The following is a 227757-nucleotide window of genomic DNA, read 5'->3' as shown; positions in this document are numbered from 1 at the left end:
GCGCGGCGCGTCGCCGACCTGGTTCACGTGCAGGGCGGTCCGGTAGAGGCTGTCGTGGATCTGCGGGCTGAACACGTAGACGAGCCCGGTCAGGCACAGCACGGCGAGGAAGGGCCCGACGACGATGCCTGCCAGGAAGTGCAGCCGCCGGGAGACGAGCTGCAGGACGGTGCTCACGCGCGGCCGCGGCGACGGCCGGGCGGCCCGGTGCGAGGGGACGGCGGAGGTCGAGGACAAGGTGGCTCCCGCGGCTGGAAGGGGCGGTTCATCTCACGTCGATGGGCTGCTTGACCGTCTGCGTCCGGCCGTCGCCGGCCCGCACCGTCAGCTCGAGCTCCCACCGGCCGGGTCCGGGCGTGCTCACCCGGCCCGCCCAGCAGGCGGTCCCGGCGCGCTCCAGCGGCACCGGTGCCCGGCCGAGCGCGGCGGTCACGGTCGTGCCGTCACCCGCCGGGCTCAGCACCGACACGCGTACGTCGAGCCGGTCGGCCCCCGGGATGACGACGAGGTCCAGCGCGGCCGTGCCGGACACGAGCCGCGCCGGCGGAGCCTGCTGCCGGATCGCCGCCGGGGCCTGACCTGCCGGGCCCTGCGCGTGCGCGCTCTGCCCGGGAGCCAGCGCGAGCAGCGTCGCGGTGGCTACGGTGACCACCACCGCCGCCCCCGCCGGCGCGACGGCCCGCGGGCCGAGCCGCGCCTTCACCGGACGGCGTGGCAGGAGCCAGGCGAAGACGGCGAGCACCGCCGCGAGCGCGAGAGATCCGGCGGGCAGCCAGCCGAGGCGCTGCCCGGTCCAGGCCTGGGCGGTCCCGGCCAGCGCCAGCAGCGCGGCGAACACCGGCACCGCCCGCGCGAACCGGGAGATGGCGTGCCGGTCGCGGGCGACCGGGAACCGCAGTAGCAGCAGGCCACCGGCCGGTACGGCGAGTGCGACGAGCAGACCGGCGTCCGCCGCCAGCGCGAGCGGAGACGGCGCGCCGGGTGGCCGCGGGTCGGCGAAGGTCCAGGTGGCGAGGACCGCGGACGCACAGCCCAGCACCGCCGCGCCACGCTGCCACCGGCCGGCGGCCGTGGCCGCGGGCGGGCTCTTCACCAGCAGCGTGAGTCCCAGCGTGGCGGGCACGAGGATGGCCAGGCGGGCGAGCAGCGCGCCGCCGGCGTCGGACTCGGCCGCACCCGCCAGCAGCCGCGGGTCGAACGCGGCACGCCACGGCACCCACGCCGCATACGGCCCGAGCGACACGAAGGCGACGAGCGTGCCGCCGACGACCAGCCACCAGGTGGTCCTGATCCACCACCGGGTCGCCCTGGCCCGCACGGTGGCGGGCCCGATCGCCGCGACGAAGAACGCGAGCCCGGCGAGCACCACCATCGCCGCGACCGACAGCGTCCGCGCCGTCAGGTGGACGGCCGCCACGACCGGGTTGCGCGTCGTCTCGATGTCGGGCACGCCGTCGGGCTGGATCGGGTAGGACACGTCGAACGTGAAGGAGCCGCTGACCGGCTCCAGCCGGCTCGACGGCACCGTCCACGCCACGGCGTAGGTGCCTTCGTGACGCTCCGCGGGCATGGGGACGGAGATCCGGTCCTCCCGGCCGTCCACATGCGACGGTCGCGTGAAGACCACCTGGCTGCCGTCGGGGTCGAGGATCCGGATGGTGGCCAGCGCGGCAGGCACCGGCCGGTCGAAGGTCAGCACGACGGCGTCGGGTGACTTGACCACTTCGGTGTTGCCCGGCGACGTCGTCAGGAGCACCGGGTCGCCCGTCGCCGGTGCGGTTGTCAGGAGCAGGGTGCCCCAGCAGGCGGCGACCAGCAGCACGAGCGCGGCCAGCCGCCCGGCCCCGGCGCGCGGCCGCGGGGCCGCGACGCGGGGACGCTCTTTCACCGCCGTCATTCGACGCCGACTTCCGTGCGTTCGGGCTCGGGTTCCGCGGCGGGTGCACGCAGCCGTCGCCGGTGCGCCCGGTACCCGGCCACCGCGATCACGGCGAGCGCGAGGCCGAAGGCGGCCCACAGCAGGGCGAGGGGCGGGCCGCCGGTGCTCTGCGCCGCCTGGTCCGCGGGAGCCGTGGCATCGCCGGCGGCCGGAACCGGCTGCTGCCCGGCGGGTTCCGCCGCGGGGGCGACGAGCCCGGGCCCGAAGCTGATCACCGGCGCCGGCGAAGTCGTCTGGTTCCAGTGTGCGACCAGGCCGTTGGCGAAGGTCTGCGTTGCTTCGAACGGCAGCCGCCCGTCGGCGGGCAGCGGGCCCATGGTGACGAGGAACTGCTCGAACTGCCTCGGCGCGACCGCGCCGCCTTCGACGACGAGGGCGTCCGCGGCCTCGCGGACCACCTTGCCGCCCACCTCGATCGGCGGGTTCAGCGGCCGCGGGCGGACGGTGGCGGTCCAGCCCGGCGCCGGGTCGACCTTGACGTAGGCGACCGGCGGGGTACGGGGGAAGACCAGTTCGAGCCGGGTGGCCTTCGTGTCGGCCCGCTCGTTGGCGAACCGGAAGGCGAAGGTGCGCGTGCCGCCGCCGTCGACGCGATCGGGCACGATGGACACCTGGGCCGCCACGGGCGGGGTCAGCGCCGGCACGCCGAGCACGGCCGTGAGCAACGCGAACAGGATGCGGGGAAGGGCTTTCCGGCGGTGCGCCATGGGATTCTCCTCCGGCGGTGAGGTCCGGGGCCGGGTCGAGGCCCGGCCCCGGACCGTTACCGCGTGATGTGTCAGCAGGCGGACGGGGTGAGGGGGTTGAGCTGCCGGCAGGTCAGCTGCGCCCGCCAGCTCCCCTGGTTCTGCTGGACCCAGCCGTTGTAGACCAGCGGCACGGCCAGCACGCCCTGGCCGCCGTAGCCGGGCTTCCCGGAGATCGATCCGTCCATCTTGGTCGTCGGGGTCGGGTCGAGGGTCAGCTGGCCCGCCACCTTCGCGTCCTCGATGTTGCCGTCACCGTTCGGGTCGACGTCGATGACCTGGACGACGTTGGCGAACTTGTTCGACACGTAGCCGTAGTAGCCGCCGCCCTTCTTGGCGCCGTAGTTGATGCCGTGGCAGCCTGCCGCGCACGGCAGGTCCTTGACGATCTTGTCGGTCCTCGGGTCGATGACGGTGACCGTCTGGGACAGCACGTTCGCCGCCAGCATCGCCTTGCCGTCCGGGGTCACCGGCAGCTGGATCGTCAGCCCGCCGAACGGCGCGCCTGCCTTCGGGCCGTCCTGCGGGCTGTAGTTCGCCCACAGGTCGATCGTCTTGCTGTGCACCTTCTCCCCGTTGTCCACGCAGGCGGGCCCGGCGAGCGAAACGCAGGTGATCGATTCGCCGGTGAAGTCCGCCGTGTAGAACTTCGAGGAGTCCGGGGCCATGCTCGAGGCGATCGGGAACTGGCCCGTCTTCTCGGTCCGGACGGTGCCGGTCGGCAGGTCGATCACCGATGCGTTGTTGGTCAGCACGTTCGGGGTGACGACGGTCTTGCCGTCCGCGCTGGTCCAGTGCGCGTGCGGGTGCCGGACCTCCCCGGTCGGGCTGACCGAGATCTTCCGGAGCACGTTCGTGCCGCCCGGCGCCAGCTCGACGATCTCGTTGCCGGCGTTGATGCCGATGACGAGCTTGTCACTGCCCGGCTCGGTCATCACGTGCGCCGGGTTCTGGCCGACCTGCGTCTGCCGGACGAACACCCCGGTCTCCCGGTCGAACACGTCGACCTTGTTGGAGAACCACTCCGTTTGGTAGAGGTACTTGTAGTCCTTGTCGGTCCACATGTTGTGCGGGTTGTTCATGTTGATCGACGGGGCGCCGATCTTGCGGTCGATCGTCCAGTTGGCGACGTTGATCTTCGTGGCCGAGCCGACCGCCTTCTTGCCTGCCCACTCCTCGACCTCGGTGTCGACCCACACCTCGCCGACGCCGGGGGTCGACGGCAGCTGGTTGCCCTTCGACAACGTCCTCGGGTACGAGAACTTCTTGTCGAAGTAGGCGTCCAGGTTCGGGATCAGGACGGGGTTGCCCGCGGCGTCGTACTGCAGGATCGGCGCCGGCGGCTGGATCGGGTTGAAGGAGTTCTCCGAGTCCGGCTTGAACTGCTGCCAGTTGTTCGGGTTCGTGATGTTGAAGAACGCGTTCACCAGCCGGTTGACGATGTCGGAGTTGGTCGGGACGACCAGGTCGCGCGAGTTGATCATCGACGCCTTGCCGAAGTCGAGGCCGATGGTGAGCGGGTCGTCGACCACGACGGCGCCCAGCATGTACGGCGTCACCATGTCGGTGAAGGCGTACAGCCCGGGTTCGGTCAGCTGGATCGACCGCTGCCCGAAGAACGCCCCGCCGGGCATTTCGTAGGGGAAGCCCTCGGCCCCTTCGGGCGCGATCAGGCCCATCGGGTCGCGGGCGCCGGTCGACTCCTTCGGGTCGACCACGAAGTTCACCGTCACGGGCGGGCCCTTGACGGCGAACTTGGCCAGGTCGTTGAGCGCGCCCTGCAGGTCAAGGCCGACCGGCAGGGAGTTGAGGTTGAGCGGCTGGTCGGCACGCATCGTGGTCAGCTGCTGGGCGAACTGCCCGAGCAGGTTCTCCGCCTTCGCCGCGGCCGGCGCGGCCTGCCGGTTGCTCGCCCCGATCGACTTCACCGCGGACAGCGTGCTGTCGAGGTTCAGCGCCTTGCCCAGCTGACCGCCGAGCGAACCGAGCACGGGGAGCTGGCCGAGCAGGTTCTGCGTCAGGTTGCCGACCGCGCCGACGAGGTCGGAGTTGAGCAGGCTGGACAGTTCACCTCCGGTCGTGAGGCCGCCCAGCGTGCCGAGGCGGGGCAGCTCGGCCACGGCGAGCGACTGGTCTCCGAACAGGTTGAGCCCGGAGTCGAACCACTTGCCGTTGTCGTCCTTCATGTGGAACGTGATCGGCACGGGGCCGACCCCGATCGGCTGCTGCGCCGAGGCCGGGACCGCCGCCACCGCGGAGGCGCCGAGAGTGGCGACCGCGAGGACGATGGTGACCGCCGATTTGGCTCGGCGTGACCTCGTGCGGGCTCCTGGCGGAGCTTCTGGGGACATGAGCTTCCTTTCCGTATCTGTTCGGCTGAACGGAGGAAAGTGAATCACGGAATTCGCGTCCGGCTCCGGATTTTCCTGTTAACGCGACGTGAAATAAACGTCTTCCAATGGGGGAACCGCGGTGAGAAATAGCGACAATAAAAGCAGGGAAACAGTTTGCCTTGAATAGTTCCCTGGCTCAGCCGAGCAGGCCGAGCACAGTGCACAGCAATGGCCCGAGCAGCCCGCTCGAATCGCATTCCGCGACGGGCGGCGGCACGGGTTCGGTGGTCGGGGGCGGCAGTTCCGGTGGCGCCGGGGAAGTCGCCGGTGGCGGCACCGAAGACGGCGGCAGCGGCGGTTCCCCCGGCAATGGCGGATATTCCCCGGTCGGCACCGGCCATCCGGACGACCCCGGTGGTGCATTACCCGCGGAGACGCGGCTGGTCACCACGGGCTCGCCGGGGAGAACGGGATCCGGTCCGGGAACCGGCGGCGGTGCCGCAGTCGTCGTGGTCGACGTCGCCATCGTCGCCGCCGGAGGCGGGCCGGACGAGGTGGGGGCCGGGCCGGGCGGCGGGGACGTCGTCCGCGGAGCGGCGACCTGGGTCACCGGCGGCCGCCGCTCGTCGCCGAGGTGAGCGGCCACTGTCCACAGCGCCCAGCCGCAGGAGGCGGCGGCCAGCAGGGCCGCCGCCCAGGTGCCGATCTTCGTTGTCGTCACGGGCATCTCAGAGGTCCAGTACCAGCTTCCGGCCGCAGGAGCGGGACACGCAGATCATCATGGTCTCGTTGGCCGCCTTCTCCTCGCCGGTCAGCACCGAGTCGCGGTGGTCGCGCACCCCGCCGAGCACCGGGGTTTCGCAGGTGCCGCAGGTGCCCTCGCGGCACGACGACAGCACGGGCACCCCGGCGTCTTCGGCCACTTCGAGGATCGAGCGGTCGGCGGGCACCGTCAGCGTCAGCCCCGACCGGGCGAGTTCGACGTCGAAGCCGGCCGCGACTCCGGTGATCTCCTTGGGCGAGAACCGTTCCAGGTGCAGTTGCAGGTGCGGCAGGCCGGCGCAGGCCTCCTCGGCGACGGCCAGCAGCGGCTCGGGCCCGCAGCAGTAGACCGCGGTGCCGCCGTCCGCCGCGGCCAGCGTCCCGGCCACGTCGGGGTGTCCCGCTTCGTCGCGCGGCCACAGCAGCACCCGGTCGCCGTACGCCTGCCGCAGGTGTGCGGCGAAGGCCATCGACGAGCGCGACCGGCCGCCGTAGAGCAGCCGCCAGTCGGCGCCTGCCGCCTCGGCAGCCGCCACCATCGACAGGAACGGGGTGATCCCGATCCCGCCCGCGACGAACAGGTACCGTTCGGCACGCACGAACGGGAAGTTGTTGCGGGGACCGCGGATCCGCAGCCGGTCCCCCGGCAGCAGCGTGTCGTGCACGAACGCGGAACCCCCGCGCCCGGCCTGCTCGCGCAGGACCGCGACTTCCAGCACGGAACGGTCGCCGGGATCGCCGCACAGGGAGTACTGCCGGACGAGATCCGGCCGCAGCAGCAGGTCGACGTGGGCACCCGGCGCCCATGGCGGCAGCTGATCCCCCGTGGGATGGCGGAACACCAGCCGGACGACGCCCTCGGCGATCGTTTCCTTGTGCGCCAGCAGCACTTCGAGGTCGAGATCGGCCGAAGGAAGGATGTTGACGGTCATGACTCTCCCGGTTGTCCGCATCGGTTCGCAGCACAAGTCAAACCAGCACCGGAAACAGCGGCGTGGCCGGAAAATGAAGTCCGTGTATCGCCGTTTTCACAAAAGAGAAGGAGAGCGGTGAGCTTTTCCGTGACCCCAACTCGGCTCTGCTGTCAAATACTACCCGGTTGTGGCGTGACCGCAAGACGTCCATTTTCCTTTCGACGGCCTCAGCCGAGCGCGAAGCGTACCGACAGCCGGCCGGGGCGGGGCTCCGGCCAGGTCCGCAGCATTCCGTCGTGCTCGGCTGGCCACTCGCAGACCACGATGTTGAGCCCCCGGTTGAACTGGCCGGTCAGCCGCGTCAGGAATTCGTTCGCCTGCGGCATGTCGAAGGCACCCTGCCGGGCCTGGAAGAACACCATGCCCCGGTGCGAGAGGGCGAGCAGGAGGTTGACGTCGCCGTAGTAGTCGCGGAATCCGGTCAGCAGGTTCTGCCGGTCCCGGACCGGGCCGCGCCGCGGGGCGGACGGCGTGTGCGGCCGCGTCCAGGCCAGCCACAGGACCTCCGCGTCCGGGAGCCATTCGTTGCCGGGCCGGGGTTCGCGCGGGCGGCCCGACAGGACCCGCCCGCGCCGCATGTCCAGCAGCCGGTGCTCCTCCACCAGCCCCCAGCGGGTCAGGTACTGCGACACCGTCGGCGAGCTGATCACGATGCCGAACTCCCGGCGGACCAGCTCGGAGATCGCTTGCCGCGTCCAGAGCCGGTGCGGCAGCCCGCACTGCTCCGGCAGGCCCGACACGATCGTCCGCACGAGCCACGCCTGCTGCCCGGCGGTCAGCGCGAACTGCTCGCCGGGCCGCCGCCCTCTCCGCCGTGGCCGGAACGCCTCGTCGCCTTGCCGCTGGTAGGCCGCGACCCAGGCACCGACGGTCTTGCGGGAGACCCCGAACAGGCGCGCGACCTCCGCCCGCGTCACCCCCGCTTCGACAGCGGCTACGGCTCGGCGGCGGAGCGCTTCGAGAGCGTCCGCGGAGAGACTGCGCGCGTCACGATCGGTCACGGTCAAGTCCCGGATAGTGGCAGTTGCACTGTTCATGAGGAACGTCCTTTCGTGAACGGAGTGTCACCGCTCGTCCCTCCCGCGAGGGTTGCCGTAACCGGGGATTAACGGGGCACCGCGATCAGCGGGGACGGCGGTAGCCCCATCTGCGCAGCAGCTGGGCACTCACCCCGGCCAGCAGCAGGATTCCCGCCAGGACCGGCCAGGAGAGCGCGTCGCCCCGCGGCGCGGCCAGCGCCTCCGCCGATCCGGCCGCGCGCGGCGCGTCCAGCACCACCGGCACCTGGCCGTCCGCCTGCGGCGGCTCGGTGCCGACGGGAAAACCGTTCCCGGGCAGCTGCCCGGGGATCGGGGTGCCGAACACCGCGCTGCCGCCCGGCGTCGAGCCGGGCACGGCGGCGATCGTCCACTGCCGCCCGGCGGCCGAGGTGCCGGCCTCGGGCGAACCGCCGGACGCACCGGGCACCGACGGCGGAAGGCCGGGTGTCGCGGGCGAACCGGCCGGAGGCGCAGGAGCAGGCGCACCCGGGACCTCGCCGCGCACGACGATGCCGCAGAGCGCGGCCAGCGACGAGCGCACGGTGGACACCAGCGGGGCGAGCACCGGCGCGAGCACGGGCAGCTCGCCGAGGCGGGTGACCACCGCGTCCGCGATCACGGCCCCCGGGATCTCCGCCTGGCCGGCCGGGACGGTCCCGAGCGGGATCGGCGCCGTGCCGGCCCAGAGCGACCGGAAGGTGCCGGTGAGCACGCCCAGCGGGTCCAGGCCGGACAGCGCGGACACCACGGGTTCGGTCACCGCCGCCGGGGCCAGCAGCAGCTGCGCGCCCGGCGCGCCGGTGACCGTGGCGGAGCACGCCGTCGCCGTCACCGGAGCTTCGGCCGCGGCGGCGGGCGCCGGGCCCGGCAAAACGAGGGCCACCACAGCCGCGGTGAGAAATGGTGTCGTTCGCACGTGCCGCCTCCTCGGGCGCCGGACTTCTTGGCTCGGTCTCAGGTATTCCCGGGCCGGATGTGCCAGGCTGGGAAAACCCGGACCACGGCATGGTCTCAGCTTCACCGCTTTGTTGACCAGCCGGGTGAAAACGCGCGTTGCGGCAATGTTGCCACCGCTGGACACAACGCCCCTACCAGGGCTTATGGCCACTTTCACCGGTTCGGACCGGAAACGCCGCGCCGACCGCAGCGGGCAAATAACGGACACCCCGGCGACGGGAGAGTGAGGTAGCGATCGGGATGGGTGTAACCCTTTCAAAGCGAGCAAGGAACTCCTTTCCGACGAAATCGCCGGATACGATCCGGAATCCGGGTGAACTGTTTACGCCGGGGTAACACAGTCGTGGGCGCACAGGAAAACCGCCGATCCGGAAAGCCGGATCGGCGGTCGGGAACTGCCGGGTTCAGGCCGGGCGCACGACGTCCTGGTCGTCGTCGAGCAGCGCCGGATGGGCGGCGGGCCAGTCGTGCGGGACCAGCCGGACGTCCCGACCGCACTGCATCCGCAGCCGGCGCCGGAAGTCGGTGACGCCGGTGAACGGCGCCGCCGCGACGAGGAACTGCAGCGTGCCGCGGCCGCTCACCGCGACAAGGGCGTGCAGCGCGCGGGAACCCATCGGCGAGCGCGGGTGGGTCCAGGTCACCAGCAGCGTTCCCGGCGGGCAGCCGGGCCGCCGGGAGAACACGCCGTCGCGGGTGATCAGTTCCCACCGGAGCAGGTACTTGTCGATCGTCGTCCCCGCCAGCACGACCCCGCACTCCCGCGCGACCAGCTCGGCGACCGCCTTGCGTGTCCACACCAGGCACGGCAGCCCGGCCGCGTCGGGTGGCCCGGACGCCAGGACGTCGACCACGCGGCCCTGCTGGGCCGCGGACAGCACCAGCTGCTCCCCGGTCCGGCGGCCGCGCGGCCGGGGCCGCAGCGTCGACTCGCCACCGGATTCGTAGGCCCGCACCCAGGAGCCGACCGCTTTCCTGGACACGCCGAACATGTGCGCCACCCTGGTCTGCGAAAGCCCCGAACCGACCGCGGCCACGGCTTGCCGCCGCAGCTGTTCCAACGCGTCCGCCGGCAGGCTTCGCGCGCCCGGTCTCCCCTGAACCTCCACCATCGCCACCCCATCCGGTTCCGTCGGGCTACAGCTGGCTCGCCGCCGTTCTTCCGCTCCGCGGCAAAGGCGCGCGCACGGTTTCCCCCTGTGAGTTCCGAGCGGACCACGTGGTACGACCGGTTGGCGGAACGGAGATCTTGGCTCGGCCAATGGTGCGGGGCCACATGACCGATGCATGACACCGCTGTTGCGAACTCTTTACCGAAATTTCCCGACTACCGGGAGGGGCGGTGATTTGCCCTGCGTAACCCGCAAATGTGGCCGGGCTGCCGGAAATATGTGCCATGCGTCCGGCAATGCGCGAGGTTCCGCGCTGCCCATCCGCCCACTTCAGCCTAACAACGCCGACCCGCCGCTCACCCAATGGAGTGAGTCACGTATTTGCCTGGCGGGCGCCGCCTTGACTTCGGCACCTTCGGCAGTTCCTCGGCCGGCGGGTGTCACCGCACAGCGGCGATCGTCTCCCCCGCCACCGGCGGGCAGTCCAGCAGCCGTGACGCCGGCGCCACGCCGCGGTCCACCTGAGCGGCCAGCAGCCGCACCGCCGCGCGGCCCAGTGCGCGCCGCGGGACCTCGAAGCCGCTGATCTCCGGGCCCGTCGTCCCCGACGGCGGGCGGCCCAGGACGGCCAGCGAAAGCTCCGACGGCACCGAAACCCCCGCCTCGCACAACGCTCGCCGCGTCGCGTGGAACAGCGCGCCGGTCTCGGTTTCCTCGACCAGCAGTGCCGTCATGCCGTCGGTGCGCCAGCCGCGGATCGTGGCCGCGCCGAGGCCCGCGCCGTCCGTGCGTGTCACCGTCAGCGTCAGGCCTGCCTCGGCCGCCGCCGTGCGGACCCCGTGTTCGCGGTCGCGGGCCGGCGGGGTGTCGTCCGGCTCGCGCAGGTAGCGGACGCGGCGGTGCCCGGCGCGGGCCAGGCGGGTGACCACCTCGGCCGAGGCGGCCGCGTAGTCCGCGTCCACCGACGGGACGCGGCCGCCCAGGTCGCTGCGGCGTCCGATGTGGACGATCGGGAACCCGGCGGCGAGCAGCTCGCCGAGCGCGGCCGCGGGCACGTGCCTGCCGAGGAACAGGCAGCCGTCGGCGAGGCGGACCCGGCCGATCCGGTCGGGGTCGGCGGTGAACATGATCAGGTCCTTGCCGAGCGCGGCCGCCTCCGCCTCGATCCCGGCCAGGACCGGGTGGCCGGGCCCGCCGGTGAACGCCGAGGTGAAGGTGCACACGCCGAAGAGGTTGTTGCGCGAGGACGCCAGCAGTTTGGCCACGGGATCGGGGACGTACCCGAGCTGTTCGGCGGCGGCCAGCACCCGCAGCCGCGTCCGTTCCGACAGCCGGACCCCGGTGCGGTTGCCGCCCAGCACCACCGAGACCGTGGCCTGCGAAACCCCGGCCACGCGCGCGATGTCGGCCTGCCGCACCCTGCCCATCGGGTTCCTCGCTCGCCAGTCTCCGCGGTCGGTCGCGCCGAGCCTGCAAGCCACGCCGGGAGCGGGTCAACGGTTTTGCCCGAAACTCCGCCGAACCCGTCCCTCGCGCACCAGGGCCGGCCCGGGCTGCAAGGATGCGGCCATGCCCTCTCTGCCCCTCGAAGGCGTCACAGTGGTGTCTTGCGAACAGGCGGTCGCCGCGCCGCTGGCCACCCGGCACCTCGCCGACCTCGGGGCGCGGGTCCTCAAGATCGAGCGGCCCGGCAGCGGGGACTTCGCCCGCGCCTACGACGAGACCGTGCACGGCCTGTCCAGCCACTTCGTCTGGCTGAACCGGTCGAAGGAGAGCATCACGTTCGACCTCAAGAGCGCCGCCGCGGCCGAGGTCATGGCGGCGCTGCTGGACCGGGCCGACGTGTTCGTGCAGAACTTCGCGCCCGGTGTCGCCGAACGGCTCGGGCTCGGCGCGGCGGCGATCCGCGCGGCGCGGCCGCGGCTGATCACGTGCTCGGTGTCGGGCTACGGCACGAGCGGCCCGTATCGCGACGCGAAGGCCTACGACCTGCTCATCCAGTCCGAAACCGGACTGGTTTCGGTGACCGGGTCGGCGGATCAGCCTGCCAAGAGCGGCATCCCGGCCGCGGACATCGGCGCGGGCATGTACGCCTTCTCCGGCATCCTCTCCGCGCTCTACGACCGCGAACGCACCGGGCACGGCACCGAGCTGGAGGTGAGCCTGTTCGACTCGCTTGTCGAATGGATGGGCTTCCCGCTCTACTACGCCGCGTACGGCGGGACGCCGCCCCCGCGGACCGGCACCAGCCATCCCGCGATCGCGCCGTACGGCACGTTCGCCGCGGGCGACGGGACGGAGCTGGTGCTGGCCGTGCAGAACGACCGCGAATGGGCGGCGTTCTGCGAGCACGTCGTCGCCCGGCCGGCGTGGGTCACCGACGAGCGGTTCGCGACCGGCAGTGCCCGCGTCGCGAACCGGCCGGCCCTGGAGCGGGAGATCGAGGCGATCTTCGCCACGCTCACCGGGGCGCAGCTGGAGGACCGCCTGCGCGCGGGCCGCATCGCGCACGCCCGCCGCCGCGAGCTGCCGGACGTCCTCGCGCACCCGCAGCTCACCGCGCGCGACCGGTTCGCCGAGGTCGCCACGCCCGCCGGGCCGGTCCGCGCCACCCTGCCGCCGATCACGGTGCCCGGCCGGGCCCCGCGGATGGGTCCGGTCCCGGCGGTCGGCGAACACACCGACGCGGTGCTGGCCGAGTTCGGCTTCGACCCGGAAACCTTGCGCCGTCAGGGCGCCGTGTAACGCAGGGCGATCTTGTGCTCCCGCGGACGCCCGGTTTCGGCGAAGCCCAGCCGCTCGTAGAACGCCTTCGCGCGGGTGTTGACGTCGAGGACTTCGAGCACGACGTCCTGGCCGCGCGCGGCCGCCTCGGCCACCAGTGCCTTGACGACGTGCCCGCCGAAGCCGCGGCCCTGGTACACCGGGTCCAGCTCGATCAGCCCGAGGACGACCTCGGTGCCGTTGTCGAGGACGGTCAGCGCGCCGGCGTCGTGGCCGTCGACGGTGATGATCTGCGTGTGCGCCGCGTCGAAGTTCCGCTCGTGGTACTCGCGCTGCGCCCGCTCGTCCCAGCCCCAGACCGCGTCGACGTACTCGCCGAGCGCGCTGCGGTGCAGCTGGAAGCAGAATTCGTCGTCACCCGACCGGAGACGGCGCAGTTCGACCCGATGCCGCACGCCCGTCACCCGCCCAGGATCCGCCGGGCACGGGCGAGCACCGGCCGGTCCACCAGCTCCCCGTCCACAGTGGACACCGAAGCGCCCGCCGTGACGACGCGGCGGGCCCACGCGCGCTCGGCCTCGGTCGGCTCGAACCCGGCACGGACCGCCGCGACCTGGTCCGGGTGGACGCACAGCTTGCCGCCGAAGCCCATCCGGCGCGCGTACCGGACGTCGGCCGCGAGCCGTCCGCCGTCGCGAAGGTCCGTGGTGACACCATCCACCGGCGGCGCCAGCCCGGCGGCCGCGGAGGCGATCACCAGCCGCGACCGCGCATAGGTGAACGGTTCCGGATCTTCCGGCGCGACGCCGAGTTCCGCCGCCAGATCGACGCTGCCGAAGGCCAGCCGCGTCACGGACGGGACGGCGGCGAGTTCCCCGGCACGTTCGACACCACGGGCGGTCTCGACCAGGGCGACGACCTCACGGAACCCGGCAAGCACCCCGGGCGACTCGGCCTTCGGCACCATGACGGGCACCCCGCGCGCGGTCACGACGGCGACGTCGGCCGCGAACCACGGCGTGCCCGGGCCGTTGATCCGGACCATCGCCGCGTGCCCGGCATCCAGCCAGGCGGCGACTTCGTTGCGCGCGGCATCCTTGTTCTCGGGGGCAACGGCGTCTTCGAGGTCGAGGATGACAACATCGGCCCCCGCGGCGACGGCCTTGCCGAACCGGCCGGGCCGGTCACCGGGCACGAACAGGAAGGTCACCGGCGCCATCCGGCCACGATAACGGCCAGGCGCAGCCCCGGCCACGGCGGCGGTCAGCATGCCGGGGCACCGAGCCGAGCGACCGGGCAAACGGGCACGGCGTGCGCACCTTTCACCGAGCCGGGGCCCCAGCCGAGCGCAACCAGGCAAGGCAGCCGCACCCTTTACCCTGCCGAAGCCGGACCGCCAGACGATCGGCAACGCCCAACGGACCCTCCTCGCGGCCCCCAGCCCCCCGCGAGAGGAGGCGGTGACCCCGCCTCCGGATACGGGGAACCCGGGCATCGGAGTAAGGGGTTTCGCGACGCGGAGTGCGTGTTCACCCGATGCCGCGGGCCATCCCTCAGGACGATCGTGGCCGGTAGCGATCACCGGAGTGAGGAGTGACCATGCGAGGCGACTGGATCCACGACTGGGTGCGGGTGGAGATGGACTACCGGGCCGGCCTGCCCAGGACCGCGCCAGGACAGCACCGGGAGCCCGCGCGGGCGTGGAAAGCCTTGTGGGTGTCGGTGTTCCCGCCGCGGCGGGCCCATCCGTGACGACGGTCAGCGGGCGGCGGCGTGGACCCGCTCGACCGTTTCGGCCAGGCCGTCCAGCCCAGGCAGGACCGCGTCGGCGATCGCCGGGTCGTGCGGGGCCGCGTGCCGGTTGATCCACACCCGCGGGATGCCGAGGGCCTGGGCGGGCACCATGTCGTGGAAGTGGCTCTGCGCCACGTGCACCCAGTTCGCGGGGGTCGCCTCGACCGCGGCGGCGAACCGCCGGAAGTGGCCGTGGCCCGGCTTGTATTCGCCGGCGTCTTCGGCGGTGACGACCACGTCGAACGGCACCTGGAGCCGCCGCTGGGTCTGCCCGACCAGGTCGCGGTCGCAGTTGGTCAGCAGCGCCAGCCGCCAGCCCGCCTCGCGCAGGGCGGTGAGCGCGGCCCGGGTGTCCGGGAAGACCGGCCAGTACGGCAGCCCGGTGCCGAGCACCGACGCGTCGTCGTCGAGCAGCTCCAGCCCGGCTTCGGCCACGGTCCGGCGCAGCGTCTCGGCCAGCACTTCCCGGTACCGCCGCACCGGCGTCTCGGCCTGCACGTCCGCTTCGAGACGGTTGTAGATTTCGAGCAGCTCGGCGCCGCGGCCGGGGTACAGCAGCTCGAACCCGGTGGCGATGCCGTGGCGCCAGTCCACCAGCGTGCCGAAGCAGTCGAACGTCGCCCAGCGGATCATCGGGCGCTCTCCTCCCTGTCGTGGGACGGCGAAGATCATCACCGCGCCCCCGGATGACCCGGGAGCGGCGTCGCGAAACGTTGCCGGGTCAGTGCTCCGCGAGGTACTCCCGGAAGGTGATCACGCCGTCGCGGTGCCTGGGCGCCAGATGCCCGCCGGCGGCGTAGGCCCGGAACGTCTCCCCGGGCACGGCGACCGGCACGATCCGCCGTCGCCGCCCGCTCACGTCGCCGACGGCCTCGGCCAGCTCCGCCGCGGTCAGGATTTCCGGGCCGCCGAAGTCGGGGGCCCGGCCCGCCGGTTCGCCGAGCGCGAGGTCCGCCAGCCGCCGGGCGACGTCGCGGACGTCCACCGGCTGGAACGACATCCGCGGGACCGGCACCACCGGCAGCCGGAGCGCGGGGGCGAGCAGGGCGCGGACCAGGCCGTGGAACTGCGTGGCGCGCTGGATCGTGCAGGGCAGTCCCGAGGTGGCGAGCAGCTGCTCGGTCTCGTGCTTGGCCTGGTAGTAGCCGAGCGGGACCCGGTCGACGCCGACGATCGAAACGTAGACCAGGTGCGGAGCCCCGGCCCAGCGGGCGGCCTCGACGAGGGTCCGGGCGAGCGCGGTCTCGCGGCGGAAGTCGGTGGCGCAGTGGACGATGACGTCGGTTCCGGCGACGGCGGTGTCGACGCCACGGCCGGTCCGCAGATCCCCGCGGAAGACGGCGGGGCTGCCCGCAGCCCGGCGGCTCAGCACGCGGACGTCCTCCCCCGCTTCGAGCAGCCGCGCCACGAGTGCGCTGCCCAGCCGGCCGGTGCCGCCGGTGACCAGGATCCGCACGTCGACCACCTCCGGCGTCATCCTGGCACGGCCGAGGGGTTCAGTGGACGGCGCCGAGCCGGATCGGCCGGGTGCCGGGAGCGGCGGCAGGCTCGCCGCAGTGCGCGCAAACGGTGACCGGGTGCAGTTCCTCACCGCAGGCGTGGCGCCACAGGGTCGGCGGTTCGCCCTGGTGGACGTACCGGTCGCCCCACGCCATCAGGCCGAGCAGGATCGGCTGCAGAGCGCGGCCGGCTTCGGTCGGATGGTATTCGTGCCGCGGCGGGTGGGCCTCGTACTGGACCCGCTCGAGCACGCCCGCGTCGACGAGCTTGCGCAGCCGCGCGGTCAGGATGTCGCGGCTGGCCCCGGTGTTCTCGGCGATCCGGTTGAACCGCCGCTCCCCCAGCATGATCTCGCGCAGCGCCAGCAGGCTCCACCGCTCGCCGACGACCTCCAGCGCCTCGGCCACCGAGCATTCACGACCACGCCGGACCATGCCACCTCCCTCAGGTCGAAAATCCAACCTAGCACGTCAACACGCCTGTGACCGAGCAGACAAGTGAGTTGTGGAATCCAACTGACGCGGCGTATACCGAAGACGTTCCCGATCTGCGAGGAGGCAGACGTCATGACGGACGCGGTGATCGTCGACGCGGTACGGACCCCGATCGGCAAGGGCAAGCCGAACGGCACGCTGGCCGGGGTGCACCCGGTCGACCTGCACGCCCACGCCCTGCGCTCGCTGGTCGAGCGCACCGGCATCGACCCGGCCCGGATCGACGACGTGATCAGCGGCGCCGTCGGCCAGATCGGCGAGCAGAGCATGAACACCGCGCGCTGGGCGGCGCTGGCGGCGGGCCTGCCGGAGTCGGTGCCCGCGGTGACCGTCGACCGCCAGTGCGGCAGCAGCCAGCAGGCGGTCCACTTCGCCGCGCAGGGCGTCATCGCCGGCGCCTACGACGTGGTGATCGCGTCGGGCGTCGAGTCGATGAGCCGTGTCCCGATGGGCAGCCAGGCCGCCGGGCGCGACCCGTTCGGCCCGCAGGTCGCGGCCCGCTACCCGGACGGGCTGGTGCCGCAGGGCATCAGCGCCGAGCTGATCGCCGCCAAGTGGGGCTTCACCCGCGCGCAGCTGGACGAGTTCAGCGCCGAAAGCCACCGGCGCGCCGCGCAGGCGTGGGCCGGCGGCCGGTTCGCGGGCGAGGTCGCGCCGCTCAAGGCCCCGGGCCCCGACGGCACCCTGCGCGAGGTCACCACGGACGAGACCGTGCGGCCGGGCACCACGCCGGAGATCCTCGCCGGGCTGAAGCCCGCGTTCCGCGCCGACGTCTGGGAGCAGCGGTTCCCGGACCTCGGCTGGCACGTCACCGCGGGCAACTCCTCCCCGATCAACGACGGCGCCGCCGCGGTCCTCATCACCAGCAGCGAGACGGCGGCGGCACTGGGCCTGCGGCCGCGCGCCCGGATCCACAGCTTCGCCGTCGCGGGCGACGACCCGCTGCTCATGCTGACCGGCATCATCCCGGCGACCCGCAAGGTGCTGGCCCGCGCGGGGCTGAGCGTCTCGGACATCGACGCGTTCGAGGTCAACGAGGCGTTCGCCAGTGTGGTGCTGGCGTGGCAGGCCGAGATCGGCGCGGATCCGGCGAAGGTCAACGTCAACGGCGGCGCGATCGCGCTGGGCCACCCGCTCGGCGGCAGCGGCGCCCGGCTGCTGACGACGCTGCTGTCGGTGCTGGAGCAGACCGGCGGCCGCTACGGCCTCCAGACGATGTGCGAGGCGGGCGGCCTGGCGAACGCGACGATCGTCGAGCGCCTGGACTGAGCCGGTCAGTCGGGGTCGGGTGGCTCCTCGACGCCGTCGCGGTCGGCCCACTCCAGCAGCGGGTCGAGGGAGAACACGGCGTCGTCGATGCCGGCGTGCAGGTCGCCCAGCTCGGCGAAGCGGGCCGGGACGGTCGCGATCGTGCAGTCGCCCGGCTCGACGTCGTCGATCTCGTCCCACCGGATCGGCGTCGACACCGTGCCCTCGGGGTTGCCGCGCACGGAGTAGGCGCTGGCGATGGTGTGGTCGCGGGCGTTCTGGTTGTAGTCGACGAACAGCATCCGCGGATCGCGGTCCTTGCGCCACCAGGTCGTGGTGACGTCGTCGGGCGCGCGGCGTTCGACTTCCCTGGCGAAGGCGAGCGCCGCGCGCCGGACGTCGGCGAAGCCCCAGCGGGGTTCGATCCGGACGTAGACGTGCAGGCCGCGGCCACCGGAGGTCTTCGGCCAGCCGACCGCACCCAGCTCGTCGAGGATCTCGTGCGCGACGTGCGCAACCCGGCGGACGCGGTCGAACCCGCAGTCCGGCATCGGATCGAGGTCGATGCGCCACTCGTCGGGCTTCTCGGTGTCGGCCCGCCGGGAGTTCCACGGGTGGAACTCCACAGTGGACATCTGCACCGCCCAGGCAACGTGCGCCAGCTCGGTGACGCACAGCTCGTAGGCATGACGGCCGTAGCGCGGAAAGTCGACGCGAACGGTCTCCAGCCACGGCGGCGCGCCATGCGGGACACGCTTCTGGTGCACTTTTTCCCCGGCGACGCCGGAGGGGAAGCGGTGCAGCATGCACGGCCGCTCGCGCAGGGCGTTGACGATGCCGTCGCCCACCGAGAGGTAGTAGTTGACCAGGTCGAGCTTCGTCTCACCACGAGCCGGGAAGTACACCCGGTCCGGGTTGGAGATCCGGACGGTCCGGTGCCCGACCTCCAGCTCCACCGCCGGCGTCTTCTGTGCCATGCCCAGACCGTACAACGGTTAGGGTCATCCGGTGCGCCTGCCGACGGACGGTCACGTCCACACGGAATGGTCCTGGGACACGGTCACCGGATCGATGGCCGGCTCGTGTGAACGCGCGCTCGAGCTGGGACTGCCGTCGGTGGCGTTCACCGAGCACGCGGACCTCACGCCGTGGCTGCTGCCCGAGCCGATCCGCCCGCTGCTGCCGGACCACTTCCGCGTGCGGCTGCGCCCGGACGGCGTCCTGGAGCCGCCGGACCTGGACGTCGACGGCTATCTGGCGTGCGTGGCGGAGTGCCGGGACCGGTTCCCTTCGCTGCGGATCCTGTCCGGGGTGGAGCTGAGCGAGCCGCACTGGCACCGGGCCCGCACCGACGCGCTGCTGGCCGCCCACGAGTTCGACCGGGTACTCGGGTCGGTGCACTCCCTGCCGGACGGCGAGCACCACCGCGAGCTGACGGTGGTTTCGGACCGGCCACCGGGCGAGCGGCTGCGGGCGTACCTGACGGAGGTGCTGGGCCTGGTCGAGTCGACGGCGGACTTCGCGGTCCTCGCCCACATCGACTACGCACTGCGAGCATGGCCGGGCGAGGGTCCGCCGTTCGTGGCTTCGGATTTCGAGGAGGAGTTCCGGACGGTCCTGCGGGCGTTGCGGTCGAGCGGCCGGGCCCTGGAGGTCAACACGAAGGTGCCACTCCCGGGCGAGGTGATCCGGTGGTGGTTCGAGGAGGGCGGCGACGCGGTGGCCTTCGGCAGCGACGCCCACGAGCCGGGCCTGGTCGGCCACGGCTTCCGCGAAGCAGCGGCCTTGGCGGAGTCCTGCGGCTTCCGGCCGGGCCGCACCCCACACGACTACTGGCGCCGCTGACGGTCCCGACGGCGGCACCCCAGCGCCCCAATGTGGCCTTCGGTGCGTTCAACGCAACCAAGGCGGCCTTCGGTGCGTTCAACGCAACCAAGGCCACCTTGGGGCGCATGCCGGATCGCGACCACCACCCGTCACTTTCACGTGAAAGTGCCGGTCATGCCAGCGCGTGCCGCCCGTATGTCCGTGCCTCAGCGCTCTGGTCCATCAGCCGGGCCGCGACGCGGCCGATCGCCGCGTCCAGTTCGGCTCGGCTGTCCGTTCCCCAGTCACCCAGGCGCTCGGCCAGCCAGTCCTTCCACGCCTGGACCACCCGCCCGAACTCCGCGTGCCCCGGGGCCGTCAGCTCCCAGCCGTCGCGGGTGTAGCGGAGGTGGCCGGTCAGCTCCAGGCGGTTGAACGCCGGTTCCAGCACCGGTGCCGGTACCCCGAAGTGCGCGGCGATCTCACGCAGCGTCGCCGGTTCGCCGCGGCGTTCGCGCAGGTGGACCTGCAGCAGGCACCACACCCCGCCCTCGTCCAGTTCGCCGCCCGCGCGCTCGATGATCGACGGTGCCACCTTGCGGCGCTCGCGGAAGAACAGCGTCGCCACCGCGCGTTCCAGCTCGCGGTCGTCGGTGTTCGCCTCCGGCATCGCGAATCCGTCGCCGAGGTCCGGGGCCGCCGCGCGGGCCGTGTCGCGCAGCGGGACCTCCTTCAGGAAGAACGCCAGCGCGAACGCCAGCAGCCCGACCGGCGCCGCCGCCAGGAACACCACGTGCAGCGAGTCGCTGTAGGCCTTGACGACCGGCGCCGACACCGCCTCCGGCAACGCGTGCAACGCCGTCGGCACCTGCAGTGCCCGCGGGTCGACGCCCGGCGGGGCCGGGAGCGCGGCCAGCTTCGGCGTCAGCTGGTTCGCGTACACCGTGCCGAAGATCGCCGCGCCGAACGAGCCGCCGATCGAACGCAGGAACGTCACCCCCGAGGTCGCGACGCCCAGGTCCGCGTAGTCGACAGTATTCTGGACGGCGATCGTCAGCACCTGCATGCCCAGCCCGATGCCCAGGCCCAGCACGGCCATGTACGCCGATGCCTCCCAGAACCCCGTGTCCGTGTCCAGCCGCGACAGCAGGTACAGCCCGAGCGTCATGGCCGCCGCACCGGCCAGCGGGAAGATCTTGTAGCGCCCGGTGCGGCTGACCGCGTTGCCCGCCGCGATCGACGCGACCAGCAGCGCCAGCACCATCGGCAGCAGCCGCACGCCGGACGTCGTCGCCGAGGTGCCCTGCACGTACTGCATGTACGTGGGCAAATAGGACAATGCGCCCAGCATGGCGAAGCCGACGACGAAACTCATGATCCCGCCGACGGTGAACACCGGGTTGCGGAACAGCCGCATCGGCAGCATCGGTTCCTTCGCCCGCAGCTCCACGAAGACGAACGCGGCCAGCAGCACCACCGAGCCCGCCGCCATCCCCAGGATCACCGGCGAGCCCCACGCGTACTGCGTGCCGCCCCAGCTGGTGACCAGCGTCAGTCCGGTCGCGGCGAGGCCGATCAGCAGGATGCCGAGGTAGTCGATGACCGGCTTGACCGCCGCGCGCGCGTTCGGCATCGCCGAGGCCGCGACCACCAGCACGACCACGACCAGCGGGATGTTGACGTAGAACGCCCAGCGCCACGACAGGTGGTCGACGAAGAACCCGCCGAGCATCGGGCCCGCGACGGTCACCACGCCGAACACCGAGCCGAGCACGCCCTGGTACCGGCCGCGCTCGCGCAGCGGGACGACGTCGGCGATCAGCGCCGTCGAGGTCACCATCAGCCCGCCGCCGCCGAGACCCTGCACCGCGCGCCAGACGATCAGCCACACCATGCTGCCGGCGAACCCGGCGCAGAACGAGCCGACGCCGAACACGATCACCGACAGCTGGAACATCAGCTTGCGGCCGAAGAGGTCGCCCAGCTTGCCGACGACCACCGTCATGATCGTCTCGGCGAGCAGGTAGGACGTGACGACCCAGGACAGGTGACCCGCGCCGCCGAGGTCGCCGACGATGGTGGGCAGCGCGGTCCCGACAATGGTCTGGTCCAGCGCGGCCAGCAGCATGCCGAGCAGCACGGCGCCGAAGACGGCGTTGACCCGGCCGCGGCTCAGGGACGGCGGCGCCACCGCGCCGGGGGTGACCTCCGCGGTGGCCGTCATCGCACCCTCCTCGCTCGGCCTCCAAGCTAGTGTGGGTGGTCCACTGTGGATAGCCACCCGTTCCGGTGGTCCCGCGTGGTCAGAGGGTCCAGCGCTCCCGCGGCGGCGTTTCCAGCACGAGCTCGCCGTCGACGGCCGCGGCGATCTGCTCGACGGTCCAGGTCTCCCGGTACAGCACCGGCCGGATGATCGCGGGCTGGCGCACGGCGTGCAGGTGCCCGTCCGCCAGCCGCAGCACCTGCCCGGTGATCCCGGCCGAGAGGTCGCTGAGCAGGTAGGTCACCAGCGGCGCCACCCGGTCCGGCGGTGGCGCGTCCGGATTGCCGTGCGGGTCGGCGGCCATCAGGCGGGTCCAGGCGATCGGGCTGACGGCGTTGACGCGCACGCCGTGCGGGGCCAGATCGCCTGCCCACGAGTAGGTCATCGACGCGACCGCGCCCTTGGACGCGGAGTACGCCGCGGCGCCGCGCTGCCCGATCATCGACCCCGACGTCACGTTGACGATGACCCCGCTGCCCTGCGCGCACATGACCTTCGCCGCCGCCGTGCCACAGTGGAAGGGGCCGAGCACGTTGGTCTCGACCAGTGCGCGGGTCCGCTCGGCGTCGTCGTCCTCCCACGGCAGGGCGTGGTACCCGACGGCGGCGTTGTTGACCAGGCCGTCCAGCCGCCCGAAGTGCCTGCCACACAAGGCGATCAGCGACCGGGCGTAGCACGGGTCGGCCACCGAGCCGACACTCGCCACGGCGGTGCCGTCGTCCGCTTCGATCGCGGCCACGGTGTCCCGGGCCGGTTCGGCGTCGACGTCGTTCACGACGACCGCCGCGCCCGCCCCGGCGGCGTGCCGGGCAAAGGCCCGCCCGAGCCCGCGTCCGGCACCGGTGACCACGACTGCCCGCCCGTCCAGGAATCCCATGGGGTCCAGTGTCGCGCGGGAATGGCTCAGCTGCGCGCCAAGGTCACCAGAAACGGCCGGAACCCGTGCGCCTCGTAGAAGGCAAGTGCACTCGCATTCTGCGCGTACGCCTGCACTGTCATTTCGTTCGCGCCACGTTCACGTGCCCACGCCACGAAGGCCTCGAAGAGGGCTCGGCCGAGGCCTTGCCGACGCCGTTCCGGGGCGACGCGCATGCTTTCGAGCACCGCAGTCACGGCGTCCGGGCGCAGCGGGTCCGGCTTGCGCAGGCGGCCCACCAGGTGTCCGGCCCCGCCGTCGGCCAGCAGGCAGAGAGAGTCCGGATCGTCGACGAGCCCCGCGTAGTAGGCCGCGCCTTCGCGGGCGGGCCAGCCGGTGTCCATGAAGGCGTCGTGGCGGCCGCCGTCCTCGGCGAACAGGGCGCCGGCCGAGGCCGTGAGCGCGGGAACGTCCTCGGAACGGCATTCGGAAACAGTCATGCGGGAGACGGTATACCGGACAACGGGTTCAGGGTCCCAGATGCGCCAGGCTTTCCAGCGCGAGCTGCTCCAGATATCCCGCGGCAGCCGCACTTCCGCCCGCCGCCCGGAACGACGCACCCAGCGCCTGCGCCGCGCGGCGGTAGGCCGGTTCCGTGAGGACCTCCTCGACCGCGGCCGCGATGCGCGGGGCGTCCGCGCGGCCGAAGCGCAGGCGCAGGCCCGCGCCCGCCGCCACCACCTGGGCCGCCACGATCGGCTGGTCGTCGCGGATCGGGGCGACCACCAGGGGCAGGCCGTGCCAGAGGGATTCGCAGACCGTGTTGTGGCCCGCGTGGCAGACCACCGCGTCCACCCGCTCCAGCAGCGGCAGCTGCGGAACCTGCGGCCGTACCAGGACGTTCGGCGGGACCTCGCCGAGCACGCCGCCCGGGTCGGCGATCACCGCACGGACCGACCGGCCGGCGAACGCCTCCGCCGCCGCGGCCAGGAAGCCGGCCCCCGCCGCGGTGTTGGCCGTGCCGAGGGAGACCAGGACGGTCGGCCGCAGCGGGTCGAGCCACTCCCACGGGAAGTCCACTGTGGACGGACGCGTGCCGATCGACGGGCCGACCAGGCGGACCCGGGGCGGCAGGGTGGCCGTGCCGAGCAGCTCGCGGGTGGTGAACGCGAGCACGCCGTGCGGCGAAATCCGCGGGTCCGCCGCACCGCCGCCGATCCGGGCGCGCAGGCCGTCCAGCAGCGAGCCGACCCACGCCGCCACCTTTGGCATCCCGGCGAGCGGGTCGATCAGCTCGGCCGACGTCGTCGCGGAGGTGACCCACGGCAGGCCGCGTGCCTCGGCCAGCAGCCCGCCGGCCAGTGCCTGCTGGTCGGCGACCACGACGTGCGGGGCGAACGCGTCCAGTGCCGCGGCCACCCCCGGGGCCATCGCGTCGGCCAGCGGGATCAGGAAGTCCTCCCACAGGAACCGCAGCGCCGCCGGGCCCTTCAGCTCGGCGGGGCGCGCGGGCAGGTCCGGGGGCAGGGCGCAGGAGAACACCAGCGCATCCGGGCCGGCCAGCCGCCACAGCAGCTCCGCGTGCCCGGCCCAGGCGACCTCGTGACCGCGTGCGGTCAGCTCGGCCGCCACGCCCGCGGCCGGGTTGACGTGCCCGACCAGCGGCGGGACGACGAACAGGAACCGGGCCACTACCGCACCCGCGCCTGCGTGCGTGCGGTGTCGCGGACCCAGCCGAAGACCAGCTCGATGACCTCCGCGGTCCGCTCGACCAGGACCGAATGCCCCTGGTCGGGCAGCACGACACAGCGGCCCTCCAGGTGTGCTTCGAAGTGCGGCACCTGGGCGGCCAGGCCCGAGTCGCCGCCGAAGATCGCGAACACCGGGCAGCGCACCGCCGACAGGTCCGCCGCGATCGTGGCGCTGCGCGGGACGTCCTCGGCGATCGTGGTCGTCTGCAGGATCCGGTTCGCGGCCTTCGACAGCCGGGCGGTGTGCGCGCCGTGGTTGTCGGCGATCCAGCCGATGACCTCGTCGAGGGCCAGCCGGGTCTTCGCGTCGGCGAGGCCGTCGGCCATGTGCCGCGTCCACTCCTCGGTCGGCGGTTCGCCCTCGATGGCGACGACGCTGGCCACCCGGTCCGGGCGGGCGGCGGCCAGCCCGAGTGCCACCGACGCGCCGAACGAGTTGCCCACGAGGTGCACCGGCCGGGTGACCTCGCAGGCGTCGAGCACCGCGACGAGGTCGTCGACGAACTGCTCCAGCCGGTACCCCGAGGCCGGGCGCGTCGTGCGGCCGTGCCCGCGCAGGTCGTACATCAGCACGTCGAGCCCGCGCTCGGCGAACGCCGGGCCGAGGGTGAAGTAGTAGCTGGCCAGGCTGTCGGTGAGCAGGCCGTGGACGCACACCACGATCGGGGCCTCCCCGTCGAGCGGCACGTCCGGGGTCAGGCGCTGGACGTGCACGTCCAGCTCACCGGCGCGGATGCGGCTCACGCCGCGGCCCGCAGCGACGCGACGATGTGGCGGACCAGCTCGCCGACGGTCAGCGCGATGATCTCGTCGAGGTCGCGCACGGCGATGAAGGTCGCGAAGTTGACGCGGTCGCCGTAGTGCTCGCGCAGCTGCCCCGACAGCGCCACCAGGTCGACGCTCTCCAGCTCGAGGTCGTCGTGGAACGTCGTGTCCATGGTGATCTCGGCGTCGTCGAGGCCGTACTCCTCCAGCAGCTCCCGCAGCATCCCGCCCACCTGGGCGAGCACGGTCACCTCGTCCGCGGCCGTGGTCTCGATGCTCATGGGGTAGTCTCCTTCGTCTCTTCGGTCCAGGCGACGACGTAGCGCCGCGGCGGCAGCCCTGGCGGGTTCTCGGCGTCGGTGCAGCACACGCGGTAGTCGTGGCCTTCGACGCGGACGGTCAGCTCGTCCTCGGCCGCGGCCACCACCGCGAAGTCGCGGGGTTCGCCGCGCAGGCCGGTGCCGCGCAGCTTCGCGACGGCCTCCTTGGCGGTCCAGAACCGGGCGAACCAGCGCTCCGGGTCGCCGGGCAGGCCCGCGAACAGCGCCAGCTCGGCCGGGCCGAGCGCGGCCTCCACAGTGGACTGCGAACGCGGGGCGACCTCTTCGACGTCGATGCCGCACGGGCCCTGCCTCGCGATCGCCACCCCGGCTTCCCCGCGGTGCGCCAGCGAAATCGTCAGCGGCGGCAGCTCCCGGCCGTAGGCACCGGTCGCGTGTGGACGTCCACTGTGGTCGTTGCCGATACGCAGTTCCGCCGGGAACATCTCGGACTCCCCACGGGCCCAGAGGAACTGGCGGACGGCGTCCTTGGCCGCGATCCGGCCGAGCAGCCACTGGCGCCGCCCGCGCGGCGGGTGGCGGTCGTAGGCGTCGCGCTCGGGTCCGGCCAGGTAGTTGCGCATGATCAGCTCGCGGGTGGCCAGGTCCGGCCACTGCTCGTGGACCAGTGCCCAGCCACCGGGCTGTTCGTACGACAGCGTCGAGCGTTCGGGCGTGCGGTCGGCCTGGCGCATGTGCGCGGTGCTGTCGAAGCGGCGGTCGCGCCAGCCGGTGAACTCGGCCCACACCTGCCCGTTGCGGACCAGCTGCATGTCGGCGTCGAGGAACTCCTCGGTCAGGCCGGTGATCTTCACCAGGCACTCCAGGCGCTCCCCCGGTGCCGGATGCGGGCCGTGGAACCGGATTTCGCGCATGCCGACCGGGAAGACGGTGGTGCGCTCGGGCAGCCGGGACATGATCCAGTAGCCGAGCACCTGGCCGACGTTGTCGAGCAGGGCGCCGGGTGCCGCCGGAGTGGTCAGCACGGCCCGGACGTGCCGGTCGCCGACCGCGGTCAGCTCGGTGACGCCCTGGAAGCGCGGGCCGTGGAACATCCAGCGCTCGGCGTAGAGCTGGGCCGCGGTCGTCTCCGGCACCTGCTCGGCCGAGGCCGGGAACCGCCACGGCGCGGGCGCGTCCGCGGGGTAGGCCGGGGCGAGTTCGACGACGGCCTGGGAGTAGCCCTCCAGCGCCGCGTGCACCCGGTCGGGGCCCGCGGGCCGGACCCGCACCGGCACGGTGACCGCCGGGACGGCGGTGATCCACTGGCTGAGCCGGACGTCGTGCACGGCGACCGCGCGGCGGCCGGGCGCGGCCTGCTCGGCGAAGCCCATCAGGTGGTCGATCACCGTGGTGGCCGGGACGACCGGCCACCGGTCGCCCGGGTCCGCCTGCGGCGGCTGCTTGAAGAAGCAGTGGTCGAGCAGGTACGGCATCGCCTCGACTGAGACGTCGAGGGTGGTGTCCAGCGCCCGCGGCGGCGCCACTTTCCCGTGAAAGCTCCGTTCCGGGGCGCCGCTTTCACGTGAAAGTGGCGCCTGGGAGCGGCCGGTCAGGACCGTGGACGCCAGCTCGGCGGTGTCGGCCAGCAGCGCGGCGAACTCCGCGGCGAGCGGGCCCTTGGCGGCCAGGTCGTCCACAGTGGACCGGCGGACGGCCGGCAGCGCGATCCGGGCGCGGACCTGCTCGTCCAGCGAGATCAGCCGCCCGCCGAGGTCGAGCTTGACGGCCTTGGACGTGACCGCCCGGGCGCCCGGCAGGCGGTCGAAATCGACGTCCAGGCCGTCCACCCACAGCGCGGTCGCGACCCGGCGCAGCTGCGCGAGCCCGGGGCGGTGCGCCGAGTGCGCCGCCACGACGAGGTGCTCCTCGCCGTGCAGCGTGTCGCTGACCAGCGAGCCCAGCTGTCCCGCGCCGGCCTGGACGAACGCGCGGAACCCGGCGGCGTACAGCGCCTGGACCAGCGGGCGGAACCGGACCGGCTCCAGCAGGTGCCGGACGAACAGCTCGCGGACCTCGGCTTCGCCCGCCGGGTACTCCGCCACCGTGGTCGCCGACCAGAGCGGCAGCTTCGGCGGGTACAGCGTGAAGCGCTCGGCGGCTTCGCGGATCGGGCCCAGGTACGGCCGCAGCATCGGGGTGTGGAAGCCGGAGCGGAACGGCAGCACCTGCGCCACGATCCCGGCCTGCCGGAACCGGGTCACCAGGTCCTCGACCGCGGTTTCCGGCCCGCAGATCATGGCCTGGTTGGGCGAATTGTCGTGGGACAGCACGACATCACGCTGTCCGGCCAGCTCCTCGGCGACCTGGGGCGCGGGCGCGCCGATCGCGGCGAAGGCGAGCCCGGGGACGACGAGCGCGTCCGGGTCGAACCCGGCGAGGAAGGCGTCGACCTCGTCTTCGGCGTGCAGCCCGGCCACGGCCATGGCGGTCCACTCGCCGAGGCTGTGCCCGGCCACGGCGTCCGGCGTGACGCCGATCCGCCGGAGCGCGGCGTCCAGCAGCCTGCCCAGTTCGAAGACCGCGGTGCCCTGACGGCCGACGTCGCCGACCTCGACGTCGGCGTGCTGCCAGGGCAGGCCGAAGTGGCGGGCGACGTCCCCGCAGTTCAGGGTCAGCTCCGACTCCAGGCCGGGGAAGAGGAAGGCGATCTTGCCGCCGCCCGGCCCGAGCAGCGGGCGGTCGGCGAACCACACGTCGTTGCGGCCGCGCCAGGCCCGGCCGCGGGCCAGCGCCTTCCTGGCCAGTGCCAGCCGTTTCTCGGTCGGGTCGACGATGCCGAGCCGGACCGGCCCGTCGCCGGGCTCGCCCGGACCGGAACGGTCGAGCAGGTCGCGCAGGGCGTCGACCGACCGTGCGGCGAGCCGCAGCACGCGTTCGGGCTCGTGCACCACAACCGGTTTCGCGTGGTCCGGCGCCTGTTCCAGCACGACGTGGGCGTTGATCCCGCCGAAGCCGAACGCGTTGACCCCGGCCCGCCGCACCGGCGCGTCCCACGGCTTCGCGGTGTCCAAAGTGGAGAACCGGGTCTTCGCCAGTGCCGGGTGCGGGTCGTCGCAGTGCAGCGTGGGCAGCAGGACGCCGTGGTGCACGGCCAGTGCCGCCTTGACCAGCCCGGCGATCCCGGCCGCGGGCATCGTGTGGCCGATCATGGACTTGACCGAGCCGAGCACGGCGGAGCCCGCGCTGCCGAACACCTCCGCCAGGGTGGCCAGTTCGGCCGCGTCCCCGGCCGGGGTCGCGGTGCCGTGCGCCTCCAGCAGCCCCAGCGATTCGGGGTCGGCGGGGTCCAGGCCTGCCGCGGCCCACGCCTGGCGCACCGCCCGGACCTGGCCGCCGGAGTCCGGGCTGGCCAGGCTCGCGGTCCGCCCGTCGGAGGCGACGCCGGTGCCGGTGATCACGGCGTAGATCCGGTCGCCGTCGCGTTCGGCGTCGGCGAGGCGCTTGAGCACGACGATGCCGGTGCCCTCGCCGATCAGCACGCCGTCGGCGTCGCGGTGGAACGGCCGGATGCGCTCCGACGGCGACAGCGCGCCCAGCTGGTTGAACACGCTCCAGAAAGTGATGTCGTGGCAGTGGTGGACCCCGCCGGCGAGCACGACGTCGCAGCGGCCGGTGGCCAGTTCGCGCACGGCGTGGTCGACGGCGATCAGCGAGGACGCGCAGGCGGCGTCCACTGTGTACGCCGGGCCGCGCAGGTCGAGCCGGTTGGCCAGGCGGGACGCGGCGAGGTTGGGCACCAGCCCGATCGCCGACTCCGGCGCCTCCGGGCCGAGCTGGTCGGTGAAGGCCTGGCGGACGGCGTCGAGGCGGTCGGCGTCGAGGTCCGGCAGCAGCTCGCCGAGGGTCCGGACGAGCTGGCTGGCGGTGCGGACCCGCTGGTCGAGCCGGACCAGCCCGGGCGTCAGGTAGCCGCCGCGGCCGAGCACGACCCCGGCCTTCGCGCGGTCGGCGGGCAGCCGGTCCGGCCCGCCCGCGTCCGCGACGGCCTGTGCCGCGACGCGCAGCGCGATCAGCTGGTCGGGTTCGGTGGCGGGCACCGAGTTCGGCATGATCCCGAAGCCGGTGACGTCCACTTCGGCCAGTTCGTCGACGAACCCGCCGCGACGGCAGTAGACCTTGTCGGCGCGGCGCTCGCCGGGCGCGTAGTGCGTGCCGTCCCACTTCTCGGGCGGCACCTCGGTGATGGCGTCGACGCCGCCGACGAGGTTGCGCCAGTAGCTCGCCAGGTCGGGCGCGCCGGGCAGCAGCACCGACATCCCGACGATCGCCACGCGCATGCCGGTCACCAGCCCGACGCGGTGTGGACGACGGCCGCGGCGTCGGCACGGCCCCACGCCAGCTCGCGCAGCAGGCCGAGAGTGCCTTCCTCGGGGTCGATCAGCGCGATGCCGCGGCGGGCGTAGTCGCGCATCAGCTCGGGGGTCACCATGCCGTCGTGCTCGCCGGTCGGCGCCCACGGTCCCCAGTGGACGGTCACCGCGCGCCCGGCGGGCCACCGGCGGCCGAGCGTTTCGAGGGCGTCGTTGGCGGCGGCGTAGTCCGACTGGCCGCGGTTGCCGAGCGTGGCGGCGATGCTGCCGAACAGGACGACGAACTTCGGCTCGTCCGGCAGGTCCGCGGTCGCGTCCAGCAGCGTCCGGGCACCGTCGACCTTCGTGGCGTACACGCGGTTGAACGACTCCGGCGTCTTCTCGGCGACGAGCTTGTCCTCGATGACGCCGGCCGCGTAGACGATGCCGTCGAGGCGGCCGTGCTCGGCGTGGATCTCTTTGACGGCCCGGTGCACGGCTTCGGCGTCGAGCATGTCGACGGACTGGTAGCGCACCGTGCTGCCGAGTTCGCCGAGCCTGGCCAGGGTCTGCCGGACCTCGCGTTCGCCCTGGATCCGGCGCACGGCCCGTTCGATCTCGGCGGGGCTCTTCAGCCCGGCCGCGATGAGCGCGGCGCGCAGGTCCTTGGCATCCTTGGCCTGCGGGTATTCGTCGTCCGGCGGCGGCACCGGCGTCCGGCCGAGCAGTTCGATCCGGCAGCGGCTCGCGGCGGCGAGGGTCGCGGCGAACCGGGCGGTGATGCCCTTGGCACCGCCGACGAGCAGCACGACCGACTCGCGGTCCAGCCCGACGGCGGCCGCTTCGGCCGCACCGTCGCCCGCCGGTCCCGCACCGCTGCTGCCGAGCAGGCCGAGGCTCTCCTCGGTCATCCGGAAGCCCTTGCGCACCTTGCCTTCCCGGACGACGACGGGCTCACGATCCACAGTGGACAGCTCTTCGACGAGCGCGGCGGCCCGGTCTTCGGCGGTGTCGTCCGGTGCCGTCTCGACGACGCGGGTGAGAGTGTCCGGGTATTCGCGGGCGAGGCTGCGGTGGAAGCCGCGCAGGCCCTCCCCCGGCCCGGCGGTCAGCAGCCAGCCGGGCTGCCCGGCCAGGGCGGCCTGATACTGCGGGAAGGCGGCGGGCAGCACCGGGTCGCCGTCCGGCAGGAACAGGACCCCGTCGAACCCGGGCCGGACATCGTCGTCGATCTCGGCCGCCGCGCCCAGCCCGCTGAGCCGGGTTTTCACGGCTTCGGCGACCGGGCCACGGCCGACGAGCAGGAACTTCCGGCCACGCACATCCGGAGTCTCCGCGGGCTCAAGCTCGACTTCCGCCATGACCAGCCGCTTCGGCGCGACAACCACCGGCTGCGGCTCCCGTTCCGGTTCCGCTTCGCCCAAACGCCCCAATGTGGCCTTCGGTGCGCTCAACGAACCCAAGGCGGCCTTCGGTGCGTTGCTGAACACAGCGGCGCGAAGCGCCTCCGTTGAGGGCGGCGGTGGGGGCATGGGCGGAGCAACCAAGGCCACATTGGGGCGCTCGGGGCCGAGCAGGTCCGCGATCGCCGCCGCCGTGCGGGCCTTGGCCAGCTCCTCGACGTCACCGCCGGTGTCCAGGTTCAGGCGCGCGGCCAGTTCCCCGGCGATCTCGGCGCGCTTGATCGAGTCGATGCTCAGGTCGGCTTCCAGATCGAGATCCGGCTCGATCATCTCCACCGGATACCCCGTCTGCTCCCCGATCACCTCGACCACGGTCTCCAGCACCGACGTGACCGACGGCGTCTCGGCGGGCTCCTCCCCGATCAGCGCGGCGATCGCCGCGGCCGTGCGGGCCTTGGCGAACTCCTCGACGTCACCACCGGCCAGCCCCAGCCGGGACGCCAGCTCGCCCGCGATCTCCGCCCGCTTGATCGAGTCCACGCTCAGGTCGGCTTCCAGATCGAGGTCCGGCTCGATCATCTCCACCGGATACCCCGTCCGCTCCCCGATCACCTCCACCACGGTCTCCAGCACCGACCGCCCCAATGTGGCCTTCGGTGCGCTCAACGCACCGAAGGCCGCCTTGGGTGCGTCTGACGCAACCAAGGCCACATTGGGGCGTTCGGGCGGAAGCGAAACCGGAAGCGAAACCGGGGCCGGAAGCGTGACCGACGGTGGCACCTCGGTGCCGAGGAAGCCCAGCAGGACGTCGCGCTGGGCCGCGATCATCTCGCGGCTCGTGCGCAGGAAGTCCGCGACCATCGCCTCCGACGTCGGCGCCGCGGGCGCCGCCACGCCGAGAGAAATACGTTCGGCCGGGCGCAGCGCGCCGTCCGGGATCGTGCCGTCCGCGGTGCGGAGCAGGTGGCCGTCGACCGTCCATCCCGGACGCTTCGGGCGCGGGGCCGTCGCCGCGTCGACCGCGTCGCGGCCGCGGAACAGCCAGCCCGTCTCCACCGGCACGCCCGACACCGCCAGCTGCGCCAGCGCCGTGAGGAATCCGGGCAGGCCGCGGCGGCCCGGCTGCTCGAACCCGACCGTCCGATGGGGACGGTCGCCGAGGATCGCGGCGACCTGCTTGGCCAGCACCGAACCGGGCCCGGCCTCGACGAACACCCGTGCCCCTGCCGCGTACATCGCCTCGACCTGCTCGACGAACCGGACCGGCGCGCCCAGCTGCGCGGCCAGCTCGCCGCGGATCTCGTCCGGGTCCGCCGGGTACGGCGCCGCGGTCCGGTTGCCGTACACCGGGACGGCGGGCCGGACGACGCCGATCGCGTCGAGGGCCGCGCCGAACGTCTCCCCCGCCGGGGCCACCAGCGGGCTGTGGAACGCGCACGCGACGGGGATCCGCTTGGCGCCGAGGCCGGCGTCGCGCAGCCGGACGACGGCGGTGTCGATGTCGGCGGACGGTCCCGAGATCACCGTCTGCCTGGGCGAGTTGTGGTTGGCCAGGACGACCGCCGCGAGCCCGGCGTCGGCGAGCACCTTGCCGGTCTCGGCGGCGCCCGCCGCGACCGCGGCCATCGCGCCGGGATCGCCGTCGGGCACCGCGCCGAGAATGGCCGCGGCGCGGGCGTGGCTGGCGTGCAGCAGTGCCTCGGGCGTCAGCGAGCCCGCCGCGGCGAGCGCGGTCAGCTCGCCGTAGCTGTGGCCGCCTGCCATCGCGGGCCGCACGCCCGCGCGGGTCAGCAGGCGGAACGCGGCCAGCCCGGCAAGGCCGAGCGCGGGCTGGGCGATGCGGGTGTCGGTGACGCGTTCGGCCAGCGCCTGCCGCTCGCGCTCGCCGAACACCGCGGGCCCGAACACGACCTCGGCGGTCGCCGGGTCGAGCCGCAGATACCGCTGCAGCTCCGGGAAGGTGACGAACAGTTCCGCGAACATGCCCGGCCGCTGGCTGCCCTGGCCCGGGAACAGCACCGCGACCTCGCCGGGTTCGCCCCCATCGGCCCGGTACACGCCCGGCGCGTCCTGCCCGGCCAATGCCTGACGCAGCAACGTCGTCAGCTCGTCCACAGTGGACGCCACGACGGCGATCCGCACGGGCCCGCCCGCCGCTTCACAACGACGGGACGCGGCCAGCGCGAGGTCCCGCAGCCGCCACGGCTGACGGCCCGCAGGCACCTGCGAGGCCAGTTCCAGCAGTGCCTGTGCCGCGGACTCCGTCGTGAAGGTGAACAGTTCCGCGGGCCACTCGTCGGCGGTGTGCGCAGGCGGCACGCCGTCGTATGCGCCGAGCACGACGTGGAAGTTCGTGCCGCCGAAGCCGAACGCGCTGACCCCGGCGATCCGCTCGGCGGGCGGCGCGGCCCACGGCTGGGCCGCGGCCTGGAACACGAACGGGCTCGTTTCCGGGTCCCACGCCGGGTTCGGCGACGTCACGTGCAGGGTCGGCGGCTTGACGCCGGTGTGGAGCGCCAGCGCGGTCTTGACCAGCCCGGCCAGCCCGGCCGCGCACTTGGTGTGCCCGATCTGGGACTTCACCGAGCCGATCGTGCACGTGCCCGGCGCCGCACCGGCCTCGGTGAACACCTTGGTCAGCGTGCCCAGCTCGGTCCGGTCGCCGACGACCGTGCCGGTGCCGTGCGCTTCGAGCAGCCCGACGCGCGCGGGCGAGATCCCGGCGTTGCGGTAGGCGCGGGTCAGCGCGGTGTGCTGGCCTTCCGGCCGCGGCGCTGTCAGGCCCAGTGCCCGCCCGTCGGACGCCGCGCCGACGCCCTTGATGACGGCGTACACGCGGTCGCCGTCGCGTTCGGCGTCGGCCAGGCGCTTGAGCGCGACGCAGGCGACCCCCTCGCCGAGCGCGATGCCGTCGGCCGCGCTGTCGAACGTCGCCGAGCGCCCGGTCGGCGACAGGGCGTGCGCCGAGGCGAACAGCAGGTAGTCGTTGATGCCGTTGTGCAGGTCCGCGCCGCCGCAGAGGACGAGGTCGCTGGTGCCCGCGGTCAGTTCCTTGCAGGCGACGTCGACCGCGGTCAGCGAAGACGCACACGCGGCGTCGACGGTGTAGTTGGCGCCGCCCAGGTCTAGCCGGTTGGCGATCCGGCCGGCGATGACGTTGGCCAGCACGCCGGGGAAGGAGTCCTCGGTGATCCGCGGCAGCCGTTCGTCCAGATCGGACGGCAGTTCGCCCACATAGGACGGCAGCACGGTACGCAGGGTCATCGCGTTCGACAGGTCGCTGCCCGCCTCGGCGCCGAACACGACCGACGTCCGGGCCCGGTCGAACGGGCGGTCGGCGTAACCCGCGTCGGCCAGCGCGCGGTGGGCGGCCTCCAGTGCCAGCAGCTGCACGGGCTCGATGCTGGCCAGCGACGACGGCGGGATGCCGTACTTCAGGGGGTCGAAGCCGATCTCCGGCAGGAACCCGCCCCAGCGCGACGGCGTGCGCTCGCCCTGGCCGTCCGGGTCGTAGTAGAGCGAGGTGTCCCAGCGCTGGGGCGGGACCTCGGTGACCGCGTCGGCTCCGGAAAGGACGTTCGCCCAGAACGTCGCCAGGTCAGGGGCCTGCGGGAACATGCAGGCCATGCCGACGATCGCGATGTCGAGGGGCTCGGGGGCGGGCGGTTCCGGTTCCGCGGGACCGAATTCCGCGGCGCGGGCACGCAGGAAGGCGTGCGCGCCTTCGCCGACGGCGGCGTGCAGGTCGTCGATCGTCGTGACGGCCGAGCGCAGGACGGCGACCTCGCCCGCCATGAACATGCCTTCGGCGAGCTGCCGGTCTTCGCCGACCTCGCGCAGTTCGGAGCCGACGCGTTCGAGGCCCTTGCTGGCCAGGCGAAGCCGCCCGACGTTCAGCGTTTCCAGGTGTTCCCAGGCGTCTCGGCTGGGGACGCCGCGCTCGGCGAGATCGGCCTTGATCGCCGCGTACTCCTCGGTGAACGGGCTGCGCACGCAGCGGGTGGCGTGCCCCGGCGCGGTCTCGAGGAGGTCGGTCCGCTCGGCTTCCAGGAGCCGGCGCTGGAACAGCGGCAGCACGGCGCCCGCGTCGACGGCCTCGCGGGTGAACAGGTAGGCGGTGCCCATCAGCACGCCGACCGCCGCACCGCGCGCGGCCACCGGGGCGGCGAGGGCGGCGACCATGGCGGCCGAGCGCTCGTCGTGGACGCCGCCGGCGAACAGCAGCTGCAGCTCCGCGGCCGCGCCCGGGGTGGCGGCGAGGAAGTCGGCGAGCACGCCGAGCTGGGCCTCCCACAACGGGAAACTGGTGCGGGGACCGACGTGGCCGCCGCATTCGGAGCCTTCGAAGACGAACTTGCGGGCACCGGCTTCGAGGAACTGCTTGAGCAGCCCCGGCGATGGCACGTGCAGGAACGTCGAGATCCCGGCGTCCTCCAGGGCGGTGGCCTGTGCCGGGCGGCCGCCGGCGATGATCGCGTGGGTCGGCCGCAGCTCGCGGATGACGGCGAGCTGCGCGGCCTTGACGTCGTCGGCCGCGAACCCGAGGACACCGACGCCCCACGGCGCGTCGCCGACGGCTTCGCGGGTCCGCTGCAGGACGTCGCGGGTCTGCTCCGCACCGGACAGCGCCAGGGCGATGAACGGCAGTGCGCCGCCCGCGGCCACGGCGGCCGCGAACGCGGGCTGGTCGCTCACGCGGGTCATCGGTCCCTGGGCGACCGGCAGCGTCGTGCCGAGCGCGCGGCTGCCCGCGGTTCCCGGTCCGAGCACCGGCGTTTCGGCTCTCAGGGCGTCGGCGACGGCGTCGGCCAGGCCACGCACCGCGGCGGTCACCGCGCCCCAGCGGTCACGGAAGCGGGTGGCGAGGAAGACGTCCTGGCCCGCTTCGATCGGCTCGCTGCCGCGGCGGGCGAGGACGCGGACGCCGTCGGCGACGGTCGTTTCCGACCCGTCGAGGCCGGTGAGGGCGGCCGTGAGCGACGCGGGCAGCTCGGCTTCCGGGAGCAGCGCGAGCTGAGTGTCGACGACCACGCCCGCCGCGCCACCGGCGACCGCGGCCGCGGCGGTGTGCGGCCCGATGCCGCCCGCGGCCCACACCGGGACGTCCAGGGTGTCGTCGGCCAGCAGGGCCTGGAGCAGCACGAACGTGCTCAGTTCGCCGATGCGGCCGCCGCATTCGTGGCCGCGGGCGACCAGGCCGTGCGCGCCCGCGGCGACCGCCGCCGCGGCCGACGCGCGGGAGGTGACTTCGGCCAGCACCCGCCGGCCCGGGAAGTCGCGTGCGGTGCAGAGAGCGTCTTCGGTCAGCAGGACGGTGGTCACCGCGTCCGGGAGGTCGGCGGCCGCGGCGGCGAGCCGGACCCCGAACGCCGGGACACCCCATTCGGCGAGCAGCGCGAGCTCTTCCGCGGCGGCGGCACCGCCGCCGGTCAGGTCGAGCACGCCGAGGCCGCCGCCCCGGACGGCGGCGGCAACTCCGCGCGCCGACGGGCAGCGCAGCGGCGACACGGCGACGACCAGCTCGGCCGGCACGGAGTCGTCTTTCGAGAGACGCATGGGAACTCCCGCTACGCGCGAAAGGGATGTGGGTAACGGGGAGTACTTAAGCGGGTTCCTTCCGCGCAGTCAACAACCGGCCGCGATTTCATAGCCGGGCTTCAGAAAATTCGGGAGCACTCGTCCTGCCGCCGCAAGAATTTAACGTCGCCGTCACGTTCCGCGCGCCGGGATGCGGCAGCGCATTGCCGTACCGGCCCGCAGGGCCCGTCCACGAGGTCCGCACGGCCGGTCGGCGCAAGCCATCCCGCCTGGTGGACGCCGTGCCGTTCGCCACACCGGACCACTCCGGCCGTCGGGTCCGTTTTTCCGGCAGGCCACCACGACGTGTCGGGACGGTAAACCGGCGCCTTTTCCGCGGATTTCCTTTTGTCGAAATTCTCGACAAAAGCAGCCACCCTCTTCCCGCCGGACACAGGAATCGAAAGCCGAATTCCGGACCGCACCGGGTCCACAGTGGATTCCCCGGCCGCGGCGGTTCCCGGTGCTCACGCGAGCATGCCGGGACCGCCTGCGCCGTCCCGGCAGCCGGGCTGCGGCGACCACGGGTATTCGAGCGGCCACCATCGGTGCCCTGGCCGCCGTGACATCCCGCGGCCTTGACCGAAATTTTCCCTCACCCGGGGCCGGGCTTTTCCTGAGAAACAGCTGAAGACTTTTCGCATACCCGTCAGTAGTTCTGGACTGATCGTCTAGACTTGGACACGGTGTCCAACGACGGAGGTGGCTGTGGAGTACTGGTACGCCGACGAGCGCTCGGGGCGGCGATACCCGGGTGACCCGCTGCGGTGGCGCGGCGACGACGGCGCCCCGCTCTCCGTCGTCCCGCTGCCCGGCCTGCGCCCGGACGACGTCGACACCGGCGTCCGCTCGCTCTGGCGCTACCGGGCCGCGCTGCCCGGCGACCTGCGCCCGGTGTCGCTCGGCGAGGGCTGCACGCCGCTGGTCCCGCGGGACTGGGGCGGCACCGAGGTCCGGTTCAAGCTCGAATGGTTCAGCCCGACGGGCAGCTTCAAGGACCGCGGGTCCAGCGTCATGGTCTCGGCGCTGGCCGGCGCCGGCGTCGGCGAGCTGCTGGAGGACAGCTCCGGCAACGGTGGCTCGTCGGTGGCGGCTTACAGCGCCGCGGCCGGGATCGCGGCGACCGTCCTGGCCCCCGAGGGGACCTCGCCTGCCAAGGTCCTGCAGACGCGCGCGTACGGCGCGGCCGTCGAGCTGGTGCCCGGCACGCGCGACGACACCGCCGCCGAGGCCGTCCGCCGGTCGGACCGCACCACCTACGCCAGCCACAACTGGCACCCGTTCTTCCTGCAGGGCACCAAGACCCTCGCGTACGAACTGTGGGAGGACCTCGGCTTCCGCGCGCCGGACGCCGTCGTCACGGTCGCCGGCGCGGGCAGCATCGTGCTGGGCTGCGACCTCGGGTTCGGCGAGCTGCTGGCCGCGGGCTCGATCCCGCGCCGCCCGCGGCTGCTGGTCGCGCAGCCCCGCAACTGCTCCCCGGTCGACGCCGCGTTCCACGGCCACCGGCCACCGCCGTTCGCCCCGACCGTCGCGGAGGGGACGGCGATCCGGCAGCCGGTGCGCCTGCCGGAGGTCGTCGCGGCGATCCGCCGCTCGGGCGGCGACACCGCGGCCATCGACGAGGACGCGATCGCCACGGCCGCCCGGCGCCTGGCGTCGCTGGGCCTCTACGCGGAACCGACGAGCGCGACCGCGGCCGCGGCGATCGACGTCTTCCGCGCCCGCGGAGCGATCCGCCCCGGCGAGACGACGGTCGTCGTCCTCACCGGCTCCGGCCTCAAGGCGGCCGACCGGCTGCGGGAGCTGATCGGATGACCGAGGACGAGCTGCTGCTGCGCGAGGCGGAGAAGATCGCCCACGCGGTCGGCCGGATGTTCCCGGGCCTGTGCGAAGTGGTCCTGCACGACCTGCGCGACCCGGCCCACGCGGTCCGCGCGATCGAAGGCGGCCTGTCCGGCCGCGCGGTCGGCGACCCGGCGACCGAGCTGGGCCTGGCCCGCATCGCCGACCCGGAGTTCCCGGACGTCCTGCAGAACTACCCGAACCGCTTCCCGGACGGCCGCCCGGCGAAGAGCACGTCGATCGGCATCCGCAACTCCGGCGGCGAGTACGTGGCGGCACTGTGCCTCAACCTCGACGTGTCCCTCCTGGGATCGGCGGCCCACGCCCTGACCCGCCTGGCCCGCACCGACGAACCGGCCCCGCTGACGGAGTCCCTGCGCGCCCGCACGACCGAGGAGCTGCGCGCCCTGGTCGAGGACTACGCCACCGAGCGCGGCCACACGCCACGCAGCCTGCCACCGTCAGGCAAGAAGGAACTGGTCCGCTCGCTGAAGGCGCGGGGGTTCCTGGAGCTGAAGAACGCGGTGCCGGTGCTGACCGACCTGCTCGGCATCTCCCGCGCCAGCGTGTACAACTACCTGCGCTGACTCAGAAGACCGACCATCCGGTCAGCGTGGTGAACCGGTCGAGGGCCGCCACGCCTGCCACCGAGTTGCCGCGGGCGTCCAGGCCCGGGCTCCACACGCACACCGCGCAGCGGCCCGGGACGATGGCCACGATGCCGCCGCCGACGCCGCTCTTGCCCGGCAGGCCGACGCGGTAGGCGAACTCGCCCGCCGCGTCGTACGTGCCGCAGGTCAGCATCACCGCGTTGATCCGCTTCGCCGCGCTCAGCCCCAGCAGCCGGGACCCGTCGTTGCGGATTCCGTGGCGGGCCAGGAACAACGCCGAGCGCGCCACGTCCGCGCAGCTCATCGCGATCGAACACTGGCGGACGTACTGGTCGAGCACCGACGGCACCGGGTGGCGCATGTTGCCGTAGGAGGCCATGAAGTACGCCAGCGCCCGGTTTCGGTCGGCGTGCGCCGCCTCTGAGGCCGCGACCTCGGAGTCCACCGCGATCTCCGTGTTGCCGCTCTCCTGGCGCAGGAACGCGAGCAGCGCGTCGGCCGCGTCGCCGTGGCTGGCCAGCTCGTCGGTCACCACCAGCGCGCCCGCGTTGATGAACGGGTTGCGCGGGATGCCGTCCTCGTGTTCCAGCTGCACGAGCGAGTTGAACGGGTCGCCGGACGGCTCGCGGCCGACGCGCTTCCACACGCCGTCGCCGCGGGACAGGGCCAGCGCCAGGGTGAACACCTTCGACATGCTCTGCACGGAAAACGGGTGCTCCCAGTCGCCGACGCCGTGCACGGCACCGTCCACTTCGGCCACGGCCATCCCGAACCGCCACGGCTCGACCCGCGCCAGCGCGGGAATGTAGCCGGCGACGGCGCCGCGGCCGACCTCCGGCGCGACGTCGTCGGCAATCCGGTCCAGCAGCGCCGCGAGATCCACGGCCCGTAGCGTAGAAGGCACTCCGCCCGGCCCGGCGCGCACCCCGCCCACCCAGGCCCGGCAGAACAGCTGCGGGGGTGCGCCCGCGTGAGCTGAAAGGCGCTTTCGTCTCATCCGGTGCAGCGAAAGGGACTTTCGTCGCGTCAGCCGCCAGGAACGTCCCTTTCAGCACGTCCGAAGCCGGACTGGCGCGCACCCCGCGGAATCCGCCTATCGCGGAGAAATCTCCGCAGTGATGTCCGGCACACCTTAAGTCTTCCTTAGTGTGCCTGGTGATCTGCCGCACATCGCTCTAGCGTCCGTGAACCATGGATTCCTCGCTGCTCACCGAAAACGGTGAAAGCTACTCGAAAGCACTGGGCAACCGCCAGGTGCAGATGATCGCCATCGGCGGCGCGATCGGCGTCGGGCTGTTCCTCGGCGCCGGTGGCAAACTCCACCAGGTCGGCCCGTCGCTGGTCTTCTCCTACGCGATCTGCGGGGTGGCCGCCTACTTCGTGATGCGCGCGCTCGGCGAGCTCGTGCTGCACGAGCCCAGCTCGGGCAGCTTCGTCACCTACGCGCGGAAGTTCATCGGGCCGTGGGCCGGCTTCGTCTCCGGCTGGATGTACTGGGTGAACTGGGCGATGACCGGCATCGCGGAGATCACCGCGGTGGCGATCTACGTGCACAAATGGCTGCCGGACGTGCCACAGTGGATCACCGCGCTGGTCGCGCTCGGCGTGCTGCTGGCGGTGAACCTGCTTTCGGTGAAGCTGTTCGGCGAGCTGGAGTTCTGGTTCTCGGTGGTCAAGGTGCTGGCCATCGTCGTCTTCCTGGTCACCGCCGTGGGCCTGGTGCTGGCCAGCGCCGACATCGGCGGCACGACGGCGGGTGCGCACAACCTGACCGGCCACAGTGGATTCTTCCCGGCCGGCATCGGCGTCGCGCTGATGACGTTGCAGGCGGTCATCTTCGCCTACTCGGCGATCGAGGTCGTCGGCATCGCCGCGGGCGAGACCAAGGACGCCCGCAAGGTGCTCCCGAAGGCGATCAACGGCGTGGTGTGGCGGATCGGCGTCTTCTACGTCGGGTCCGTGCTGATGCTGGCGATGCTGCTGCCGTGGCCGTTCTACAACGGCGACGAGAGCCCGTTCGTGACCGTCTTCAGCAGGCTGGGCATCCCGGGCATCGGCGACGTCATGAACGCGGTCGTGCTCACCGCGGCGCTGTCCAGCGTCAACTCCGGCCTGTACTCCACGGGCCGGATCCTGCGCTCGCTGGCCGAGAAGGGCGAGGCGCCGTCGTTCGTCAGCCGGATGAGCAGCAGGCACGTGCCCTACGGCGGCATCCTGTTCACCTCGGTCGCCTACCTGTTCGGCGTGGTGCTGAACTACCTGGTGCCGAAGGAGGCGTTCGACATCGCCATCGCGATCGCCTCGCTCGGGGTGATCACGACGTGGGCGACGCTGGTCTTCTGCCAGCTGCGGCTGCGGCAGGCGGCGCTGCGCGGCGAGGTCGAACGGCCGTCCTACCGGATGCCGTGGGCGCCCTATTCGGGCTGGGCGACGCTCGGGTTCCTGGCGCTGGTGGTGGCGCTGATGGGCTTCTCCGACGGCGCGGAGAAGATCGCGTTCTACTCGATCCCGGTGCTCGCGGTGGTGCTGGCGGTGGGCTGGCGCTTCGTCGCGAAGCGCCGCGACCGCACCCCGGCCGGGTAGCGCGGCGGCCGCGGGCGGGCATACTCGACCTCCGACGAGGAGGTGGGCGGTGTCTTCCAGCACGGAACCCCGGCGGGTGACGATCCACGACGTCGCCCGCTCGGCCGGGGTCTCCCGGCAGACGGTGTCGCGGGCGCTGAACGACAAGGCCGAGATCGACGGCTCGACCAAGCAGCGCGTCCTCGACGCCGCCCGCGCGCTCGGCTACCGGCCGAGCCGGTTCGCCCGCGGCCTGGTCCGCCCGGACACCACCACGATCGGGCTGGTGGTGCCGGACCTGCTCAACCCCTTCTTCACCGAGGTCGCCTCCGGGGCGCTGGAGGCGGCCCGCGCCCGCGGCAGGCACGTGGTCGTCTACGACACCACCGACGACCCGGCGCAGGAACTGGCCACGCTGGAGGTCATCGGCAGCCAGGTCGACGCGGTGGTCGGCTACTTCACCCGGCCCGAGGACGACCTGGACCGCGGCACGGCGGGCATCCCGGTGGTGCTGATCGGCCGCGAACCCCGCACGCCGCGCTTCAGCGGCATCGCGATCGACGGCGAGGAGGGCGTCCGCGAGGCCGTCGCCCACCTCGTTTCGCGCGGGCACCGGCGGATCGGGATGCTCGACGGCCAGCCCGAAGCGACCGTGCGGCGGCAGTGGTTCCTGCGGGCCGCCGCCGAGTGCGGGGTCCGGGTGCACCCCGGCTGGGTCACCGCCGGCGCCCAGACCGTCGACGGCGGCGGCAGCGCGCTCGCCACGCTGCTCGCCGCCCATCCCGACGTCACCGCGGTGTTCGCCTTCAACGACGTGATGGCCATCGGCGCGCTGCGCGAGGCCCGCCGGTTCGGCCTGCGCGTGCCCGCGGACCTCGCGGTGATCGGCTTCGACGGGCTGGCATTGGGCACCCTGGTCGACCCGGAGCTGTCCAGCGTCGCCATCGACACCCGCGCCCTCGGCGCGCTGGCCGTCGAGCAGGTCGAGCGGCTCGTGACCGGGGCCACGCCGCTGCCGCCCGGCGAGCTGGTCGTCCGTGCCGCGCTCCACCTGCGTGAATCCGCCTGATCCCTTGACACTCCTCGGCGCCGCCACGCACACTTCCACGCGGTCCGTGAACGTTCACGGGAACGCTCACGGCCGACGTCGAAAGGACCTCATGTCGTACGTCGAAGACCCGGCTCCCGGCCACGGCTCGCTCCCGCCGCGCGCGGCGTTCGTCTCCGACGCGCCCGCGCTGTCGCTGAACGGCACCTGGCGCTTCCGGCTCTCGCCTGCCGTCGCGGCCGCCCCGGCCGGGGTCGAGCGCGACGACTTCGACGACTCGGCGTGGGACGAGCTGCCGGTGCCGTCGATGTGGCAGCTGCACGGGCACGGCCGTCCCGCCTACACGAACGTGCAGTACCCGTTCCCGGTCGACCCGCCCCACGTGCCGTCCGGCAACCCGACCGGCGACCACCGCCTGCGCTTCGACCTGCCCGCGGACTGGCCCGCCGGGCCCGCCGTGCTGCGCTTCGACGGGATCGACTCCTGCGGCCGGATCTGGCTCAACGGCACCGAGCTGGGTGTCACGAAGGGCAGCCGCCTGCCGTCGGAGTTCGAGGTGGGCCCGCTGCTGCGGCCGCACGGCAACGTCCTGGTGGTGCGCGTGCACCAGTGGTCGGCCGCCAGCTACCTGGAAGACCAGGACATGTGGTGGCTGTCGGGCATCTTCCGGTCCGTGACGCTGCTCGCGCGCCCGGACGGCGGCATCGGCGACTACTGGGTCCGTGCGGACTACGACCACACGACCGGCCAGGGCACCGTCCGCGTCGAGACCGGCCCGGACGTCGTGCTCGACCTGCCGGAGCTGGGCGTCACCGCGCATCCGGCCGGGGTGCCGCTGACGCTGCCGGTCGAGCCGTGGAGCGCGGAGTCGCCCCGGCTGTACGAGGGAACGCTGTCCACCGCGGCCGAGCGGGTGCCGGTGCGGATCGGGTTCCGTACGGTGTCCATCGAGGACGGTCAGCTCAAGGTCAACGGCAGGCCGCTGCTGCTGCGCGGGGTCAACCGCCACGAACACGACCCGCACACCGGGCGGGCGGTGTCGCGGGAAACCATGCTGGCCGACGTCCTGCTCATGAAGCGGCACAACGTCAACGCCGTGCGGACCAGTCACTATCCGCCGGATCCGGCGTTCCTGGAGCTGTGCGACGAGTACGGCCTGTGGGTGATCGACGAGTGCGACCTGGAGACCCACGGGTTCGGGCCGCTGGAGTGGGCGGGCAATCCGAGCAGCGAGCCGATGTGGCTGGAGGCCTACCTCGACCGCATCCGGCGGACGGTGGAGCGGGACAAGAACCGGCCGAGCGTGATCCTGTGGTCGCTGGGCAACGAAAGCCACACGGGCGAGAACCTGGCGCGGATGGCCGAGTGGGTGCGGCACCGCGACCCGACGCGGCCGGTGCACTACGAGGGCGACCACGAATGCTCCTATGTGGACATCCACAGCCGGATGTACGCCACGCACGAGGACGTCGAGCGGATCGGCCGCCGCGAGGACGACAACTCGCGGCGCCGTGACCTGCCGTTCATCCAGTGCGAGTACGGCCACGCGATGGGCAACGGGCCCGGCGGGCTGCTGGAGTACCGGGAGCTGTTCGAGCGGTACCCGAACTGCCAGGGCGGATTCATCTGGGAGTGGATCGACCACGGCCTGGCCGACGGCGGCCACTTCGCCTACGGCGGCGACTTCGGCGAAACGATCCACGACGGCAACTTCGTCATCGACGGGCTGGTCTTCCCCGACCGGACGCCGTCGCCTGGCCTGGTCGAGTACGCGAAAATCATCGAGCCGGTCCGGATCGCCGCGGACGCGTCCGGCATCCGCGTGTCGAACCACTACGACTTCGTCGACACCGCACACTTGAAGTTCGGCTGGGTGCTCGAAGAAGAAGGAATCGCTGTCGTACAAGGCGTCCTCGACGTTCCAGCTGTCCAATCCGGACAGAGCACAGTGGTCCCGCTGCCTTCGCTGCCGTCGACGGCGGGCGAATCGTGGCTGACGGTCTCGGCGTCGCTGGCGTCGGCGACGCCGTGGGCCCCGGCCGGGCACGTCGTCGGCTGGGGACAGCTCCCGGTGTCGGCGGCACCGGAGGCGGCCCCGCTCCCGCCGCGCGGCCCGGTGTTCCGCACCGGCGGCAAGCTGCTGCTGGGGGCGGGCGAGTTCGACCCGCTGACGGGCACGCTGACCACGCTCGGCGGCCACCCGGTCGAGGGCCCCCGCCTGGACGTCTGGCGCGCGACGACGGACAACGACCGCGGCGAGTTCGCCGGGCGGCCCGAGGCCGACCAGTGGCGCGAGGCGGGCCTGCACCGGCTGCAGCACCGGGTGATCACGGTGGACGCGGACGGCGAGGAGCTGGTGGTCCGCACGCGCGTGGCCCCGCCGGCGCAGCCGTTCGGCCTGTTCGCGGACTACACGTGGACGGCGTTCGCGGACCGCCTGCGCCTGCGCCTGGAGGTGACCCCGGACGGGTCGTGGCCGTGCACGCTCCCCCGCCTGGGCCTGACCATGGCGGTCCCGGGCACCCTGGGCTCGGCGGAGTGGTTCGGCGGAGGCCCGGGCGAGGCATACCCGGACAGCCGCCAGTCGGTCCGTATCGGCCGGTTTTCCAGCAGCGTCGACGCCCTGCAGACGCCGTACGTGTTCCCGCAGGAGAACGGAAACCGCACGGCAGTCCGCTGGGCCCGCCTGACGGCCCCGGACGGAACCGGCCTGCACATCGCGGGCGAGCCCCAGTTCGACTTCACGGCCCGCCGCTGGACAGCGGCCGACCTGGAAGCAGCGCGCCACACGGACGACCTGGTACCGGGCGAGCTGGTGCATTTGACCCTGGACGTCGCCCACCACGGCCTGGGATCGGCGTCCTGCGGGCCCGGGGTGCTGCCGCAGTACCGGCTGCTGCCCCAGAAGACGGCGTTCACGCTGTGGTTCCGCCCGCTGCCCGCCGACGCCGACTGAGCCTGGCAGTCAGCTGCGCAGCATCGGCGGGTACAGCAGTTCCGCCCGGCCCCGCCGGTAAAGCTGGGCCGGCCGGCCGCCGTCGCGGGTGGTCGTGCGGCCCGTCGGTTCCAGGAGGCCGTCCGCTCCCGTCACCTTGCGGTGGAAGTTGCGGGGGTCCAGGCGGGTGTCCCACACCAGCTCGTACACCCGCCGCAGCTCGGCGACCGTGAACTCCGGTGCGCAGAACGCCGTGGCCAGCGGGGTGTACTCCAGTTTCGCGCGGGCGCGCTCCAGGCCGTCGGCCAGGATGCGGTCGTGGTCGAAGGCCAGGCTTTCCCGCGCCAGCGTGCGGACCGGGGCCCAGCGCGCGTCCGCCGCGTCCGTGCCCGCGCTCGGAACCGGCAGATCCGGGGCCAGTGCCAGATACGCGATCGTGACCACACGCATCCGCGGGTCGCGGCCGGGTGCGCCGTAGCCGCCGAGCTGTTCGATGTGGACGGTGCCCGGTGCCAGTCCCGTCTCCTCCGCCAGTTCCCGGCGCGCCGCGTCCGCCAGGTCCTCCTCCGGCCGGACGAACCCGCCCGGCAGGGCCCACTCCCCCACGTACGGCTCGACGCCGCGGCGCACCACCAGCGCGCACAGCTCGTCCCCGGTCAGGGTGAGCACGACGAGGTCCACGGTGACGGCGAACGGCGGGTGACCCATGCCCCGAGCCTACCCGACTAATCGTCAGCTTGACGATTAAGCTCGCCGTCCCATATCGTCATGCTGACGATAAGAGGAGGGCCCATGGCCGACATCGACCGCCGGTTCGGGTTCCGGCACCTGCGCGGTGCCCCGACCGTGCACATCCGCCACTACCGCCGCGGCAAGCTCGCGCACGACGGCGTCGGGCTGTCGTTCTGGTACCGGCCGCTGACCGCGGTCGTGTCGGAGGTACCGGTCGACGACCGCGAGCTGCCGCTGCTGTTCCACGCCCGTACGGCCGACTTCCAGGACGTCACCGTCCAGCTCGCCCTCACCTTCCGGATCGAGGACCCGGCGCTGGCCGCCCGGCGCATCGACTTCTCCATCGACCCGGACACCGGACGCTGGCGCAGCGACCCGCTGGCCCAGATCAGCGGGCTGCTCACCGAGAACGTCCAGCAGTACGCCGTCGAGGTGCTGACCCGCACGCCGCTGGAAACCGCGCTCGCCGACGGCGTCCGGGCCGTCCGCGACCGGATCCGCGCCGGGCTCGCCGAGGAGGACACCCGGCTCGCGCAGACCGGCGCCGCGGTCGTCGACGTCCGCGTCGTCGCGATCCGCGCCGAGCCGGAGGTCGAGAAGGCGCTGCAGACCACCGCGCGGGAGAAGGTCCAGCAGGAAGCCGACCGGGCGACCTACGAGCGGCGCGCACTCGCCGTCGAACGCGAACGCGCGATCAGCGAAAACGAGCTGCAGAACCAGATCGAACTGGCCCGGCGCGAGGAGCAGCTGCTCGTCCAGCGCGGCGCGAACGCCCGGCGCCAGGCCGAGGAGGCCGCGGCGGCGAACCGGATCGAGACCGAAGCGCAGGCGTCGCGGCAGGAACGGCTGACCCAGGTCGAGGCCGCGGGCCGGCGGGCACTCGGCGAGGCGGACGCGGCGGGCGAGGCCGCCCGGCTGGCCGCCTACCGCGACCTCCCGGACGGCGTGCTGACCGGGCTCGCACTGAAGGAACTGGCCGGGAACCTCCCGCGGATCGACAGCCTGGTCCTCACCCCGGACCTGCTCGCCCCGCTGCTGGCCAAGCTCGGCGTCCGATCGTGAGCCTCGCCCCGCGCGTCGTGCTGGTGCACCGGCGCACCGAGCTGGCCGAGCTGGTGGCCCGGCACGGCACCCGCGGCCAGGCGGAGTTCTTCCTGCGCACGCGCGGCCGCGACCTCGCCGAGGTGACCGAGGCCGACGCCGCCATGCGCCGGGCACTGGCGACGGCGTCGGCGGCCATCCCGCTCGACTGGCGCCGCGGCGAGGTCGAACGCGCGGACCTCGACCGGTTCCTGTTCACGCCCGAGGACATCGTCGTCGTGGTCGGCCAGGACGGCCTGATCGCCAACGTCGCGAAGTACCTCGACGGCCAGCCGGTGATCGGCGTGACGCCCGGCGCGCCCGGAGTCCTCGTCCGGCATCCCGCGGAGGCGGTCGCCGACCTGGTGCGCGCGACCGGCGACGTCGAGCACCGCACGATGGCCGAGCTGACCGCGGACGACGGCCAGCGCCTGCTCGCGCTCAACGAGATCTACCTCGGGCACGCCGGGCACCAGACGGCCCGCTACCGGCTCGGCGCCGGGGACCGGCCGCCGGAACGGCAGGCGTCGTCGGGCATCCTCGTCGGAACCGGCACCGGCGCCACCGGCTGGTGCGGTTCGGTGTGGCGGGAACGCGGCAGCGCGCTGCGACTGCCCGCACCCGGCGAGGCCCGGCTGGTGTGGTTCGTGCGGGAAGCCTGGCCGTCGCCGTCGACCGGCACTTTGTATACCGAAGGCGATCTGACCGGCGCGGCGCTGACCGTAGAGATCGAATCCGACCGGCTGGTGGCCTTCGGCGACGGTCTCGAAGCCGACTCCGTCGCCCTCACCCGCGGCCAGACGGCGACGTTCGCCCCGGCGGGCCGGACCGTCCGCCTGGTGCAGTGACCGGCGGCCCGGCACACCGAGGGGGCGTGCCGGGCCGCCGGTTTCTCAGGTGCCGTACCGGTTCTTGACGATCGACGGCGTGTCGAGGTTGCGGCCGGCGTCCATGTTCTGCGCCAGCCGCAGGTACTGGCCTTCCGCCCACATCAGCGGGCCCGCGCTGCCGGTCGGCCTGCCGAGGCCGAAGCAGCCGACGTCGCCGCGGTCCCAGACCTGCTCCGGCACGAAGTAGCCGTCGTTGGCCGAGTCCGCCATGGACTTCAGGTACACCGCCGCCGAGCGGCCGTTGGCCAGTTCGTACTGGCCTCGCTCCCCTGACAACACCGGCCACAGCCGGCCGAACCGCCGGCTGCCGTTCGCGGGCCAGCCACTGCAGTTCGCGGTGCTCTCGCCGTAGTTGTCGTGCGGGTAGCGGTGGAAGTAGACGTCGCCGTTGGGCAGCGTCACCTGCATCGGCGCGTTGCCGTCGTAGGCCGCCGCGGTCGGGGCGACCGAGTTCGCGACCGTCGCGTCGCCCGCCGGGCGGATGCCGAGCCGGACCAGGTCGAGGAACCCGAAGTCGGTGACGTCGTGTTCGTAGAAACAGCCTTCGTCGAAGCAGATGGTCCCGGCGTCGTCGGGATTGCCGCTGCGGTCGAGGCGTTCGTAGTAGGTGTGGCCGCCCCAGTAACCGGACGTCGTCACGGTCCAGCCGGGCAGGGAATTACGCCAGGAGTCCGCTGTGGACTCCCACGTCGTCGCGCCGGCGGTGTCGCCGTTGGCCCGCGCGATGGCGCCGGCGGCGATCAGGCCGGCGATCTCGGCCGCCACCGACGACGGCGACTTGCCGTACTGCTCCTCCCACCGCTCGGTGGTGTCCGGGCCGGTGGCGACGATGTGATTCGCGGTCGTCTTGACCTTGGCGTAGGTCGCGGCGTCGGTGAGGCCGGTCTGCCAGGCCAGCAGGATCGCGTCCGCGTCCTGGTCGAGCTGTTCGCAGCAGCCCAGCTGCTGGGCGCTCGCGCCCGCGACCCCGGAAACCGGGCTGTAGCGCGGGAAAGACCCGGCAGGATAGGTGGTCCCGTCGCCCGTGGTCGGGCTGCCGATCCACTGGGAGTTCCAGAGGAACTGGGCCATCCGCTTGGCCTGGGCACTGTCGCCCGCGGCCAGGAGCCCGGTCGCCTGCTGGTAGAGGTCGCGGCCCCAGACGCGGTGGTAGCCGTCGTTGAGGTGGTCGCCGTTGGTGTAGTCGCCCCACGGCGTCGCCAGGCCCGCGACGCTGGCCCCCGGATGCTGCTTGTCCTCGGCGGTCTTCAGCGCCATCGCCGCGACGTAGTAGGCGCGACGTCGTTGCGTGTCCCCGGAAACGCTGGCCGGAGCGGGCTTCAGCCCGGCGACGTAGGAGTTCCAGCCGCTGCGGTATGAACTCGCAATGGCCGAGAACCCGCTGCTCAGCGACCCGCTCGCGGCCGAGACCGCGGCGGCCGCGGTGCCGCCGAAGCCCAGCGCGACGGTGAAGGTCGTGTCCGTGCCGACCGGGATCTGTCCACACTGGACGACGTTGCCGGTGCCGGAGACGGCGTCGAACTGGTTGTTCAGCACCTTGTCGGCACGCAGGTCGGTCAGGCAGTCGCTGGCCGCGCCGCTGTAGCCGTTGTCGTGGGCGGTGAAGCCGGTCGAGACGCGCAGCGCGGAGACGACGGTGGTCGCCGTGCCGCCGAAGAGCGTCTCGGTGCCACTGGCCAGCAGGCTGCCGTTGTCCCACCAGGCGTTGTCGTTGGCGCCGCCGCCGGCCATCGACGGGTTGGCCAGGAGGTAGAGCCGGTAGCTGCCGCCGTCGAGGGACTGGAACCGGGTGTTCGTCACCAGCGTGGCGCGGGCGGGATCGGTGACGTAGTCGGTGGTGATCCGGTACTTCCCGCTCTTGGCGGTGTTGGTGACGGTGTACTGCAGCGCCTTCTCGTCGGGCATCGACACGACGTGGGTGGTGTCGTCGCGTTCCAGGTCGACGAAGCTCGACCCGTCGGTGACGATGAACTGCATGTCCTGCATGTTGGGCACGTCGGCGCGGGGGTAGAAGACCTCAGACGTCACGCCGCCGGCGACGGTGAACCAGACCGGGCTGCCCGTGGTCGTCGAGGTGCCGAGGGCGGACTTGTTCCCGGTCGCCCACGACGCCCCGCCGCCGCAGCAGTCGGTCGCGGTCCCGCTCGCCAGTGCCGTGCCGGGCAGCACCCCGGCCAGCAGAACTCCCGCTCCGGCGCAGGCCAGCACCGCTTTCCACCTGATCATGTCCGAGCCTCCGACGGCGTTGTCGTCAATATGTTGCGAGCCGCAACATATTGCGCGCCGAAGTCATGACAGGCAATGTCCGGTCGTTCTGAACCGATGCAGCAGGCTTCTCAGGCGTCGGCGATGCGGTCCAGCCACTCCGCCAGCAGGACACGCTCGGCATCGGTGAGCACTGACGCCTCGCCGAGCCCGGCGCGCAGGGCGATCGCACGCTCCGGCAGCGACGAACCCGGCGGCTCGGCCGTCTCGGTGAGGATGCGGGCCAGCACCGTCTCCCGGGCCGTCGCCGACAGTTCCAGGTCGCGTTCCGCTTCCGGCGTCGCGATCAGCGCCAGGACCACGCCCATCCCGGTCGCGTGCACCAGCCGCGCGGCGCGGTCGACGCTCACCCGCAGGCGCCCCGCCTCCGCCACCCGCGAGACGATGCCGTGCAGCATCGCCTCGGCCTCGCGCGCAGCGGGCGACGTCCGGCCCGGCCGCGCGTCGCCGTACATGAGCACATAGAACTCCGGGCGCGCCAGCCCGAACTCGATGTGCAGGTCCCAGCCGCGCCGGAGGTCTTCGACGGCGTCACCCGTCGAACCCAGCGCGCGCTTGCTCGCCAGGTACTCGTCGAAGCCGTACGCCGCGACAGCGTCGAGCAGCCCGTCCTTGTCGCCGAAGAGGCGGTACAGCGCCGGGGGCTGCACGCCCGCCGCCGCGCTCACCGCGCGGGTCGAGAGGCCGTCGCGCCCCTCCGCCACCAGCAGCGCGGCCGCTGCTTCCAGGATCCGCCCGCGGGTGTCCGCCGCCGTCTTCGTCGCCATGGTTCCAATGATAACAAGCCGTTGGTAGCGTTGTTGCAGTATCAGTGATACTGTGAGTCGAGTACCAACGGAAACAGGAGAGAGTTCATGCAGACCCGCACCCTCGGCCGGACCGGTCCGGCCGTCTCCGCCCTCGGCCTCGGCCTGATGGGCATGTCCGACCTGTACGGCCCGGCCGACGAGGCCGAATCCGTCGCGACCGTTCACGCGGCCCTCGACGCCGGCGTCACGCTGCTCGACACCGGCGACTTCTACGGCATGGGCCACAACGAGCTGCTGCTGCGCGAAGCGCTGCGCGGCCGCAACCGCGACAAGGCGGTGATCAGCGTCAAGTTCGGCGCGCTGCGCGGCCCCGACGGCGCGTGGCTCGGCTACGACAGCCGCCCGGAGGCCATCCGCACGTTCCTCGCCTACAGCCTGCGCCGCCTCGGCACCGACCACATCGACGTCTACCGCCCGGCCCGGCTCGACCCGGCCGTGCCGATCGAGGAGCAGGTCGGCGCGCTGGCCGACCTCGTGCAGGCGGGATACATCCGGCACATCGGCCTCTCGGAGGTCGGCGCGGAGACCCTCCGCCGCGCCGCGGCCGTGCACCCGATCTCGGACCTGCAGATCGAGTATTCGCTGCTCTCCCGCGGGATCGAGGCGGAAATCCTGCCCGCCGCCCGCGAGCTGGGCATCGGCGTCACCGCGTACGGCGTCCTGTCCCGCGGTCTGCTCAGCGGCCACTGGACGCCGTCGCGCGAGCTGAGCGCGGGCGACTTCCGCGGCCACAGCCCGCGGTTCCAGGGCGAGAACCTCGACCGCAACCTGGCGCTGACCGACGCGCTGGGCAAGCTGGCCGCGGCGAAGGGCGTCACGACGGCGCAGCTGGCCATCGCCTGGGTGGCAGCGCAGGGCGAGGACATCGTCCCGCTGGTCGGCGCCCGCACCCGGGCCCGGCTGGCGGAGTCCCTGGGCGCGGGCGAGCTGGAGCTGACGGCCACCGACCTCGCCGACATCGACGCGGCCATCCCGCCGGGAGCCGCCGCGGGCGACCGCTACGCCGCCGCCCAGCTCGACCACCTGGACAGCGAGAAGTAAGTCCGTGAATGGCACATCGAGGGACTTCAAGTCCGTGAATGTGCCATTCACGGACCAACGTGGTCCGCGGCGACCCGGCGGGCGAGGCGGCGCAGGAGCGGTGCCGCCTCGGCCATGCAGCGGGCCGGGTCGGGTTCCAGGTCCGTCAGGGCGTACGCCGCCGCGAAACCCGCCGACGTCACCTCGGCCGCGGACAGCAGGCAGCGGCCCGAAACCGCGACGCACGGGATGCCCCGCGCGGCCGCGGCGCGGGCCACGCCCGCCGGGGCCTTGCCGGACAGCGTCTGACGGTCCAGCGATCCCTCGCCGGTGACCACCAGCGACACCCCGGCCAGCGCGTCGCCGAAGCCGAGCAGGTCCAGCAGCACCGTGATGCCCGGGCGCAGCCGCGCCCCCAGCACCGCCAGCGCGGCGAACCCCGCTCCCCCGGCGGCACCCGCGCCGGGCCGCCCGGCGAACTCCGGACTCGCGATCGACGCCCAGTGCCGCAACGCGGCGTCGAGCACCTCGACGTCCCGCTCCGACGCTCCCTTCTGCGGCCCGTACACGGCCGCGGCGCCGTCCGGGCCGCAGAGCGGGTTGGCGACGTCACTCGCCAGCTCGAAGTCCACTTCGGACAAGTCCACACCGGACAGATCGAGCGAAGCCAGCCGGGACAACGCCGCGCCACCAAAGGGAAGTTCCCGTCCGGCGTTGTCCAGCAGCCGGGCACCCAGCGCGGTCAGCATCCCGGCGCCGCCGTCGGTGCTCGCGCTGCCGCCGACGCCGAGCACGATCCGGCGGCAACCCGCCGCCACCGCGGCGGCGATGACGTCGCCGGTCCCCGCACTGGTCGCGGTGAGCGGCTGCGGCGGGCCCGGCAGGCGGTGCAGCCCGGACGCCTCCGCCAGCTCCACCACCGCCGTGTCCCCCCGCACCGCGTAGGACGCCGTCAGCGGCAAGCCGGTCGGCCCGCGGGCCGGGACGCGCACGCGGCGGAACCCGGCGGCGACGGCGGCGTCCACCGTGCCTTCGCCGCCGTCGGCCACCGGCAGGGTGCGCACCTCGAGGCCGGGACGGGCGACGGCGAGCCCCTTGGCGATCGCCGACGCCACCTCGGCCGCGGTCAGCGACCCCTTGAACTTGTCCGGCGCGACCAGGACCTTCACGCGCTCGCCTTGTACGCCCGCCAGTCGCCGATCTCGGTGATGTCGCGCAGGGCGACGTGCGAGGTGTAGGGCCGCCGCAGCAGCATCGCGAACGCCGAGGAGCCGTCGGCCAGCTCGACCACGCCCAGCTCCAGCTCGTGCGGCTCGGCCGGGAGCACCTTGTCCCGCAGGTCGTCGAGCGGGACGTCGTACACCTCGCCCGCCACCTCGGCACCGCCGTGGGATACTGGATACAACGCGGGGCACTGGTCGCCGACCGCGTAGAACCGGTACTTCGGGGCCGTCCGGGTCCGCGTCACGAACGGCGAGCCGTCGAGCAGGTGGTGCAGTGGTTCGCCACGCATGGCGCCGCCGTTGAAGAACATCAGGGCCACGGGAACTCCTTACCGGAACAGGGTTTCGACGCCGTCGACGGCGAAGTAGACCGCGAACACCAGTGCCAGCAGCGACAGCAGCCAGCCGGCCTCGCGCCACTTGCCGCGGCCGATCTTGATCAGCACGAACGCGATCAAGCCCGCGCCGACGCCGTTGGTGATCGAGTAGGTGAACGGGATCAGGGCCGCGGTCAGGAACACCGGGATGGTGTAGTCCGGGTCGTGCCACGGGATGGTCCGGCACTGCGCGACCATCATGCCGCCGATGACCACCAGCGCCGGCGCCGCGGCCTGCGCCGGGACCACCCCGGCCAGCGGCGTGAACAGCAGCGTCCCGGCGAACAGCAGCCCGGTGACGACGCTGGCCAGCCCGGTACGGGCGCCCTCGCCGACCCCGGCCGCCGATTCGAGGAACACCGTGTTCGGCGACGAGCCGGTGACCCCGCCCGCGATCGCGCCCGCGCCGTCGACCAGCAGGATCCGGCCCATCCGCGGCACTTTCCCGTGCTTCGACAGCCCGGCCTCGTCGGAAACGCTGGTGATCGTGCCCATGGCGTCGAAGAACCCGGACAGCACCAGGGTGAACAGGAACACCGTGGCCGCGAGCGCGCCCGCCGAGGCGAATCCGCCGAACAGGTCGATGTGGCCGAAGAGCCCGAAGTCGGGCGCGGCGACGACGTGGTCGGGCAGCGCCGGGTCGGTGCGGCCCCAGCCGCCGACGCCGAAGCCGTCGTGCAGCACGACCGCGAGCACCGTCGCGACGCCGATACTGATCAGCACCGCACCCGGAACCTTGCGCGCCACCAGCACGATCATCAGCAGCAGGCCGAGGCAGAACACCACGATCGGCCAGCCGGACAGGTGACCGTCGACGCCGAGCCGGACCGGCACCGGGGTGGCCGCCGCGTCCGGCACCCGGGTCACGAATCCGGCGCTGACCAGGCCGACGAGGGCGATGTAGAGCCCGATCCCGACGGTGATCGCGGTCTTCAGCGGCCGCGGGATGGCGTTCATGATCCGCTCGCGGACCCCGCTGACCGCCATCAGCACGATGCACACGCCTTCGAGCACGACCAGGCCGAACGCCTGGGCCCAGGTCATCGACGGCGCCATCTGGAACGCGACGATGCCGTTGATGCCCAGCCCGGCGGCCAGCGCGAGGGGCGCGTTGCCGACGAGTCCCATGAGGACGGTCATCACGGCGGCGGCGAGCGCGGTCGCCGTGGTCACCTGCGCGGCCGAGAGCCGGGCGCCGGTGATGTCGGCGGAGGCGCCGAGGATGAGCGGGTTGAGGAGCACGATGTAGGCCATCGCGACGAACGTCGTGACGCCGCCACGGACTTCACGGCCGATCGCGGTCTGCCGCGCGCGCAGCTCGAAGAGTTTCTCGAGCAACGAACGGCGTTGTGCGGGTACTTCGTCGACTACTGGGGTGGGGACTTCGGTCTGGGTCATGCGTCCTGCCCTTGCCGGTGGGTGTGCTCGGCCAGGCCAAGGCACCACGCCGTGCCTGGGCGAGCGGGACGTTCGGTTCGGTTGTGCTCCGGTCAGCTGCTGAATTCGTGGGTCAGTAGTCGGTGCGGTCGGCCTTGTCGAGCCAGGCCGCGAACGGCGCGAATCCGTCCGGAATGGACAGTCGCGTCACGGGCACCGTCCACGTCTCGCGGGGACGGTCGAAGAGTTCGTAGAAGGCACGGTCGTCGAACCCGGCCTTGGCGGCGTCGTCGCGGTCGGCCGTGTAGACAATCTTGTCCACCCGCGCCCACAGCGCCGACGACAGGCACATCGGGCACGGCTCGCAGCTGGACACCAGCACGCAGCCGTCCAGCTTGAACGTGCCCAGCGCCTGGCAGGCCGCCCGGATCGCGACGACCTCCGCGTGCGCCGTCGGGTCCAGGTTGGCCGTGACGCGGTTGACACCGGTCGAGACGGTCACGCCGTCCTTCACGACGAGCGCGCCGAAGGGGCCGCCGCCGTTCGCGACGTTGCGCGTGGCGAGCCGGACGGCTTCGTCCAGCCAGTCCTGCTCGGGGGTGATCGACGTGGTCAACTCAGGCTCCGGTGATGTACTCGGGACGGATGGGCACGCGCGGCAGTTCGAGGCCGGTGGCCGCGCGGATGGCGTTGGCGATCGCCGGGGTGGCGGAGATCGTCGGCGGCTCGCCGACCCCGCGGACGCCGTAGGGCGCGTGCGGGTCGGGCCGTTCGAGGACTTCCACGCGCATCGGCGGCATGTCGAGGATCGTCGGGATGAGGTAGTCGGTGAACGACGGGTTCCGCACCTTGCCGTCCTCGACCAGGATCTCCTCCATCACGGCCAGGCCGAGCCCCTGCGCCGAACCGCCCTGGATCTGGGCGACGACGGCGTCGGGGTTCATCGCCTTGCCGACGTCCTGGGCGCAGTCGAGCTGCACCACCTTGACCAGGCCGAGGTCGAGGTCCACGTCGACCACCGCGCGGTGGGCGGAGAACCCGTACTGCACGTGGGCGTCGCCCTGGCCGGTCTCCGGGTCGAGCGGATACGTCTTCCGGTGGTGGAACTCGCGGGTCTCCTCGATCGCCGAGTCGCCGAGCAGCTCGGCCAGGTCCGCGACGACTTCGCCGTCGGCCGCCACGACCTTGCCGCCGGCCAGCGTCATACCATCGGCGGGCACCCCGAGGCGTTTGTATACCGTCTCCGCGACCGCCCGGCAGGCGTTGCGGACCGCGCCACCGGTGACGTACGTCTGACGCGACGCCGAGCTGGATCCCGCGTCCCCGACGCTCGTGTCGGCCGGGTGCACGCTCACCCGCGTCACGCCCAGCTCGGTCCGCGCGATCTGCTGCTGCAGCGTCACCAGGCCCTGCCCGACCTCGGCCGCGGCGGTGTGCACCATCGCCACCGCCTCGCCGCCGATCACCTCCAGGCGGACCCGCGCGGTCGAGTAGTCGTCGAGCCCTTCGGCGTAGGAGATGTTCTTGATCGTCACGCCGTAGCCGACCCCGCGCACGACGCCTTCGCCGTGGGTGGTGTTGGACGCCCCGCCGGGCAGCTCGCGGATGTCGGCGTCACCGGTGCGCGAAGGCGGCAGCGGCAGGTCACGGACCCGCTGGACCAGTTCCGCCACCGGCGCCGGGAAGTCGACCACCTGCCCGGTGACCACAGTGGACCCTTCGCTGAGCGCGTTGCGGATCCGCAGTTCCGCGGGATCCATGCCCAGCGCGGCGGCGAGCTTGTCCATCTGGGACTCGTAGGCGTAGGTCGGCTGCACCGCACCGAGCCCGCGCATCGCGCCGCAGGTCGGGTTGTTGGTGTATACACCCCAGCCCTCGATGTGGGCGTTCGGTACATCGTATGGGCCGACGCTCAGCGTGGTGCCGTTCCCGACCACCACCGGGGTCTTCGACGCGTACGCCCCGCCGTCGAAGTACAGCTTCGCGCGGACGTAGACGAGCTTGCCGTCCCGGGTGGCGCCGTGCTCGTAGTACATCTTCGCCGGATGCCGGTGGACGTGCCCGAAGAACGACTCCAGCCGGTTGTAGACCATCTTCACCGGACGGCCGGTGCGCAGCGCGAGCAGGCAGGAATGGATCTGCATCGACAGGTCCTCGCGCCCGCCGAACGCCCCGCCGACCCCCGACAGCGTCAGCCGCACCTTCTCCAGCGGCAGGCCCAGCGCCTTCGCCGTCTGCCGCTGGTCGACGTGCAGCCACTGCGTGGCCAGGTAGAGGTCGACCCCGCCGTCCTCGGCAGGCACCGCGAGCCCCGACTCCGGGCCGAGGAACGCCTGGTCCTGCATGCCGATTTCGTAGACACCGGTGACGACGACGTCCGCCGTCGCGTCCGGGTCGCCCTTGACGATCCGCTGGTGGCGGACGAGGTTGCCGCCGGGATGCAGCTTCGGCAGGGTGTCGTCGTGCGCGGCCCGCTCGGGATCGGTGACCGGCTCGAGGACGTCGTATTCGACGACGATCTCCTTGAGCGCCTGCCGCGCGATCTCCGGGTGGTCGGCGGCGAGGATCGCCACCGGTTCGCCCTGGTAGCGCACGACGCCGTCGGCCAGCACCGGGGTGTCCTGGACCTTGAGGCCGTAGACGTTCTCGCCGGGGACGTCCTCGTGGGTGAGCACCGCGTGCACGCCCGGCTGGGCGAGCGCACGCGAGACGTCGAGACGGACGATCCGGGCGTGCGGGTGCGGGCTGCGCAGGGTGGCGCCCCACAGCATGTCCTCGTGCCACAGGTCCGAGGAGTAGGCGAACTCGCCGCGGACCTTGAGCGTCCCGTCCGGGCGCAGCGGGCTCTCGCCGATGCCGCCGGCGATCGTGTCGTGCAGCTCCTGCGGGGAGCGGGACGGCGCGCTCATCGGACCGCCTTCTTCGCGGCCGCGTCACGGACGGCGTCGAGGATCTTCTCGTAGCCGGTGCACCGGCAGAGGTTCCCCGCCAGTGCCTCGCGGATCTCGACGTCGCTGGGCTCGGGATTGCGCTCGATCAGGTCGTGCGCGGCGACCACCAGGCCGGGCGTGCAGAACCCGCACTGGACGGCGCCGCGCTCGACGAACGCCTCCTGCACCGGGTCGAGGACGTCGCCGGGAGCGAGCCCCTCGACGGTGACGACCTCGCGGCCCTCCGCCTGCCCCGCCGCGACCAGGCACGCACACGCCGGGACACCGTCGAGGTATACCGTGCACGAACCGCATTCGCCCTGCTCACAGGCGTTCTTCGAGCCCGGGAGGCCGAGCCGCTCACGCAGCACGTAGAGCAGGCTCTCGCCCTCCCAGACGTTGTCCGCCCGGCGGGGCTCGCCGTTGACGGTGACGTTCACGCGCACTTCGCGTTCCCTCCGCAGTATTCGGTCCAGGCCCAGGTCAGCGTCCTTCTCGCCATGACACCCAGCGCGTGCCGCCGGTAGGCCGCACTGCCCCGGACGTCGTCGATCGGCGCCGCCGCGGCCGCGACCAGGTCGCCGAAGCGGCGTTTCACCGAGTCGGCGAGCGCCTTCGGGGCGTCCCAGTCCAGCTCGGCGGCCAGGAATTCCTCGGCGTCGAACGCGCGCCGGGGTGTCGGCGCCGCCGAGCCGATCCCGGTGCCGACCCGGCGTTGCTCCGGGTGCAGCGCGAGCCCGAAGGCGGCGACGGCGATGACCATGGCGTTGCGGGTGCCGATCTTGCTGAACTGCTGTGGCCCGGTGGCCGGGGCCACCAGGACGGCGGTGATCAGCTCGTCCGGTTCGAGGACGTTGCGCTTGACACCGGTGTAGAAGTCCTTCGCCGCGACGACTCGCGTGCCGCGGACCGACGCGATCTCGACCTCGGCGTCCGCGGCCAGCAGCGCCGGGTGCGAGTCGCCCGCGGGCGAGGCCGCGCCGAGGTTGCCGCCGACCGAGCCGCGGTTGCGGATCTGCGGGGACCCGACGGTCCGCGCGGCCATCGCCAGGCCGGGCAGCCGCGTGCCCAGCTCGGTGATGATCCGGGCATACGGCACGGCCGCGCCGATCCGGATCCGGCCGCCGTCGGTGCCGTGCTCGTGCAGCTCGGCCACGCGGCCGAGGTCGAGCAGGGCGTCCGGGCGGCGGTGGTCGAAGTTGATCTCCACCATCACGTCCGTGCCGCCGGCGATCGGGACCGCACCGGGGCTCGCGGCCTTCGCGGCGAGCGCGTCGGCCAGCGTGGCGGGTCGGAGGAATTCCACTGTGGACGTCCTTTCGGGGCTGCTTCGGCAAGAAGTACACACGCTCCGGCGTGGCGGCGACCACGGCAAAACCCCTGAAAGAGAGGTGAATTTCGGGCTCGGGTTTGTACTTTCCGACAACCGGCCGACCGCGGGCACGGCAACGGCCGCCGTGCGAGATCGGGGTCTCGCACGGCGGCCGCGTGATGCTGAACGTCCTCCGCGAACAGCGGAACCTGCGGGTGTGCCACCGCACATGCGCCGCCGGCGCCGTCCGCGGCGTGGTTACCGTCGGATGTCAGGTCCCCTTCCGTGCTGTTTCAGGAGCAACGATGTTCAACCGGATCGAAAAGGCCGCCGCGGCCGCCGACGCCATCACCCCGCTGGAGGTCCAGGCACCCGGCCTGCCGGTCGCCTGCCTGTTCGCCACGATCGTCCGCGCGATCGCCGGCCAGGCCGAGCTGGCCCAGGCCGCGAAGTTCGCCGCCCAGCGCCAGAACTTCTACAAGGCCTTCGCCAACGACGTCGTGCGCGGCCCCGGCTTCATCGCCGCGCCCGGGGCCGGCACCCGCGTGAACCTGGCCGGTCTCTCCAGCGACGAGCTGCTCGCCGTCGTGGCCTGAGCCGGGATCAGCCCGCCGGCTCGAACTCGCGGACGGCGTCGAGGGCGGCGCCCATGGCGGCGTTGCCCTCGCGCTCGACCATGATCTCCACCAGCACCGGGCGGCTGGTACGCTCGGCCTCCTTGCGCGCCCACTCCAGGGACGTGCGGATCTCCCCCGGCTCGTGCACCCGCGTGCCGGAGCAGCCGTAGGCCTCCATGATCTTCACGTTGTCCGTGCCGATCGTGTCGTAGTGGATGTCGACCTCGAAGTTCATCTCGTAGCCGGTCTCGGCCTGGCGGATCAGCCCGAGATACTCGTTGTTGAGCATGACCAGCACGAACCCGACGTCGTACTGGGCGGCCACGGCCAGCTCCTCGACCAGGAACTGGAACGAGTAGTCGCCGACCACGCCGACGACCTCGGCCTCCGGCCGCGCCTTCTTCACCCCGATCGCCGCCGGGATCTCCCAGCCGAGCGGGCCCGCCTGGCCGCAGACCTGGTAGTGCCGCGGCTTGTGCGCCTTCTGGAACTGGCCCGACCAGATCTGGTAAAGCCCGATCGCGGTGACGAAGTAGGTGTCCTCGCCGAAGGTCTCGTTGATCTCCTTGAACACGCGCGGCGCCTTGATCGGCAGCGTGTCGAAGTCGTCACGCCGCGGCAGCGCCTCCTTCAGCTCGCCGATCCGGCCGACCCACTCCCGCCGCGGCTTCGGCTCGCGGTTCTCCAGCGCCGCCAGGAGCGCGTCGAGGAACTCGCGCGTGTCCGAGACGATCCCGAGGTCCGGCCCGAACACCTTGCCCAGCTGGGTGGGCTCGATGTCGACGTGGACGAACTTCCGGTCGCCGCGGTAGACCGACAGCTCCCCGGTGTGCCGGTCGCCGAACCGGGCGCCGAGCGCCAGCACCAGGTCGGACTCCAGGAAGGCGGCGTTGGCCCAGCGCTGCGAGGTCTGGATCCCGGCCATCCCGGCGAACAGCTCGTGGTCCTCCGGGAAGCTGCCCTTCCCCATCAGCGTCACCTGCACCGGGACGTCGAGCCGCTCGGCCACGGTCCGCAGCCGCTCGCTCGCCTCGCCGAGGACGACCCCGCCGCCGGCCAGGATCAGCGGGCGCTCGGCGGCCAGCAGCAGGTCCAGCGCGCGCTCGACCCGGGCTGGGGCCGGGGTGACCCGGGTGACGGGCAGCGGCGAGTCGATCGAGGAGTCCCACTCGATGTCCTGCTTCTGGACGTCGATCGGCAGGTCGATGAGCACCGGCCCGGGACGGCCGGAGCGGGCGATCCGGAAGGCCTCGCGGAAGATCCACGGCAGCTGCGCGGCCTCCTTGACCTGCACCGCCCACTTCGTCACCGGCTTGGCGATCTCGACGATGTCGACCGCCTGGAACGCCTCCTGGTGCAGCTTGGTGGTCGCGGCCTGGCCGGTGATGCAGAGGATCGGGATCGAGTCCGCGTGCGCGGTGTAGAGCCCGGTGATCATGTTGGTCCCGGCCGGGCCGGACGTGCCGATGGCGACACCGACGTTGCCGTTCGTCCTGGCCCAGCCGTCGGCCATGTGTGTCGCGCCTTCTTCGTGACGGACGATCAGGTGCTCGATCGCCCGGCCTTGTAGGGCGTTATACAGCGGGAGGATGGCGGCGCCGGGGCAGCCGAAGACGGTGTCGACGCCTTCGCTTTCCAGGACGTCGACGACCGCCTGCATCGCGGGGATTCTGGGCATGTCACACCTCCGCCGGGACGCGGCCCGACAACTGTTCGGCGACCTTCAGCAAGGCCGAGTGGTCCAGGGAGCCGTACCCCATGGCACGGCCGGCGGCGACGAGCTGGGCGACCAGCCCGGTGAGCGGCAGCGCGACATCGGCCTGCCGGGCGGCGGCCAGCGCGATGCCCATGTCCTTGTGGTGCAGGTCGATCCGGAACCCGGGCCCGAACTGCCGGTCCACCATGGACTTACGCTTGAGTTCGAGGATCCGGCTGCCAGCCAGTCCCCCGGCGAGCACGTCGAGCCCGGTGGCGGCGTCCACACCGGACGCTTCCAGCAGCACGATCGCCTCCGCGACCAGGCCGTAGATCCCGCCCACCACAAGCTGGTTCGCGGCCTTGACGACCTGCCCGGACCCGTGCGGCCCGACGTGCACGATGGTCTTGCCGAGCACTTCCAGCACCGGCTTGGCCGCCGCGAAGTCTGCCTCACTTCCACCGACCATAATGGACAGTGTGGCCTGTTCGGCCCCGGCCTGCCCGCCGGAGACGGGCGCGTCGAGCACCCGGATGTCCTTGTCCCGAGCGGCTTCCGCAACGGCGATCGAGGTCTCCGGCCGGATGGTGCTCATGTCGATCAGGAGCGTGCCGCGCCCGGCGACGTCGAGAACGCCACCGGCACCCAGCACGACCGCCTCGACCTGCGGGTGATCGGGCAGCATCGTGATCACGACGTCGGCCCCGGCAACGGCGTCCCCGGCATCCCCGGCGGCCCGCCCACCGGCGGCTTCGAGTTTCCCGCGGGCGGCGGCGTTGACGTCGAAGCCGCTGACGTCGTGCCCGGCGGCAACGAGGTGCGCGGCCATCGGGGCGCCCATCACGCCCAGCCCGATGAATCCCAGTTTCATGCTTGTCCCCTTCGGGTGATCGGCAGCCAGTCCAGCGACGAGAGGGTGTCGGGTTCGGGGACGTACTCGATCCCGACGAACCCGGAGTAGCCCGCGTTCTGCAGGCCGGCGAGGTGACGGTCGAGGTCGAGCGAGCCGGTCCCGGGCTGGTGCCGCCCGGGCGCGTCGGCGATCTGCACGTGCCCGATCCGCGAGATGTGCTGCGTGGCGAGCGCGCCGAGATCGTCCCCGTTGACTGCAAGGTGGTAGAGATCGGCCAGCAGCCGAACGTTGTGGCGCCCGAGATCCTCGAGCACGGCCACGGCATCAGCGGCGGTCTTGAGCGGATAGCGCTCGGCGCCGGAGAGAGGTTCGAGGACCAACTGAGCCCCGATCTGCGCGGCGGCATCAGCGGCCTTGCCGAGGTGCACGCGCGCGAGATCGTCCTGCTTGGCGGGGTCCTCGCCGTCGAGCCGGTTGCCGTAGAGGGCGTTGAAGCTGCGGCACCCGGTCCGTTCGGCGATCTTGAGGGCGACGTCGAGACTGTCGGCGAACTCGGCCTCCCGCCCGATCCACGAGACGAGGCCCCGCTCCCCCGCAGCCATGTCCCCGGCGTAGAAGTTCAGGCCCCGCAGCCGAACCCCGTCGAGACTGCGAACGAAGGCATCGACGTCGTCACGCGCGGGCACGGCGGAGTCGAACGGCCACCAGAACTCGACATCGGTGAACCCGGCCTCCCGCGCAGCGGCGGCACGTTCGAGGAGAGGGACCTCCTTGAAGAGGATCGACAGGTTGGCGACGTACGGCAGGGAGTGGCCGTCTGTTGGCATTGCTACCTCGAATTTCGCTATGCGGAATTTTTCTTTCGTATATCGAGAATAGCTGGTCAGCGGGAGCGGGGTCAACGGTCGAAGGGGGTATGCGGGCCGGCGAACCAACACCGTCGGTCGGGACGGCTGGGACAACCTCGCCCGCGCTGTGTTTGCGCGATTGCCCAGTCGAGGCTCCACTACGGGCACTCGATCATCAGCCGGGCAGCGCACAGCCGCGGGATGCGTGGAAGCCGACCGGCCCAGGTCCAAACCACTCAGCGGACGTGGGTGTAGGCCCGTAGCCGTGTGGCTGCGGGCCTGTCCCCGTCACGCTGCGAAGGGAAGCGGCTCGTGGAGGTTGTTGCGCCGCGGTTTCCGGCGCCTGTCCAGCCAGGTCGGTGGCAGGAACTCCGGTAACCCATCGGCCGCGATCCGCACTTCCCACCCGGACCGATGCAACAGCCGATGGTGATGGGCGCACATCAGCACCAGGTTCCCCAGCTCGGTGGGTCCTCCTTCGGACCAGTGCCGGATGTGGTGACCCTGGCAATGCCGTGGCGGCCGATGACAGCCCGGGAACGCGCACCCGCGGTCCCGTAGATACAACGCCCGGCGGATCCCGGGCGGAACCAGCCGCCGCAACCGCCCCACATCCAGTGGCTCACTACTGCTACCCAGCACCGCCGGGATCACCATGCAGTCACACGCATGCAGCCGCGCCTCGGCCGCAGAAATCGTCCCGGTATCACCCAGGAGCGCTGTGCCGATACCGGTCTTCAAGTCTTCCAGCGAGATCGCGACCATCACATGCGCCCGCTCCCCGGCCTGCATCGGCAGCTCCGGCGAGTTCGCCGCCAGATCCATCGCATCGGAGAACGCATCGCCATAACGTTCCAACGGCGACCGCAGATCCGGGCCTTCATCGGTGGCACGCCGCTGAGCGAGGGCATCCAGCACCGCGCTGGCCCGGGCCCCGGTCTCGTCATCGAACCGGCCGTGCAGCTCCCACACCCCGGATCTCTTACGTCGCAACGACAACTCCCGATCCGGCCGCCCAGGTTCGGTCTCCACCGGCTCCCGCCCGTCCGACACAAGGTGAGCCAGAATCCGCGCACCCAACGCGGCGACCTGCTTGTGCCCGGCATCGGCCGCGAAGCCCAGCAGGTCCTGTTCCACGCGGTCTTGGTGCTCGGCAGGAACGTCCCGCAGCACGGAAACGATGGTGTCGATCATCGGGTTGCTCAACCGCCCCTCCCGCGCCGCGACGGCGGTGGCGGGAGCGAGCGGAGGAATCGGTGTGCCATCAAGGTTCAGCCCGGGATGAAGCTGCCGAGCCCGCTTGACCAGAACCTCAGCGGCCTGCCGTGGCAGATCGGCGAGATGCTCCAGAAACCGCGCCACAGAACGATATCCGAACAACTCCATGACACCGCGCTGCTCGACACCAACGAGAAGAGACCCAAGCTCGGCCTCGCATGACCTCATGGTCGCGAGCAGCTCACCGACGCGGTCGGCGATTGCCACCGCATCGGCCTGCCAGACGAAGTTCCTGTCCACAAACCCAGATTGCCCGACCTTCGAACACCCGTCATCACTCGACGAGGTGAAACCAAGTCTTCACTTCTCGACATGCCGCCGCTGCTCGCGCACGCGTAGCAGTGGATGCACTTCGCCGCAGTCTCGGACGTACAGCTCATTGTCCACAAAGGCCGGTTGCACCACTGTCTCGACGTGAGGGCCGAAACGATCCGCGCGCACGAGAACATCCCGAATGCCTGAGGTCACTTGCCGTCGAGCGGGCGGCGGCCCGATCGAGAACCTCGGGCCAGTCAGCCGCGCAGCTCGTTCTTCCTGCGGTTCACGGAACGCTCCGGTCAGGGCGCCCCGGCGGGGACGCGGCTGGTGTGGTCGAGCAGGCCGATGGCCGCGTGGATGTGACGCAGGGCAGGCGCGGGCACGCCGGTCAGGCCTGCCAGCTCGACGACCGCGCCGATGATTGCGTCGGTCTCCAGTGGCTTGCCCGCTTCGAGGTCCTGCAGCATCGATGTCTTGTGGTGACCGACGCGCCAGGCGCCGTCGATGCGCTTCTCGACCGAGATTTGCGGGTTGCTGCCCGCCGCGCGGGCGATCTCCAGGGTCTCGGTCATCATCGTCGCGACGAGTGCGCGTGTCTCGTCGTGCTCGCAGATCTGTGCCATCGTCGCGCGGGTCAGCGCCGACAGCGGGTTGAAGGCGACGTTGCCCATCAGCTTGACCCAGATGTCGTTGCGCAGGTCGGGTTCGACGGGCGCCTTGAGGCCGCCGCCTGCCATCGCGGCGGCCAGCGTCCGGCAGCGTGCGGAGATCCGGCCGTCCGGCTCGCCGAGGGAGAACCGGGTGCCTTCCAGGTGCCGGATCACGCCCGGCTCCTCGATCACCGTCGAGCAGTAGACGACGCAGCCGATCGCGCGCCGCAGCCCGAGTACCGCGGTCACCGCGCCGCCCGGGTCGACGGTCTCGATCCGCCGTCCTTCGAGCGGATGTCCCGTCAGGCCGTGGAAGTACCACCACGGGATCCCGTTCTGGGCGGCCACGATCGCGGTGTCCGGGCCCAGCAGCGGCGCCAGCAGGGGCCCGCACGTCGCGTAGGAGTTGGCCTTCAGGCCGAGGAAGACGTAGTCCACTTCGCCGACTTCGGCGGGGTTGTCGGTGACGTGCGGGTGGGCGGTAAAGTCGCCACGCGGGCTGAGCACGCGGACGCCGTGCTCGCGCATCGCCGCCAGGTGGGCTCGTCGGGCGATCAGGTGGACCTCGGTTCCGCCGCGATGGAGTGCGGCTCCGACGTAGGCGCCGATCGCCCCGGCCCCGAGAACAGCCACCTTCATGCGTCGCCTCCCAGCTCAATCCATGATTGCATACAGTATTCTGCATCGTCTGACGCCGACCACGAACGGCGGAAATCGGCCGAGTTTGGGATTTTGCATACCAAAACCTGTATCCTGGGCATCGAGCACCACTTCCCTTCTTCCTTCCGAGGTGTCCCGTGAGCCAGCCCGCTTCCCCGCTCCCAGACCGCGGTCCCACCGGCCGCCGCTCGGCCAAGGGCGCGCTCGGCTCGGCCCCCGCCAAGCGGGTGGAACGGCCGGCCCCGCTGCGCCAGGTCGTCTACGAGGCCCTCGCCGAGCTGATCGTCAACCGCACGCTCGAACCCGGGCAGCACCTGGTCGAGGCCGACCTGGCCGAGTACCTCGGCGTCAGCAGGCAGCCCGTCCGCGAAGCCCTGCAGCGGCTGCAGAGCGAAGGCTGGGTCGACCTCCGACCCGCGCAGGGCGCCTTCGTCCACCAGCCGACCGACGAGGAGGCCGACCAGCTGCTCAGCGTCCGCAGCGTGCTGGAGACCTACTCCGCCAAGCTCGCCGCCGCGCGGGCCACCCGCGAAGACGTCCGGCGCCTGTGGGAACTGCAGAACGTCGGCGTCACGGCGCTCACCGAGGACGACACCGAAGGCCTGGTGGCCGCCAACGCCGCCCTGCACGCGTTCATCACCGAGCTGTCGGGCAACGCCGTGCTCGCGGAACTGATCGGCCTGGTCGACCGGCGGGTCCGCTGGTACTACACGCCGATCGCCCGGCCCCGCGGCCACGACGCGTGGAACGAGCACGACGAACTGATCCACGCCATCTCCGACGGCGACGTCGACGCCGCCGAGCAGATCATGGCCAAGCACACCGAACGGACCCGCCAGGCCTACCACGAACGTCCGGAGGCGTCTCGCTCCTGACCGCATCGGGCCCGGTTAGCCGCCGGTCGCGGCAGGCGGCCGCGGGGGCCCCCCCCGGGGGGGGGCGGGGGGGGGGGCCCCGCCCGCCGGCCGCCCGCCCCCCCCCCCCCCCCCCCCCCCCCCCCCCGGGGGGGGGGGGGGGGGGCCCGGGAACCGGCTGCCAGGCCCTCCCCCCAGGCGAAAGCGGCAAAACACCCCCCGCCCCTGGGGGCGCCCCCCCCACTTTCAGTCTATCGGTCATCACCGACAGTGCCGGACTGTGCGAAGCTGATCATGCGGAGCTGTCCACATTGTTCGAGGGGTGTGGACAACCCCACCTGCCGAAGGCCGTCCCGGAAATCGCCGGGGCGGCCTTCGGTGCAAGAAAACCGGCGCAAGAAATCGCGGCGGGTTGTCGATCCCGGGTGTGTTCGCTCGACGAGGAGGTGAAAGCCGAACAGAGAGGACGTCCTCATGACCGCCACCGTCGAAGCCCCCGCTCTGCGGGCCGGGCGCCGGGAATGGGTTGGGCTGGCCGTGCTGGCGCTGCCTGCCCTGCTTGTCTCGCTGGACGTCTTCGTCCTCGTTCTCGCCCTTCCGCGGCTGGCCGATGCCCTGCATGCCGATGGCACCGAACAGCTCTGGATCATGGACGTCTACGGCTTCCTGATCGCCGGTTTCATGGTCACCATGGGGACCCTCGGTGACCGGATCGGGCGGCGGAAGCTGCTGCTTGCCGGGGCCGCCGCCTTCGGGGCCGCCTCCGTGGTTGCCGCCTTCTCCACCAGTGCCGCCATGCTCATCGGGGCGCGGGCCGTGCTGGGGATTGCCGGGGCGACGCTGGCTCCGTCGACCCTCTCGCTCATCGGCACCATGTTCCGGGATCCGCGGCAGCGGGCCGAGGCCATCGGGATCTGGGCCGGGTGCTTCACCGTCGGGGCGATCGTCGGGCCCGTGGTCGGCGGCTTCCTGCTCGAACACTTCTGGTGGGGCTCGGTCTTCCTGCTCGGCGTGCCCGCCATGGTCCTGCTGCTGGTCCTCGGCCCGAAGCTGCTGCCCGAGTACCGCGACGAGACCGCCGGCCGGCTCGATCTGCCGAGTGTCGCCCTCTCGCTCGGGGCCATCCTGCCCGCCGTCTACGGCGTCAAGGAACTCGCGCGGGACGGTGTCCACCTCGTGCCCGTCGCCGCGCTCGTGGCCGGGCTGGCCGTCGGGTACGTCTTCGTGCAGCGGCAGCGGACGCTCGACGACCCGCTCGTCGACCTGAGCCTGTTCGCCGTTCCCGCCTTCCGCACCACCCTCGGCGGGATGCTGCTGTTCAGCATGCTCGGGGGCACCACCATGCTGTTCGTCGCGCAGTTCTTCCAGCTCGCCCAGCGGCTCTCGCCGGTCGGGGCCGCGCTCGGGCTGCTGCCGGGGATGGCCGCCTCGACCGTCAGCTTCCTCGCCGCGCCGGTCCTCGCCCGGCGGTTCCCGGCCCGTGGCCTGATCGCCGGCGGGGTGGCCCTCGCCGCCGCCGGGATGGCGACGCTCGTCTTCGCCGACGCCGCCGGCGGGCCCGTGTGGCCCGCGCTCGGCTTCGCCGTGACGTCGCTGGGGGTCGGGCCCATGGTCGCGCTGGGCACCGACCTCGTCGTCGGCTCGGTTCCGGTGCGCAAGGCCGGGGCCGCCTCCGCGCTCGCCCAGACCGTCAACGAGTTCGGGTACTCCTTCGGCCTCGCGACCGTCGGCACGCTGGGCGGCGCCGTCGTCCGCGCCCACGGGTTCGCCGCCGGGCTGCACGTCGTCGCCGGGCTCGCCGCCGTCGCCTTCGCCGTCCTCGTCCGGTTCGTCGTGAAGAACCTGCGGGCCGCCTGACGGGCGAAGGCCTCCCCACCCGATGCCGGGGGTGGGGAGGCCTTGCCGGTTGCCGGGGGCAGAGGGACCCCGGCTAGCCGAAGAGACCGCGCCGCGGGTGGCGGATGACCAGCGATCCGCCGTGGATCCGGCCGGTCAGCACGTAGCGCGGATTGCCCATCCGCCCGTTGCTGCGGGTCTTGTCCTCGAGCGAGCCGAGCGTGACGTCGCTGATCGCGTTGACGTCCACCGCGGCGTGCTCCGGGATGATGATTTCGACCGAGCCCCACTTGGCGTCCAGCTCGATGTGCACCACCGGCGACTGGACCTGGGCCTCGGTGAAGTCCAGCTTCGTCGAGCCGTACTTGTTGCGCACGACCAGCTCCGACGGCACCACCCACGGCCCGCCGCGGTGCAGCGACGAGTACTTCGCGTTCAGCTCGAAGCGCTGCCCTGCGGGGTAGCCGCTGTAGCCCGTCGGCGGCGCGTACGCCGGAGCGGCGGCGACGGCCGCGGCCGGGTGGTAGAGGCCGGCCAGGTCGGCCAGCACCGCGTTCAGCTCGCCGCGGGTCCGCGACGCCAGTGCGCGGTCGGTGCGCTCGGTGAACTCGTCGAGGTCGATCATGCCGCGGCCGATCGCCTTCTGCAGCACCCCCACGACGTGCTCGCGTTCGTCGTCGGACACCCGCAGATCGCGCTCGCTCAACGGCTTGGTGTCGGTCACCGGAGTCTCTTCCTGGCCCATGCCCACGATGGTAGAACCGGATTTCACCAGGGAGATCGGGGGAAAACCCTGAACGGACCCGTATTCCGCGGTGCCGCGGTCGTCGCGGCCCTCTTCCTGCTGCCCGGGTGCACGGCCGAAACCCCGCCGCCGCCACCGCCGGCCACGACGGCTTCACCGAGTCCCGCGCCCGACCCTCCGGAAGGCCTGCTGGGGGTCCGGGGCACCGGCGGGATCGGGGTGACGGCGCTGCTCCCGACCACCGGCCCGACCGTCTTCGACGCCGACCACGGACCCGTGGCCACCCCGCCCGGCTACCCGGACGGGAACCGGGTCCTGAGCGTGCTGCGCGTCGGCGAGCACGTCGTCCTGACGGTCTACCCGCCGTACACGCACAGCACCGAACCCTTCGAAATCCTCGAGTACACCGGCCCGGCGAGCCCGCCGCGGTCCCTCGGCCAGGCGTGGTCGGTCGCGCCGGACGCCGCGGGCGACGGCGTCTGGCTGGTCCGGCAGGACTCCACGGACAACTGCCGCCTCCAGCACGTTTCGCTTGCCGGTGGCGACTTCGGCCGCGGCGGGCCCGCCGGCTGCCGGGTCCAGGTCCGCGGCGAAATCCGGCACGGCCTGCTGATCACCGTCCACTCGGGCTCCGCCGAGTCGGCGGACGTGCTGATCGACCCGCGGACCGGCCGTTCGGTCCGCCAGCACCCCCGCATCCTCGGGGCCGCCGGCGACTGGCTGCTGCTCGACGGCTTCACCGACCTGAGCCTGCTCGACCTGCGCGACGGCCGCACCACCCCGCTCACCAGGCCGGTGAGCGGCGGCCCGCCGACCGTCGTCCCGTCGCGGGACGGCCGGATCTTCGCCGTCGACTTCGCCAACCCGTCCTATCGCGGGCCCGTGCAGACGCGGGACATCTGGTTGCTCCGGCCGGACACCCGGACCTGGGAGCACGCGCCGGGGATGCCGTTCATCACCGAGCACCTCAAGCGCGGCGGCGGCATCGACTGGAGCGAAGACGGCGACCTCGTGCTGGCCGACGGCGTCCTCGCCGCCTGGCACCCGGGCGAACCGCAGTGGCGCATGGGCACGGCCGCGCTGCCGCCGGGCGACTGGTCGGGGATCGCCGTCCTCCCCTGAACCCTCACGCGTCGTCGAGGCCGTGCTCGATCGCGTACCTGGCCAGCTCGACGCGGTTGTGCAGCTGCAGCTTCCGCAGCGTCGACTGCACGTGGTTCTCGACCGTCCGGTGCGACAGCACCAGCCGCTCGGCGATCTGCCGCGCGGTCAGTCCCTTCGCCACCAGGCGCAGGACGTCGGTTTCGCGCTCGGTCAGCCGGGGCGGCTCGGCGCCTTCCGCGGGCGCGTCGGCCATCCGCCGGTACTCCCCGAGCACCAGCCCGGCCAGTCCCGCGGTGAACACCGGGTCGCCGGCGGCGGTCCGGTGGACCGCGTCGACCAGCTCCGCCGCGGACGCCGACTTCACCAGGTAGCCGGACGCGCCCGCCTTCACCGCCTCCAGGACGTCCTTGTGCTCGCCGCTCGCCGACAGCACCAGCACCTTCGTCGACGGCAGTGCCGCGGTGATCTCGCGGGTGGCGTCCACCCCGGAGCTGCCGCCGAGGTTGAGGTCCATCAGCACGACGTCCGGCTGCACGGTCCGCGCGATGCGCAGCGCCGCGTCCGCGTCCGGTGCCGTCGCCCGCACGTCGAAGCCGTGCTCGGTCAGGTCACGGGCCACCCCGTCCCGCCAGATCGGGTGGTCGTCGACCACCATCACCGAAATCCGCGGCTCGCTCATTTCGCACCCTTCGCCTTCGGCACCCTGACCTCCCACTCCGTGCCCCGGCCGGGCCCGGTGTCGAGGGTCGCGCTCCCGCCGAGGTCGCGGACCCGCCCCCGGATGGATTCCACCACGCCGAGGTGCCCGTCCGCCGCCGCCTGCTCGAGAACGCCGTCCGGAATGCCCGGTCCGTCGTCGCGGATGCTCACCACGACCTCGTCGCCGAGGTCCTCCAGCAGGACCCACGCGTGCGCGTCCGGGCCCGCGTGCTTTTCGACGTTCGACAGCGCTTCGCGGGTCACGGCGAGGAGTTCGCCGGTGACGTGGGCGGGCAGCTCGACGTCGTCCGCCGGGGCCGATACCTGCACCGACGAGGTCGCGAGCAGCTGCAACGCCGCTCGCAGGCTCGTCCGGCCGCTGTCGTTGGGCCGGACCGGCTCGGTGGTCACCAGCGACCGCAGGGCGATCTCCTGCTCGCCCGCCAGCCGGGCCAGCTCCGCCGCCTCGCCGCCGACCTCGTTGCCGCGCTTGCGGACGCGGGCCAGCACCTGCAGGACGCTGTCGTGGATCGAGCGGGCCAGCCGCTCGCGCTCGGCCGTGGCCGCTTCCTTGCGCAGTGCCTGCTCCAGCCGGGCCGCGGACCGGCGGCCCATCGTCGCCGCCATGCCGACCAGCAGGCCGGCGGCGGCGAGCAGGACGCCGTCGCGGGCGACGTCGAGGTCGAACTTCTCCCGCGCGATCCCGGTCGCCACGCCGACCACCAGCCCGGCGAGCACCCCGCCCGCCGCGCCGAACCGCGCGCCCGCGGCGACCGGCGGCACGGCCGCCCACACCGTCGTGATGAGCGGGACGTTCAGCGCGAACTGCGCGTCGCTGAGCACCCACGGCGAGGTCAGCAGCAACGCGGTGGTGAGTACCAGGTCGAAGACCACCAGCCACGGCGGCCGCGTCCGCTCGCGCAGGTAGAGGAAGCTGCTGACCACCGACCACAGCGCCATCACGCCGAGCACCGTCCAGGCCAGCCAGTCCCGCCGGTAGTGCCCGCTCTGGACGATCACGGTGCCGCAGGCGAACGCCCAGGTGAGCACGCGGAAGGCGAGCACGCCCCGCCACATCGGCGTGACCGGGTCGGGAGTGCGCGCGGCGGTCATTCTTCTTCGCCGCGCGTGGGCACTTCCGCACCCGGCGACCCGGGCTCGGCGTCGTTCGGCTGCGCGGCCTGGTCCTTGAGGACGTCGACCTCGGCCGGGTCCGGGTCCGTCTCGTGCAGCAGCGACCGGATGCCCGCGTTGAGCACCGCCAGGATCGGCACGGCCATCAGCGCGCCCGCGATCCCGCCGACGACCAGGCCGCCGGTGATCGCCAGCACGACGGCCAGTGGGTGCAGCTTCACCGCGCGCCCGAGCAGCAGCGGCTGGAGCACGTGGCTTTCCAGCTGCATCACGCCGACGACGATGGCGAGCACGATCACCGCGCCGATGAAGCCGTTGGTGACCAGCGCGATCAGCACCGCGACGCCGCCGGTGATCACCGCGCCGATGATCGGGATGAACGCGCCGAGGAACACCAGCGTCGCCAGCGGGATCACCAGCGGCACGCCGACGATCCACAGCCCGACGCCGATGCCGACCGCGTCGACGACAGCGACCGCGGCCGTCGCGCGCACGTAGCTGACCAGCGACGCGAACCCGCGGCGCCCGGCGACGTCGACCCGGTTGCGCACCCGCGCGGGCACACCGCGGACGAGGAACGTCCAGATCGTCTCGCCGCCGCTGAGGAAGAAGATCGTGATGAACAGCGTGAGCAGGAAGCCGGTGACGATCTCGCCGACCGTGCTCGCCGTGGTCAGCGCGGTGTCGGTGAGCCAGGCCTGGTTGTTCTGCAGGAACCCGAAGACCTGGTTGATGAAGTCCTGCAGCTGCTCCTGGCGCAGGTGCGCCGGGCCGTTGATCAGCCAGTCCTTGATCTGGTTGAGGCTTTCGTTGAGCTGCTTCTGCAGCTGCGGCAGGCCGGAGGAGAACTGCGTGACGACGAACGTCAGCAGCCCGCCCAGCACGGCGAGCCCGGCGATCAGCACGATCGCCGTCGCCAGCCCGCGCGGGAACCTCACCGCCACCAGCTTCTGCACCGCGGGCGCGAGCAGCGCGGACAGCAGCAGCGCGATGCCCAGCGGGATCACCACGACCGACAGGTAGCCGATCGCCCAGACCACGGCGTACAGCGCGGCGACCACCACGATGAACCGCCACGCCAGTGCCGCGCTGATGCGCAGGCCCCGGGGGATCAGCCCGGTGATGTCCTCGTGCTCCGGCAGGAACTGGTCTTCGCGTCGCGCGTGGCTCACCGGCTCACCGTAGCGGCTGGACCGCCCGATCCGGCCGCTTTCGCCCTGCCGCGTCCGGCATGCCGGACGGCCAGCGGTGATCACCCGACGTCAGAACGGGCTACACGCTGTGTTCTTCACACGATGGGGGCATCAAGTCGTGTCGAGGATGCGCGGCGGGGCGCGGGTTTGGTTAGGTCGCTTCCGCAACGGCACGTCCATCACGGACCAAGCACGAGGAGATCACGAGTGGCGAACACCGCGGCGAACGAGGGGCAGGGCGCGCAGCGCGCCGGCCGTCTCGTGTCGCGCGTGCTGTTCGTCCTCGGTGGCGCGGTGGCCGGCACGGCCGCCGCGTGGCTCGTTTCCGGCGCCGCCGCTTCCGCCGACACCGTCTCCGTTCCGGTCGCGCCGGTCGCCGACGCGACCGCCGGCGACCTCGGCGACGTGACCGGCGGTGTCTCGGACGTCTCCGGCGAGGTCGCCACCTCGCCGCAGGCCGCGACGGAGTGGAGCAGCCCGCGCGTGTTCGAGCACGAGGTCTCCGAGCGCGTCAGCGACTCGGTCACCGACCTCGCCACGGACACCGTCGTCAGCCCGGTGCAGCGCACCCTCGGCGCGGTCGAGCACATCGCCCGCAAGCCGGAGGACGCCCGCCGGGTCCTCGAGGAGACCGTCGCCCCCGAGCCTGCCAAGGACTTCGGCCGCCAGGTGTGGCAGCTGTTCGACCCGGCCCGCGAGGGCGACCTGCTCCCGCAGCTGCCGGGTCTCGCCCCGGTCGAGCAGGCGCCGGTCACCGCGCCGGTCGGCCAGACCACGGACACGGTCGCCGTCTCGGCCGTCGAACTTCCCGCCGCGTTGCGAGCCGCGCTCGCGATGCCGACGGGTTTCCAGCACGACGAGCGCACCGGTGCGGCGGGCAAGGCCCGCGACGCGCACCGTGACCTGCCGTCGCCGCTGACCCCGGCGCAGCTTCCGGTTGCGCCGTCCGTCCCCACCGCCCCGGGTGGCACCACGGCCCCCGGTGGACACCTCGACGGCCTCAACTTCGGCGTTCCGTTCTGGACGACCGAAGCCGTCGACACCGCCGTCGCGGCGATGAGCCGCGCCGGCCTGCGCCAGACGGCGCGCACCCCGGGCGAGCAGCCCGGTGTCACTCCTGACTGAACACCTCCCTGCACGGGTAGCTGACGCACCCAAGTCCGTCTTCATCTGACGGCGTCCCCGCGTCCGCGAACCATCCGTGCCACGGCGGTGCGCTTTCGTGCGCCCGCAAGAAGTTCCATCCCCCTCTGGTGCCGTTCGAGGCACCTCCACGAGCCCGCAAGGGAACCCGAAATAAAGGAGAAAAACCCCATGCAGACGTGGGCAAAGCGCGGACTCCAGACCGCACTTGTCACGGGTGGGTTGCTGATGCTGGGTACCGGCATCGCTTCGGCTGACGAGAACGTCAACCCCGACACCCCGGCCTCGCCGCTCGACCTCAACGTCACGGTTCCGATCCAGGAAGCCAACAACGCGGTCGGCACCCCCCTCGGCCAGCTGGACCTGCCCGCCGGGCAGACGGAGCTGAGCGCCAAGCCGGTCACCACGGCCGCGAACGAGGCCGTCAAGCAGGTCGACGAAGGCAGCCCGATCGGCCAGAGCACCCTCGGCGGTGTCACCAAGGCCGATGGCGCCGGCGCCTTCACGCCGAGCCACAACCTGCTCAAGGGCAACAAGGTCACCGGCGACGTCGTCGTCCCGATCCAGATCGTGGACAACGCGATCGGCGTGATCGGCGACGCGAACGTCCAGGGCGGGAACCACACCCAGACCTGGGACCACAACCAGGACATCGCGACGACCGGCGAGGGCTCCAGCATCGCGGGCAACGCGGTCGCCCTCGACTGGGCGCTCCCCGTGCAGATCGCCGGCAACGGCGGCGGCGTCGCCGGCGGCACCGGCCGCGTGACCGGTGGGTCGGCCAGCCAGAGCGCGAACGAGACCGGGAACGTCGACACGAACGGCGACGGCTCGGCCCTCTCGGGCAACATCGTGGCGGGCCAGTTCGCCACCCCGGTCCAGGTGACCGGCAACGCCGCTTCGTGGATCCTCGGCAACGGGCAGAGCCACGGCTACTCGGCCGACACGGTCGCCACCTCCGGCGGCTCGCTGTTCACCTCCGGTGACAACAGCGCCGGGTCGGGCAACGTGGTCGGTGCGCCGATCGCCCTGCCGGTCAAGTTCAACTGCAACTCCGGTGCGGTGTGGGGCTCGCTGTCGAACTCCGACGGCTGCAACACCTCCGCCGACGCCACGGCCGGGGACACGCGCGAGGGCAGCCTCGGCATCCCGACCTACCTCGAGACCAGCGGCAACGACTCGTTCCTGTCCGGCAACGGCGGGGCGGCCTCGCTGTCCCCGATCGCGAACGTCGCGGGTGTCGCCGGCTCGTGGATCGGCAACGCCTCCTCGGGCCTCCCCGAATCCGGCAGCTCCTCCAGCACTGTCGACTCGGGTGGCTTCGTCAAGACCGCCGGTGACAACGCGAGCGGCTCGGGCAACGTCCTGAACCCGTCGGTCGCGCTGCCGGTCGAGGCCTTCGGCATCGGTGGCACGTACATCGGCCAGGCGAACGCCGCGCACGACAACACCACCGACGACAACGCCGGCAACGGCAGCTACACCCGGGGCAACGACTCCGTCCTCGGCGGCAACATCATCAACACCCAGACCGCGGGCGCGCCCGAGGTCTTCGGCATCGGCGGCAGCCACATCGGCAACGCGTCCGGTGCGGCGACCGAGGACAAGACGGTCACCGCCGGGGCGTACGACGGCACGCAGGGCAACAACTCGTCCGGCTCGGGCAACGTCGTCCAGGTGCCGGTCGGCCTGCCCGCCGAGGTCTTCGGCATCGGCGGCTCGTTCATCGGCCAGGGCTCCGGCTCGGCCGACGAGACCAAGGTCGTCTCCGGCGGCGGCGGTGGCAGCACCCACGACGACAACGGCTTCCTGAGCTCGAACCTGGGCACGGTGCCGGCGTCGCTGCCGGTGCAGGTCGCCAACATCGGTGGCGCGTTCATCGGACAGGGCCACGGCAAGGGCTCGACCGACACGACCTCCCACGCGGGCGGCGACGTCTCGGCCGACGGCCCGGCGGGTGCCGGCGCGGGCAACATCATCGAGGCCCCGGTCTCGCTGCCGCTGCAGGCGATGGGTGTCGGCGGTGCCCTCGGCGGCATCGGCACCGGCGAGAACGACAACATCACCGACTCCTCGGCGGGCGGCGACGCGCTGACCGACGGCCAGGACGGTGCGTTGACCGGCAACATCGTGAAGGCCCCGATCGCGGGTGCCGGCAACATCTTCGGCGACGGGATCGCCGGGGCGGCGCTGGGCACCGGCACGGGCACCAACGACCTGCAGTCGGCGGCGGGCGGCGACGCCACCACCAACGGTGACCGCGGCAGCGTGGCAGGCAACATCGTCGGCGTGGACGCGCTGCCGGTGGTGCAGGTCTTCGGCGACGCCGTCAGCGCGCTGGGTGTCGCCAAGGGCACCGGCATCAACATGACCTCGGTGGAGAACGCCGGCGACGACACCACGTCGGGCCTCGACGGGGCCATCTCCGGCAACATCCTCGACATCCCGGTGACCGCGATCGCGCAGCTGTTCGGCGACGCGGTGACCGTGGGCGGCGTCGCGCACGCCGTCGGCGACAACACGCTGACCACGGAGAACGGTGGCGAGCCGGTCACCGAGGGCAACGGGTCCGGCCTGTCGGGCTACAACTTCTACCACGCGTTCGCGCTGCCGGTGCAGATCTACGGGGTGCCCCTGGAGCTGCTCGGGGTCGCCACCGCGGACGCGACCGACGTGACGAGCATCGACGAGGCCGAGGACGCCATCGCGTTCCCGGTCGACGGTTCGGAGATGGCGGCCGACGAGCTGCCGTCGCTGACCGGGCTCGCCAGTGGCCTGCCGACGGCGGGGCTGCCGCTGCAGGGCCTGCCCGCGCTGCCCACCACGGCTCCGGTCGGCACCCAGCGTGCCGACGTGCCGCCGGTGACCAGCCCGCTGGCCGGGCTGTCGCAGCTGGCGCACCTGCCGACCCCGGGTGGCATCTCCGGCGTCCCGGCGCTGCCGAAGCCGACCCTGCCGTCGACCTCGGCGCTGCCCGCGGTGACCGGGCTGTCGGCGCTGGGTGGTGCCCTGCCGGGCCACAGCACGCAGCGTGCGGACCTGCCGGCCGCCGGCCTGCCCGTCGCGGTTCCGGCGCTGCCGGCCGTGCCGTCGCTGCCCGCCCTGCCCGCCGAGCGTGCGGACCTGCCGACCGGTGGCCTGCCGGTCGCGCTGCCCGCGCTGCCCGCCCTGGGTGGTCTCCCGGCCCTGCCCGCCGCCCCGGCCCTGCCGGTGAACGCGAAGCTGCCGGTGCTGGACAGCGCCGCCCCGGCCGCTCAGGTTCCGGCGATGTCGGGCCTGGACTCCACCGGCTTCCTCGCGAAGCTGCTGGGCCTGGTGAAGCGCAAGTAGTGCGGTGACGCCGGGCGGGCCCAGCCAGGGTCCGCCCGGCCCCAGACCCCGTTTTCGCGGGCGGGCGTTCCACCGCGCCGCGAGGGCGACCTCGCACGGAACGCCCCCTCCCCGCGATCACGGACCCCGGAAAGCTCTCCTTCCCTGGAGACGGCGAGCCCCAGGAGCCACCCGGCTCCTGGGGCTCGTTCGCGTTCGCGGGTCAGGAGAACTGGAGGGATCGCTTGGCGAGGCCGTGCCAGAAGCCGTCGATCACCGTGCGGCCGGCGGCTTCGGCCGAGCCGGCGCCCAGGGAGACGAACAGCGGGGCGAAGTGCTCGATCCGCGGGTGCGCCAGCGCGGCCGCCGGGGCCTTGTGCCGGAAGTCGAGCAGCGTGTCGACGTCGCCGCCGGCGAGGGCCTCCGCGCCCCAGTGGTCGAACTCGGCCGACCAGGCGGGCGGGGTTCCGTCGGCGGAGCGGGCCATGCCGCTCAGGTTGTGGGTGAAGAAGCCGCTGCCGATGATCAGCACGCCTTCGTCGCGCAGCGGCGCCAGCTTGCGGCCCAGGTCGAACAGCTCCCGCGGGTCGAGCGACGGCATCGACACCTGCAGCACCGGGACGTCGGCATCCGGGTACATCTCGACCAGCGGCACGTAGGCGCCGTGGTCGAGGCCGCGCTCCGGCGCGTCGTGCACCGGCGTGGCTGTCGAGCGCAGCAGCTTCCGCACCTTCTCCGCCAGCTCCGGCGCGCCGGGTGCCGCGTACTTCACCTGGTAGTAGCGCTCGGGGAAGCCCCAGAAGTCGTACACGAGCGGCACCGTCGTCGTCGCGCCGATGGTGAGCGGTGCCTCCTCCCAGTGCGCCGACACGACCAGGATCGCGCGGGGCTTCGGCAGGTCGGCCGCCCAGCCGGCGAGCTGGCGGGTCCAGGTGGCGTCGTCGGCGAGCGGCGGGGCGCCGTGGCTGAGGTAGAGAACCGGCGTGCGGGTCATCGAGCGCTCCAGTGATTGAAAATTCAACTACTAGAGTATCCGACGCCGGCGCGGCCCGGGATATTCCTCAGGCCGCTTCGAGGTTGGCCGCGCAGCGCTCCAGCGTGCGGATCGTCGTGCGGTAGTCGTCGTCGCCGATGCCGTCGATCGCCGTTGCGCGGAAGGCCTGGACGCGCTGCTCGACACGCGTGTGAGCTTCGCGGCCCGCGGCTGTCAGCTCGCCGGTTTCCGTGACCCAGCCGCGTTCGCGCAGGTCGGCGATCTTCGGGGCCATCGAGCCGTCCGCGGCGACGAACGGCGCCATGACCTCGTCGACCTCCTCCGGCGTGCGGGCGCCGAGTGCGATCGTGTTGAGTACCTGCCAATGCCGCCGGGTCAGCGACTCCTCGTCGAGGATCCGGCCCATGGAGGATTCGAGAAGCTCGTGGAGGTGGCGCAGCCACCAGCCGAGGGGTTTCATGGAGACTCCTGAATGTTGATGGACAACTACATGTAAAAGTACATGTAGTTCGGAGGTGAGGCAACCATGACGGACGCGGTGGCCGACGTCGAGCGCGCCATGATCGCGATCCGCCGCAGCCAGCAGCGCCGGGCACTGAGCCGGATCGGCAAGGCGCGCGGTCGCGGCGCGCACGACCCGGTGTATGAGCTGCTCGACGTCGTCGAGGAACTCGCCGAACGCGGCGAGCCCAGCACGGTGACGGCACTGAGCACGGCGATGGGCGTCGACCAGCCGCGCGCCAGCCGCCTGGTGGCGCGCGCGGTCGAGCAAGGCCTGCTCCGCCGCGAAGCCGACCAGCGCGACGGGCGGCGCGCGGTGCTCGTGCCGACACCGGAGGGCCAGGCACACCTCGACGACATGCACGCCTTCCGGCGCGGGGTGTTCGCCGAGGTCATGGCGGACTGGCCGGAGGAGGACCGCGAGACGTTCGGCAGGCTCCTCACGGCGTTCGTCCGCGGGTACAGCGCCCTCGGCTAGTCGTGCGAGAGGTCGACGAACCGGCTGTAGTGCAGCTGGTGCGCGACGGTGATCGTCGCCGTCGGCCCGGCACGGTGCTTGGCGATGATCAGGTCCGCCTCGCCCGCCCGCGGGTCGTCGCGCTCCCAGGCGTCCGGGCGGTTGACCAGGATGACGAGGTCGGCGTCCTGCTCCAGGGAGCCGGACTCACGCAGGTCGGACAGCATCGGCCGCTTGTCCGTGCGCTGTTCGGGACCACGGTTCAGCTGGCTGATCGCGATCACCGGCACCTCGAGCTCCTTGGCCAGCAGCTTCATCTGCCGGGAGAACTCCGAGACCTCCTGCTGCCGCGACTCGACGCGCTTGCCGGACGTCATCAGCTGCAGGTAGTCGAGGACGACCAGCTTGAGGTCGTGACGCTGCTTCAGACGGCGGGCCTTCGCGCGGATCTCCATCATCGTCATGTTCGGCGAGTCGTCGACGAACAGCGGCGCCTCGGACACCTCGCTCATCCGGCGGGCCAGCCGCGTCCAGTCGTCGTCGGACATCTTGCCGCCGCGCATGTCGGCGAGGCGGATCTTGGCCTCGGCCGAGAGCATGCGCATGACGATCTCGGTGCGGCTCATTTCCAGCGAGAAGATGACGCTGGTCAGGCCGTGCCGGATGGACGCCGACCGCGCGAAGTCCAGGCCCAGTGTCGACTTGCCGACACCGGGACGGGCCGCGACGATGATCATCTGGCCCGGGTGCAGGCCGTTGGTCAGCTCGTCGAAGTCGGCGAAGCCGGTCGGGATGCCCTGTGACTGGCCGCCGCGCGAGGCGATCGCGTCGATCTCGTCCATCGTCGGCTGCAGCAGCTCTTCCAGCGCGACGTAGTCCTCGCTGGTCCGCCGCTCGGTGACGTCGTAGATCGCCGCCTGCGCGCGGTCGACCACCTCGTCGATGTTCGCGCCGTCGCCCGCCGCCGCGCCGTAGCCGTACTGCACGATCCGGGTGCCCGCCTCGACCAGCCGGCGCAGCACCGCCTTCTCCGCGACGATCTCCGCGTAGTAGCCCGCGTTCGCGGCCGTCGGCACCGTCGCGATCAGCGTGTGCAGGTAGGGCGCGCCGCCGACGCGGCCCAGCTCGCCGCGCCGCTCCAGCTCCGCCGACACCGTGATCGGGTCGGCAGGCTCGCCGCGGCCGTAGAGGTCGAGGATGCAGTCGTAGATGGCCTGGTGCGCGGGCCGGTAGAAGTCGTCGGGGCCGAGCGCTTCGATGACGTCGGCGACCGCGTCCTTGGACAGCAGCATCCCGCCGAGCACCGACTGCTCGGCCGCGATGTCCTGTGGTGGCTGGCGGTCGAACCCGCCGGAGCCGGGGTCGCTCGGACCCGGGTCGGACTCCGCGTACGTCGGACCGCGGTCGTCGGTCAGCGCCACCGCCTCGGACACCTCCTCATCGTGTCGAACACGCGTTCGATTATGCCGGATCTTCGCTCTCGAAGCACGCGGCCGGCGCCCGTGCTCCCGTCCCCGTGCCCGCCTCCCGATGATCGGCGACCACGCCGGCCGGCCGTCGCAGGACACGCGGAGCGCCACCGTGAGTACAGGCCCGAGCGGGCACGCTAGATCCCCCGGAAGGCCGATGCCAAATCAGGGTGGGGACCCATCTGTGGACAACCTGGGGATGAATGGGGGTATCCAGTCACAGGTTCCCCGAGAGCTGTGGACAAGTTGGGGACAAGCGTGATCGGCTTCGGTAAAGCCGCAGGTCAAACACTGTGTACAAGATGTGGAGAACTCCCGTGAAACTCGTCCGGCGTGTCGCGCGAAGTCCGTTCTTCGGCGTGTCGTGGACCAGCCGTGGCCCATTGGGTCGCGCCACCTGTGGATGAAAATCACGGAGCGTAGAGCCGTAACCCGGTGGGCTGAACGGTGGCCGGGTCAGGCGGCGGTGAGCCGGCCCTGTGCGCTGCGTAACCGCTCAGCGAGAACGCGCTGGTCGGCCGGGGTGAAGGCGATCCGGTTCTCCCCGCGCCCGGGAATCTCCTCGGTCAGCCAGCGGCCTTCGGAGGTATCGATGTAGTTCACCGGGCGTTCGATCCGGTGCCACGCGCCGGTGCGGCTGCGGGCGGCGACGTACAGGCTGCCACTCCCCATCCGGCGCAACGCGAGGATCCGGCGGAGTTCCTCCACCTCCTGCGACCCCTCGGCCGGGCGGCCGCCGCGGAGCACGGCGACCTCGCCGTCGTCGTGGCTCGACGTCCCTTCGAGCCGGCTCTTCGGCACCGCCAGCGGCGTCCCGCGGCCGGGCGCCAGCTTCGGGATCTGGCCGAGGAAGTCGTCGAGCAGCTCCCCGGGCCGCGACGACTCCAGCACGACGACGTCCAGCTCCTCGTGCTTGGCCAGCACGAACGCCTCACCGCCGGCACTGCCCGCCAGCAGCCGGTAGCTCACCGGCTTGCCCTGGAACCCGCCGTCGATCCAGCCGTAGTACTCCAGCTGCGGCCGGGCGATCGCCTCGACCGTCGCGACGAACCCGGCGTGCATGCCGCGCGGGCCGAACAGCCCGGCCTTGGCCAGCTCGGCGTTGGCCCGCTCGTCCTCGGCGCGCTGGGCCTCGTCGCTGTACCAGGCAGGCCGCTCGGCCAGCACCGTGTGCGGCTCGCCGCCCCGCCGCCGGATCAGGTTGATCAGGGTGCCGGTCGTGATGGTGACCTGCTTGTCCAGCACCGCTCTTCCCCCATGAAGATCGAACCCAGTGAAATCGTGAACCCGGACGCCGGGCGCGCCCATCTTGGCACGCGCCCGGAAGCCTGCGAGGTTTATTCGCCGATGACCGGCGGCGCGGTCAGCTCGTCGGTCCCGAAGATCTCGTTCGGGTCGTCCCCGAGCAGGTACTTCGACGTCCGTTCTTCGTCGCCGCCGCCCTGGCCCTTGGCGCCGTGCCCCATCGGGCCCATGCCGCCCATCCCGGCGGCGCCGCCGCGGCCCGCGCCCATGGCACCGCCCGCACCCATCGCACCGCCGGCACCAGGGCCGCCCCGGCCCGCGCCCGCAGCGCCGTCGGGGACGGCCACGCCGGACGAACCACCAGGCCCGAAGCCCACGCCACCCGGCCCGAAACCGGCCGTCGGGTCGCCGATGCCGCCCGAGCCACCGGGCCCGAAGCCCGCGGTCGGATCGCCGATGCCACCCGCCCCGCCGGGCCCGAAGCCGCCGCCCGCGCCGGGCAGCTTCGGCGGCGTGTAGCCCGACGAATGGGTGCCGTCGAAGTTCGGCGGAGTGTAGGGGCCCGGCCCGGGAATCCGCGGCGGGTCGTAGTTGCCGCCCGGGATCCGGCCCGGATCGAAGTTCGGCGGCTTCGACGGGTCGAAGCCGGGGATCTTGCCAGGGTCGAAGCTGCCGCCGGGCGTGTTCGGCTGGCCGCCGAAGTGCGGCACGCCGCCCGGACCCGGCATGTTCACGCCACCGGGCACCGACCCGGAGCCGTTCGGGTCCTGGCTGCCGGTGCGGCCGTCGTCGCCGGGCTTGCGGCGGCCGTCCTTGCCGCCGCCGTCGACGGTGACGTTCTCCTGCTGCCCCTGCAGCGCGGAGTACGTCGGCATCTTCTGGCCGTTGTCGTTGCTCGCCTTGTAGTAGGTGTTGAAGGCGTCGACGTTGGCCTGGCCCTTGGCGTTGTAGTCGCGGATCGCCCGGTCGGTGTCGGTCGTCCACGGCTTGAGCGCGTTGAGCAGGTTGTTCTTCGGCGGGTCCTTCGGCACCTCCTGCACCTGGGCGTGCACCGTGGTGAAGGCGTTGTGCTGCTCGCCGAGGTACTTGTCGGACTCGGTGAGCTTCGTGCCGGAGTCCTCCATCCACACCCGCAGCGGGTGCGCGCCCGCCTTCTGCGCCGCCTCCGCGCCGCCGCCGGTCCAGGCCGCGTCCATCTCCTTCGCCAGCGCGTCGATGGTGGCCAGCCGCTCCTGGTAGGCACCCCGGAGCCGGCTCGCCGCCGACTGCCCGCTCGCGATCGAGCCGGGGCCGGGACCGTGGGTGATCTTCTCCCAGATGTCGTAGCAGTCGATCTTGCGGTCGCCCTGCACGGACGTGTGGTCGTCCGAGTGCGTCGTCGCCAGGTTGTACGCGGCGAACCCGCCCAGCAGCACCAGTTCCAGCATCTCAGGCTCCCAGGGTCCGGACCATGATCTCGCCGAACTTCGCCGCCACCGAGCACGGGTCCGACGCGCCGTCACCGTGGTCGTACTGGACCAGGATGTTGACCACCAGCTGGTCGGTCACCGCGACGAAGAGGCCGCACTTGCCGTTCTTGCGGTCGTCCACCGCGGCGGCGTAGACCCCGGGATAGCCGTAGCTCTGCGTCTCGCCCCAGTAGGCGTCGTTGGCCCTGGTGTCGTAGACGTCCTGCAGGCCGTTCTTGTTCGCCGTCACCGTGGTCACGTCGATCTGGTTGCCCGGGTCGGCGGTCTCCTGGAAGGTGCAGCTGGGACCGTTGCCGGTGGTCCGCGGCTCGCCCTCGCCGAGGCCGAGCGACGAGCGCCCGGTCGCGTCGAGCGTCGCGCAGGCGTCCGAGGTGATCGCCGTGACGTTGAGCGGGTGCGGCACGTGCGGCGCCGTGTCGGCGGTGGACCGGGTGGTGGTCTCGCTGCCCGTCGTGCCCGTGGCGAGCGCCGGGTTGGCCGTGCCGTGGGTCCGGCTGGTGCAGCCCGCGACGGCGAGCACCGCGCAGGCCAGTGCCGGGACGGCGAGGAGTCGTCGGTTCACGTGGCCTGGTTCCCCGTCTGCGAGAGGTCGGCGTGGGTGTCCGACTCCTTGGTGGTGATCCGCTGCTTCGCGGCGGTCAGCGCGTCGATGTAGTTCTTGACGTATTCCTGCATCTTGCGGTTCTGTTCCAGGAACGCCTTGCCGGAGGGGTTCGCGAGCTTCTCCCAGTCGCCGCTGGCGAACTCCTTGCCGGGCGCCTTGACGTTCGCCATCAGGTTGGCGTCGTCGTAGTCGCGCTTCAGGTCGGCCTGCAGGTCCTGCCACTTCTTGATGACGCCGTCGATCTTGTCGGCGTCGAAGGTGAAGCCGCCGCCGCCCCCTGGCCCGCCGTTGGCGGGCGCGGACATGCTGACCTCGTTAGCCATGCGATTCCATCCCCTTCACGTCCTCGCCCATTCTCCTCGGACGGGGCGCGGGCGTCCGGGGTTCCCCGAAAAGGGTGGTCAGGTGAGCGCGCTCTGGGCGTTGCGCAGCCGCTCGCCGATCGCCTGCGGCGTGCCGGGGGTGAACACGACGAGCGAGTCGCCGCGGCCGGGGCGTTCCTCCATGAGCCAGCGGCCCTCGGCGGTGTCGACGAAGTTGAGCGGCCGCGGGCAGCGCTGCCGCCGGGTGCCGGGACCCCGGCGGCCTGCCACGTACAGCGTGCCCGCCCCGGTCCTCGGCAGGCCCATGATCCGCTGGATCTCCTTGAGCGGCGAGAGCTGCTCGTGGCGCCCTGGCGCCTTCTGCATGATGGACTGCCGGTCGTCCTCGGCCGTGGCCGCGCGGCCGCTCTCGTACTCGCTCTTGCTGGTGACCAGCGGCTGGCCGGACGCCGGGCGGCCGGCCGGGATCATGTCGAGGAACGTCGGCAGCACCTGGTCGGACCGCTGCCGCTGCAGCACCACGGTGTCGTCACCGCTGACCCGGATGAGCGCGAAGCCCCCACCGCTGCCGCTGCCGGACAACGCGGAGAACTTCGCCGGGCTGCCGTCCTCGAACTCGCCGTCGAACCAGCCGTAGTACTCCAGTTGCGGATGCGAGAGCGACTCGAGCACGGCGAGCAGGTCGCGGTCCATGCCCCGCGGCCCCAGCAGGCCCGCCTCGGTCAGCACGTCGTTGACCTGCTTGTCGAGCAGGCGCTCGGCCGTCTCGTCGTAGAACGTCGGCGTCTCGGCGAACGTCTGGTGCGCTTCGCCGCCCCGGCGCTTGATCAGGTTCAGCAGCGTCGGGATGGTGAACTTCGTGGGCTGGTCGAGCACGGGTCGGTCCTTCGGGTCATTCGCCGATGACGGGCGGCGCGGTCAGCACGTCGGTGCCGAAGAGCTCGTTCGGGTCCTCGGCGACGAGGTACTTGCTGCTGTGCTCCTCGTCCTCGGCGCCCTTGCCGCCCTTGCCGGCGCCGTGCGGCCCCATGCCGCCCATCCCGCCGGCACCGGTCGCCCCGGGACGGCCGGCAGCCATGCCGCCCGCACCCCGCGTCCCGGCCGCGCCGCCGGCCCCGGCCTCGGCCGCGCCGGAGAGCGCGCCGCTGCCCGGGCCGAACCCGGCGCCGAACCCGGCCGTTCCGGCACCGGCGTCAACGCCGCCGCCGCCGGGGCCGAAGCCGCCGCCACCACCCGCGGGGCCGAAGCCACCGCCGGGCGGGCCGAAGCTGCTCGTGCTGGGGTCGAGGTACCCGGCCGCGTTCGTGCCGTCGCCGAACCGGCCCGGCCCGGGGATTTCCGGTGGCTGGTAGTGCCCACCCGGCGGGGTGGGGACCGGAGTCGGGGTGACGTGCGGCGGCGTGACCGGTGGCGGCGTCACGCGCGGCGGGGTGTCGAACTTCGGGGTGCCGATCTGGGGCGGGGTGAACGAGCCGCCACCCCCACCGCCGCCGCCGAAGGAGCCGCCACCGCCGCCGCCGAAGTTCCCGCCGCCGTTGCCGAAGTTGCCGCCACCGCCCGGGTCGGAGATGTTGTTGCCCTGCCAGGCCTGGTACTGCGGCATGCCGGCGGCGTTCTGCACGCTCGCCTGGTAGTAGGCGGTGAACGCGGCGACGTTCGTCTTGCCCTGCTCGTTGTACCGGTTGATCTCGTCGTCCTTGTCGCTGAACGGGTTGATCCCGTCCATGAACCCCGCGGACGGCGGTTCCTTCGCGATCTCCTGCACCTTGCCCTTGACGGTGTGGAACGAGTCCGCCTGGTTGGTGAGGTAGGTGTGGCTGCGCTGCAGGTTGTTCGCCGACGAGTCGAGCCAGATCCCCAGCGGGTGGGCGCCGGCCTGTGCGGCCGACGCGGCGTTGCCCTGCCAGGCGGCGTCCATCGTCTTGTTGAGCGCGTCGATCTGGCGCGAGCGCTCGGCGTGCACCTCCTGCAGGGCCTTGGCGGCCGCGGAGCCCTCGTCGAGCGACTGGGTGTTGCCCGGGCTGATCTGCTCCCAGATGGCGCGCGCGTCGATCGAGCGGCCGCCGAGGTTCGCCTCCGCGTGCTGGGCGTCCGGCCCGCCGCTGAACAGGCCGACCAGGCTCCCCGCGACGGCCCCGACCCCGGCACCGACCGCCGTGCCCACCCCGGGCACGACCGACCCGACCGCCGCCCCGATCCCGGCGCCGGCGGCGGCGTACTTCAGCTCCTTGCCGACGGTGTTGGCGTCGTTCCCCATGAGGTGCCATCCCTCCCGAGGCGCTCGGCAGCGCGGCTCACGCCGCGCCCTTGAGATGCTGGATCATCGCTTCCGCGACCTTCTGGGCCACGGTGCACGGCTGGGTCTTGTTCTCGCCACGGAGGATCTGGGCGGTGACGACGACCGCGAGCTGGTCGGTCACGCCGACCCAGATCGGGCAGTTGCCCTGGGACCGCAGGTCGGAGACGTTCGTGGAGACCGCCGGGTACCCGGCGATCGTCAGCGGCTCGAAGTAGGCGCCGCGCTCCTTGCCCGCGTAGATGTCGCTCAGGCCGTTCTTGTTGGTGGGGAACGGGCTCACCGACACGGTGTTGGCGTCCGTGCTGACCGAGGCCCACGTGCAGTCCGGGCCGGCCGGGCCCTTGGTGACCTCGCCGGGCTTGACCATGCCGATGTCGTCCTGCTGGGCAGGCGAGAGCGCACTGCAGGGCGCCGAGAGCAGGCCGTCGACCGGCAGCGGCGCAGGGACCTTCGGCGCGTCGCCGCCCTGGCCCTGGCTTGCCGTGGTGCCGGTGGTGGGACTGGTGGTGTCGGCCGAGCCGGTCCCGGTTTTCGGGCTGCTGCACGCGGTGAGCAGGGTGAGCGCGGCGACGGCGGCCGCGGCGAGCCGGACGGTGCGGAACACGGGCACTAGAATCCTTTTCCCTGGCTCTTGACCGCGTCGGTGGCCTGCTGCTCGCCTGCCTTGATCTTGCCGCTGGCCTCTTCGAGCGCCCTGATGTAGTTGTCGACGTACTGAGCCATCTTCTGGTGCTGCTCGAGCAGGGTGTTGCCGGACAGCTTGGCACCGGTGTTGACGAAGTCGCCGCTGGCGAACTCCTGCCCCGGCGGCTTGACCCAGGCGATCGCCTGCGCGTTCTTGATGTCGTTGGTCAGCTCCCGGCGCAGGTCCTTCCACTGGTTGATCACCGCGTCGACCTGGCCCGGCTCGAACCGGTAGCCGCCGGGAGTGCCGCCGCTGCCGACCTGGATCGGCGCGGGTGGTGGCACTTCGCTCATCAGAGACCCCCCTTCGCTGCGTCCCGCTGACACCTCGGATCTTAACGCAGCCGCTTCCCGGCCTGCCCCGTCAAGCACACAGGCGGGGCACCCCGTTCGTGGGGTGCCCCGCCTGGTGAGGAGCCTGGCCGGGCCTTACTGCGCGGCCTTGACCTCGAGCCGCACGTCGACCTTCACGTCCGGGTGCAGCCGGGCGCCGACCGAGTGCTTGCCGACGGTCTTGATGTGCTCGCGCAGCTCGATGACGCGCTTGTCGAGCAGCGGGCCACCGGCCGCCTTGATCGCCTCGACGATCTCGCCGGCGGTGATCGAACCGAAGAGCTTCTTCGAGCCCTCGGCCGCCTTGCCGGTCAGCTGGATGGCGCCGAGGCCCTCCAGCGTCGCCTTGATCTCCTTGGCGTGGTCGAGGTCGCGGATGCGACGGCTCTCCTGCGCCCGCTGGATGGTGCGCACGTTCTTCTCCGCGCCCTTGGAGGCCACGATCGCGTAGCCCCGCGGGAGCAGGTAGTTGCGCGCGTAGCCGTCCTTGACCTCGACGATGTCGCCGGGGCCGCCCAGGTTGGCCACGTCGGTGGTGAGGATGATCTTCGCCATGTCCGTGCCCTCCCTTAGCGCGCGGTCGAGGTGTAGGGCAGCAGCGCCATTTCGCGGGAGTTCTTGACCGCGATGGCGATGTCACGCTGGTGCTGGCTGCAGTTGCCGGTGACGCGACGGGCCCGGATCTTGCCGCGGTCGGAGATGTACTTCCGCAGCAGGTTGGTGTCCTTGTAGTCGATCAGTTCCGGGCGGCCCTTCTTCTCGGCCTTGCAGAACACGCAGACCTTCTTCTTGGGCTTGCGGATGGGTGGCTTGGCCACTGGTTACTCCTGGAAAGTCAAATCTTGCAGATGTGTGCGCTCGCGCGCGAGATCAGAAGGGGGGCTCGTCGCTGAAGCCGCCACCGCCGCCACCGGCGGGCGGGGCCGAACCCCACGGGTCGTCGGCGGGCATGCCGCCGCCGCCTCCGCGGCTGCCACCGCCACCGCCGCCACCGAAGTCACCGCCGCCACCGCGGCTGACCTTGTTGACCTTGGCCGTGGCGTAGCGCAGCGAGGGACCGATCTCGTCGACCTCGAGCTCGACGACGGTCCGCTTCTCGCCTTCCTTGGTCTCGAACGACCGCTGCTTCAGGCGGCCCTGGACGACGACGCGGGCGCCGCGGGTCAGGGACTCGGCGACGTTCTCCGCCGCCTGGCGCCAGATGTTGCAGCGCAGGAACAGCGCCTCGCCGTCCTTCCACTCGCCGGACTGCCGGTCGAGGGTGCGCGGGGTGGACGCGACGGTGAAGTTCGCGACCGCCGCACCGGACGGGGTGAAGCGCAGCTCCGGGTCGGACGTCAGGTTGCCGACCACCGTGATGACGGTGTCTCCAGCCATCGGGATTCCCCTCGGGCTCAGGCCTTGGCGGCGGGCTTGGCCGCGGCGCGCTTGACCTCGCGGCGCATGACCTTGGTGCGGAGCACGGTCTCCTGCAGCGAAAGCTGGCGGTCGAGCTCCTTGACCGCGTCCGCGGAGGAGTTCAGGTCCAGCAGGGCGTAGATGCCCTCGGCGTGCTTCTTGATCTCGTACGAAAGGCGGCGGCGGCCCCAGACGTCGACCTTCTCCACGGAACCGCCCGAAGTGCGGATCACGTTGAGGAAGTTGTCCAGCGTGGGGGCGACCGTGCGCTCGTCGAGCGTGGGGTCCAGGATGACCATTACCTCGTAATGGCGTGACACAACCACTCACCTCCTATGGGCTCGCGGCCACGGGCTGTCCGTGGCAGGAGGGTTTGTCCAGGTAAGGCTACCTGGGGGCACCGACAGGACCCGACAGCGGGGTCTTCTGGGTGGCGGTCAGCTCGCCCGGCGCAGGACCCAGGTGCGGACCAGGCCCGCGGTCACGCCGGCGAGCACGATCACGGCGAGCAGCATCGGCAGCTGGACGTCGCCCGGCCCGCCGTTCGAGGCCAGCGACTGCGCGTTGCCCGCGTCACGGACGTCGGCGCCCTGGCCGCTCTGGTCGCCCTGTGCCGCCTGCGGCGCGGCGGCGTCACCGGGGAGGGTGCCGTTCGCCGGGTACCGCACGCCCGGCGCGACGGCGGTGCCCGCGGTCGCCGTCGGGATGCCGCTGTAGTCGCGCATCGGCGCGGTGCCCGTGCCCGCCGCGTTGCCCGGGTTCAGGTTCGAGAGGTTGCCCGAGGCGCCGCCGGGTGCGGTGTCGGCGCGGCCCTGCGGAGCGCCCGTGCTCGGCTGGGTCGGGGTACTGGGAGCCACGTAGTTGCTGGCGAGCAACGTGAGGCCGCAGCCTTTCGCGACCGTGCTCTCCACACTGTCCAGCGTCTTGTCCCAGTTGAAACCGAGACCCCAGGTGCCGGAATTGGCCAGCGCGGTGCGGACAGCTTTCCCGATCGCGGCGCCGCTCGCTTCGCCGGCTGCTGCATTCGGCACCTGTCCCACCGGGATGGAGTGGATCTTTGCGATCGAGTCACCGGCCCAGGTCCCGACCGCGAGGGTGCCTGCGTTGTTGGCGCCGTTGGTGACGAGGGTCTTCACCGAAGCTCCGTCGATCGCGACCCGGTCGCCCATCTGACCGGTGACCGTGCCGGTGCAGCTGTTGCTTACGAGGGTCGTCGCGGCGGAGGCGGTGCCTGCGGACAGGAACGCGCCGCCTGCCACGAAAGCGGCAACCGCGGAAACGGTGAGTGCTCGGCGGGTCGTCTGCCAGGTGGGGAGTTTCCGCACGCGCACTTCCTCCGTGGGTTATCGGGACGTCGTCCTGGACACCAGGATGAACGAGGGAGACCCGCGAAAGATACTCGGCAGTCGGCTCAATTTGCAGCGGCCATTCGGCGGAGCACCCAGGTCCGGACCAGCCCCGCGCTGACTCCGGAGAGTGCCAGAACCGCAATCAGCAGCGGCAGATTCGACCCGTTCGTGAATCCGTCGGACGCGGACGGTAGCGCCTCCGCGCGGCCCGCGGTCTGGACACCCGAGTTGTCCGTGGCGTTCCCGTCCGGGCCGGTGAGGCCGTACTGCGGCGCGTAACCCGGGATCTGGCTGCCGTACCGGATGGCAGGCGACGGCGTGAACAGCCCGGCCATGGCGAACGGGATGCCGCTGTAGTCGCGCATCGGCGCGTACCCCGTGCCGACGCTGAACGGGAAGCCGCCGAACATCGGGGTCCCGGAGAACCCCGGCAGCAGCGGGCTGTTGGCCTCCGGGATCGGGGACTGCCCCGCCGGGGTGCCACCCTGCGGCGCTCCCCCGGTACCACCGGTGGCCGGCGGTTTCTGCTGGCTGCCACCGGTGCCGGGCTGCGGGGACTGCTGCTTGCCGCCCCCGCCGTTGAGCGTGTTGAGGCCGCCGGTGGCCGCCGTGTTGAGGCTGTCGGCGCCCTGGTTGATCGCGCTCGCCACCGGCGCGCCCACCACGGGCACCGGCGACACCACGGTGTTCACCACGTTCACGGTGACCTTGCAGACCTGGTTGAGCAGGCCGCCGACGGTGGCGGTGAGGACGGTGGTCGCCTGGCCGACGACGCCCAGGTCGACGGGCAGCGGCAGGCCGAGCAGCGAGCCCTGGATGTGGTCGCCGGGCTTGGCGGTCACGGTGCTGCCGCAGGGCACGGTCTTCGTCTCGGCCGATGCCGTCCCGGGCAGGCCGAGGACGGCCGAGCCGGCGAGCACGACCGCCGTTGCTCCGACTGCCGTGGCCCTCCGTGTCCGATCCTGCATGGTTGCCGCCCCTGGTCTCGTTGGCCTCTGCCCAGGACAACGACGTTAAAGCAGGCGAGTAACGCCCGCTCGCTCAAGTCTGTCGGGCATTCGAGTGGAACTCAGGCGGGCTTGCGGCGGATCCACGCCCGCACGAGCGCCGCCGCGACGATCGCCAGTGCCAGCACCGCCAGCAGCATGGGCAGCTTCGCCGGGGGCGTGACGCCGGGCAGCGCCTCCGCCGTGCCGGACTTCTGCGTGTCGACCGTGGGAACCTGCTGGCCGGGGATGATCTGGGCGATCACCGGTGCCTGCACCAGGTTGCCCGGCAGCAGCACGGCGTTGGTGAAGATGCCGGAGATGGCGTCGCCCGGCAGGCCCGCGTTGCCCTGGCCGGTGACCACCGGGCCGGTGCTCGACCCCGGCGGCGGGTTCTGGCCCGGCGGCACCGGCGCGGGCGGCACCGGCTGGGGCGGCTTCGGGCCCGGTCCCGGGCCCGGCGGCAGGGGCAGCGGAGGCAGCTCGCCGGTCACGCCCTGCGTCACGTCGCCAACCGTGTTCACGACACCCTGCGCGGCCGGGCAGACGCCCTTCGCGGCCAGGTCGCCGACCGCCGGCACCTCGCCGATGCCGAGCGCCTTCACGGTGTCGCCCAGCGGCAGCGTCAGCAGCGGGGCCGTGCCGTTGGTGTTCCGCGCACTCGAGTCGAGCCCGACGGTCAGCCGGTTCGGGGCGTTCAGCGGGGCACCGGCGTCGAGGACCAGACCCGGCGACCCCGCGCGGGCGTCGCCGTTCTGCAGCGTGGCCTGGCAGCTCCCGCCGAGGGTCGGGCTGGGGTCGGCGCTCGCCACGCCCGGCGCCGCCAGTGCGGCCGCGGCGGCGAAACTGAACCCCAGTGCGGTGATCCGGGCGACGTGCTTCCCCATCGATGCCCTCCGGCAGTCGGACCAATCTGGATCACGGAACGCGCTCACGGTACTCCACGAGCGTCACCAACCGGACCGGCTGCCCGGAGTTCGCCCGGGAGTAGCGTGCTCGGCATGCTGATTGGCGCCCATGTTCGCGACGACGACCCGTTGACCGCGGTCGCCGAGCGCAAAGCCGATGTCGTCCAGTTCTTCCTCTCCGACCCGCAGGGCTGGAAGGCCCCGAAGCCGCATCCGCACGGCGAGGCGATCCTGGCCGACCCGGTCGAGGTGTTCATCCATTCGCCGTACCTCATCAACGTGGCTTCGCTGAACAACCGGATCCGCATCCCGTCCCGCAAGAACGTCACCCAGCACGCGGACGGCGCCGCGGCGATCGGCGCGAAGGGCCTGATCGTGCACGGCGGGCACGTCGGCGCGAACGACGACGTCGAGGCCGGCCTGGACAACTGGCGCAAGCTGTTCGAACGCGAGCAGGAGAAGGGCGGCTTCAAGGTCCCGATCCTGATCGAGAACACCGCGGGCGGCGAGAACGCGATGACCCGCGACCTCGACGTGATCGCCCGGCTGTGGGACAAGGTCGGCGAGTTCGGCGCCGGGTTCTGCCTCGACACCTGCCACGCGTTCGCCGCGGGCTGGGACCTGGCGACGGCGGTGGAAAAGGTCCGCGCCATCACCGGCCGGATCGACCTGGTCCACCTCAACAACTCCCGCGACGAGTTCGGCTCGACCCGCGACCGCCACGCCAACGTCGTCGAGGGCGACGGCACGATCGACCCGGACGTCCTGGTCGAGGTGGCCCGCACGGCGGGTGCCCCGGTGGTGGTCGAGACCCCGGCCGACGGCCAGGCGGCCGACATCGCCTACCTGCGGGAGAAGCTCGGCTGAGTCGTTCAGGACGCCGAAGCGGCCGCGTTCAGACGGCGACGGCCTTGCGGCGGCGCCGGACGGCGTCCGGGACGATCACGTCACGGGCGCCGTCGAGGAAGCCGCCCGCGGGGTCGTCGTCGCCCGCCCTGCGGACCAGGTCCGTGGCCGGGCGGTAGATCTCGCGGACCACCAGCACGCACAGTCCCGCCACAGCCAGGTCGCGGACCACCACCGTGCCGAGGAACCAGCCCTCCGGCAGGCCCTTGTGGTCGACGCCGAGGTAGTAGAACATCCGCGGCACCCAGACCAGCGCGTCGATCAGCATCCAGCCGAGCAGCAGCCGCCAGCGCGGGATGGCCAGCGCCGCCAGCGGCACGAGCCACAGCGAGTACTGCGGGCTCCACACCTTGTTCGTCAGCAGGAACGCCGCCACGACCAGGAACGCCAGCTGGCCGACGCGCGGACGGCGGGGTGCGGCGAGCGCGACGTAGGCGATCGCCGCGCAGCAGCCGAGGAACAGCACCGCCACCACGAGGTTCAGGTACGCCGGGTTCTGGTTCTTCTGCAGCACGCCGTCGAAGCCGGTCCAGCCGGTGGCGTAGGCGACGACGTTGTACAGCGAGTCCGGGTCCATCGGCCGCAGGGTGCTCATCCGGAAGAACTCCCACCAGCCGCGGGTCGCGGTGAGGATGAACGGCGCGTTCACCGCCACCCACGTCACGACCGTGGCCGCCGCGGTCTTCCAGAACGGCGTCAGCTTGCCCGCACGCAGGCACAGCACGAACAGCACGCCGAGCAGGAACAGCGGGTACAGCTTCGCCGCCGCGCCGAGGCCGAGCAGGAGCCCGGCCAGCAGCGGCCGCTTGCGGGACCAGGCCAGCAGGCCGGTCGCGGTGAACGCGGTCGCGATCGCGTCGAAGTTGGTGAACGCGTGCACCAGCACCAGCGGCGAGGCCGCCACCAGGACCATGTCCCACGGACGGCGTCTCGTCGTCCGGCCGGTCGCCCAGACGGTGACCAGCCACGCGACCGACAGGAAGAACGCGGTCAGGTTGAAGTAGATGGCCACCGGCAGCGCGCCGGGCAGCCAGCCCGCTTCGGCGAGGTTGTACCAGCCTGCCGCGAGCTTCGCGTTCGCCCACTGGAAGAGGCCGGTGAGCACCGGGTACTCCATGTACCGGGTGTTGTTCTCGGCCGTCTGGGAGCTTTCCTTCCACGACGTGTAGTACGGGAAGGTGCCCGGCCGGTCGAGCCGCTCGGACCCGTAGAGCGGCACGATGTCGGAGTAGCACATGGCCACGAACGGGCGGCCCGCGCGCCAGTCGAGCTGGGTGGCGCCGCTGGAGTCCTGGTACTGCTGGATGCAGGAGCCCTTGCCGAACCAGCACAGCATCAGCGCGAGGGTGGCCAGCAGCAGCCCGACGCGCTGGGGCGACCAGAACCAGTGCCTGCCGACCGCCGCGTGCTCGCCGAGCGGGCCGCCGAGGGGTCTGGTGACCGCCGCCGCGAGTGGCTCGGTCCAGCTCGGGACGACCCGGTCCGCCCGGGTCAGCGTCACCGGGCCGGGATCCGGCTCCGGCGTGGTCTCCTCTGGCACGAGGCGGATCGTAGCGGTGATCGGGGTGGGCGGCGGTGAAGCCGACGATCATGCCGGGTTCGCGTAGTACGAGGCCAGGACCTCGGCGGCGGCGCCGCGGGTGACGATCTCCTCGCCGCCGGTGTCCTCGACGACCTCGATGCGCTGCCAGTGCGGCAGCGGCAGCAGCTCCGCCAGCCGGGCCGAGACGGCTTCGCGGTGGATGCCCGGCTCGTCCCGGACCGCGCGTCCGGCCAGCACGATCCGCTCCAGGTCGAGCACCTGCACGAGGTCGGCGAGGCCGACGCCGAGGAAGCCGGCGGCCGCGCGGGTGTCCGGGGCCCGCTTGGCCATGATCTCGACGCAGCCGCGCCGCCCGCAGGCGCAGCGCGGGCCGTCGAAGGCGATCGTGGTGTGCCCGAACTCACCCGCGTTGGTCCGCGGGCCGCGGTAGAGCCGCCCGTCGATCAGCAGCCCGACGCCGATGCCGGTGCCGACCAGCACCACCGCGGTCGCCGTCGGCTCGCCGTGCGGCCAGAGCTGCGCGAACGCGGCGGCGTTGGTGTTCTTGTCGAGCGTCACGGCCAGCCCGGTGCGCTTCTCGAGCAGCTCCCGCAGCGGGACGTCGTGCCAGCCGGGCATGTTCGTCGCGTCGCGGACCAGTCCGGCGTGGTGGTCGAGCGGGCCGACCGCGCCGAGCCCGAGGCCGAGGACGTCGAAGCCGTCGGCCAGTTCGAGCGCGGTGGCGCCGATGGCCTCGACGGCCTGCTCGGGCGTGAAGCCGACCGGCAGCGGGCCGCCCGCCGTCTCCTCGATCTCGCCGGCCAGGTTGGTGCGCAGCACGTTGTATTCGTCGCGGTCGAGGCGGGCGCCGAGGGCGTGCCGGGCGCCGGCGCGGATGGTCAGCCGGGTGCGTGGCTTGCCCACCGTCCCGGCGGGCTGCCGCTGTTCGTCGAGCAGGCCGGCGTCGAGCAGCTCGGGGACGATCTTGGACACCGCCTGCTGGGTCAGCCCGGTGCGTTCGGCCAGCTCGACCCGGCTGAGGCCGCCCGCGCGCAGGATGTGCGTGAGCAGCAGGGCACGGTTGTGCTCCCGCACGTTCCGCAGGTTCACCCCGGTTTCCGCCATCCCCCGATCTTCGCATGGGTGGTCAATTAGGCAACGCTGTTGTTTAATGGCGGGCATGGCACGTGACTTCCGGGTGGGCATCCTCGGCTACGGCATCGGCGGTCGCGTCTTCCACGCGCCGCTGGTCGCCGCGACGCCCGGGCTGACCCCGGCGGTGATCACGACGTCCGGCAACGCGGCACAGGCCCGCATCGACCACCCGGACGCCGAGGTCGTGCCGGACGCCGACGCGCTGTTCGCGCGGGCCGCCGACCTCGACCTCGTCGTGGTCAGCACGCCGAACCGCACGCACGTGCCGCTCGCGCTGCGGGCGATCGAGGCGGGCCTGCCGGTGGTCGTCGACAAGCCGTTCGCGCCGACCGCGGCCGAAGCCGGGCAGGTGGTCGCCGCGGCGAAGGCGGCGGGCGTCGGCCTCACCGTCTTCCAGAACCGGCGGCTCGACTCCGACTTCCTGACCGTGCGGAAGGTCCTCGAGTCCGGCGGGCTCGGCGAGGTGTTCCGCTTCGAATCCCGCTACGACCGCTGGGTCCCCAAGCCCAAGGACAACTGGCGCGAGTTCGGCGACCCGGCCGAGGCGGGCGGCCTGCTCTACGACCTCGGCGCGCACATCGTCGACCAGGCGCTGCAGCTGTTCGGCCCGGTCACCCGGGTCTACGCCGAGGTCGACCGCCGCCGTGAAGGCGTCCAGGTCGACGACGACGTCTTCGTCGCGCTGCACCACGCGAACGGGGTCCGGTCGCACCTGTGGGCGTCGGCGCTCGCGGGCACGCAGAACCCGCGGTTCCGGGTCCTCGGCGACCGGGCGACGTTCACCAAGTACGGCCTCGACGTGCAGGAACCCCAGATCAAGGCGGGCATGCGCCCCGGCGACGACGGCTGGGGCGTGGAACCCGCCGCGGACGCGGGCCGCATCGGCGTCGGCAGCGACGTCCGGACCGTCCCGACCGAGACGGGCCGCTACGAGCAGTTCTACGCGCAGGTCCGCGACGCGCTGCGCGGCGAAGGCGAGTTCCCGGTCGATCCCGCGTCGGCGGTCGAGGCCCTGCGGGTCATCGAGGCCGCGCACCGCTCCGGCGTCGAAGGCACCGTCGTCGACCTGTGACCCCCTGACCGGCCGTGACCTCGGTGACCCCCAGCTCCGGGGTCACGGCCTCCTTCTCCCGCGTTGCTGGTCCTGCAGCTGCTGGAGCCGCTGCTGGAACTGGCGCAGCTGCTCCAGCTGGTCGTTCTGCTGCCGGTTGCCGCGATCGCCGAAGTCCACCGAATTCCGTTGCTGTTGCTGCTGCTGCGGTTGTTCCTGCTGCGGCTGGACCTGCACCTGCACGCGGTCCTGGGGTGAGCTGATCGCCTGGACGCGGGTGAAGCGTTCGGCCGGGCGGCCGGTCAGGTAGAGCTGCATGAACCGGTTCCACATCGGACCGGCCAGCGTCGAGCCGAACAGCGGGCCGCCGCCCGGGCCGCGCAGGGCCTTGTCGCCGTCGCCGCCCACCCAGACCGCGGCCGACACCGACGGCGTGTACCCGACCATCCACGTCTGGGAGTTCGCGTTCGCCGCCGACGCCGGCTCGTCGTTCTGCGGGGTGTGCTGCTGCGTGCCGGTCTTGCCCGCGCACTCGTGACCCGCCGGGCAGGTCAGCCGGGAGAACGGGATCACCGGGGCCAGCGCCGCCGTCACGTTCCCGGCGATCTGCGCGCTCTTCTGCGGGTCGTTGTCCGCGAACGCGTCGGTCGAGCGGATCTTGGCCTCGTAGGCGGTTTCGCCGTTCGCGTTGGTCACCTTCTGCACGAAGTGCCGGTCGCGCTGGACACCGCCCGCCGCGAACGTCGCGTACCCCGACGCCATGTCGGCCGCGGTGACCTGCGTGCCGCCGCCGCCGATCGAGATGTTGTTGTCCCCGGTGAACAGCGTGCTGCGGCCGCCGTTTTCGGTGGTCCGGATGCCCGCCTCCTGCGCGGCTTCGGCCACCCCGGACGGCTTGGTCACGTTGAGCACCATGTCGTAGAACACCGTGTTCGTGGACCGCTGCATGGCCTCGGCGACGGTGCACTGCTGCGAGCAGCTGCTGCTGTCGCCGGCGTTGCGGATCGGCAGGTCGACACCGGGGAACGTGCGCGGTGAGGTGCCGTCGAACCGCGCGTCGAGGCCGCGGCCGAGCTTGAGGAACGCGGCCAGGTCGAACGGCTTCATCGACGAACCGGGGTTGTGCGGTTCGTCGGCCCAGTCGCGCCCGGCCTGGTCTTCGCCGTTCGGGCCCTTCACGATCGGGTCGCCGCCGTAGTAGGCGAGCACCCCGCCGGTCTTCGGGTCGACCGCCACCAGCGCGCTGAGGATCCGGTCGTCGGTCTGGTCGGCCATCCCCTCGGCGACGGCCTTTTCGGCCGCCTGCTGTGCCCGCGGGTCGATGGTGGTGAACACCTGGAACCCACCCGAGTAGTACTGCTTCTCGTCGATGCCCTGCGCGGCCAGCTCGGCCCGCACCTGCTTCTTGAGGAACGGGTTCAGCGCACCGGCCTGCCTGCTCTCCCGCAGCGGGATGGGGGCCGGGAACTTCGCCGCGGCGCGCTGGGCCGGCGTCAGGTAGCCGTTCTTCAGCATCCGGTCGAGCGCCGTGGTCCACCGGCTCGTCGCGACGGCGGTGTTCTCCGAGCGGCCCGGCTGCTGGATCAGCCCGGCCAGCAGCGCGGCCTGCGAGTAGTCGAGCTGCCCGACGTCCTTGCCGAAGAACGCCTGCGCGGCCGCCTGGATCCCGTAGGCGCCGCGGCCGAAGTAGATGATGTTGAGGTAGGCGGTGATGATGTCCGCCTTCTCGTAGGTCTGGTTCATCTTGAACGACTTCGCCAGCTCGACCCACTTGCGGCTCAGCGTCGGCTCGTCGTCGCCCGAGGCGTTCTTGATGTACTGCTGCGAGATCGTCGATCCGCCACCGGAACCCCCGGTGACCTGGTTGTACGCCGCGCGAAGGATGCCGCTTACGTCGAAGCCGGAGTTCGTCTCGAAGGACGCGTCCTCGGTGGCGATCACGGCCTTCTTGACGACGTCGGGAATCTGGTTCGGCGCGAGGATCTGCCGGTTGCCGCCGGACGGCACGTCCTTGCCCATCTCGGTGCCGTCGCTGAACAGGTAGGTGACGGCCTGGCCCTGCGCCTGCGCGACGTTTTCCGGCGACGGGACGTCGACGGCGAGGTAGGTGACGAGGAACGCGATCGCGGGGACGACGAAGAACAGGCCCGCGGCGACGTAGGCGATCCGCCGGATCCGCCGCCACCGGCGTTTCCGCAGGTCCGCGGCGGTGGTCGGCCGGGGCCGGGACGGCGGCTGCCCGCGGCGGGGCCGCAGGATCGGCACGGTCGGCGGATCGTCCGGCTCGGTGCCGTTGTGGACGTGGTGGGTGATCAGCTCCGGTTCGCTGCCCAGCAGCCCGGCCCGCCGCACCGGGCGGCGGGCACGGCGACGGGGATCGGCAGCGCGACCGGGCGACGTGCGGGTGCGGTCGTTGTTCACGGGCCGTCCTCCACGGTGGGCTGCGGACGCAGTCCTCTCACGAGGCACACGTACCGCGGCCCACCGCGGTTCAGGCCGGCTAGTTCTCCGGGGTGTCCCCGGTGGTCGGCGTTTCCTTCGGCGGTGTCGACGGCTTCGTGTGCTTCGCCGGGCTCGACGGTGTCGACGGGTTGGTGCTGCCGTCCTGGTCGTGGCCACGGCCGTGGTCGCCGTCGTCGTTGCCGTTTCCGTTGCCGTCGGGGTTCTCGCCGGTCGGGGTCGCGTCCGAGCTCGTCACGACGTCGGACGTCGACGGCGGGGCGACCTCGCCGCCGATGCGGTCCACCTTCTCGAACCGCTCGCCGGGCTTGCCGGTCAGGTACAGCGACAGGAACTTCTGCCACATCGGGCCGGCGATGGTGGAGCCGTAGATCGGCGAGTTGCCCTTGCCGTGCAGCGGCTTGTTGCCGTCGCCGCCGACCCAGGCCGCCACCGACACCGACGGCGTGTACCCGACCATCCACGTCTGGGAGTTCGCGTTCGCCGCCCACGACGGCTCGCCCGCAACCTTCGTGTGCTGCTGCGTCCCGGTCTTGCCCGCGCATTCGTGGCCGTTCGGGCACTTCAGGTGCGAGAAGTCGATGACCGGCTTCAGCGCCTCGGTGACGTTGCCGGCGATCTGGCGGCTCTTGCCCGCGTCGCTGTCGAACGCCGCCTTGCCGTCCGTCGCGGCTTCGTAGGCGACCTCGTTCTGCGCGTTGGTCACCTTCTGCACGAAGTGCCGGGCGCGCTGCTGCCCGTTGGCCGCGAAGGTCGCGTACGCCGAAGCCATGTCCAGCGGCGTGATCTGGGTTTCGCCACCGCCGAGGGAGATGTTGTTGTCCTTGGTGGAGATGATCGACTGGCCGCCGTCCTCCTTGACCTTGACCCCGGCCTGCTTCGCCGCTTCCTTGACCGGGCCCTGCTTGGTGTCGTTGAGGACCATGTCGTAGAACACCGTGTTCGCCGAGCGCATCATCGCCTCGGCGACCGTGCACTGCTGCGAGCAGGTGCTGCCGGGGCCGGCGTTGCGCACGATGCGGCCGTCGAACGTGCGGTTGTTGGAGCCGTCGTAGGTGCTGTCGAGGCCCTTGCCCATCTTGAGCAGCGCGGTGAGGTCGAACGGCTTCATCGACGAGCCCGGGTTCTGCGGGGTGTTCGCCCAGTCGCGGCCGGCCTGGTCCTGGCCGTTGACCTGCACGATCGGCTTGCCGCCGTAGTAGGCGAGGACGCCGCCGGTCTTCGTGTCGACGGCGACGAGCGCGTCGAGCAGGTTGTCGTCCACCTGGCCTTCGAGTGCTTCGGTGGCGGCCTTTTCCGCGGCCTGCTGCGCCTTCGGGTCGATCGTCGTCTGGACCACGTAGCCGCTGGAGTAGTAGCGGTCCTCGGGGATGTCGTGCGCGGCCAGCTCGTCCTTGACCTGCCGCACGACGAACGCGGGCGGCGCGCCTGCCTGCTGCTTGCTGTCCTCCAGCGGGATCGGCGTCGGGAACTGCGCCGCCGCGCGGTCGGCCGCGCTGATGTAGTTGTTCTTCACCATCCGGTCGAGCGCGGTGTTCCAGCGGTCGTGCGCGACCTTCGGGTTCTCCGAGCGGCCCGGCTGCTGGATCAGGCCGGCCAGCAGCGCGGCTTCCGAGAAGCTGAGGTCCTTGGCTTCCTTGTGGAAGAACGCCTGCGAAGCCGCGCCGACCCCGTACGCCCCGCGTCCGAAGTAGATGATGTTCAGGTACGCGGTGATGATGTCCTTCTTCTCGTACGTCTGGTTCATCTTGAAGGACTTGGCCAGCTCGGTCCACTTGCGCGTCAGCGTGGGCGCGTCGTTGTCGGTGGCCTTCTTGATGTATTGCTGGGAGATCGTCGATCCGCCGCCGACGCCGCCGGTGACCTGGTTGTAGACCGCGCGCAGCAGGCCGCCGACGTCGAACCCGGAGTTGGTCTCGAACGAGTCGTCCTCGGTCGCGATCGCCGCGTGCTTCATGACGTCGGGGATCTGGTCCGGGCTCAGCAGCACCCGGTTGCCGCCGCGGGGCACGTCCTTGCCCATCGGCGAGCCGTCGGCGTAGAGGTAGGTGACGGCCTGGCTCTGGCTCTGCGCGACCTCGGTCGGCGAGGGCACGTCGACGAGGAAGTACGTGATGACGAACGCGATCGCGGGCAGCACGAAGAAGAGCCCGAAGAAGCCGTAGGCGACCCGCCGGATGATCTTCCAGCGTCTCTTCTTGCGCTGTGCCGGGGTCAGTGCCGGTTTTTCGTCGCTTTCGGGCTCGACGTCGTAGCCGTCGTCCGGCTCGTCGTACGCGTGGTGCGTCATCAGCTCCGGCCCGCCGCTCATCGGCGGCGGCTCCGGCCGGTAGGCCCGCTGCTGCGGCGGCTGCTGCGGGCGGCCGGGCGGCGGCGGGACCGGGCGCCGCGGTGCCTGGCCGTACGGGCCCTGGGGTGCGGACGGCCCACGACGCCGCGGATCGGGACCCTGGCCGGGCCAGGAGCGGGATCGATCGTCGGGCACGGGCAGTCCTCCAGGTGACGTGGGCAGCGGCAATCGCCACCCCTTTTCTCACAAGGACGCACGAAACGCCCCGGGGGGGCCGGAAAGATCCCTCCCGGAACGAAACCGGGGTCCTTCGCGTGTTCGCGAAGGACCCCGGGAATCAACCGCGGCGGCCGCCTGGTGGCGCGGCGAGCCCGCCACCACCACCCGAGCCGGAGGTGTTGCCGAACGGGAACGTCGGCGTCTCGCCCGGCCCGGGCCGGGACGGCCGGGTCCGCGGCGTCGTCGTCTCCGACTCGGTCTCCGACGGCTCGGTGCTCGGCGGGGTCGTCGTGGTCGGCGGGGTCGTCGTCGTGGTCGGCGTGTCCGAGGGCTTCGTCGGCGTGGTGGTCACGTCGTTGACGTCCTTGCCGATCGGCTGCACCTTGTCGAACTTCTCCGGCGGCTTGCCCTTGAGGTAGAGGTTGAGGAAGTTCTGCCACGTCGGACCGGCGATGGTGGCACCGAAGATCGGCTTGTTCCGCGGGTCGTGCAGCGGCTTGTTGCCGTCGCCACCGACCCAGACCGCGGCCGACACGGACGGCGTGTAGCCGACCATCCACGTCTGCGCGTTGCGGTCCTTGTACGCCGCCGGGTCACCGTCCCGTGCGGTGTACTGCTGCGTACCGGTCTTGCCCGCGCACTCGTGGCCCGCCGGGCACTTGAGGTTCGAGTGCGTGATGACCGGCTTGAGCGCCTCGGTGACGTTGCCCGCGATCTGCTGGCTCTTGCCCGCGTCGTCGTCGAACGCCGGGTTGGTCTTGACGTTGTTCTCGTCGAACTCGACCTCGTCCTGCGCGTTCGTCAGCTTCGCGACGAAGTGCTGCTCGTGGTAGACACCGCCGCTGGCGAAACTCGCGTACGCGGCCGCCATGTCCTCCGGCGTCACGGCCGTGCCGCCACCGCCGAGGGAGATGTTGTTGTCGTCGGTGTAGAGGACGCTCTTGCCTGCCGGGGCGACCTTGACGCCGGCTTCCTTCGCCGCCTCCGCGACCCGCGACGGCTTCGTCACGTTCAGCACCATGTCGTAGAACACGGTGTTCGTGGACCGCTCCATCGCCTCGGCGACGGTGCACTCCTTGCCGCACGTGGCGCTGTCACCCGCGTTCCGGACGACGCGGCCGCCGAGCACCCGGTTGTTGGAGCCGTCGAACGTCTCGCCGAGCCCCTTGCCCATCTTGAGGAACGCGGTGAGGTCGAAGGCCTTCATCGACGAGCCGGGGTTCCGTGCCTGGTTGGCCCGGTCCTGGCCGATCTGGTCCTTGCCGTTCGCGTCCTTCACCAGCTCCGGTCCGCCGTAGTAGGCGATCACGCCACCGGTCTTGGGGTTGACCGCGACGAGCGCGTTCAGCAGGTTCTCGTCCGTCTGGCCCTTCATGCCCTCCTGGGCGGCCTGCTCCGCGGCGTCCTGCGCGGCCGGGTCGATCGTGGTGTAGATCTTGGCGCCGGTGGAGAACAGCTTGTTCTCGTCGTAGCCCTTCGCCGCCAGCTCGTCCTTGATGCGCTGCTGGAGCTGGTAGGTCATCTTGCCCGAGTTCTGCTCCTTGTTGGCGTTCTTCGGGATCGGCGTCGGGAACTGGAAGGTGGCGCGCTCGTCCGCGCGGAGCCACTTGTTGGCGACCATCTGGTCCATCACGTACGCCCAGCGCTTCTGCGCGTAGTTCTGGTTCTCCGAGCGGCTCGGGCCCTGGATCAGGCCGGCCAGCAACGCGGCTTCGGAGGCGTTGAGGTCCTTGGCGTCCTTGTTGAAGTAGGCCTTCGCGGCCGCCTGGATGCCGTTCGCGCCGCGTCCGAAGTAGACGATGTTCAGGTAGGAAGTGATGATCTCTTCCTTGGACTGCTGGTTGTTCATCTTGAACGACTTGGCCAGCTCGGTCCACTTGCGCGTCAGCGTCGGGGCGTCGTTCTGCGTCGCCTGCTTGATGTACTGCTGGGAGATGGTCGAGCCACCGCCCTGCCCGCCGGTGACCTGGTTGTAGACCGCGCGCAGGATGCCGGTGACGTCGAAGCCGGAGTTGGTCTCGAACGTCGCGTCCTCCGCCGCGTACACCGCGTGCTTGACGACCTCGGGCACTTCGCCCGGCTTGAGCAGCTGGCGGTCGCCGCCCGGCGGCAGTTCCCGGCCCATCACCTGGCCGTTGGCGTCGAAGTAGGTGACCGGCTGGTTCTGCAGCGACTTGATGCTTTCCGGCGTCGGCACGTCGACGAGGAAGTAGGTGATGACGAACGCGATCGCGGGCACGACGAAGAAGAGCCCGACGAAGGCGTAGGCGACCCGCCGGACGATCTTCCACCGGCGCTTCTTGCGCTGCGCCGGCGTGAGGACCTTCTTGCCCTTTTCGTCCAGCTCCTCCTGGGGCTCGACGTCGTCGGCGAACTCGTTGAACGCGGCGTCCTCGTAGCCGTCGTCGTACGGGTCGCGGCCGAAGTCGTCGGTGCCGTTGTGCGCGTGGTGGGTGATCAGGTCCGGTTCGCGCTGCTCCGGGGGCGGGGGTGCCGGACGCCGTCCGGGCGGCGGCTGCCGGAAGCCCTGCGGCGGCGACCCGGGCGGCGGGCCCTGCTGGGGACGCTGGCCCGGCGGCGGGACCGGCCGCCGCGGCGGCATGCCCTGCTGGCGGGGCCGCTGCGGGCGCCGGGGCGGCTCCTCGCCCGGCCACTGGGGACCGCCTTCGTCCCCGGACGGCCACTCGGGCGCGCCGCCACCGCGGGGGACGCCTCGGGGCGGGGTGCTGCGCTGCGGGCGGCGGGGGGCTTCTTCGCCGGGCCACGCCGGTCCGGGATCCTCTCCCGGCCACGGGCCGGACTGGGCACGGCGAGGTGCATCTGGCTCCTGGCCGGGCCAGGAGCGGTTGCGGTCGTCGTTCACGAATGGGCCTCCCAGACCGGCGCCCGGTGGGACGCCGTTCTGCGCTCTTCAGCGGTAGTGATCCAGCTCACCGGCCCGTGGTCCTTCGCGGACCGGCCGGTTCTCCCGTGCCGAGGACGTACGACCGGACCAGGTGGTTCCAGTGGCACGCCCGGCACACCTCGACGTCGTACACGGTGAACTCGGCGAACAGGCCGGCCATCCTGGCCAGCTCTTCGGGGGACCTCGCCGAGCCCGCGACGTGCTTGAGTTCGTCGCCGTAGACCCAGGACACCAGGGTCAGCGGCTCCTGGCGGCAGATCGGGCAGGGCAGGTCACCGGCCCGGCCGTGGAACTTCGCCGCCCGCAGCAGGTACGGGCTCGCGTCGCAGGCTTCGAAGCTGCCGACGCGCCCGGACCGGACTTCGGCGAGCAGCGCACGGCGCTGCAGCGCGTAGTCCACGACCTGCCGCTGGTTAATCACCAGGACAGAGTACGGGCTCTTCCTGTGTCGTCCACGCCCCCTAGCGCCCGCGGGCCCCGGACCGGCGCGGACACGCCGGACATTCGATAACTCTCCGGTGAATTTCGACCCCGATGGGTACCCGGCGGAGGTTAGCTTCGCCACTTCGATGTATCGGCGCGATATAGTGGCTGAGTAGGTTGGATCGAGGCGATCGTTCGGAGCAACGCCCGTCGTCTCGGTTTGTTCCCGGAAGGGGGTGCCCGGTGCTGGAGTTCGCGATCCTCGGCCTCCTGCACGAAGCGCCCATGCACGGGTACGTGCTGCGCAAGCGGCTGCACGAGACGCTCGGCACGTTCCGGACGTTCTCGTACGGCTCGCTGTACCCGACCCTGCGGAGGCTGCTGAGGGCCGGGTACCTCGTGGAGGAGCTGGACGAAGCCGACGACCGGGCGTGGTCGCGGCGCGGACGGCGGGTCTACAAGCTCACCGCGGAGGGCAAGGAGCGCTTCGGCGAGCTGCTCGGCGACGCCGGGCCGCAGACCTGGGACGACGAGGGGTTCGGTGTCCACCTGGCCTTCTTCTCGCGGACCCCGGCCGACGTGCGGATGCGGATCCTCGAGGGCCGCCGCCGCCGGGTCGAGGAACGCCGGGAAGGTCTGCGTGCGGCACTGGCGAGGGCCGAGGAGAAGATCGATCGCTACACCCGCGAGCTGCACCGGCTGGGGCTGGAGACGAGCGAGCGGGAGGTGCGCTGGCTCAACGAGCTGATCGCGCACGAACAAGCCGAACGGCAGGGGCCGGAAACGCCCTGAGCCACCCGGCGCGGGCCGCAGCGTCGCGGCACCAGACCTACTGACAGACGGATTGAAGGAGAAACCTCCCATGGGCGACAACCGCCGCGTACGGGTGGCCATCGTGGGCGTCGGCAACTGCGCGGCGTCGCTGGTCCAGGGTGTCCAGTACTACCGCGACGCGGACCCGGCCACCCGCGTCCCCGGTCTGATGCACGTCGACTTCGGCGGGTACCACGTCCGCGACATCGAGTTCGTCGCCGCGTTCGACGTGGACGCCAAGAAGGTCAGCCGCGACCTGTCCGAGGCGATCTTCGCCTCGGAGAACAACACGATCAAGATCGCCGACGTGCCGCCGCTCGGCGTCACCGTCCAGCGCGGTCACACCCACGACGGGCTCGGCCGTTTCTACCGCGAGACGATCGAGGAGTCCGACGAGACCCCGGTCGACGTCGTCGCCGCGCTGCGCGAGGCGCAGGCCGACGTGCTCGTGTCGTACCTGCCGGTGGGCTCGGAAGAGGCCGACAAGTTCTACGCCCAGTGCGCGATCGACGCCGGCGTGGCGTTCGTCAACGCGCTGCCGGTGTTCATCGCCTCCGACCCGGAGTGGGCGGAGAAGTTCCGCGCCGCGGGTGTCCCGATCGTCGGTGACGACATCAAGTCCCAGGTCGGCGCGACCATCACGCACCGCGTGCTGGCGAAGCTGTTCGAGGACCGCGGCGTCCAGCTCGACCGGACGATGCAGCTCAACGTGGGCGGGAACATGGACTTCCTGAACATGAAGGAGCTGGAGCGGCTCGAGTCGAAGAAGATCTCCAAGACCCAGTCGGTGACCTCGCAGGTCGACCGCGAGCTGGGCAAGGGCAACGTCCACATCGGACCGTCGGACTACGTGCAGTGGCTCGACGACCGCAAGTGGGCCTACGTCCGGCTCGAGGGCCGCGCGTTCGGCGACGTCCCGCTGAACCTGGAGTACAAGCTCGAGGTCTGGGACTCCCCGAACTCGGCGGGCATCATCATCGACGCGGTCCGCGCGGCGAAGATCGCCCTCGACCGCGGCATCGGCGGCCCGATCCTGTCGGCGTCCTCGTACTTCATGAAGTCGCCGCCGGAGCAGTACGACGACGCGACCGCCCGCGACGCGGTGGAGAAGTTCATCCGCGGCGAAGTCGAGCGGTAAGCAAGTCTCGCAGGAGGCCGTCACCCACGTGGGTGGCGGCCTCCTTTCGCGTTCAGCCGAGCCCGAGTGCCCCGGGCAGGCCGGTGATCTTCTCCACCACCGCCGTGGCCTGCTTCAGCACCTCCGGGTCGGGCGGGAAGTGCGGGTTCGGCACCGCGTACACGGCCATCCCCGCCGCCATCGCGGACCGCAGCCCGTTCGTCGTGTCCTCCACGGCCGCGCACTCCGACGGCGGCACGCCCAGCAGCTCGGCCGCCCGCAGGTACACATCCGGCGCGGGCTTTCCCGCGCCGACCTGTTCGGACGACACGGCCGCCCCGACCGGCAGGCCCGTCACGTCGAGGAAGCCCTTGATCAGGATCACCGGCGACGAGCTGGCGATCGCCACCGGCCACCGGTTCGACACCTGGCGCACGACCTCCACGGCACCCGGGATCAGCGGCGGCTCCGCGGCATACCGGGCGGCCATCCGCTTGACGACCAGCGTCGCGATCTCCGGTGGCGTCGTCCGCGCGCCCAGCTCTTCCACCAGGTAACGGGCCCATTCCGGGGTGCTCATCCCCTGCAGGGCCCGCGTCGCCTCCTCGCGCCAGGTGCCGCCGTGCTCGGCGACGACCGCGCGCCGCACTTCGTCCCAGATCCGCTCGGAGTCCACCAGCACGCCGTCGAGGTCGAAGATCACCGCGTCCATGCCCCGAGCGTAGCCTGTGAGCCGACTTACTTAGCTACGCTTACTAATTTTTGTTAGCCTGGCTAAGTGACTTCCGCGATCACCGACCTCGCCCACCGGCTGCGGCCGCTGGTCTTCCGGCTCTACCACCAGGTGCGCCGCCAGACGCCGCAGCTGACGCTGACCCTCACCCAGGGCTCGGTGCTGAGTGAGCTGGTCCACAGCGGTCCGCAGCGGATGAGCGCGCTCGCCGAGTTCGAACGGGTCAGGCTGCCGTCGATGACCGACGTCGTCGGGCGGCTCGAACGGCTCGGGCTCGCCACGCGCCGTCCGGACCCCGCCGACCGGCGGGCGGTGCTGGTCGAAGTCACCGACGAGGGCCTGCGTTTTTACGCCGAACTGGTGACGGCTCGCGAGGAGTTCCTCCGCGAGCGGCTGATCGCCATGGACGAAGCCGACCGCGCCGCGATCGAAGCCGCCCTGCCCGCTCTCGCCAAATTGCTTGTGGGGGGTCCAGGGGGGGCTCGCCCCCCGGCTGGGGTCTGGGGCTCGGTCCCAGAAGACACAGCTGGTCGACACCAAGAAGGAGGAACTGATCAGCGATGAGCGCTGAACACCACCCGAGCCTGCTGGACGCGGTCAAGGGCCAGCCCAAGCAGGTGTGGATCACCGCGTTCGCCGCGGTCATCGCCTTCATGGGGATCGGCCTGGTCGACCCGATCCTGCTGTCCATCGCCAAGGGGCTGGACGCGACGCCGTCCCAGGTCACCCTGCTGTTCTCGTCCTACCTCGGCGTCCAGGTCGTCGCGATGCTGGTCACCGGTGCCGCGAGTGCCCGCTTCGGGGCGAAGCGCACCGTCCTCGCCGGGCTCACGCTGATCGTCGCGGCCACCGCCCTCTGCGCGGCCGCCGGCTCGATCGAGCAGCTCGTCGGCCTGCGTGCGGTCTGGGGCCTCGGCAACGCCTTCTTCATCGCGACGGCGCTTTCGGTCATCGTCGGTGCCGCGACCGGCGGCCAGTCCGGCGCGATCCTGCTCTACGAGGCCGCGCTCGGGCTCGGCCTGTCGGTCGGCCCGCTGCTGGGCGCGCTGCTCGGCAGCATCTCGTGGCGGGGCCCGTTCCTCGGCACCGCGATCCTCATGGCGGGCGCGCTCGTGCTGTGCGCGATGTTTCTGAAGAGCGACGCGCGCGACAGGCGCACCCCGGTCAAGCTGCTCGACCCGCTCCGCGCGCTGAAGCACCCCGGTCTCCTGCGGACGTCGGTCGCGTCGGCGCTGTACACGGCCGCGTTCTTCGCCGTGCTGGCCTGGTCGCCGTTCGTCCTCGGCTGGAACGCGATCGCCGTCGGGCTGGTCTTCTGCGGCTGGGGCCTGTGCGTCGCGGTCGCCGGTGTCGCCCTAGCCCCGCGGCTGGCCGCCCGGCTCGGCGAGCGGCACGCCGCCTCGGCCGCCGTCTTCGGTTACGCCGTGCTGATGCTGGTGCTGGCCGTGCCCGGCAAGCCGGTGCTGGTGGCCGGGATCATCGTCTCCGGCCTGGTGTCCGGCCTGCTGAACACCCTGTTCACCGGCACGGCGATGTCGATCAGCGACGCGCCGCGCCCGGTCGCCAGCGCGGGCTACAACTTCTGCCGCTGGCTCGGCGGTGCGGTCGCCGCGACGCTCGTCGGGCACGTCGCCGAGTGGTTCGGCTCGCCACAGGCGCCGTTCGTCGCCTCGGCCGTGCTGTGCGTCGTCGCGGGCGCGCTGCTCTCGCTGCGCGAGCGGCAGGCCGACCCGCACACGCTGCCGCAGGAAGCGGCCCTCGTCGGCGAAGAGTTCTGAGCTCCGCACCCACCGTGACAGCCCCGGGATCCGTGTCCCGGGGCTGTCGTGTTGTACACCCGTTGTTCACCCAGAAGTCCGGAAAGGCTGGTTTTCGGCACTTAGGTTCGCTTCGTTCCCGAATTCCCACCATGGAGGCGCTGTGCCCGACCGCCTGCTCCCGCTGTTCCCCGCTCATCCGGGCGGCCGTTCCCCGGTCACCTGCGAGTACCGCTGCGGCAACGCCTGCGCGCACCCCGAGGCGAACGACTCCGGGAACGAGTACTTCGGCGACGTGGTCAAGGACATCTCCCGCCGCCGCGTCTTCAAGGCGGGCGCCGTGATGGCCGCCGCCGCGGGCGGGTTCGCCGCGCTCTCGACGGGCACCGCGGCCGCCGCACCCGCTCCGCTCGCCGGTCCCGCGGCCAAGCCCGCGCGTCCGGTGCCAGGCACCGACTTCGACCCGGTCCCGCCGAACAAGCTCGACGCGGTCAGCATCCCCGACGGCTACGCCCAGCGCGTCGTCGTCCGCTGGGGCGACCCGGTCGTCGCCGGCGCGCCGAAGTTCGACTTCACCAGGCAGACCGCGGCCGCGCAGGCCAAGCAGTTCGGCTACAACAACGACTTCGTCGGGCTCATCCCGCAGGACCCGCTGGGGCTGACCAACCTGCTCGTGGTTAACCACGAGTACACCACCGAGGTCCACATGTTCCCGGCCGACCAGTACGACCCGGCCAACCCGACCGAGGAGCAGGTCAAGACCGCCTGGGCCGCGCACGGCCTGTCCGTGCTGCAGACCCGCCGCGACCCGGTCCACGGCGGCCTCGAGGTCGTCCCGAGCCGCTTCGGCCGCCGGATCACGCTCGACACGATCTTCGAGGTCCGCGGCCCGGCCGCCGGCTCGAAGTACCTGCGGACGTCGGCCGACCCGACCGGGCGCAGGGTCCGCGGCACGCAGAACAACTGCTCCGGCGGTGTCACCCCGTGGGGCACGGTGCTGTCCGGCGAGGAGAACTTCGACCAGTACTTCGCGCACTCCGACAAGGTCACCGACCCGGTCGCGGCGGAGCGGCTCAAGCGCTACAGCGTCGGCAAGGGCGAGAGCACCCGCAAGTGGGAGCGGTTCGACAAGCGCTGGGACGTCTCGCAGGAGCCCAACGAGCCGAACCGGTTCGGCTGGGTCGTCGAAATCGACCCGAACGACCCGAACTCGACACCGGTCAAGCACACCGCGCTCGGCCGGTTCAAGCACGAGGCCGCGAACGTCAAGATCACCGCCGACGGCCGGGTCGCCGTCTACTCCGGCGACGACAGCCGCTTCGAGTACATCTACAAGTTCGTCTCGAAGGGCAAGTACAAGCCCGGCCGGAGCGCGCACGCGCGGCGGCACAACTCGGCGCTGCTCGACGAGGGCACGCTGTACGTCGCCCGGTTCACCGGCGACAGCCCGGGCGAGATCGACGGCACCGGCAAGCTGCCTGCCGACGGCGAGTTCGACGGCACCGGCGAGTGGATCCCGCTGGCCGGCGGCGACAAGTCCTTTGTGGACGGCTTCACCGCCGAGGAGGTCTACGTCTTCACCCGCCAGGCCGCCGACAAGGTCGCCGCGACGAAGATGGACCGGCCGGAGGACATCGAGCCGAACCCGGTCAACGGCCGGATCTACGCGGCGCTGACCAACAACAGCGACCGCGGCGCGGCGGGCAAGGCAGGCGTCGACGAGGTCAACCCGCGCAACGGCAACAAGAACGGCCACGTCCTGGAGTGGGAGGAGGACTGCGGCGACGCGGCGTCGACGAAGTTCTCCTGGCGGCTGCTGCTGGTCTGCGGCGACCCCAAGGCCGCGGACACCTACTTCGGCGGGTTCCCCAAGGACCAGGTCAGCCCGATCTCGTGCCCGGACAACGTCGCGTTCGACCGGCACGGCAACCTGTGGGTCGCCACCGACGGCAACGCGCTCGGCGCGAACGACGGCCTGTTCTCGGTGCCGGTCACCGGCCCGGAGCGCGGGCACGTCAAGCAGTTCCTCTCGGTGCCGGTCGGTGCCGAGACGTGCGGCCCAGTCGTGACGGACCACCTGGTGCTCGTCGCGGTGCAGCACCCGGGCGAGAACGCGGCCAGCTCCGCGAACCCGACGTCGCACTGGCCCGACGGCGGCACCGCGCAGCCGCGTCCGGCCATCGTCTCGGTGTGGAAGAAGGGCCCCTTCGGGCTGCCGGGGCGCATCGGCGAGCGCTGACACACCGGGCCCGCACCGGCCGAGGTTCACTGAACCTTATTCAGCCGTCGGCAGGCGCGAGAGGTCGCCTCAGGCGACCGCTCGCGATCCGTAGCGCCTGCCTGACCAGAATAAGGTTCACTCTTAAGTGGACGGTTCTCGCCCGGTGCGGGCCCGTGCCGCGCGCCATAGTCGAGGCATGATGCGTTCGGCGCGCGTGGTGGCAGTGGCGGTGATGGCGCTCTCGGGAACGGTCGTGCCCGCGGCCGTCGCCGATCCCGGGCCGTCCTGTGGCGGGATCGCGGCGAACCCGAGTGTCGAGGAGACGGCCCGCAACGGCGCTCCGGACGGGTACGTGTTCACCCCGGCCGCGCCGGTCCCGCCCGGCACCCCGCCCGCGAAGGCCCCGCGGCTGCTGACCGAGCAGGCCTACGCCGTCGACGGGCAGCGGTCGGCGGTCATCCAGACCCCGGACGGCCGGGCCAGCACCGCCACCCAGGCCGAGAAGTTCGTCCCCGGCGGCGTCTACCTGCTCAGCGTCTGGACGGCGGCGCACGCGCCCGGCACCGGCCCGGCCACCGGCCTGCGGTTCCTCGACGCGACCGGCGGACAGGTGCAGGAGACGAAGCTGGTCGCCGACCACAACGCGAGCGACGGGCACCTGGCCCGGCAGGACTTCCCGGCCACGACGGCCCCGGCGAAGGCGGCCGCGGTGCAGTTCTTCGCCACGACGAGCGCCGAGCGGCTGCGCTGGGACTGCGTCGGCCTGCAGCTGGCGGCGTACTCGGTGAAGAAGGAAGTGCAGAACCCGGCGACCGGCGCGTGGGGCCCGTTCGCGACGGTCACCGCGGGCGACACCGCGCACTACCGGATCACCGTCACCAACGAGGGCACGCAGGAGCTGACCGGGATCACCGTCACCGACCCGTGGTGCACCGGGCGGTTCGCCCCGTTCGGGCTCGCCGCGGGCGCGAACAAGCAGCTGACCTGCGACCACCCGGACCTCACCGTGGCCGACACCGGGCACGTCAACACGGCGAAGGTCACCGGCGTGCACTACCCGGGCGGCACGCTCGGCGACAAGACGGCGTCGGCGACGATCACCGTGCTGCCGCCGCCGTCGATCGCGAAGATCGGCGACTTCGCCTGGGTGGACCGCAACCGCGACGGGCTGCAGGACCCGGACGAACCCGGCGTCGCGGGCGTCAAGGTGACGCTGAAGGACGGCGCGGGCGGCACGGTCGGCACCACGACGACCGACGCAGGCGGCAAGTACGGCTTCGAAAAGCTCAAGGACGGCACGTACCAGGTGTGCTTCGCGGTCCCGGCGGACTTCACGGTGACCCGCAAGGACGCCGGGCCCGACGACCGCGACTCCGACGCGGACGCCGACGGCTGCACGGCACCACGCACCCTGGGCGGCAAGGCCCGCGAGGACTTCACGGTGGACGTCGGCCTGGCCCCGCCGACGAACCGGATCGGCGACTTCGCCTGGTCGGACACCGACGGCGACGGGCAGCAGGACCCGGGCGAACCGGGCCTCGCGGACGTGAAGGTGACGCTGAAGAAGGGCGGCGAGGTCGCGACGGTCGTGACGGGCGGGGACGGCGCGTACGCGTTCGACGGCTTGGAGGACGGCGGCTACCAGGTGTGCTTCACCCCGCCGTCCGGCCTGCACCCGTCCCCGAAGGACCAGGGCGACGACGCCACGGATTCGGACGCGGACCCGGCAACGGGCTGCACCGACGTCCGGCAGCTCGGCGCGGGCCGCCGCGAGGACCGCACGGTGGACGCGGGGTTCGCCGTTACGGTGGGGGCATGACGGATCTTCCCCTCGCCCTGGTGACCGGCGCCTCCCGCGGAATCGGCGCGGCGGTGGCCCACCAGCTGGCCCCGACGCACCGCCTCCTGCTCGGCGGCCGCGACGCCGACGCACTGGCCGAGCTGGCGAAGGAACTCCCGGGCGCCAAGCCATGGCCGGTGGAGCTGACGGACCCGGCAGCCCTCGAGGCGGCGGTGTCGGACATCCCCGCCCTGGACGTCCTGGTCCACTCGGCAGGCGTCGCCCGCCTGGGCCGCGTCGAGGAAGCGCCCGCGTCGGCGTGGCGCGCCAACTTCGAGGTCAACACACTGGCGGTGGTCGAGCTGACCCGCCTCCTCCTCCCAGCCCTCCGAGCGGCCCGCGGCCACGTGGTGGTGATCAACTCGGGAGCAGGCCGAACGGCCCGCCCCGGCTGGTCCCCGTACGCGGCAAGCAAGTTCGCGGTCCGCGCGTTCGCCGACGCGCTGCGCGAGGAGGAGCCGGAAATCCGCGTGACGTCGGTCTACCCGGGCCGCACGGACACGGAGATGCAACAGGAGATCTTCGCGGGCGAAGGCCGCGAGTACGACACAACGCACCTGCTGAAGGCAGACTCGGTGGCCACAGCGGTGGTGACGGCGGTATCGGCCACCCCGGACGCCCACCCGACGGAGATCATCCTCCGCCCCCGCTGACCGGCGAGGCGGCACTTTCACGTGAAAGTGCCGCCTCCGCGTCCATGCTCAGGCCCGCAGCCGGGCCGCGGTCTCCGCGACCCCCGCCTGCACCTTCGCCCGGTCCACCTTCACGGACTCGCCGTCGGCCACGACCTGCTCTCCCGCGACCCACACGTCACGGACCCGCCGCGAGCCGGCCGCCCACACGAGGTTGGACAGCAGCTGGACGTCCGGGACGTCGAGTCCGCAGGCGAATGCCGGGTCGTCCAGGTCGACGTGCACCAGGTCCGCCCAGCGCCCGGCCTCCAGCGCGCCGATGTCCGACCGGCCCAACGCCGAAGCACCGCCGCGGGTGGCCAGCAGGAACACGTCCGCCGCCGTCAGCACCGTCGAGTCGCCGGTGGCGAGCCGGGCGAACATGGCCGCCAGCTGCAGCTCCTCCCACAGGTCGATGTCGTCGTTCGACGCCGGGCCGTCCGTGCCGAGACCCACCGAAACGCCCGCCGCCCGCAGGTCCGCGATGCGCGCGATGCCCGAGGCCAGCTTCGCGTTCGAGCCCGGGCAGTGCGCCATGCCGACGCCGTGAGAAGCGAACAGCGCGATGTCCGAATCCGACAAATGGATCGAATGTGCCGCCAGCACCCGACCGTCCAGCATGCCCAGCTTCTGAAGCAGCGCCGGCACCGAACCGTGCGCCGCACGGACCGCCGTGTCCTCCGACGCCGCTTCGGCGACGTGGATCTGGACCAGCGCGCCGCGCGACAAGGCCGACTCCGCCGTTGCCCGGAGCCCGTTTTCCGACAGCATGTACGCCGAGTGCGGGCCGTAGCCCAGCTCGATGCGGTCGCCCGGGCCGAAACGCAGGCCGTCCGTGTCGATCCAGCGCTCGATGGCGCGCAGCTGCGCACGCCAGTCCAGGCCCGGCAGCTCCATCACCGGCGGGGCGACCAGCACGCGACCGCCGGTCGTCAGGACCGCGTCGACCAGCTGCTCGCCCTCGAAGTACATCTCCGCGCTGGTCGTGACGCCGTGGCGGAGCATCTCGACCGAACCCAGCAGCATGCCCGTGCGGATGTCCTCCGGGCGCAGCTTCGCCTCGGCAGGCCAGATGATCTCGTTCAGCCACGGCAGCAGCGGCAGGTCGCCGCCCATGCCGCGCAGCAGCGTCATCGGGCTGTGCGCGTGCGTGTTGACCAGGCCGGGCAGCAGGATCCCGGTCAGGGTGGTGACCGGGGCGGCGGACCCGGGGGCGGTGGCCGCCGGTCCGCAGTACGAAATCCGCCCGTCGGCGTCGACGTCGACGACCGCGTCACGCAGCAGGGAACAGGACGGGTCGGCCGGGAGAACGACAGGGGCGTGGAAACGGCGTTGCATCTGCCGATACTACGCACCCGGAACTACGAGACGACTCCGCTCCGCCACGCCCACGCCGCGGTCTCCACGCGGTTGCGTGCGCCGATCTTGCCCTGCACCGACGCCAGGTGCGTCTTCACCGTCGACAGCGACAGGAACAGCTCCGCGCCGATCTCGGTGTTGGTCAGCCCGCGCGCGACCGCCTTCACCACGTCCAGCTCGCGGGCGGTCAGCGGCTCGGACGGCGGCGGCACCTTCGGCTTGGCCGGGCCTGCCCCGTCGAAGTGCTTGAGCAGCCGGACGGTGATCTGCGGCGACACCAGCGCGTCGCCGCGGTCGGCCGCGCGGACCGCCTCGATCAGCAGGGCCGGGCCCGCGTCCTTCAGCAGGAACCCGGACGCGCCGTTGCGCAGTGCCGTGTGGACGTACTCGTCGAGGTCGAACGTCGTGACCACGACCACCTTCAGCGGGTCGGTCACGTCCGGCCCGGCCAGCTGCCGGGTGACCTCCAGCCCGTCGAGGCCGGGCATGCGGATGTCGAGCAGGCAGACGTCCGGACGCAGCTCGCGGGCCTTCGCGACCGCCGAGACGCCGTCCGCGACGTCGGCGACGACCTCGATGTCGTCCTGGGCGTCCAGGATCATGCGGAAGCCCATCCGCACCATCTCCTGGTCGTCGGCGATCAGTACCCGGATCACTCGTCCCCTTCCATGTCTTCTCCAGTCGCCAGCGGCAACCAAGCTTCGACCCGCCAGCCGCCGTCCGGGCCCCGCCCGGCCGACAACCGGCCCTTCAGCAGCGCGACGCGTTCGCGCATCCCGACCAGACCGTAGCCGCCGGACCCGCCGGCCGGCCGGTGCGCCGTCTGGCGGCCGTCGTCGGTCACCCGCAGGTGCAGCTCGCCGCCGGTCACCTCGGCGAGCACGAACGCCCCGGTCGCGTCGGCGGCGTGCTTGCCGACGTTGGTCAGCGACTCCTGCACCAGCCGCAGTGCCGAGCGGCCGACCTCGTGCGGCAGGTCCGGCGGCAGGTCGAGGTGCATCGACGTCGGCACGCCGTGGTTGGCGCTCTCGACGAGCTTGCGCAGGTCGGCGCCGAGGTCGGTGGTGGCCTGCTCGCTGAACTCGCTCGACCCGGCAGGCGCGTCGCCGCGCATCGAGCGGACCAGCCGCCGCATGGCCGCGAGCGCTTCGACGCCGGCGTTCTCGATCCGGGCCATCGCCTCGACGGCGACCTCCGGCTTCTGCTCGGCCATCAGCCGCGCCGCCTGCGCCTGCACGACGATGCCGGTGACGTGGTGGGCGACGACGTCGTGCAGCTCGCGGGCCAGCGCCATCCGCTCGGCCGTCTGCGCGTCACTCACCGCCGACCGCACGGCCTGGGAGCGCTGGGCGTCCCGCGAGCGCAGCATCAGCCCGACGGTGATCGAGATGCCGAGCAGGATCGTGGCGGTGAAGGCCAGCAGGGTCAGGGTCTGCGCGTCGGTCTGGGGGCTGCCGCGGTAGGACGAGTTGAGGATCGCCGCGAGCGCGACGACGCCGGACACGGCGGCGATCCGGGACCACGACCGGCTCACGCCCTGGGCGCGGACCAGGTTCACCACCGTGCCCATCGCGGCGACGACCTGCACCGCGGGCACGCCGCCCGGCATCGGGTAGTCGGAGTAGCGCAGGTGCAGGAACGGCTTGACGACCGCGGACAGCAGCATGATCCCGGCGAGGGCGAGGAGCGCGTCCGCGGGCCGCCGCGGCGACAGCACCGCGAGCACGGCCGCGACGATCGAGCAGAACAGGATCGGGAAGCTGCGGGCGTTGGTCGCGTACGTGTAGCCGAACTCGAACAGCATCGCGAACGCGAGCAGCCCGATCAGCGGCCACTGCCCCATCGCCAGCTCGTTGATCCACCGGAGCCGCTGGGTCCGCGGCACGGCGCGCGGGCTGCGGTCGCGGCCCGCGATCGCAGGCGCGAGCGCGCCGACGAGCAGCAGCAGGCCGAACAGCAGGGCCTGGGAGCCGGTGCCGCTGTCGATGTCGTTGACGCCCCGGTACCGGCCGAAGACCGCGACGAGCCCGCCGGTGACGAGCGCGGCGACCACGCAGAACGCCACGCCCGCCCGGGCCCGGCGGGTCACGTAGTAGACCAGCAGCACTCCGGCCACGACCTCGCTGATGGCCACCTTCGGCAGCACGCTCGAGTACGCGGGAAGGCTCAGCGCGTGGATGAAGAGGGTGGAGAACACCAGCACGCCCGCGCCCGCCGCGCCGGCCACGGCGGCGCGGCGCTGGGCCCAGAACCCGCAGCCCACCATCGCGAAGATGCCGGGCAGGAGGCCGAAGTCGACGAACCGCGGGCCGGCGTCGTCGAGTGCCGCCTGCGTCGTGACGACGAGGTCGAACAGCAGCGCGGCCAGCAGCACCGCCGAGGGCACGCCGATGCGCCGCACCAGGGCGACGGTGCGGGCGTACAGCTTGTTCGCGGGGGGCGCGGCGGGCACAACGTGACGTTACGTGATTCCCCGGCGTCCGCACCTTGGCCGAGTGGCCCGCGCTGCCTCGGCCGATCGGCCGATGCGACGGCGGGCGTGACCGGCCTTCTGCCCGAAGTGGACGGCCCCCGGTCTCGGCGAAGCTCGTCGGCGTCAAGATCCGACGGACAGGGAGAAACCTCGTGGACCCGAACACTCCACAGTGGACGAACGGCCCGGTGCTGTCCGGTCGCGGGCTGGTGAAGCGCTACGGCGCGCAGCACGCACTGGCCGGCGTCGACATCGACATCCAGCCGGGGGACGCCGTCGCCATCGTCGGCCCGTCCGGCTCGGGCAAGACGTCGCTGCTGCACGTCCTGGCCGGCATCCTGCGGGCCGACGAGGGACAGATCTTCCTGGCGGGACAGCGGATCGACCACCTCGGCGAGAAGAAGCGCAGCGAGCTGCGCCGCACCGAGTTCGGGTTCGTCTTCCAGTCGGGGATGCTCGTCGCGGAGCTGACGGCGGAGGAGAACGTCGCGCTGCCGTCGCTGCTGGCCGGGCTCGGCCGCAAGGAGGCCATCGAGGCAGGCCGCCAGTGGCTTTCGCGCCTCGGCCTGGCGGGCAAGGAACGCCGCCGCCCCGGCGAGCTGTCCGGCGGTGAGGCCCAGCGCGTCGCGATCGCCCGTGCGCTGACCCACCGGCCGAAGGTCATCTTCGCCGACGAGCCGACCGGCGCGCTCGACACGCGCACCGGCCGCGACACGATGGACGCCCTGCTCGGCGCCGCCCGCGAAACCGGGGCCGCGGTGATCGTGGTGACCCACGACCGCGAGCTGGCCGAGTCGATGCCCAAGACCGTCGCCATCCGCGACGGCCTGATCGCGACGAGGCTCGCGGCATGAACTCGCTCCAGATCGCCCTGCGGGTGCTGCGGGTGGACCGGCGGACCCGGACGTCGGCGATCCTCACCGCGGTCGGGGTGGCCGTCGCGACCGGGCTGGTGCTGCTGCTGGCGACGCTGCCGTTCGCCACGCAGAACCGCGAGCAGCGTGCCATCTGGCAGGGCGGGAACTACTACAGCCGCGGCACCGACGGCCCGGCCAAGCTGCTGTTCAACGCGTCGAAGGACTACTTCGACGGCAAGCAGATCATCCGCGTCGACGTCGCGCTGACCCCGGGGACCAGCCCGGGCGCGATCGCGCTGCCGCCCGGCGTGCCGCAGCTGCCCGGACCGGGCGAGACCGTGGTGTCGCCCGCGCTCGGCAGGCTGCTGCAGGCCCACCCGGCCGCGGAGCTCGGCGACCGGTTCGGCAAGCCGGTCGGCGCGCTCGGCGAGGAGGGCCTGCGGTTCCCGGAACAGCTCGTCGCGCTCACCGGGCACACGCCGGACGCGATGCCGGAGAACGTCTCGCAGCTGCCGGGCTTCCCCGGCGGGAAGGCGAGCCCGGATCCGCTGCTCATGCTGCTGTCCTGGGTGGGGATCATCGTCCTGCTGGTGCCGAGCCTGGTGCTGGTCGCGTCGTCGGCCCGGCTGACCGCGACCCGGCGCGAGCGGCGGCTGGCGGCGATCCGGCTGGCCGGCGCGACGCCGGGGCAGGTCACGAACATGGTGGCCGCCGAGACGACGTTGTCGGCGGGCATCGGCGCCCTGCTGGGGTTGCTGATCAGCCCGGCACTGCACGGCCTCGCGTCGTTCGTGCCGTGGGCGGGCGGCACCTGGCTGGCGTCCGACTTCGCCCTGCCGATCGGGCTGACGGTGTTCATCGTCCTGTCCATCCCGGTGCTCGTGGTGCTGGCCGGCGTCCTCGGCCTGCGCCGGGTGCTGAAGAACCCGCTGTTCGCCACCGGTGGCCACACGAAGAAGCCGTTGCGCTGGTGGCGGCTGCTCGCGCTGCCCGCGGCCGGGCTGTTCTTCCTCGTCGCGGTGCTGACGGCCAAGGACTACGGCGGCATCGGCCTGGTCATGGCGGGGCTGTTCCTGCTGGTGGGCTCGGCCGCGATCGTCGGGCCGTGGGTGACCTCGGCGGTCGGCGGCACGTTCGTCCGGATCTGGCGGCGCCCGTCGGCGCTGCTCGCCGGCCGCCGCCTGCGTGACGACCCGAAGGGCGCCTACCGCGCTTCGGCGGGGATCGTGCTCGCGGTGTTCGCCGGGTCGATGGCGCTGACGCTGCTGCCGACGTTCGAGTCGATGGCAGGCGGCGGCCGGTCCTTCCGGGACGAGGTGCTCTACGTCGACACCGACAACCAGCACGCGGGCCGGATCGTCGAGCAGGCCAACGCGGCCCTGCAGAAGTACGGCCGGTCCGAGCGGGCGGTCGCGGTCGGCAAGGTCTACCTCGTCCAGGGCCAGGCACCCAACCGGTACGGCCACCGCGCGCTGGTGATGACCTGCGCCGACGCGGTCAAGCTGACCCGCTTCGGGCTCACCCCGGAGAACTGCACGGGCGGTCCGGGTGTCTTCGGCGACTCGGCGCTCGACCTGGCGCAGTACAAGGTCGCCGCGTCCTGGGAGGGGACGGCGACGGCCGCGAAGTCGGGGACGCGGGTCGAAACCGTCCGGTACCCGGACGCCGACCTCAGCGGCTCGTTCATCATCGACCCGGCCGCGCTGCCGGACGGCCTCACGCCGACGGACGTCACCGTGGTCGCGCCTGCCGACGGCGCCGCCCGCGAGATCGTCCGCACGGCACTGGCCGGGCCTGCGGCAGGCGCGGAGATCGGCAGCCGGGACCAGTACCTGTTCAACCAGCAGACCGAGCTGGGCGACCTGCGCCGGGTCACGGTGATCGGGCTGATCGCGGCCGGGATCCTGGCGGGCTGCAGTGCCGCGGTCGCGACCGCGGGCTCGGTGATGGACCGCCGCCGTACGTTCGGGGCGCTGATGGCGGCCGGTACGCCGGTGCGGGTGCTGGCACGGGCGCTGCGGATGGAGGCCGCGCTGCCCGCGCTGGTGGCCACCATCGGCGCGGGAATCGTCGGGGTGGGTGTCGGCGTCGGGCTGTTCAGCATGGTCGACGAGCGGGGCATCGTGCTCAGCCCGTGGCTGCTGGCGCCGGTCGTGCTCGGGGTCGGGGTGGCCCTGCTCGGCGCGTCGGTCTGCACGCCCGCGCTCAAGCGGGTCCAGGCCGAGCCACTGGCCGACGAGTGAAAAGCGGGTTCGCCCCTCTGTCGGGGGAGGGGCGAACCCGCCCTCAGCGCTTTTCGAAGATCAGGTCGTGCGAGACGCGGCCTTCGACGTCCGCGCGCTGCTCGAACTTGGTCACCGGCCGCCACTCCGGGCGGGGCGCCCAGCCGTCGTACCGGTTGCGCAGCGCGGGCTCGGCCGAACAGACTTCCAGCATCTGCTCGGCGTAGTTCTCCCAGTCGGTCGCCATGTGGAAGGTGCCGCCCGGCGCGAGCCGCGACGCCACCAGCGCGGCGAACGACGGCGACACGATCCGCCGCTTGTGGTGCTTCTTCTTCGGCCACGGGTCCGGGAAGAACAGCCGGACGCCGTGCAGCGTCCCCGGCTCGACGTGCTCGGTCAGCAGCACGACGGCGTCACCGTGCAGCAGCCGCAGGTTCTCGACACCCAGCTTTTCGGCGCGCAGCATCAGCTGGCCGAGGCCCGGGTCGTAGACCTCGACCGCGACGTAGTTCAGCTCCGGCGCCGCGGCGGCCAGCTGCGACGTCGTTTCGCCCATGCCGGAGCCGATCTCCAGCATCACCGGCGCTTCGCGGCCGAACCACGCGGTGAAGTCCAGCGGTCCCTCGGGCAGTTCCCCGACCGTGCGGCCCAGCCGCGGCCAGTGTTCTTCCCACGCCCGCTGCTGCCCGACGGTCATCCGGCCACCGCGCTTGACGTAGCTGACCACGCTGCGCAGTCGTCGTCCGTCTTCGTTGTGCACGGACCGAGGTTAACGAACGGCTTCGAACTCCCCCAGCCGAGACCGCAGCCCGGCCAGCCCGGCCACCGCGATCGGGTCCGGCGTCGGTCCACTGTGGGCGGGCAGGACGTCGATCCAGCCCGGGTGCCGGTCGGTGTTCACCACTGTCGTGGGAATCGCGTGACCCGATTTCCCGCGTTCGGACGGCATGAACTCCCAGTAGCCGGATTCGCCGTCCGCGGCCCACGGGACGAATTCCCAGCCCGGCCGCCTGCCGAGCAGCTGCGCGATCCGGTCCTCGACGCGGAAACCCTGTTCCCGCGAATCGAGCTTGCCGTCGGCGACCGCGCGCAGCCACCACGGCGCCGGGACCGGCCCCGCCATCCCGGCCGAGGCGCGGAACAGCGCCAGGACGTTTTCCTCGGGGGCACGGTGCACCCACGCCCGCCGCAGCTCGGCGGGGGTCGCCGCCGTCATGGCGGCCTGCGGGAGCTGGATCGCGCGGGCCCACTCGAGGTCCAGCATCGGTTCGAGCCGCGGAACGTCGTCCTCGACGCGGGCCCGGGGAATCGTGTTGCCCAATTCTTGACCGGTGTCGACCGTCAAGGGTCACCTCCAGGGGAGCTCAGACGGTTCCGGTTCGCTCTCTTACGAATCTGGCCTGGTCATAGCATTATGTCCGGCGCCTGTGAGGGAAGCCACAGCTGTTTCACCTTTTGTTAACACGGATTCGTGCGGTATTGAGACCGCGATCACGCTCAGGCGTCGCGCCGGGCGGTGACGAGGACCCCGGCCACGAACAGGGCAACACCGATCGCCGCGAAGTAACCGAGGGAGCCCCACGGGCCCAGCGGGGCAGGCGTCGGCGGCACCGGGCCCGAGGACAGGCCGGCGGCCCCGACGAACTCGTTCGCGGCGTGGAACGGCAGCCACGGGGCGATGTGCCTGCCCACGCCGGGGATGAAGCCGACCAGTCCCTCCAGCACCTGCGTCCACACCAGCACGATCGTCAGCGCGAAGGCGACGCTGCGCAGCAGGAGGGCGACGCCGACCCCGGCGATCGCGGTGACCAGGAAGACCAGGCTCTGGCCGAGCACCGAGCGCCAGGCCGCGCCCGTGTTCAGCGCGAAACCGGCGTCCGGCTCCACCAGCGACGCCACGCCCCACGAGCCGAAGCCGACAACGAGCCCGAGCACCGCGCCGACGGCGGCGACGACCGTGACCTTCGCCAGCAGCGCGGGCACCCGGGCCGGCACCGCCTGGAAGGTCAGCCGCATCGTGCCCCAGCCGAACTCCGACGCGGTGGCGAACACCGCGAGGACGAGCAGCACGGTCCGGCCGTTGCCGCTCGCGAGCTGGGTGTTGCCGACCGTCGCCGGGATTTCCGGCCCGGCGAGCGCGAAGAACAGCGCGGTGAAGCCGAGCGGCGCGACGACCGCGATGGCCAGGCACCACCACGGCGCGCGGGTGGTGAAGAGCTTGATCCGCTCGGCCCGCAGCAGGTTCGCCATCGTGGTCATCGGGTGGCCTCCGCGCCGGTGAACTCGACCGCCTCGCGGGTGAGGTCGAGGTAGGCCTGTTCGAGCGTGCCGCTGATCGGGCTCAGCTCGTGCAGCGTCGCGCCCGCGTCGAAGGCCAGCTGCCCGATCCGGTCACTGTCCAAACCGGACACGACGAAGACGTCCCCGGTTTCGGTGAACTCGGCCTGGCCGGTCAGCGCGGCTCGCAGCCGCTCGGCGTGCGGGGTGCGTACGCGGACGCCGTGCTCGCTCGTCCGCGCGACGAAGTCGTCCATCGTGCCCTGGTAGATCAGCCGCCCGCGGCCGATGACGACGAGGTCCTGCGCGGTCTGCGCCATCTCCGGCAGCAGGTGGCTGGACACGAACACGGTCCGGCCTTCGGCGGCGAGCGTGTGCAGCAGCTCCCGGATCCAGGCCATGCCCTCCGGGTCGAGCCCGTTGACCGGCTCGTCGAACAGCAGGACGCGGGGGTCGCCGAGCAGTGCGGCGGCGATGCCGAGCCGCTGCTGCATGCCGAGCGAGTACTGCTGGACGCGCTTGCCTGCGACACTCGTCAGCCCGACCAGGGCGAGCACCTCGTCGACCCGCCGGTCCGGGAGGCCGTTGGCCGCGGCCAGCCACCGCAGGTGGTTGCGCCCGCTGCGGCCGGGGTGGCGCCAGGTGGCGTCCAGCATCGCGCCGACCGTCCTGAGTGGATCTTTCAGCCGGCGGTACGGGACGCCGTCGACGAGCACCGTGCCCGCGTCCGGGGTGTCGAGGCCGAGGACCAGGCGCATGGTCGTGGACTTGCCCGCCCCGTTCGGGCCGAGGAACCCGGTGACGCGGCCTGCGTGCGCGGTGAACGTCAGCTGGTCGACCGCGGTCGTCGCGCCGTAGCGCTTGGTCAGTGCGTTCGCTTCGATCATGGGCTCCCCTTCCGTGCAGGAGCCTAGCGGGAAAGGGAAATCCGGGTCGCCCCCCGACAGCGCGACCCGGATTCCCCTTTTTCCCCTTTTCCCCTGTTTCTTCCCCTCAGGCGTCCCGCTTCTTCGCGACCCCGAGCGCGACGAGCAGGAACACGATCGCAACCCCGGCGAAGTAGGCCAGCGCCCAGCCCGGGCTCAGCGGCGAGTCCGACGGCGACGGGCCCTCGGCGCCCGCACCGCCCAGGAACTTCCTCGCCGCGTTGAACGGCAGCCACTCGTGGATGTGGTGCCCGATCTTCGGGATCAGCGACACCAGGTCCTCGACGGCCAGGTAGTAGATGAGCAGCAGGGCGATGGCGCCGGCACTGTGCCGGATCAGGACACCGATCGCCACGGCGAGCACGGCGCTGATCGCGAACACCGGCCCGAGCCCGGCGACGTTCATCCAGTCCTGCGCGGTGTGCAGGCCGAGGTTGTCCTTCGGGCGCAGCACCATGCCGAGGCCCAGTGCGCCGAACGCGGCGATCTCGCCGATGACCAGCCCGACGAGCGCGACGACGACCGCCTTCGAGACCAGGGCGGGCGAGCGGTGCGGCACGGCCTGGAACGTCGTGCGGATGGTGTTGAACCGGTATTCGGTGGTCACCGAGAGCGCGGCGAGCACCATGACGACGGCGATGCCGAACTGGGTGCCGCCGAAGAGGGTGGCGGAGGTGGTGAGCGGGACGTCGGCCGACGTCGCGCTCGCCATGATGGCGGCGAAGCCGACCGAGAGGCCGACGGCGATGAGCGCACACCACCACGGTGAGCGGGTGCTGAAGAGCTTGATGCGTTCGACCGCGAGCAGGTTCATGATCTTCGTTTCCCCGGTTACTTGGCTGCGGACTCGAGCACGTGCTGCGCCTCGGCGTCGAGGCCGGTGTGGTACTCGACGGAGTCGCCGGTGATCTGCATGAAGGCCTGCTCGAGCGAGCCGGTCTGCGGGCTCAGCTCGTGCAGCACGATCCGGTTGGCGGCGGCGAGTTCGCCGATCCCGTCGCTGTCCATTCCGGACACGACGAGCGCGTTCGGCTCCTCGGCGACCCCGGCGCCGGCCCGCTGCAGGGCGGCACGGAGTTCGGCGAGCTGCGGCGAGCGCACCTTGACCGTGTTCTCCGCCGCGCGGGCGACGAAGTCCTCGGTCGAGGACTGGGAGATCAGCTGTCCCTTGCCGATCACCACGAGGTTGCTCGCGGTCAGCGCCATCTCCGAAAGCAGGTGGCTGGACACGAAGACGGTGCGGCCTTCGTCGGCAAGGCGGTGCATGAACTTCCGGATCCAGAGGATGCCCTCGGGGTCGAGGCCGTTGACCGGCTCGTCGAAGAGCAGCACCTCGGGGTCGCCGAGCAGGGCGGCCGCGATGCCGAGCCGCTGCGACATGCCGAGCGAGAACCCGCCCGCCCGCTTGTTGGCGACGCTGGTCAGGCCGACGATCTCGAGCACCTCGTCGACGCGGGAGGCCGGGATGCGGTTGGACTTCGCCATCCACAGCAGGTGGGCGCGCGCCGAGCGGTTGGGGTGCACCCACTTCGCGTCGAGCAGCGCGCCGACGGTGCGCAGCGGCTCCTTGAGGTCGTGGTATTTCTTGCCCCCGATGGTGACCTGCCCGCTGGTCGGGTTGTCCAGGCCCAGGATCATGCGCATGGTGGTGGACTTGCCCGCCCCGTTCGGGCCGAGGAAGCCGGTGACCTGGCCGGCGGAGACGGAGAACGACAGGTTGTTCACCGCCAGCGTGGTTCCGTACCGTTTGGTGAGGCCGGTTGCCTCGATCATGGCTGCTCCTCTTCCGCCCCTCGCTTACGACGTGTTCATCGTCGCGGGTGGAGGCCGGTTCCCGCGTCACCCTGCAGACCGAACCGCGCCCCCTACCTGAGTAGTACCTTGCTGGCTCTTCGGCCGATGCGCGATCCGTGATGACCCTGAGTCGACCCTGATTCGCCATAGTTAATGAACTGTGGTTCAATAACTGGGTGGCCCGGCCGAAGAGCATCACCGACGAACGGCTGCTGGCGGCCGCGGAGACCGTGATCGGCCGCTGTGGCCCGGGATTCACGCTGGCGCAGGTGGCCGCGGAGGCCGGGGTCTCGGTCGGCACGGTCGGGCAGCGGTTCGGCTCGAAGAGCGGCCTGCTGCAGGCGATGAGCCGCCGGGCCACGCGGCTGGCGGTCGAGTCGATGCGGGAGTGCGCCGCGCGGGCGGACGACCCGGTCGACGGCCTGCGTGCCGCGGCGGTGGCGGTCTACGCGGGGCTCGGCGACGCCGAAGAGGCGGCGAACCACCTGGGCCAGCTCGGCGTGGACATCGGCGACCCGGTGCTGCGGGCGCTGCTGGGCGAGCACTTCACGGCGGTCGAGGAGGAACTGCGGCGGCTCGTGCGCGCGGCGGCGCCTTCGCTGCCGTACGCCCCGAGCGTGCCGCGCGCGGCACGGGCGGTGCTCGGCGTGCTCAACGGAGTGGCTCTGGACTGGTCGATCCGGCCGCACGGGCGGCTGGCCGACCGGCTGGCGGAGGACGTCGACGCGGTGCTGACCGCGTGGCGCGGACAGGAGGACGGATGAGTTTGCGGGGCAAGGTCGCGGTGGTCACCGGGGCGACCAGGGGCTGCGGGCGGGCGATCGCGGTGGAACTGGGCCGCGCGGGCGCGACGGTGTACGTCACCGGCCGCACGACCCGGGAGTCGAAGTCCCCGATGGGACGCCCGGAAACGATCGAAGAGACCGGCGAGCTGGTCGAGGCGGCGGGCGGCAAGGCGGTCGTCGTCCGCTGCGACTTCACCGACGTGTCCGATGTGGACGCACTGAACGCCCGCATCGAGTCCGAAGTGGACGGAATCGACATCCTGGTCGACGACGTCTGGGGCGGCGACATGTACGCGATGTTCGACGCGCCGTACTGGGAGACGCCGCTGGAGGACGCGCTGAAGCTGACGCACAACGCGCTGGACACGCACCTGATCGCGCTGCACCGCCTGCTGCCGCTGGTGGTCGCCCGCCGCGGCCTGGTCCTGGAGGTGACCGACGGCGACAACGACGACTACGTCGGCGCGGGCCTGCCGTACTACCTGGCGAAGTGCGGCATCCGCGCGCTCGGCCGGGCACTGGGCGCCGAGCTGAAGAAGGACGGCAGCGTCGGCCTCGCGGTGACCCCGGGCTTCCTGCGGTCGGAGTCGATGCTCGACCACTTCGAGGTCACCGAGGACACCTGGCGCGACGCGGTCGGCAAGACGGCCCCGGACGACTTCAAGATCTCCGAGACGCCGTACCTGCTGGCCCGCGGCGTCGCGGCCCTGGCACAGGACCCGGACGTCGCCCGCTTCGCCGGGCGGACGCTGGCCTCCTGGACGCTGATGAAGGAGTACGGCTACACGGACATCGACGGCGACCGCCCGGACTTCGGCCGCTGGCTCACCGAGGTCCGCCAGGCAGGCAAGGACCCGGCAACCACCCCGCCGGACGCCTTCCGCTGACCGGGGCCCCAAACGCCCCCAATGTGGCGTTCGCTGCGTCAGACGCACCCAAGGCGAACGGCCAATTGGTGACCTACTCCCCGACGGGCAGGGCGCAGGCCCGGCGCGGCCGGGGAGTGGCTCACCCCAGCGTCCTGAATGACTCATTCAGGACCTCCGAAGACCTGAATGAGTCATTCAAGACACCGCACCACCCTCCGACCGCACGCCGGACCACGGTTCCCGCGAAAACGTAGGTCAGCAAAGGTGGTCCGCCAGGCAGGCAAGGACCCGGCAACCACCCCGCCGGACGACTTCCGCTGAGCTTCGAACTCAGGCGAGGCCGGGGCGGGCGAGGCCGGTTTCGTAGGCCAGCACGACCGCCTGCACCCGGTCCCGCAGTTCCAGCTTCGCCAGGATCCGCCCGACGTGTGTCTTCACCGTCGCCTCCGAGAGGAACAGTGCCTCGGCGATCTCCAGGTTCGACATGCCCTTGGCGATCAGCACCAGGACTTCGCGCTCGCGGTCGGTCAGGACGTCCAGCTCGGTGGTGTCCCGCAGCGGTGAGCCGCCGGCGCCGACGAACCGGTCGAGCAGCCGGCGGGTCACCGACGGGGACACCACCGCGTCGCCCGAGGCCACCGCGCGCAGCGCCGAAACCAGGTGGTCGGGCTGGGTGTCCTTGAGCAGGAACCCGCTCGCCCCGCCCTGCAAGGCCGAATAGACGTACTCGTCGAGGTCGAACGTCGTCATCACCAGGACGCGCGCGGTGCCGGCCGCGACGATCCGCTTGGTCGCCTCGACGCCGTCGAGGACCGGCATCCGGACGTCCATCAGCACGACGTCGGGGCGCAGCCGCTCGGCCAGCTCGACCGCCTGCGCGCCGTCGCCCGCTTCGCCGACGACGTCGATGTCGGCCTGGGCGCCCAGCACCATCCGGAAGCCGACGCGCATCAGCTCCTGGTCGTCGACCACCACCACACGGATCACTTGTCCAACCTAACCGGCAGGGCCGCGCGGACCTGCCACCCACCGGCCGGAGCCGGGCCTGCTTCCAACGTCCCGCCGTACACGTGCGCCCGCTCGCGCATGCCGATCAGCCCGTTGCCGCCCGGCAGGCGCGGGTCGTGCGCCGCGGTCAGCTGCGGGACGCGGCCGCCGCCGTCGTCGGACACCCGGACCTCCACCAGGTCGCCCGTGCGGTGCACCTGCACCGCCGCGGTCGCGCCGCGACCGGCGTGCTTGAGCGTGTTGGTCAGCGACTCCTGCACGATCCGGTACACCCCGAGCGAAACGCCGGCGGGCAGTTCGCCCAGCTCGCCGAGCTCCAGCTCCACCGGCACCCCGGCCGCGCGCATCCGCTCGCAGAGGTCGGCGAGGGCGTGCGCGTCCGGCTGCGGGACGCGCGGCTCGCCGTCGGCGTCGTCGCTGCGCAGGACGTCCAGCAGCCGCCGCAGCTCGCCCAGCGCTCCGCGGCCGGTCTCGGAAATCGTCTGCAGGGCGCGCCGGGCGAGGTCGGGGTTGCTCTCGATCGCGTACGACGCCCCGTCGGCCTGGACCACCATCACGCTCACCGCGTGCGCGACGACGTCGTGCAGCTCACGCGCGATCCGGCCGCGTTCCTCGGCCACCGCGATCCGGGTGGCCTGGTCCCGTTCGGTTTCGAGCAGGTGCAACCTGGCCTCCACTTCCACGTCGTAGGCGCGCCGGGCGCCGACGAACTCGCCGAGCGTCCAGCAGAGGGCGATGCCGAAGGCGAGGAACAGCGCCGAGACGAGCAGATCGGCCGGGTCCAGCGACAGCTGCACAGCCGAGGCGACGATCACCGCGCCGACGTACAGCAGTCCCTGCCGCCGCCCGGCGTAGACGACGACCGAGTAGATGCTCATCGCCAGCGCGGCGACGCTGGCGACGCCGACCATCAGCGTCGCGTGCACGACGCCGATCACCAGCACGCAGTAGGCCGACCACAGCGGCGACCTCCGCCGGAACACCAGCGGCGCGACCATCGCGACGTTCATCGGCACGGCGACGTACCAGGGGGGCAGCTCCGGCGCGTCGGACAGGCTGTCCGCGGCGAGCAGCGTCAGGTCGAACAGGCCGAGCAGGACGGCGAGCACCGTGTCGCCCGCCATGGGGTGGGCACGCATCCAGAGACTCAGCCGTCGCACCCGACAAACACTAGGTCCCGAGGTGGAGCCCGCGCGTCGGCCGGCAGTACCACCTTCGGTGCGACCTCGGGATGAGCCGCATGGCACGATTCACCGGGGTTCGTCCGTACGAGCGGGGAGGGCTGGGGGCCGTGACGTCACCGGAGCAGGGCCGGCTCGCGGGTCCGCTGTCGATGTCGGTGGCCAACCTGTGCCACCGCCTGCAGCCGCAGGTCTCCGCGCGCACCGCCGCCGGGTTCGCCGAGGTGCTGCGCCGGCTTGGCGCGCCGCTGCAGGTCGCCGTGGCCGGCCGGATCAAGTCGGGCAAGTCGACGCTGGTCAACGCGCTGATCGGACGCCGGGTCGCGCCGACCGACATCGGCGAGTGCACGCGGCTGGTGACCCGGTTCCAGTACGGCACGGTCGACCGGGTCGAGATCGTCTTCACCGACGGCCGCAAGCAGGTGCTGCCGTTCGCCGCCGACGGGATGATCCCGGCCGAGCTGGGTGTCGACATCGAGCAGGTGTCGCACATCGAGGCGTACCTGACGAACGCCGTGCTGCAGGGCATGACGGTGATCGACACCCCGGGCCTCGGCTCGCTCGACGCCGCGTCGGTGTCGCGGACCGAGCAGCTGCTGGGCGCGGCCAAGCACCGCAAGGACGAGGACGAGGACGAAGCGGGCTCCGACGAGCTGGACGACACTTCGCGCAACGCCGTCGCCGGAGCCGAAGCCGTCCTGTACGTCGTCACGCAGGGCGTCCGCGCCGACGACCAGCAGGCCCTCGCCGCGTTCACCGCGGCCACGGCGAGCCGCGAGGCGGGCCCGGTCAACGCGATCGCCGTGCTCAACAAGGCCGACACCATCGCGCCCGAGTCCGTCGAGGGCTCCGGCGGGGACGTCTGGAAGGCCGCGACGCTGCTGGCCGAGAAGCAGGCTTCGACGTTGAAGCCGCGCGTCGCCGACGTGCTGCCGGTGATCGGGCTGATCGCCGAGTCCGCCGAGTCGGGCGGCTTCACCTCCGCGGACGCCGAGGCCCTGCGGCAGCTGGCCGAGCTCGACGACGACGTCCTGCAGACCATGCTGATCTCCGCGGACATCTTCACCAGCTGGGAGTGCGACGTCCCGGCGGGCACCCGGCTGCGGCTGCTGGAGAAGCTCGACCTGTTCGGCATCTCGCACGCCGTCGAGGCGATCCGCAAGGAACCGGAGATCACGGCGGGTGCGCTGCGGCGTTCGCTGCTCGACGCGTCCGGGCTCGAAGCCGTCCGGCAGCGGCTGGCGGTGGTGTTCGCCGCCCGCGCCGACGGCATCAAGGCGGCCGCCGCGCTCGCGTCGGTCACCGCGCTCGCGCACGCCTCGAGCGACCCTGGCGAACGCCAGCGCGTCCACGACGCCATCGAGGTGCTGCTGGCCAAGCCGGAGGCCCACCAGCTGCGGCTGCTCGAAGCGCTGACGCTGGTCGCCTCCGGCGCGGTCGACATGCCCGACGACCTGGTCGAAGAGGTGCTGCGGGTGGGCAGCAACGCCGACATCGGCGCCCAGCTCGGCAAGCCGGGCGCACCGCGGGCGGAGCTGGCCGCGCACGCGCTCGAACGCGCGGGCTGGTGGCGGTCCTTCGCCTCCTTCGGGGCGACGCCGGCGCAGAGCCGCGTCGCGCACGTCGTGCACCGGGCGTACTTCTTGATGTGGCAACAGGTCCGCGAAGCCTGAGTTTGTTTCTGCTTGCCGAATCCGGCTGGCCATCCGGGTTTCCCGCGTACTGTGAAAACGTGCGACTGGAAAACACGACATCCTGGCGAGCGGGCTGGAGCAGCGAGAACGAGGTCGACGTCGCGCTGTACATCCGTGACGCCCTGGCCCTGTCCGTTTCCGAGGGACAGGTGCTGCCGCCGGTGGAGCCGCAGGTGCCGGTGCACGTCCCGCCGGAGGTCGACCGCGCGGCCGTCCAGGCGCAGTGGGCCGACTGGTGGGTCGACCTGCTGGCCTTCCTCCGCCATCGCGAGGACCCGGACCCGCGCAGCCCCCGCACCCGTTACGGCAGGCCCGCGCTCGCGCAGGGCTCGGCGATGCGGAAGGCGATCGAGGCCTTCGGCCCGGCCGCGGCCCGCCACTTCGCCAACGCCCGCGGGCCCGCGCTGCGCGGCGGGAGCGAGCCGGCGGGCGGGACGCCGTGGGCGCCCGGCTTCTACCGCCGCCAGATCGTGGCCGGTGAGCGGCTCGGCCAGCTGGTGCGCGAGGCCGAGGTCCAGCGGGGGCGGCGGGCGTACCCGTTCCGGCTGAACGTCATCGAGATCTCGGTCGCCGGGTCGATCTGGCTGCGCACGGCCGAGGACCAGCTGCTGGTCTCCTCCCGTCTGGCCGAGGACGGCCCGGCGCTGGAGGCCCTGCTCCGCGAGGTGATCGACGAGCTGGTCTGAGCACCCGGCTTTCATAAACCGAGCGCGCGGTCTGATAATAGGCGGCATGGAGACGACCGTCGACGAGCCGTCGTGGCTGCGCACCGGGTCCTGGATCGGCTGCCCCCTGCTCGGCGGCGGCATCGGCGTGGCGGCCTGGGCCCTCGCCGCCTGGATCAGCGGCCTGCCCGCATTCCCCTTCCAGGGTGTGTTCAAGGTGCTGACCACGCTCCCCCAGCCCTGGGCGACGCTCTCCGCGGTCGGCGGCGGGCTGGTGCTCGGCCTGGCGTTCGCCGCGATCTGGGCCCACGAACGCCTGGTCGTCACGGTGTCGCCGACCCGCGTCACGCTGGTCCGCGGTGACCGGACCCGCCGCATCGAGGCCGACCTCGAAGCCGTCTACCTCGACGGCAAGGAGCTGGTCCTGCGCACCACCGACGGCCGGGAGATCGCCCGCGAGAAGACCGACCTCAAGAACCACGAGCTGGCGCCCGCCTTCGCCGAGCACGGCTATCCGTGGCAGGACGAGCCGCCGGTCGAGCGATGAGGACGGTCGACCCGGTCAAGCACGCGGCCAAGCGCCGCGCGATCGTCGACGCCGCCGCCGGGTGCTTCGCCGAGAAGGGCTTCGAACGGACGACGACCGCGGACCTCTGCCGTGCGGCGGGCATCAGCTCCGGCAGCCTCTTCCACTACTTCCCCAGCAAGCGCGCGGTGTTCACGGCGATCTTCACCGACGACGCCGCCGAGACGGCAGGCCGGCTCGAAGCCGCGGCGCAGACCGATGACCCGCTCGCGGCGCTGCTCGACGTCGTCACCGAGCTGGCGGCCCAGCTCGCGCACCCGGCGATCGCCCGGCTCGTCCTGGAGGCCGCCGCACAGGCCGCCCGCGACGACGAGTTCGCCGAGCTGATCCGGCGCAATGACGGCGCGCTGCGGGACGGGCTGGCCGTCCTGGTCACCCGCGCCGCCGACGCCGGGCTGATCGACCCCGGTGCCGCGCCGCGGGCGGTCGCCGGCTGGCTCGCCGGCCTGATCGACGCGATGATTTCGCGGGTCAGCCTGGACCCGGACCTCGATCTGGAGGCGGAACTGGGGATCCTCCGGACGATCCTGATCCGGTTCCTTCGCCCGGTTCCGGCTCCGGACGGCGGCTGAATACGGTTCACTGTCGGCATGGCATGGTTTCGCAAGGAGGGAACCGGCGGCGGCGCGGCCGCGTCGGACACCGATGTGCACCCCTTGCAGCAGCAGGCAGCCGCCACCGACCTGGAGCGCGCGCTCGCCGACCGCCAGGCGCTGATCCAGATGTGTCTCTACGCGCTGGACCGCGCCCGCAGCGGCGGCGTGGTCGAACGCCTGGAGGAAGGGCTGGCCGCGATCGGCGTCCATGCCCTGCGGCCCGACGGCGAGCGGTTCGACCCGGCCCGGCACGAGGCGGGCGGCGCGGTCCCGACCGACGACCCGGCGCTCGACGGCATCGTGGCGGAAACCGAGGTCACCGGCTTCGCCGACCACGACCGCCTGCTGCGGGCCCCGATCGTCACCGTCTACGCGAAGAAGAACCCGTGAGCGCACCCACCGCGCCGAGCCTGCCCGCGCAGGTCGCGGCGGCGCGAGACCAGCTGCTGGCCGTCGTCCGCGACGCCGACCCGGACGCCGCCAGGTGGGTCGAGGACATCCGGAAGGCCCGGCCGAAGAAGCCGTCCGTCGTGGTCGTCGGCGAGACCAACCGCGGGAAGAGTTCCCTGGTCAACGCGCTGCTCGCGCGCCCGGGACTGTCGCCGGTGGACGCCGACGTCGCCACCGCGACCTACCTCGTCTTCGACCACGCCGAGGCGTGGGGCGCGCAGGCCTGCTACCCGGGCCAGCTGGCGCCGGTGCCGATCGACCTCGGCCAGCTGATCAACTGGGTGTCCGCCGCGCACGAGCTGCCGCCGGGCCAGATCCCGCCGCGGTACGTCGAGGTCACCGGGCCGGTGCCGCTGCTGGAACGGCTGTCGCTGGTGGACACCCCCGGCGTCGGCGGGCTCGACTCGATGCACGGCGAGCTGGCCAAGGAGGCCGCCGCGGGCGCGACCGCGCTGCTGTTCGTCGTCGACGCCTCGGCGCCGTTCACCTCGACCGAGCTGCAGTTCCTGCGTGACGTCGGCGAGCGCGTCGAGACCGTGGTCTTCGCCCTGACCAAGGTGGACATGTTCCGCGGCTGGCGCGAGGTCATGGAGGCCGACCGGCAGCTGCTGGCCGAGCACGCGCCCCGGTTCGCCGACGCGGTGTTCCACCCGGTGTCGGCGCGGATGTTCGAGACGGCGGCGAAGGCGCCCAACGAGCAGATGGCCGCCATGCTGCGCGAGAAGTCCGGCGTCGCCGCGATCCAGACGGCGTTGCAGGAGCTGCTCGTCGGCCGGTCGGCGATGCTCGGCGAAGCGAACACGCTGCGCGCGCTGTCCAGCGCGCTGGGCGAGCTGAAGGCGAAGCTGCAGGCCGAGAGCCGGGCGCTGTCGGCGGGCGAGGCCGAAGCCGAGCAGCTGCGCGAACGCCGTGACCAGCTGCAGGCCGAACGCCGGTCGTCGACCCGCGGCTGGCAGCTCAAGCTGCGCGGCGAGATCCAGCGCACCCGCGTCGAGGTCGGGCACGAGAGCAGCAGGCAGATGCGGGACGCGCAGACCCACTTCCGCCAGCTGATCGACGCGGCCAAGCGCGAGGAGCTGGCCGCGCTGCCGCAGCAGGTCGACCTCGCGCTGCAGACGACGTCGCAGCGGATCTCGATGCTGCTGTCCCAGCGCCTGAACCAGGTCACCAACGTCTCGCTGTCGGAGCTGTTCTCCCCCGAGGAGCTGGACGTCATCCGCGCGCAGTTCGCCCGCGCGGGCGGCCCGCCGGTGGTGCTGCGCCCGCCGGACAAGAAGCCGCCGACGGCCGAGGACAAGCTGCTCGTCTTCATGGGCATCTCCGGCGGGGTCGGCGCGGGCAAGGTCGCCGCGCTGCCGCTGGCGGGCGTCGCGATCCTCAACCCGGTCGTGCTGCCCGCGACGATCATCATCGGCCTCGGCGCCGGCTGGTGGATGGCCCGCACGCGCAAGCACGCGGCCGACAAGCAGCACATGAAGCAGTGGCTGGTCGAGGCCATCGCCGACGCCCGTTCGACGCTCGACCAGCTCGTCGCCGAGCAGCTCATCGAGGCCGAGCAGCAGCTGTCGATGGCACTGGACGAGGCACTGGGCCGCCGCATCGACGCCATCGAGGCCGAGATGAAGGAAGTCGACAAGACGATCAAGATGGGCGCCCAGGAACGCGCCAAGAAGATCGCCGTCGTCTCGAAGCGGCTGAAGGAGGTCAGCGACGGCCGCGAGCGCGCCGAGGCCTTCCTGACCCGGATCCGGGCCCTGCGGGACAAGACCGCCTGATCACCGGGTGGTCCGGTTGTGGAGCGGAACCGAACCGGCCTACGGTGAGTCATATCCTCGGACAGCAGGTCAGAGCGTTTCGAAGGGGGAAGTCCCATGTGGGTCGACGAGAGTGGCGGCAGCGACACCGACGCGAGCAGCCCGGACGCGATGACCGTCCACGTCGACGGCCAGGAGTACCAGGCCGAGGTCAACTACGACGTGAACGAGGACGGCGTCAACGACACCGCGATCGTCGAGCACGAGGACGGCACGGCCCAGGCCTTCATCGACACCGACCACGACGGCCAGGCCGACCACTACGCCGTGCTGGACGAGACCGGGCACGTCGTCGAGCAGGCGGTCTACGACGAGGCCAGCGGCCAGTGGGTCGAGGACGGCTCCGGCGGCGGCCACGACCACTCCGACACCGGCGGCCGCGACGACAGCTCGGGCGGGCACATCCACGCCGACCTGCCGGACGGCGAGGTCGACGCGGGGGTCGCGACCATCGACACCGACCACGACGGCCACAACGACACCGCGATCGTCGAGACGAAGAGCGGCGGCACGATCGCCTTCACCGACAAGGACGGCGACGGCGAAGCGGACATCGCGGTGCAGACCGAAGCGGACGGCACCACCACGACGTTCGAGCACTCCGGCCCCGGCCAGTGGACCGAAGTCTCCAGTGGACTGATGGACTCCGGCTCGGACGGCGACCCGGCGTCCGACGCCGCCTGGGGCGAGGCAGGCACGCAGACGCTGGAAGGCGTCGCGCGCATCGACTCCGGCACGGGACAGTGGATTTCGCCGAACTGACGTGACCTGCGTCATAGTTTGAAAGCCCGGGACGGCCGTCCCGGGCTTTCTTCATGTCTTCAATGAAAACAAGCAGGTCACGGGTGTGACCCCACACACCGGAAGATTTTCAGCGAATGGCCCGATCCGGTGATGTCTGAATCGATTCCCTTATCGTTCTTGTGAGAGAACGTACACGTCAGCCCTCGGTTACCGGCCGGTCATGCGGCTACTCTCAGGGAATCCCAAACACCGCACACCGGTTCGCCAAGCCGGTGTGCGAAGCCATTCGGTCGCCGGCAATGAGGCCCGCTCCGGAACACGGTCGTTCCGGCGTGGGCTCTTTTGTCGTCGGAAGTCAGGAGTAGAGATGACCGCAGTCGCCATCCCCGGACTGGACACAGCGCCGACGACGCACAGTGGCGTGCTGTCCTTCGTCCGGGAGGTCGCCGAACTGACCACCCCGGACCGCGTGGTGTGGGTCGACGGGTCTGACGAGGAAGCCGCCCGGATCAACCAGGAGCTGGTCGAAGCGGGCACGTTCGTGCAGCTCAAGTCGAAGCCGAACTCCTTCTGGGCCACTTCCGACCCGAACGACGTCGCGCGCGTGGAGGACCGGACCTTCATCTGTTCGGAGCGTCCCGAGGACGCCGGTCCGACCAACAACTGGATGGACCCGGCCGAGATGAAGGCCACCATGACCGAGCTCTTCCGGGGCTCGATGCGCGGCCGCACGATGTACGTCATCCCCTTCTGCATGGGCCCGCTCGGCGACGAGAATCCCAAGCTGGGCATTGAAATCACCGATTTCGCCTACGTTGTCGCTTCGATGCGCGTGATGACCCGCGCTGGCAAGGCCGCGCTCGAGAAGTTCATCGCGCCGGACGGCACCGAGCGCGAATTCGTGCCCGCGCTGCACTCGGTCGGCAAGCCGCTCGAGCCGGGCGAGAAGGACGTTTCCTGGCCCTGCAACGAAACGAAGTACATTTCGCACTTCCCCGAGGAGCGCGAGATCTGGAGCTACGGCTCGGGGTACGGCGGCAACTCCCTGCTGGGCAAGAAGTGCTACTCGCTGCGCATCGCCTCGGTGATGGCGCGCGACGAGGGCTGGCTCGCCGAGCACATGCTGATCCTCAAGCTGATCTCGCCCGAGAACAAGGTCCACTACGTCGCCGCGGCCTTCCCGAGCGCCTGCGGCAAGACCAACCTCGCCATGCTGCAGCCGACCATCCCGGGCTGGCGCGCGGAGACCCTGGGCGACGACATCGCCTGGATGCGCTTCGGCGAGGACGGCCGCCTGTACGCGGTGAACCCCGAGTTCGGCTTCTTCGGCGTCGCGCCGGGCACCGACTGGCACACCAACCCGAACGCGATGCGCACGATCGAGAAGGGCAACACGGTCTTCACGAACGTCGCACTGACCGACGACGGCGACATCTGGTGGGAGGGCATGGAGAACAAGCCCGCCCACGCGACGTCGTGGAAACACCAGGACTGGACGCCGGACTCGGACGAGAAGGCCGCCCACCCGAACTCGCGCTACTGCACCCCGATGTCGCAGTGCCCGATCCTCGCGCCGGAGTGGGACGACCCGAAGGGCGTGCCGATCTCGGCGATCCTGTTCGGCGGCCGCCGCAAGACCACGGTCCCGCTGGTGAACGAGGCCCGCGACTGGCAGCACGGCGTGTTCATGGGCGCCACCATGTCGTCGGAGACGACGGCCGCCGCGGCGGGCGCGGTCGGCAACGTCCGCCGCGACCCGATGGCGATGCTGCCGTTCCTCGGCTACCACGCCGGTGACTACTTCAAGCACTGGCTGAACCTCGGCAAGAACGCCGACGCGACCAAGCTGCCGAAGATCTTCTACGTCAACTGGTTCCGCCGCGGCGACGACGGCCGTTTCCTGTGGCCGGGCTTCGGCGAGAACTCGCGGATCCTCAAGTGGGTCATCGAGCGGGTCGAGGGCCGCGGCAACGCCGTCGAGACGCCGATCGGCTTCGTGCCGCGTGCCGAGGACCTCGACACCGAGGGCCTCACCGAGCCGATCGAGGACATCCAGGCCGCCCTCGACGTCAAGCCCGAGGAGTGGCGCGAGGAGCTGCCGCTGATCGAGGAGTGGTTCGAGAAGATCGGCGACAAGGTCCCGACGTCGCTGCGTGACGAGCTGGACGCGCTGGCCCAGCGCCTCGCGTAAGGCTCCCCAGCAGGAGGGGACGGCTCCCGGCCGCATCCGGGAGCCGTCCCCTTCTTCCATTCCGGGTAGGTTCGGGACATGAGACCGTTCCGCTTCGGGGTGGCGATGTACGTGCCCGGCTCGCGGGACGAGTGGGTGGCGAAGTGCCGTCGGGCCGAGGAGCTCGGCTACGACGTCGTCGGCGTGGTCGACCACCTCGGGCGGGTCGCGCCGGTACCCGCCCTCCTGCTCGCCGCCGAGGCCACCGAGCGGATCCGGCTGAACACCTACGTCCTCAACGCGAGCTTCCACAACCCGGTGGTCCTGACCCGCGACCTCGCCGCGCTCCACGACTTCACCGGCGGCCGGGTGGAGATCGGGATCGGTGCCGGGTACGTCCGCGAGGAGTTCGAAGCCGCCGGGATCGGCTGGGGCACACCCGGCCGCCGGTTCGGCAGGCTCGTCGACGTCGTCACCGAATTCGAGCGCGTGTTCGCCGACCGGCCGCGGCCGCCGCTGCTGCTCGGCGGCCGCGGCGACCGGATGCTGACCTTCGCCGCCGCGCACGCCGACACCATCGCCCTGACCGGCACGGCGCCCGGCGCGGCCGAGGGTCGGCTGGCACTGGCCGATTCCGCCGCACTGGCCGAGCGGGCCGGCTTCGTGCGGCGGGTGCTGGACGGCCGGGACGCCGAGCTGAACCTGATGGTCCACTTCGTCCGGATCACCGGCGACCGGCGGGCGGCGCTCGAAACGGCCCACCGGCTGGTGCCGCACCTCGGCGTCGAGCAGCTCGGCGAGCTGGCCACGGTCTTGGCAGGCTCGGCGGAAGCGGTGGCCGAGCAGCTGGTGCGCACCCGCGAAACCCTCGGCGTCAGCTACTTCACGGTGCTCGAAGACGACCTGGAGCGGCTGGCCCCGGTCATCGGGAAACTCCGCTGAGTACCTTGGTCGTATGACTGGGGACTTCCGCTTCGGGATCAACATGCTCGTGCCGGACAGCCGTGGCGCGTGGACGGACAAGTGCCGCAAGGCCGAGGATCTCGGCTTCGACGTGCTGTCCGCGGCCGACCACCTCGGGATGGCGCCGCCGTTTCCCGCGCTCGTGCTCGCCGGCGCGGTCACCGAGCGCGTCAAGCTCAACACCTTCGTGCTGAACGCGCCGTTCTACAACCCGGTGCTGCTCGCCCGCGACGTCACGGGCACCGACCAGTTCACCGACGGACGGCTGGAGCTGGGCCTGGGCGCAGGGTACGTCAAGGAGGAGTTCGAGGCCGCCGGGATGCCGTTCCCGGCCGCCCGCGAGCGCGTCGACCAACTCGAACGCACCATCCACGAACTCAAGCGGCTGTACGCCGATCCGGACCACAAGCCCGCGCCGGTCCGGCCCGGGGGCCCGCCGCTGCTGCTCGGCGGGCGCGGCGACCGGATGCTCGGGCTGGCCGTCGAGCACGCCGACATCATCGGCTTCACCGGGACCACGAAGACGCCGGACGGCGCGCCGCTGGCCGGGGCGACCGTCGAGGAGATCGACGAGCGGGTGGCCTTCGTCCGGGCGAAGCTCGGCGCGCGGGCGTCCGAAGTGGAGTTCAACCTGCTGTGCCAGTTCGTGAAGGTGACGAACGACCGGGCGGCGGGACTGGCCGAGGTCGCCGAGCTCGCCGGCGGACGGCGGACCGTCGAGCAGCTCGCCGAGCTGCCGACCGTGCTCGTCGGCACGGCGGCCCAGATCGCCGACCAGCTCCGCGGCCACCGCGAGCGGTTCGGCTTCACCTACTTCACGATCCTGGAGCCGTTCCTCGACGAGTTCGCTCCCGTGCTCGAAGAACTCAAGTGATCGACGCGAAGGCGATCGGTGTCCGGGCCGGCGAACACTGGCTGTTCGACGACCTGGACTTCGCCGTCGGCCCCGGCGAATGCGCCGCGATCGTCGGGCCGAACGGCGTCGGCAAGTCGACCCTGATGCGGTGCTTCTACGGCATGCAGAAACCGCAGCGGGGCCGCGTGCTGGTGGACGGCCGGGTGCCGGACGAGCGGGACGTCGAGTTCCGCCGCAAGGTGTCCGTGCTGTTCGACGACTCCGACTTCTTCGCCGAGCTGACGCCGTTGCAGCACCTGGAACTGCTGTCCGGCTCCTTCGGTGCCGACCTCGGCGACCACGAGGAACTGCTGCGCGACGCGGGTCTCGGCGAGCGCATGCGCGTGACGGCCGGGCACTTCTCCGCGGGCCAGCGCCGCCGCCTGCTGCTGTTGGGCGTCACCGCCCGGCCGCACCGGCTCCTGCTGCTCGACGAGCCGGAGCGGGCGCTGGACACGGCGGGCAAGGAGTGGCTGGTCGAGGTGATCGCCCGGTCGACGGCGGCGGGCGCGGCGGTCGTGGTGGCCACCCACCACCCGCCGCTGCTGGACGCCGCGGACAGCGTGCTCGAACTGTGGTGACCCTGACCCCTCGCCGGATGCGGATCCCGGGCCGCAAGCGGTTCGGCGGGATCTTCAGCGGCGACACCGCGACGTTCGTCTTCCTGTTCGGCTTCGGGTTCCTGTTCACCGCGTTCTTCCACGTCGACGGCTGGCGTCCCGCGCTCTACGGGTCGTCCACTGTGGACTTCCCCGCCGTGCTCGGCCTGCTGACGCTGTGCTGCGCGGTCGGCTGGCGCGGGCTGCTGCGCCGCGGGTTCGCCTGGGTCGAACCGGCGGAGCTGACCTGGCTCGACTTCGCGCCGGTGGATCGCGGCCGCGTCGTCACGCTGCGGCTGCTCGGCGCCTGGACCGGCGTGGTCGCGGTGACCGGCTACCTGGCGGCGCTGCTGCTCGCCGTCGGCGGCGCGGGGCTCGACCAGTGGCGGGCGGCGGTCGCGATCGTCGCGGCGACCGCGGTCGCCGCGTTCGCCACCGCGCGCCGGACGTCCCTGCGGCCGGACGCGCTCGGCCCGCTCGCACTGGCGGTGCTCGGGCTGGCGATCGCCGCGCTCGGCCTCGGTCCGGACACCGTCCAGCTCGTCGCGGCCGTGGTGCTGGTCGCGGCGCTGCCGCTGGCGTTCGGCGGCGAGCCGGTCTCGCGGTCCGGCCGCGCGGCGCTGCTCGCCGGGTGGGACGGCCGGGTGCTGCGCTCGGTCGCCGTCACCTTCCTCGACCCGATGATGCTGCTCCCGCCGTCGGCGCCGACCGGGCGGCTGTCGCTGCGCCGCCCGACGCCGTTGCGGCTGGCCTGGGCGGGCACGCTCGGCCGGTCCCGCTACGCGGGTGCGGCGGTGCTGGTCGCCTTCGCGGTCGTCGTCGCGCACATCGCGCTGCCGACCGTGCCGGGCGCGGTCCTGATCGGCGTCGGCGCGTACGTCGCGCTGCTGCCGTTCGCCGGCGGGCTCGGCGAGCTGTGGCGCAACCCGGGCCGCCGCCGGTGGCTGGGAACGGGCAACCGCGAGCTGGTCCTGACCCACGGCCTGGTATTGGCCGGGGTGGGTTCGGCGTGGGCGACACTGCTCGCCGTGGTCACCCTCGCGGGTGGGACGTCGTTCGCCGCGGCGGCGTGGCTCGCCGTGCCGCTGACGGTGCTGTCGATCTTGCGCACGGTCACCCGCACCACCGTTGACTACGCGAATCCGGTGTTCGTGGACACCCCGGCGGGCCCGATGCCCGCCAACCTCGTCCGCCAGCTCTTCCGCGGCCCCGACCTCCAGGCGCTGGGCATCGTGGTGCTCGCCGCCGCCGTTTGACCTACGCTCCTTGCGACGAAAGGAGCAGCCAGGTGGGCGGCGGACACGCACCCGGCGTCGGGCGCAGGGGAACCAGCGAGTTCCCGGCCGGGTGGAGCAACGAGCAGATCATCTCGGTGATCAAGGACGTCGCGAACGACCCGAGCGAGGCCCGGCGGCGCCAGCCGAACGGCCGCTGGCGGTGTGCCGGCGAGCGGTTCAACGTGCACCTGGTCGTGCTGGTCGAGGAGAACGGGCACGTCCACACGGCCTACCCGGTGGCGGGACCGGGCGTGGTCCGCAACCCCGACACGGCACGCGACCCGGCGAACCCGACGGTCGCCGACCTCAAGGACAACCGGATCAGCTTCTTCGCCGACAGCCTGCTGACCCACCTGGCCAACCGGCTCTCCCCGGAGAACTACACGCACTACCGCACCCTGCTGTGGTCCGGCGAGCGCGAAGAGCTGGCCGACGTACTGGCCGCCCACGCGGTCAAGCTCGGCTTCGCGTTCTCGACCGACGAGTTCTCCGACTTCGAGAAACTGCTCAACAGCTACGACCTGCCGGTACCGGCCTGCGCGTTCCTCAACGACCGCGAGCACATCCTCAAGCAGCTGCGCCCGGTGTAGGAGAACGGGCTCCGGCCCCAGTCGCGCGGTCCCGCCGCACTGAAGGGCACCTTCGTCTCATCTGACCTGGATCCACCGATCGGCGTGCGCCGAAAGGGACGTTCCTGGCGTCTGATGCGAGGAAAGTCCCTTTCGCTGCGCCGGATGAGAGGAAAGCGCCTTTCAACTCACCTCGGTACCCAGCGGGTGCCCAGCCGAGCTTCGACCGGTCCCCGGCTCCGGTGAATCCAGGTCTGACGTGCTGAAGGGCACCTTCCTTGCAGGTGACGTAAGGAAGGTGCCCTTCAGCACGCTTGAGCCGGGTCGATCCGGGGCCTGTCCGTCCTCAGTGGACGCCGATGGGACGCAGGTCCTTGTCGTGCTCGTCGGCGTGGTAGTCCTCGGGGTTGGTGTCGTCGGTGCCGTTGAACACCTTCAGCTGCCGGGCGATCAGCGTGACGACCACCGCGGCCACCAGGTTGCCGATCAGCGCCACGAACCCGACGTAGATCTGCACCTGCGAGCCGGCGAACGGGTGCCAGCCGAAGATCGACATGTTGTTCAGCGGCAGGGCCGAACCGCCGAAGTGCTTCTTGCCGTTGGCCGGGTTGGGGATGCCGTACAGCATGATCAGGCCCCAGCCGATGCCGACGATCCAGCCGGCGATCAGGCCCCAGCGGTGGAACCAGCGCGTGTACAGCGCCAGTGCCACGGCCGGCAGCGTCTGCAGGATCAGCACGCCGCCGATGAGCTGCAGGTCGATCGAGAACTGCGGGTCGATCAGGATGATCACGGCCACCGCGCCGAGCTTCACGACCAGCGAAGCGAGCTTCGCCTGCTTGGCTTCTTCCTGCGGGGTCGCGTTCTTGCGGATGTACTCCTTGTAGATGTTGCGCGTCCACAGGTTGGCCGCGGCGATCGACATGATCGCGGCGGGCACCAGCGCGCCGATGCCGATCGCGGCGAACGCGATGCCGGCGAACCACGACGAGAACTGGTTGTCGAACAGCACCGGGACGATCGTGTTGCCGTCCGCCTTGCCGGTCGCCGCGTTCGTCAGCGGCTTGACGCCCGCGGTGATCGCCACGTACCCGAGCAGTGCCAGCAGGCCGAGCACCAGCGAGTACGCCGGCAGCGCGACCATGTTCCGCTTGATGACGTTGCGGCCGCGCGAGGCGAGCACGCTGGTCAGCGAGTGCGGGTAGAGGAACAGCGCGAGCGCCGAGCCCAGCGCCAGTGTCGCGTACTGCAGCTGGTTGTTGGCGGTGAGCAGGATCGACCCGGACGGCTTTCCGGTGGCCGGGTTCGGCGTGCCGAGCTTCTTCGCCGCCGCGTCGAAGATGTGCGACCAGCCGCCCAGCTTCGAGGGCAGGTAGATGATCGCCACCAGGATCACGACGTAGATCAGGATGTCCTTGACGAACGCGATCAGCGCGGGCGCCCGCAGGCCGGACTGGTAGGTGTAGAAGGCCAGGATGACGAAGGCGACCAGCAGCGGCAGGTGCCCGACGATGCCGGAGCCGTTGATCCCCATCGTCCGCAGCACGGCTTCGAGGCCGACCAGCTGCAGCGCGATGTACGGCATGGTCGCGACGATGCCGGTGATGGCGACCAGCAGCGCGAGGATCGGCGAGCCGAAGCGGCCGCGCACGAAGTCGGCCGGGGTGACGTACCCGCGCACCCGCGAGACCGACCACATCCGCAGCGCCGGGAGCAGCACGATCGGGTAGACGACGATCGTGTACGGCAGCGCGTACAGGCCGAGCGCGCCGGCGCTGAACACCAGCGCGGGCACCGCGACGAACGTGTACGCCGTGTAGAGGTCGCCGCCGAGCAGGAACCAGGTGATCCACGAGCCGAACTTGCGGCCGCCGAGACCCCATTCGTCGAGGTGGTCGAGTGTGCTGCCGGCCTTCCAGCGCGATGCCATGAAGCCGAGGACGGTCACCAGCGCGAACAGGATCGTGAAGATGATCAGTTCGGGCCACTGCAGGTTGCTCATCGAGCGTCCCCTTCGTCCAGGTCCTCGACGCTCAGCCGGTCGGGCGCGTCGGTGGTCGGCTTGTCCCGCGTCATCAGGTAGACGATCCAGGTGCTCAGCACCCCGACCGCCACCATGAGGAACTGGAACCAGTAGAAGAACGGCATCCCGAACAGCCGCGGACCGTCCATGTTGAACAGGGGCGTGACCAGCACCAGCAGCGGGACGATCAGGAGCAGGTTCCACGGGCTGAACTGGAACCCGCGCACCTTTCCGTCGTGCTTAACCGTCGACATCGACCTCACCTAACACTCCCGTAACCGACCGCATGACCTTAGAACCTGGGGTGACGGTGCGTCACGTCTGTCCGATATCGATTTGATCGCCGCGCGGAGCGTTCTCCGACGATCGTGGGTTGCCGCGCCGGTAGCCGCCCTATATCAATAGCCGGTCTCCGCACGTGAAAAGCCAAAAGGGGCAACCGTATGACACGACTCCGCTACGCGGTGGTGATCCCGGCGATCGCCGGCACCCTGCTGGCCGGGTTCACGCCTGCCTTCGCGGGCCAGGAGGGCGCGGCGGGCAAGCTGCCGTTGAACTCCACCAACATCCCGCCGCAGTACGCGAACCAGAAACTCGACTGGCACAAGTGCGCCGTCCCCTCCGAGCTGCCGACGGCCCCGCCCGCGGGCGCCGAGGACATGGAGTGCGCGACCTACAAGACGCCGCGCAACTGGTACCAGGCGAACGCCCAGATCGACCTGACCATCGCGGTCAGCAGGCTGAAGGCCAAGCAGGACGCCACCGCCAGCGTCGTGACCAACCCCGGCGGCCCGGGCGCACCCGGCCGGAACTTCCCGGCGCGCCTGCGCAACCAGGCCAAGCTGCGCGAGCACCAGGAGATCATCGGGTTCGACCCGCGCGGCACCGGCAAGAGCACCAACATCACGTGCGGCGGCGCCATCGGCACCGGCTCGGACCTCGACCCGCGTGACCGCAGCCGCGAGAACCTGAACCTGATCCTGCAGGCGACGAAGTACGCGGCGCTGTCCTGCCAGCAGAAGTCCGGCGAGCTGGGCCCGCTGATCAACACCGACCAGACGGTCAAGGACATCGACCTGCTGCGCGTGCTGCTCGGCCGCGACAAGATCAACTGGGTCGGCTACTCGGCGGGCACCTGGATGGGCGCGCACTACGCGCAGGCCTTCCCGGCCCGCACCGGCCGGTTCGTGCTCGACTCCTCGACGGAGTTCACCACGACCTGGCAGAAGTCGTTCGACTGGCAGCCGCTCGGCTTCGAGCGCCGCTGGCGGCAGGACTTCCTCCCGTGGATGGCGAAGTACGACAAGCTCTACCACTTCGGCACCACCGGCGAGGCGGCCCGCCAGACCTACGAGCAGGTCCGCTACGCACTGACCCAGAACCCGGTCACCGTGCCCGGCGACGACAAGCCCCTCTCGGCCAACGGCCTCGACTCGTTCATCGCGTCGAGCATCTACTCCAAGCGGTCGTTCCCGGGGGTGGCCGACTACCTGGTCAGCGTCCGGACGCTGACCCAGGGCACCGCTTCGGCACAGGCGAAGGCCTCGGCCGCGCAGAAGGTCAAGGCCGCCGACAAGAGCACCGAGACCTCCGGCGCGCAGCCGCTGATGGTCCCGACCGACGGCGACTCCTACGACGCCAGCTTCTGGACCATCCCGTGCAACGAGGGTCCGTGGACCGGCTCGACCCACAGCGCCATCCGGCAGTCGCAGAAGCTGATCGACCAGCAGCTGCCCCTGCTCGGCGCGGGCTGGTTCATCCAGCCGTGCCTGTTCTGGAAGAAGCCGCCGTCCCCGCTGCCGGTGCTGGACGGCAAGGGTGTCCCGCCGGTCCTGATCGTCCAGTCGGAGCACGACCCGGCGACGCCGATCGAGGGCGCGCAGCGTGCGCACAAGGCGTTCGCCGGTTCGCGGATGCTGACGATCACCGGCGAGGGTGACCACGGCATCTACGCCGGCGGCAACGCGGGTGTGGACAAGGTGGTGGAGGCCTACCTGGTGGACGGGGTCGTCCCGAACGACCAGAGCCTGCCCGGCATGCCACTTCCGGTGCCCGCGGGCGCCTGAAGGCACTAGATGTGGTGGGGCCCCGCCGAACTCCGGTTCGGCGGGGCCTTTTCCACACCTGTGCACAGAGTTGTCCACAGGCAGTGGACAACTCTGCGGTACTAGAATCGCTCCCATGGTTCGGGTGCCGCTGACAGACGACGAGCGCGAACGGGGCGAACGCCTCGGCCAGGCCCTGCGCGCGGCGCGGGCGGGCCGCAGCATGGTCGACGTCGCCGCCGAGGCCGGGATCTCGGTCGAGACGCTCCGGAAGATCGAAACCGGCCGCATCCCGACACCGGCGTTCTTCACGGTCACGGCCATCGCGGACGCCGTCGGGCTGCCGCTGGACCAGCTACGCGCGGCCGTCACGCCCGCCGCGTCACCCCCGCTCTCCGCGGCGAGCTAGCAGGATCCGCGAGACCAGGTAGAGCACCACGCCGGCGAGCAGGTGCCAGAGAAAGTGCGTGCCGGCCGGGACGAGGTCGCACGCGTCCCGGTCGATCGTGCGCAGGGCCAGTGCCAGCGCGAACAGCGCGCCCGCCACGGCGTAGTGCGTCCAGTAAGCGCGGTGGACGAAGGCGAGAACGCCGAGCCCGAGCAGGACGGACAAGTAGAGCCCGCCACCGAGAAGTGCGACGACGACGGTCAGGCCCAGGAACGCGGGCACGGCCACCCAGGCCCACCGCCGCGCCACGAGCCCCGCGTACGCCGCCGCGAAAACCAGCAGAGCCATCGAGTCCCCGACGGCGGCCCAGCGCGTCGCGAGCAGGTGGAAGGCGCTGCTCGCCACGAAGACGAGCCCGATGAGCGCGGCCAGCAGCCTCCCGGCACGGTCGCCATCGGCCAGCCACCACACGAGCACCGCGGCGATCAGGAAGGCCAAGCTGCTGAGACTGTTGAACAGCTCACCCCAGAGCCCGGGCGCAACGCGTTCGCAGTACCTGTCGACGTAGTCCGTCACGGCACCAGCCAACCACTCAGAACTCCAGGCGCCACGTCTCGTCGGTCAGCCGCGGGCCCCAGTCGTCGAATTCGTGCGTCCGGACGATCTCGAACCCCGCCGCGCGGTAGATCGACCGCGCCGCGGTGAGGATCGAGACCGTCGACAGCTCCATCGCGCGGTAGCCGTGGGCCCTGGCGAACGCCACGCACTCCGTGACCAGCCGCTTGCCCACGCCGTGGCCGCGCGCCGACGGTTCGAGCAGCAGCAGCCGCAGCTTGGCCGTGCCGGCGTCGGGTCCACGGGTGCACGCGATGCTGCCCACGCGCTCGCCGTCCAGCTCGGCGATCCAGAACGCCTGCCGCGGGTCGTCGTGGTGCCCGGCGAAGTCCGCGACGACCTGCGCGACGAGCCCCTCGAACCGGGCGGTGAAGCCGTACTCGCGGCCGTAGAGCACGCCGTGGCGTTCCACCACCCAGCCGAGGTCACCCGGTCGTGGCGGGCGGAGGACGAGCACCGGGTCGCGACGGCGGTCGCCGACCAGGTCTTCGATCGTGCGCATCGCGGCCAGGAGGCGCTGCTGGTCCTCGTCGGCGAACCGGCGCAGCAGGCCGCCGATCTGCTCGGTGGACCGGCGGTTGAGCAGGGCGAACGCGTCCCGGCCCGCCGGCGTCGGCCGGACGAGCTGGCGGCGGGCGTCCTCGGCCGACCGTTCGCGCACGACCAGGCCGCGGGACTCGAGGCGGGCGAGCAGCCTGCTGGCGTAGCCGGCGTCGAGGTCCAGGCGTTTCCGCAGGTCGGTGACCGGCATGGGGTCCTGGTGCGCGAGCTCGAAGAGCACGCGGGCTTCCGGCAGCGAGTACTCGGCGTCGGCGGGGCCTTCGTCGAGCACGCCGATGACCCCGGTGTAGAGCCGGTTGAAGGCGCGGACCGCGGCCACCCGCTCGGCCAGCAGGGTGTCGTCGTTCATTGACCACCTCAACAAGTTCGTTGACGAAGTCAAAGATTACCGCGGAATCCGGTGCCGGCAAGGGGTTTCGGACATGGGAAACCCCGTGATGCTGCCAGGTCGGGGGTCCGCCAGCATCACGGGGTCGTAGGGGGTATCGACGGCCCCCAGTGCCTCGTTACACCCTGAGGGCTTTGTGGCCTACGTCACTCGAATGGGTGAGCGCCACGGGGTGAGAGATCAGCGCATGTAGCCCGTGCGAGCCTGCGCGATCGCGATGAGTTCCTGACGGACCGTCGCGGTGGCGGCGGTGTCGATCGCCCGGTTCAGCGCCCGGCGAGTGCGAGCCTCGGCGCGACGGGCACGGAGCTTGGCGGCGATGTTGTTCATCGGTTTCTGCATCCCCTTCGAAGGGTCTCGGTGGCTTGTGCTTCCAGTATGCACCTTTTTTCACAAGGAATCCAACGAATATCCGGTGATATGGCGCACTGACCGATGAATCGTCGGCAGATCTGGGTATGGGCAGGACAGGCTAAGGTGGCCGCGGTCACGTCGAAGCAACCCGCTAACGTCGTATAAGACTGTCTAGCGAAAATGCAATAGAGACTTAGGGACGCTCATAGAGCGCGAGACACGCAGGTCAGTCGCGACCGAGCAGGTAGTGGCCGAAGTGCGGCACGGTGAAGGCGATCCGTCCCCGCTCGGCGGAGTAGACGAGCCCCTTCTTCATGAGGCTGTCGCGGGCCGGGGACAGCGACGACGGCTTCCGTCCGAGGAACACCGCGACGTCCGCGGTGCCGGCGGGCTCGTCACGGCCCTGGGTGAGCTCGGCCATCGCCTGCAGGTACTCGCGCTCGGCGGGCGTCGCCCGCTCGTAGCGCGACCCGAAGAAGCCGACGGCCAGCTCGGACTCCGCTTCGGGTGCGGCGACCTGGACGTCCTTGACCGTGATCGGGTCGGACGGCGCCGCGTCCCAGGCCGCCTTGCCGTAGGCCTGGATGAAGTAGGGGTAGCCGCCGGAGGCGTCGAAGAGCGCGTCGAGGGCTTCCGGCTCGATGCCGGCGTCCTCGCGCTCGATCGGCGCCATGACCGCGAAGTCGGCGTCCTCGCGGCTGAGCCGGTCGATGCGGGCGTAGCGGAAGAGCCGCTCGGAGTAGGACTTCGACGCCGAGAGCACCGCGGGCACGTGCGGCAGCCCGGCCCCGACCACCACCAGCGGCGCCCCGGACTGCGACAGCTCGTGGCAGGCCGCGCACAGCGCCGAGACGTCGTCGGGCTGCAGGTCCTGGATTTCGTCGATGAGCAGGGCGACGCCGGTCCCGACGTCCGCGGCCAGCTCGGCGACGTCGGTGAACAGCTCGACGAGGTCGATCTCGATGTCGCCGGAATCGGCCCGGCCCTGCGCGGCGGGCACGTCGATGCCGGGCTGCCAGCGGTCCCGCAGCTTGGCGTCGGGCTTGTTGGCCTTGAGCGCGAAGGCCTTCAGCACGCCGAGCACCTCTTCGACGCGGTCCGGCGCCCGGTGCCGCACGGCGAGGTCCCGGATGGCCCGGTGCAGCGCGGCCGACAGCGGCCGCCGCAGCTCGGCGTCCGGCCGCGCCTCGATCTTGCCCGCACCCCACTTGTGCCGCACGGCCATCGCGCGCAGCTCTCCCAGGAGCACGGTCTTGCCGACACCCCGCAGGCCGGTGAGCACGAGACTGCGCTCGGGTCTCCCCCTGGCCACCCGCTCCAGCACCACTTCGAACGCCTTGAGCTCACGCTCGCGTCCGGCCAGCTCGGGCGGCCGCTGCCCGGCACCCGGGGCGAAGGGGTTGCGGATGGGGTCCACTCTGCCACGCTATCGGCGTTTCTAGCGCGAGCCCGATATTCCGCCATAGACGGCTAGCGCGTGTCGCCGAGGTTCGACCGGATGGCCGTACATAGAGACGAACAGGTCTGCAGCCCTGCTCGTCCCTACCCCCAGCGCGCACTACGACGTGCCGCTAGTCGTTCAGGTTCCGTTCCGCGTAGATCTTCATCGCGTCCCGGATGAATTCCGCAGTCCCGGCCCCGTGGACCTCGTCGTACTTCCCGTAGCGCGGGTCGTCGACGTACAGCTGGCCCAGCCCCGTGAAGTAGCTCTTGGACACCGTCGCGACCGGCCCGAGCAGCCACTGGTGCAGCCGGGCCGTGATCGCCTGGACGTCGTCGCTGTCCGGGGCGTGCCCGGCCTTGCGGGCCGCGCCGTACGCGGCCGAGATGTCCAGCTGCTCCTGCTGGAACGCCTTCCTGTCCTCGGCCGAGAGGGTCTTCCACCACTGGTCGCCGCGCCGGTAGGCGTCGGCGCCCCAGCGCTGGGTGACCTCCTTCTCGTACTGCGTGTGGTCGAAGCCGTCGAAGACTTCTGCTGCCATCAGTCGTTCACCTCCCTTCAGTTTCCGGAGGGTCGTGCGGACCGAGGCGATCTGCCGTCCGATCCGCTGCTGCTCCTGTTCCAGCAGCTCCAGGTGGGTTTCGAGCGCGGCGGTGCTGTCGCGCTGCCCGTCGAGGACCTCGGCGATGGCCGGCAGCCCGAGGCCCAGCTCGCGCAGCAACAGGATCCGCTGCAGCCGGACGAGCGCCTGCTCGTCGTAGTAGCGGTAGCCGTTGCTGCCGACCCGGCTGGGCTCGAGCAGGCCGACGGCGCCGTAGTGGCGCAGCGTCCGGCTCGTGGTCCCCGCCGAGCGGGCGATGTCCTGGATCGACCACTCCATGCCTTCGACGATAGAAGTTGACGCAACGTCAAGGTCAAGCATCGAGTTCTCTAGGGCTTTCTAGTGCTGAGCCGATACTTCGCCAGAAAGCCCGATGAGGATTCGAGCGCGGGCCGAGCGGGCATCCAGACGGTAGGTTCGACCAGGCAGCGGCCCGTACGAGGAAGGCTATGACCGTGATACTCCGTCGAGTGGCACGTCCCCTGCTCGCCACGATCTTCGTGACGGGCGGGATCAATGCGCTGAGGCAGGCCGAGGGGCACGCCAAGGCGGCGGAACCGTTCCTCAACAACGCGTTCGACAAGTTCGGCAACGTCGTGCCGGAGCAGGTCCCGCGGGATCCGGTGACGCTCGTCCGGATCGACGCCGCGGTGAAGATCGGCGCCGGTCTCGCGCTCGCGTCCGGGAAGGCGCCGCGGCTCGCGGCGGGGCTGCTGCTCGGCAGCCTCGTGCCCACGACGCTGGCGGCGCACAGCTTCTGGACCATCAAGGAGCCGGGCGAGCGCCAGCAGCAGCAGATCCAGTTCTTCAAGAACGCGAGCGTGGCCGGTGGCCTGCTGCTCGCGGTCGCCGACACGCACGGCAAGCCGTCGGCGGCCTGGCGCGCACGTCACGCGGCGAAGGACGTCGGCGCCGCGGCGGGCAAGCTGAGCCGCAAGGCCGAGAAGCGGGCCAACAAGCTCGCGAAGCGGGCCCAGAAGGCCCTCCCGAAGTAACCGGGCACTTTCACGTGAAAGTGCCCCCTCCGGAAAACCCGAGGGGGCACTTTCACGTGAAAGTTACTTCTCCAGGATCGCGGTGACGCCCTGGCCGCCTGCCGCGCAGATGGAGATCAGGCCGCGGCCGGACCCCTTCTCGTGCAGCAGCTTCGCCAGCGTCGCGACGATCCGGCCGCCGGTCGCGGCGAACGGGTGTCCTGCCGCCAGCGACGAGCCGTTGACGTTCAGCTTCGCCCGGTCGATTGCGCCCAGCGGCGCGTCCAGGTCCAGCTTCTCCTTGGCGAACGCCGGGTCCTCCCACGCCTTGAGCGTGGCCAGCACCTGCGACGCGAACGCCTCGTGGATCTCGTAGAAGTCGAAGTCCTGCAGGGACAGCCCGGCACGGGCGAGCATCCGCGGCACGGCGTAGGCGGGCGCCATCAGCAGGCCCTCGTCGCCGTGGACGTAGTCGACGGCCGCGGTCTGCGAGAACGTCAGGTAGGCCAGCACCGGCAGCTTGTGCGCCTTCGCCCACTCGTCGGTGGCGAGCAGGACCGTGGACGCGCCATCGGTCAGCGGCGTCGAGTTGCCCGCGGTCATCGTGCCGTCCGGGCCGCCGAAGGCCGGCTTGAGCTTGGCGAGCTTCTCCGCGGTCGAGTCCGGGCGCAGGTTCTGGTCGCGCGCGAGCTTGAGGAACGGCGTCACGAGGTCGTCGAAGAACCCGCGGTCGTAGGCGGCGGCGAGCTTCTGGTGGCTGCTCGCGGCCAGCTCGTCCTGCGCCTCTCGGCTGATCTCCCAGACCTTCGCGGTCAGCGCCGCGTGCTCGCCCATCGACAGGCCGGTGCGCGGCTCGGCGTTGCGCGGGATGGCCGGGACGATGTGGCCGGGCCGGATCTTGGCGATCAGGCGCAGCCGGTCGCCGACCGTCTTCGCGGAGTTGAGCTGGATGAGGATCTGGCGCAGGTCCTCGTTGACGGCCAGCGGCGCGTCGCTGGTGGTGTCGACGCCGCCGGCGATGGCCGAGTCGATCTGGCCGAGCGCGATCTTGTTGGCGACGGTGATGATGGCCTGCAGGCCGGTGCCGCACGCCATCTGGATGTCGGACGCGGGCGTCGCGGGCGAAAGCTTGCTGCCCAGCACGCTCTCGCGGGCCAGGTTGAAGTCCTTCGAGTGCTTGAGGACGGCGCCGGCGGCGACCTCGCCGATCACCTCGCCCTGCAGCGAGAAGCGGCTGACCAGACCGTCGATGGCGGCGGTGAGCATGTCCTGGTTCGACGCCTTCGCGTACGGGCCGTTGGACCGCGCGAACGGGATCCGGTTGCCCCCGATGATCGCGACCTTGCGTACGGCAGGGGTCTTCTTCGGTGGCATGGCGTTCACCTCTCTGGTCGGCTCTCTCACACTTTAACCTACTCAGGAGTAGGTTAGACTGCGAAGTGACGCAGACTGCACGGGAGGCAACCGATGGCTGACAGGTACCAGCAGTTCACGAAAACCCCGCTGGGGAAGTTCGTGGTGCCGAAGCTCGGCCTGCCCAACCCCGCCACGCTCCGCCGGTACCAGCCCGGGCAGCCCGCCCTCGAGGGTCCCGCACTGCTCGGGGCCGCGCCGGGCGGCAGGCTCGAGAAAACCCTCCGCGACCAGCTGGCCGACGCGGGCATCGAGGTGCTCACCACCGCGGCCGACCGGCACGCGGCACTCGTCTTCGACGCCACCGGCATCACCGAGCCGGGCCGGCTCCGCGAGGTCTACGACTTCTTCCACCCGGTGATCCGCAGCGTCGGCCCGTCCGGCCGGGTCGTCGTCCTCGGCACCCCGCCCGAGCAGCTCGACGGCCGCGAGCGGATCGCCCAGCGCGCGCTCGAGGGCTTCGTCCGCTCGGTCGGCAAGGAGCTGAAGCGCGGCGCGACCGCCCAGCTCGTGTACGTCGCCGACGGCGCCGAAGAGGCGACCGAGTCCACCCTGCGGTTCCTGCTCTCGGCCAAGTCGGCGTTCGTCGACGCCCAGGTCATCCGGATCGGCACCGAAGGCAAGACGGCCACCGCGCCCGCCAGCTGGGAGAAGCCCCTGGACGGCAAGGTCGCGCTGGTCACCGGCGCGTCCCGCGGCATCGGCGCGGCGATCGCCGAGGTACTGGCCCGCGACGGCGCGCACGTCGTCGCCCTCGACATCCCGGCACAGGGCGGTGACCTGTCGAAGGTGGCCAACAAGGTCGGCGGGTCGGCGTTGCAGCTCGACATCACTTCGCCGAGCGCGCCCGCGAAGCTCGCGGAGTACCTGAAGGAGCGTCACGGCGGCGTCGACATCGTTGTGCACAACGCGGGGATTACCCGCGACAAGACGCTGGGGAACATGAGCGAGAGCGCGTGGGACTCGGTGATCGCGGTCAACCTGGCCTCGCAGCTCGCGGTGAACGACAAGCTCCTCGCCGATCGCGTGCTGAACGAGAACGGCCGCATCATCGGCGTCTCGTCGATCGCGGGCATCGCCGGCAACGTCGGCCAGACGAACTACGCGACGTCCAAGGCGGGCGTGATCGGCATGGTGAACGACGGCGCCCCGAAGCTGGCCGAGTACGGCGGCACGATCAACGCCGTCGCGCCCGGGTTCATCGAGACCAAGATGACGGCCGCGGTGCCGCTGTTCATCCGCGAGGCCGGGCGGCGGCTGTCCAGCCTCGGCCAGGGCGGGCTGCCGGTCGACGTCGCCGAGACGATCGCCTGGTACGCGAACCCGGCGTCGTCGGCGGTGAACGGCAACGTGGTCCGCGTCTGCGGCCAGGCCCTGCTGGGGGCGTGACATGGCGATCCGCGAACTCGACAGCACCCCGAGCCTGGCCACGCTGTACCCGAAGGCGCTGCTCGGTTTCCGCAAAACGGGCTCGTCGCTGCCGGACACCGAGCTGGTCCGCACCGGCGTCGTCGTCGACCCGGCGCACCTCGCGGCGTACAACACGGTGTGCGGCTTCCGGCTGAGCGACGAGCTGCCGGCGACGTACCCGCACATGCTGGCGTTCCCACTGCAGATGGCGCTGATGACCGAGCCGGGATTCCCGTTCCCGCTGCTCGGCATGGTGCACGTGGCGAACCGCATCACCCAGCACCGCGCGCTGCGCCTCGGCGAGGCACTGACCGTGCGCGTGCGGGCGGAGAACCTGCGCCCGCACGAGAAGGGCCGTCAGTTCGACGTCGTCAGCGAAGCCTGGGCCGGGGAGGAGCGCGTCTGGGTCGACGTCAGCACGTACCTGCGGCGCGGCTCCGGCTCGGGTTCTTCCCGGAGCGACCAGCTGGTCCCGCCGACCCCGGAGGCGATCTGGCGCGTCCCCGGCGACATCGGGCGGCGCTACGCCGAGGTCTCGGGCGACCGCAACCCGATCCACCTGCACCCGCTGACGGCCCGCCTGTTCGGCTTCCCGAAGGCGATCGCGCACGGCATGTGGACGAAGGCCCACGCGCTGGCGGCGTTCGAGGGACGGCTGCCGGAGGCGTTCACGATCGACGTGCGCTTCAAGCAGCCGGTACTGCTGCCCGCCAAGGCGGCCTTCACGTCGTGGTCCACTTCGGACGGCTGGGCGTTCGAGCTGTGGAGCGGGCCGAAGCCGAACCTGGAGGGGACGATCAGCTCACTCTGACGGCTTCCAGACCTCGCCCTCGATGAGGTCGTTGAAGCCGAGCCAGACGAGGTTCATCAGCCAGGAAGCCAGCACGCCGTCGGAGATGTCGGGGTGGTCGAGCGCCCAGTCGGCCAGCGACTCGGCTCCCCCGACCAGCGACGCGGCCAGTCCTTCGCCGGAGAATTCGGCCTGCTCGCCGACGCCCTTGCGGGTGCCTGCGGAGACGACGAGCGCGGCGACGAGCTGGATCGCGCGCGCCCGCATGTCGGTGATCTCGGCGGCGAAGGCGCCGCCGACGGTCAGGGCCTGGCGGTGCAGGACCGTCCACGACTCGCGGTACTCGGCGACGAAGCGGTAGAAGGAGCGCAGGCCGTGCCAGAGCTGCATGTCCGGCGGCAGGTCGGGCTGGACGCCTGCCTGGATGGCTTCGAGCAGGCGCGTCGCCTCGCGGCGGATGCAGGCGCCGAAGAGGTCCTCCTTGGAGCCGAGGTAGGTGTAGATCATCGGCTTCGAGACACCGGCGACGTCGGAGATTTCGTCCATCGACGCGGCGTGGTAGCCGTGCCGCGAGAAGACCTGGACGGCCGCGTCCAGGATCTGCCGCTCGCGCACGGCACGCGGCAGCCGCCTGGCCCGTTCGGGCGGACGCTGATCTTCTTCTGACACGCTGGACCTCCCTGTTGCTGCCCGGAGACGGTACCGGGAGCCGACCCGACGGGGTGATTTCGGCACGCTTGCCCGCCTACCTACTGGCGGGTAGCATTACGCTCGGGTAACTGGAGAGGGAGGGACCATGACCGACAACGCCGGGCTGACCAGCGCCGATCAGGTCGCCGGCCTCCGCGGACGGGCGCTGCTGGACGCACTGGAGCGCCTCGACCCGCTGAGCCCCGAGGCCCACGCCCTCGACGTGAACACCCTCGCCGACGCACTCAACCCTGCCGACCTGGGCAAGGACGACTTCCGCCGTCTCCTGAGCGCCCTGGTGCGCCTGGCCGCGGTAGCCCCGGCGTTCGACCTGAGCAAGGTCGACCCGGCCCGGTTCGCCTCGTTGGTCGCCTCGGCCTCCCGCGCCCAGCTGGAGAGCGTCGCCGCGGACCGTGCCCTCCGCGAGCGCGTCCTGGACGAGATCTTCGCCCGCATGGGCGCCCACATCCGCGCGGACCGAGCCCGCGACCTGCACGCGGTGGTCCACTGGCGCCTGTCGGGCGGAGTGGGCGAGGGAGGCTACGACCGCTACGAGACGGTGATAGCCCACGGGTCGTGCACGGTGAGCCGCGAGATGCACTCCCCGCCCCGGGTGACCATCACGATCGCCCCGGCCGACTTCTTCAGGTTGATAACCCACCAGGCAACCCCGGCGGTGTTGTTCGTGACGGGAAGAATCAAGGTAAAGGGAGATTTGGCCTTCGCGGCGGGTCTGATCGGTTTCTTCGACCTCCCCAAGCCCGTATAGTTCCGCGCCGTGCCCCGAAACGCAAAATGGCGCCTGCACCGTCCACGCAGTGTCCGCGGCGGTCACGTGGTGAACGCGTTCGCGGAGAAACTGGAGATCGCGAGGCTGACGCCTGCCCAGTTCATCCAGGTCCTGGAAACCCTGCACATGCTGGGTTCGGCAGGGGCAGGCATCGAGCTGAGCTCCCTGTCGACGGACGTCCTGGTCGACGTGGTCCGCAGGGCCTCCCGCGACCAGCTGAAGGCCATCGCAGAGCACCCCGAACTCAGGTCCGTGTTCCTCGACGAGATCTTCCGCCGAATGTCGGAGCATTTCGTCCCCGCCCGAGCCCGCCACGTGGATTTCGTGGTGTCCTGGCGCTTTTCGGAAGGAACCGGAGAGGACGGCTACGACCGTTTCCAGACGGTGATCGAGGACGGAGTATGCGTGTCTTCGACAAACCTGTCCCGAACCCCGGACACGACAATCACCCTGTCGGTGGACGACTTCATCAGGATGGCCACAGGCAACGCGGCGGTGGCGGCAATGTTCGTGACGGGCAAGGTGAAGGTGAAGGGCGAGTACGCCCCGGCGGTCCGGTTCTCCAGCTACTTCGACATCCCCAAGCCATCCGGGGACTAGCTGTCGGGCGGTGCCGCAGTAGTTGCTAGAAAAGGCCTGCGCTCGTCGCCGGCTCAAGGGCTTCGCTCGGCTTCTGTCGACGGAGGGGCGCGTTGTCCTTGGTCTCGAACCAGTTGCCGTTCACCGCCTCGTCGAGTGCCTTCTCGTCGAGTTCGAGTCCCAGAGCCGCGGCCAGGACGTGCGCGGCGAGCCGCGGTGGGATGGCGTTGCCGATCTGCTGGGAAACATCCTTGCCCGCCCACGGGTAGTTGATCGGGAAGGTCTGTAGCCTGCCCGCTTCGGGGAGGGTGAAACGTGGCAGTTCACGCTCGTCGTGCGTGACGAGACGGTTGCGCGAAACCTTGCCGGTGACGGTGGCGGCCGGTTCGTCGGAAGTACGCCTGCCACGCGCCTTGGGGTCTCCGCCGGTTCCGTAGTTGGAGATCACCACATAAGGCGACTCGCGCTTGACCGCGTCGCCCATGGTAGCCCACGGAAGCAGGGCCGGGTCTCCCTGAGTTGCGGGTACGCCCTTGCGATACAGGCGGTGCGTCGGCATGGGAAGGCTGGGCTGGCGGTCTCGTCGAGCGATCAGGATCGCACGGCGGCGGGTCTGCGGCACCCCGAACATCTCGGTGTGCAGGATGCCGCAGTCCGCCTTGTAGCCGATGCCTTCCAGAGCTTCTCGTACCGCGTACCAGACAGGAAGGACCGCGGGGACCTGTTCGAGCACGATGGCCTCGTACGGGTGTCCGTTCTTGAACGCCTCCAGCGCCCACCGGAGTGGTTCCAGGACCAGCCCCGTTCGCTCGTCCTTCAACTGGCCCATGTCGTCTTTGACGTCTTCGCCTGCCGCCATCCGCTTGACGAACTTGAGTACCTGCTCCAGCGCTCGACGCCCGGCTCCGTCTCCGGCCACTGTGTACGTTTGGCAAGGCGGACCGCCCGCGAGGACAGAGGCCGTCTTGAAGTTCGACGGGTCGTAGTCGCGAACGTCGCCCTGCCAGGTCCGAAGTCCGGCTTCCCGACGAGTGGCACAGGCGTTGCCGTCCCACTCGATCCCGTCCACGTCCAGTCCAAGCCAGTGTGCGGCGACATCCAACCCACCCGGTCCGGCAAAGAGATCCACTACATGGATCCGCCCGGGTGAAGAAGAGTCGGATGGTTCAGGAGCCATGGGCGAGAGCTTATCTCGTGCGATCGCCCGACTGGCGCAGGCGCGATCAGGAGCGCTCCAGAACGCGACGAATCGCCTGTCCGAGGGCCCGTCCCACCGGCGGTGGCGTGGCGTTTCCCACTTGACGGTACTGGTTGGTCTTCCGACCCGACAGCTGCCAGTCCGCCGGGAAGCCTTGAAGCAGAGCCACCTGCGGAACGGTCAGCGCCACCATGCCCGCGGGGCCGTTCTCCGGCGCCCAGTGGAAGTCCGGACCAGGCGGTGCGTCGGCAACCGTACCGCCGTTCACGCCCATCTTCGCCCACAGGCGCTTCGACCCGGTGGGTCCGAGGTCCGCTCCGCCTCGTTCCCAGGAACCGCCGACCAGCGTGGGAGCGAGCTGATCGGCTTGGGCGGCCCACTCGTCGGCCTGCTTCCATCCACGGGAGGCCATGGAGTCACGCAGCACAGCGCCCACCGGTGGCGGCGGAGGCAGGACCTGCGGCATGCGGAACCCGTCGCCGGCTCCGCCCTTGAACGCAAGCATGATGCCGTGCCTGCGGACCTGGGACACCCCGTAATCGGATGCGTTCACCTCGAACCAGCGCACGTCGTAACCGAGGTGTTCGAGCTCTTTCTCGGCGTGTTCCCGGTCTGCGGCGTACCTGTCCTTGGTCACCAGATCAGGCAAGTTTTCGATCAGCAGTGCACGCGGCTGGATTCCCGGCACGAGCCAGATGGCGGCCTTGAGCAGCTCCAACTCGAGGTCGCTGCCGCGGCCGCGCGTGTTCGTGGCCGACGCCTGCACTCGCGGCAGACCCGCCGACAGCAAGTCGACGTCGTAGAGTCGCTCGTCCTCCGCGGGATCGAACTCCTTCAGGTCCATCTTCCGGACGTTCCACTGTGGTCGGTTGAGGTGGAGCGTCCGGCACGGAAAGTCGACATTGTCGAGAAGCAGGACGGGATCGAAGCCCGCCTGCTCCAAACCCAACGCGAGGCCCCCTGCGCCCGCGCACAGCTCGATCGACCGATAGCGCTTGCTCGACGAAATGTATTGCGTGGAACCGTGTTCTTGCGGCATTACGTCCCCTCGTTCAAGTAGTTGAATTCGAATCGGTCTTCTGTTTGTTCCTGACTCGGAGTGGTGCCTCGGCGAGGAACTTCTCGAGGAGCGGAACGAGTTCGTCCACAGAACTCCGCTCGACCGCACCGTCATCGGGACCGTCCGGAAGTTGATTCGGCTGAACCGCGGCAACCTCGGCCGACTCGGCGATCCAATTGCGGAGTGCGTCGCTGTCGGCCTGCTTCTCCGGCGCAAGGACTTCGAACATCAACGTGCTGCCTGCCACGTTCAGTGCTCGGTACAGCGCGTTGACGCGATCCGAGATATTGGTGGCCTTCTCGTCGATCAGTTTTTGGATCACACGGATCATCGCCGCCGCGGTCGGACGATGATCGACCAAGCCGGACCGCATGATGCTGTTCACGATGTCCTGGTACGCGAAGACGGTTTCCACCGGCCTGTAGTCGGCGCCGTCTCGGAACAGCTCCGCGGCCCACCACAGCCGGGCGAACGCCTGCAAGTCGTTCCGCCCGCTGAACCGGGAGGCCTGCGCTATCTCACTCCCCTTGTGCCGCCACACCACATAGTCCGGTGCGACGAGCAGGGCGATGTAGTTCCACAGCCCTCTTTCGGCAGCCTCCGCGCGAGTCATCCGCAATGTCGCGTGCAACCTGGGGGCAAGCCAGGCATCGACTTCGATCGGACGATCCTCGAAGCGCTCCATCGCGTCCTCGAGCAGTTCGCGTACAGGTTCTGTGCGCCATCGGGGCTCGTTTTCGGGAAGCGCGATGGCGGCCTTCCGGAGCGCCATTTGCGGCGGGTTTTCCTGTCCTGCCTGGATGCCGCGAGTGAGATACTTGGCCACGGCGGCGTTGGGCAAGAAGCCGAGGACCGCGGGGCAGTCCACCTTGGGTGCCGGACTCATCGGTCGTCGCTCCTCTCCGCGCGGTGGAAGGCTCGTACCGCACCGGTCAGCTTCTTGGTTGCCTGGCTGCGTTTGCCTGCCGCGTACTGGATGTTCGTCTGGAGTTCCGACCAGCCCGAGCCGCTCTTGCGTCGGTCGGCGATGTCGGCGAGCGCGTCGGTGATCTGCCTGCCGGGCATCACGTCCGGCAACATCATGCGGAGGACGGATTCGCGCCAGCCGCCGGGCAGGATCGGCATGCCTTCGTCGTCGACGTCGAGTTCGCCGATCGAGGCGTGGAACATCGCCGTCCATACTCCCTGGGCGATCTGGCTCGAGGTCAGGTCGCGGAGGGTCTTTTCCGCCGGTGAACCGCCTTTGCCGTCGAGGATGTCGGTCAGGCCTTCCACCGCCGTGGTGTTCAGGTATACGGTCGGCAGGTCGCCGCTGGTCTCCACGATCCACGACGAGTCCTTGAAGGGCCGCAGCCACTCTTCGGGCCCCTCGCGGAAGTCTCTCTGCTCGATCTTGACGACCTCCTCGCGGCGAGGCGTCAGTGCCTTGAGGTCGACGTACCAGTCCTTTTCCGAGGAGCCGATTATGCGTCCGGGGACGCCGTCGACCTCGGCGACCACCGTCAGGGCCAAGGTGGCTCGGGTGCGGTGGTGAACGTGAACCAAGTCGATCGTCCCCTGCCAGGTGCCGCCGGGGCCGCGGGTCAGCCGCGAAGTGCTGCGCGCGTTGGTGGCCGACTCCGTGAGGATCGCCAAGCACGAGACGTCGGACCACGGCCCTTCGTCGATTTCGGGTGCGGGCAATGTCGCCTTGATCCGTAACCGAGCGGAGTCCCACTCGTCGCGTCCCGAGCTGTGGAGCGCCACCACTCTCTCGGTCTTGGAAATCCGGGCGTACGGGAGGTCTCTGCCGTCGACATCCACGGAGGCGATCTCGAAGTCGACGACTCCGAAAAGGGTTGGGTAAGGGAAGACCGATTTCAAGCCGCACCTCCGCGGGGCTTCTGGATGTCGACGAAGAGCTTGGCGAGCGTGCCCGAAACGGGATGACTCGAAGGGTCGGTGACGCCGGAGAACGTTGCCGAGCGCACGCCGGGCTCGACCAGGATGGTCCCGTTCTCCTCGCGGCAGTTTTCGGTCGCAACGAGTTTGCTCCACGCGACCGCGAGTCCGCCGCCGGATCGGGTACCGAACTTCGCGATCGGCCTGAGCAACCACGGGTCCTCGGCAGCGGGGAGTTTCAAGTCGACCCAGACGTTCCACGCTCCGACACTGTCGACATGTCCCTTGATGTTGCGTACGGTCGGGACGCTCTGTGCTCCACGGGTTCCGGTGGAGAACCCGTCGAGTTTGAGCAACTCCCTCAACGCCGCGGGTCCCTCGCTCGAACCGGTGATCCGATTGCCGACAAGGCGTCGGATCGCGCCATCGACCTCGCTGCGAAACTCACTGAGTCGGCGGAGCGCGCCCCTGGCGTAGACGGACGTCAGCTCCTCGGTGGCCCCCCACCGGTTGTGTTCCGGTGGTTCGGAAGCCCGTAGGAACTCTTCGGCCAGGTCGACATCGTCGTCGTTTCGCTCGGTGGCGCCGCCGGCGAGCAGTACCGCGTGGAATCGGGTTGCACCCAGTGGAAGGTCGCGCAGGCGTCGCTTGACGATCGTCATCCGCATGCCTCGCATGCAGATGACCTGGTTCGCCTCGTCGTCTCCTTCGTCGGCAGGGGTCACGAGCAGCACGGCGTCGTGATCAGTGCTTTTCTTCCGGGCGCCCGTTCCCCCGCGGCGGGGCGGGACCACGAGCCGAACGTTGGCGCGAGCCACCTGGTTGCTCGACGTCAGTTCGTCGACCGTTTCGTCGTTCAGGTACGCCTGAAAAGCACGAGTCAACGCGGCATGGGAAGTACGCGGATCGACACGCTCCTCTTCGATGAAGACCCGGCTGTTTCGCAGGGTGACAACACTGGCTTCCAGGACCGGGCCTGCCTTCTTGCCGCCGACCATCGCCGCCCAGAAACCGTCGGCCAGTGACTTGACGAGCTTTTCGTGCATTTCCTGCAGGGACTCGGCATCTCCGGAAGCGTCGTGGGCACCGACGATGAGAAACGAGGTGCCTGGTTCGTTCGTGGAACGCTCCAGGTGAAGTGCGGCTACGGTCTCCGGATCGGCCCACCATGATCGGGTCACCTTCTCGGGGCTGAGCTCCCTGTCGGGTTGGCCGAACCAGCCGGGCCCTGCGTACGCCTTTCCGTCGACCTCGCGCCATGGCAGGTCGAGCCTTCCGATGACGCGTCGTTCGGTGCGCCCCTCGTGCGGCTCGGACAACGTCGAGTTCATCAGGACCAGGCTGAACCGGCTCGTCGCCCAGAGCACGACCTTGCCGATCCCGTAAGACCCACCCGCCCGCTTCTCCGACTCCTTGTGGCTGTCGAGCTGGCGTCGGACCACGGCGGCAAACCGCCCGTCGTCGTACTCGTCGCCGGTGAGGCCGGAGGCGTTGTAATCGTCGATCCGCAGGAGGACGAGCGTCTTGTTTTCGTCGAGATCGGCGAGGGCGGCCTGAAGGCTGCGCGAGACCTTCTGGTGTGCGGCGGCGGCCTGGTCGTAGTGCTTGCGGAGATCGGACCACTGAATCGCTTCGAGGAAGGCGGCGAGAGGCTCGCCGCTCAGTTCTTCCAAGGTGTAGCGGACGCGGACCGGTCGGTCCTTGTCGTGTTGCTCGTCGAGAGAGTTCTGGGTTGCTTCGCGCGTGAGAACCGAGAGGTCCGACTTGAACGCGAAGGCTGCCGCGTTCCCGTACTCGCGACCGCCGTCGATGTGCGCCGGCCGGTGCTGCCACGTGAGCCGCGTCTTCGGCGCCACATCGGTGCGGTTGTAGATCGACGCGGGGTCGGTGCCCAGGATCTCGGCGATCTTGCGCTGCGTGTCCGGGCGGGGTTCGGCACGGTTGTTGATCCAAGCGGAGACCGCGGCGCGGGTGATCGGGATCTTCTCCGCGAGTTGCGCCTGGCTCATGTCGGCCTGTCGGAGCTGGCGTGCCAACCAGGAACCGAACAGCTCCCCCTGCTGTGGGCTCATCTCGGTGCCCCTTTCGTGACTGTGTCCGGCGACAGTAACAGACCGACCGGCAGTCACGCTATATGCTGAATTTTGACACGAGGCATCATGTCAAAATTCCCTGTATGGCGGCAGTGCCGCCTACCTGGTCCGGCGGCTGTCCACGGCAGCTCGGACCCGCTCGGCGGCGACGTCGACCGCTTCGTGTTCCCACACTCGGACGGGCAGCCAGCCTGCTTCGGCGAGTCGAGAATCCGTGTCGATGTCGCGCTGCCGGTTGCCTTCGATCTTCGTGCGCCAGAACTCGGCGTTGTTCCTCGGCCAGGTCGCGTGCTCGGGACATCCGTGCCAGAAGCAGCCGTCCACGAAGACGGCAACCTTGGCACCGACGAAGACGATGTCTGCTTCCCGGCGCACAGCCGGCACCGGGCGGCGGTGCACGCGATAGCGCAGCCCGGCCGCGTGCAGAGCCTTGCGCAGGGCGACCTCGACCTGTGTGTCCCGCGACTTCTGGCGGCTCATGCGGGCGCGGGTTGCGGTCGTCGTGTCCAGTGGCTTCATGCCGACATTCTGTCGGCCTACCGCGTGATCGTCGCTTCTCGCGTCGACGTTGGGGGACGCCCGGTCAATTGCCGCGGCGTGAGGTTCAACCCTCGATGACGCGGCCTTCGATGACGGTGGGCTGCGTCTTCGGCTCGCTCACCACCTCGCTGTCCACCACCATCACCGGCCCTCGCCGTTGGTTGGCGAACCGCACGGCGCGCTTCTCCATGCGGCGCAGCCACAGCCGGCGAGCCACCGCGCGGGAGGGTGGGAGGATCAGCAGCAGGCCGAGGATGTCGCTGACGAAGCCCGGGACCAGGATCAGCACCCCACCGAGCCCGACCAGCATGCCGTCGGTCAGTTCCTTCTCCGAAGGACGTCCCGCGCGGGCAGATTCCACGAACGCCCGCATCGCCTTGCCGCCTTCGCGGCGGGCGAGCCAGGACCCGAGGAAGGCGCCGGCCAGCAGGATTGCCAGCGTGCCGAGCACGCCGACGGCCGAGCCCACCGCCCAGATTGCGGCGATCTCGGCGAAGACGTAGAGCAGGAACGCGACAGCCATACCCGGACAACGAACGAGCTGTCCGATTTGCTCCCGGCCCGCTCTGATCAGCGCAGCAGGGTCTCGATCATCGAGCGGAGGCCCGCCGCCAGCCGGTCGGTTTCGCCTGTTCGCAGCAGGTGCAGCATCAGGTCGCTGTGCAGCGAGCCCAGCAGCAAGTGTGCGATCAGGTCCGCGTCGAACGACGGTGCCGCCGCCTGCAGCAAACCCGTCACGTGCGCGTGCCACGACACGTAGATCGGGCTGCTCAGCCGGTCCGTCGATGCCTGCTCGAACGCCGCCATCACCTTCACGTTGCGGGACGCCAGCTCGATCACCGCGTCGAAGAACGCCGCCAGGCGCTCGGCCGGGGGGGCGCCCGGGCCCAGCGGGGGCGGGCCCGACTCCACCGCGTCCGACAGCTCCTGGACCCGCGACTCCACCAGTGCGCGCATCAGGCCCTCGCGGTTGCCGAAGCGGTGGAACACCGTTCCCTTGCCGACGCCGGCCGCCGCCGCGACGCGGTCCATCGAGACCTGGGACAAGTCGTGTGTCGACAGCAGTTCCTCCGTGGCGCGCAGGATCGCCCGGCGGTTGCGGGCCGCGTCGGCGCGCTCCATGGATCACTCCCTCGACAAGTTGACTGCTGGTCCATATAGTAGGGCGGCGTAAGTTGACCGATGGTCCAGTTTGGGGGATGCAATGCGTGCAGTCGTGCAGTACGGGACGGGCGGCCCGGAGGTGCTCAAGGTCGAGGACCGGCCGAAGCCGGAACGCGGGGACGGCGAAGTGCTGATCCGCGTCGAAGCGATCGCCGTGCCCTTCTACGAAACCCAGCTGCGGTCCGGTCTCCTCGGGGCCGCCGGTGAGCCCGCGATTTTCGGGCACGAGGCCGCGGGGACCATCGTCGAGGCGGACGATCCGGCGCTGACCGGCCGCCGGGTCGTGACCATGTCCTTCACCGGCGGTGCCTACGCCGAGTTCGTCGTCGCGAGCCAGTTCACGCTCGTTCCCGGCACCGTCTCCGCCGAGCAGGCCGTCGCCGCGGCCGTTCCGGCCTCGGTGGCGCTCGCGTTGATGGACGCCGCAGACGTCAAAGCCGGCGAAACCGTGCTGGTCGAAGCCGCATCAGGGGCCATCGGCGGCTACCTGGCCCGGCTGGCGGGTCGAAAGGGTGCCCGGGTCATCACCACCGCCGGCAAGGGAAAGGCCGACATCGACCACAACGACCCCGACTGGCGGAAGCACGTCCCCGAAGGCCTCGACGTCGTCTTCGAGTCGATCGGCGGACCCCGCGCCGCCGAGATAGCCGTCAAACTCGCCCCACGCGGCCGCATCCTGGCTTACGGCCTGCTCAGCGGCGAGTTCCCGGTCTTCTCCGTCGCCGACCTCGCGCCGCGAGGCCTCACCCTGATCGGCTTCGGCGGCATGGACGCCTACGCGAAAGACGTCGCAGCCGCCCGAGACGAGGCACTGGACCTCGTCGCGGACGGCACCCTGACCCCGGTGATCGACCGGATCTACCCCCTCGCCGACGCGGCCGCCGCGCACGCGCACGTCGAGAGCCGTGAAGGCGTCGGCAAGGTTCTGCTGGTTCCTTAGGAATCCCGTCGCCCGTCCGGGTGACGCGTTGAGCTGCTTGGAACCACTGACTCGCTCCGTCGTCTGATAGCTTGATCTGTTGACGGAGGGTGTGCGGGCACTCACGGAGCTTCGGGGAGGAAGTTCTGCATGTCCGATTTCGCACGAGAGGTGACGGGCGCGGCCGGCTATCGGGTGCCGGTGGCCGATCCGTCGTTCAAGGGCATCCACGCCAGGGAGATGCAGCTGCTTCAGGCGCGGTTGGACCAGGCTGCCGCAAGCAGTGGTTCCGGCGGCGGGTTCAAACTGGACGTGGAGCAGATGCGAGCCCTGCTGCCGCAGTGGCAAGAGCTACGGGACACCCTCGACTGGCTTCGCCAGCGTGCCACGGACCTCGGCTATGTCGTTCCGCCGGCGGCGGACGAGTCGAGTACCACGCATAACCGAGCCGCGTTGACCCATGCCGAGTTGTACGCACGCAGTATCGAGGATCAGTACAACTACGCGGCAGCCTATGTGGATTCACTGACCAAAGCGATCGCGAAGTACCAGCACAGCGACAGCTCGGCGGGGGATGTATTCACCATCATGGAGACTGGTCTTTGATGCGAGCGAAGACGGCAGTGGTCGTCAGCCTGGCTCTCTTACTGGCGGGCTGCTCGGTCGACGTGGCGGGTAAGCCCTCGCCGGTGCCCAGTTCGGAGCCGTCCGAAGGTGACACTGCCGTCGTACCGAAAGTCTCACAGCCACTGGACGTCTCACGGTTCGAAAAGGAGCCGTGCGCTGCATTCACCTCGGACCAGCTTGCCGGCTTCGGGATTACGAGGCAGCCCAGGCCGATGCCTGAAGATGCTCTCGGCCCGAGCTGCATGTGGAACGGACTCGACGAGGGTGGTGTGACTCTGGGTGCACGGCTGCTGAAGAGCGGGAGTTTGTCCGGTCTCTACAAGAAACATGAACAAGGCGGTCTTCCCTATTTTCAGCCGGTTGCCGACATTTCGGGGTATCCGGGTGTGCTGACCGACTTGCTGGACGCGCAGCCTCAGGGCAAGTGTTCAGCTGAAGTTGCGGTGAGTAATGATCGGCTTTACAGCGTCCAGGTCACGATTTCTCGGAACTCCAAGGACTACGCGAATCCGTGCCCGGTGGCGCAGAAGGCTGCCGAGCTGGCCGTCTCGACCATGAAGGGGACAAGCTAACCGCAGAACTCCGGCAACGCGCTGTCCACCAGCTCGATGTCCTTCAGCGAATCCACCTCGACCTCCTGTCGCACCGTCCCGGACCGGACCGTCAGGAACAGGCGCCACGGGATTCGGGTGGCCGGGGTTGCCGGTGGGCAGCTCACGCGGAACCGGACCACGAACTTGATCTTGTGGCCTGCCGGCGCGGTGACCGGCAGGGGGATCAGCTTCGGCGGGGTCAGCCAGTAGTACTCGGTCAGCCAGCCGAGGGGCAGCTGCCCGGCCTCCTTGACGCTCAGCCCGGGCGGCACCTCCGCCCGCACCGACTCGATCACGACGTCGGTGTCTTCCTCGTTCTCCAGCACCTGCGCGAACTGCAGCCCGGCCTCGCCGGTGCTCGAATGGCTCTCGGTCTGGCCGTCCAGTGGCTGCCAGCCCGGTTCACCCGGGCCCGGCTCCCGCGCCAGCACGACCACCGCCGCCACGGTTGCCGCGATGACGAGGGCGGTCACCAGCAGCCGCCGCCGCGTCCAGAAGCGTGGGCGCGGCGGCGGTAGCTCCACCGGTGGTGCCGGCTCGAACTCCGCGAAGTCCCCCATGATCGGACCTTAGCCGGGCGACCGCCCGTCTGTGGCGGAAACGGCTCAGGTCGGGACCTCGTCCAGGTACGCCTGGGCCTGCAGGGTGAACAGCTCGGCGTACCCGGCCTTCGCCGCCATCAGCTCCTCGTGCGTTCCGTACTCCGCGACCTTCCCGTGCTCCAGCAGCAGGATCCGCTCCGCCTGCCGCACCGTCGAGAACCGGTGCGAGATGTACAGCGTCGTCCGGCCCTCGGACAACGACCGCAGCCGCGAGAACAGATCGTGCTCGGCTTGGGCGTCCAGGGCGGACGTCGGTTCGTCGAGGATCAGGATCGGCGCCTCGCGCTGGAACGCCCGCGCCAAAGCGATCTTCTGCCACTCCCCGCCGGACAGGCTCACGCCCTGGTCGAACCAGCGGCCGAGCGGGCTGTCGTAACCCTGGGGCAGCCGCTCGATGCGCTCGTCCGCGCCCGCCCTGCGGGCCGACTCCTCGATGTGCGGGCGGTCCTCCAGGCGGGTCAGGTCGCCGAGGCCGATGTTCTCCGCCGCCGTTCCCTGGTACGTCACGTAGTCCTGGAACATCGCGCTGATCCTGGTGCGCAGCTCGACCGGGTCGTACTCGCGGATGTCGACGCCGTCGAGCAGGATGCGGCCGCCCGTCGGGTCGTACAGCCGGCAGAGCAGCTTGAACAGCGTCGACTTGCCCGCGCCGTTGCGGCCCACCACCGCCACCGTCTCGCCAGGGCGGATCTCGAAACTCACGTTGTCCAGTGCCGGCTCCTCCGCGCCCGGGTAGCTGAACGTCACCGAGTCGAACTCGATGTGTCCCTCCACTGTGGACGGCAGCGGCCGGGGCGCCGCGGGCGGCGTGATCTCCGGTTTCGTGTCCAGGAAGCGGTACAGCGTGTCCAGGTACAGGTTGTTCTCGTACATCCCCGAAAACGCCGTGAACAGCCCGGACACCGACGCCTGCACCGACGTCGCCGCCGCCGTGTACAGCGCCAGGTCGCCGAGGGTCAGCCTGCCGCCGACCGCCTCCAGCGCGATGTACAACGCGATCGCCGAACCCGCGAACGTGCTCAGCAGCCCCCAGGCCGTCGAGCTGATGTTGCGGTTGACCGTCAGCTTCCGCTGCCGCTCGTACGACACCGCGCCGAGCCTGCGGAACCGGTCGACGAAGTACGGGCCGAGCCCGAACAGCTTCGTCTCCTTGGCATACGTGTCCGTCGTGACCAAAGAGGACAGATAGTCCATCCGGCGCTTGATCGGCGACATCAGGAACGTCAGCCAGAACGCGCGCGAGCCGTACTTGGACTGCGAGATGAACGCCGGGATCGGCGCCACCAGCGCGACCAGCGCCAGCACCGGGCTGATCGCCACGAGCAGCGCGATCATGCTGCCGAACGTGATGAGCGTCCGCACGAGCCCCAGCGCGGACGTCATCATCGACAGCGGCCGCGTCGGTGCCTCCTGCGCCGCCTGGCGCAGCATGTCGTAGGACGCCGAACCCTCGAAGTACGCCAGGTGCAGCTCGCTCGCGTGCGCCATCACCTGGTGGCGGATGGTCAGCGTCATGCGTTCCTGCAGCAGCGACTGCGCGATCGACGTCAGCGCGCTGCTGATCGCGGTCGCGGCCAGGACGCCGAACTGGAACAGCGCCACGTCGACGATGTCGCCCGTCGTACCGCGGTGCTGGATCGCCGCGACGACGGAGTCGAGCAGCAGCTTCGCGACGTACGCGGTCACGGTCGGCAGGAGGCCCGACAGCAGCGTGATCAGCGCCAGCATGATCGTCAGGGCCGGGCTGGCCTGCCACGTCAGCCTGGCCACCTTCGGCAGGCCGCGGACGGTGCCCGCCACCGACGTCTTCGCGCGCTTCAGCCGCGATCGCAGGTCCTTCGGCTGGTCTTCCGGCTTCGGATCCGGAATGTCGACCGGCCCGGTCAGCCCGCTTTCGGGCACCGACACGGCGTGCCGCCGCCGTCCGCGCCTGCTCAGCGCGAATTCGAGGCCGCCCCCACCGCCCGGGATCACTTGGCCTCCACGGCGCCGTGCAGGAAGACGTCGACCACCTGGCGCGTGGTGGGCGCGTCGCCGTCCGCCGCCAGCCCGCGGCCGCCGAAGAGCAGGGCCAGGAACAGCGACGCGAGCTGCTCGGGCGGCAGCCGCAGCCGGTCCTTCTCGGGCGTGAACAGCTCGACCATCGCCCCGCGCATGGCGGCCATCGACTCGCGCCGCCCGCCCTTCCAGGAGGCGCGGCGGTCCTTGAGCCGCTGCTCGGGGTCGCGCAGCTTGTGCCGTCCGGACGCGTGCAGCGCGCCCATCAGCGCCCCCATCCGCTCCAGGTGCGCGCCGAGTGCCTCGGCCGCCTCGACGAGCCGGTCCTCGAGCGGCTGGTCCAGGGGGATTTCGGCGATCGCGTCGAGCACGTGGTCCGGCCGCAGCGCTTCGGCGGTGCAGGCGTCGAACAGCTCGTCCTTGTCCTTGAAGGCGCGGAAGATGGTGCCCTCGCCGATGCCGGCCGCGCGGGCGATCTGGGCGGTCGTCACGTTCGCGCCGTGCTCCATCAGCAGCGGCAGCACCGCGTGGACGATCATCGCGCGCCGCGCCTCGACGCTCATGCCCGGCGCTCTTCGCCGGGTTTCGGATGCTGGTGTCATGCCCTCCAGTGTGCGGAGTGAGTGCTCACTCCGTCAAACGGGTATAGGTTGGCGCCATGGGCGTGCTCTGGGCGATGGCTTTCCCGATCCTGGTCGTGCTGCTGTTCCTGCTGGCCGTCTTCGAGGTCTGGGGCCGCCGGTTCCTGCCGTGGCACCGCCGCGGCGACGGCTCGCGCATGGCGTCCGGGATCGCGACCGAGGAGGTCGAGGCGATCCTCGGCGGCACCAAGCACCACGAGCTGGAACAGCGCCAGGTCCAGCTGATGCTGGTCGACGACGAAGCCGACGGCGCCCCGCCCCGCACCAGCGTCGACCTCGACGCCGGGAAGATCGTCTTCCGCAAGCGGTGAGGGCCGCTCGAAAGCGGCCCTCACCTGCGGAAACTCAGTACGTCATGGCCATGGCCGGGTCGGCGAGCAGTGCGCCGACGTCGGCCAGGAACTCCGAGCCCTGCTGGCCGTCGACCACTCGGTGGTCGAAGCTCAGCGACAGCTGGAGCACCTTGCGGACCTTGATCTCGCCGTCCACCACCCACGGCTGGTCCTTGATCGCGCCGAGGCACAGGATCGCGGACTCGCCAGGGTTGATGATCGGCGTTCCCGTGTCGACGCCGAACACGCCCACGTTGGTGATCGTGATCGTGCCGTTCAGCATGCCCGCCGGCGGGGTCTTGCCTTCGCGGGCCGTCTCGGTGAGCTGCGTCAGTGCCTGGGCCAGCTCCTTCAGCGACATCGAGTCGGCGTCACGGACCTTGGGCACGATCAGGCCGCGCGGCGTCGCCGCCGCGATCCCGAGGTGCACGTAGTCCTTGTAGACGATCTCCTGCGCTTCCTCGTCCCACACCGCGTTGACGTCCGGAGTGCGCTTCGCCGCCAGGCACACGGCCTTCGCCGCGAACGCCAGCGGCGTGATCTTGACCCCGGCGAACTCCCGCGACTGCTTCAGCTTCTCGCGGAACTCCATCATCGGCGTGACGTCGATGGTCAGGAACTCCGTGACGTGCGGAGCGGTGTACGCGCTCTGCACCATCGCGGCCGCGGTCGCCTTGCGGACGCCCTTGATCGGGACGCGCCGTTCGCGCGCTCCACTGTCCACAACGGACTTGACGACCGGGGTGCCGTTGGCGGCACGCTCGACGTCCTCACGGGTGATGACGCCGCCGTCCGCGCTCCCGGTCAGGGAGTGCAGGTCGACGCCGAGATCCTTCGCGAGCTTCCGCACCGGCGGCTTCGCCAGCGGGACGTACCCACCGCGAGGAGCAGCCGGAGCAGGCGCCGGAGGAGCGGCAGCGGCCGGAGCGGGTTCCGAGCCCTTGCGGGCACGCCGCTGCGTGACGACGGTCTTGGAGCCGTACCCGACCAGCGGCTTCATCTCCTCTTCCTCGGCCGGAGCCGGAGAAGCGGGAGCAGGAGCCGCGGCACCGTCCGGGTCGACGTCGATGGTGAGGATCGGCGTGCCGACCTCCACCGTCTGCCCCGGCTCGACGTGCAGTTCCGTGACGACCCCGGCCCACGGGATCGGCAGCTCGACGGCGGCCTTCGCGGTCTCGATCTCGACCACGATCTGGTTCACCGTCACGGTGTCGCCCGGCTTCACGTGCCAGGTCAGGATGTCGGCTTCGGTCAGCCCCTCCGCCGTGTCGGCCAAGGGGAACTGTTTGTACGTGGGCATTGCGCGGAAATCCCCCTTACCAGGCGAGCGAGCGGTCGACGGCGTGCAGTACCCGGTCCAGGTCGGGGAGGTAGTGCTCCTCGAGCTTGGCCGGCGGGTACGGCGTGTCGAACCCGGTCACCCGGAGGACCGGCGCTTCCAGCGAGTAGAAGCACTCCTGCTGGACGCGCGCCGCGATCTCCGACGTCAGCGACGACTCCGACGGCGCCTCCGACAGCGCGATCAGCCGTCCGGTCTTGCGTACCGACTCGAACACCGGGCCGAGGTCCAGCGGCGAAAGCGTGCGCAGGTCGATGACCTCCAGCGAGTGGCCCTCGTCCTCGGCCGCGGCGGCCGCGTCGAGGGCGACCTTCACCGAAGGGCCGTACGCGACGACCGTCGCCGTCGTGCCTTCGCGCACGACCTGCGAGGAGAAGCACGAAACCGGCGTGCCGTCGGTGTCGATCTCCGCGCGCATCGCGCCCGAGTGGTAGAGCCGCTTCGGCTCGAAGAACAGCACCGGGTCGTCGGACTTGATCGCCTGCTGGATGCCCCAGTAGGCGTCGACGGCGTTCGAGATCGACACGACCTTCAGGCCGGGGATGTGCGCGAACAGCGACTCCGGCGACTCCGAGTGGTGCTCGACCGCGCCGATCCCGCCGCCGAACGGCACCCGGATCACGACCGGCATCTTGATCTTGCCCTGCGTCCGGTAGTGCAGCTTCGCCAGCTGCGAGGAGATCTGGTCGAAGCCGGGGAAGATGAAGCCCTCGAACTGGATCTCGCACACCGGCCGGAACCCACGCACGGCCAGGCCGACCGCGGTGCCGATGATGCCCGACTCCGCCAGCGGCGTGTCCAGCACGCGCTGCTCGCCGAAGTCCTTCTGCAGGCCGTCGGTGATCCGGAAGACGCCGCCGAGCTTGCCGACGTCCTCGCCCATGATCAGGACCTTCGGGTCCTCCTCCATCGCCCGGCGCAGGCCGAGGTTGAGCGCCTTGCCGATGGTGAGTTTCTGGATGTCGCTCATCAGTGCTCACCCGCCGAGACGAAACCGTCGAGGTAGGACAGGAACTCTTCGCGCTGCGCCTCCAGCACCGGGTTGCCCTCGGCGTAGACGTTGCTGAAGATCCGCTCCGGCGGCGGTTCCGGCATGTTGAACGTGTACTCGCGCAGGTCCGCGGCGAACGTGTCCGCCTCGGCCTGGACCTTGTCGAAGAACGCCTGGTCGGCGTGGCCGCCGCGGGCCAGGTACGCCCGGACGCGCTCGATCGGGTCCTTGAGCTTCCACTCCTCCAGCTCGTCGGAGAGCCGGTAGCGGGTGGGGTCGTCGGTCGTCGTGTGCGCGTCCATCCGGTAGGTGAACGCCTCGATCAGGACGGGTCCGTTGCCGTGGCGGCACTCGTCCAGCGCCCAGCGCGACACCGCGAGGCAGGCCAGGACGTCGTTGCCGTCGACGCGGATGCCGGGGAAGCCGTAGCCGCGGGCGCGCTGGTACAGCGGCAGGCGCGACTGGCGCTCGGTCGGCTCGGAGATCGCCCACTGGTTGTTCTGGCAGAAGAACACCAGCGGCGCATCGTAGACCGCGGCCCAGACGAATCCTTCGTGGACGTCACCCTGCGAAGTCGCGCCGTCGCCGAAGTAGACGATCGTCGCTTCGCCGTCGTCGTCGCCGACCTTGCCCTCGAACTTCTGGCCCATCGCGTAGCCGGCGGCGTTGAGGACCTGGTTGCCGATCACGATGGTGTACGGGTGGAAGCCGTGCCGCCGGTAGTCCCAGCCGCTGTGGTCGGTGCACCGGAAGATGCCCAGCAGGTCCTTCATGTCGACCCCGCGCGCGTACGCGACGCCGTGCTCGCGGTAGCTGGGGAACGCCATGTCGTTCGCCTTGAGGGCGCGGCCGGAGCCGATCTGCGCGGCTTCCTGGCCGAGCAGCGGCACCCAGATGCCCAGCTGACCCTGGCGCTGCATGGCGTTCGCTTCGCGGTCGGCGCGCCGTACCAGCACCATGTCGCGGTACAGGCCGCGCAGGGCTTCGGCGTCGACGTCCTCGACGTACTTGTCGAACTGGGGCGAGGGAACCCGTTCGCCTTCGGGGGTGAGCAGCTGAGTCAGCTCAGCGCCACCTTCGCTGGTCGCTCGCAATCCGGCGATCACCTGTTCGGGGGAGGGCTGGGCCGCGACCGCGGCCGGGCCGTCTCCAGGCTCCGGGTGCGTCCACTGTTCGGACGGCATGCGCTGTACTCCTTGGTGTCGGTGCCTCTGGCGGCCGCTTGTGGCGACCACAGCGACTGCACCGGCGGGGACCAGCGCATCGGGTCCGAAGCGCTCGGTCACCGTCGGCGTTGACGGTTCACGCCGACATCCTGGCACGAAGGTCACCGCTTTGGTGAGACGCGGTTGCTGATTTGTTGCTGAGAAAGGGGCCCTGAACAGGGAAAACCTTAGGAAGCCCCAGTATCGGACCTACGAGCGTAGGAACCCGGCCGCCGCGCTCACCAGGGTCGTGAGTGAGAAACAGTGTGCTAACCCTGTTCCACGCTCACGAGGCGTGAGGCGACGTTGTGACGTGCCGCACTGTCGTACCTGCGTGGCACGATGGGCCACGTGGAGCAGAAATCCGTGCGTGAATCCGTCGTGTCCGCGTGGACCAACGACGTCATCCCGAGCCTGTCCGGGCTGGTGGCGATCCCGGCCCTGTCCCCGGCCTTCGACGCCGAGTGGGCGAAGAGCGGGCACCTCGCCGCCGCCGTCGACCACGTCCGCCAGTGGATCGCCGGGCGCGATCTGCCGGGCGCGGTGATCGAGGTCGTCCAGCTCGAAGACCGGACCCCCGTGCTGCTCGTCGACGTCCCGGCGACCCCGGGCGCGGCGGACAAGGGCACCGTCCTGATGTACGGCCACCTCGACAAGCAGCCCCCGGTCGGCGGCTGGTCCGAAGGCCTCGGCCCGTGGACGCCGGTGCTGCGCGACGGCCGCCTGTACGGCCGCGGCTCGGTCGACGACGGCTACTCCGGCTACGCGGCGACCACGGCGATCGAAGCCGTGCACGCGGCCGGCGGCGAGCACGCCCGCATCGTGCTGCTCCTGGAGACCGGCGAGGAGTCCGGCAGCCCCGACCTGCCCGCCTACGTCGACCACCTGGCCGACCGGATCGGCGAGGTGTCGCTGGTCGTCTGCCTCGACGCGGGCGGCAGCGACTACGAGCGGCTGTGGCTGGTCACCAGCCTGCGCGGGATGCTGCACCTCGACGTCAAGGTGCAGCTGCTGGCCTCGGCGCAGCACTCCGGCGTCGCGTCCGGCGTCGTCGCCAGCTCGTTCCGGGTGCTGCGGCACCTGCTCGAGCGCATCGAGGACAGCGCGACCGGCGAACTGCTGCTCGACGAACTGAAGGTCGACGTCCCGGCGAACCGGCTGTCGGAGCTGAAGGCCGTCTCGCAGGACTTCCCCGAGGCGCTGTCGAAGGCGTTCCCGCTGGTCGAAGGCGGCCGCGTGATCACCGAGGACGCGCTGGAGCTGATGCTCAACAACGCGTGGCGCCCGACGCTGTCGGTGATCGGCGCCGACGGCTTCCCGAAGCCCGCCGACGCCGGGAACGTCCTGCGCGAGAGCACCACCCTGACGCTGAGCTTCCGGCTTCCGCCGACGGCCGACGCCGAAAAGGCGCTCGAAGCCGTGAAGAAGGCGCTGACCACCGACGTCCCGTACGGCGCGAAGGTCACCTTCGGCGACAGCCCGCAGGCGGAGGACGGCTGGAACGCGCCGACCGAGTCGCCGTGGCTGACCGCCGCGCTGCGCACGGTCAGCGACGAGGTGTTCGGCCGCCCGCACCGCGCGACCGGCATGGGCGGGTCGATCCCGTTCATGGGCCTGCTCTCGCGGAAGTACCCGGACGCGCAGTTCCTGGTCACCGGCGCGTGCGGGGCCGACTCGAACATCCACGTGCCGGACGAGTGGCTGCACCTGGACTACGCGCAGCAGGTCACCGAGGCCGTCGCGCACATCCTGGACGCGCACGCCCGCGGCTAGCCACAGGCTTCGCGCAAGGTCGCGGCGGCCGTCTCCAGGCAGGCCGGGAAGCCCTGCTTCCCGGCCGCGTCGATCCACCGGTCGAACGCGTCGCCGAAGACGATCGTCGCGACCTGCGCGGCCATTTTCGCCTGCCCGGACGGCGTTCCCCGGCGTTCGAGGGCGTCCTGGATCGTCGCCGTGATCGCCGCGGCCTTGCTCCGCTCGCGTTCGCGCAGCTCGGGCGTGGCCGCGATGATCGCCCGGCGTTCGGGAGAGGGGTCGACGAGCTGCGTGACCCGCGTTCCGACCTCGGCCAGTGCGGTGAGGGCGGTCTGCAGCGGTGACTCGCCTTCTTCGGCAGCGAGCACGGCTTCGCCGACGGCGGGCGGCAGTTGTTCCGAGCCCGCGAAGAGGACTTCGCGCTTGTCGGGGAAGTAGCGGAAGTACGAGCGGCGCGTGATCCCGGCGCGCTCGGCGATCTGCGTGATCGTGACGGCGTCGTAGCCGTGCTCGGCGTAGAGCTCCAGCGCGGCTTTCCGCAGCCGGTCCGCGGTTCCGGGATCCCATCTGGCCACGGCTCACCCTAACCGATGTCTCAGTGTGTCATCACCTGCTAGCCTCAGTGATGACACACTGAGACATCACGGGAGCCGACATGGAGATCTGGGTACTCGGCGCGCTGGGCCGCACCGGCCGGGCCATCACCGCCGAACTGGCCGCGCGTGACCTGACGGCCGTGCTGGTCGGACGCCACCGCGAACGCCTGGCGGCGACCGGCGCGAAGTACGTCGTCGCCGACGGGGCGGCGGCGATCGCGGCGGAGATCCGGCGCCGGCGCCCGGCGGTCGTCGTCAACACGATCGGCGAGTACGCCGCCACGGCCCCGGCGATCGCGCGAGCCTGCCTGCCGGGCGGGCACTACGTGGACATGGCCGCGGACCTGCCCGCGGTCCGGCGGCTGCTCGACCTGCACGACGAAGCCCTGTCCGGCGGCAGCACGTTCGTGACCGGCGCGGGGTTCGGCGTCCTGGCCACCGAGGCCGTCGTCGCGAAGCTGTGCGAGGGCCGTGCCACGCCGAGCCACGTGCAGGTCGACGCGCTGGCGTCGGTCGCGTCCGAGGGCGGGACCGTCGGGGTCGCACTGGCCGCCAGCATCGTCGACGCCATGACCGCGGTCTCGGCTCGCGGCGCGAAGCCACGCACCCTCGTCCTCCCGGACGGCGAGACGGCAAAGGTGGCGGGCATCCCCTCGGGCGAGCTGCTCGCCGCCCAGCGCGCGTCCGGCACGCCGGACGTCACGGTCTTTTCCGGACTGGCCCCGACCGCACCGGCGGTCCGAGCCGTGCTCCCGCTGCTCGGACGGCTGGTGTCGATCCCGGCGGTACGCCGGTTCACCATCCGGCGGCTCGCCGCGGTCCGGACGAAGCCGGCACCCCGCCCCCGAACGCACACGTGGGGCCACGCCGTCGTCACCTGGCCCGACGGCACAAGGCGCGAAGGCTGGCTCCGCGCGGACGAAGCCATGGACTTCACGGCGGCGGTCGTCGCCGAAACGGCAGTCCGCCTGGCCCGCGGCGAGGGCAAACCGGGTGCGCACACGCCGGCGTCGGCCCTCGGCGCGGACGTCGCCGAAGCCGCGGGCGGGACCTTCCTGCTCTGAGGCTGGGGATTGCCCCGATCGGGTATCGGTATTACGCTGTAATACGGTCGGGAGGTGGAAGGCGAACTCTACGACGGGATCCCGCTCGAACGCCTGCCGTTCACGGAGGTGCCCGATCCCGGGCACCTCCGGCGGTCGTTGCGGTACCCGGGTGCGCTGGACATCGCGCCGGAGCACGCGGTGGAGGCCGTGTTCGATCCCCGTCGGCTCGTCGGCCGCGATCCGTCGTCGCGGACGGGTGAGTCGATCCGGGTGGCCGGACACTCGCCCGGGATGGGACGGTTGCTGGTGGTGATCCTGCTGCCGGACCGTCACCCGCCGGACGGTGTGTGGCTCGTGGCCACGGCCTGGCCCGCCGACAAGCGGGTGCGGCAGGTGTATCGAGGGCTGTGGGAGGTGCGGTGATGACGGAAAAGGAACTGCTCGACCGGCTTGCGGAGGCCGCCGAGGCCGATCCCGGAGCCGAAGTCGGCTGGGTGCAGCATCGGGTGCCGTCCAAGAATCCGACCGCCGTCTACAGCGTGCGCATTCCCGTCGACCGGATCGAGGAGCTGCGCCGGCTCGCCGCCGAACGCGGGGTGCAGCCAACGGCCCTGATCCGGACCTGGGTCATCGCCCAGCTCGATGCCGCGTCCGCCGGTGACGAGCGCGCGCAGCAGTGGGAGAACGACGTCCGTGCCACGATCGACCGCCTGCGTGCCCTGCTCGACGAGCGGACCGCGAGCTAGGCCAGCCGGGTCAGGTGGACCGAGACGTCCAAAGTAGACTGTCCGCCCCCGGTGAAGATGCCCTTCAACGGCGCCACGTCCGCGTAGTCACGGCCCATCGCCACCCACACGTGCCGGGGGCCGACCGGGATGGCGTTCGTCGGGTCGTATGCCCACCAGCCGCCGGTCCAGACGTCGACCCAGGCGTGGGATTCGCCCTCCACCACCTCGCCGAGCTTCGCGTCCGGCTTCGTGTGCAGGTAGCCCGACACGTACCGGGCCGGGATCCCGATCGCCCGCAGCATCACCAGCGTCACGTGCGCGAAGTCCTGGCAGACCCCTTCGCGGGCCTGCCAGGCGTCCGTGGCCGTCGAGTGGACGCCCGTCGTGCCCGGCTGGTACTTCAGCTGCTGGTGGACCCACTCGCAGACCGCCAGTACCGCCTCCGCCGGGTCCAGGCCGCGGCGCAGCGCCCGTGCCTCGCGGGCCAGCGTGACGTCGCGCGGGGTGTACGCGGTCGGGGTCAGGTACTCGGTGCGGTGGTCGATCACCGTCTCGGAACGGAGGTCCTTCCACGTCGCCGTGCGGATCGGCTCCGCTTCGTCGGCCGTCTCGACCACCGAGGTCGCCAGCACCGTGAACTCCGTGTGCGGCGCGTGGAGGTCGAACGACGTCACCACCGTGCCCCAGTAGTCGGTGTACCGGTAGGCCCGGGTCGCCGGGGTCGTCTCGATGCGCGTCGCCACCGTCGTCTGGCGGCGGTCCGAACGCGGGGTCAGGCGCGCCTCGTTGTACGACTGCGTCGCCGGTGTCGCGTACCGGTAGCCCGTCCGGTGCGCCACCCGCAGCTGCCACGTCACAGCGAAACCTCCGCACCGCTCCACGCCACCCACGGGGACGTGCTGAAGTACTGCAACGACACCGCTTCCCCGATTTCCTTGATCGACGTCTGCAACGCCCCGAGCCGCCGCGGCAGGTCGGTCAGCAGGTCCGACGGGCGGAGGAACTCCAGCTCGCTGCGGGCCCGGCCGAGCTGCCGCAGCGCCTCGGACTTCTCGTTGCTGCGCGAGCCGCCGCCCGGGTCGAGCCGCTGCAGGCAGTCCTCCGCCTGCCGCAGCGCGTGGAACACCGAACGCGGGAACAGCGTGTCCCGCAACAGGAACTGCACGACGCGGCCCGCGTCCAGCGCGCCGCGATACGTCCGCAGGTAGGTGTCCTGCGCGCCGGCCGAGCGCAGCACCGTGATCCAGCCCGGCGACGACGCGCGGTCGGCGACCCGCGAAAGCAGCAGCCGCACCACCATGTCGGCGCGTTCGATCGACCGGCCGAGCACCATGAACAGCCAGCCGTCGTCGCGGCTCATCGTCGAGTCGGCCAGTCCCGCGAACATCGCCGCGCGTTCCTCCACAAAGGACAGAAACGCGTGCGGCCCGGCGCGGCGGGCGTAGCGCTGCCGGTCGGGCACCGCGTTCCACGTCGCGTTCAGGCATTCCCACAGCTCGGTCGAGACGACCTCGCGGGCGCCGCGGGTGTTCTCGCGGGCCGAGTTGATCGAGCCGACGATCGACGACGGGTTGTCCTTCGCGTACGCGACCAGCTCGGTCAGCTTCCACACGTCGAGCGACTCCGTGCCTGCCGGGTCGATGCCCAGGACGGCCAGCAGCTGGCGGCTCGCGTGGTCGGGGTCCACGGTCGCGTCCTCCAGCAGCTGGTGGACCGAGACGTTGAGGATGCGGGAGGTGTCGTCGGCGCGTTCGACGTACCGGCCGATCCAGTACAGCGACTCCGCGTTGCGTGCCAGCATGCGAACCTCCCTAGCTCTGCTGCTGCTGTTGCTGCTGCTGGGACGTCGACAGCTCCGGCCCCTGCTCGGCGACCATGCCGTCCACTGTGGACACCACGCCGAGCGCGGGCTGCTCCAGCTCGCGCTCGGCCGTCGACGCGCGGGACGCCAGTACCCACGTGTCCTTCGAGCCGCCGCCCTGCGAGGAGTTGACGACCAGGCTGCCCTCCGGCAGCGCCACCCGGGTCAGCCCGCCGGGGAGGACGAAGATCTCCTTGCCGTCGTTGACCGCGAACGGCCGCAGGTCGACGTGCCGCGGCGCGAGCCGGTCGTCCACTTTGGACGGCACGGTGGACAGCTGGACCACCGGCTGCGCGATCCAGCCGCGCCGGTTCGCCCGGACCTTCCGCCGCAGGACGTCCAGGTCCTTCTTCGACGCCTCGGGGCCGAAGACGATCCCGTAGCCGCCGGATCCCTCGACCGGCTTGACCACCAGCTCGTCGAGGTGCGCCATGACGTGGTCGAACTCGTCCGGGAGCCAGCACCGGAACGTGTCCACATTGGGCAGCAGCGGCTTCTCGTTGAGGTAGTACTTCACCATTTCCGGCACGTAGGTGTAGACGAGCTTGTCGTCGCCGACGCCGTTGCCGATCGCGTTCGCGATGACGACGTTGCCCGCCCGCGCCGCGTTCTGGATGCCTGCCACGCCGAGCACCGAGTCCGGCCGGTAGTGCACCGGATCGAGGAACTCGTCGTCGATCCGCCGGTAGATGACGTCGACCTGGCGCTCGCCCTCGGTCGTGCGCAGGTAGACGACGTTGTCCCGGCAGAACATGTCGCGGCCCTCGACCAGCTCGACGCCCATCAGCCGGGCCAGCAGCGAGTGCTCGAAGTACGCCGAGTTGTGCACGCCAGGGGTGAGCACGACCACCATCGGGTCGGCGACGTTCGCCGCGGCCGCCGCGCGCAGCGCCCGCAGCAGGTGCGACGCGTAGTCACCGACCGGGCGCACGCGGTGGCGGGCGAACAGGTCCGGGAACACCCGCGCCATCGTGCGCCGGTTCTCCATCACGTAGGACACCCCGGACGGATTGCGGAGGTTGTCCTCCAGCACCCGGAAGGTCCCTTCCTCGTCGCGCACCAGGTCCACACCGGACACGTGGATGCGCACGCCGTTGGGCGGGGTGATGCCGAACGCCTCGCGGCGGAAGTGCTCGCACGAGGTGATCAGCCGCCGCGGCAGCACGCCGTCGCGCAGGATCTGCCGGTCGCCGTAGACGTCGGCGAGGAACGCCTCGAGCGCGCGGACCCGCTGGGCCACGCCCCGCTCCAGCTTCGCCCACTCGTTGGCCTGGATCACCCGCGGCACCAGGTCCAGCGGGAACGGCCGCTCCTGCCCGGACAGCGAGAACGTGATGCCCTGGTCGACCATCGCCCGGTCGAGTGCCTGCGCCCGCGAGTTGAGGTCGTGGGCGTCGAGCGCGGCGATCGACTCGTACAGCGCCCGGTACGGCGCCCGGACCGTGCCGTCGGCGGCGAACATCTCGTCGTAGGCGCCGGCGTGCGGCCGGTCCGGCGCGAGATATCCCTCGAACCGGGCCCCCGGCCGGGTGATCCGGCTGGTCACGGCCTTCCTCGCGCGTCGACCGGACGGGGGCAGCCGCGGCGGCGTGACGTTCATGGTCGACATCCTTACCCACGGCCCGGTCCGGGCGCGACACCCGGCGTCCGACGCGCACAGGCGTAAACATCGCCGTAACTTCACAGTGCTGTGCTTTGGTATGGATGAGTGGCAATATGCGTGCTCTCAGAACCTGAGAACTACGAGGAGTGACGACGTGGCCCGAGGATCCCAGCTCAAGGCGCTCGCCCTGCTGCCGGCGTTCGCCCTGGTCGGACTGACCGTGGCGTGCGGTGCCGGCGGCAACGGCGCAGGCGGTGTCGCCACGAGCGCGCCGGCCGCGGCGTCCGGGACTGCCGCGGCAGGCGAGATTCCGGCGGCCGCCAAGGACGACAAGCTCGCGGCCGAGGTGCCGGCGGACATCAAGGCCGACGGCAAGATCGTGGTCGGCCAGGACCAGAGCTACGCGCCGAACGAGTTCGTCGACAACGGCAAGGCGACCGGCTTCGACGTCGATCTCGGCACCGCGATCGGGCAGAAGCTCGGCCTGCAGATGGAGTTCCAGAACGCCGACTTCTCGGGCATCATCGCCGGTATCGCCGCAGGCAAGTACGAGCTCGCCATGTCCTCGTTCACCGTCAACGCCGACCGGATCAAGCAGGTCGACATGGTGTCCTACTACAAGGCGGGCACTTCGCTGGCCGTCCTGAAGGGCAACCCGGACCACATCACCCTCGACGACCTCTGCGGCAAGACCGTCGCCGTGCAGAAGGGCACCACCCAGGTCGACGACCTGCAGGCCCGGTCGGAGAAGTGCACGAAGGCGGGCAAGCAGGCGATCACCCTGTCGCAGCTCACCGCCCAGACCGACGTGAACCTCGCCCTGACGGCCAAGCGCGCCCAGGCGATGCTGGCCGACTCGCCGGTCGTCGACTACGCGGTGAAGCAGACGAACGGCGCACTGGAGATCGTCGGCGACCCGTACGACAGCGCGCCCTACGGCATCGCGCTGAAGAAGGGCCAGGGCCAGTACACCCAGGCGATCCAGGGTGCGGTCCAGGCGCTGATCGACGACGGCACCTACCGCAAGATCCTCGACAAGTGGGGCCTCAACCCGGTCGGCGTGATCACCAAGTCGGAAATCAACCCGGCGGGCTGAGGGAGTTTGCGTGTCGAGCCCGTCGGCTGAGTCCACGGCGCCGGCCCCGGAGCCCGACGTGGCTCCGGAGGCGGCGCCGATCCGTGCGGTCCCCGTGCGCCACTACGGGCGCTGGGCCGCCGGTGTGGTGATCCTCTTCCTTGCTTTCATCGTCGTCCGCAGCGTCGTCACGAACTCGAACCTGCAGTGGGACGTGGTCGGCGAGTACCTCTTCGACGACCGCATCCTCCGCGGGTTGCAGAACACCCTGATCCTGACCGGCATCTCGATGGTGATCGGGGTCGTCGGCGGCATCCTGCTCGCGGTCATGCGGTTGTCCCCGAACCCGCTGATGTCGGGTGCGGCCGGGATCTACATCTGGCTGTTCCGCGGCACGCCGCTGATCACGCAGCTGCTGGTGTGGAACTACCTCGCGGCGGCCTACCCGCGCGTCGGCCTCGGGATCCCGTTCGGCCCGGAGTTCGTGAGCTGGAACACGAACAACCTGATCAACCTGTTCGCGGCTTCGCTGCTCGGCCTCGGCCTGAACGAGGCCGCGTACATGGCCGAGATCGTCCGGGGCGGCATCGCCTCGGTCGACAGCGGCCAGCTGGAAGCCGCGAGCGCGCTGGGGATGAAGCGCACCACGACGTTGCGCCGGATCATCCTGCCGCAGGCGATGCGGGTGATCATCCCGCCGACCGGCAACGAAACGATCGCGATGCTGAAGACGACGTCACTGGTCGTCGTCATCGGCTACTTCGAGCTGATGGTGTCCGTGCAGCAGATCTACGCCCAGAACTACAAGATCATCCCGCTGCTGCTGACGGCGGGCGTGTGGTACCTGTTCATGACGTCGATCCTGACGCTGATCCAGATGCAGATCGAGAAGCACTTCTCGCGCGGCACTTCGCGGGGCGTCGCGAACCAGGCGAAGTGGCGCTCGCGGATGCTGGGCTTCCGGTTCGGCGCCGGCCGCGGCGGAGCGGGAGGTGCCACCGCATGACCCCGGTCGTTTCCGCGCAGAAGATCTGCAAGAGCTTCGGCAGCGTCGACGTCCTCAAGGGCATCGACCTCGAGGTGCACGAACGCGAGGTGCTCTGCCTGATCGGCCCGTCCGGGTCCGGCAAGTCGACGCTCCTGCGCTGCATCAACCACCTCGAGAAGGTCGACGCCGGCCGGCTCTACGTCGACGGCGTGCTCGTCGGCTACAAGCAGCGTGGCGACAAGCTGCACGAGCTGCGCGAGAAGGAGGTCGCGGTCCAGCGCAAGGACATCGGCATGGTGTTCCAGCGCTTCAACCTCTTCCCGCACATGACCGCGCTGGAAAACATCATGGAGGCGCCGGTCCAGGTGCGCCGCGAGCCGAAGGCACAGGCGCGGCAGCGTGCGCTGGAGCTGCTGGACCGCGTCGGCCTCGCGGACAAGGCGAAGAACTACCCGGCGCAGCTGTCCGGCGGGCAGCAGCAGCGCGTCGCGATCGCCAGGGCGCTGGCGATGCAGCCGAAGCTGATGCTGTTCGACGAGCCGACGTCCGCGCTGGACCCGGAACTCGTCGGCGACGTCCTCGGCGTGATGAAGCAGCTCGCCAAGGACGGCATGACCATGGTCGTCGTCACGCACGAGATGCAGTTCGCGCGCGAGGTGGCCGACAAGGTCCTGTTCATGGACGGCGGCGTCGTCGTCGAAGAGGGCCCGCCCGACCAGGTCATCGGCAACCCGCGTGAGGAGCGGACGAAGGAGTTCCTCGCCAGGGTGCTCAATCCCAACGCCTGATCTTGCGGCGGAAACGGTGTTCCGGCACCGTTTCCGCCGTTTTTTCGCTACCTTGATGGCGGTGTGGGAGGGGGAATCTCGTGTCGACCGAAAGCACGCTGCCGCCACTCGACCCCTTCGCGGGCGTCCCCGACCGCCGGTACGAAGTCAAGGCCGCCGACCTGCTGAAACCGGGCAACGCCGGCTTGCTGCGGTGGCGGCGGCAGGCCACGAACGCGCCGATCGTCTACGTCGAGGACGCCTACATCACCGGCGTGCTCGACCTGCGGGCCGCCGACCTGAAGTACCTGTTCCGGTTCGAGCGGTGCCGGTTCGAGCACGCGCCGGACGTGCGTGAGGCGAACCTGCTCGGCCTGGTCTTCCGCAAGTGCTGGCTGCCCGGGCTCAAGGCCCGCAACATGCGCAGCCGCAACGACGTCCGGCTGATCCGCAGCGTCGTGCAGGTCGACGGCGACGTCCGGGAGATCGAGGAGACCACCGTCCAGCGCGGCGACGACCGCGAGCGCGGGATGCCGAACGCCGCGGTCAACCTCACCGACGCCGTCATCGAGGGCTCGATGGTGCTGACCCGCACGGTGATCTCGCACCCGCACGGCAAGGCGATCCAGGCCGACCGGCTGGTGCTGACCGGCGCGCTGCTGGCGTACCGCATGGTCGCCAACGGCGAGGTCCGGCTGCCCGGCCTGCGGACCGGCGGTAACGTCAACTTCTCCGGCGCCAACCTGAACAACCCGGACGGCTTCGCGCTCAACGGCAACGGCCTGCACATCGGCGGCAGCCTGCTGTGCGAGGTCGACAACTACGGTCCGGCCAGCCAGCGCAAGCGCTTCTCCGCGACCGGGATCATGTACCTGCCCAGCGCGTCGGTGGCCAGCGACATCTCGCTGCGCGAGGCGAAGCTGACGGTGTCGCAGCACGGGCCGATCGCGATGGACGCGTGGAAGTCCAACGACCCGTACCTGGACCCGCGGCCGGCGCTGGTGGCCGACCGGATGCGCGTCGACGGGAACGTGGAGCTGTCCGACGGGCTGCAGGCGCTGGGCACGCTGCGGATGGTCAACGCCCGCATCGGCGGGTCGCTGCGGCTGGCCGGTGCCGAGATCAAGGTCGAGCGGGGCAAGACGCAGCCGTACTACGACCGGGCGCTGCACCTGGACGGCACCGAGATCGGCGGCGACATCGAGGCGACGAGCCTGCGCGTGCCGACGGGCCAGCTGCGGCTGGCGGACGTGACCGTCGGCGGCAACTTCCTCGCCTGGAATTCGATGTTCCGCCATCCGGGCCGCGACGTGTTCTCGGCACGGCGGTCGAAGATCGCGGGCAACTTCCAGCTCACGGACGCGTCGATCCAGGGCACGCTGCGGCTGCAGGGCATCGACGTCGGCGGGTCGATCAACCTGGCGGGCACCTCCCTGAGCGACCCCGGCAGGCGCGCGACCAGCAGTTTCTCCCTCGACGTGCGAACCGGCCGGATCGGCAGGGACCTGCTGCTGCGGGACAACAACAACCGCCCGTTCGCCGCGGAGGGCGGCGTCAACCTCGACGGCGCCCAGGTCGCCCGGCGCGTGGACCTGCGCGGCGCCCAGATCGGCTCGCTGCCGCCGTTCGTGGTGGCACTGGACGCGGGCGACGTCGCCGCCGACGAGTTCATCCTGACGCCGAGCCGCCCGCCGTCGGGCCGGGTGGTGCTGCGGCGGGCGCACTGCGGAACGCTGACCGACAACGAGGAGTTCTGGGCGGCGTCCGAGGGCATCGAGCTGGAGGACTTCCGCTACGACGCACTGAAGAACGGCATCCCCCTCGACGACGACAGGGCCCTCGATCACCGCATCGAGCTGCTGCGCAAGGCGATGCGCGGCTACCGGCCGGGCCCGTACGACCAGCTGGCCCACATGCTCCGCGCGGCCGGAAACGAAGAGCACGCCTCGACGGTGGCGTTGCGCAAACAGCAGTTCCGCTACGAGGCACTGGCCCGCGGGTTCAAGTTCTTCGGCCCGGGCGTCCGGCTGTGGAGCTGGCTGCAGCGTTCGATGGTCGGCTACGGCTACCGCCCGGTCCGCGCGCTCGGCTGGCTGCTGACGCTGCTGGTGCTGGGCAGCCTGTGGTTCGGCCTCGGCACCGACGACTGCATCCACGACAAGTCCGGCCGGTTCGTGGCGAGCGGCCCCCGCTGCGTGGTGAACCAGCAGGACACGGGCCTGCAGTGGAACCCGGTGATCTACACGGCGGACCTGCTGGTCCCGATCGTCGACTTCGGCAACAAGTCGAGGTGGTACATGCACGGACCGGACAACTGGGTGGCGGCAGGCTTCACAGCCTCCGGCTGGATACTGGCGACGACGGTGGCCGCGGGCGTGAGCCGCATGCTGCGCCGGGACAACTAGTTCGTGGTAAGATCAAGACAGTAACGGCAACCAACCTCACATACCTGACAGTTGCCCGATTACGAAAAGTCTCCGATACGAAACGCACGACTAGGTCGATACCCCAGCGCATTTGCATGCGTGGCGCCCCGCGGGCCGTGGAGCCCTCCGAAGCCGGGGTGTCTTGTGGATCGTTTCGTCTCCGTGTAGGCAGACTCGCTCTTCGCCTTTCGTCTTGGACCGCCGACCGATCAGGTGGATGGACGCTTCGGACTGTTCGCCAGTGAGGTTTGGTACTCGTGTCGTCGTTCCTCGTTGCCGCCGGTCAGCTGTCGGTTCCCGCGTTGCTGATCATCCTGGTGCTCGGTGTGGTGCTGCCGCTGGCCTTCATCGTCGTGGTGTTCTGGCTTGCCGTGCGCTATCGGCGTCCGCTGCATGCCAAGCTGCCGTTCGTGACGCTGACCTCCCCCGTTCCCGCGGAAGAGCCACAAGAAGAAGCCGAACGAATCGCAGCCTGAGGGGAGTGACCGTCGTCAGGGAAAGAGTTCCCTGACGACGGTCTCTGACATACCCTCGGTATGTCCCCTCAGTGTGGAGGTCCCCTTGAACGCACCCACCGCCACCGGCCGGATCGAGATCGACGCTGCGCCCGAGGTCGTCTACGCCCTGGTCAGCGACCCGGGATCACTTGCCGACGTTGCCGAGGAATACGCCGGGCACGAGTGGGTCGGCGGGGCTTCCGCGCCCGCCGTCGGGGCGCAGTTCCGTGGCCGGAACCGGCGGGGCCTTCGGCGGTGGAGCACGCTGTCGACCATCACCGACGCCGATCCCGGGCGGTGTTTCGGCTTCGAGGTGACCTCCGTGGCCGGGCTGCCCGTTGCGCGGTGGCAGTACGACTTCGAACCCGGCGGCGACGGCTGCGTCGTCGTGGAAAGCATGTGGGAACGGCGGCCTGCCTGGTTCAAGGCGGTGACGGCGACCGTCACCGGGGTCTGGGACCGCGACGAGGCCAACGCCGCCAACATCGCCGCCACGCTCGCGCGGCTGAAGCGGGCCGCCGAAGCTAGTCGATGAAGCGGGACCAGAACGGTATGTAGCGGGGGCCGTCCGGCGGGGCCGTGCTGATGCCGCCCGTCGCGAACTCGCGGTGCAGGTAGTCGCGCAGGTCGGAGCCGTAGACGATGATGTCCGTCTGGTACACCGACAGCACCGGGTAGCCGGTCGTGTCCGGCAGGCCCGGCAGGTAGCGGTGGCCGCACACCGGCACCAGCTGCGGCACGTCCGCCAGCCGCCGCCGGGCCTCGCGGACCGCGTCCTCCGGGCCGACCGGGCGCGTGCCCCAGTCCGGCAGCCAGAAGCCGTTGTGCTCGACGTCGTACAGCACGCCGTCGACCGGCCAGGCCAGGCGTTTGCGCAGCTGGTCGGGGTTGCCGCAGCGCCAGTCGGGCCAGCGGTCGCCGATCGGCACGCCCGCGGACAGGAACGTCCGGTGGTCGGCCGCGAACCGGAAGCCGAACCGGCGCTCGACGGCGTCGAGCTCGGCTTCGCTCAGCCCGGGACGCACGGGTTCCCGGAGGTTCTCCTGCAGGTGCCGCGCCTCCTCCGGAGTGAGGGCGCCGGCCGGTTGGACGGGGGTCATGACCCGAGCCTAAGCGGCGGCTCACCCGCCCGCGCGTCCTTTTTCGGGCGGGCCTGGGTGTCCCCGGCAGGGTGAGTTTGTTCTCTCATCGGCCGGACCGCGGAACAGAGCGTGAGCGCGTGTAGTTCACTCTTGCCGTGACTTCTCCACGACCGCAGAGCCGCGTGCGTGCCCCCGAGCTGCGCGGCGACGTCTGGCTGAACACCGGCGGCCACCCGCTCACGCTCGCGGGCCTGCGCGGGCGCATCGTCCTGCTGGACTTCTGGACCAGCGGCTGCATCAACTGCCTGCACGTGCTCGACGAGCTGCGCCCGCTGGAGGCCGAGTTCGCGGACGTCCTGGTCACGATCGGGGTCCACTCGCCGAAGTTCCTGCACGAGGGCGAGCGCGCGTCCATCGAGGCCGCGGTCCGCCGCTACGACGTGCACCACCCGGTGGTCAACGACCCGAAGATGGAGCTGTGGTCGCAGTACGCGGTCCGCGCGTGGCCGACGCTGGTCGTCGTCGACCCCGAGGGCTACGTCGTGCACGTCGCCGCGGGCGAGGGGCACGGCGAAGCGCTGCGCCGCGTCGTCGCCGACCTGGTCACCAAGCACGAAGCGAAGGGGACGCTCCGGCGCGGCGGCAGCCCGTACGTGCCGGTCGAGGAGCAGGCCGCCGAGCTGCGGTTCCCGAGCAAGGCCGTCGCCACCGCCGAGGGGCGCGTCCTGGTCGCGGACACCGGGCACCACGCGATCGTCGAGTTCGCTTCCGACGGCGAGACCGTCATCCGCCGCTTCGGCAGCGGCGAGCGCGGCGGCCAGGACGGCCCGTTCGACATCGCGACCTTCAACGAGCCGTCCGGCATCGCGCTCCTGCCGTACGACATCGCCGAGCGCGTCGGCTACCACGCGGTCGTCGCCGACACCGCCGGCCACCGGCTGCGCGGCCTCGACCTGATCACCGGCGAGGTCACCACGGTCGCCGGCACCGGCGCGCAGTGGCGCAACGGCCCGGACTCCGGCAAGGGCGTCGAGGTCGACCTGACCAGCCCGTGGGACGTGGCGTGGTGGGGCCCGGCAGGCGGGGTCGTCGTCGCGATGGCGGGTAACCACACGCTGAGCGTCTTCGACCCGGTTTCGGGCACGATCCGCCGCTTCGCCGGGACGACCGTCGAGGGCCTCCGCGACGGCGACGTGAGCGAAGCGTTCTTCGCGCAGACGTCCGGCCTGGCGGTGGACGGCGACAAGTTGTGGCTCGCCGACGCGGAGACGTCGGCGCTGCGCTGGATCGAGCCCGACGGCGAGTCGTTCACCGTGCACACGGCGATCGGCGTCGACCTGTTCTCCTTCGGCCACACCGACGGCCCGGCCGACAAGGCGCTGCTGCAGCACCCGCTTGGCCTCGCCGTGCTGCCCGGCGACAAGATCGCGATCGCCGACACCTACAACGGCGCCGTACGCCGCTTCGACGTCTTCACGCGCGAAGTGACGACGATCGCGACCGGCCTCGCCGAGCCGCAGGGCCTCCTGCTGCATGAGGGCGAGCTGCTGGTCGTGGAGTCGGCGGGCAACCGCGTCGGCCCGCTGCCCGCGGCCGAGCCGACGGTCGTGACCGGCGACGCGCACGCCGTGCGCCGCCCGCCGACGGTGCTCGCCCCCGGCGAGATCGACCTGTCGGTGGTGTTCACCGCCCCGCCGGGCGAGAAGCTGGACGACCGCTTCGGCCCGTCGACGCGGCTGGAGGTCAGCGCGTCCCCGCCGTCCCTGCTGGTCGAAGGAGGCGGCACCGGCACGGACCTGACCCGCAAGATCCGCCTGGCGGCCGGGGTGACGGAAGGCGTGCTGCAGGTGGTCGCCCAGGCGGCGAGCTGCGACGACGGCGCCGAGCACCCGGCATGCCGCATCACCCGGCAGGACTGGGGCGTCCCCGTACGGCTCGACAGCGGCGGGGCGCGCGAGCTGAGCCTGGTCATGGCCGGTGAGCCGCGGACTGCCGAGTAACATGCACGCCGTGTCTGACGGGCCGAAACTCGAAATCCAGATGCTCCACGACCGCGTGCTGGTGCGCCTGTCCCAGGAGGAGGGCGAGCGCCGCAGCAGCGGCGGCATCGTGATCCCGGCGACAGCGCAGGTGGCGCGCAGGCTGGCCTGGGGTGATGTACTGGGCGTCGGCAACAGCGTACGCAACGTCAAGAGCGGCGACCGCGTGCTCTTCAACCCGGAGGACCAGCTCGAGGTCGAAATCCAGGGCGAAGGACACCTGGTGATGCGCGAACGCGACATCCACGCGGTGGCGACGGAGCGAACCGAGCACGGAACGGGGCTCTACCTGTAGGAAGGTCGGGTCCCGCGGAGGGCGGGGGCGTGGCAGAGGACGAGGCGCGCGAGCAACCGGAGCGCGAACCCGAGCACGCCCAGAAGCCGCCGGAGGCGAAGGGGGCGGCGGCCGAGGCGATGCCCGCTGCCGAGGCTGCGCCGGAGTTGCCGGAGACCGCGGCGGTGCCGATCGAGTCGGACACCGAGGTGGTGGCCGCGCCGCTGGTGATAGGAGCCGAGTCCTCCGCTGCGGTGACGCTTGCTGCCGAGCCCGCCTCGCCGGAGGCCGAGTCTGCCACCGAGGCCATGCCTGCTGCCGCGACCGTCTGGCCTGCCGCCGAGCCCGAAACTCCCCTTGCCGCCTCTGTCTCCGCCGCCCCCGTTGCCACCGCCGATCTCTTTGCCGATGATCTGCTCGGCGAACTTCTCGAAACTCCCGCGCCGCCGCCTGCGCCCGAGACACCTGCTCGGAAACTGCGTCGGGGGCTGGCCCACGTCATGATGGCCATCGGGCTGGCCATGGGGCTCTTCGTCATCCTCTACGCCGTCGATCTGGTCGTCAGTGCCGGGGATGTTCCGCGGGGCGTCACCGTCGCCGGGATCGAGGTCGGGGGGCTCAGCCATGCCGAGGCCGAGGCCAAGCTGCGGAAGGAACTCGAACCGCGGCTCACCCGGCCCGTCGCCGTCCGGGGTGGGGATGTTCAGGCGCAGCTCGTTCCGGCGCAGTCCGGGCTGGGGCTCGACTGGCCCGGCACCCTCGGCCTCGCCGGGCATCAGCCGCTCAGTCCGATCACGCGGATCATGTCCTTCTTCACCACCCGGGAAGTCGGCGTCGCCACGAAGACCGATCCGAACCAGATCAGCCAGGCCCTGCGGGAACTGGCCGACGGCAAGCTGAACCATCCCGCCACCGAAGGCGCCGTCGGGTTCACGCCGATCCCCGGCAGCGACGGCGGCGTCACGCCCTTCCCCATCCTGCCCCGGCAGGGACAGCAGCTGACCGACCTGCCCGGCGCCGTGCGCACCGTCACCGACCACTGGCTCGACCCCGGCGGCGTGCGGCTCGCCATGGCGATCACGCCCGTCAAGGCCACCGCCGCCGGCGTGGAGGCCGCCTACCGGCAGATCGTCGTGCCGGCCGTCGCCAAGCCAGTGATCGTGCACGGCGAAGGCAAGGACGTTCCGCTCAAGCCCGCCGCCATCGCGGCCGCGTTCCAGTTCGCGGCCGTCGAGGGCGGGGCCGTCGAGGTGCGGGTCGACCAGGCGAAGCTGCAGGCCGCCCTGAAGGACGATCTCGCGAGCACCGAGACCGACGGCCGGGACGCGCAGATCGTCTTCACCGGGGACCAGCCCGCCGTCGAGCCGTCCGAGGACGCCCGGAAGGTCGACTGGGAAAAGACCTTCCTGCCGCTCGTCGACGTCCTCAAGAAAACCGACGGGCGCGACCTCCCGGTTGTCTACAACGCCTCGAAACCCAGCGTGACCACCGAAGCGGCGGGCGCACTCGGCATCACGGAGGTCATCGGCGAGTTCACCACCGGTGGCCTGGCAGGCCCGGCCGCGACGAACAACCGCACGCTCGCCGCTCGCGTGTCCGGCACCATCGTCAAGCCCGGCGAGACCTTCAGCCTCAGCGGCCGCTCCGGCCCGCGCACCGCCGACACCGGCTACGTCCCCGCCCCGGTCGACGAGGACGGCACCGGCGCCGACGTCGTCGGCGGTGGCGTCTCGCAGCTCGCGTCCACTTTGTACAACGCGGGCTACCTCGCCGGCCTGGCCGACGGCGGTCACGTCGAGCACGACCACTACCTCGACCGCTACCCCGTCGGCCGGGACGCCAAGGCCGTCGACGCCGGCGGCAGCCCGGTCGAGCTGAAGCTGACCAACGACACGGCGACCGGCATCGCCATCCAGGCCACCGTTGCCGGCGACTCGGTGACCGTCCGGATCTGGGGCACCCGCCACTACCGCGTCGAAAGCCAGACCAGCGCCCAGACGCCCGGGGCCGCACCGCCGGTCCAGTTCGGCTCCGGTGGCAGCCAGCCGTGCCAGCCGTCCATCGGCACTCCCGGCTTCAGCGTCACCGACACGCGCGTGCTCTACGACCTCGCCTCCGGCGTCGAAGTCCGCCGGACGTCGCACACCGCGACCTACGGTCCGCGTCCGACCGTCCTCTGTTGAGTTGTCAGCGAAGGACCATGCAGCCTGCCTCCTCGAAGTCGCGCAGCCACGCCGGTTCGCGCAGCTGCTTGTTCCACCGCAGATCCAGCTTGTCCAGTTTGGACAGATTGGCCAGCGAATCAGGCAGGGTCGTGAGCGCGTTCTCCCGCAGGTCGAGCTGACGCAGCTCGCCCAGCAGCCCGATTGACGACGGCAGCGCGGTCAGCCGGTTGCCCCGCAGGTGCAGCTCCCGCAACGCGCCGAGCGTGCCGATCGACTCCGGCAACGCGGTCAGCTCGTTGCGGTAGAGCCGAAGTTCCCGCAGCGCCGTGAATCCCGAAAGATCCTCGGGCAGCGCCGTGAGCCGGTTGTCCGTGCATCCCAGGTACCGCAGCTTTCCCAGCCGACACCAGGCAGCCGGGAACTTCGTCAGCCGGTTGTCGCTGACGTACAGGTACTCGGTGAGCCCGGTCAGCTCACCCAGCTCGTCCGGCAGCGACTCGAACCGGTTGTGCGCCAGGTCGAGCGTGTGCACCGACGTCAGTGCCGAGATACCCGGTGGCAGCGCGGAAAGCCGGTTGTCCGCGAGGTTCAGCACCTCCAGCCCGGTGTGTTCCCACAGCGAAGCGGGCACCGTCGAAATCGAGTTCTTGTACAGGTCGAGCCGCGTGACGCCGGGTGGGATTTCGGGCACCGCAGTAAGTCCCCGGCCACTCAGGTCCAGTTCCGTCACGACGACCTCCTCGTCTTGGGCAGTAACGCCCACGTCGACGCATCGTCCGGAGTGGACACCTGGACGCGCAGGCCGGGTACCTCCGACACCGCCAGCTCGGTCAGCCGGAAGTGCATCCGCCCGGCCTGGGGATGCTCGAGACGGCGCAGCCGGGCCTGCGGTTCGGCCACCTCGTGCCGTGCCCACAGCCCGGCGAACTCCGGGCTGAGCGCCGACAGCCGGCGGATGTCCTCCTCCCAGGGCGGATCACCGACGTGCCTGCCGTATTCGGCCCGCATCCGCGCGACCATGTGGGGCACCTCCTCGTCGTAGTTCAGCAGGAACCGCCGCGCGTTCGGTTCGGTCACGCAGCACCACAGGAGGTTCTTGTGCAGGCACGGCATGCTGTGCCACTCCCAGAACAGCTCCTCCTGCGCCGCGTTCGACGCCAGGACGTCGTACCGGCCGTTGACCACCGTGGCGGGCAGGGGATCCAGTGCGCGCAGCACCTCGCGCACCGTCTCCGGCACCACTTCGGACGGCGAAGGCAGCCGCGACGGCGTCAGCTCCGCCAGCCGGTAGAGGTGCTCCCGCTCGATGTGGTCCATCCGCAGGGTGCGCGCCACCGCGTCGAGCACCTGCGCGCTCGCGTTGATCGGCCGCCCCTGTTCCAGCCACGTGTACCAGGTGACGCCGACCCCGGCGAGCAGCGCCACCTCTTCCCGCCGCAACCCGCTGGTGCGACGGCGGACGCCGGGGGCGAGCCCGACCTCCTCCGGGCCGATCCGTGCCCGGCACGCCTTGAGGAACCGGCCGAGTTCCTCCCGGCGGCTGGCGTGGACCTGCGTCTGGGTCATGCGGACATGGTGCCCGAGGGGTACGACAATTTCGGCGAACCTGGTACTCCCAGCACCAGCATCCGCAGGCTCTCTCCAGGTCACGGGGCAAAACCGCAGGGTCGGAGCATGACACTGACCACCTCTGCCCCGGCCACCCCGGACCGGGCCGCCCGGCCGGACCGGCGGCCGTGGTTCATGCTGGCCGTCCTGCTGCTCGGCCAGTTCATGGCGCTGCTCGACGTCACCGTCGTGAACGTCGCCATGACCGACATCCGCACCGACCTGCACGCCTCCGGCGCCGCGCTGCAGCTCGTCGTTTCCGGCTACACCGTGGGCTACGCGATGCTGCTGATCACCGGCGCCCGCCTCGGCGAGCTGTACGGACGGCGCAGGCTGTTCGTCACCGGCACGGTCGTCTTCACCGTCTGCTCCGCACTGTGCGGCCTGGCGCCGGACGCGACCCTGCTCATCGCCGCGCGGATCGCGCAGGGCGCGGGCGCCGCGCTGATGATGCCGCAGGTCATCAGCCTCATCCAGGCCCAGTTCACCGGCGCCGCGCGGGCCAGGGCGCTCAGCGCGTACACCGCGGTCATCTCGGTCGCGTTCGTGGCAGGCCAGGTGCTCGGCGGAGTCCTCGTCGGCGCGGACCTGTTCGGCGCCGGCTGGCGGCCGGTCTTCCTGGTCAACGTGCCGATCGGGGTGCTCGTGGCCGTCCTCGCCGTCAAGCTCGTGCCCGGCGGGGTGGCGAAGGCGGGCCGCCGGCTCGACCTCGCCGGCCTGGCGATCGCCGTGCCCGCCGTGGTGCTCGTCGTGCTGCCGCTGGTGCTCGGGCACGAAACCGGCTGGCCGGCCTGGACCTTCGGTTCGATGGCGATCGGCGTGCTGCTGGCCGTGGGATTCGTGGTCGTCGAACGGCGGGTGGCCGACCCGCTGGTCGACCTCGCCGTGCTCAGGATCCGGGGCGTCGCACCGGGATTGGCGACTCTCGCGGCGGGCGTCGCGTCCTACGGCGGGTTCCTCTTCTGCGTGTCGCTGCACCTGCAGTCGGGCCTCAGCCGGACGGCGATGGCCGCGGGCCTCGCGATGGCACCCGGCGGCATCGTGTTCGGCCTCTGCGGGTTCTTCTGGAACCGGCTGCCGCAGCGGGTCCACGCGTGGCTGACGCCGTGCGGTTACGTTGGATCCGCTGTCGCGTACGCCCTGCTGGGGCTGGGCAGTGACGGCGGGCCGCTGTTCTTCGCGGCGCTCGTGCTGTTCGGGCTGTCGATGGGGCCGGCGTTCGGTTCCCTGATGGCGCAGGCGCTGACGCACGTCCCGCTCGAGCGCGCGTCGGACGTCAGCGGCCTGCTCACCACGACGTTGCAGCTCGGCCAGGTGGCCGGCGTTGCCACGTTCGGCAGCCTGTTCCTGACGCTGGCCGCGACGTCGTCCGCGACCGCCCTCACCACGACGATGACCTGCGCCGCCGTGCTGCTGCTCGCCGGCGCAGGCCTGTCGCTCAGGCGGTAGTGCGGCTGCCGCCCTTGACCTTGGCGTAGATGGCCGAGGCCGCGATGACGCCGACGACCGCGGCGGCGATCTGGAAGATGTGCCGGATCCAGTCGATGCCCGAGGTGTGCCGGACGCCGAACACGCCCGCCAGCCAGTTGCCGACGAACGCGGCGACGATGCCGACCACGATGGTCAGCCAGATCGGGATCTTCTGGTCACCCGGCGCGAACAGCCTGCCCAGGACGCCCAGGACCAGGCCCACGATGATCGTCGAGATGATGCCCCAAAGTCCGCCGAGCACGGGTACCTCCTCGCAGAAGCGAAACAAGGGCCACCGTGACACCGATCCGGCGCCCGCGCCCGCCCGGACCCACGAAGGGGTGACACCGAAAAAGCCCGGCCCGGTTCGCGGGAAGCGAACCGGGCCGGGCGGGGGTCCGGGGTGTTACCTGGTCACGCCACGGCGGCCGTAGGCGCCCGCAGCGATGCTGACTCCGATCGCGGCCAGCACCACCTGCGTGAGGATTTCCAGCCAGTCGATGCCGTTGGTGTCGGCGTATCCGAGACCGCGTGCGATGGCCGTGCCGATGAACGCGGCGATGATACCGATCAAGATGGTCAGCCAGATCGGGATGTTCTGCTTGCCGGGGGCGACCAGACGGCCCAGCACACCGATGATCAGCCCGACGATGAGTGCGCTGATGATGCCGGCGACAGTCATCACATTCTCCTCTCCAGGATCCGCGGACCCGGCCATTCGGGTCCGTCGGACTCGGTGAGCGGAATTCCCGCCCGGCGCGGGGCTGAAACACGAAAGGGCCCTCCCCCGGCGGGAAGGGCCCTTTTCGTGACCTGTCAGAAGGCGGCTTCGTCGACCTCCATCAGGGCGTTGTCGGCAGCCTCGACGATGGCGCGGCGCGCGGTCAGCTCCGGCAGCACCTGCTTCGCGAAGAACGAGGCCACGGCCACCTTGCCCTCGTAGAACGGGACGTCCTTGGCGGACGCGCCCGCGTCGAGCTTGGCCAGTGCGACCTCGGCGTGCTTGAGCAGCTGCCAGCCGATGAGCAGGTCGCCGACCGACATCAGCAGCCGGACCGTGTGCTGGCCGACCTTGTTGATGCTCTGCGGGTCCTCCTGCGACGCGGTGAGGTAGCCGATCATCGAGCCGAGCATGCCCTGCGTGTCCTCGAGGGCCTGCTTGAGCAGCGCGCGCTCGTTCTTGAGCCGCCCGTTGCCCGCCTCGGACTCGATGAACTTCGTGATCTCGCCGGCGACGTACGCGAGCGAAGCGCCCTTGTCGCGGACGATCTTGCGGAAGAAGAAGTCCAGCGACTGGATCGCCGTGGTGCCTTCGTACAGCGAGTCGATCTTGGCGTCGCGGATGTACTGCTCGATCGGGTAGTCCTGCAGGAAGCCGGAACCACCGAGGGTCTGCAGCGACTGCACGAGCTGCTCGGTGGCACGCTCCGAGCCGACACCCTTGACGATCGGCAGCAGCAGGTCGTTCACGCCGTGCGCGAGCTTCTGGTCGCCTTCGCCGGTCCACAGCTGGTCCTGGAACGACGCGGTGTACAGGTACACCGCGCGGAGGCCCTCGGCGTAGGCCTTCTGGAGCATCAGCGACCGCCGGACGTCCGGGTGGTGCGTGATGGTGACGCGCGGCGCGGTCTTGTTGAGCATGTTCGGCAGGTCGGCGCCCTGGACGCGCTCCTTGGCGTACTCGAGCGCGTTGAGGTAACCGGTCGACAGCGTCGCGATGGCCTTGGTGCCGACCATCATCCGGGCGTACTCGATGACCTGGAACATCTGCGCGATGCCGTCGTGCACCTCGCCGAGCAGCCAGCCCTTGGCCGGGGTGCCGTGTTGGCCGAAGGTCAGCTCGCACGTCGTCGAGGCCTTGATGCCCATCTTGTGCTCGATGTTGGTGACGAAGGCGCCGTTGCGCTCGCCCAGCTCACCGGTCTCGCTGTCGAAGTGGAACTTCGGCACGAGGAACAGCGACAGGCCCTTGGTGCCCGGCTTGGTCTCGATGCCGGGGCCCTCGGGCCGGGCCAGCACCAGGTGCATGATGTTCTCGACCATGTCGTTCTCGGCCGAGGTGATGAACCGCTTCACGCCGTCGATGTGCCAGGAGCCGTCCTCCTGCTTGGTGGCCTTGGTGCGGCCCGCGCCGACGTCCGAACCGGCGTCCGGCTCGGTGAGCACCATGGTGGCGCCCCAGCCCTTGTCGATCATGATCCGGGCCCAGCGCTTCTGCTCTTCGGTGCCGTTCTTGTCGACGATCATCGCGAAGTTCGGGCCCGCCATGTACATGAACAGCGGGGCGTTGGCGCCGAGGATCAGCTCGGAGGCCGCCCACTGCACGGTCGGGGGCAGGCCGAAGCCGCCGAGGTCGTTGGTGAGGCCGAGGCGCCACCACTCGCCCTCCATGAGCTGGCGGTAGCTCTTCTTGAACGACTCGGGGATGGTGACGCTGAACGTCTTCGGGTCGTAGACCGGCGGGTTGCGGTCGGCGTCGGCGAAGGACTCGGCGAGCGGGCCGGTGGCCAGCTTGTTCAGCTCGGACAGCACCCCGCGCGCGGTCTCTTCGTCGGATTCGGCGAGCACGCCCTTGCCAAGGCGGTCCTGCACGCCGAGTACCTCGAAGAGGTTGAACTCCAGGTCTCGGACGTTGCTCTTGTAGTGGCCCATGTCGTCACTCCAATGTGTTCGGCTCCCCGGCCGGGCACATACTCGCCTTACTCGCCGGTAACTTCAGGATATTACCTGCGGGTAACCGAGGCAAGGAGAACCGCACTTCCGAGTATCGGATTTCCACCGGATTTTCCGGCCTGGAGCTGCGTGAGGTGCGTCAGCGGCCGCCAGGGATCGCCGTTGTGTCGGCCGTCACCGGAAGGGGCCCGTCGTCGGCCCGCGCGACGAGGATCCCGCCGCGGAACGCGATCGTCACCGCGTGCGTGCGGTCCCGCGCGGAGAGCTTGCGCAGGATGCTCTTGACGTGGGTCCGGACGGTCTCGACCGACAGGAACAGCAGTTTCGCGATCGCCGAGTTCTCCAGGCCTTCGGCGACCAGTTGCAGGACCTGGTATTCGCGCCTGGACAGCGGCATCGCGCCGCGCGGCGACGGTGGGCTGTCGTGGGCGAGGTCGTTCTTCGGCGCGGCCGCGCGCTTCGGCCGGGCGGTGAGCGCGGCCAGCGCCGGGTCGATGTACCGGCGTTCGGTGTGCGCCCGCTTGATCGCTTCGGCGAGCCGTCGTGAATCGATCGACCGCGGCACGATGGCGTGCGCGCCCGCCGCGATCGCGGCCGCGAGGTACTGCTGGGTGCGATTCGTGTCACGGATCAGCGTGACCAGGATCAGCGCCGGATCGCCGGCGTTGAGCAGCTTGGTCAGGTGGCAGTTCGGGTCCAGCGCCGAGTCCAGCACGACGACGTCCGGCTTGACCTGCTCGCACAGCTGCAGCGCGGCGTGGTGGCTCGCCGCCTGCCCGGCCCAGTGCAGCCCCTGGCTGCGGTGGACGAGCGCGGCGAGGCCGTCGCGGAAGATCGGGACCGGGTCGACGACCGCCACGCCGAGGCTGCGCCCGCCGGGTCCGATCGGCCCGGTCGGCCTGCGGGTGGGCTCGATGCCGTGCATCGCGGGCCTCCGTCTCTGCGCCGTCGCTCCTGGGTCCGGTCCCCCTGCTGGAACCGGCCAAAAGTGACTCCTCCTGTTGGTTACGAGTCGCGATTGCCCAGCTCATGACGGCAATTCCCCCTCATGGCCCAATCGGCCGGTCACAGCAAACTCTGGGTAGAAATCCCTTCGGGTGAGCTGCGGCGCCAGGACGGAACGGACCCTGATGGGGCCCCCGGTGCTACTGAGGGTGGCCCATGGTCATTCAACGATTTCGACGGTCCCGGGATGCGGCCCGCAGCCGCGCGAACTCCTCCCCGAGCCCGGCCGGCGTCCAGTGCGCGTTGAGCCCGCTGGGGTTCGGCAGGACCCACACGCGGGTGTCGCCGATCCGGTGATCCTGCGGGCCCACCTGGGCCTTGGGAAAGCCGAACGCGGTGCGGTAGGCAGTGATCCCGACGACGGCCAGCCACCGCGGCCGGTACTCGAGAACTTTGGCGACCAGCAGCCGTCCGCCTTCCCGCAGTTCGTCGGCGGTCAGCTCGTCGGCGCGGGCGGTCGTCCTGGCGACGACGTTCGTGATGCCGAGCCCGAGGTCGAGCAGCTTTTCCTGCTCGCTGGGAGCGAAGCGGCGAGGCGTGAACCCGCCGGCGTGCAGCGCCGGCCAGAAGCGGTTGCCGGGGCGGGCGAAGTGCTGCTTGAGCGCGCCGGAGTAGAGGCCGGGGTTGATGCCGGAGAAGAGAACGTCGAGGCCTGGGGCGATGACGTCCGGGATGGTCGTGTTGTGCGCGGCGGCCAGCTGGTCCGGGGTGGGGCGTGGGTTCACCGGTCCAGTTTCGGGCACGCTCGGGATATGGACGTGACGGCTGACGGCTCGCTTGTCTATTTGCTGCTGCCGAACGGCGGGCTGGAGATCGTGCACGCGGCTATCCCTCGGGGCGCGTCGATCCTCGAACTCGGCAGCGGCGCGGGCCGCGTCACGCACCCGCTGCTGGCGCTGGGGCACGAAGTGGTCGCCGTGGACGATTCGCCGTCGATGCTCGCGCACGTTCGTGCCGAGACCGTGTGTGCCCGGATCGGCGATCTCGACCTCGGGTGGACGTTCGACGGTCACCATCTCGCCCGGCTGTCCACAGGCCGTCGGCGATGTGGACAACTCGGTCCCCGGCTTGGTGATTCGCGGGGTTGGTCGGTGGCCGCCGATACGATGGACCTGGGGACGCCCCCCGGGAAGGGCGGGGGCTGTTTCGGGGCCGGTTCCCCGCCGCGGAGGCCGTGCACGCTGATCCGGCGAACGTCCTGACCGGCGGCCGTGCCTGGTCGGTGTCACCAGAAGTTCACCTGTCGCCGCTTGACCCTCGAAACCCTCCTGACCTCGGCTGATCTCCGCTTCGACGGCTGGCTCACCGAAGACCGGACCTGGTTCGCCGCCCGCTGCGGTCGCGAGGGGTGGCGAACCGGGCACGGACCTGCGTACCCTGTGTGATCTCCCGCACAGCGCCGTACCGAGGAGGATCCGTGCAGCTTCCGCTTGTCCTCGGCCTGGTCGCGCTGGTGCTGGCCGTCGCTGCCCTCGTCGTCGTGCTGGAGGACCGGCGGGCCGCCAAGCGGGCGGCCCTGCAGCGGAAGGCGCGGTTAGCGCGCCTGGGCGAGGTGGATCCGCTCGCGCCGAGCCGGCTGCACGTCGATCGTTGAACGGCTGCCGCGCAGCAGGGTCAGCAGCAGCGCGCCGAACACCCAGCCGACGATCGCGCCGAACGTGTTGTTCATCAGGTCGTCGACGTCGAAGATGCGGTAGACGAACGGTGCCGTGCCGAAGTTGGCCGTGACCTGCGTGATCTCGATGAGCAGTGAGGCCGCGAAGCCGATCAGTGCCGTCCCGGTCAGGCCTCGGCGCCACAGGATCCGCGCGAAAATCCCCAGCGGGACGAACAGCAGGACGTTCAGGCAGGCCTGCTGGAACGTCTGCGTCACGAACCACTCCGAGCCGTGCTTGAGCATCTCCGTGTGGATGTCGGTGATCCACTGGAACGGGTGCAGCTGGACCGTCTGGGCAAGCCTGCGGGTGCCCGGCCCGGGCAGCGGCAGGAGGACGACCGCCACGGTCATGCAGCCGTAGAACAGCACCGCCGCGGTGGTCAGGATGCCGCGCAGCCGCAGGCCGCCATGCCGGGCGAGCTGCGTGATCAGCTGCGGCACGAGCAGGACCGTCCACAGCGCGAGGAAGCCGATGAAGCCGTACTGCAGGGCGGTGACCTGTGCGTTCGTCATGCCACCGACGTTATGGATCTTGCCCCGGCTGCCGCTTCGGTCGAAGAGCCGCACGGCCCGCACGCCCCTCGGCCACTTGGCCGATCCGGCGGCGGGCCGATCGGTCAGGGGTGGACGTCTTCGTCGCGCTCCTCGCCGCGCTCGGCGTGCCACGCGCTGAACACCGTGCCGCCGATCAGCAGCACGACGACCGCCAGCACGATGAGGACGACCTCGATGCCCATCTTTCCCCCACATGTCGGAACGTCGGCCACATCGGCGCCGCGCCGCCGGGTGTTACCGAAGTCATCGCCGTGCCCCGCAGAGATAACCGGATGCGCCTTGCGCCGACCGGGGAATGCGCACGACGCTCGGCACGTCGAAGTCTTCGCAGGACAACGAAAGGAACGCACATGGCACCGGTCCGGGTCGGCATCGTCGGGCTCAGCGCGAACGGCGGCTGGGCCGCCACCGCGCACGTGCCCGCGCTGGCCGCGGTGGAGGGGTACGAGATCCGCGCGCTGAGCGGCAGCACCGCCGAGTCGGCGCGGGTCGCGGGGGAGAAGTACGGCGTGCCGCTGACCTTCGGCGACGCCGGGGAGCTGGCGCGGCACCCGGAGGTCGACCTGGTCGTCGTCGCCGTGAAGGTGCCCGAGCACCGGGCGCTGATCGAACCCGCGCTCGCCGCGGGCAAGCAGGTGCTGAGCGAGTGGCCGCTCGGCGTCAGCCTCGCCGAAACCGAAGCGCTGGCCGAAGCGGCGAAGGGCGTCCGGACCGCGGTCGGCCTGCAGGGGCGGTCCGCGCCGGCGTTGCGCTACCTGCGTGACCTCATCAAGGACGGTTACGTCGGGCGCGTGCTGTCGACGTCGCTGATCGCCTCCGGCGCCAACTGGGGACCGTCGGTGCGGGCCGGGCGCGGCTACCAGCTGCACCCCGAGGGCGGCGCGACCATGCTGACCATCCCGTTCGCGCACACTGTCGACGCGCTCGACATGGTGCTCGGCGGGTTCACCGAGCTGTCGGCGACGATGGCGACCGTCCGGCCGCGCGTGCGGGACGAGGTCACCGGCGAGTCCGTCCCGATGACCGCGCCGGACCAGATCGCCGTCACCGGCGTGCTGGCCGGCGGCGCAGTCGCGTCGCTGCACCTGCGCGGCGGGACGTCACCCGCCACCGACTTCCACTGGGAGATCAACGGCACCGAGGGCACGCTGGTCGTCAACGCGGCGGATCCGCTGTTCTGGATCGCGAAGCTGACGTTGCGCGGCAGCCGCACGGGTTCGCTGGAGAAGCTCACCGTGCCCGCGCGGTACGAGCTGCCGCAGCTGGCCGGGCGCAGCGCCGAGCCGTCGTACAACGTCGCGCACGCCTACGCCCGCCATCTCAAGGGCGACCTGCCGGACTTCGCGCACGCCGTGCGGGTGCACCGCGTGCTCGACGCCGTCCAGCGGTCGGCCGGGGCCGGGACGCGGATTCATCCGGACGCAGAGTAACTGTTACCGCTGGTTGTAGCTTTTCCGCTACCTGCGCCTTACGCTCGGATCATGGACGACGTTGTCTATGACCGGGCGGGCGCAGGCGAGCCGCTGGTGCTCATCCACGGCATCGGCCACCGCCGTCAGGCGTGGGCGCCGGTGCTGCCGCTGCTCACGCCGCATCGGGACGTCATCGCCGTCGACCTGCCCGGCTTCGGCGAGTCACCCGAGCCGTCCGGCGGCTACGGCATCGAGCCCGCGCTGGTGATGTTCAAGGACTTCTTCACCGACCTCGGGATCGACCGGCCGCACGTCGCGGGCAACTCGCTCGGCGGGCTGCTGGCGCTGGCGCTCGGGCAGGCCGGGCTCGTCCGCAGCGTCACCGCGTTGTCGCCCGCCGGGCTGTGGAACCGCAGCCAGAAGCTCTACGCGATCGCCACGCTGAAGGCCCATCGCGCGCTCGCGCAGCGCACGCCGCCGCACGTCGTGCGCCGCCTCGCCGCGACCGCGGCCGGGCGGAAGGCGCTGACCGGGATGATCGTCGGCCGTCCCGAGCGGCTGACCGCCGCCGACGTCGTCGAGGACGCCCGCGCGCTGGCCACCGCGCCGGGCTTCGAACCCACCGCCGCGCAGTCGCGGGGCAGCTTCCGCTTCACCGGGCCGGTCACCGGCGTCCCGGTGACCGTCGCGTGGGCCGAACGCGACCGCATCCTCGCCCGGCCGCGGCTCGCCGACTTGCGGAAGGTCGCGCCGGACGGGGTCTTCCGCGTGCTGCCCGGCTGCGGGCACGTGCCGATGAACGACGACCCGGCGCTCGTGGCGCGGGTGCTGCTGGAAGGCAGCCGTCAGGTGACATTCGGTTCACGTCCGTCTTCCGACCCTGGTCGCTGACGGATTCACGAGGCAGAATCCTCCGCCGTGCGCCCGTTCGGGGACCTTGGGCGCGAATCGGAGGAAGAACACTCATGAGGCTTTCCACCCGGCTTGCGGTGCTCGCCGCGGCCGCGCTGGCGACGACGGCGGTGACCACCGCACCCGCGTCCGCCGGCCAGCGCCCGGACCCCACCACCGACGTCCGGATCATCGGGTTCAACGACCTGCACGGCAACCTCGAGCCGCCGTCCGGCTCCAGCGGGCGCGTCATCCAGTCCGACGGGACCACTGTGGACGCCGGCGGCGCCGCCTACCTGGCCACGCACGTGAAGCAGCTGCGTGCGCAGGTGCGCAACTCGTTCGTCGTGTCCGCCGGGGACAACATCGGCGCGTCGCCGCTGGCTTCGGCGCTGTTCCACGACGAGCCGACCATCGACTTCCTGAACATGCTGGGCGTGAGCGCGTCCGTCGTCGGCAACCACGAGTTCGACGAGGGTTACAAGGAACTGCAGCGCATGCAGTTCGGCGGCTGCCACCCGACCGACGGCTGCCAGTTCCAGCCGACCTTCGACGGGGCGAAGTTCCCGTTCCTCGGGGCCAATGTGTCCTTCACCAACGGCCTGCCCGCGCTGTTGCCGTTCTCCGTCAAGTTCGAAGGCGGCGTCCCGATCGGCGTCATCGGCGCCACGCTGAAGGACCTGCCGTCGGTCGTCACGCCGGAGGCCATCAAGGGCCTGAAGTTCGGCGACGAGGTCGAGGCGATCGACCGTACGTCGAAGCTGCTCGACTACTTCGGCGTCAAGGCCCAGATCGTGCTCATGCACCAGGGTGACGGCACCGAGGTCGAGGGCCCGAACGACTGCAGGCTGCGCCCCGGCCCGGCCGCCGCGATCGCGTCCGCGGTGACGCCGAACGTCGACGCGTTCTTCACCGGGCACAGCCACCAGCAGTACAACTGCGTCATCAACGACCCGGCAGGCCAGCCGCGGCCGGTCATCCAGGGCTCGTCCTTCGGCCGCCTGCTGTCGGTGATGGACCTGAAGATCAGCCTGAAGACGCGAGACGTCGTGCGGTCGCAGACCAAGGCGTTCAACGAGATCGTCACCCGCACGGTCACGCCGGACCCGGCCGTGGCCGCGCTGGTCGCCGAGGCCAAGACGAAGTCGGCGCCGATCGCGAACAAGCAGGTCGGCAGCATCACCGCGGACCTGCCGGCGGCGGGCAACGCGGCGGGCGAGTCCCCGCTCGGCGACGTCATCGCCGACGCGCAGCTCGCGGGCACGCAGTCGAACAACGCGGTCATCGCGATCACCAACCCGGGCGGCATCCGCGCCGACCTGACGTACAAGTCGTCGCCGAACGGCGAGGGCGACGGCGTGGTCACCTACGGTGAGGCGTTCACCGTCCAGCCGTTCTCGAACATCATGCAGACGATCACGCTGACCGGCGCGAACCTGAAGAACGTGCTGGAGCAGCAGTGGCAGGGCTCGGTGACGCGCATCCTGCAGATCTCGAGTTCGCTGCACTACAGCTACTCGGCGTCCGCGCCGCAGGGCTCGCGCATTTCGAACATCACGGTGAACGGCACGCCGGTCGACCCGGCGGCGTCGTACCGAGTGTCGGTGAACAACTTCCTCGCCGCCGGCGGGGACGGCTTCTCCGAGTTCACCAAGGGCACGAACCTCTCGGGCGGCCCGGTGGACCTCGACGCGCTGGTCGCCTACCTCGGTGCCCACCCGAACCTGGCCCCGCCCGCGGCGGACCGGATCACCCGGCTGCCGTAGGTCCTCGCCAAGTCCGTGAAGGCCTCCTTGCCCGGGAGGCCTTCACGGACTTAGTTCCGCTTCAGCCGCAGGAAGTCGTGGACGTGCAGCAGGCCGAGGATCTGCCGGATCGGCACCGGCATGGCCTGGCGCGACTCGTCGTGCACGACCTCGGCGCCGTGCACGCGGATCTCCTTGCCGCGCACGACCAGGGTGCAGCTCCCGGCGGCGAGGACGTTCTTCACCCAGTCCGCGTCCGGCCCGTACGTCAGCGCGACGACGAAGCCGTCCGGTGTGCGGAAGACGTTGACCGGCGTGCGGAACTCGCGGCCGGACTTCCGTCCCTTGTGGACGACCATGGCGAAGCCCGGCGCCCACCCGGCGATGTGCCTCAGGACCTGGTTGGTCGCGACGCGGTTGAAGCGGGCAACCCGCTTGGGGAGCACCATGCGTTCATGATGAACCCGCGGCCGCGGAATCGCCGATCGGGTGACCCCGGCTCCCGGAGCGGCGGGCCCCGATGGTGGGATAGGGCGCATGTCGACCGAATGGCCGCTGCGCCAGGACCCGGAAGCGCCGGTGATCATCGCACTGGCCCTGGTGAACGACCCGGACGCGCTGGGTTTCGTCGTGCTCGACGACGAGGACGACTGGTTCATCAGCGACGGGACCGAGCTGTCCGACGACGTGCTGGTCAACCGCGAGAGCTTCGGGAAGCTGTCGCTGCGGGAAGCCGTCGAGCTGCTGCCCCAGCTGGGCGCGCTGAAGGACATGCCGACGGGCATGGCCGCCGACTGGGACCCCGAGCGCCGCACCTGGCTGCTGTCGTCGGTGGCCGGTTCCGACGACGAGGACGAGGACGTCCGGCTGCTCGCCCAGCGCCGCGCGGCCTGGAAGTACGAAGGCTCACCGGACGACGAAGCCCAGATCAGCAGCGGCCTCACCGAGATCCCGACCGGCCCGCAGCAGCCGGTACGCGCGGTCCGGCAGGTCGTCCGCGAGCAGGACGGCACCTGGCTGTTCGTCGGCTTCGAGGTCCCCGAGGCGGAGGACTTCGAGGTCGAGGGCCTGGAACTGGAGCACGTCGCGAACCTGTACCCGGACGTCCGCAGCGTCCTCAAGGCGGCACCAGGCCAGGTCTACGACCGCGCGACCCCGGCCTCCGACTGGGAACTCGTCGAGGGCTGAGAAATTTCGGCGCGGTTGTCCCGCAGACGTCCGCGCCGTTCGTCCTTACCGTGAAAGCCGGCGATCGGCGCCGGTCAGGACCTGTGAGGAGCTTCTCATGCCCCAGTACGCCGCGATGATCTACGCGTCCGACGTCGACCCGACGCTGCCCGAAGCGGCGGACCTGATCAAGGAGTACAACGAGTTCCACGACGGCGCCCAGGCGGTGATCCGCGGCGGCGCGGCGCTGTACCCGACGGCGACCGCGACGACGGTCCGCGTCACCGGCGGCAAGGGCGGCGACGTCGTCACCACCGACGGCCCGTACGCGGAGACGAAGGAAGCCCTCACCGGCTTCTACCTGCTCGAATGCGCCGACCTCGACGAAGCGGTCAAGGTGGCCTCGGGCATCCCGGGCGCCTGGGACGGCGCGGTCGAGGTCCGGCCGATCGTCGACTTCGGCCAGTGACCGGCGCCGGCGACGCGGTCGCGCGGCTGGTCCGGGACGAGGGCACCCGGGTACTGGCCACGCTGGTCCGCGTCACCGGCAGCGTCGACCTGGCCGAAGACGCGGTCCAGGACGCCGTCGTGCGCGCACTGGAGACGTGGCCGCGCGACGGCGTCCCGGCCAACCCCCGCGGCTGGCTCCTGGTGGCGGCCCGCCGCCGGGCGGTGGACGTGGTCCGCCGCGAAGCCAAGCGGCTGGGCAAGGAGGCGGACGCGATGCCCCCGATCGACCCGAGCCCCGACCCGGTCGCGGTCCGCGACGACCTCCTCCGGCTGGTCTTCACGTGCTGCCACCCGGCGTTGTCCCTGGAAGCCCAGGTCGCCTTGGCGCTTCGGACACTGGGCGGTTTGTCGACCGCGGAGGTCGCGCGCGGCCTGCTGGTCCCCGAAGCGACGATGGCGAAGCGCCTGACGCGGGCGAAGCAGAAGATCACGCAGGCCCGGATTCCGTACCGGGTGCCTTCCGCGGAAGAGCTGCCCGGACGGCTGGCCGGAGTGGCATCGACGGTGTACCTGATCTTCAACGAGGGGTACACGGGCCGCGTCGCACTTTTGGCGGAGAGCGTCCGCCTGGCGCGTCTGCTGGCGACGCTGATGCCGGACGAGCCGACGGCGCTGGGCTTGCTGGCGCTGGTGTTGCTGCAGGACGCGCGACGTCCCGCGCGTTTCGACGCCGCCGGGTTGCCGGTGCTGCTGTCCGAGCAGGACCGTTCGCTGTGGGACGTGTCGCTGGTCAAGGAGGGAGTCGAGCTGGTCGGCCGAGCCCTGCGCCGCACGCCGTCACAGCCGAACCCGTACGTGGTCCAGGCAGCCATCGCGGCCTGCCACAACCTGGCACCGTCGTACCCGCAGACGAACTGGGACGCGGTGATCTCCTGGTACGACGTGCTGCTGACGGTCCAGGACACCCCGGTGGTGCGGTTGAACCGCGCGGCAGCAGTGGCAGAACGCAACGGCGCGGCGGCGGGTTTGGCCTTGGTGGACGGCTTGCCAGGGCTGGCGGACTACCCGTGGTGGCACGCTTCACGGGCGGAGTTGCTGCACCGTCTGGGTTCGGCGTCGGCTTTGGCGGCGTTGGAGCGCGCGGTGGAGACGGGACTGCCGGAGGCGCACGTGGAGCACCTGCGACGCCGGTTGGGCCTTCCGTAAACGCCGGTGTTCACGAACTATTCGGCGCTCGGGGAATCGCGGACATAGGGCAGCGGAATTCCGTGTTCGCGCAATACGGATTCGTAGTGGCCGACCAGATCGGCGAGGGCCTCCGCGAGCGCGGCCGCGTCATCCGCCAGTTCCGCGCCGACGGGACGGCCCGGCGTGAGGCCGTCCGCCAGCTTCCGGGCATCGGCGTAGAGGCCGGCCAGGCTGTCGCCCTGCAGCAGGAGACCGGGAAAACGCCGCCAGGGAAGCTTCAGGACCGCGGCGTTGACCGCCGGGTCGAGCACGTCGATCTCGATGCGGTCCATCCGCCGAGTGTGCCCGCAGCCGCTTCGGGACGTCCAGCGACTTTGCCGCCGGGAAAGCAAAATCCCCGGGCTTCTGGCCCGGGGATTTCGGCGGAGAGCGGATGACGGGAATCGAACCGCGTATTCAGCTTGGGAACCAGGGTGATCATGCTCGAAAGTGCCTCTGACCTGCGGACGAAGCTACCTCGTGGCACCCGCTGTTGACCTTGATTGACCGGCCTGAATGGCACGCTAATGGCATGGCCAGCGTCCCACTCAGACCTCCCCCGCCACCCCGATACAAAGCCAGCACGCGGCCGGTGGTGCCGGGTTAAGGCACGCTTTCCCGCCTTGACGCGGTGCTACCGGTCGTTGTCACGATCCGGCTTCGGGGTGCCGGCCGCTAGTGATCAGGGAGCTTGTAGGTGAGCGTGTCGATGGCGCCAATTAGAGTGGATACCTGGTCGGAGGCGACCGAGTGGTCATCCATGTGCTTGAGCTGGTGGAAGACGGCTAGGAGCGCTTCGGCGGTGGCCAGACTGATCGGGTTGGCGCTGTTCCTACCCTGCTCGATGGCCTGACGTGCTGCGGCGGCGTGAGCGTCTGCTGTAGCGCGGTCGGAGGGTGGCATGGCTTCGACCCTGCCAGCGTGCGTCTCTGCCGTAACTAGGCCGATGAGCTGATCGCTGTCAGCGGCGGCGCGCTATGCGATCGATCGATGCGGCGGGCCCATCCGGCGGCCGAAGCGGAGCGGCAGGCCGTCCGTGCCGCGAGCGGGTGGGCCCGCCGTACGGCAGGCGACTTGCGCGCCGCCGCTGGCGGCGCCTTGATCCCATAAAGCCAAGTTCGGCAACAACTTCAGGCCCTACGTTTTCGTTCCACAATACCGGCAATACGCTTAGCTGAGAGGCGGGGATCGTCATGCTCCCAGACGCGAACCACGGTCCAGCCCTCCTGTCTTAACAGGTTATCAGTCTCACAGTCGCGGTTACGATTACCGGATATCTTTGCCGTCCAATAATCGGAGTTCGATGCAGGTGGCTTGTAATGAGCGGGACAGCCGTGCCAAAAGCAGCCGTCCACGAACACCGCGATCTTTATGCGTGCAAAGACGAGGTCGGCGGTCCGTCGCAAACTTGGAACAGGCCGCACGTCAACCCGATATCGCAAGCCGAGAGCATGCACATATGACCGCACAGCCAACTCCGGCTTCGTATCTCGTCTGCGATTGGCTTGCATCGACGCGCGAGTTGCTGATGAAGTGGCCCATGAGCCAGCCTTGCTTCTACTACCCGCCGATACTTGAGGCATGTCGCAACTGTACGTTCAAGGCAGCCAACACTACGAGGTCTGTCACCCTGTGCAACCAGCCACTTGCATAGAGCGACGCGACGCGCCCACACCTCCTCTCCGACTCGTCGCCGCGCACAACGTAAGATCCCCAACTATGACCACCAGCCTTCCCGAAGGGTCGCCTGGCCAGCGCCCGGACCAGCCTGCGTCGCGACGTTTTCTCGAGTTCTTCTCCGGGATCGGCCTGGTGCATGCAGCGCTCGCGCCACTAGGGTGGAGCTGTGCTTTTGCAAACGACAATGACGCTAAAAAGGCGGTAACCTATCAGAAAAACTTTCCCGGCGTTACTCTCGATCAGAGGGATATCAGGGAAGTGCCAGTCGAAGAGATTCCGACTGCCGACCTGGCGACAGCGTCGTTCCCGTGCATCGACCTTAGTCAGGCGGGAGGTCGGCGTGGAATCCATGCTGAACACAGCGGTATCGTGTGGTCCTTCCTGGAGCACATAGATTCACTCGACAGGGAAGGTCGCGCCCCGAAGTTTCTCCTGCTCGAGAATGTTCCCGGGCTACTGACACTTCACGGAGGCTCGAGTATCGATGTCTTGCTGCACGAGGTAGCCAGACTGGGCTACGCTTTCGACTTGGTCCAAGTTGATGCGCGTCACTTTATTCCACAGGCGCGCAATAGGGTCTTTATTATCGCCGTCAAGAACGCCGAGCTGGCCACTGGCGCAGAGATGCCCGACACTCATATTCGCCGCTACAAAGTTCGCGAAGTTTTCGAAAGAAATAGGCATCTTCCTTGGGTGTTTTTCGACTTCCCTTCTCTTCCGGCTAGAAGCGTCTCGCTCGATGATGTCCTCTTGGATATTCCGAAGGGTGATCCCCGCTGGTGGTCAGCCGAGCGAATGAAATACTTCTGGGATCATTTGGAGAAGGATCATCACACGCGCCTGACGGAGCTATTGCATTCTCGGACCGTGACCCAGTTCACGGCAATGAGGAGGGGGCGTCGTCGTGGATTGCGTGAGCAAATCTTCAATCTGCGGAACGATGGCCTCGCGAGCTGTCTTCGCACGCCAAAAGGCGGATCATCAATTCAATTTGTCGTTCGCGTGGGCGGTGGAGAGGTTGAAGTGCGTAGGATTACCGCCATAGAAAGCGGTCGTCTGCAGGGCGTCGGGCTATCTACTCATAATCCCGGCTATGTCTTTCCAGAATCGGAGCAGGATGGGTTGTTCGGCTTTGGGGATGCTGTGTGCGTTCCTGCTGTGCAATGGGTATTCGAGCACAGTATCCAGAGCTACGTCGACAATTCCCGGCTTCAAACACCGCTCCAGCTGACTATGGACCTGGGGGTCGCCGTCTGATGGTCAATTTCCCCGATACAAGAGACTCTCTCTCTCACTTAAAGATCGTAGACCTTAAGCGCCTGATGGAGAGTAGTCTCACCAACAATCAATACATAGACGGAATTCGAGCGGGTAGACTCCTCGGTGAAACCCTTAAAGCTTTTCGTGATGCGTCACGAACGGGTAAATTCGAAGACCCAGCACTTCAGGCGGCGTTCGATAGTGGTTCACTTTTCAAGTTATCCCTAGCCGCAGCCTTTGATCTGGTTACCAACGCTGAATATCTGCACGGCCGAGTCGTTAATGCGAAGTGGATTTACTGCCACCGAGAGGGCGAGCCCCCGAAAGCATACTACTCATTCTTGAAGCAGTGCCCTAAATGCTGCTTGGACAGGGGACTGGAGAAGCGACTTAGCGGCGCTCAGCACAAGCCGGCGAGTCACCATATTGGTGAGATTACGACCGTGGTATGTGCTCTGATACTTGAACTTCTAGCGACGGCAAACGATGAACCTCTGTCGATTGCAACCATTAGTAAGCAATCCCACGACGTGGACGCTATCGGCTACAGGGACGATCTTCTTGTCCTATTCGAGATAAAAGCATCTCCAATGGTGACCTATCCCGTGGTTGCAACACTACCCGAAGCGTTGCATACGGATCAATCTGGGGATCTGGAGGAGTATTCTCAACATTCCTTAATTGACATGCCATGGGTTGACGTAGACGTCTCCCTAGCGATACCGCATCGATCCGAGGAAATTCCGCTCGGGAAGCGAAGTGGTGTCGGATGGCCTTACGATCCCTTGATCGATCATATTCGGCAGCCTGGAAACTTCCTAAGTTACCTCTCGGCCTGGATTGAACTTTTTAATGCCTACAGTGTGCCAAAGACTCGACGCTCGAGGCGAGCGATGGCTCTATCGTACTTGGTTAACGGCTGGGGCGATGAGATCGACTCGAACAAAACGAAACCCGGCCTCGGGCGCACGGATGACATCAAGAAGGGGACGTATCAGCTTCTGAAGTTCGGTGCGTATTACAGAGACGATGATTCGTCAATACCGGTACGGGGCGCCCTCGTCGCCAACCTTGACCCACTGTTTCTTCGTGAGAGGTACATAGACAGTCTGGCCGATGTGCGCTGGGGACACAGTAGAGACTTCTCTCTCGTAGACGGCGAATATCGTATTCGTTCAAATTCTTTGAAATATCTCTATGATGCCATCATCTCGTTCAACGCGCCCGTAATAAACGATGAACACATGTCGTCAGTGTTCGATTTCGATGCAGTTTCACGTGCGTTACTGGACGGAAAATTGGACGCACTCTTAGATGTGTGGTCGGCAGATGGGCCAGATGCGGCAGTAAGCGATGCCGATGCCGGGAAGTTGTTCTAATTTTCGTCTGTTCGGTACGGATGCCGACTCTCTGGCGTTGCGGCCAAGTTGGCACGAGTGCTGGGAGCATCGTCGAGAATCGGCGATGAAGTTCGTCAAGTTGGGAATCGGCGGCGGCCATTCATCGATCTGCGCGGTTGAGGCCAACGGGTTCGAAGAGGACACGCAAGCTCTGGAGGCAGTTCTATGCGACCGTCGTCAGGCCGGTAAGGGTATCGATGATTGCATCGGTGCCGGCCATACTTAGGCTGGACTGCTTACCGGGCTTGTTCGCGTAGCCAATCGAGCGGACACGCGCGGCTTTGGCCGCTTCGATGTCGCTAGTCGAGTCGCCGATTAGCACGGATTCGCGGGGTGGGACGTCGAGCTCAGCAACGGCCTGATTCAGGAGGTAAGGGCTTGGCTTGAGTAGTGCGACATTCGAGCTGATTCGCGCGGATACGAAGTTGATCGACATGCGGAGGTCATAGAGATCGAGATAGGCATTGATAGCCGGGGCGCTGTTGTTGCTGACGATCGCGAGTGGCCGGCCGGATTCGCGCCAAGCCTCGATGAGCTCGTGTGCGCCGTTGGTAGGGGTGGCGCTGGAGATTGCCTCGACTTCGTGAGCGGTGAACGCGACTTCGACGTAGCGGGCCTCGTTGCCGCCAACCGTGGAAGCGTATTGAAGTACGTCGAACGGGTCTGCGCTGGTCGCCACCGCATCAGGCAGGTCAGTGTGTCCGCTGTCGGCTAGAACTTCGCGGAGCTGGTCAGCGACTGTCGAGGCGGGGATGCCTGCGAAGACGGAGCAGACCGGGCCGTCGAAGTCGAGCAACAGGGCGCGGGCGCGGGCGAGCAGGCCCGTGGCGTTCATCGCTGGTAGTCCGTGGCGATGCTGTTCCACAGGCTGTCGAACCAGGTTTTTGCCTGGTCGACGTACTGCGAGCCGGTTGACGTGTCGTCGTCGTTGATCGAGTGGTGGAAGAGGATTGCGTCTTTGCCCATGAGGTCGTAGATCGCCTGGGTCGCGCTGCCGAAGGTCCCCGGCCGTGGGCTCGTCGTCGGTCCGCCGAAGTCGCGGGTTGGTGTCCGGACGCTGATCATTCCGATGGCGGTTCGCCGTGACCTGCTGCGGCACCTGGAGACCTGGGTCAAGCCGGAGCAGGACGCGTTGCTCTTCACGGGTGAGCGAGCTGGACACGCGGTCCGCCGGCCGAACTTCAGCCAGCGGACCCGGTGGACGGAGGTTGTCGAGAAGATGGGGCTCAAGGGCCTGCACTTCCACGACCTCCGGCACGCCGGGAACATCTGGGCGTCGAAGGCCGGCACTTCGACCAAGGACCTGATGGCGCGGATGGGTCACGACGATATGCGGGCGGCGCTGATCTACCAGCGGGCGACCAGCGACGCGGACAAGCAGATCGCGGACCGGCTGTCCAAGCTCGTCGACCGGCACCGCAAGGGCACCACGCCGGACGACAACGAAGATCAGGATGGCCAACCCGTCCCGGTCGGCTAATGGCACATTAATGGCAAGCGAGAAGTGAAGACCGGAGATAGAGAAAGTCCCAGGTCCACAGTAGACACCGTGTGACCTGGGGCTTCTCTATGAGAGCGGATGACGGGAATCGAACCCGCGTATTCAGCTTGGGAAGCTGATGTTCTACCATTGAACTACATCCGCAGTGTGCTGCCAGCATACACAACACCGCGATCCCCTTGTCCAGACCCCTCCCTCCTTGACGTTCGCCCGGCAAGTGACAACACTTGTTGTCGAGTCGGAGGTGAGTGGTCATGGATGATCCCGAGCTGTTCCGCCAGGGTGGGTTCCGGCTCGCGGCGCGGCTGTTCGGCGTTGGGGACGTCCGGGGTGACGAGCGGCAGGTTGCGCGGCTGCGGGAGTTCGCCCAGGTGCAGGATCGGCTTGCCGACGACGTCGTCGCCTGGATGGCGCGGCAGCCCAAGGGGCACGGGCGGAAGCTCTTCGAGGAGGCGCTTCAGGGCGGTGCCCGGCCTGCCGGGCCGCTTGCGGACTTCTTCGCCCAGGTCGATGCCAAGCCCTACTGGGTTGACGACGAGCGGCTCGTGCGGGGTGCCAAGGCCATTACCCGGGCCGGGCTGCTGGGGCTCTTTCCGCTCGGGGACATGTCGCTCATGGGTGGCTACCTCGCCTCTCGGGCCACGAAAGCCCTGGTCGGGACCGGGGAGATCGAATACCAAGCCACTCGTCGGCTCGTCGAGACCGCTGCCTGGTGGATCGATGTCACCACGCCCGGTGCCCTCGGGCACGGCCGCAAGGGCTATGCCGCCGCCTTGCGGATCCGGCTTGTGCACGCCCATGTGCGGGCCGCCATGAACCGGCGGGACGACTGGGACTACGACGCCTGGGACCGGCCCGTCAACCAGGTGCAGACCGCCGGGACGCTGCTGCTCTTCTCGCTCGTCTACGTCTTCGGGACGCAGCTGCTCGGGCTGCGCTACTCCGCGCGCGAACGCGGTGACATCCTGCACCTCTGGCGCTACATCGGCTGGCTCATGGGCGTCGACGACGAGCTGCTGCCCACCGGCGAAGAGGACGCCTGGCGCCTGTTGTGGCTGCTCGCCGCCACCGAATTCATCCCCGACGACGACTCGAAGCGGCTTGCCAAGGCGCTCATCGCCGCCAACGCCGCCGTCGGGGAGGGGCGCGGGGCCGTCGGGAAGGTGCTTTCGCACGTTTCGGTCGCCGTGCACTCCTCGATCAGCCGGCTCGTGCTCGGGAAGGCCAACGCCGACTTTCTCGGGCTGCCGAACGACCCCGTCGCGCAGGCCGCGATCGTCGCCGTGGCGGGCGTCAACTTCGCCGCCGAGACCGTGCGGCGGCTCGTGCCCGGGGCCACCGCGCTGCAGGAGCGGCTCGGTGAGGCCGGACGCCGCGGGTACGTCAAGCGGCTCGAGAAGATCTTCGCGCCCGACACCACCTACGCGCAGCACATGCGGGCCGCCTGAGCCCACCGGATAGGCTTCGGTCCGTGCTGCTCAGTGACCGTGACCTCCGCAAAGAGCTCGACGCCGGCCGGCTCGGCATCGACCCCTTCGATGCCGGCATGGTCCAGCCGTCCAGCATCGACGTCCGGCTCGACCGGTTCTTCCGGGTCTTCGACAACAGCAAGTACACCCACATCGACCCGCAGCTGCAGCAGGACGAGCTGACCTCGCTGGTCGAGAAGGAGGGCGACGAGCCCTTCGTGCTGCACCCCGGCGAGTTCGTGCTCGGCTCGACGTTCGAGCTGGTCACCCTGGCCGACGACCTGGCAGGCCGCCTCGAGGGGAAGTCCTCGCTCGGCAGGCTGGGGCTGCTCACGCACTCGACCGCCGGGTTCATCGACCCCGGCTTCTCCGGGCACATCACGCTCGAGCTGTCGAACGTCGCGAACCTGCCGATCACGCTCTGGCCGGGCATGAAGATCGGCCAGCTGTGCATCTTCCGCCTGTCGAGCGCGGCCGAGCACCCCTACGGCTCCACCGAGGCCGGCTCCCGCTACCAGGGCCAGCGCGGCCCGACGCCGAGCCGGGCGTACAAGAACTTCCACCGGGTCGACACCTGGCGCTAGCCCGCCACCGGTGCCGCCGTCGGACCCGCGAGCGGAGGTCATCGGGTTCGTCCAGGCAGCCACGGCCCTGACCCACGAGCCGGCGGCGAAGCCCACGGACGAGTGAAAGGCGGGGCGGATTCGCCGTAGCCGTGCCACGCTCCCAAAGGTCGTCTCGGCCCCGGAGGTGGCAAGGAGTGCCGTTGCCCGAAAGACCGCTTCGCCTGGTTCTCGCACTGGCACTGGTCTTCCTGGCCTCCGCTGTCGTCCCGGCGGCGGGCGCGGCCACGGCCCCGCCGTTCGCGATGGGCTACGACGCCGTCGTCTACGGCGACTTCGTGTACTCGGGCAACGGCGTCCTGCGCTGCCCGGTCCCGGCCGACGGCGCGCCGGTCACCGGGCCCGTCGCCACCCCCGCGGCCTGCGCGAACACCGCCGACCGCAAGGACACCCTCGCCAACGACGACTTCTTCATGCAGTGGGCCGACGTCGACGCCGACCCCGCCACCTTCGACTCGGCGAGCGCGTCGGTCAGCATCCCGCCCGGTGCGAAGATCGCCTTCGCCCGCCTGAACTGGGCAGGCAGCACGACCTGCGGCGCCCACGCCGTTCCCCCGCCCGGGACGCCCGCGGCCCAGGCCGTCCGGCTTTCCGTCGGCAGCGCGAACCCGGTCGACGTCGCGCCATCGGGCTACGCCGAAGACGGCGGGTTCTACTCGGCCCACGCCGACGTGACCGGCCGGTTCGCCACCGCACCGACGGGGTCGCCGCTCGACCTGACGGTCGGCAACGTCTGGGCGCCCAAGGGCTTCGGCTGTGCCGGCGGCTGGTCGATCGCCCTCGTCTACGCCTACCCGCAGCGCAACGCGGACTACGCGCCGGACAAGCGCAAGGTGGTCGTCTACGACGGCCACGTCCACCAGACCGGCGGCGCCCCTCCGGCCGAGACGACGATCACCGGCTTCCGCGCGGCGGCCGCCGACGCGCACGTCGGCGTCACCGCCTACGACGGCGACTGGGGCGCCTCCGGCGACCAGTTCCTCGTCGACGGCACTCCGGCCGCCGAGCCCGCGACCGGCGGGACGTCGAACTTCTTCGTCTCGAACGCCGACAACGCCGCCGCCCCGGCCAGGAAGAACAACTTCAGCGTCGACGCCAAGGCGTTCAATGTCGACGCCATCGCCACCGGCGCGACGACTGCGAAGCTGGCCTTCGTCACCAGCGGCGACACCTACCTCGCGCAGAACCTCGCGTTCTCGGTGCCCGTGCCGGAACTCCACGTCGCGGTCCGCCCAACGCAGGCCAAGGTGCACGCAGGCGAGCCCGCGACGTTCGCCGTCGCCGTGACCAACCCCGGCGGCGTCCCGGCGTCCGGCGTGCAGGTCACCGACGACGTCGTCCCGGGTTGTGCCAAGACGCTCGGCACGCTCGACCCGCACCAGACGGCCGGCTACACCTGCACCGGCCCCGCCCCGGCCGACGACTTCACGAACACCGTGAAGGCCAACGGAACGAGCGCGCTCGGCGACGCGCTGGACGGCGTCGCGAGCGCCGACGTCGACGTCCTGCACCCGGCCCTGGGCCTGACGAAGGCGGCCGACCGGCCCGCCTACCGCGCTGGCGACACCGCGACGTTCACCCTCCAGGTCGCCAACACCGGCGACACCGCACTCGGCGACGTCCAGGTCACCGACCCGAAGACGCCGTCGTGCGCGCAGCCGCCGTCCGGCACCCTCGCGCCGGGCGAACGCCGCACGTGGACGTGCACGGCGAAGGCGCCGATCGCCGACGGCGTCAACACCGCGGCCGCCACGGGCACCGACGAACTCGGCAAGCAGGTCACGGCCACCGCCGACGCACCCGCGCCGACGATTGCGCCCGCCGTCGAGGTCACCACGACCGCGGACCCGCCGGTGATCCACGCGGGCGACGCCGTCACCTGGACGGTCGCCGTCCGCAACACCGGCGACAGCCCGCTGGCCCCGGTCAAGGTCACCGACGACGCGACAGCGTCGTGCGCGCGCACCTTCGCCGGCCTGGCCGCGGGCGCGACGCAGACCTACACGTGCACGGCCAACCCGTCCCGCACGACGACGTCCCGCGTGACCGCCACCGGCACCGACCTGGCAGGCCGGCCCGTGACCGCCACCGCGTCGGCCACCGTCACGGTGATCACCCCGGCGCTGACGCTCACGGCGGACGCCACGCCCGCCGTCGCCCGCGCCGGCGACCCGATCGCCTTCACGATCACCGTCGCCAACGCCGGCGACGCGCCGCTGACCGAAGTCGCCATCGCCGACGACCGCGTCCCGGCCTGCGCCAAGGCGATCGGCGCGCTGCCGCCGCGGGACAGGCGGACCTACACCTGCACCGCGCCCGCACCGCCGGACGACCTCACCAGCACGGCCGTCGCCACCGGCCGCGACCAGCTCGGCCGCACGGTGAAGGTCACCGACGACGCCGCGGTGGACGTCATCCACCCGGCCGTCGCGCTGTCCGCGAAGGCCACGCCCGCGCAGGTCCGCGAAGGCGACACGGTCACCTGGACGATCACCGCGGCCAACACCGGCGACGTGCCGCTCACCGGCGTCACGGTCACCGACGACCAGGTCGCCGCGTGCGCGAAGCCGCTCGGCACGCTCCAGCCGCAGACCCAGCAGGCCGTCACGTGCACGACCGTCGCGGGCCCTGCCGGCTTCACGAACAAGCCGTCCGTCACCGGGAACGACCCGACCGGGCGCCCGGTCGGTGCCGTCGCCGAGGCCGCGTTCGCCGTGCAGCACCCCGCCGTCGCGATCACCGCGGACGTCACGGGTGGCCCGTTCCGCGAGGGCGACACCGTGCCGTTCCGGATCACCGTGCGCAACTCCGGCGACGTGCCGCTGACCGCGGTCCGCGTCACGGAAGTCCCGGAAGTCGCGGAAGTCACCGAAGTCCCGGCCGCGCGGGCCGCCGGCTGCGCCCAGGTGATCGAGGGCGCGCTCGAACCGGGCGCGACCCGCGACTTCGGCTGCACCACGACCGCCCCGGCGCAGGACTTCACCCGCACCGTGCGCGTCACCGCGACGCCGCCGACCGGCCCGGACGTGACCGGGTCCGCCGTCGCCGCCGTGGACGTGATCCACCCGGCCGTCGCGATCACGCGGACCGCCGACCCGAAGGTCGTCCGCGCGGGCGACACCGTGACGTCGACGATCACCGTCGCGAACACCGGCGACAGCGTGCTGAAGGACGTCAGCGTGGCCGACCGGCTCGCCCCGGACTGCACCAGGTCCGTGGGGCCGCTCCAGCCGCAGGGGAAGCAGACCTTCAGCTGCACGCAAGTGGCTGGTGACGCCGATTTCGCCGCCACCGCGGAGGTGACCGGTACCGACGCCACGAACCGTCCCGTGACCGCCATCGCCGGGGTACCGGTCCGAGTCATCCACCCGGCGATCACCATCACGAACGACGCGGCGCCTGCGCAGGTCCGGCAAGGCGACACCGTGACGTTCACCCTCGTCGTCGCGAACACCGGCGACGTCCCGCTGACCCAAGTGTCTCTTGTGGACGATCGCGTGCCGGCGTGCGCTCAGCCCATCGGCACCCTCCTTCCCGGCGCTCCTCAGCGCCACTCCTGCACAGTAACCGCGGGCACCGACAATTTCGCGAACTCCGCGACCGCGACCGGAACCGATCCGACGAATCGGCAGGTCAGCGCCACCGACGAGGCGTCGTACACCGTGCTGCACCCCGGCCTCTCGCTCACCCAGGACATCCACGGCGGCCCGTTCCGCGAGGGCGACCCGGTGCCGTTGACGATCACGGTCGCCAACACCGGCGACGGTCCGCTGACCGCCGTGAAGACCGTCGGCGAGCCGGGCTGCACGAAGACGTTCGACAAGCTGGAAGCCGGTGCCACGCAGAAGTTCGACTGCACGGCGACCGCGCCGGCCGACGACGTCGTCAGCACGGTGAAGGCCACGGCGGACGCCCCGATCGGCCCGCCGCTCACCGCGGAGGACGCCGACAAGATCGACGTCATTCACCCGGCCGTGAAGCTCACGAAGGAGGCAACCCCCAGGACAGTGCGTGAAGGCGACGAAGTCACCTTCACGACCATCGTGAGCAACACCGGCGACGTCCCGCTCAGCAATCTGTCCATTGAGGACAGTTGCCCGCGGAAACCGGAAAGCCTGGACGTCGGCGCGACGAAGACGTTCACCTGCACCCGCAAGGCACCGGCCGACGACTTCTCGGACCCCGCCAAGGTGACCGCGACGGATCCGACCGGCAGGACGGTGCAGGCCGCCGCCACCGCGGACGTCGACGTCGTCCACCCCGAACTCGCCCTGATGAAGGACGCGACGCCGTACGAAGTCCGCGAAGGCGACACCGTCACGTTCTCGGTCCTGGTCAAGAACACCGGTGACGTGCCGCTCACTGCGGTGTCCGTCGTGGACGATCACACGGCGGCGTGCGCGCACACCGCGCCGGAACTGGCCGTGGACGCCGAAATCACCTACATGTGCACGACGACCGCGGGCCGGGAAGGCTTCACGAGCAAGGCAACCGTCACCGGCCAGGACCCCACCGGACGTCCGGTGACGGCGTCCGGCGAAGCGACCTTCGTCGTCAAAAGGGGCTGAACGGAGTAACGCGGAAGCGTCCGATTGCCACGAAATCCCGACCTGTCGCCGACGGGAAATGTGACCAGTGCGTTCGTAGGGTTCTCGCCGTAATCGTCCCGTGATACGTTCCTGCGCCGTGTCCTCCATTGGTGAACGTGCTCGCGTGGTGATGGTGTCACTCAGTGTGCTGCTCGGCGTTTTTTCCGCCGCGGCAGGCACCTGGCTGGCCACCGCGGAAGGAAACACCGCCGAGCTCGGCGCCGCGGCGCTGGTCCTCCCGAACGCGCCCGCGGGCTCCGGTGGCGGCAGCGGCACCGACCTCAAGGCCGGCGGTCAGGTCCAGACCACTACGGACAAGCCGGCGCCGACCACGACGTCGGCACCTGCGCCGACGACGTCCAGCGCGGCACCCACCCCGACCGAGACGTCCGCTTCGCCGCAGCCGACGACCTCCGCCGCGCCCCCGCCGAGCACCAAGGCCGCGGCCCGCATCGCCCCGTCGGTCACCGCCCAGGTCATCGCGCTCGTCAACGACGAGCGGGCGAAATCCGGCTGCGATCCGTTGTCCGAAGAATCGCACCTGACCAAAGCCGCGCAGGACTTCAGTGACCAGATGTCGGCGGAGAACTTCTTTTCCCACACCAGCCCCGACGGCACGACGTTCGACCAGCGCATCAAGGCCGCCGGATATCCGAAACCGGGTGCGGAGAACATCGCGAAGGGGCAGACTTCCGCGGCCCAGGTCATGGACGCCTGGATGAACTCCGAGGGCCATCGCGCGAACATCCTGAACTGCTCGCTCACCAGGATCGGCGTCGGCTACACCGCGAAGGGCTCCTACTGGGTCCAGGACTTCGGCTACTGAGCCGCCGAGTTCCAGCGCTCCGCGATGTCGCCGTAGCGGGCCAGCACCGCCGCCCGCAGTTCCGGGTCCGAGCGCGGCACCGGCTCGATGAACACCTCGGTGACGTCGTGGAACTGTTCGACCAGCTCGCCCGCCAGCCGGACGCAGGCGCGTTCGAGGTCCGCGGCGCCGAGCGAGTCGTCGAAGTCGACGCGGGCGCAGACGAGGACCTGGTCGGTGCCCATCAGCATGGTCTGCAGGTCGACGACGGCCTCGATCTCCGGCGCGGCGGAGAGGTGGTCGCGGACGCCGCGGACGAGGATCGGGTCGGCCTGGCGCCCGACGAGCAGGCCGCGGTTGGTGCGCCCGAGCAGGTAGGCGACGCAGGCCAGCAGCAGGCCGATCGCGATCGACGCCGCGCCGTCCCACACCTCCGAGCCGGTGAGCTGGTGCAGCCCGACGCCGCCGAACGCGAGCAGGAGGCCGACCAGCGCGGCGGAGTCCTCGAACAGGACCGTCTTCGGCGTCGGGTCGTCGATCAGCCGCAGGTACGTCCACAGCGAGCGGTTTTCGGCCTTCGACTCCCGGACGACCTGGCGCACGGCCTGCAGCCACGAAATGCTCTCCAGCGCGAACGCCACGCCCAGCACGATGTAGCTCAGCACCGACGTGCTCTGCGCCTCGCCGTGCCCGAGGATGGTCGAAACACCCTCGTACAGCGCGAACATCGAGCCCGAGGCGAAGATCGAGACGGCCGCGAGGAGCGACCAGAAGTAGCGTTCCTTGCCGTAGCCGAAGGGATGGCGGCGGTCGGCCGGGCGCGCCGAGCGCTTCAGCGCGGTCAGCAGGAGGATTTCGGTGATGGTGTCGGCCACCGAGTGCGCTGCTTCGGACAGCATCGCGCCGGAGCCGCTGATGATGCCGGCGACCAGCTTCATCACGGCGATCGCCAGGTTCACCCCACCGGCGAGCAGGACGGTCAGGGTGCTTTCGCCGCCGGAGTTCCCAGGTTCCTCGCTCACTCTCGTGAGCGTAGTGCTCAGAGCCGCCGCAGGCCGTGCAGAACGCGTTCCATCAGCGCCATGGCCGGACGGCCGTCGGCGCTGACGCGGCTGTCGTGGATCGTGACCAGGCCCTGCTCGGCCATGTCGTCCAGCAGCACCCGGACGACGCCCAGCGGCACGCTCAGCGTGGCCGCGACCTCGGCGACCGACCGCGGGCGGGAGCAGAGCGAGCGGACCGAGCGGAACTCGCCGGTCAGCCGGGCGGCGTTCCAGTGCGCGTCGGCCCGCGTCGAGACGAGTGCTTCGATGGCCAGGTGCCGCCGCGACTGCGTCCGGCCGCGGGTCAGGACGTACGGCCGCACCAGCGTCCGCTGGGTGGGCATGACGGGCTCGGCGATGCGGTCCTCGACGTCGGCCGGGAAGTCGCGAAGAGCGTGCCGCCCGGTCGTCGTGCTCTGCCGGTCGTCGCCCATCCTTCGCCCGCCCCCTGAATCAGTGATCGTCAAAGTTGCCCTCGCTGGCAACGTCGGCGGCGAGGAAAGGCCAGGATACGCCCGTTGTCCAGGGGGCAGGGCCACGTTTGTCGCTGACCTGATAGGCCATTTCGGTGATTATCATGAACATCTTTCGCGAAATCGATTACCGTCACGAAATCCCAGGTAGTGGACGTCTCAAACGTCGAAATTTTCCTCGGTGACAACCGGTAGTGAATCAACTACATGAATGCGTGATGCGGGTAAAGAAAACGGCCCCGGCCAGGAAATCCTGGCCGGGGCCGGTGGTGTTTCGCGGGTCTACTCGTCCGCGAGCGACGGCGCGCCGAGCGGCACCGGCTTCGGCTCCGGCTTGCGCTTGACCGCCTCCAGCAGCATCTGCGCGACGTCGACGATCTCGACCTTCTCGCTCGCGCTGCCGTCGCTCTGGCGCGCGGTGAGGCCGTCGTTCAGCATCACCTTGCAGAACGGGCAGCCGGTCGCGATCTTCGACGGCGCGGTGCCGAGCGCCTCGTCGACGCGCTCGATGTTGATCCGCTTGCCGATCTTCTCTTCCATCCACATCCGCGCGCCGCCGGCGCCGCAGCACATCGACTTGTCGCCGTGCCGCGGCATCTCCCGCAGCTGCGCGCCGGTCGCGCCGACCAGCTCGCGCGGCGCCTCGTACACCTTGTTGTGGCGGCCGAGGTAGCACGGGTCGTGGTAGGTGACGTCCTGCGCGACCGGCGCCACCGGCACCAGCTGCTTCTCCCGCACCAGGCGGTTCAGCAGCTGCGTGTGGTGCACGACGTCGAACTGGCCGCCGAGCTCCGGGTACTCGTTGGCGAGCGTGTTGAAGCAGTGCGCGCAGGTCACGACGACCTTGCGGGCCTTGCGCTCGCGGCCCTCGAACACCGAGTTCAGCACCTCGACGTTCTGCTGGGCGAGCATCTGGAACAGGAACTCGTTGCCCGCGCGGCGCGCCGGGTCACCGGTGCAGGACTCCTCCGAGCCCAGCACGACGTACTTGACGCCCGCCATGTGCAGCAGCTCCGCGACCGCGCGCGTCGTCTTCTTCGCGCGGTCCTCGAACGCGCCGGCGCAGCCGACCCAGAACAGGTACTCGGCGTCGCCGAGGTCGCCGTCGAACACCGGCACCTCGAAGTCGAGGTCCTCGGTCCAGGCCAGCCGGTCCTTGGCGTTCTGGCCCCACGGGTTGCCCTTGTTCTCCAGGTTCTTGAACATGCCGTTCAGCTCGCTGGGGAACGCCGACTCGATCATCACCTGGTAGCGGCGCATGTCGACGATGTGGTCGACGTGCTCGATGTCGACCGGGCACTGCTCGACGCAGGCACCGCAGCTGGTGCAGGACCACAGGACGTCGGGGTCGATGACGCCGCCGTCGTCGCCGACCAGCGCCTTCTGCGACTCCGCGATCGCGAGGACGTCGATCCCGGCGTACATGTTGTCCCCGGAGAGACCGATCTCGTCGCCCGCCATGTCGCGCTTGCCGCCGGCCAGC

Annotated in this window: 210 protein-coding genes and 1 tRNA gene (2 of these 211 cut by a window edge); 85 read left to right on the top strand and 126 right to left on the bottom strand. The window is 70.8% G+C overall.

Annotated elements, in window-relative coordinates:
- The 10 genes from ABJI51_RS10965 to ABJI51_RS10920 form a co-directional block, all read right to left on the bottom strand.
- Positions 1 to 237 carry the 5' portion of a PepSY-associated TM helix domain-containing protein gene (locus ABJI51_RS10965; protein ID WP_348949735.1) on the bottom strand. Its footprint begins 1116 nt before the window's first position, so 237 of the gene's 1353 nt are visible here — the first part of the coding sequence; the start codon lies at positions 235 to 237; the stop codon falls past the left edge of the window.
- Between the two features lie 28 nt (positions 238 to 265).
- Complete coding sequence (locus tag ABJI51_RS10960; protein ID WP_431605591.1) at positions 266 to 1888, bottom strand: copper resistance CopC family protein; 1623 nt, start codon at positions 1886 to 1888, stop codon at positions 266 to 268.
- A 5-nt stretch (positions 1889 to 1893) separates the two neighbouring features.
- Complete coding sequence (locus ABJI51_RS10955; RefSeq protein WP_348949732.1) at positions 1894 to 2646, bottom strand: DUF1775 domain-containing protein; 753 nt, start codon at positions 2644 to 2646, stop codon at positions 1894 to 1896.
- Positions 2647 to 2717: 71 nt separating this feature from the next.
- Positions 2718 to 5036, bottom strand: coding sequence for a YncE family protein (locus tag ABJI51_RS10950; protein WP_348949730.1), 2319 nt, complete (start codon positions 5034 to 5036; stop codon positions 2718 to 2720).
- 178 nt (positions 5037 to 5214) lie between these two features.
- Positions 5215 to 5745 (bottom strand): hypothetical protein, encoded by a 531-nt coding sequence (locus ABJI51_RS10945; RefSeq protein ID WP_348949728.1) that lies wholly within the window; start codon positions 5743 to 5745, stop codon positions 5215 to 5217.
- A gap of 1 nt (position 5746) precedes the next feature.
- Positions 5747 to 6712 (bottom strand): PDR/VanB family oxidoreductase, encoded by a 966-nt coding sequence (locus tag ABJI51_RS10940; RefSeq protein ID WP_348949727.1) that lies wholly within the window; start codon positions 6710 to 6712, stop codon positions 5747 to 5749.
- A 209-nt stretch (positions 6713 to 6921) separates the two neighbouring features.
- Positions 6922 to 7755: a helix-turn-helix domain-containing protein gene (locus ABJI51_RS10935; RefSeq protein WP_348949725.1), complete on the bottom strand. Its 834-nt coding sequence runs from the start codon at positions 7753 to 7755 to the stop codon at positions 6922 to 6924.
- A 121-nt stretch (positions 7756 to 7876) separates the two neighbouring features.
- Positions 7877 to 8677, bottom strand: a complete 801-nt coding sequence (locus ABJI51_RS10930) for a hypothetical protein (RefSeq protein WP_348949723.1) — start codon at positions 8675 to 8677, stop codon at positions 7877 to 7879.
- Positions 8678 to 9155: 478 nt separating this feature from the next.
- A complete protein-coding gene (locus ABJI51_RS10925) occupies positions 9156 to 9863 on the bottom strand; it encodes a helix-turn-helix domain-containing protein (protein ID WP_348949722.1) in 708 nt (235 codons plus the stop codon).
- 440 nt (positions 9864 to 10303) lie between these two features.
- Complete coding sequence (locus tag ABJI51_RS10920; RefSeq protein ID WP_348949721.1) at positions 10304 to 11290, bottom strand: LacI family DNA-binding transcriptional regulator; 987 nt, start codon at positions 11288 to 11290, stop codon at positions 10304 to 10306.
- A gap of 142 nt (positions 11291 to 11432) precedes the next feature.
- Between ABJI51_RS10920 and ABJI51_RS10915 the strand changes: the two genes are divergently transcribed.
- On the top strand, positions 11433 to 12608 hold the full coding sequence (locus ABJI51_RS10915; RefSeq protein WP_348949719.1) for a CaiB/BaiF CoA transferase family protein: 1176 nt from the start codon (positions 11433 to 11435) through the stop codon (positions 12606 to 12608).
- On the opposite strand, the gene ABJI51_RS10910 is transcribed toward ABJI51_RS10915, so the two are convergent.
- Positions 12593 to 13042, bottom strand: coding sequence for a GNAT family N-acetyltransferase (locus tag ABJI51_RS10910; protein ID WP_348949717.1), 450 nt, complete (start codon positions 13040 to 13042; stop codon positions 12593 to 12595). The two genes, ABJI51_RS10915 and ABJI51_RS10910, sit on opposite strands and share 16 nt — an antisense overlap.
- A gap of 5 nt (positions 13043 to 13047) precedes the next feature.
- The gene (locus ABJI51_RS10905) at positions 13048 to 13806 is read right to left on the bottom strand and encodes an HpcH/HpaI aldolase/citrate lyase family protein (protein ID WP_348949715.1); all 759 of its coding nucleotides are present in this window, start codon (positions 13804 to 13806) and stop codon (positions 13048 to 13050) included.
- A 380-nt stretch (positions 13807 to 14186) separates the two neighbouring features.
- On the opposite strand from ABJI51_RS10905, the gene ABJI51_RS10900 reads away from it, so the two are divergent.
- A complete protein-coding gene (locus tag ABJI51_RS10900; RefSeq protein WP_348949713.1) occupies positions 14187 to 14339 on the top strand; it encodes a hypothetical protein in 153 nt (50 codons plus the stop codon).
- A 6-nt stretch (positions 14340 to 14345) separates the two neighbouring features.
- On the opposite strand, the gene ABJI51_RS10895 is transcribed toward ABJI51_RS10900, so the two are convergent.
- The 3 genes from ABJI51_RS10895 to ABJI51_RS10885 form a co-directional block, all read right to left on the bottom strand.
- Entirely contained in the window at positions 14346 to 15014 is a 669-nt protein-coding gene (locus tag ABJI51_RS10895; protein WP_348949711.1) for an HAD family hydrolase, read from the bottom strand.
- 88 nt (positions 15015 to 15102) lie between these two features.
- A complete protein-coding gene (locus tag ABJI51_RS10890) occupies positions 15103 to 15858 on the bottom strand; it encodes an SDR family oxidoreductase (protein WP_348949710.1) in 756 nt (251 codons plus the stop codon).
- A 19-nt stretch (positions 15859 to 15877) separates the two neighbouring features.
- A complete protein-coding gene (locus ABJI51_RS10885; RefSeq protein ID WP_348949708.1) occupies positions 15878 to 16315 on the bottom strand; it encodes a winged helix-turn-helix transcriptional regulator in 438 nt (145 codons plus the stop codon).
- A gap of 132 nt (positions 16316 to 16447) precedes the next feature.
- On the opposite strand from ABJI51_RS10885, the gene ABJI51_RS10880 reads away from it, so the two are divergent.
- Positions 16448 to 17644 carry a thiolase family protein gene (locus ABJI51_RS10880; RefSeq protein ID WP_348949706.1) on the top strand — a complete coding sequence of 399 codons (1197 nt, stop codon included), beginning with the start codon at positions 16448 to 16450 and terminating at the stop codon, positions 17642 to 17644.
- 5 nt (positions 17645 to 17649) lie between these two features.
- Here the strand turns inward: ABJI51_RS10880 and ligD are convergent, their stop codons facing one another.
- On the bottom strand, positions 17650 to 18600 hold the full coding sequence (gene ligD, locus ABJI51_RS10875; protein WP_348949704.1) for a non-homologous end-joining DNA ligase: 951 nt from the start codon (positions 18598 to 18600) through the stop codon (positions 17650 to 17652).
- A gap of 31 nt (positions 18601 to 18631) precedes the next feature.
- Here ligD and ABJI51_RS10870 point away from each other — a divergent pair, with 31 nt between their 5' ends.
- Positions 18632 to 19468, top strand: a complete 837-nt coding sequence (locus ABJI51_RS10870) for a PHP domain-containing protein (protein WP_348949702.1) — start codon at positions 18632 to 18634, stop codon at positions 19466 to 19468.
- A 154-nt stretch (positions 19469 to 19622) separates the two neighbouring features.
- Here the strand turns inward: ABJI51_RS10870 and ABJI51_RS10865 are convergent, their stop codons facing one another.
- The 8 genes from ABJI51_RS10865 to ABJI51_RS10830 form a co-directional block, all read right to left on the bottom strand.
- Positions 19623 to 21653 carry a DHA2 family efflux MFS transporter permease subunit gene (locus ABJI51_RS10865; protein ID WP_348949701.1) on the bottom strand — a complete coding sequence of 677 codons (2031 nt, stop codon included), beginning with the start codon at positions 21651 to 21653 and terminating at the stop codon, positions 19623 to 19625.
- Between the two features lie 79 nt (positions 21654 to 21732).
- Positions 21733 to 22569: an SDR family NAD(P)-dependent oxidoreductase gene (locus tag ABJI51_RS10860; protein WP_348949699.1), complete on the bottom strand. Its 837-nt coding sequence runs from the start codon at positions 22567 to 22569 to the stop codon at positions 21733 to 21735.
- 26 nt (positions 22570 to 22595) lie between these two features.
- Positions 22596 to 23048, bottom strand: coding sequence for a GNAT family N-acetyltransferase (locus tag ABJI51_RS10855; RefSeq protein WP_348949698.1), 453 nt, complete (start codon positions 23046 to 23048; stop codon positions 22596 to 22598).
- 28 nt (positions 23049 to 23076) lie between these two features.
- Positions 23077 to 24240 (bottom strand): glycosyltransferase, encoded by a 1164-nt coding sequence (locus tag ABJI51_RS10850; RefSeq protein WP_348949696.1) that lies wholly within the window; start codon positions 24238 to 24240, stop codon positions 23077 to 23079.
- Positions 24240 to 25043 (bottom strand): alpha/beta fold hydrolase, encoded by an 804-nt coding sequence (locus ABJI51_RS10845; protein WP_348949694.1) that lies wholly within the window; start codon positions 25041 to 25043, stop codon positions 24240 to 24242. The genes ABJI51_RS10850 and ABJI51_RS10845 overlap by 1 nt, the downstream gene beginning before the upstream one ends.
- Positions 25040 to 25345 (bottom strand): acyl carrier protein, encoded by a 306-nt coding sequence (locus ABJI51_RS10840; RefSeq protein WP_348949693.1) that lies wholly within the window; start codon positions 25343 to 25345, stop codon positions 25040 to 25042. The genes ABJI51_RS10845 and ABJI51_RS10840 overlap by 4 nt, the downstream gene beginning before the upstream one ends.
- Entirely contained in the window at positions 25342 to 29664 is a 4323-nt protein-coding gene (locus ABJI51_RS10835; protein WP_348949692.1) for a beta-ketoacyl synthase N-terminal-like domain-containing protein, read from the bottom strand. The genes ABJI51_RS10840 and ABJI51_RS10835 overlap by 4 nt, the downstream gene beginning before the upstream one ends.
- A 5-nt stretch (positions 29665 to 29669) precedes the next feature.
- Positions 29670 to 36635, bottom strand: a complete 6966-nt coding sequence (locus tag ABJI51_RS10830; RefSeq protein WP_348949690.1) for an SDR family NAD(P)-dependent oxidoreductase — start codon at positions 36633 to 36635, stop codon at positions 29670 to 29672.
- A 729-nt stretch (positions 36636 to 37364) separates the two neighbouring features.
- On the opposite strand from ABJI51_RS10830, the gene ABJI51_RS10825 reads away from it, so the two are divergent.
- On the top strand, positions 37365 to 38474 hold the full coding sequence (locus tag ABJI51_RS10825; protein WP_348949688.1) for a threonine synthase: 1110 nt from the start codon (positions 37365 to 37367) through the stop codon (positions 38472 to 38474).
- Positions 38471 to 39088 (top strand): helix-turn-helix transcriptional regulator, encoded by a 618-nt coding sequence (locus ABJI51_RS10820; RefSeq protein WP_348949687.1) that lies wholly within the window; start codon positions 38471 to 38473, stop codon positions 39086 to 39088. The genes ABJI51_RS10825 and ABJI51_RS10820 overlap by 4 nt, the downstream gene beginning before the upstream one ends.
- A 1-nt stretch (position 39089) precedes the next feature.
- Here the strand turns inward: ABJI51_RS10820 and ABJI51_RS10815 are convergent, their stop codons facing one another.
- Positions 39090 to 39995 carry a glutaminase gene (locus ABJI51_RS10815; RefSeq protein WP_348949685.1) on the bottom strand — a complete coding sequence of 302 codons (906 nt, stop codon included), beginning with the start codon at positions 39993 to 39995 and terminating at the stop codon, positions 39090 to 39092.
- A gap of 308 nt (positions 39996 to 40303) precedes the next feature.
- Here ABJI51_RS10815 and ABJI51_RS10810 point away from each other — a divergent pair, with 308 nt between their 5' ends.
- The 3 genes from ABJI51_RS10810 (at position 40304) to ABJI51_RS10800 (ending at position 45678) form a co-directional block, all read left to right on the top strand.
- Positions 40304 to 41695: an amino acid permease gene (locus ABJI51_RS10810; protein WP_348949683.1), complete on the top strand. Its 1392-nt coding sequence runs from the start codon at positions 40304 to 40306 to the stop codon at positions 41693 to 41695.
- 49 nt (positions 41696 to 41744) lie between these two features.
- On the top strand, positions 41745 to 42743 hold the full coding sequence (locus ABJI51_RS10805; RefSeq protein ID WP_348949681.1) for a LacI family DNA-binding transcriptional regulator: 999 nt from the start codon (positions 41745 to 41747) through the stop codon (positions 42741 to 42743).
- A gap of 91 nt (positions 42744 to 42834) precedes the next feature.
- On the top strand, positions 42835 to 45678 hold the full coding sequence (locus ABJI51_RS10800; RefSeq protein WP_348949679.1) for a glycoside hydrolase family 2 TIM barrel-domain containing protein: 2844 nt from the start codon (positions 42835 to 42837) through the stop codon (positions 45676 to 45678).
- A gap of 9 nt (positions 45679 to 45687) precedes the next feature.
- Here the strand turns inward: ABJI51_RS10800 and ABJI51_RS10795 are convergent, their stop codons facing one another.
- Positions 45688 to 46365 carry an NUDIX hydrolase gene (locus ABJI51_RS10795; protein ID WP_348949677.1) on the bottom strand — a complete coding sequence of 226 codons (678 nt, stop codon included), beginning with the start codon at positions 46363 to 46365 and terminating at the stop codon, positions 45688 to 45690.
- Positions 46366 to 46449: 84 nt separating this feature from the next.
- On the opposite strand from ABJI51_RS10795, the gene ABJI51_RS10790 reads away from it, so the two are divergent.
- Positions 46450 to 47451 (top strand): SPFH domain-containing protein, encoded by a 1002-nt coding sequence (locus tag ABJI51_RS10790; RefSeq protein WP_348949675.1) that lies wholly within the window; start codon positions 46450 to 46452, stop codon positions 47449 to 47451.
- Positions 47448 to 48317, top strand: a complete 870-nt coding sequence (locus tag ABJI51_RS10785) for an NAD(+)/NADH kinase (RefSeq protein ID WP_348949673.1) — start codon at positions 47448 to 47450, stop codon at positions 48315 to 48317. The genes ABJI51_RS10790 and ABJI51_RS10785 overlap by 4 nt, the downstream gene beginning before the upstream one ends.
- Before the next feature lie 45 nt (positions 48318 to 48362).
- On the opposite strand, the gene ABJI51_RS10780 is transcribed toward ABJI51_RS10785, so the two are convergent.
- Together ABJI51_RS10780 and ABJI51_RS10775 are read right to left on the bottom strand one after the other, a co-directional pair.
- Complete coding sequence (locus tag ABJI51_RS10780; RefSeq protein WP_348949671.1) at positions 48363 to 50585, bottom strand: glycoside hydrolase family 15 protein; 2223 nt, start codon at positions 50583 to 50585, stop codon at positions 48363 to 48365.
- 110 nt (positions 50586 to 50695) lie between these two features.
- Entirely contained in the window at positions 50696 to 51391 is a 696-nt protein-coding gene (locus ABJI51_RS10775) for a TetR/AcrR family transcriptional regulator (protein ID WP_348949670.1), read from the bottom strand.
- A gap of 87 nt (positions 51392 to 51478) precedes the next feature.
- Here ABJI51_RS10775 and ABJI51_RS10770 point away from each other — a divergent pair, with 87 nt between their 5' ends.
- Positions 51479 to 52474 carry an aldo/keto reductase gene (locus ABJI51_RS10770; protein ID WP_348949668.1) on the top strand — a complete coding sequence of 332 codons (996 nt, stop codon included), beginning with the start codon at positions 51479 to 51481 and terminating at the stop codon, positions 52472 to 52474.
- A 47-nt stretch (positions 52475 to 52521) separates the two neighbouring features.
- Here ABJI51_RS10770 and ABJI51_RS10765 read toward each other — a convergent pair whose 3' ends face one another.
- From ABJI51_RS10765 to ABJI51_RS10735, 7 genes are all read right to left on the bottom strand, one after another.
- On the bottom strand, positions 52522 to 53622 hold the full coding sequence (locus ABJI51_RS10765) for a glycerate kinase (RefSeq protein WP_348949666.1): 1101 nt from the start codon (positions 53620 to 53622) through the stop codon (positions 52522 to 52524).
- Positions 53619 to 53996, bottom strand: a complete 378-nt coding sequence (locus tag ABJI51_RS10760; protein ID WP_348949664.1) for an allophanate hydrolase-related protein — start codon at positions 53994 to 53996, stop codon at positions 53619 to 53621. Before ABJI51_RS10760 ends, ABJI51_RS10765 begins: the two co-directional genes overlap by 4 nt.
- A 9-nt stretch (positions 53997 to 54005) precedes the next feature.
- Positions 54006 to 55451 carry an NCS2 family permease gene (locus tag ABJI51_RS10755; RefSeq protein ID WP_348949663.1) on the bottom strand — a complete coding sequence of 482 codons (1446 nt, stop codon included), beginning with the start codon at positions 55449 to 55451 and terminating at the stop codon, positions 54006 to 54008.
- Positions 55452 to 55563: 112 nt separating this feature from the next.
- Positions 55564 to 56046: a nucleoside deaminase gene (locus tag ABJI51_RS10750; RefSeq protein ID WP_348949661.1), complete on the bottom strand. Its 483-nt coding sequence runs from the start codon at positions 56044 to 56046 to the stop codon at positions 55564 to 55566.
- A gap of 1 nt (position 56047) precedes the next feature.
- Positions 56048 to 58339, bottom strand: coding sequence for a xanthine dehydrogenase subunit D (gene pucD, locus ABJI51_RS10745; RefSeq protein WP_348949660.1), 2292 nt, complete (start codon positions 58337 to 58339; stop codon positions 56048 to 56050).
- Complete coding sequence (locus ABJI51_RS10740) at positions 58336 to 58806, bottom strand: (2Fe-2S)-binding protein (protein WP_348949658.1); 471 nt, start codon at positions 58804 to 58806, stop codon at positions 58336 to 58338. The genes pucD and ABJI51_RS10740 overlap by 4 nt, the downstream gene beginning before the upstream one ends.
- Complete coding sequence (locus ABJI51_RS10735; protein ID WP_348949657.1) at positions 58797 to 59666, bottom strand: FAD binding domain-containing protein; 870 nt, start codon at positions 59664 to 59666, stop codon at positions 58797 to 58799. The genes ABJI51_RS10740 and ABJI51_RS10735 overlap by 10 nt, the downstream gene beginning before the upstream one ends.
- A gap of 311 nt (positions 59667 to 59977) precedes the next feature.
- Here ABJI51_RS10735 and ABJI51_RS10730 point away from each other — a divergent pair, with 311 nt between their 5' ends.
- Positions 59978 to 60268 (top strand): hypothetical protein, encoded by a 291-nt coding sequence (locus ABJI51_RS10730; RefSeq protein ID WP_348949655.1) that lies wholly within the window; start codon positions 59978 to 59980, stop codon positions 60266 to 60268.
- 7 nt (positions 60269 to 60275) lie between these two features.
- Here the strand turns inward: ABJI51_RS10730 and gcl are convergent, their stop codons facing one another.
- The 5 genes from gcl to ABJI51_RS10705 form a co-directional block, all read right to left on the bottom strand.
- A complete protein-coding gene (gcl, locus tag ABJI51_RS10725; RefSeq protein WP_348949653.1) occupies positions 60276 to 61967 on the bottom strand; it encodes a glyoxylate carboligase in 1692 nt (563 codons plus the stop codon).
- A 1-nt stretch (position 61968) separates the two neighbouring features.
- Positions 61969 to 62856: a 2-hydroxy-3-oxopropionate reductase gene (locus ABJI51_RS10720; RefSeq protein WP_348949652.1), complete on the bottom strand. Its 888-nt coding sequence runs from the start codon at positions 62854 to 62856 to the stop codon at positions 61969 to 61971.
- A complete protein-coding gene (locus tag ABJI51_RS10715) occupies positions 62853 to 63665 on the bottom strand; it encodes a hydroxypyruvate isomerase family protein (RefSeq protein WP_348949825.1) in 813 nt (270 codons plus the stop codon). Before ABJI51_RS10715 ends, ABJI51_RS10720 begins: the two co-directional genes overlap by 4 nt.
- A 309-nt stretch (positions 63666 to 63974) precedes the next feature.
- Positions 63975 to 65132: an HNH endonuclease signature motif containing protein gene (locus ABJI51_RS10710; RefSeq protein WP_348949823.1), complete on the bottom strand. Its 1158-nt coding sequence runs from the start codon at positions 65130 to 65132 to the stop codon at positions 63975 to 63977.
- 389 nt (positions 65133 to 65521) lie between these two features.
- Complete coding sequence (locus tag ABJI51_RS10705) at positions 65522 to 66511, bottom strand: 2-dehydropantoate 2-reductase (protein ID WP_348949650.1); 990 nt, start codon at positions 66509 to 66511, stop codon at positions 65522 to 65524.
- Between the two features lie 158 nt (positions 66512 to 66669).
- Here ABJI51_RS10705 and ABJI51_RS10700 point away from each other — a divergent pair, with 158 nt between their 5' ends.
- Together ABJI51_RS10700 and ABJI51_RS10695 are read left to right on the top strand one after the other, a co-directional pair.
- On the top strand, positions 66670 to 67407 hold the full coding sequence (locus ABJI51_RS10700) for a GntR family transcriptional regulator (protein WP_348949648.1): 738 nt from the start codon (positions 66670 to 66672) through the stop codon (positions 67405 to 67407).
- 453 nt (positions 67408 to 67860) lie between these two features.
- Positions 67861 to 69243 (top strand): MFS transporter, encoded by a 1383-nt coding sequence (locus tag ABJI51_RS10695; protein WP_348949646.1) that lies wholly within the window; start codon positions 67861 to 67863, stop codon positions 69241 to 69243.
- A gap of 73 nt (positions 69244 to 69316) precedes the next feature.
- On the opposite strand, the gene ABJI51_RS10690 is transcribed toward ABJI51_RS10695, so the two are convergent.
- On the bottom strand, positions 69317 to 69967 hold the full coding sequence (locus ABJI51_RS10690) for a DUF1707 SHOCT-like domain-containing protein (RefSeq protein ID WP_348949644.1): 651 nt from the start codon (positions 69965 to 69967) through the stop codon (positions 69317 to 69319).
- A gap of 219 nt (positions 69968 to 70186) precedes the next feature.
- On the opposite strand from ABJI51_RS10690, the gene ABJI51_RS10685 reads away from it, so the two are divergent.
- Complete coding sequence (locus ABJI51_RS10685) at positions 70187 to 71089, top strand: hypothetical protein (RefSeq protein WP_348949642.1); 903 nt, start codon at positions 70187 to 70189, stop codon at positions 71087 to 71089.
- Positions 71090 to 71093: 4 nt separating this feature from the next.
- On the opposite strand, the gene ABJI51_RS10680 is transcribed toward ABJI51_RS10685, so the two are convergent.
- Genes ABJI51_RS10680 through ABJI51_RS10670 form a run of 3 tightly spaced genes read right to left on the bottom strand, consistent with a single transcriptional unit; the run spans position 71094 to position 74076 of the window.
- Positions 71094 to 71750, bottom strand: coding sequence for a response regulator (locus tag ABJI51_RS10680; RefSeq protein WP_348949641.1), 657 nt, complete (start codon positions 71748 to 71750; stop codon positions 71094 to 71096).
- Positions 71747 to 72883 carry a MacS family sensor histidine kinase gene (gene macS, locus ABJI51_RS10675; protein WP_348949639.1) on the bottom strand — a complete coding sequence of 379 codons (1137 nt, stop codon included), beginning with the start codon at positions 72881 to 72883 and terminating at the stop codon, positions 71747 to 71749. The genes ABJI51_RS10680 and macS overlap by 4 nt, the downstream gene beginning before the upstream one ends.
- Complete coding sequence (locus ABJI51_RS10670; RefSeq protein ID WP_348949638.1) at positions 72880 to 74076, bottom strand: AI-2E family transporter; 1197 nt, start codon at positions 74074 to 74076, stop codon at positions 72880 to 72882. The genes macS and ABJI51_RS10670 overlap by 4 nt, the downstream gene beginning before the upstream one ends.
- A gap of 228 nt (positions 74077 to 74304) precedes the next feature.
- On the opposite strand from ABJI51_RS10670, the gene ABJI51_RS10665 reads away from it, so the two are divergent.
- Both ABJI51_RS10665 and ABJI51_RS10660 read left to right on the top strand, forming a co-directional pair.
- Complete coding sequence (locus ABJI51_RS10665; protein ID WP_348949637.1) at positions 74305 to 75222, top strand: hypothetical protein; 918 nt, start codon at positions 74305 to 74307, stop codon at positions 75220 to 75222.
- A gap of 189 nt (positions 75223 to 75411) precedes the next feature.
- Positions 75412 to 78570 (top strand): beta strand repeat-containing protein, encoded by a 3159-nt coding sequence (locus tag ABJI51_RS10660; protein WP_348949635.1) that lies wholly within the window; start codon positions 75412 to 75414, stop codon positions 78568 to 78570.
- Positions 78571 to 78772: 202 nt separating this feature from the next.
- Here ABJI51_RS10660 and ABJI51_RS10655 read toward each other — a convergent pair whose 3' ends face one another.
- Both ABJI51_RS10655 and ABJI51_RS10650 read right to left on the bottom strand, forming a co-directional pair.
- Positions 78773 to 79543, bottom strand: coding sequence for a dioxygenase family protein (locus ABJI51_RS10655; protein ID WP_348949633.1), 771 nt, complete (start codon positions 79541 to 79543; stop codon positions 78773 to 78775).
- 67 nt (positions 79544 to 79610) lie between these two features.
- On the bottom strand, positions 79611 to 80003 hold the full coding sequence (locus ABJI51_RS10650) for a helix-turn-helix domain-containing protein (RefSeq protein ID WP_348949631.1): 393 nt from the start codon (positions 80001 to 80003) through the stop codon (positions 79611 to 79613).
- A 66-nt stretch (positions 80004 to 80069) separates the two neighbouring features.
- On the opposite strand from ABJI51_RS10650, the gene ABJI51_RS10645 reads away from it, so the two are divergent.
- Entirely contained in the window at positions 80070 to 80522 is a 453-nt protein-coding gene (locus tag ABJI51_RS10645) for a MarR family winged helix-turn-helix transcriptional regulator (protein ID WP_348949630.1), read from the top strand.
- Here ABJI51_RS10645 and dnaB read toward each other — a convergent pair.
- The 16 genes from dnaB to ABJI51_RS10565 form a co-directional block, all read right to left on the bottom strand.
- Positions 80519 to 81922 (bottom strand): replicative DNA helicase, encoded by a 1404-nt coding sequence (gene dnaB / locus ABJI51_RS10640; RefSeq protein ID WP_348949821.1) that lies wholly within the window; start codon positions 81920 to 81922, stop codon positions 80519 to 80521. The genes ABJI51_RS10645 and dnaB overlap by 4 nt on opposite strands.
- A 504-nt stretch (positions 81923 to 82426) precedes the next feature.
- Positions 82427 to 83215 carry an ESX secretion-associated protein EspG gene (locus tag ABJI51_RS10635; protein ID WP_348949628.1) on the bottom strand — a complete coding sequence of 263 codons (789 nt, stop codon included), beginning with the start codon at positions 83213 to 83215 and terminating at the stop codon, positions 82427 to 82429.
- Positions 83216 to 83307: 92 nt separating this feature from the next.
- On the bottom strand, positions 83308 to 84642 hold the full coding sequence (locus ABJI51_RS10630) for a hypothetical protein (RefSeq protein ID WP_348949626.1): 1335 nt from the start codon (positions 84640 to 84642) through the stop codon (positions 83308 to 83310).
- Between the two features lies 1 nt (position 84643).
- Positions 84644 to 85246 carry a DUF3558 domain-containing protein gene (locus ABJI51_RS10625; protein ID WP_348949624.1) on the bottom strand — a complete coding sequence of 201 codons (603 nt, stop codon included), beginning with the start codon at positions 85244 to 85246 and terminating at the stop codon, positions 84644 to 84646.
- Entirely contained in the window at positions 85243 to 85611 is a 369-nt protein-coding gene (locus tag ABJI51_RS10620) for a hypothetical protein (protein ID WP_348949622.1), read from the bottom strand. The genes ABJI51_RS10625 and ABJI51_RS10620 overlap by 4 nt, the downstream gene beginning before the upstream one ends.
- 78 nt (positions 85612 to 85689) lie before the next feature.
- On the bottom strand, positions 85690 to 86487 hold the full coding sequence (locus ABJI51_RS10615; protein WP_348949621.1) for an ESX secretion-associated protein EspG: 798 nt from the start codon (positions 86485 to 86487) through the stop codon (positions 85690 to 85692).
- Positions 86488 to 86503: 16 nt separating this feature from the next.
- Positions 86504 to 87868 carry a hypothetical protein gene (locus ABJI51_RS10610; RefSeq protein WP_348949620.1) on the bottom strand — a complete coding sequence of 455 codons (1365 nt, stop codon included), beginning with the start codon at positions 87866 to 87868 and terminating at the stop codon, positions 86504 to 86506.
- 37 nt (positions 87869 to 87905) lie between these two features.
- Complete coding sequence (locus tag ABJI51_RS10605; RefSeq protein ID WP_348949619.1) at positions 87906 to 88514, bottom strand: DUF3558 domain-containing protein; 609 nt, start codon at positions 88512 to 88514, stop codon at positions 87906 to 87908.
- Between the two features lie 5 nt (positions 88515 to 88519).
- Positions 88520 to 88888, bottom strand: coding sequence for a hypothetical protein (locus tag ABJI51_RS10600; protein ID WP_348949618.1), 369 nt, complete (start codon positions 88886 to 88888; stop codon positions 88520 to 88522).
- Positions 88889 to 89023: 135 nt separating this feature from the next.
- Positions 89024 to 89482, bottom strand: coding sequence for a 50S ribosomal protein L9 (gene rplI, locus ABJI51_RS10595; protein WP_348949616.1), 459 nt, complete (start codon positions 89480 to 89482; stop codon positions 89024 to 89026).
- Positions 89483 to 89496: 14 nt separating this feature from the next.
- On the bottom strand, positions 89497 to 89745 hold the full coding sequence (gene rpsR, locus ABJI51_RS10590; protein ID WP_003098744.1) for a 30S ribosomal protein S18: 249 nt from the start codon (positions 89743 to 89745) through the stop codon (positions 89497 to 89499).
- A gap of 52 nt (positions 89746 to 89797) precedes the next feature.
- Positions 89798 to 90304, bottom strand: coding sequence for a single-stranded DNA-binding protein (locus ABJI51_RS10585; protein WP_072475379.1), 507 nt, complete (start codon positions 90302 to 90304; stop codon positions 89798 to 89800).
- A 17-nt stretch (positions 90305 to 90321) separates the two neighbouring features.
- A complete protein-coding gene (gene rpsF, locus ABJI51_RS10580; protein ID WP_177328751.1) occupies positions 90322 to 90645 on the bottom strand; it encodes a 30S ribosomal protein S6 in 324 nt (107 codons plus the stop codon).
- Positions 90646 to 90762: 117 nt separating this feature from the next.
- Entirely contained in the window at positions 90763 to 91656 is an 894-nt protein-coding gene (locus ABJI51_RS10575; protein WP_348949615.1) for a hypothetical protein, read from the bottom strand.
- Positions 91657 to 91736: 80 nt separating this feature from the next.
- Positions 91737 to 92642: a hypothetical protein gene (locus ABJI51_RS10570; protein ID WP_348949614.1), complete on the bottom strand. Its 906-nt coding sequence runs from the start codon at positions 92640 to 92642 to the stop codon at positions 91737 to 91739.
- Between the two features lie 101 nt (positions 92643 to 92743).
- Positions 92744 to 93547, bottom strand: a complete 804-nt coding sequence (locus ABJI51_RS10565; RefSeq protein WP_348949612.1) for a hypothetical protein — start codon at positions 93545 to 93547, stop codon at positions 92744 to 92746.
- 114 nt (positions 93548 to 93661) lie between these two features.
- Here ABJI51_RS10565 and ABJI51_RS10560 point away from each other — a divergent pair, with 114 nt between their 5' ends.
- Complete coding sequence (locus ABJI51_RS10560) at positions 93662 to 94435, top strand: deoxyribonuclease IV (protein WP_348949610.1); 774 nt, start codon at positions 93662 to 93664, stop codon at positions 94433 to 94435.
- A gap of 28 nt (positions 94436 to 94463) precedes the next feature.
- Here the strand turns inward: ABJI51_RS10560 and ABJI51_RS10555 are convergent, their stop codons facing one another.
- A complete protein-coding gene (locus ABJI51_RS10555; RefSeq protein ID WP_348949608.1) occupies positions 94464 to 96014 on the bottom strand; it encodes a glycosyltransferase family 87 protein in 1551 nt (516 codons plus the stop codon).
- 48 nt (positions 96015 to 96062) lie between these two features.
- Positions 96063 to 97121 carry an ROK family transcriptional regulator gene (locus ABJI51_RS10550; RefSeq protein WP_348949606.1) on the bottom strand — a complete coding sequence of 353 codons (1059 nt, stop codon included), beginning with the start codon at positions 97119 to 97121 and terminating at the stop codon, positions 96063 to 96065.
- A gap of 55 nt (positions 97122 to 97176) precedes the next feature.
- Between ABJI51_RS10550 and ABJI51_RS10545 the strand changes: the two genes are divergently transcribed.
- A complete protein-coding gene (locus tag ABJI51_RS10545) occupies positions 97177 to 98223 on the top strand; it encodes a Gfo/Idh/MocA family oxidoreductase (protein WP_348949604.1) in 1047 nt (348 codons plus the stop codon).
- Between the two features lie 42 nt (positions 98224 to 98265).
- On the opposite strand, the gene ABJI51_RS10540 is transcribed toward ABJI51_RS10545, so the two are convergent.
- From ABJI51_RS10540 to ABJI51_RS10525, 4 genes are all read right to left on the bottom strand, one after another.
- Positions 98266 to 100623, bottom strand: coding sequence for a transglycosylase domain-containing protein (locus tag ABJI51_RS10540; RefSeq protein ID WP_348949602.1), 2358 nt, complete (start codon positions 100621 to 100623; stop codon positions 98266 to 98268).
- Between the two features lie 79 nt (positions 100624 to 100702).
- Positions 100703 to 103147: a transglycosylase domain-containing protein gene (locus ABJI51_RS10535; RefSeq protein ID WP_431605590.1), complete on the bottom strand. Its 2445-nt coding sequence runs from the start codon at positions 103145 to 103147 to the stop codon at positions 100703 to 100705.
- 142 nt (positions 103148 to 103289) lie between these two features.
- Positions 103290 to 106034, bottom strand: a complete 2745-nt coding sequence (locus ABJI51_RS10530) for a transglycosylase domain-containing protein (protein WP_348949601.1) — start codon at positions 106032 to 106034, stop codon at positions 103290 to 103292.
- Positions 106035 to 106101: 67 nt separating this feature from the next.
- Entirely contained in the window at positions 106102 to 106497 is a 396-nt protein-coding gene (locus tag ABJI51_RS10525; RefSeq protein ID WP_348949599.1) for a DUF5318 domain-containing protein, read from the bottom strand.
- A 245-nt stretch (positions 106498 to 106742) separates the two neighbouring features.
- On the opposite strand from ABJI51_RS10525, the gene ABJI51_RS10520 reads away from it, so the two are divergent.
- Positions 106743 to 107291 (top strand): PadR family transcriptional regulator, encoded by a 549-nt coding sequence (locus ABJI51_RS10520; protein WP_348949597.1) that lies wholly within the window; start codon positions 106743 to 106745, stop codon positions 107289 to 107291.
- Between the two features lie 70 nt (positions 107292 to 107361).
- Positions 107362 to 108450 (top strand): inositol-3-phosphate synthase, encoded by a 1089-nt coding sequence (locus tag ABJI51_RS10515; protein WP_348949596.1) that lies wholly within the window; start codon positions 107362 to 107364, stop codon positions 108448 to 108450.
- Between the two features lie 52 nt (positions 108451 to 108502).
- Here the strand turns inward: ABJI51_RS10515 and ABJI51_RS10510 are convergent, their stop codons facing one another.
- On the bottom strand, positions 108503 to 109141 hold the full coding sequence (locus ABJI51_RS10510) for an HAD family hydrolase (RefSeq protein WP_348949595.1): 639 nt from the start codon (positions 109139 to 109141) through the stop codon (positions 108503 to 108505).
- Between the two features lie 66 nt (positions 109142 to 109207).
- Between ABJI51_RS10510 and ABJI51_RS10505 the strand changes: the two genes are divergently transcribed.
- The 5 genes from ABJI51_RS10505 to ABJI51_RS10485 all read left to right on the top strand — a co-directional run bounded on the left by ABJI51_RS10505 (position 109208) and on the right by ABJI51_RS10485 (position 115633).
- Positions 109208 to 109726 (top strand): MarR family winged helix-turn-helix transcriptional regulator, encoded by a 519-nt coding sequence (locus tag ABJI51_RS10505; RefSeq protein ID WP_348949593.1) that lies wholly within the window; start codon positions 109208 to 109210, stop codon positions 109724 to 109726.
- On the top strand, positions 109723 to 110940 hold the full coding sequence (locus tag ABJI51_RS10500) for an MFS transporter (protein WP_348949591.1): 1218 nt from the start codon (positions 109723 to 109725) through the stop codon (positions 110938 to 110940). The genes ABJI51_RS10505 and ABJI51_RS10500 overlap by 4 nt, the downstream gene beginning before the upstream one ends.
- Positions 110941 to 111082: 142 nt before the next feature.
- Positions 111083 to 113158: a PhoX family protein gene (locus ABJI51_RS10495; protein WP_348949590.1), complete on the top strand. Its 2076-nt coding sequence runs from the start codon at positions 111083 to 111085 to the stop codon at positions 113156 to 113158.
- Positions 113159 to 113336: 178 nt separating this feature from the next.
- Positions 113337 to 114959 carry a DUF7850 domain-containing protein gene (locus ABJI51_RS10490; protein ID WP_348949588.1) on the top strand — a complete coding sequence of 541 codons (1623 nt, stop codon included), beginning with the start codon at positions 113337 to 113339 and terminating at the stop codon, positions 114957 to 114959.
- Positions 114956 to 115633 (top strand): SDR family oxidoreductase, encoded by a 678-nt coding sequence (locus ABJI51_RS10485; RefSeq protein WP_348949586.1) that lies wholly within the window; start codon positions 114956 to 114958, stop codon positions 115631 to 115633. Before ABJI51_RS10490 ends, ABJI51_RS10485 begins: the two co-directional genes overlap by 4 nt.
- 48 nt (positions 115634 to 115681) lie before the next feature.
- Here the strand turns inward: ABJI51_RS10485 and ABJI51_RS10480 are convergent, their stop codons facing one another.
- From ABJI51_RS10480 to ABJI51_RS10470, 3 genes are read right to left on the bottom strand one after another with little or no spacing between them, the layout of a single operon-like run.
- On the bottom strand, positions 115682 to 116989 hold the full coding sequence (locus tag ABJI51_RS10480; protein WP_348949585.1) for an amidohydrolase family protein: 1308 nt from the start codon (positions 116987 to 116989) through the stop codon (positions 115682 to 115684).
- A 23-nt stretch (positions 116990 to 117012) separates the two neighbouring features.
- The gene (locus ABJI51_RS10475) at positions 117013 to 117666 is read right to left on the bottom strand and encodes a response regulator (protein ID WP_348949583.1); all 654 of its coding nucleotides are present in this window, start codon (positions 117664 to 117666) and stop codon (positions 117013 to 117015) included.
- Complete coding sequence (locus ABJI51_RS10470; RefSeq protein WP_348949580.1) at positions 117663 to 119462, bottom strand: sensor histidine kinase; 1800 nt, start codon at positions 119460 to 119462, stop codon at positions 117663 to 117665. The genes ABJI51_RS10475 and ABJI51_RS10470 overlap by 4 nt, the downstream gene beginning before the upstream one ends.
- A gap of 173 nt (positions 119463 to 119635) precedes the next feature.
- Between ABJI51_RS10470 and ABJI51_RS10465 the strand changes: the two genes are divergently transcribed.
- Together ABJI51_RS10465 and ABJI51_RS10460 are read left to right on the top strand one after the other, a co-directional pair.
- A complete protein-coding gene (locus ABJI51_RS10465; protein ID WP_348949578.1) occupies positions 119636 to 120337 on the top strand; it encodes an ABC transporter ATP-binding protein in 702 nt (233 codons plus the stop codon).
- Entirely contained in the window at positions 120334 to 122583 is a 2250-nt protein-coding gene (locus ABJI51_RS10460; RefSeq protein ID WP_348949576.1) for an FtsX-like permease family protein, read from the top strand. Before ABJI51_RS10465 ends, ABJI51_RS10460 begins: the two co-directional genes overlap by 4 nt.
- A 43-nt stretch (positions 122584 to 122626) precedes the next feature.
- On the opposite strand, the gene trmB is transcribed toward ABJI51_RS10460, so the two are convergent.
- The 6 genes from trmB to ABJI51_RS10430 form a co-directional block, all read right to left on the bottom strand.
- Entirely contained in the window at positions 122627 to 123259 is a 633-nt protein-coding gene (trmB, locus tag ABJI51_RS10455; RefSeq protein WP_348949817.1) for a tRNA (guanosine(46)-N7)-methyltransferase TrmB, read from the bottom strand.
- A gap of 72 nt (positions 123260 to 123331) precedes the next feature.
- A complete protein-coding gene (locus tag ABJI51_RS10450; protein ID WP_348949815.1) occupies positions 123332 to 123883 on the bottom strand; it encodes a hypothetical protein in 552 nt (183 codons plus the stop codon).
- 176 nt (positions 123884 to 124059) lie between these two features.
- A complete protein-coding gene (locus ABJI51_RS10445; RefSeq protein WP_348949575.1) occupies positions 124060 to 124821 on the bottom strand; it encodes a hypothetical protein in 762 nt (253 codons plus the stop codon).
- A complete protein-coding gene (locus ABJI51_RS10440; protein ID WP_348949573.1) occupies positions 124818 to 125726 on the bottom strand; it encodes an ABC transporter ATP-binding protein in 909 nt (302 codons plus the stop codon). The genes ABJI51_RS10445 and ABJI51_RS10440 overlap by 4 nt, the downstream gene beginning before the upstream one ends.
- Before the next feature lie 106 nt (positions 125727 to 125832).
- Complete coding sequence (locus tag ABJI51_RS10435) at positions 125833 to 126579, bottom strand: hypothetical protein (protein ID WP_348949571.1); 747 nt, start codon at positions 126577 to 126579, stop codon at positions 125833 to 125835.
- A gap of 17 nt (positions 126580 to 126596) precedes the next feature.
- The gene (locus tag ABJI51_RS10430; RefSeq protein WP_348949569.1) at positions 126597 to 127538 is read right to left on the bottom strand and encodes an ABC transporter ATP-binding protein; all 942 of its coding nucleotides are present in this window, start codon (positions 127536 to 127538) and stop codon (positions 126597 to 126599) included.
- Positions 127539 to 127735: 197 nt separating this feature from the next.
- On the opposite strand from ABJI51_RS10430, the gene ABJI51_RS10425 reads away from it, so the two are divergent.
- Together ABJI51_RS10425 and ABJI51_RS10420 are read left to right on the top strand one after the other, a co-directional pair.
- Positions 127736 to 128323, top strand: coding sequence for a TetR/AcrR family transcriptional regulator (locus ABJI51_RS10425; protein WP_348949567.1), 588 nt, complete (start codon positions 127736 to 127738; stop codon positions 128321 to 128323).
- Entirely contained in the window at positions 128320 to 129231 is a 912-nt protein-coding gene (locus ABJI51_RS10420; protein ID WP_348949565.1) for an SDR family NAD(P)-dependent oxidoreductase, read from the top strand. Before ABJI51_RS10425 ends, ABJI51_RS10420 begins: the two co-directional genes overlap by 4 nt.
- Before the next feature lie 312 nt (positions 129232 to 129543).
- On the opposite strand, the gene ABJI51_RS10415 is transcribed toward ABJI51_RS10420, so the two are convergent.
- Positions 129544 to 130200: a response regulator gene (locus ABJI51_RS10415; protein WP_348949564.1), complete on the bottom strand. Its 657-nt coding sequence runs from the start codon at positions 130198 to 130200 to the stop codon at positions 129544 to 129546.
- Positions 130197 to 131360: a sensor histidine kinase gene (locus tag ABJI51_RS10410; RefSeq protein WP_431605595.1), complete on the bottom strand. Its 1164-nt coding sequence runs from the start codon at positions 131358 to 131360 to the stop codon at positions 130197 to 130199. Before ABJI51_RS10410 ends, ABJI51_RS10415 begins: the two co-directional genes overlap by 4 nt.
- A gap of 194 nt (positions 131361 to 131554) precedes the next feature.
- Here ABJI51_RS10410 and ABJI51_RS10405 point away from each other — a divergent pair, with 194 nt between their 5' ends.
- The 13 genes from ABJI51_RS10405 to ABJI51_RS10345 all read left to right on the top strand — a co-directional run bounded on the left by ABJI51_RS10405 (position 131555) and on the right by ABJI51_RS10345 (position 144445).
- Entirely contained in the window at positions 131555 to 133075 is a 1521-nt protein-coding gene (locus ABJI51_RS10405) for a dynamin family protein (protein ID WP_348949812.1), read from the top strand.
- Positions 133076 to 133134: 59 nt separating this feature from the next.
- On the top strand, positions 133135 to 133782 hold the full coding sequence (locus ABJI51_RS10400; protein WP_348949562.1) for a hypothetical protein: 648 nt from the start codon (positions 133135 to 133137) through the stop codon (positions 133780 to 133782).
- Positions 133783 to 133828: 46 nt separating this feature from the next.
- Positions 133829 to 134308 carry a YqeB family protein gene (locus ABJI51_RS10395; protein WP_348949561.1) on the top strand — a complete coding sequence of 160 codons (480 nt, stop codon included), beginning with the start codon at positions 133829 to 133831 and terminating at the stop codon, positions 134306 to 134308.
- Complete coding sequence (locus tag ABJI51_RS10390) at positions 134305 to 134919, top strand: TetR/AcrR family transcriptional regulator (protein ID WP_348949559.1); 615 nt, start codon at positions 134305 to 134307, stop codon at positions 134917 to 134919. The genes ABJI51_RS10395 and ABJI51_RS10390 overlap by 4 nt, the downstream gene beginning before the upstream one ends.
- A gap of 18 nt (positions 134920 to 134937) precedes the next feature.
- Positions 134938 to 135333: a nucleotide exchange factor GrpE gene (grpE, locus tag ABJI51_RS10385; protein WP_348949557.1), complete on the top strand. Its 396-nt coding sequence runs from the start codon at positions 134938 to 134940 to the stop codon at positions 135331 to 135333.
- On the top strand, positions 135330 to 137168 hold the full coding sequence (locus tag ABJI51_RS10380) for a dynamin family protein (RefSeq protein WP_348949555.1): 1839 nt from the start codon (positions 135330 to 135332) through the stop codon (positions 137166 to 137168). The genes grpE and ABJI51_RS10380 overlap by 4 nt, the downstream gene beginning before the upstream one ends.
- 96 nt (positions 137169 to 137264) lie before the next feature.
- The gene (locus ABJI51_RS10375; RefSeq protein WP_348949554.1) at positions 137265 to 137969 is read left to right on the top strand and encodes a hypothetical protein; all 705 of its coding nucleotides are present in this window, start codon (positions 137265 to 137267) and stop codon (positions 137967 to 137969) included.
- 349 nt (positions 137970 to 138318) lie between these two features.
- Positions 138319 to 140142, top strand: a complete 1824-nt coding sequence (locus ABJI51_RS10370) for a phosphoenolpyruvate carboxykinase (GTP) (RefSeq protein WP_348949553.1) — start codon at positions 138319 to 138321, stop codon at positions 140140 to 140142.
- Positions 140143 to 140220: 78 nt separating this feature from the next.
- Positions 140221 to 141063 (top strand): TIGR03621 family F420-dependent LLM class oxidoreductase, encoded by an 843-nt coding sequence (locus ABJI51_RS10365; RefSeq protein ID WP_348949551.1) that lies wholly within the window; start codon positions 140221 to 140223, stop codon positions 141061 to 141063.
- Between the two features lie 13 nt (positions 141064 to 141076).
- On the top strand, positions 141077 to 141958 hold the full coding sequence (locus tag ABJI51_RS10360) for a TIGR03621 family F420-dependent LLM class oxidoreductase (RefSeq protein ID WP_348949549.1): 882 nt from the start codon (positions 141077 to 141079) through the stop codon (positions 141956 to 141958).
- The gene (locus ABJI51_RS10355) at positions 141955 to 142560 is read left to right on the top strand and encodes an ABC transporter ATP-binding protein (protein WP_348949547.1); all 606 of its coding nucleotides are present in this window, start codon (positions 141955 to 141957) and stop codon (positions 142558 to 142560) included. Before ABJI51_RS10360 ends, ABJI51_RS10355 begins: the two co-directional genes overlap by 4 nt.
- Complete coding sequence (locus tag ABJI51_RS10350; RefSeq protein ID WP_348949545.1) at positions 142554 to 143834, top strand: hypothetical protein; 1281 nt, start codon at positions 142554 to 142556, stop codon at positions 143832 to 143834. The genes ABJI51_RS10355 and ABJI51_RS10350 overlap by 7 nt, the downstream gene beginning before the upstream one ends.
- Before the next feature lie 32 nt (positions 143835 to 143866).
- Entirely contained in the window at positions 143867 to 144445 is a 579-nt protein-coding gene (locus ABJI51_RS10345) for an EndoU domain-containing protein (RefSeq protein ID WP_348949543.1), read from the top strand.
- Between the two features lie 325 nt (positions 144446 to 144770).
- Here the strand turns inward: ABJI51_RS10345 and mctP are convergent, their stop codons facing one another.
- The gene (gene mctP / locus ABJI51_RS10340) at positions 144771 to 146426 is read right to left on the bottom strand and encodes a monocarboxylate uptake permease MctP (RefSeq protein WP_348949541.1); all 1656 of its coding nucleotides are present in this window, start codon (positions 146424 to 146426) and stop codon (positions 144771 to 144773) included.
- Positions 146423 to 146701, bottom strand: coding sequence for a DUF3311 domain-containing protein (locus tag ABJI51_RS10335; RefSeq protein ID WP_348949540.1), 279 nt, complete (start codon positions 146699 to 146701; stop codon positions 146423 to 146425). The genes mctP and ABJI51_RS10335 overlap by 4 nt, the downstream gene beginning before the upstream one ends.
- A gap of 189 nt (positions 146702 to 146890) precedes the next feature.
- On the opposite strand from ABJI51_RS10335, the gene ABJI51_RS10330 reads away from it, so the two are divergent.
- Entirely contained in the window at positions 146891 to 148513 is a 1623-nt protein-coding gene (locus ABJI51_RS10330) for an alpha/beta hydrolase (RefSeq protein WP_348949538.1), read from the top strand.
- A gap of 115 nt (positions 148514 to 148628) precedes the next feature.
- On the top strand, positions 148629 to 148901 hold the full coding sequence (locus ABJI51_RS10325; RefSeq protein WP_348949536.1) for a helix-turn-helix domain-containing protein: 273 nt from the start codon (positions 148629 to 148631) through the stop codon (positions 148899 to 148901).
- On the opposite strand, the gene ABJI51_RS10320 is transcribed toward ABJI51_RS10325, so the two are convergent.
- From ABJI51_RS10320 to ABJI51_RS10300, 5 genes are all read right to left on the bottom strand, one after another.
- Positions 148875 to 149456: a hypothetical protein gene (locus ABJI51_RS10320; RefSeq protein WP_348949534.1), complete on the bottom strand. Its 582-nt coding sequence runs from the start codon at positions 149454 to 149456 to the stop codon at positions 148875 to 148877. The genes ABJI51_RS10325 and ABJI51_RS10320 overlap by 27 nt on opposite strands.
- A gap of 16 nt (positions 149457 to 149472) precedes the next feature.
- Positions 149473 to 150405: a bifunctional helix-turn-helix transcriptional regulator/GNAT family N-acetyltransferase gene (locus ABJI51_RS10315; protein ID WP_348949532.1), complete on the bottom strand. Its 933-nt coding sequence runs from the start codon at positions 150403 to 150405 to the stop codon at positions 149473 to 149475.
- A 219-nt stretch (positions 150406 to 150624) separates the two neighbouring features.
- Positions 150625 to 150774: a hypothetical protein gene (locus tag ABJI51_RS10310; protein ID WP_348949531.1), complete on the bottom strand. Its 150-nt coding sequence runs from the start codon at positions 150772 to 150774 to the stop codon at positions 150625 to 150627.
- A gap of 250 nt (positions 150775 to 151024) precedes the next feature.
- Positions 151025 to 152215: a DUF8462 domain-containing protein gene (locus ABJI51_RS10305; RefSeq protein WP_348949530.1), complete on the bottom strand. Its 1191-nt coding sequence runs from the start codon at positions 152213 to 152215 to the stop codon at positions 151025 to 151027.
- Between the two features lie 154 nt (positions 152216 to 152369).
- Positions 152370 to 153119, bottom strand: a complete 750-nt coding sequence (locus tag ABJI51_RS10300) for a MerR family transcriptional regulator (RefSeq protein ID WP_348949528.1) — start codon at positions 153117 to 153119, stop codon at positions 152370 to 152372.
- 170 nt (positions 153120 to 153289) lie between these two features.
- On the opposite strand from ABJI51_RS10300, the gene ABJI51_RS10295 reads away from it, so the two are divergent.
- The gene (locus tag ABJI51_RS10295) at positions 153290 to 153835 is read left to right on the top strand and encodes a DoxX family protein (RefSeq protein ID WP_348949527.1); all 546 of its coding nucleotides are present in this window, start codon (positions 153290 to 153292) and stop codon (positions 153833 to 153835) included.
- Positions 153836 to 153898: 63 nt separating this feature from the next.
- Here ABJI51_RS10295 and ABJI51_RS10290 read toward each other — a convergent pair whose 3' ends face one another.
- Positions 153899 to 155188 carry an acetyl-CoA C-acetyltransferase gene (locus tag ABJI51_RS10290; protein WP_348949526.1) on the bottom strand — a complete coding sequence of 430 codons (1290 nt, stop codon included), beginning with the start codon at positions 155186 to 155188 and terminating at the stop codon, positions 153899 to 153901.
- A 93-nt stretch (positions 155189 to 155281) separates the two neighbouring features.
- Between ABJI51_RS10290 and ABJI51_RS10285 the strand changes: the two genes are divergently transcribed.
- Complete coding sequence (locus tag ABJI51_RS10285; RefSeq protein ID WP_348949524.1) at positions 155282 to 156616, top strand: 3-oxoacyl-ACP reductase; 1335 nt, start codon at positions 155282 to 155284, stop codon at positions 156614 to 156616.
- A 1-nt stretch (position 156617) separates the two neighbouring features.
- Positions 156618 to 157448, top strand: a complete 831-nt coding sequence (locus ABJI51_RS10280; protein ID WP_348949522.1) for a MaoC family dehydratase — start codon at positions 156618 to 156620, stop codon at positions 157446 to 157448.
- Here ABJI51_RS10280 and ABJI51_RS10275 read toward each other — a convergent pair.
- Positions 157440 to 158096: a TetR/AcrR family transcriptional regulator gene (locus ABJI51_RS10275; RefSeq protein ID WP_348949521.1), complete on the bottom strand. Its 657-nt coding sequence runs from the start codon at positions 158094 to 158096 to the stop codon at positions 157440 to 157442. The two genes, ABJI51_RS10280 and ABJI51_RS10275, sit on opposite strands and share 9 nt — an antisense overlap.
- Before the next feature lie 127 nt (positions 158097 to 158223).
- Here ABJI51_RS10275 and ABJI51_RS10270 point away from each other — a divergent pair, with 127 nt between their 5' ends.
- Positions 158224 to 158886 carry an SCP2 sterol-binding domain-containing protein gene (locus ABJI51_RS10270; protein ID WP_348949519.1) on the top strand — a complete coding sequence of 221 codons (663 nt, stop codon included), beginning with the start codon at positions 158224 to 158226 and terminating at the stop codon, positions 158884 to 158886.
- A 69-nt stretch (positions 158887 to 158955) separates the two neighbouring features.
- Positions 158956 to 159507 carry an SCP2 sterol-binding domain-containing protein gene (locus ABJI51_RS10265; protein ID WP_348949517.1) on the top strand — a complete coding sequence of 184 codons (552 nt, stop codon included), beginning with the start codon at positions 158956 to 158958 and terminating at the stop codon, positions 159505 to 159507.
- A 25-nt stretch (positions 159508 to 159532) separates the two neighbouring features.
- Here ABJI51_RS10265 and ABJI51_RS10260 read toward each other — a convergent pair whose 3' ends face one another.
- From ABJI51_RS10260 to ABJI51_RS10225, 8 genes are all read right to left on the bottom strand, one after another.
- The gene (locus ABJI51_RS10260) at positions 159533 to 160663 is read right to left on the bottom strand and encodes a DNA cytosine methyltransferase (protein ID WP_348949516.1); all 1131 of its coding nucleotides are present in this window, start codon (positions 160661 to 160663) and stop codon (positions 159533 to 159535) included.
- Positions 160664 to 160709: 46 nt separating this feature from the next.
- Positions 160710 to 161723 carry a DNA cytosine methyltransferase gene (locus ABJI51_RS10255; protein WP_348949514.1) on the bottom strand — a complete coding sequence of 338 codons (1014 nt, stop codon included), beginning with the start codon at positions 161721 to 161723 and terminating at the stop codon, positions 160710 to 160712.
- Between the two features lie 13 nt (positions 161724 to 161736).
- Positions 161737 to 162630: a DUF6339 family protein gene (locus ABJI51_RS10250; RefSeq protein ID WP_348949512.1), complete on the bottom strand. Its 894-nt coding sequence runs from the start codon at positions 162628 to 162630 to the stop codon at positions 161737 to 161739.
- The gene (locus ABJI51_RS10245; protein WP_348949510.1) at positions 162627 to 163607 is read right to left on the bottom strand and encodes a hypothetical protein; all 981 of its coding nucleotides are present in this window, start codon (positions 163605 to 163607) and stop codon (positions 162627 to 162629) included. Before ABJI51_RS10245 ends, ABJI51_RS10250 begins: the two co-directional genes overlap by 4 nt.
- Positions 163604 to 165697, bottom strand: a complete 2094-nt coding sequence (locus ABJI51_RS10240; protein ID WP_348949508.1) for a helix-turn-helix transcriptional regulator — start codon at positions 165695 to 165697, stop codon at positions 163604 to 163606. The genes ABJI51_RS10245 and ABJI51_RS10240 overlap by 4 nt, the downstream gene beginning before the upstream one ends.
- 120 nt (positions 165698 to 165817) lie before the next feature.
- On the bottom strand, positions 165818 to 166237 hold the full coding sequence (locus ABJI51_RS10235) for a very short patch repair endonuclease (protein WP_348949507.1): 420 nt from the start codon (positions 166235 to 166237) through the stop codon (positions 165818 to 165820).
- 85 nt (positions 166238 to 166322) lie between these two features.
- The gene (locus ABJI51_RS10230) at positions 166323 to 166781 is read right to left on the bottom strand and encodes an FxsA family protein (protein WP_348949505.1); all 459 of its coding nucleotides are present in this window, start codon (positions 166779 to 166781) and stop codon (positions 166323 to 166325) included.
- A 47-nt stretch (positions 166782 to 166828) separates the two neighbouring features.
- Complete coding sequence (locus ABJI51_RS10225; RefSeq protein WP_348949503.1) at positions 166829 to 167380, bottom strand: TetR/AcrR family transcriptional regulator; 552 nt, start codon at positions 167378 to 167380, stop codon at positions 166829 to 166831.
- Positions 167381 to 167462: 82 nt separating this feature from the next.
- Between ABJI51_RS10225 and ABJI51_RS10220 the strand changes: the two genes are divergently transcribed.
- The 3 genes from ABJI51_RS10220 (at position 167463) to ABJI51_RS10210 (ending at position 169540) form a co-directional block, all read left to right on the top strand.
- The gene (locus ABJI51_RS10220) at positions 167463 to 168362 is read left to right on the top strand and encodes a quinone oxidoreductase family protein (RefSeq protein ID WP_348949501.1); all 900 of its coding nucleotides are present in this window, start codon (positions 167463 to 167465) and stop codon (positions 168360 to 168362) included.
- Positions 168363 to 168491: 129 nt separating this feature from the next.
- Complete coding sequence (locus ABJI51_RS10215; RefSeq protein WP_348949500.1) at positions 168492 to 168947, top strand: hypothetical protein; 456 nt, start codon at positions 168492 to 168494, stop codon at positions 168945 to 168947.
- Positions 168947 to 169540 carry a DUF3558 domain-containing protein gene (locus ABJI51_RS10210; protein ID WP_348949498.1) on the top strand — a complete coding sequence of 198 codons (594 nt, stop codon included), beginning with the start codon at positions 168947 to 168949 and terminating at the stop codon, positions 169538 to 169540. The genes ABJI51_RS10215 and ABJI51_RS10210 overlap by 1 nt, the downstream gene beginning before the upstream one ends.
- Here the strand turns inward: ABJI51_RS10210 and ABJI51_RS10205 are convergent.
- The 3 genes from ABJI51_RS10205 to ABJI51_RS10195 all read right to left on the bottom strand — a co-directional run bounded on the left by ABJI51_RS10205 (position 169537) and on the right by ABJI51_RS10195 (position 172724).
- Positions 169537 to 170121, bottom strand: coding sequence for a hypothetical protein (locus ABJI51_RS10205; RefSeq protein ID WP_348949496.1), 585 nt, complete (start codon positions 170119 to 170121; stop codon positions 169537 to 169539). The genes ABJI51_RS10210 and ABJI51_RS10205 overlap by 4 nt on opposite strands.
- A gap of 45 nt (positions 170122 to 170166) precedes the next feature.
- Positions 170167 to 172065 carry an ABC transporter ATP-binding protein gene (locus ABJI51_RS10200; protein ID WP_348949810.1) on the bottom strand — a complete coding sequence of 633 codons (1899 nt, stop codon included), beginning with the start codon at positions 172063 to 172065 and terminating at the stop codon, positions 170167 to 170169.
- Positions 172066 to 172133: 68 nt separating this feature from the next.
- Positions 172134 to 172724, bottom strand: coding sequence for a TetR/AcrR family transcriptional regulator (locus ABJI51_RS10195; RefSeq protein ID WP_348949808.1), 591 nt, complete (start codon positions 172722 to 172724; stop codon positions 172134 to 172136).
- A gap of 95 nt (positions 172725 to 172819) precedes the next feature.
- Between ABJI51_RS10195 and ABJI51_RS10190 the strand changes: the two genes are divergently transcribed.
- Entirely contained in the window at positions 172820 to 173113 is a 294-nt protein-coding gene (locus tag ABJI51_RS10190; RefSeq protein WP_348949494.1) for a DUF6191 domain-containing protein, read from the top strand.
- A gap of 34 nt (positions 173114 to 173147) precedes the next feature.
- On the opposite strand, the gene ABJI51_RS10185 is transcribed toward ABJI51_RS10190, so the two are convergent.
- Genes ABJI51_RS10185 through pdhA form a run of 3 tightly spaced genes read right to left on the bottom strand, consistent with a single transcriptional unit; the run spans position 173148 to position 176648 of the window.
- Positions 173148 to 174434: a dihydrolipoamide acetyltransferase family protein gene (locus ABJI51_RS10185; protein ID WP_348949493.1), complete on the bottom strand. Its 1287-nt coding sequence runs from the start codon at positions 174432 to 174434 to the stop codon at positions 173148 to 173150.
- 16 nt (positions 174435 to 174450) lie between these two features.
- Complete coding sequence (locus tag ABJI51_RS10180) at positions 174451 to 175443, bottom strand: alpha-ketoacid dehydrogenase subunit beta (RefSeq protein ID WP_348949491.1); 993 nt, start codon at positions 175441 to 175443, stop codon at positions 174451 to 174453.
- Entirely contained in the window at positions 175443 to 176648 is a 1206-nt protein-coding gene (gene pdhA, locus ABJI51_RS10175; protein ID WP_348949490.1) for a pyruvate dehydrogenase (acetyl-transferring) E1 component subunit alpha, read from the bottom strand. Before pdhA ends, ABJI51_RS10180 begins: the two co-directional genes overlap by 1 nt.
- 372 nt (positions 176649 to 177020) lie before the next feature.
- Here pdhA and ABJI51_RS10170 point away from each other — a divergent pair, with 372 nt between their 5' ends.
- Positions 177021 to 178442 carry a M20/M25/M40 family metallo-hydrolase gene (locus ABJI51_RS10170; RefSeq protein ID WP_348949488.1) on the top strand — a complete coding sequence of 474 codons (1422 nt, stop codon included), beginning with the start codon at positions 177021 to 177023 and terminating at the stop codon, positions 178440 to 178442.
- Here ABJI51_RS10170 and ABJI51_RS10165 read toward each other — a convergent pair.
- Entirely contained in the window at positions 178439 to 178999 is a 561-nt protein-coding gene (locus tag ABJI51_RS10165) for a TetR/AcrR family transcriptional regulator (protein WP_348949486.1), read from the bottom strand. The two genes, ABJI51_RS10170 and ABJI51_RS10165, sit on opposite strands and share 4 nt — an antisense overlap.
- Before the next feature lie 80 nt (positions 179000 to 179079).
- On the opposite strand from ABJI51_RS10165, the gene ABJI51_RS10160 reads away from it, so the two are divergent.
- From ABJI51_RS10160 to ABJI51_RS10150, 3 genes are read left to right on the top strand one after another with little or no spacing between them, the layout of a single operon-like run.
- Positions 179080 to 180084, top strand: a complete 1005-nt coding sequence (locus tag ABJI51_RS10160; RefSeq protein ID WP_348949484.1) for a saccharopine dehydrogenase family protein — start codon at positions 179080 to 179082, stop codon at positions 180082 to 180084.
- A 54-nt stretch (positions 180085 to 180138) separates the two neighbouring features.
- Entirely contained in the window at positions 180139 to 180489 is a 351-nt protein-coding gene (locus ABJI51_RS10155; RefSeq protein WP_348949482.1) for a hypothetical protein, read from the top strand.
- On the top strand, positions 180489 to 180812 hold the full coding sequence (locus ABJI51_RS10150; protein ID WP_348949481.1) for a hypothetical protein: 324 nt from the start codon (positions 180489 to 180491) through the stop codon (positions 180810 to 180812). Before ABJI51_RS10155 ends, ABJI51_RS10150 begins: the two co-directional genes overlap by 1 nt.
- On the opposite strand, the gene ABJI51_RS10145 is transcribed toward ABJI51_RS10150, so the two are convergent.
- The 3 genes from ABJI51_RS10145 to ABJI51_RS10135 are packed head-to-tail and all read right to left on the bottom strand — an operon-like array spanning position 180809 to position 184264.
- A complete protein-coding gene (locus ABJI51_RS10145; RefSeq protein WP_348949479.1) occupies positions 180809 to 181651 on the bottom strand; it encodes a transglutaminase family protein in 843 nt (280 codons plus the stop codon). The two genes, ABJI51_RS10150 and ABJI51_RS10145, sit on opposite strands and share 4 nt — an antisense overlap.
- A complete protein-coding gene (locus ABJI51_RS10140; protein ID WP_348949478.1) occupies positions 181648 to 182595 on the bottom strand; it encodes an alpha-E domain-containing protein in 948 nt (315 codons plus the stop codon). The genes ABJI51_RS10145 and ABJI51_RS10140 overlap by 4 nt, the downstream gene beginning before the upstream one ends.
- 10 nt (positions 182596 to 182605) lie before the next feature.
- Positions 182606 to 184264, bottom strand: a complete 1659-nt coding sequence (locus ABJI51_RS10135) for a circularly permuted type 2 ATP-grasp protein (protein ID WP_348949476.1) — start codon at positions 184262 to 184264, stop codon at positions 182606 to 182608.
- A 148-nt stretch (positions 184265 to 184412) separates the two neighbouring features.
- Between ABJI51_RS10135 and ABJI51_RS10130 the strand changes: the two genes are divergently transcribed.
- The 6 genes from ABJI51_RS10130 to ABJI51_RS10105 all read left to right on the top strand — a co-directional run bounded on the left by ABJI51_RS10130 (position 184413) and on the right by ABJI51_RS10105 (position 190546).
- Positions 184413 to 185354, top strand: a complete 942-nt coding sequence (locus ABJI51_RS10130; protein ID WP_348949474.1) for an ABC transporter substrate-binding protein — start codon at positions 184413 to 184415, stop codon at positions 185352 to 185354.
- Positions 185355 to 185412: 58 nt separating this feature from the next.
- Positions 185413 to 186339, top strand: a complete 927-nt coding sequence (locus ABJI51_RS10125; RefSeq protein ID WP_348949473.1) for an amino acid ABC transporter permease — start codon at positions 185413 to 185415, stop codon at positions 186337 to 186339.
- Positions 186336 to 187109 carry an amino acid ABC transporter ATP-binding protein gene (locus ABJI51_RS10120; protein ID WP_348949471.1) on the top strand — a complete coding sequence of 258 codons (774 nt, stop codon included), beginning with the start codon at positions 186336 to 186338 and terminating at the stop codon, positions 187107 to 187109. The genes ABJI51_RS10125 and ABJI51_RS10120 overlap by 4 nt, the downstream gene beginning before the upstream one ends.
- A gap of 80 nt (positions 187110 to 187189) precedes the next feature.
- Entirely contained in the window at positions 187190 to 189493 is a 2304-nt protein-coding gene (locus ABJI51_RS10115) for an oxidoreductase (RefSeq protein ID WP_348949470.1), read from the top strand.
- Positions 189494 to 189771: 278 nt separating this feature from the next.
- Positions 189772 to 189990 carry a hypothetical protein gene (locus ABJI51_RS10110; RefSeq protein WP_348949468.1) on the top strand — a complete coding sequence of 73 codons (219 nt, stop codon included), beginning with the start codon at positions 189772 to 189774 and terminating at the stop codon, positions 189988 to 189990.
- An 85-nt stretch (positions 189991 to 190075) separates the two neighbouring features.
- Entirely contained in the window at positions 190076 to 190546 is a 471-nt protein-coding gene (locus ABJI51_RS10105; protein ID WP_348949467.1) for an SRPBCC family protein, read from the top strand.
- Here the strand turns inward: ABJI51_RS10105 and ABJI51_RS10100 are convergent.
- Complete coding sequence (locus ABJI51_RS10100) at positions 190536 to 191111, bottom strand: SMI1/KNR4 family protein (protein WP_348949465.1); 576 nt, start codon at positions 191109 to 191111, stop codon at positions 190536 to 190538. The two genes, ABJI51_RS10105 and ABJI51_RS10100, sit on opposite strands and share 11 nt — an antisense overlap.
- Positions 191112 to 191275: 164 nt before the next feature.
- On the opposite strand from ABJI51_RS10100, the gene ABJI51_RS10095 reads away from it, so the two are divergent.
- The 3 genes from ABJI51_RS10095 (at position 191276) to ABJI51_RS10085 (ending at position 195589) form a co-directional block, all read left to right on the top strand.
- A complete protein-coding gene (locus ABJI51_RS10095) occupies positions 191276 to 193093 on the top strand; it encodes an NHL domain-containing thioredoxin family protein (RefSeq protein ID WP_348949806.1) in 1818 nt (605 codons plus the stop codon).
- A 1-nt stretch (position 193094) separates the two neighbouring features.
- Complete coding sequence (locus ABJI51_RS10090) at positions 193095 to 193427, top strand: GroES family chaperonin (protein WP_348949463.1); 333 nt, start codon at positions 193095 to 193097, stop codon at positions 193425 to 193427.
- Positions 193428 to 193546: 119 nt separating this feature from the next.
- Positions 193547 to 195589 (top strand): VanW family protein, encoded by a 2043-nt coding sequence (locus tag ABJI51_RS10085; protein ID WP_348949805.1) that lies wholly within the window; start codon positions 193547 to 193549, stop codon positions 195587 to 195589.
- A gap of 4 nt (positions 195590 to 195593) precedes the next feature.
- On the opposite strand, the gene ABJI51_RS10080 is transcribed toward ABJI51_RS10085, so the two are convergent.
- A complete protein-coding gene (locus ABJI51_RS10080) occupies positions 195594 to 196301 on the bottom strand; it encodes a leucine-rich repeat domain-containing protein (RefSeq protein ID WP_348949461.1) in 708 nt (235 codons plus the stop codon).
- Positions 196298 to 197137 (bottom strand): helix-turn-helix transcriptional regulator, encoded by an 840-nt coding sequence (locus tag ABJI51_RS10075; protein ID WP_348949459.1) that lies wholly within the window; start codon positions 197135 to 197137, stop codon positions 196298 to 196300. Before ABJI51_RS10075 ends, ABJI51_RS10080 begins: the two co-directional genes overlap by 4 nt.
- 108 nt (positions 197138 to 197245) lie before the next feature.
- Between ABJI51_RS10075 and ABJI51_RS10070 the strand changes: the two genes are divergently transcribed.
- Positions 197246 to 198628 (top strand): MFS transporter, encoded by a 1383-nt coding sequence (locus ABJI51_RS10070; protein ID WP_348949457.1) that lies wholly within the window; start codon positions 197246 to 197248, stop codon positions 198626 to 198628.
- On the opposite strand, the gene ABJI51_RS10065 is transcribed toward ABJI51_RS10070, so the two are convergent.
- The 5 genes from ABJI51_RS10065 to mug form a co-directional block, all read right to left on the bottom strand.
- Positions 198618 to 198911, bottom strand: coding sequence for a GlsB/YeaQ/YmgE family stress response membrane protein (locus ABJI51_RS10065; RefSeq protein WP_348949455.1), 294 nt, complete (start codon positions 198909 to 198911; stop codon positions 198618 to 198620). The genes ABJI51_RS10070 and ABJI51_RS10065 overlap by 11 nt on opposite strands.
- Positions 198912 to 199055: 144 nt before the next feature.
- Positions 199056 to 199331, bottom strand: a complete 276-nt coding sequence (locus ABJI51_RS10060) for a GlsB/YeaQ/YmgE family stress response membrane protein (protein ID WP_348949454.1) — start codon at positions 199329 to 199331, stop codon at positions 199056 to 199058.
- Between the two features lie 134 nt (positions 199332 to 199465).
- Positions 199466 to 201301, bottom strand: a complete 1836-nt coding sequence (locus ABJI51_RS10055) for an acyl-CoA dehydrogenase (protein ID WP_348949452.1) — start codon at positions 201299 to 201301, stop codon at positions 199466 to 199468.
- Between the two features lie 160 nt (positions 201302 to 201461).
- The gene (locus tag ABJI51_RS10050) at positions 201462 to 202247 is read right to left on the bottom strand and encodes a response regulator transcription factor (protein ID WP_348949450.1); all 786 of its coding nucleotides are present in this window, start codon (positions 202245 to 202247) and stop codon (positions 201462 to 201464) included.
- Between the two features lie 244 nt (positions 202248 to 202491).
- Positions 202492 to 203052, bottom strand: coding sequence for a G/U mismatch-specific DNA glycosylase (gene mug / locus ABJI51_RS10045; protein WP_348949448.1), 561 nt, complete (start codon positions 203050 to 203052; stop codon positions 202492 to 202494).
- A gap of 33 nt (positions 203053 to 203085) precedes the next feature.
- On the opposite strand from mug, the gene ABJI51_RS10040 reads away from it, so the two are divergent.
- On the top strand, positions 203086 to 203529 hold the full coding sequence (locus tag ABJI51_RS10040) for a class I SAM-dependent methyltransferase (RefSeq protein ID WP_348949447.1): 444 nt from the start codon (positions 203086 to 203088) through the stop codon (positions 203527 to 203529).
- Positions 203530 to 203744: 215 nt separating this feature from the next.
- Complete coding sequence (locus ABJI51_RS10035) at positions 203745 to 203921, top strand: hypothetical protein (RefSeq protein ID WP_348949445.1); 177 nt, start codon at positions 203745 to 203747, stop codon at positions 203919 to 203921.
- On the opposite strand, the gene ABJI51_RS10030 is transcribed toward ABJI51_RS10035, so the two are convergent.
- Positions 203862 to 204497, bottom strand: coding sequence for a VanZ family protein (locus ABJI51_RS10030; RefSeq protein WP_348949443.1), 636 nt, complete (start codon positions 204495 to 204497; stop codon positions 203862 to 203864). The genes ABJI51_RS10035 and ABJI51_RS10030 overlap by 60 nt on opposite strands.
- A 392-nt stretch (positions 204498 to 204889) precedes the next feature.
- Here ABJI51_RS10030 and ABJI51_RS10025 point away from each other — a divergent pair, with 392 nt between their 5' ends.
- From ABJI51_RS10025 to ABJI51_RS10015, 3 genes are all read left to right on the top strand, one after another.
- The gene (locus tag ABJI51_RS10025; protein ID WP_348949441.1) at positions 204890 to 205969 is read left to right on the top strand and encodes a Gfo/Idh/MocA family protein; all 1080 of its coding nucleotides are present in this window, start codon (positions 204890 to 204892) and stop codon (positions 205967 to 205969) included.
- A 51-nt stretch (positions 205970 to 206020) separates the two neighbouring features.
- On the top strand, positions 206021 to 206842 hold the full coding sequence (locus tag ABJI51_RS10020) for an alpha/beta fold hydrolase (RefSeq protein ID WP_348949439.1): 822 nt from the start codon (positions 206021 to 206023) through the stop codon (positions 206840 to 206842).
- Between the two features lie 74 nt (positions 206843 to 206916).
- Positions 206917 to 208608, top strand: a complete 1692-nt coding sequence (locus tag ABJI51_RS10015; protein WP_348949438.1) for a bifunctional metallophosphatase/5'-nucleotidase — start codon at positions 206917 to 206919, stop codon at positions 208606 to 208608.
- 50 nt (positions 208609 to 208658) lie between these two features.
- Here ABJI51_RS10015 and ABJI51_RS10010 read toward each other — a convergent pair whose 3' ends face one another.
- The gene (locus ABJI51_RS10010; protein WP_348949436.1) at positions 208659 to 209036 is read right to left on the bottom strand and encodes a nitroreductase family deazaflavin-dependent oxidoreductase; all 378 of its coding nucleotides are present in this window, start codon (positions 209034 to 209036) and stop codon (positions 208659 to 208661) included.
- An 88-nt stretch (positions 209037 to 209124) separates the two neighbouring features.
- Between ABJI51_RS10010 and ABJI51_RS10005 the strand changes: the two genes are divergently transcribed.
- The 3 genes from ABJI51_RS10005 to ABJI51_RS09995 all read left to right on the top strand — a co-directional run bounded on the left by ABJI51_RS10005 (position 209125) and on the right by ABJI51_RS09995 (position 211410).
- Positions 209125 to 209775 (top strand): hypothetical protein, encoded by a 651-nt coding sequence (locus ABJI51_RS10005; protein WP_348949434.1) that lies wholly within the window; start codon positions 209125 to 209127, stop codon positions 209773 to 209775.
- Positions 209776 to 209872: 97 nt separating this feature from the next.
- Complete coding sequence (locus ABJI51_RS10000; RefSeq protein WP_348949432.1) at positions 209873 to 210223, top strand: YciI family protein; 351 nt, start codon at positions 209873 to 209875, stop codon at positions 210221 to 210223.
- Positions 210220 to 211410 carry an RNA polymerase sigma factor gene (locus ABJI51_RS09995; protein WP_348949431.1) on the top strand — a complete coding sequence of 397 codons (1191 nt, stop codon included), beginning with the start codon at positions 210220 to 210222 and terminating at the stop codon, positions 211408 to 211410. Before ABJI51_RS10000 ends, ABJI51_RS09995 begins: the two co-directional genes overlap by 4 nt.
- 17 nt (positions 211411 to 211427) lie before the next feature.
- On the opposite strand, the gene ABJI51_RS09990 is transcribed toward ABJI51_RS09995, so the two are convergent.
- The 3 genes from ABJI51_RS09990 to ABJI51_RS09980 all read right to left on the bottom strand — a co-directional run bounded on the left by ABJI51_RS09990 (position 211428) and on the right by ABJI51_RS09980 (position 213014).
- Complete coding sequence (locus tag ABJI51_RS09990) at positions 211428 to 211724, bottom strand: DUF6959 family protein (protein ID WP_348949429.1); 297 nt, start codon at positions 211722 to 211724, stop codon at positions 211428 to 211430.
- Between the two features lie 382 nt (positions 211725 to 212106).
- Positions 212107 to 212334, bottom strand: a complete 228-nt coding sequence (locus ABJI51_RS09985) for a hypothetical protein (protein WP_348949427.1) — start codon at positions 212332 to 212334, stop codon at positions 212107 to 212109.
- A 227-nt stretch (positions 212335 to 212561) separates the two neighbouring features.
- On the bottom strand, positions 212562 to 213014 hold the full coding sequence (locus ABJI51_RS09980) for a very short patch repair endonuclease (protein ID WP_348949426.1): 453 nt from the start codon (positions 213012 to 213014) through the stop codon (positions 212562 to 212564).
- Positions 213015 to 213150: 136 nt separating this feature from the next.
- Between ABJI51_RS09980 and ABJI51_RS09975 the strand changes: the two genes are divergently transcribed.
- Positions 213151 to 214368, top strand: a complete 1218-nt coding sequence (locus ABJI51_RS09975) for a DNA cytosine methyltransferase (protein ID WP_348949424.1) — start codon at positions 213151 to 213153, stop codon at positions 214366 to 214368.
- Positions 214368 to 215750, top strand: coding sequence for a hypothetical protein (locus ABJI51_RS09970; RefSeq protein WP_348949423.1), 1383 nt, complete (start codon positions 214368 to 214370; stop codon positions 215748 to 215750). Before ABJI51_RS09975 ends, ABJI51_RS09970 begins: the two co-directional genes overlap by 1 nt.
- Before the next feature lie 184 nt (positions 215751 to 215934).
- On the opposite strand, the gene ABJI51_RS09965 is transcribed toward ABJI51_RS09970, so the two are convergent.
- Together ABJI51_RS09965 and ABJI51_RS09960 are read right to left on the bottom strand one after the other, a co-directional pair.
- Entirely contained in the window at positions 215935 to 216606 is a 672-nt protein-coding gene (locus tag ABJI51_RS09965; RefSeq protein WP_348949421.1) for an HAD family hydrolase, read from the bottom strand.
- A complete protein-coding gene (locus tag ABJI51_RS09960) occupies positions 216603 to 216836 on the bottom strand; it encodes a hypothetical protein (protein ID WP_348949419.1) in 234 nt (77 codons plus the stop codon). The genes ABJI51_RS09965 and ABJI51_RS09960 overlap by 4 nt, the downstream gene beginning before the upstream one ends.
- Before the next feature lie 4 nt (positions 216837 to 216840).
- Here ABJI51_RS09960 and ABJI51_RS09955 point away from each other — a divergent pair, with 4 nt between their 5' ends.
- Positions 216841 to 217251: a tyrosine-type recombinase/integrase gene (locus ABJI51_RS09955; RefSeq protein ID WP_348949417.1), complete on the top strand. Its 411-nt coding sequence runs from the start codon at positions 216841 to 216843 to the stop codon at positions 217249 to 217251.
- 94 nt (positions 217252 to 217345) lie between these two features.
- Here ABJI51_RS09955 and ABJI51_RS09950 read toward each other — a convergent pair.
- Positions 217346 to 217416: transfer RNA gene (locus tag ABJI51_RS09950), tRNA-Gly, on the bottom strand.
- Between the two features lie 110 nt (positions 217417 to 217526).
- Between ABJI51_RS09950 and ABJI51_RS09945 the strand changes: the two genes are divergently transcribed.
- From ABJI51_RS09945 to ABJI51_RS09930, 4 genes are all read left to right on the top strand, one after another.
- Positions 217527 to 218720 carry an oxygenase MpaB family protein gene (locus ABJI51_RS09945; protein ID WP_348949415.1) on the top strand — a complete coding sequence of 398 codons (1194 nt, stop codon included), beginning with the start codon at positions 217527 to 217529 and terminating at the stop codon, positions 218718 to 218720.
- A gap of 23 nt (positions 218721 to 218743) precedes the next feature.
- Positions 218744 to 219325: a dCTP deaminase gene (gene dcd / locus ABJI51_RS09940; RefSeq protein WP_348949413.1), complete on the top strand. Its 582-nt coding sequence runs from the start codon at positions 218744 to 218746 to the stop codon at positions 219323 to 219325.
- A 182-nt stretch (positions 219326 to 219507) separates the two neighbouring features.
- Positions 219508 to 223932 (top strand): DUF7507 domain-containing protein, encoded by a 4425-nt coding sequence (locus tag ABJI51_RS09935; protein WP_348949411.1) that lies wholly within the window; start codon positions 219508 to 219510, stop codon positions 223930 to 223932.
- A 145-nt stretch (positions 223933 to 224077) separates the two neighbouring features.
- Complete coding sequence (locus tag ABJI51_RS09930; protein WP_348949410.1) at positions 224078 to 224779, top strand: CAP domain-containing protein; 702 nt, start codon at positions 224078 to 224080, stop codon at positions 224777 to 224779.
- Here the strand turns inward: ABJI51_RS09930 and ABJI51_RS09925 are convergent.
- The 3 genes from ABJI51_RS09925 to ABJI51_RS09915 form a co-directional block, all read right to left on the bottom strand.
- Positions 224773 to 225780, bottom strand: coding sequence for a cation diffusion facilitator family transporter (locus tag ABJI51_RS09925; RefSeq protein WP_348949408.1), 1008 nt, complete (start codon positions 225778 to 225780; stop codon positions 224773 to 224775). The genes ABJI51_RS09930 and ABJI51_RS09925 overlap by 7 nt on opposite strands.
- 17 nt (positions 225781 to 225797) lie before the next feature.
- On the bottom strand, positions 225798 to 226235 hold the full coding sequence (locus ABJI51_RS09920) for a DUF742 domain-containing protein (RefSeq protein WP_348949406.1): 438 nt from the start codon (positions 226233 to 226235) through the stop codon (positions 225798 to 225800).
- A 321-nt stretch (positions 226236 to 226556) separates the two neighbouring features.
- Positions 226557 to 227757, bottom strand: partial view of a (Fe-S)-binding protein gene (locus tag ABJI51_RS09915; RefSeq protein WP_348949405.1) — the 3' portion only. 1013 nt of this gene lie beyond the right edge of the window; the window shows 1201 of its 2214 coding nt (coding positions 1014–2214); its start codon lies beyond the right edge, outside the window; the stop codon is at positions 226557 to 226559.

Origin of the sequence: Amycolatopsis melonis (assembly GCF_040064235.1) — a bacterium.
In the GTDB taxonomy this organism is placed as follows: domain Bacteria; phylum Actinomycetota; class Actinomycetes; order Mycobacteriales; family Pseudonocardiaceae; genus Amycolatopsis; species Amycolatopsis melonis.
The sequence above is the reverse complement of the archived record's forward strand: the minus strand, read 5'-3'. Positions and strand labels throughout refer to the sequence as shown.

Excerpts from the sequence above, each read along its gene's own strand:
- ABJI51_RS10955 (WP_348949732.1), bottom strand. The coding sequence starts at position 2,646 with ATGGCGCACCGCCGGAAAGCCCTTCCCCGCATCCTGTTCGCGTTGCTC.
- ABJI51_RS10950 (WP_348949730.1), bottom strand. The coding sequence starts at position 5,036 with ATGTCCCCAGAAGCTCCGCCAGGAGCCCGCACGAGGTCACGCCGAGCC.
- ABJI51_RS10945 (WP_348949728.1), bottom strand. The coding sequence starts at position 5,745 with ATGCCCGTGACGACAACGAAGATCGGCACCTGGGCGGCGGCCCTGCTG.
- ABJI51_RS10940 (WP_348949727.1), bottom strand. The coding sequence starts at position 6,712 with ATGACCGTCAACATCCTTCCTTCGGCCGATCTCGACCTCGAAGTGCTG.
- ABJI51_RS10925 (WP_348949722.1), bottom strand. The coding sequence starts at position 9,863 with ATGGTGGAGGTTCAGGGGAGACCGGGCGCGCGAAGCCTGCCGGCGGAC.
- ABJI51_RS10920 (WP_348949721.1), bottom strand. The coding sequence starts at position 11,290 with ATGGGCAGGGTGCGGCAGGCCGACATCGCGCGCGTGGCCGGGGTTTCG.
- ABJI51_RS10915 (WP_348949719.1), top strand. The coding sequence starts at position 11,433 with ATGCCCTCTCTGCCCCTCGAAGGCGTCACAGTGGTGTCTTGCGAACAG.
- ABJI51_RS10905 (WP_348949715.1), bottom strand. The coding sequence starts at position 13,806 with ATGGCGCCGGTGACCTTCCTGTTCGTGCCCGGTGACCGGCCCGGCCGG.
- ABJI51_RS10900 (WP_348949713.1), top strand. The coding sequence starts at position 14,187 with ATGCGAGGCGACTGGATCCACGACTGGGTGCGGGTGGAGATGGACTAC.
- ABJI51_RS10895 (WP_348949711.1), bottom strand. The coding sequence starts at position 15,014 with ATGATCCGCTGGGCGACGTTCGACTGCTTCGGCACGCTGGTGGACTGG.
- ABJI51_RS10890 (WP_348949710.1), bottom strand. The coding sequence starts at position 15,858 with ATGACGCCGGAGGTGGTCGACGTGCGGATCCTGGTCACCGGCGGCACC.
- ABJI51_RS10885 (WP_348949708.1), bottom strand. The coding sequence starts at position 16,315 with ATGGTCCGGCGTGGTCGTGAATGCTCGGTGGCCGAGGCGCTGGAGGTC.
- ABJI51_RS10880 (WP_348949706.1), top strand. The coding sequence starts at position 16,448 with ATGACGGACGCGGTGATCGTCGACGCGGTACGGACCCCGATCGGCAAG.
- ligD (WP_348949704.1), bottom strand. The coding sequence starts at position 18,600 with ATGGCACAGAAGACGCCGGCGGTGGAGCTGGAGGTCGGGCACCGGACC.
- ABJI51_RS10865 (WP_348949701.1), bottom strand. The coding sequence starts at position 21,653 with ATGACGGCCACCGCGGAGGTCACCCCCGGCGCGGTGGCGCCGCCGTCC.
- ABJI51_RS10860 (WP_348949699.1), bottom strand. The coding sequence starts at position 22,569 with ATGGGATTCCTGGACGGGCGGGCAGTCGTGGTCACCGGTGCCGGACGC.
- ABJI51_RS10855 (WP_348949698.1), bottom strand. The coding sequence starts at position 23,048 with ATGACTGTTTCCGAATGCCGTTCCGAGGACGTTCCCGCGCTCACGGCC.
- ABJI51_RS10840 (WP_348949693.1), bottom strand. The coding sequence starts at position 25,345 with ATGAGCATCGAGACCACGGCCGCGGACGAGGTGACCGTGCTCGCCCAG.
- ABJI51_RS10835 (WP_348949692.1), bottom strand. The coding sequence starts at position 29,664 with ATGCGCGTGGCGATCGTCGGGATGTCGGTGCTGCTGCCCGGCGCGCCC.
- ABJI51_RS10830 (WP_348949690.1), bottom strand. The coding sequence starts at position 36,635 with ATGCGTCTCTCGAAAGACGACTCCGTGCCGGCCGAGCTGGTCGTCGCC.
- ABJI51_RS10820 (WP_348949687.1), top strand. The coding sequence starts at position 38,471 with ATGACCGAGGACGAGCTGCTGCTGCGCGAGGCGGAGAAGATCGCCCAC.
- ABJI51_RS10810 (WP_348949683.1), top strand. The coding sequence starts at position 40,304 with ATGGATTCCTCGCTGCTCACCGAAAACGGTGAAAGCTACTCGAAAGCA.
- ABJI51_RS10800 (WP_348949679.1), top strand. The coding sequence starts at position 42,835 with ATGTCGTACGTCGAAGACCCGGCTCCCGGCCACGGCTCGCTCCCGCCG.
- ABJI51_RS10795 (WP_348949677.1), bottom strand. The coding sequence starts at position 46,365 with ATGGGTCACCCGCCGTTCGCCGTCACCGTGGACCTCGTCGTGCTCACC.
- ABJI51_RS10790 (WP_348949675.1), top strand. The coding sequence starts at position 46,450 with ATGGCCGACATCGACCGCCGGTTCGGGTTCCGGCACCTGCGCGGTGCC.
- ABJI51_RS10780 (WP_348949671.1), bottom strand. The coding sequence starts at position 50,585 with ATGATCAGGTGGAAAGCGGTGCTGGCCTGCGCCGGAGCGGGAGTTCTG.
- ABJI51_RS10775 (WP_348949670.1), bottom strand. The coding sequence starts at position 51,391 with ATGGCGACGAAGACGGCGGCGGACACCCGCGGGCGGATCCTGGAAGCA.
- ABJI51_RS10770 (WP_348949668.1), top strand. The coding sequence starts at position 51,479 with ATGCAGACCCGCACCCTCGGCCGGACCGGTCCGGCCGTCTCCGCCCTC.
- ABJI51_RS10755 (WP_348949663.1), bottom strand. The coding sequence starts at position 55,451 with ATGACCCAGACCGAAGTCCCCACCCCAGTAGTCGACGAAGTACCCGCA.
- pucD (WP_348949660.1), bottom strand. The coding sequence starts at position 58,339 with ATGAGCGCGCCGTCCCGCTCCCCGCAGGAGCTGCACGACACGATCGCC.
- ABJI51_RS10730 (WP_348949655.1), top strand. The coding sequence starts at position 59,978 with ATGTTCAACCGGATCGAAAAGGCCGCCGCGGCCGCCGACGCCATCACC.
- gcl (WP_348949653.1), bottom strand. The coding sequence starts at position 61,967 with ATGCCCAGAATCCCCGCGATGCAGGCGGTCGTCGACGTCCTGGAAAGC.
- ABJI51_RS10720 (WP_348949652.1), bottom strand. The coding sequence starts at position 62,856 with ATGAAACTGGGATTCATCGGGCTGGGCGTGATGGGCGCCCCGATGGCC.
- ABJI51_RS10715 (WP_348949825.1), bottom strand. The coding sequence starts at position 63,665 with ATGCCAACAGACGGCCACTCCCTGCCGTACGTCGCCAACCTGTCGATC.
- ABJI51_RS10710 (WP_348949823.1), bottom strand. The coding sequence starts at position 65,132 with ATGAGGTCATGCGAGGCCGAGCTTGGGTCTCTTCTCGTTGGTGTCGAG.
- ABJI51_RS10705 (WP_348949650.1), bottom strand. The coding sequence starts at position 66,511 with ATGAAGGTGGCTGTTCTCGGGGCCGGGGCGATCGGCGCCTACGTCGGA.
- ABJI51_RS10695 (WP_348949646.1), top strand. The coding sequence starts at position 67,861 with ATGACCGCCACCGTCGAAGCCCCCGCTCTGCGGGCCGGGCGCCGGGAA.
- ABJI51_RS10690 (WP_348949644.1), bottom strand. The coding sequence starts at position 69,967 with ATGGGCCAGGAAGAGACTCCGGTGACCGACACCAAGCCGTTGAGCGAG.
- ABJI51_RS10680 (WP_348949641.1), bottom strand. The coding sequence starts at position 71,750 with ATGAGCGAGCCGCGGATTTCGGTGATGGTGGTCGACGACCACCCGATC.
- macS (WP_348949639.1), bottom strand. The coding sequence starts at position 72,883 with ATGACCGCCGCGCGCACTCCCGACCCGGTCACGCCGATGTGGCGGGGC.
- ABJI51_RS10660 (WP_348949635.1), top strand. The coding sequence starts at position 75,412 with ATGCAGACGTGGGCAAAGCGCGGACTCCAGACCGCACTTGTCACGGGT.
- ABJI51_RS10655 (WP_348949633.1), bottom strand. The coding sequence starts at position 79,543 with ATGACCCGCACGCCGGTTCTCTACCTCAGCCACGGCGCCCCGCCGCTC.
- ABJI51_RS10650 (WP_348949631.1), bottom strand. The coding sequence starts at position 80,003 with ATGAAACCCCTCGGCTGGTGGCTGCGCCACCTCCACGAGCTTCTCGAA.
- ABJI51_RS10645 (WP_348949630.1), top strand. The coding sequence starts at position 80,070 with ATGACGGACGCGGTGGCCGACGTCGAGCGCGCCATGATCGCGATCCGC.
- ABJI51_RS10630 (WP_348949626.1), bottom strand. The coding sequence starts at position 84,642 with ATGCTGGAACTGGTGCTGCTGGGCGGGTTCGCCGCGTACAACCTGGCG.
- ABJI51_RS10620 (WP_348949622.1), bottom strand. The coding sequence starts at position 85,611 with ATGGCTAACGAGGTCAGCATGTCCGCGCCCGCCAACGGCGGGCCAGGG.
- ABJI51_RS10610 (WP_348949620.1), bottom strand. The coding sequence starts at position 87,868 with ATGGGGAACGACGCCAACACCGTCGGCAAGGAGCTGAAGTACGCCGCC.
- ABJI51_RS10600 (WP_348949618.1), bottom strand. The coding sequence starts at position 88,888 with ATGAGCGAAGTGCCACCACCCGCGCCGATCCAGGTCGGCAGCGGCGGC.
- rplI (WP_348949616.1), bottom strand. The coding sequence starts at position 89,482 with ATGGCGAAGATCATCCTCACCACCGACGTGGCCAACCTGGGCGGCCCC.
- ABJI51_RS10585 (WP_072475379.1), bottom strand. The coding sequence starts at position 90,304 with ATGGCTGGAGACACCGTCATCACGGTGGTCGGCAACCTGACGTCCGAC.
- ABJI51_RS10570 (WP_348949614.1), bottom strand. The coding sequence starts at position 92,642 with ATGCAGGATCGGACACGGAGGGCCACGGCAGTCGGAGCAACGGCGGTC.
- ABJI51_RS10565 (WP_348949612.1), bottom strand. The coding sequence starts at position 93,547 with ATGGGGAAGCACGTCGCCCGGATCACCGCACTGGGGTTCAGTTTCGCC.
- ABJI51_RS10560 (WP_348949610.1), top strand. The coding sequence starts at position 93,662 with ATGCTGATTGGCGCCCATGTTCGCGACGACGACCCGTTGACCGCGGTC.
- ABJI51_RS10550 (WP_348949606.1), bottom strand. The coding sequence starts at position 97,121 with ATGGCGGAAACCGGGGTGAACCTGCGGAACGTGCGGGAGCACAACCGT.
- ABJI51_RS10545 (WP_348949604.1), top strand. The coding sequence starts at position 97,177 with ATGGCACGTGACTTCCGGGTGGGCATCCTCGGCTACGGCATCGGCGGT.
- ABJI51_RS10515 (WP_348949596.1), top strand. The coding sequence starts at position 107,362 with ATGGGCGACAACCGCCGCGTACGGGTGGCCATCGTGGGCGTCGGCAAC.
- ABJI51_RS10510 (WP_348949595.1), bottom strand. The coding sequence starts at position 109,141 with ATGGACGCGGTGATCTTCGACCTCGACGGCGTGCTGGTGGACTCCGAG.
- ABJI51_RS10500 (WP_348949591.1), top strand. The coding sequence starts at position 109,723 with ATGAGCGCTGAACACCACCCGAGCCTGCTGGACGCGGTCAAGGGCCAG.
- ABJI51_RS10490 (WP_348949588.1), top strand. The coding sequence starts at position 113,337 with ATGATGCGTTCGGCGCGCGTGGTGGCAGTGGCGGTGATGGCGCTCTCG.
- ABJI51_RS10485 (WP_348949586.1), top strand. The coding sequence starts at position 114,956 with ATGACGGATCTTCCCCTCGCCCTGGTGACCGGCGCCTCCCGCGGAATC.
- ABJI51_RS10480 (WP_348949585.1), bottom strand. The coding sequence starts at position 116,989 with ATGCAACGCCGTTTCCACGCCCCTGTCGTTCTCCCGGCCGACCCGTCC.
- ABJI51_RS10460 (WP_348949576.1), top strand. The coding sequence starts at position 120,334 with ATGAACTCGCTCCAGATCGCCCTGCGGGTGCTGCGGGTGGACCGGCGG.
- trmB (WP_348949817.1), bottom strand. The coding sequence starts at position 123,259 with ATGACCGTCGGGCAGCAGCGGGCGTGGGAAGAACACTGGCCGCGGCTG.
- ABJI51_RS10445 (WP_348949575.1), bottom strand. The coding sequence starts at position 124,821 with ATGACCACGATGGCGAACCTGCTGCGGGCCGAGCGGATCAAGCTCTTC.
- ABJI51_RS10440 (WP_348949573.1), bottom strand. The coding sequence starts at position 125,726 with ATGATCGAAGCGAACGCACTGACCAAGCGCTACGGCGCGACGACCGCG.
- ABJI51_RS10435 (WP_348949571.1), bottom strand. The coding sequence starts at position 126,579 with ATGAACCTGCTCGCGGTCGAACGCATCAAGCTCTTCAGCACCCGCTCA.
- ABJI51_RS10430 (WP_348949569.1), bottom strand. The coding sequence starts at position 127,538 with ATGATCGAGGCAACCGGCCTCACCAAACGGTACGGAACCACGCTGGCG.
- ABJI51_RS10420 (WP_348949565.1), top strand. The coding sequence starts at position 128,320 with ATGAGTTTGCGGGGCAAGGTCGCGGTGGTCACCGGGGCGACCAGGGGC.
- ABJI51_RS10410 (WP_431605595.1), bottom strand. The coding sequence starts at position 131,360 with ATGCGTGCCCACCCCATGGCGGGCGACACGGTGCTCGCCGTCCTGCTC.
- ABJI51_RS10405 (WP_348949812.1), top strand. The coding sequence starts at position 131,555 with ATGTCGGTGGCCAACCTGTGCCACCGCCTGCAGCCGCAGGTCTCCGCG.
- ABJI51_RS10395 (WP_348949561.1), top strand. The coding sequence starts at position 133,829 with ATGGAGACGACCGTCGACGAGCCGTCGTGGCTGCGCACCGGGTCCTGG.
- ABJI51_RS10390 (WP_348949559.1), top strand. The coding sequence starts at position 134,305 with ATGAGGACGGTCGACCCGGTCAAGCACGCGGCCAAGCGCCGCGCGATC.
- grpE (WP_348949557.1), top strand. The coding sequence starts at position 134,938 with ATGGCATGGTTTCGCAAGGAGGGAACCGGCGGCGGCGCGGCCGCGTCG.
- ABJI51_RS10375 (WP_348949554.1), top strand. The coding sequence starts at position 137,265 with ATGTGGGTCGACGAGAGTGGCGGCAGCGACACCGACGCGAGCAGCCCG.
- ABJI51_RS10370 (WP_348949553.1), top strand. The coding sequence starts at position 138,319 with ATGACCGCAGTCGCCATCCCCGGACTGGACACAGCGCCGACGACGCAC.
- ABJI51_RS10365 (WP_348949551.1), top strand. The coding sequence starts at position 140,221 with ATGAGACCGTTCCGCTTCGGGGTGGCGATGTACGTGCCCGGCTCGCGG.
- ABJI51_RS10360 (WP_348949549.1), top strand. The coding sequence starts at position 141,077 with ATGACTGGGGACTTCCGCTTCGGGATCAACATGCTCGTGCCGGACAGC.
- mctP (WP_348949541.1), bottom strand. The coding sequence starts at position 146,426 with ATGAGCAACCTGCAGTGGCCCGAACTGATCATCTTCACGATCCTGTTC.
- ABJI51_RS10335 (WP_348949540.1), bottom strand. The coding sequence starts at position 146,701 with ATGTCGACGGTTAAGCACGACGGAAAGGTGCGCGGGTTCCAGTTCAGC.
- ABJI51_RS10330 (WP_348949538.1), top strand. The coding sequence starts at position 146,891 with ATGACACGACTCCGCTACGCGGTGGTGATCCCGGCGATCGCCGGCACC.
- ABJI51_RS10325 (WP_348949536.1), top strand. The coding sequence starts at position 148,629 with ATGGTTCGGGTGCCGCTGACAGACGACGAGCGCGAACGGGGCGAACGC.
- ABJI51_RS10315 (WP_348949532.1), bottom strand. The coding sequence starts at position 150,405 with ATGAACGACGACACCCTGCTGGCCGAGCGGGTGGCCGCGGTCCGCGCC.
- ABJI51_RS10310 (WP_348949531.1), bottom strand. The coding sequence starts at position 150,774 with ATGAACAACATCGCCGCCAAGCTCCGTGCCCGTCGCGCCGAGGCTCGC.
- ABJI51_RS10300 (WP_348949528.1), bottom strand. The coding sequence starts at position 153,119 with ATGGAGTGGTCGATCCAGGACATCGCCCGCTCGGCGGGGACCACGAGC.
- ABJI51_RS10295 (WP_348949527.1), top strand. The coding sequence starts at position 153,290 with ATGACCGTGATACTCCGTCGAGTGGCACGTCCCCTGCTCGCCACGATC.
- ABJI51_RS10290 (WP_348949526.1), bottom strand. The coding sequence starts at position 155,188 with ATGCCACCGAAGAAGACCCCTGCCGTACGCAAGGTCGCGATCATCGGG.
- ABJI51_RS10285 (WP_348949524.1), top strand. The coding sequence starts at position 155,282 with ATGGCTGACAGGTACCAGCAGTTCACGAAAACCCCGCTGGGGAAGTTC.
- ABJI51_RS10280 (WP_348949522.1), top strand. The coding sequence starts at position 156,618 with ATGGCGATCCGCGAACTCGACAGCACCCCGAGCCTGGCCACGCTGTAC.
- ABJI51_RS10270 (WP_348949519.1), top strand. The coding sequence starts at position 158,224 with ATGACCGACAACGCCGGGCTGACCAGCGCCGATCAGGTCGCCGGCCTC.
- ABJI51_RS10260 (WP_348949516.1), bottom strand. The coding sequence starts at position 160,663 with ATGGCTCCTGAACCATCCGACTCTTCTTCACCCGGGCGGATCCATGTA.
- ABJI51_RS10255 (WP_348949514.1), bottom strand. The coding sequence starts at position 161,723 with ATGCCGCAAGAACACGGTTCCACGCAATACATTTCGTCGAGCAAGCGC.
- ABJI51_RS10250 (WP_348949512.1), bottom strand. The coding sequence starts at position 162,630 with ATGAGTCCGGCACCCAAGGTGGACTGCCCCGCGGTCCTCGGCTTCTTG.
- ABJI51_RS10240 (WP_348949508.1), bottom strand. The coding sequence starts at position 165,697 with ATGAGCCCACAGCAGGGGGAGCTGTTCGGTTCCTGGTTGGCACGCCAG.
- ABJI51_RS10235 (WP_348949507.1), bottom strand. The coding sequence starts at position 166,237 with ATGAAGCCACTGGACACGACGACCGCAACCCGCGCCCGCATGAGCCGC.
- ABJI51_RS10230 (WP_348949505.1), bottom strand. The coding sequence starts at position 166,781 with ATGGCTGTCGCGTTCCTGCTCTACGTCTTCGCCGAGATCGCCGCAATC.
- ABJI51_RS10225 (WP_348949503.1), bottom strand. The coding sequence starts at position 167,380 with ATGGAGCGCGCCGACGCGGCCCGCAACCGCCGGGCGATCCTGCGCGCC.
- ABJI51_RS10220 (WP_348949501.1), top strand. The coding sequence starts at position 167,463 with ATGCGTGCAGTCGTGCAGTACGGGACGGGCGGCCCGGAGGTGCTCAAG.
- ABJI51_RS10215 (WP_348949500.1), top strand. The coding sequence starts at position 168,492 with ATGTCCGATTTCGCACGAGAGGTGACGGGCGCGGCCGGCTATCGGGTG.
- ABJI51_RS10210 (WP_348949498.1), top strand. The coding sequence starts at position 168,947 with ATGCGAGCGAAGACGGCAGTGGTCGTCAGCCTGGCTCTCTTACTGGCG.
- ABJI51_RS10205 (WP_348949496.1), bottom strand. The coding sequence starts at position 170,121 with ATGGGGGACTTCGCGGAGTTCGAGCCGGCACCACCGGTGGAGCTACCG.
- ABJI51_RS10195 (WP_348949808.1), bottom strand. The coding sequence starts at position 172,724 with ATGAGCGTCGAGGCGCGGCGCGCGATGATCGTCCACGCGGTGCTGCCG.
- ABJI51_RS10190 (WP_348949494.1), top strand. The coding sequence starts at position 172,820 with ATGGGCGTGCTCTGGGCGATGGCTTTCCCGATCCTGGTCGTGCTGCTG.
- ABJI51_RS10185 (WP_348949493.1), bottom strand. The coding sequence starts at position 174,434 with ATGCCCACGTACAAACAGTTCCCCTTGGCCGACACGGCGGAGGGGCTG.
- ABJI51_RS10180 (WP_348949491.1), bottom strand. The coding sequence starts at position 175,443 with ATGAGCGACATCCAGAAACTCACCATCGGCAAGGCGCTCAACCTCGGC.
- pdhA (WP_348949490.1), bottom strand. The coding sequence starts at position 176,648 with ATGCCGTCCGAACAGTGGACGCACCCGGAGCCTGGAGACGGCCCGGCC.
- ABJI51_RS10160 (WP_348949484.1), top strand. The coding sequence starts at position 179,080 with ATGGAGATCTGGGTACTCGGCGCGCTGGGCCGCACCGGCCGGGCCATC.
- ABJI51_RS10150 (WP_348949481.1), top strand. The coding sequence starts at position 180,489 with ATGACGGAAAAGGAACTGCTCGACCGGCTTGCGGAGGCCGCCGAGGCC.
- ABJI51_RS10140 (WP_348949478.1), bottom strand. The coding sequence starts at position 182,595 with ATGCTGGCACGCAACGCGGAGTCGCTGTACTGGATCGGCCGGTACGTC.
- ABJI51_RS10135 (WP_348949476.1), bottom strand. The coding sequence starts at position 184,264 with ATGTCGACCATGAACGTCACGCCGCCGCGGCTGCCCCCGTCCGGTCGA.
- ABJI51_RS10120 (WP_348949471.1), top strand. The coding sequence starts at position 186,336 with ATGACCCCGGTCGTTTCCGCGCAGAAGATCTGCAAGAGCTTCGGCAGC.
- ABJI51_RS10100 (WP_348949465.1), bottom strand. The coding sequence starts at position 191,111 with ATGACCCCCGTCCAACCGGCCGGCGCCCTCACTCCGGAGGAGGCGCGG.
- ABJI51_RS10090 (WP_348949463.1), top strand. The coding sequence starts at position 193,095 with ATGCACGCCGTGTCTGACGGGCCGAAACTCGAAATCCAGATGCTCCAC.
- ABJI51_RS10085 (WP_348949805.1), top strand. The coding sequence starts at position 193,547 with ATGCCCGCTGCCGAGGCTGCGCCGGAGTTGCCGGAGACCGCGGCGGTG.
- ABJI51_RS10075 (WP_348949459.1), bottom strand. The coding sequence starts at position 197,137 with ATGACCCAGACGCAGGTCCACGCCAGCCGCCGGGAGGAACTCGGCCGG.
- ABJI51_RS10070 (WP_348949457.1), top strand. The coding sequence starts at position 197,246 with ATGACACTGACCACCTCTGCCCCGGCCACCCCGGACCGGGCCGCCCGG.
- ABJI51_RS10060 (WP_348949454.1), bottom strand. The coding sequence starts at position 199,331 with ATGACTGTCGCCGGCATCATCAGCGCACTCATCGTCGGGCTGATCATC.
- ABJI51_RS10055 (WP_348949452.1), bottom strand. The coding sequence starts at position 201,301 with ATGGGCCACTACAAGAGCAACGTCCGAGACCTGGAGTTCAACCTCTTC.
- ABJI51_RS10050 (WP_348949450.1), bottom strand. The coding sequence starts at position 202,247 with ATGCACGGCATCGAGCCCACCCGCAGGCCGACCGGGCCGATCGGACCC.
- ABJI51_RS10030 (WP_348949443.1), bottom strand. The coding sequence starts at position 204,497 with ATGACGAACGCACAGGTCACCGCCCTGCAGTACGGCTTCATCGGCTTC.
- ABJI51_RS10025 (WP_348949441.1), top strand. The coding sequence starts at position 204,890 with ATGGCACCGGTCCGGGTCGGCATCGTCGGGCTCAGCGCGAACGGCGGC.
- ABJI51_RS10020 (WP_348949439.1), top strand. The coding sequence starts at position 206,021 with ATGGACGACGTTGTCTATGACCGGGCGGGCGCAGGCGAGCCGCTGGTG.
- ABJI51_RS10015 (WP_348949438.1), top strand. The coding sequence starts at position 206,917 with ATGAGGCTTTCCACCCGGCTTGCGGTGCTCGCCGCGGCCGCGCTGGCG.
- ABJI51_RS10010 (WP_348949436.1), bottom strand. The coding sequence starts at position 209,036 with ATGGTGCTCCCCAAGCGGGTTGCCCGCTTCAACCGCGTCGCGACCAAC.
- ABJI51_RS10005 (WP_348949434.1), top strand. The coding sequence starts at position 209,125 with ATGTCGACCGAATGGCCGCTGCGCCAGGACCCGGAAGCGCCGGTGATC.
- ABJI51_RS10000 (WP_348949432.1), top strand. The coding sequence starts at position 209,873 with ATGCCCCAGTACGCCGCGATGATCTACGCGTCCGACGTCGACCCGACG.
- ABJI51_RS09990 (WP_348949429.1), bottom strand. The coding sequence starts at position 211,724 with ATGGACCGCATCGAGATCGACGTGCTCGACCCGGCGGTCAACGCCGCG.
- ABJI51_RS09985 (WP_348949427.1), bottom strand. The coding sequence starts at position 212,334 with ATGCCACCCTCCGACCGCGCTACAGCAGACGCTCACGCCGCCGCAGCA.
- ABJI51_RS09980 (WP_348949426.1), bottom strand. The coding sequence starts at position 213,014 with ATGCCTCAAGTATCGGCGGGTAGTAGAAGCAAGGCTGGCTCATGGGCC.
- ABJI51_RS09975 (WP_348949424.1), top strand. The coding sequence starts at position 213,151 with ATGACCACCAGCCTTCCCGAAGGGTCGCCTGGCCAGCGCCCGGACCAG.
- ABJI51_RS09970 (WP_348949423.1), top strand. The coding sequence starts at position 214,368 with ATGGTCAATTTCCCCGATACAAGAGACTCTCTCTCTCACTTAAAGATC.
- ABJI51_RS09965 (WP_348949421.1), bottom strand. The coding sequence starts at position 216,606 with ATGAACGCCACGGGCCTGCTCGCCCGCGCCCGCGCCCTGTTGCTCGAC.
- ABJI51_RS09960 (WP_348949419.1), bottom strand. The coding sequence starts at position 216,836 with ATGATCAGCGTCCGGACACCAACCCGCGACTTCGGCGGACCGACGACG.
- ABJI51_RS09955 (WP_348949417.1), top strand. The coding sequence starts at position 216,841 with ATGGCGGTTCGCCGTGACCTGCTGCGGCACCTGGAGACCTGGGTCAAG.
- ABJI51_RS09945 (WP_348949415.1), top strand. The coding sequence starts at position 217,527 with ATGGATGATCCCGAGCTGTTCCGCCAGGGTGGGTTCCGGCTCGCGGCG.
- ABJI51_RS09920 (WP_348949406.1), bottom strand. The coding sequence starts at position 226,235 with ATGGGCGACGACCGGCAGAGCACGACGACCGGGCGGCACGCTCTTCGC.